A 230,686-nucleotide genomic window follows, 5' to 3' on the forward strand; every position below is an offset into this window, starting at 1 on the left:
CTGCTTGAAGTGCTTTAACTGCATCTTCGAAATTGAATTGATTTGTCATGTGTCATTCCTGTTTTTACTAGTTTACTGAAATGACACAGATTTTTGAACACTACCGTTAACCATTGCCCTATTATCAAAAAAACATGTATCTAATGTATACTATGGACGCCACTGATTTCAATTCTATTACGACCCTTTTCTTTTGCTACATACATAGCTTGGTCTGCATCATAAATTAATTGTTCAAAGCTTTTGTGTTTATCCGTTAGCATAGAAACGCCCATACTCAATGTAACTTTTAATACTTTATTATCTACAATTAAATTATTTTCGCTTAAAGAGTGTTGAATACGTTTTGCTATTTCTATACTGCCTTTTAAATCACAATCAGGCAAAATAATAATGAATTCCTCCCCTCCATAGCGTCCTAAAAAATCAACACTTCGTATCTCTTTAATGCAAACGTTACAAATATGTTTGAGTAATTCGTCACCCACTTGATGACCATACTTATCGTTAACATTTTTAAAATAATCACAGTCTATTAGAATTAAACTCAAATTGTTGTGGTATCTGTTTTCACGAGATAACTCCATATTTCCTCTTTCAAAAAGAGCTCGTCGGTTTGCAACTTTAGTGAGAGGATCCGTATTAGAAAGCTCTTCTAAAACACGAGTTTTATCTTCTATAACCTTCTTCATTACCTCTAAAGATACGGTAGTTTCACTTAATTTTTTGTTCATTCCATTAAAGGCGTTAACGATACTTGCAAATTCATCAGAGTGATTTGAAAGCGTTATTTTTTGAAAACTTCCACTATGATTTTTTTCAAAGGCTGTTTTAATTTCTTTTAACGATGTTCTAAAAACCCTAGTGAGCCTAAAAGAACCATACAATAAAGTGCAAAGGCTAACACCAAGTGCTATTAAAATGAACAATACTTGCCGTTTGATCACATTATAAATATCTTGCTGAACAATGCCTGATAACTGCATAGAGTCTGCACTAATAACTTCTAATTGTGTCATTAGCCTTGATTTTAAAAGTTTCTTTATCGACTCATCAGCATTTTTTAATTTATTTTCAGTAATTTTAGTAAATAGACGTTTAACATTCTTACTTTGGCTAGCAATACTGTTTTGAATAATTTGTTGTTGCGCGGTTAAGCTTGGAGAAGATTGAAGTAAATGTAGTAATTTACTTTGTGACTCTAACCATTCTCCTGCGTCATAATCGTTATCATAGATGTCATCACTAACAATAAGTTGTTTTAAGGTATTAGCGTAGTTCGCAACCTTTTGCGTATAGTGCTCACGACTAAGTTCAAGTTTTACTTTTTCTGATGACCACAATACGCTACCTACAAGAAGAACAAATAAGAAACAACAATAAATGTTAAAAAAATAAATGCTATCCGACAAACATACTTTCATATTATTATCCTCGCTTATAGCGGTATATTCACGGCTTCAGGCTCAACCTGTAACATGGCTCTTTTATCCAGGTAAGCATCTACATTTGGCATAACCTTATATTTGCTCATTTGTGTTTCTATTGCCCATGCAGCTTGAGATTTAATATTTAAGATTAGTGATTGATTCAACCCAAGTTTAAAAATATAGTCAGCCCAAACCCAATCAATAAATGATGGTGTTAAATTAAGTTTTTCTCTTACTATTGTTTTTGACTGTTCCGGATGCAATGCAATATATGCAATTGCAGTGTTTAATCCTTGAATAACACACGCCGCTTTTTTTACCAGTAAGTCATCTGCTTTTTTAGAAATTAAATTAAAGTTTATGGTATTGAAGTTTTTTGTATCATGAACGCTTATTTGATCATTAAACCTCTCTACAACATTAAAAGCAAAAGGTTCCCAAGGAACAATAGCTTCAACTTCATTCATAGCAAAGCCATTAACAAGTTCTTCTGGTTTATAATCGTAAAGTTCAACATCTTCAATAGATAAGCCATCAATAGCAAGTAAAGTACTTAAAAAGTATTCACTGGCGGTTCCTTTAGTTACACCTATGTTTTTTCCTTTAAGAGCTATTACCGTGCTAATTTTATCTGCTTTACGAGTTAAAAGTTTGAGATCATTATCTGATTGCACGAACGTGACATGTGTAACAAATGACTTTTTAGTTAGGCTTTGAAACGCGATAACTGAATCAGAACTAGTGCCAAAATCTACATCGCTACTCATCACCTTATCAAATGCTAGTTGCCCTCCAATAACATCATCGTATTCAACACTTACACAAGTGTTTTCAAACGCATTAATTGCTTTGGCAATATAAAAAGGAGTCGATAAGGGAGATTTAGACACTGCAATTAAAACAGGGTACTTTGGGGGCTGCCATAAATACTGAAAGCTAGGATAAAATATAATTATGCTAACAGTAAGTACGGTGATAAATAATAATAAATATTTTTTTTTACTCAAGGTCTACAACTTAACAATGAATGCTTTTATGAGTATAGACACAATTATACTAATTAAAATAATAGATGAACGATTTAAGGAGAAAAATAGATTTTATCTATAAAAATTTAACCTCTATTAGATATCCTCAAGCCCTATCTAAATGCAAAATCAAACTCGAATTAGAACGTCTTTATCTTCCAAAAAAAACCTAAGTACAGACATCCGTGCAGGAACTTTGTCGAAATAAATTACGCTGCATAAAACCTACATAAACTAGCTCTTTGGGACGAGATAAACACTAAAAACAAAAAAGTCGACTATAAGCCGACTTTTTTAGAATGTTTACGCCTGTAAACTAAAACGGCATTTTCATCCCTGGAGGTAATTGCATCCCACCAGTAAGTGCGCCCATTTTTTCTTTGTTTTGCTCTTCTACACGACGTACTGCGTCGTTAAATGAAGCGGCAATTAAATCTTCAAGCATTTCTTTGTCGTCGTCCATTAAACTGTCATCGATTTCAACACGACGTATGTTGTGGCTACCTGTCATGGTTACTTTGACCATGCCAGCGCCAGACTCACCGGTAACTTCCATTTGAGCTAATTCTTCTTGAGCTTTAGCCATTTTTGCTTGCATTTGTTGGGCTTGCTTCATCAAGTTGCCCATTCCGCCTTTCATCATTTATAGTCTCCAAAAGTATTTGTCGCCAACAATAATTGTTAACCACATAAAATTCAAGTATTACGCTACCTACATTACAATTTTTGTTATAGCGCCTGGATTGTGTTTTCGTCTAATTGTGCTTGAAAATCTTGCTGTAAAGCTTGAATAATTTCATCTTCTTTGAGTAAATTAACCGCGTACTGGTATCGCTTATCGTTAATATCTACTTGTATTTTATATGGGTCAGCTTTAGTTTCTTCAACTACCTTTATCTCAACATTAATTGGTTTTGATAAAAAAGTTGAAATGCTCTGTTGAAGTTGCTGCACTGCCGTGTCTGTTTTTAAATGTTTAGTTGATTGGTCAAGCAATAAAATTAAATGTTCGTCAGTAGATGATTCTGAAATGGTTGCATGAATCGCTATTTGTCGAATACGTGCACTCAACGCCATAGAATCAATCATGTTTGCCCATTTATCAACTTGATTCGCTGACTTAATAATCGCGGGATCAATAAGCTCTTCACGATAAGGTTCATCAATCACCATTTCAATAGGTGCTGGAGCTTCAGGTGTTACGGCATCATTCTTTGTTGTATTTTCGTCAGCGCTTGGTGTTTGACGCCCTGCGACGTCATTCGACTTTTTTGCTTTTTGCTCCATTTCCTTTTTTCGACTACGTAAAATATTTCGTGTTGCTAAGGCTGACTCTATTGGGCTTGAATACGTAACCGTTTCAACAGACTGTTCTGCTATTTGTTCTTGCTGAAAATCTAATGGATTAGCAATAGGCTCAACACTCGGCTCCATAATAGGAGCTTGTTCTACAGGTTGAGGCTCTGTATAAATAGGTGCTTCAGATTGAGCTAAAGGTTGCACTTGTTCTGCAGCAAGTTGTTCAATGCTTTCCATTTCGGCTGACAATTGCGATTGAATATGCTGTTCTTCTGTCGAACTTTCCAAAGCATGAATATTATCTATCGCATTTTGAGCTATTGGCGCTACAACACTTTCTAGCTGATCTTCAACGTGCTGCTCATTTACCTGCAGTGTCTTTGATTGATAATCACTCAATGGAGATTCGTTATGTTTTCGCTCAACAGTAGGTTCTTTTTCCATTGAATCAGCTGGAAGTGTATTTTCAAAATTAACGCTTGTTGATGCTACGTTAGCTGAAGAATTAACAGAAGTTGGAATTTCATTAGCATTCGTTACGGGTTTAAATGCTAATAACCGCAATAACACCATATCGAAAGCAGCTTGTTCATCGGAAGCATAAGGCAAGTCTTTACGACCATTTAATACAATTTGATAATATAATTGTACGTCTTCAGCTGACATAGCTTGAGCAAATTTTTTCAGTAACACTTCATGCTCGGGTGGCAAATCAAAATGACGATCAACAATTTGCACCATAGCTACTTGATGCAAGAGTTGAATTAGCTCAGCAAGCAATCGGCTATAGCTTGGAGAATAACTGGCGATATTTAACGACAGCTCCATCAATTGTTTTGAGTCTTGCTTAATTAAGGCAATAAGTATTTTATATACCCAGTTTTGATCTACGCCCCCCAGCATTTTTTGTACGTTTGAAAGGGTTATTTCGCCAGCACCTTGCGCAATCGATTGATCCGTCAAACTTAATGAATCACGCATACTGCCACGAGCAGCTTTTGCTAATAAGGTTATTGAACCTTTTTCAGCTTGTACATTTTCGGCCTGCAAAATAATATTAAGTTGCTGCTCAATTTGGCTAACGGTTAATGCTTTTAAATGAAACTGTAAGCAGCGTGATAATACCGTTACGGGTAATTTTTGAGGATCTGTTGTAGCAAGAATAAACTTTACGTGTTCAGGAGGTTCTTCAAGGGTTTTAAGTAACGCATTAAAACTACTACGCGATAACATGTGTACTTCATCAATCAAATATACTTTATAACGCCCGCTCGTTGGCGCGTACTGAACGTTATCAAGAATTTCACGCGTGTCATCAACTTTGGTTTTTGATGCTGCATCAATTTCAATAAGATCAACAAATCGACCTAAATCAATATCTAAACAAGTATCACACTTACCACAAGGCTCTGAAGTAATACCCACTTGGCAATTTAGACTTTTAGCAAAGATTCGAGCTATGGTGGTTTTACCGACACCGCGCGTACCTGTAAATAAATAGGCATGATGTAAGCGTTGTTGCTCGAGCGCATTTACAAGAACCGTTACGACATGTTCTTGCCCCATTAGCTCTTTAAAGTTTTTTGGACGCCATTTTCTTGCTAAAACTTGATAACTCATTAAAAGCCTATTTACCTTCGTATTGGATCAATGAATAAACATTGAGGTTTAAACCAGCTAGCTTTTCTTCTCCGCCTAGTTCAGGTAAAGAAATAACAAACCCGGCGTGAGAAGCATCAGCTCCTATTTTTCGAATAAGCTTGGTGGTTGCTTCAATGGTGCCGCCAGTGGCTAATAAATCATCAATAATAAGCACTTTATCTTCTGGCTTAAGTGCATCTTGGTGTATTTCTAGCGTGTCTTGTCCATACTCTAGTTGATAGCTTTGGGCAAAAGTTGCACGTGGTAATTTACCCGGCTTGCGCACGGGTACAAACCCCACACCAAGCGCTAAGGCTAAAGGTGCACCAAATAAAAAACCTCTTGCTTCAGTACCAACAACTTTAGTGAATCCTTGACCTTGATATTTTTCAACTAATAACTCAATAGTTAAAGCAAATGCCTTTGCGTCGTCTAATACGCCTGTGACATCTCTAAATAAAATACCTTCAATTGGGTAGTCAGGAACAGTATGAATAGCTTGCTTAATTGTTTCTATTTGTTGTTGGGTCATCTGATAAAAATAGCTAATAAAATTATCCCTAAAGAATAAATCAATTTGACTTGTTTTTATAGTGATATGAGGGCGGTAATGTGAATAAAAAAGAAAACAGGTAAGTTAAAGAAGAACAATAATTATAAAAGATGAGATATGACTATTTATTAAGCTAATTAAAATCCATAAATCCAGCCGATAAAATTAAGCCTATTAATTAAGTCGATATAATAGGCTTAAAATCATTAAGATAGCATTGCATACCAGCCCATTAACATAGGTAATAATGGCATAGCTAACGCAACAAGTGTTGCTATCAGCAAATGACCAAAATGAGATGATTCTTTAAAATTAGTATCTTCAGACATACTAGCACTCTCTTAAATAAATTAGGGCGCATATGTTAACCTAACTCGTTATTTTAATGTAGTATAAATTGATCTAGATCAATAACTTTTTAATATAAAGATCGCTTATTCAAGCTCACGTTACCAAAAGCGTCAACTGAACAATACTCAAGATAAACAGATAAAGAATAGCTTCTCTTTTCAGTTCATCTTTTAGTTTAACTTACTTTAGGATTTTTAGGATAAAAGCGATCAGGCACGCAATTAATATGTTCAAAAAAACGCGTGTCTTTGTAAGGTAATTTCATAAAACCTGAAATACCTAAACCTGTTATGGTAGGTAATAATTCAATAATGTCTTTGAAACATTGTTCAAATTCTTCTTTTTTCTCGTGATTAAGTAGCATTAAATAACTGTGTATTTTTAAATGTTTAGGTAACACTTCAAAAATAAGACAACCTGTATGATGGATCGAATTAAGACGATTGATCACTGTCATTATTTCATCAGGCAAATAAAGATATTCGTCGGGATCTTTACCGTCTTCAAAATATGAATGCACTTTAGTTGCATCATCTATTTCAGGTATATCGCTCACATCAAAGGGAATAACTTGGTTATTCTGTGCAATAAAAGGTTGTAATTCGTCATCACGTTCTACGTGTATTGTATTTTTAGCGTTAAACAAACAACTTTTAAAAACACCAATTCGAAATATTCCTTGGGCTAAACTCACCATATTATTTACGGCGCTTTCAAAAGAGAATCGTAAGCTTTCATCAAACATAGTTAAATTAGAGTCAATATATACGCCCTTTTTTTCCCAACGAATAGCTAACCCACCGACTACGGGAAAGTTACCTAAACGGCTGACTGCGGCAATAAAGGCTTTTTCGGTATCTCCCATACCCATTAAGTAGTTTTTATAATATTTTTCTAATTGAACGTCATCAATATCATCTAAGCTATCTTTATAGCTCAATTCTCTAAGAAAAGATTTTCTTGAACCGTATACCACCGTATCAATATCGGTATTACCATTTTTTATCCATACGGGGATTTGTGGTTTAGCATGATGAATAGTAGGCGTATTTGATAATACGATACTTTTTAAATACTTAAATTGACTAAATAAATGGTCACCTGCTTTTTGTCTAACTACGGGATCATCACTCAACATGCCTTCAATAATTTTAGCGAGTAAAATAGGTAAACCTAAAGATGTAGGCGTAATAACATGATTACCATAACGACATGATTGGCCTGAAGCTAATGCGTATAAGGTAGCGGCTAAACCTTGCTCATCAAAGCGAGGCGATGATAACCCACCATTTATTTGTTCAGGGCCAATAAAATAAACATCTCCTAGTCTTGCATTAGTTTGCTGAAGATCGCTACTCATTAAATCCATAACATTATTCGACGTGCTATTGCCGTTTTCATCCACTTGAGCGATTACAGAAGACCCCCAATCAATTAAATAGACCTTGTTAGTTTCTTCATCATAAACAATGTTAGAAGGTTTAATATCGCCATGTACATAAGGTTTACCTGTTTTATGCAATGAGCTAGTACGTAAGTGAATCAAAATTTCAGTTAACTGAATTGCTATATTTACAATAAGCTCTGGAGGTAGAGGTCCTCTTTTAAATGATACTTTTTCAAGATCTATACCTGGAGCTCTTTGCATATGCAGAATAGATTGTCGCTTGATTTTATAATATTCGATAACTTGTGGGATTTGTGGGTGTGCTAATTGAGCTTGAATTTCAGATTCTTCTTCTAATCTGTCTTGTACATTTTGAGGGAGGTTTAATCGAGAAAATTTAAAAACAAATTGCTCTTTTTTTTCATTTTCGGCATTGAATACAAAACCGTAAGCGCCCTTACCTAATAAATAAGTATTGGTGTAACCAAGAGAATTTAATTGTTGCTGACAAAGCTTAAACCATTCTTTAAGTTTGGTGGCGTCTTTGTGGCTCATTAAATAAATGGATTGTTCTTCTGCAATATAAAAATGCTGAAGTTTTTTTTCAGACAAGGGTTAACACCTTTATTGAATTTTTGTCATTGACGAACTTTTAACACTATTTTTATCTTATAACAGTTTCTGTCATTAATTTGCAATAAAACCACCTTATTATTGGAACCACTTAATTAAGCGTTGCTCGCTGTATTAGGTACATCCCCCCTATTTAGGACTAGTTTGTTACAAACTATCTAGCCCCACACTGAAGTTTTAGTGTGGGGCATTTTTTTACGCTATTACGCCATATTCATCATCATTAACGCTGGATTTTCTAAATACGATTTCCATAAATTACAGAATCTCGCAATAGTCCCACCATCAATAGTACGATGATCGCCCGACCAACTTACCTGCATAATTGAACGTGCGGTAACATTCCCCATATCATCAAATCGAGGCAGTTTTTGTAACTTACCTAATGCAACAATAGCTGATTCAGGCTTGTTAATAATAGGAGTAGCAATCGTTCCTCCAATTGCACCGATATTAGAGATTGAAATAGTACCGCCTTTTAAATCATTTGCTGCAACACGACCTGAACGTGCGTCGTTTGTTAAGCGTGTAATTTCTTGTGCTAAATCAATAATAGATTGAGTTTGTACTGACTTAACATTAGGTACTAACAAACCTATTTTAGAATCTACTGCCATACCAATATTGTGATCATCAAAATAAGTAATTTCGGTGCAATCTGCATTTACTTGGGTATTAACAATAGGAAATTCAGTTAACGCTAACGACATAGCTTTCATAAAGAAAGGCATTAAGGTTAATTTAATATCTTGCTTAGCATAATGTTCTTTTAACTCACTTCTTATTGCAATTAAATCGGTTAAATCAATTTCATCACAATAAGTAAAGTGAGGAATAGTAGAAACTGAATCCACCATGGCTTTTGCCATTACCGCTTTAATACCTTTGATCGCTTCTGTACGTGTACCACCTGATTTAACAAGCGTTGTAGTGCTCATATCACTTGCTTTAGGTGCTTCAACAAAAGCGTGAATATCTTTTTTATATACTCGGCCTTTTTTACCAGAACCCACAACTTCATTAATGTTTATATTAAGTTCTTTTGCAATTCTACGTACGGCTGGACTTGCTATCGCTTTTTTATTAATAACATTAGTCGCACAAGTTTCAGTCTTAACTGCTATTGGTTTACTTACTGGTTGACTAGCTACCTTCTCTGGCTCTACCGTAGTTGCAGCTGAAACCACTGAATTAGATAAATATTCAACAGCAAATAAAGGTGAATGAACTTTAGCTATATCACCTTTTTGATAATACAATTTAGTCACTTTTCCCTTGTGCATAGCGGGAATTTGAACAAGTGCTTTGTCTGTCATTACATCAGCGATAGGTTGATCTTCTTCGATTAAATCACCTTCTTTTACTAACCATTCAACAAGTTCACATTCGACAATACCTTCACCAATATCAGGCAAAATAAAGTCTTCTATTTTCATTGAATTCGACCTTGTTACTTGCTCAGTAGCTGCATTGGATACCGTACTTTCTTGCTGAGTTGCCACTTCAACAACTTCTTCACTTTCATTATCACCTTCAACCGTCATTGAAAATAACGGCGAATGAACCTTCGCAATTTCACCTTGCTGATAATAGAGTTTTCTAACAACACCATTATGCATAGCCGGAATTTGTACTAATGCTTTATCAGTCATTACATCAGCAATAGGCTGATCTTCTGTTATGTGTTCGCCTTCTGATACAAGCCATTCTACAAGCTCGCATTCAACAATACCTTCACCAATATCTGGTAATATAAAATCGATGGTCATTTCAAATCCCCTAAAAATTAACACTACGTTTGATGGCTTCAAACACCTTAAGGTGATCTGCTACGTATTCTTTTTCTAATGCCAATGGATATGGTGTATCCATGCCACACACACGCTCAATAGGAGATTCTAAATGCAAGAAACACTCGTCTTGTATTGTTGCTGCTATTTCACTGGCAAACCCATTGGTTAAAGGAGCTTCTTGGTTGATCAATAGACGTCCTGTTTTGATTACAGAAGCAGAAACAGTGTCAACATCCCATGGCAAAATAGAGCGTAAATCAATAACTTCACATGAAATTCCAGACTTTTCCGCTAAATCGGCAGCTTTCTCTATAATTTCCATTTGAGCGCCCCATGCAAGTAAAGTAATGTCTTTACCTTCTTTAACAACTTCGGCTTTACCAAGTGGTAATTGGTAATCTTCTTCAGGTACTTCGCCTACTGATGCTCTGTATAAGCGTTTAGGTTCAAAAAATATAACGGGATTTTTATCTCGAATAGCAGCTAACAATAAGCCTTTGGCTTGATAAGGGTTACGTGGTACCACAACTTTTAATCCAGGAGTGTGTGCAAAATACGCTTCTGGTGATTGGCTATGGTATAAGCCCCCAGCAATCCCACCACCGTAAGGGGTACGAATAGTTAAATTACCTACATTAAATTGGTTACCACTACGGTATCGGAACTTTGCTGTTTCATTCACAATTTGATCAAAAGCAGGAAAAATATAATCAGCAAATTGTATTTCAGCAATAGGAACACTGCCTTGTGCAGCTAAACCGTTGGCAAAGCCAATGATACCTTGCTCTACAAGTGGCGTATTAAAACAACGCGCTTTACCGTGTTTTTCCTGCAAGCCACTTGTTGCTCTAAAAACACCACCAAAATGACCAACATCTTCACCAAAGCACAAGGTTCTATCATTTTCAGACATGGCAATATCTAGTGCGTTATTAATCGCTTGTAATAAATTCATTTGTGCCATTATTTAATTCTCCCTGCAGTAAACGGATAAGCGTAAGGGTATTTTTTAATGTGTTCTTTTAATTCATTTAACTGACGTGTTAATTGAGGTGTTGGTATGTCGTATACATCGGTAATAAGATCTTCAACAGGTGGCTTATCGATTTTTTCAGCCACTTTGACTGCCGCTAAAATTTTCTCTTTGTACTGCTCTTTCAACTCATTTTCTTGACTGTCATCCCACCAGTTATTAGCTTCCATCCATTTTTTCATGCGTAAAACAGGATCATTTTTTTGCCATTTATCTTCTTCTTCACGTGTTCTGTAACCCGTTGGATCATCAGAGGTAGAATGTGCGCCTAAACGGTAAGTCATACCTTCAATTAATACTGGTTTGTGTTCTTTAACCGCATAATCACGAGCTACTTGAGTTGCTTTTAAAACAGCTAAAACATCATTACCATCTACACGAATGGTTTTAATCCCGTACCCTACACCACGTGATGCAATACCATTACCTCTAAACTGTTCATCTGATGGAGTAGAAATAGCATAACCATTGTTTCTACAGAAAAAGATCACTGGGGCATTATGTACAGCAGCCATATTTAAACCCGCATGAAAATCACCTTCAGACGCAGCACCTTCACCGAAATAACATAAAGTTACAGCGTCTAAACCTTGTAACTTTTGTCCGTAGGCATAACCTGAAGCTTGAGGAATTTGGGTAGCTAAAGGCGAAGATACCGTCATGTAATTCAAATCATTTGAACCATAATGAATAGGCATTTGTCTGCCTTTTCCTAAATCTTTCTCATTACTGAACATTTGATTCATAAAATTTTCAAGGCTAAAACCTCTAAAAATTAAAGCGCCTTGTTCGCGGTATTGCGCCATGATCATATCTTGTGGCTTAAGGCCCGCAGTACCACCAATAGTAGTGGCTTCTTCACCTAATGCTGTCAAATAAAAACTTAATCGTCCCTGACGCTGTGATGCCACCATACGTTCATCTAATACTCGATGAAAGACGAATGATTGATAAATTTTAACAGCAAGCTCTTGATTAATTTCAGGTAATTCTGCTCCTGGAAACACGGTTCCATCGTGGTTAAGAATTTTAAGAACTGGAATTTCGACTGAATGACCATCAATAAAGACAGGAGTATGTACATCCAATCCTTGTTTATATTCGTCACGGTTCATAGCGATCTCTTTTTAGTACGGTTACAAAAAATACTTATTATTTTTCATGCTTTTGATAAGTATAGATTCAAAAATCAACTTGTTTGTATTGATTTCATATTCACGACTTAAACTTTACGTTCACGTAAACTTAATTACAAAAAAATGCATAATACGACGCCTTTAAAAAACAGATGCTTTTGTATGATATAGTTTACACTAAGCCTTTAAAGCCTTTTAAAGTAAGCTGTGTAAAATAAACGTTACGAGGTAACTAAGACTTTTTTTGCCTAAAACATGAGGAATATAAATCGAAAAAAACAGAAGGGACAGACAATTAATAGTAATTGAATTTGTAAATTCAATTACTATTAATTAACAAAAATTAAGTGAGCCCTCAAAACTTAATTTGAAAGGAACAAATAGGTTATAAAATAATGGTAGGAGTAACCGTTAATAAAGCTCTTTGTCCGATAGCAACATCAGCATTAGGGAAGATAATCGCTTCACCATCTTGTTTTACTTTAACTTCTTTATCACCATCAAAAGCTAAAACATAATTGAGCGGAAAAGAGGTGAAATTATCAACATCGTCGGCAAAGTTTAATCGAAAATTTTCTGCTTCACGGTTTATTGTTTGGTAAATTTCAAACACATCAAAATCATCAGGATTGTAATCTCCTAATTCAATATCAGCACCCGTAATAAGTGCTAAGAGTGTATTGGTCACCTCGGTAAAATTATTCATGTCGTTTTCACCAAAGGGTTTAACTTTACCTAGTTCAACGGTAAAAGCATCGGCACCAAACTCATTGGCTGAAAAGTAACTGAAGGTAGTGGTTGGCGAATGAGAAAGCAACACAGTAGTAATTCCACATTGCTTTAAAAAAAGTAGTTGTTCTTTCTTCCATGGTTTTTCATGCTGAAAAGGATACACGGCAAATTTGTCATTTTTTGACCCTCTTATCGCAGTGTGTAAATCATAATGACAACGACTGCGATTTGAAGCGACTTGATCACCTTGTTGATAAAACCTTCGTATCGTGTTTTCAAGTAATTTAGCTCGTGTTCTCTCTTTATTGATAACTAAAGAACCATCAGCAGCAGGTTTTGAATGAGCGCCTGAAAAAAGACGGTTCATGTTTTCTTCAACAAACCGTTTACCTATATTAATAGATGCGGGGTTACCAAACAAAAACAACACTCTTTGTGTAGCGGCTATTTCACCGAGTATTAATTGTTTAATTAATGTATTACAAATTTCGATAGGTGCGGTTTCATTACCATGAATAGCACTTGATAAAACAATATCTTGAGTCGTATTACAGTCGGGTTCAAAGGATATAATACCTGTATCTAGCACGGTGACTTTTGTAGATATATTGGCTGAAGTATTATTAGAGTTTACAATAAATGAAAAAGGTTCAGCTAAAGACCATTCATTTTCACAACTTAATTTAAGAAAGTCACCGCTGGTTTGTAATTCTTTTTGATGTTCACTTAATGTACTCATAAAACCTCTATTTACATAGCTAAAAGACTATTCTACGTTAAATTTCAGGCAAATAAAAAGGTGCTATAAAGCACCTTTTTTTTAAAGTTTTGTATAATTATTCATTCACTTACTTTCTATTTCCCTGAGCTTTATGAAGAGAGTTACTCATAACAAACCTTTAAGAATAGCTACATTGCTTTAAATAAAAAATATGCGAATATTTATGCGAATAAAACAATTTTATTTATTTAAAAATAATACCAAACGCATTAATGAATTGACCTATTTTATACGAAGAGTAAATGGTCAAATACAAGGCATTTATTTTAATAACTAGTTGCTCTAATTATTAAATAAATAACGATGTAATTGGCCATTTAAGCGAGTATAAATGATCAATTGGTTATTGCGATTGGTATATACCCGTAACCATTCAAGATGCAGGTTTCAGTGGGAACTAAAAACAATTTAGGCGAGGCATTAAGTTTACGTCATGGTTATTCCCTTACTAAAGTTAATAACGCAGCATAAATTGTTTTTAGACCCATCGAAGAAGCACTTGAGCAAAATCACTTCTTCGTTAATGCTTTTTATAAGGGAACGACCATTATTACAAAACATTGCCTTGAATTGATATCGCTCAAGTGCTCTGAAATACGCATCTTGATTGGTAACGGGTATAAATACTTATACTACGCCAGCATCAGTAAATGCAGCGCTAACAATCACTTTAGCTTCAGAGAATATAAGCTGTAAATGTTCATCACTAATAAAACTCTCCGCATAAATTTTATAAACATCTTCAGTTCCTGACGGACGAGCAGCAAACCAGCCATTCTTAGTCGTAACTTTAATACCACCAATCGCAGCATTGTTACCTGAAGCATGAGAAAGTATTTGCGTAATTTCTTCACCAGCTAAAGTGGTTGTTTTAATCGCATCAGCCGTTAACGCTGTTAAAACCGCTTTTTGTTGCAAGCTTGCTACGGCATCTACCCTTCCGTAAAAAGGCTTACCCAATTTAGCTGCAATAGCTTCAAAACGTTGATGGGGATCTTGGCCTGTAACAGCTAACATTTCAGCCGCTAATAAAGCCATGATAAAACCATCTTTATCGGTCGTCCAACATGAACCATCTCTTGCTAAGAATGATGCGCCAGCACTTTCTTCACCACCAAAGGCATAACTGCTGTCGTGTAAACCGTCTACAAACCATTTAAAACCAACAGGCACTTCTGATAAAGGACGTTCAATCATATCAGCAACACGGTCAATTAATGAACTTGACACTAAAGTTTTACCTATTTTACAGCTTGACGGCCAATCACGATGCGTCATTAAATATTCAATAGAAACAGCAAGATAATGATTAGGGTTCATTAAACCGCCAGACTTAGTAACGATACCATGGCGATCAAAATCAGGATCATTACCTACAGCAACATCAAACTTGTCTTTCATGGCAATTAAGCCAGCCATAGCATATGGAGATGAACAATCCATACGGATTTTCCCATCTTTATCTAATGGCATAAATGCAAAGCTAGCGTCTACTACGGGGTTAACTATTTCGATGTTAATACCGTATTTTTCAGCAATAACAGGCCAGTAATGAATACCTGAACCGCCTAAAGGATCAACACCAATAGTAACACCTGATTTAGCAATAGCGTCCATATCGATAACTTGATCAAGCTGGTTAACATAATGCTCAATAAAGTTTTGTTTAGTTAACAAAGGAGAACTTAGTGCCTGAGTGAAAGCTGTTTTCTTAACATCTTTTAACTGGGCTAAAATAATATCGTTAGCACGCTGCTCAATAAGTTTAGTTACTTCACCTTCTGCAGGACCACCATGAGGAGGGTTATATTTAATACCGCCATCTGTTGGTGGATTATGCGATGGTGTAATAATTAATCCATCAGCTTGATCAGAATTAACTTTATTATGGCTTATAATTAAACGGGAAATAACAGGTGTTGGTGTGAAGCCATCATCATGCTGAATAACAACAGGTATATTATTACCAATTAATACTTCTATCGCACTCGCAAATGCTGGCTCCGATAAAGCATGGGTATCTTTACCTAAAAATAACGGCCCTTTATAACCTTGCTCAGTTCTATATTCTGCAACAGCTTGGCAAATGGCAATGATATGACATTCGTTAAAACTTAATAAACTTGCATTTCCACGGTGACCAGACGTACCAAAAGTCACTTTCTGTTCAACAATATTTACGTCGGGTGTTTGTAAAAAATAATCACTCACTAATCGACCAATATTAATACGATCTTCTGGTCGCGCTAGTTTTCCTGCATGAGGGTGAACTGACATGTAATATCCTCTAATGTTTAATTAAATTGTTGAACCATTTATCTATAATAATTCTCGAATATCTTCTGCTTCGCTTTCACTGTAACCCAAAGCTAAAGCGACTTTTGTTAAAATCATTTTTTTACGTGTAGTATTTGAATTTGTAACAACCCAGTAAGGGCTTTCTGGAATTTGGAAAGGTTTGGTACTGCTTCCACTTTCCGTTAATTCATTCAAGTTCGCAGAAAAATACAAACGATCTCTACCTCTAATATCTGAAACAACCGAAAAGTTATTCGCATGAACACGATATAAAGCACCAAGAATTAATAAAAATCGTCCTACTGCACCTCGCTGCATGGCCAACTCTTCTTTGTTTAAATAATTAAAAACAGACTCATTTGTTTCTATTTCTTGGGTTACTGACTGATTATCGACAGTTGTCTGTTCAACAACATTTTCAAATTCTGGCTCTTCTATAATTTTTATAGGCTCAATACTGTCGGCTATTTTATCGGTAGTGATGCTATTGGTATGCTGTTCATTTTCAAACAAAAGTCTACGTAATATAGACGATGCACTTTCGCCAATAAATTGTGTTTGTGATGCGATATATTGATAAAGGTCTTCTTCTATTTCGATATTTTTCATTAATTACCTTGATACCTTGGAGATTAAAATACTACGAACGCATTGTGATTATACTTATCTTCACTATAAGTCTCTACAATCTTTTAAGTTTCAACACGACTTTATAAAAAGGTACCCAAAAATAATTTCATTAAAATTGCAAGACTTAGAAAAAAAAACGACAATAGCACTATTGTATTACATCTAATGAAAAAGCGATTTTAATGCCGTTACTTAATTACACTCAACAAGGCTTCGGCCCACATATTATTCTTATACACGGGTTATTTGGCAGTTTAGAAAACTTAAATATGGTGGCCAAAGGTTTACGTGAAAATTATACCGTTACCAGTATCGATGTAAGGAACCACGGCAGTTCGTTTCATCAAAACTCGATGAGCTACCAAGAGCTAGCTCAAGATGTTGTAGATGTTATGGCACATTTATCGATTGATAAAGCGCACGTTTTAGGCCATTCAATGGGAGGTAAAATAGCCATGCATTGCGCGTTAGCCTTTCCTGAGAAAGTAAATAAGTTGATTATTGCCGATATTGCTCCAGTAGAGTATCCACCACACCATAATCAAATAATAGAAGGTTTAAAGTCGATTGACTTGTCAGTAATAAAAAACAGAAAAGATGCAGATACCCAACTATCACATTATGTTGAAGAGACTAGCGTACGTCAATTTCTCCTCCGCAACCTAACAACAATTGATAACCAGTTAACTTTTAAATGTAATATAAACTTTATCAGCAATTGTTATAAGCAGATCATGGTAGGCTTAGATACATCTCACACTTTTAATGGTGAAACGCTATTTATAAAAGGTGGCCAATCAAACTACATTCTAGCAGAGCATCGCCCCAAAATACTGGCACTTTTCCCTGCAAGTAAAGCTAAAATAATTCAAGATGCCGGACATTGGTTACACGCAGAAAAAACCTCAATATTTAATAAAATTGTCGCCAGTTTTTTAGCATAATTAAAATATACCCGTTATCATTCAAGATGCAGGTTTCAGTGGGAACTAAAAACAATTTAGGCAAGGCATTAAGTTTACGTCATGGTTATTCCCTTACTAAAATTAATAACGCAGCATAAATTGTTTTTAGACCAATCGAAGAAGCGTTTGAGCAAAATCACTTCGTCGTTAATGTTTTTTATAAGGGAACGACCATTATTACAAAGCATTGCCTTGAATTGATATCGCTCAAGCGCTCTGAAATACGCATATTGAGTGGTAACGGGTATAGATCAATTGTTCGTATTTTAAGGCTAAAATATTTGGGCTTAGATGAAGGGCTATGCTACTATACGGCCTGAATTTTTTAGGGTGAATTATGTTAGCAGAGCATTTAGAATTAATTGAAACAATAGCACTTAATCTTGCTTTCTTAGCCATATTTGGTTTTATTGGAATAACGATTCATGATGTTATGAAAAGTAACAATGTTCCCAAAAACGGGCAATACGTTGTTTATTTAGTTTTATTTTTAGGATGTGCAGGTTTTATCGCAAAAGGCGTTATCCAATTTATTTGGGAAAGCCAAGGCGTAGGTTAAAATGAAATAGTATGGCTAAAGAAGTAACAGACTTAACAACAATTGATTTATTTCAAGACGAAAAACGTCCGGGGCGCCCTAAAACGAATCCCCACTCTCGCAGTGTGCAAATAAAGATCAACAAAAGAAACCAAGTTAAACGTGATAAAAATAACGGATTAAAACGTGTTGAATTTAAAATTCACCAGTCGTTATTTCAGCAACTTGAAAAATTGGCAGAAGAAAAAGGTGTTAACCGTAGCCAATTAATTGAATCATTATTGACACAATCGTTAAAAAACATTTAGACATTAATAGTATTAGCCTTTAACAATAGGCTAGATTACAGATAAAAAGGTTATAAGTTCATGGCAATTGTAGGTTTATTTTTCGGAAGTGACACTGGTAATACCGAAGCCGTTAGTAAGATGATCCAAAAAAAATTGGGTAAAAAGCTAATTGAAGTTAAAGATATTGCAAAAAGCACTAAAGAAGAAATAGCAGAGTTTGATTTACTTATTCTTGGTATACCCACTTGGTATTACGGTGAAAATCAGTGTGATTGGGATGACTTTTTACCTGAATTAGAAGAGATTGATTTTACCGATAAACTGGTTGCTATATTCGGCTTAGGTGATCAAGAAGACTACTCTGAATACTTTTGTGATGCTATGGGTCCACTACGTGATATTGTAGAATCTAAAGGCGCTATTTTAGTGGGTCATTGGCCAACTGAAGGTTACGAGTTTGAAGCATCAAAAGGATTAATAGACGATAATACATTCATCGGTTTATGTATTGATGAAGACAGACAAGCAGAGCTAACAGACGAGCGTGTAACTAAATGGGTTAACCAGCTTAATGATGAAATGTGCTTAGCTGAGTTTGCTGAATAAGTCTTTATTATTCACCTATCATTAAAAAAAAGCTTTAATATTTATAATATTAAAGCTTTTTTACTTTATCTTAAATGCTTTTTCTTACGTATATAAAGTGTTTTATTTACCCTAGCAACTAACTCACCTTTCTCATCTTTTATTTCTATTTTAAAGTTCGGTAAATGTTTTTCACCACTTTCTGCGTTAAGCTTAATTTCGTTAATAATGTCGTCTGAAAGTGTAAAATCTGCATAAATTTTTCCTTTACCTGGTTTAATAAAGTCTATATCTGAGTACTTATCCCATACATGATATTCACGCCTTAAAAAATGCATAAGCATTAACATATAAAACGGATCTGTCATTGCAAAAATTGAACCTCCAAAATGAGAACCAACCGCATTACTATTCCAAGCACTTAGCGATAAACGTACGCGTGCTTTTTTAAAATCTGGAGAAATATGCACTAATTTAATTCGAGAAAAAAACAAGGGAGGCCAAATATTTAATAATAATTTCATTACCCATGCTTTTTTAAATATCCATTCCATTACACTTCAACCTACCTAATTCATATCAATAACACCAGAAACACATCGTACCAGTTATTTTATCGCAATATAACATGAATAATACTCAATTAAACAGTTTAACTTTAAACAAAGCCTTTCAACCTGACGAATAAACCCCTATAATTTTGACCTAATTATTAATAAAAAATAATAGAATATTTATGCCTGATCAAAATGAAGAACTAAAACGCGCTGGTTTAAAAATCACCCTTCCAAGAGTAAAAATACTTTCTATCTTGCAGGATCCAGCCAATCAACATATCAGTGCTGAAGATGTATATAAGATCTTATTAGAGCAACATGAAGAAATCGGTTTAGCGACGGTATATCGCGTACTTAACCAATTTGATGATGCTGGCATTGTTTCTCGCCATCACTTTGAAGGTGGAAAATCAGTATTTGAACTTTCTCATAAAAAGCATCACGATCATTTAGTATGTTTAAAATGCGGTAAAGTGGTTGAGTTTGAAGATGATATGATTGAACAAAGACAGCTTGATATCTCAAAAGAGCACAACATAAAACTGACTAACCATAGTTTATATCTTTATGGTGAATGTAATGATGTTGATGAATGTGAAGCTTACCGTAAGAGCAATTATTAAATTTAGTATTATCAATTTAATAATACAAACATAAAAAACCGACTTTCGTCGGTTTTTTTATGTTTGTATATGTCTACCCATTGCTATTCAAGATACGTATTTCAGCACCTTGAAAGCTATAGGCTTAACTAACATGAACTAGTTAGTCACCCATTTTAGCCCAAGTATCTCTTAAGCCAACGGTTCTGTTAAAGACTAACTTATCACCTTTAATTGATTCTTCAGAGTTGTCTAAACAAAAGTAGCCTTGGCGTTCAAATTGAAACGCTTGCTCAGGCTTTGCGTTAACTAAATACGGCTCTACTTTAGCTTTCGTATTAATAATAAGTGAATCAGGGTTAATTACAGAATTAAAATCTTCAGCTGCGCTCGGATTTGCAACCGTAAATAAGCGATCATAAAGTCTAATTTCAGCATCAAGACTTTGTTCTGCAGATACCCAATGAATAACACCTTTAGGTTTAGTACCATCTGTTGGGTTTTTGCCTAATGTTTCAGGATCATATTTACAATAAACCGTTGTAACATTACCTTCTGCATCCTTATCACAACGAACAGCCGTCACCACATAAGCACCACGTAAACGCACTGCTTTATCTAAAACTAAACGCTTGTACTTTTTATTAGCTTCTTCTCTAAAGTCTTCAGCTTCAATGTATAACTCTTTGCTAAAAGGAACAATACGTGTACCTTGTGCGTCATCACTAGGATGATTTTTAACGGTTAGCTCTTCAACTTTGGCATCATCGTAATTTTCAATGACTAATTTAATTGGGTCAAGCACAGCCATAGCGCGTGGAGCATTATCATTTAAATCTTCACGAATACAGGCTTCTAGTACGCCCATTTCAACCGTGTTATCCATTTTGGTAACACCAATACGCTTAGTAAATTCTCTAATAGAAGCAGCGGTATAACCACGACGCCTAAAACCAGCAATAGTTGGCATACGAGGATCATCCCAACCAGTTACAAGACCTTCATCAACTAAAGTATGTAATTTACGCTTACTCATTACCGTATATTCAAGGTTTAAGCGTGAAAATTCGTATTGATGAGGTGTAATATCAATAGATACATTACTCAGTACCCAGTCATATAATCGACGGTTATCTTGAAACTCTAACGTACATAAAGAATGAGTCACACCTTCAATCGCATCCGATAAGCAGTGTGTAAAATCGTACATTGGATAGATACACCACTTATCACCGGTTTGATGATGATCAGCAAACTTAATACGATAAATAATAGGATCACGCAAACACATAAAGCTTGAAGACATGTCTATTTTAGCTCTTAAAGAACACTCCCCCTCTTTAAAGCCGCCTTCTCTCATTTTTTGAAATAAAGCTAAATTTTCTTCTGGTGTGGTATCTCTATACGGACTATTTTTGCCTGGTGCTTTTAGCGTGCCGCGATATTCACGGGTTTCTTCACCATTTAAAAAACACACGTAAGCTAAGCCTTTTTCAATCAACTCTACGGCAAAGTCATGTAAACGGTCGAAGTAATCTGACGAATAACGAATATCACCAGCCCATTCAAAACCTAGCCATTTAACATCGGCTTGAATTGAGTTTACAAAATCAATATCTTCTTTTTCAGGGTTAGTGTCATCAAAGCGTAAATTACATTGCCCTTTATAATCTTGAGCAATACCAAAATTTAAACAAATAGACTTAGCATGACCTATATGTAAATAACCATTAGGCTCAGGAGGAAAACGAGTTTGTACCGAATTATGCTTACCACTTTCTAGGTCTGCATCAATAATTTGGCGAATAAAATTTGTTGGACGGTTTTCAGCTTCCGACATCCAAGGAACCTCTAATAAAGTAGTGATAAAACATTAATTAATTTCATTATATCAACTGTTATAACTATCTAATACTATAAATTTACTTATGTTTATTAAGTAAAGCTTTTACTTTTCATATTTGTTTACGCATCATCATATTTATTCACCAACTTATTCACCTCAAACAAGTCAAACTCAGCAACAAGATAAACTTAAAAAGGAAGTATAAAATGAAAAAAATAACAAAAGGAAAATTAAGGCCGTTTATAAAAGAATACACAGGCTTATTCTCATTTATCATATTAATGGTATTTTTTCGTAAAATAGATTAATAAAACGAGTCATTGGCTTACCGGGTGATAAAGTTTCTATGGCTAACGAAATACTCACCATTAACGGCAATCGACTAAGCTACACATGAAATGTGACAGAAAACCATAAAAAAAACAGACAGTTGAAAACTTACTAGGATTAAAACACATAGTAAAACACGACCCGACTAAAAGCTCCAACGTAGCTTCATTTAACACAGTTACCGTACCAGCAGAGCATTATTTAGTATTAGGTGATAACCGTAGAAATAGTGCAGATTCAAGAGTGTATGGTTTTGTACCAAGAAAGGAACTAAAAGGTAAAGCTAATTATGTAGCCTTTTCATTAAACTACGATAATTATTACCTTCCTAAAACCCACAGATTTTTAAAAAATTTATATGCCTTATGATATATTTAATTCAAATTTAGGTTATTAATCGCTTTTAATTTAAAGGTGATGATTAAGTTTTAGCTACAACGTATTGTTCATCACGTTTAATTACAGCGTAAGCTTGATTATATTTACTGTAGATGCAAATTGGCCTTCTATGTAATGAACAATACACATTACCATCAGGCTTTAATTCATCACGACTAATATCAGCTCCTTGATGTGGGCACGACGCAGAAATAGCTCTTAAATCTTCAAGGCCGTTATCTAAATCTACTTTATAAATCACAATTTTTTGCACTGATTCGCTCAATGGTAAAATAGCCTGCCCTACTAAAACATCATCTCGATTTGTAGACCTAACATCAGAAATACTAATGTCTTCATTCACTACGCCGCCAGCAGGGAAAAACTGCTTAAGATCTTGTTGATTCATACTTTCCTTTAAACTAAAAATAATAACGCTATGTCATATAAAAAAGTATTTTTACACTATTTGATTATTAAGTCATGCTGAAATATATAAAAATAAAAATTGATTAAAGCCTTAAGAAAAAACACTTAAAGCTATTAATCAATTAATAATAAGAAAGAGGGATCTATGAATGATATTCTTATTTTAATCTTGTAGTAAATAACTCAATACAAAAAGATTAGTAATTGTATATCCCATATTCATCAGAGGCTGGAGATTCTTTCTTTAAACGTTGTTGCTGTTTCATCATTTTAGTATCACGACGTTTTCGTTTTTTTTCACTGCTCTTAATTTCAAATTCTGAAAAGTCAGTGAACTCTTCGTCATCGTAATTCACATTATCCCATTGTGTAGTTGCCATAATAAATCCTCATAAAAGTTTATTTAAATTTAATCGGTTAATATGATTTTTTTATGACAAAAAAATGAAACTTATAACGAATTGATAATGTCATTAAAATACACCTATAAAAATAGAATTAGCTGAATATTACGGCTCAAATAAAAGACTAAAAGCATCAAACTAAAATTTAGACAAAAAAAATACGACCGAAGTCGTATTTTTATTTAAAGCTAGCCAATCCTTGCTAATACTTCATCCTGAAGTTTTATTATCCATAGCATCCTAGCAATATCCATATTAATTAAGTCATCCCGACTTATCCTTATACCTTCCTTAGATAAAAGCTCCTGCTCTTTCTTAAATCCTATGTCTTCCTGACAGTGTTAATATTAAAGAATTTATATTTTTTACCTAGATGCTAAAAAACAAATAATAAATATAATTTTATCCTAATATAAAAAATACATTTAATTACAGTAAGTTAAAAAATAAAAAACGATTAACTACGTCATAAAACTATTATTCACTTACGTATTTATGGGTAATGTCTTACAAAGTAATATGCTAATACGCCTATTTTGCCTACTAAATGAGAGAAGGCTTATTTACCAAACTTAACGTACTCTTTTATATATTTAAAAAAATAAAAATACAGTGTCATAATATTGTAATATTAATGTGTTAGCTAAAAAGCAACTCCCTTGCTACTATTATCTAGTATTAAGAAATAGGAGAAAAAAATGTATAAACGTATGTTAACCATGGTTGCTGTTTTAAGTTTTAGCCAAGTTGCTGTAGCAGACAAAGCAGAAATATTTAAATGCATTGACTCTAAATCGCTTACTGTTCAAGAAGAGTGTGTTGCTAATACTTTCGCACAAGATAGTTTTAATGATAATTTTTATTCTCAAATAGCAGAAAAAGCCTACGAGCCAAGTAACGACGCTTTTGCTTCAATCACTTACTATCCAAAACTGAACTTAATTGAAGTTAAGTCTATGGAACCTAAAAGTAAAACAACCTTAATCGCTAGCCGATAATTATTTTTTGGGGAATACGACTAAATCTATTCCCCAAATTAGTTATTTTACTCTCCTCATAAATTGTTATAAATTTATCATATCCCTTTGTAAATAAAGTGCTTTGTACTTTGAATAACAACTCAGAAAATAACAATCATATCAATCAACTTCTGCGTAGCATTAAGTCATGTACCTTATGTGAGAATGATTTACCTCTCAACCCCTTACCTATTTTACAAGCAAGTAGTAACAGTAAAATACTCATCGCTGGCCAAGCCCCAGGAATAGTCACTCACGAAAAAGGTATTCCTTTTAATGACAAAAGCGGTGAAAGATTACGTAAATGGCTAGGAGTCACTGAAGAACAATTTTACAATCCCGAACTATTTGCCATTATTCCTATGGGGTTTTGTTATCCTGGAACAGGGAAATCAGGCGACTTACCTCCATTGCCACTCTGCGCTAAAACATGGCGACCAACGTTAATGGAAAGACTCGAGCATGTTGAACTCACTATCATTCTAGGAAAACACGCAACTAAGTGGCATTTAAACACTAATGTGCCTATCACAGAATTAACATCACAATGGCAAAGCTTACTCAAAGAAAAACAATTAGTGCTGCCTCACCCTAGCCCACGTAATAATATTTGGTTGAAAAGAAATGAATGGTTTGAAACTGATGTGCTCCCAAAGTTGCAATTGATGGTACAAAAAATACTTACTTAATGAAGGTTACTTAATAAAAACTATCTATACGCTTGCAGGAAATTTATAATAGCTAATTATATAAATACACTCTTTAATAATGTTACCAAAAGGCCACGCATGACAACTGAAAACCCATACCACAATAACCCTCTTCACGGCCTAAAACTAGAAACCTTATTAAATGAGATTGTTGACCAATATGGGTTTGACTTACTTGACGCCTACTTAAATATCAACTGTTTTAGAAAAAACCCAAGTATTGCCTCAAGCATTAAGTTTTTGAAGAAAACAGATTGGGCACGTGAAAAAGTAGAAGCTTTTTATTTGTATCAATACAAAGGGCTACCAAAGGCTGACGACGAACAATTTCAACTTCCGCCACGTGCACGCATTGTTCCTGCCGATCAAAAAACCAAAGAACCTGCTGATTTAAGCTTTGAAGACGCCGAACGCTTACGCGCTAAAAAAGCAATCAAAACACGTGAAAGAGCTGCAAGTAAAGGTAACCCTTGGGCGAATGTAAAATAACCTACCCAAACCCCATAACACTAATGCTTTACTAGTAAAGGGTACGTAAACAAACTTAAATGAATAAAGTTTAAAATAAAATGCCCTAAAATAGCGTAAGTTATTTTACCAGTAACGTGATAAATAAAACCATATAGCACACCCGCTAATGTAGCGATTAATACATAAGCTAAACCTCCAGCGAAGTGTGCAACACCAAATAAAAGACTCGCAATAAACAACCCCGCTATAGGGTTAAAAAATATTGCGAGTTTTTGCTGAATATATCCCCTAAAAAACACCTCTTCAATCACACAGGTCAGCAATAAATTATTTAAAGCAAAGAGCCACCACCAGTTAGGTATGTTAGGTTCAAATTGTATCAACGGTATAATGCTAGCTAGCGTGAAAATAACAATAAAGCCTACAGTAACAAGTAAAAACAACTGAAGACTGCCTATCCTTTCGCAATAACGAGGCTTATCATTAGACAGTAAAACAGTAGGCATCATCAACAACAACGCAAATAAAATCAGCGGTTTGTCTAAATTTAAATACAAAGTAAAATCAGAGCTATTAATACTCTTATTCACCTTATCTAACACCAATAAATTATTAAAACCCGGTAATAAATGGGCAGCTAACCCAATACATAATAGAATCACTAGGCTGGTAAGTATTGCTTTAACCCAACGGTGGCTATTTTTATTCGCTATAAACGCCAAGCTAAACAAAACAGCGAGCACACCAATCCCCACTAAACTTATAGAATCTAATATAAAAGCCGATATTAAAGTAATAGCTATACTAAACCATGCCACTTTAGGTTTAATAAAAACACTGACAATACTAATAAATAGTAAAGCCCAAGGTATAACTTGTGGAAAAAATAACGTTGAAAATTGAGACGACACTTCAGAAGATAAAAGTTCCGCGTGTAAAAGATCGGTGTTAAACATAATTACAGATAGCTAATAAACTAAACATATAAATTATCATAACTTAGTAACGAGTAATAAGTGTAAATACCTATTATATTTACTGCTTTTTATAAGCTTAAACAGGAAAATAGAATAATGATTAAACAAATTTTAAACAAATAGTCATTTATTTAAACTTAAATGAGATTTGCCCTAATTAATTTACTTTTATTATGCTTAAATAAAGAATGTGTCGTATTAAATAACAAACAGCAAAATATCTAATGGAGATAATTAATGTCGGATAATAAAAAATACCGTTTAGTAACCCGTAGTGATTTCGATGGATTAGTTTGTGCCATACTACTCAAGCATATTAACTTGGTTGACGATATTCTCTTTGTTCATCCTAAAGATATGCAAGATGGTAAAATTGAAGTTGGAGCAAACGATATTTCAACCAATTTACCTTATGTTGACGGCGTACATATCGCTTTTGATCATCACCACAGTGAAACCATTCGTAACGGTAAAAAAGACAACCATATAATAGATCCAAATGCTCCTTCAGCCGCACGCGTAGTTTACGATTACTACGGCGGATTAGAAGCTTTCCCTGCAAGCTGGAAAGACATGATGGAGGCAGTTGATAAAGGTGACTCTGCACAATTTAACATGGAAGAAGTATTACATGCTAAACGTTGGGAATTACTTAACTTCATCATGGACTCACGCACAGGCTTAGGTCGTTTCAGAGATTTTCGTATTTCAAACTACGAACTTATGATGAACTTAATCGACTATGGTAAAGATCACAACATTGACGAATTACTCGCACTGCCAGATGTTAAAGAACGTACCGACTTATACTTTGAGCACGAAGAGAAATTTAAAGAACAAATTAAGCGTTGTGCCACCGTGCACGGTAACTTAGTTGTTTTAGATTTAAGAGAAGAAGAAGTTATTTATTCAGGTAACCGTTTTGTTATTTACGCCCTATTTCCGCAATGTAATATTTCAATCCATGTTATGTGGGGCCTTAAAAAACAAAATACGGTATTTGCTACCGGTAAATCTATTTTTGATCGTAGTTCAAAAACCAATGTTGGCGAGCTAATGCTTAAATACAATGGTGGTGGGCATAATGCCGCAGGTACTTGTCAGGTTCCACATGCTGAAAACGAAGCATGCCTTGCTGATTTAATTAAAAAAATTAACGCTGATGGCTAATTATTAGCTACATTTCATAGCATTGTACTTTGAATAAAACTAGATAGGTTGAATGTGAACTACAGTGGATCAATGAACTAAGAATACTTGCTTTTGATGCAAGTATTCTTAAACATATAATATGCTATATCAACTACGCTTTTTTACGAAGTCTAGCCAATACTAAAAATGATAAAGCCATAATACCTAGAGTTGCAGGTTCAGACACAGAAGTACTTGTTTCACGTTGCAGTTTATTAATAACAGCAGTTTCAAAATCACCAAAGGTATTTGCAACATTAACAAAAGCACCTGGGCCACCAATTACATTATTAGTATAGTAATTTGATATACTTGAACTACCAATAGCTAAACCATTAATAGTTATACCGTTACTTACCGCATTATCTCTAGCAGCTTGATCTAAAGATGCAAAACTAGTTCCGTCACCTGATACATCAATTAAAGAACGTGTTGCTGTAAATCCGTTATTAATCATTAAGTCTACCGCCCTATTTACACCAGTGTAGATAGAAGTACCGCCACCACCAGGTCTCACAAAAACATCTAGAACATCCGCAAATGCATTAGCGTCAGCTATAGTGTTTAATACTACAAAAGTATCTAAAGATGTACTAAAGAAATTTGAAGAGAAAAACACAGCATTTACTGCAATACCATTTACGCTATTAGCAATATTATTTTGTACTGTCGCATTACGGAATGCAGCTGCGTAACCATCCATTTGTAAATTATATTCTGTAGTATTTACACTACCAGAAACATCAATAGCTAATGATAACTCTACATCAATTATAGTTGCATTAGCATTTGGTAAGACAAATGCTAATGCCATTAAAGAGCTACATATTATTTTTTTTAATTGGGAGCCTATGTTCATAATGAATCCATCCTATTGTACGTGTTGAGTTTTTTAAAGTGTTTGATTTTTTTTCGTTACATTACCGTTAAATAATTGTAACAATAATTTAAAAGCAAAAACCAAACCATAAAAATAACCTTATAAAAATCAATAATTAAAAGAATATACATATAAATCTTTATAATAAGTGTAAAATTATCTGACAATTGCATTGCAGATTATGTATTTATATTTAAGAAATAAAACGTTATATACAGGCAATCAATTTGCTATTTTCCAATAGTAAATATATTTTTGACCACTGTTTAAAAATATAAGTATGTTATGACATAACACAATTAAAAAATCATAAAGGTAAATAAGGTCATTTATGGCAAAATCTCAATGCTCGTCTTGCAATCATATTGTTAAAGCAACAATCCGCCATTGCCCTATGTGTAATGGCAGTATGAAAGCGATTCAAAAGTCGGCACTAAAAACATGCCCTCGCTGTACCACAAAGTTAGATGAATATATTTACCGAGACCACGAGCTCGATAAATGTAATACCTGCGAAGGAATATGGCTACAGCCAGATGAATTCTCAGTACTCACCTCTGAGTTTGATGTTTATAGAGACGACAGCAGTAGTCCTTTATACATGCGGCCCGGTTTACCCGCATCAGAAAACTACCTACCCTGTGCTAACTGTAAAAAAATAATGTCGCGTCGTAACTTTAAATCTATATCTGGTGTGCTGATAGACTCGTGCATTAACTGCGGCATTTGGTTAGATAAAGGGGAGTTAGAATTTATTAGAAGCTTTATCGCCAGTGGGGGGCTAGATAAATCACAAGACAATAAATTAGTGAAACATGAGCTAAAAATAGAAGCACTCGATGATCGTGTTTCAGATGTTGAACTGATGGAAAAAATGCTGAATAAATTCAATTTGAAAAGAATATTGTTTAGAGGGTTTTGATCTCTCATTTAGTCAAAACGTTTCATTACACCTTAGATATTTAGATTTATCTTATAGTTTGAAGTCGCTAGTAGTAACACAGCACTATAATCAATAATAAATCATCAACAAAGCTATCGGTATTTTAATTTTGTTATTTCAAATATCGATAGCTTTATAGAATATAAGTTGTATTAATTACTACGGATTAACGGTAGAAAATAGCTTCAACTTGCTGCTTAAGGTGCAAAGCATTTTTCTTTGAATTAAAGCTGCCACCTAAATCAATAGCTTTTCCTATATCAGTGATCAGCCTTAAACTAAATTTCTCACTAGTTTGCTTACCGTTGGTATGGGTAGTTGACGAGCTAAATGGCTCGATACTCTGTACTTCATTATGAGTTAATATCAGTTGATTGAATGACCAAGAGAAAAAATAAAAATCTAACTGTAAGTTATTAGGACTCACTTTTATTTTACAATTTCGCCCATATCCCCATATACCCAAACCTAAGAAAATACAGCTCATACCAGCAAAAACGACACCAAAAAATGAATCACCAATGGTATAAATTAACGTACCAATAATAAAAAAAAGAGCACCAATACCAGCAATAGGTAAGCTATCTTTAGATTTTGGAGTATGTAGAGCCATTACATCTTGTTCCTTACTAACGTCCATATTTAAACGGTCATTTAACAACCGTTCTTCATGGCGAGTTAGTGGATGTTGCTCTAATTCTTCTACCTCTGTAGTGCTCTGCTCAGTAACAAATACTGGCACTTCATAATTACGGTCAAAGTTTATACCTGATAAATCACCTTTAACTGCTATTTCCCATTTATGATAGCTACTACTAGGCGCACTAGATTCAGGTTTACCTGCCGGTACAGAAAAATCAAAATCAACTTTTCTTCCTGCGGCGCTTGGTCTGGCAAATAGCTTTTGAATATCAGAATAAATAATGCTTTGATGTAATTCTGTTTTATTGCCACTACGTGTGGTCCAATACTTAGTACAGCTTAACGTTGCACTATATTTACCCATTCCCGAATGATTCCCCGGAATAGTTAAACCACCTTTAACTTTACCACCAACCATACCAGGATACAGGCTAAGGGTTAACGGTACTTTATTAAAGTAACGCCACTCTTTCTGTATGCGTTTGGCACGTAATATTAACCATAAAGGTGGAATTAATAATAGTATTGAAAATACCGTTGCTATAGGGTGTTGTCCAAAAATGGCAAGAGCAAACATACCAAAAAACATACTAGCGAGTACGGCAAAATACCAAGCATGCTTTACACTCTTTTGTGCATCTGAATAAATAATGGGTGACGCCCATTGCGTACGTGAAGACCATGGCTTTGTTGGGTCAACATTCTCGAGTATTGCTTCTTTCTCTGGGCGGCTATAACTAATAATCCCCCAACCTACCATCATAAAAACACCACTAAAAAGTGTCATAAGCATAAGAAAACGAAAATCTAAAGAGCGATCATATATAGAGTCTCGATTATCACTTGGATTAACCCAAATAGTAATACCGTTATTTACGTTATTTTCATTATGTATTTTGGTTAGTAAGTCATAAGAATCATCGCTATCACTACTCGCGTTATCATTCATTATTTTAGCGCGCTTACCTGTGTAATTATTACCACCAATACTATATTGATACTGCATAAGCACTTTATACATTGTGGTGTAGCCGCCATCATCATTACGACTTTGGTAGTTATGTACTTTTGCACTAATAAGTTGGCCTTTAGTCGCTTGCCAAAACTGCATTTTAGTAGCATCAATGACAGGTGATAACACCATAAAATAAAAAATAGCTAAACCTGCTAGGAAAAAAACGCCACCGAATAAAAAACCACCTTTTTTCATAAATATCCTTATTTTATATTAACTTGTACACCACTGTTTAGGAAACTTAACAGTTTTACTTTTCTATTCCAATAATTAATTATTATAGAATGATGACACTGTGGATTACTTGGTAAGAAATTGGCAACTACACAAAAGATAAACGCTATCAATATACATAGGTTCTCTAATCTACCCTGAAGAATAGATACATGTTCAATTATTTGATAATTAGAGGAACTTAAAAAATTTCTAAACTCAAGTGTTTGTATTCATTCTTAACCTATTGTCGCGGTGGCGACAGCACCCAAGGGGCGGCGTACCGCCGAGCCTCCCCTTGGAACCCCTCCGACGCCCTGCTCAGTGTAAACATGAATAGCCCTTTTTAGTTTACAGTCAATACCTGCGCCCTTTATTAAGGTAAGTCGTCCATGAAAAGCTGCAGACTTCACCATCGACGTGCATGGATGCACTAATGCCGTTAAGGCATGGATGCCTAGGAACGGCCATGGCTAAGCTTGACTGACACTTTAAAAATTGCAATTCATTCACTGAGACGGGAATTGGTGATCGCTTATGCTCTACGCAATCCCAAACCTAATTTTTAATAACGGTAGTTAAGCGATCACCAAGTCTGCGTTGAAAAATGTCTAAGTGAGAGATAAATATCAGCTATTACTGGTAGGACGCCAGTAAAGTTAAGTGACATTAATTATATTAAGGGATAAACGGTAACGTGCGATGCCATGGCAACCCAAAGGGGCGACGGCGATAGCGTCCCTTTGGGGTCGTCACCACCGCGACAAAATAAAAAGAACACAAAGTATAATAAAGGTTTTAACCTATTAAATATAAAAATCAAAGATTAACAAACTTAATTGATTTCAGTTAATTAATTAGTTAACTTTAAATATAAAGTTTAATATAAAGGAAAATTAATGGAATATCCTTTTTGTGTACTAAAACCTGAAATTATAATAGGGATATCTAGCATATTTATAGCTTCGATGGCTTTAATTGCTACAATATGGCAAGCATCTTCTTCCCATAAACATAATAAGTTATCTGTTCGACCATATATTTGTCAGAACCCACATTTTATTGATCGAGATGTGTGTAAGCTAACAATATCGATAACAAATAAAGGACTAGGGACAGCTGTTATTAAAGGTTTTACAATACACTTTAATGACACTGTCATCACAAATAATAATTTAAGAAATACAATTGGAAAAATCATTACAAAAGATTTTAATGTGATTCAAGGCTCGTTGTCTCAAGAAAACGCTTTATCTAAAGATGAAACATTAATTTTATTAGAAATTGAAAAAGAATCCGCCTCAACAATAGAAAATAGTATTTTTAACGAAATTGTTGAACAATTACGTGGAAAAGTTCATTACTCAATACTATATGAAAGCATTTATGGTGTACAACAATGCATGACTTGTAAATTTGAATAAAAACTAGTATTTTCTCCTAAAAAATACGCTTTATATTAGATAAAACAGTTTGCAATCAAAAGCTGATTACCAATCTGTTTTCTCTTTAAGTGTTTACCTATATCTGCTAAAGAACGAACAGTTTCAAGGCTTCTCTAGATTACTAGCGACATTCATAATTGTCGCTATTTAAATATGATTAGCTCTAAGGCAAAACCTTGCCGCACAACATCCCCCCCTACTCTCATAACCAAACAATTTGTACCTAAATTGCCTCATATCAACCACAAAAACCTCCCCAAACACCTAATTTAAAGGAGTTAGAATAAATACAAATATTGGCACATACTCTGCTAAATAATCATCATGCATGTAAAGGATTAAAAAATTCAAGGATACTCATTATGATGATAACTAATATAGATTATACCAGCATGGTGGAAAAGGCTCGTGCAAGTGGCGCTAGCAAGGTTGATTTCGGTTCAGTTGTACAACCAGTAGAAGCGATAAAAGGTCAGCAAGACACGGTGACTCTATCAAAACAAGCTTTAGCATTAATGAATGGCGATAATACTAATACTGAAGAAGCCGCCCCTACCTATATAAAACCTGAAACAGCACGCTCGCTATTAGCACAAAGTAAAGCTGAGTCAGGAGCTGCTGAAGTACAAGAAAGAAGTACGAACTTTTCTGATGTTATGCAAAAAATATTAGATCAACGTACAGGCGTTGATCGTAAAAAGCTTGATGAAATAAACGCTATGATAGAAGAAATAGCCAATAACGAAGATATGAGCCCTGAAGAAAAAGAAAAGGCGATTGAAATGCTAGAAAAAATGAAAGAAGAAATCATTGAAGAAAGTATTGAGCTACAAAAAGTAGCAAAGCAAACAGATAAACCTGAGGACGAAGTTTAATACCAATCCCAATAATTAATTGATCAGTTCTAGCCTATTTTTTAAAGGTGTATAGCCTGAAGCTTTAACAAAAAACCCGCTTTATCTATTAGATAAAGCGGGTTTTTACATACAGGGTGTATTAATGTCGCTCTAGCAGTAATACCAAAGAACGACAAAATTACACATTAGCAGCCTTAGCTTACCAACCTGTTTTCTCTTTAAGTGCTGAACCGATTTCTGCTAAAGAACGAACAGTTTTAACACCAGCCGCTTCCAATGCTGCAAATTTTTCATCAGCTGTACCTTTACCACCAGCGATAATCGCGCCAGCGTGACCCATACGCTTACCTTCTGGTGCAGTAACACCAGCAATGTAAGATACAACAGGCTTAGTAACGTTAGCTTTGATGTATTCTGCAGCTTCTTCTTCTGCTGTTCCACCAATTTCACCAATCATTACGATTGCTTCAGTTTGAGGATCGTTTTGGAACATTTCTAAAACGTCGATGAAGTTAGTACCTGGAATTGGATCACCACCGATACCTACACAAGTAGATTGGCCGAAACCAGCATCAGTTGTTTGCTTAACTGCTTCATAAGTTAATGTACCTGAACGAGATACAATACCTACTTTACCTGGCTTATGGATATGACCAGGCATGATACCAATTTTAGTTTCGCCTGGAGTGATAACACCTGGACAGTTAGGTCCAATCATACGAACGCCAGACTGATCAAGCTTAGCTTTAACGTCAACCATATCTAAAGTTGGAATACCTTCAGTGATAGTAACGATAAGCTCGATGCCTGCATCAATAGCTTCTAAAATTGCATCTTTACAGAAAGGAGCAGGAACATAGATAACTGTAGCTGTTGCGCCAGTTGCTTCTACTGCATCACGTACTGTGTTAAATACTGGAAGGCCTAAATGCGTTTGACCGCCTTTACCAGGGCTTACACCACCAACCATTTGTGTACCGTACTCAAGTGCTTGTTCTGAGTGGAATGTACCTTGACCACCAGTGAAACCTTGACAGATTACTTTAGTATCTTTGTTAATTAAGACAGACATTATTTGCCCTCCGCAGCTGCTACAACTTTAGTCGCTGCATCAGTTAATGACTCAGCAGCAATGATATCTAAGCCAGAATTTTTAAGAACTTCACGACCTAATTCAGCATTAGTACCTTCTAAACGTACAACTACTGGTACTTTAACGCCTACTTCTTTAACCGCGCCAATAATACCTTCAGCGATCATGTCACAACGAACAATACCACCAAAGATGTTAACTAAAACAGCTTTAACGTTATCGTCAGAAAGGATGATTTTGAATGCTTCAGAAACACGTTCTTTAGTCGCCCCGCCACCAACATCGAGGAAGTTAGCTGGCTTGCCACCGTGTAAATTAACGATATCCATTGTACCCATTGCTAGGCCGGCACCGTTAACCATACAACCTACGTTACCATCTAATGCTACGTAATTTAATTCAAATTTAGCTGCATGTGCTTCACGCTCATCTTCTTGAGATGGATCGTGGAAGTCGCGCATTTTAGGTTGACGGTATAAAGCGTTACCATCAATACCAATTTTACCATCTAAACAGTGAAGGTTACCTTCGTCAGTAATAACTAACGGGTTGATTTCTAATAATGCGAAATCAAAATCTTCAAACATTTTAGCAAGACCTAAGAAGATCTTAACAAATTGCTTCATTTGTGTAGGGTTTAAACCTAATTTAAAACCTAATTCACGTGCTTGGTACGGTTGAGCACCTACAAGTGGATCAATTTCAGCTTGGTGAATTAACTCAGGTGTTTCTTCAGCAATCTTTTCAATGTCAACACCACCTTCGGTAGAAGCCATGAATACAACTTTACGACTTGCACGGTCAACAACAGCACCTAGGTATAATTCGTTAGCAATATCAGTACAGCTTTCTACTAAAATTTTTGCTACCGGTTGGCCTTTCTCATCTGTTTGGTATGTAACTAAGTTTTTACCTAACCAGTTTTGAGCAAAGTCTTTAATTTCTTGCTTGGTTTTAACTAGCTTTACACCGCCAGCTTTACCACGTCCACCAGCGTGAACCTGAGTTTTAACAACCCACATATCGCCGCCAATTTTATCAGCAGCTTCGGCAGCTTCTTGAGCGGTATCGCAAGCGAAACCTTCAGAAACTGGTAAACCATATTCAGCGAACAATTGTTTCGCTTGATACTCATGCAAATTCATGGTGTTTTTTCCATTTATCTGTAAATGATGACAACCGTTCCATATCTTCTCTCATAAAAAACATGCACCGCTGCCAGTGAAAAATCGGTCTGATTATAGTACAAAAGCTCTAAAGACGGTAGTCTAAAGAGCTATTTGTAAGAGTTATAATCGATATAAATACTAGTTATAAATCTTTATTATAAACGTACATTTATATACAAAACTTTGTATTAAACATCTAGAAGAAGTCTAGCTGGATCTTCTAGTAATTCTTTAATTGTTACTAAGAATCCAACGGATTCTTTACCATCAATTAAACGATGATCGTACGATAATGCTAAGTACATCATTGGTAGTATTTCAACTTTACCATCAACAGCCATTGGGCGGTCTTGGATTTTGTGCATTCCTAAAATCGCCGCTTGCGGTAAGTTTAAAATAGGTGTTGAAATAAGTGAACCAAATACGCCACCGTTAGTGATGGTAAAGTTACCACCTTGCATTTCTGCCATGGTTAATTTGCCATCACGACCTTTAATAGCCAAGTCACGAATAGCATTTTCGATACCTGCCATGCTTAATTGATCTGCATCGCGTAATACCGGTGTTACTAAACCACGCGGAGTCGATACAGCAATACTAATATCAAAATAGTTGTGATAAACGATGTCATCGCCGTCAATTGATGCATTAACTGCAGGGTAACGTTTTAATGCTTCATTTACTGCTTTTACGTAGAAAGACATAAAGCCTAAACGCGTGTCATGAGCTTTTTCAAATAAGTCTTTATATTGCTTACGTAAATCCATAATTGGCTTCATGTTAACTTCGTTAAACGTTGTTAACATTGCCGTTGAATTTTTAGCTTCAAGTAAACGAGTTGCAATAGTTTTACGCAGACGTGTCATAGGTACACGTTTTTGAGTACGTTCACCTAAGTCTTGTGCTACCGGAGCTGCGGTTTTAGGGGCTACTGGGGCTGCGGCAGGCTTGTTAGCGGCTGCTTCAACGTCTTCTTTAGAAATACGTCCACCTTTACCAGAACCAACAACGTCTGCTGCTGTAAGACCTTTTTCAGTCATTAAACGACGTACTGATGGGCTAGCTAATTCATCATTACTGATAGCTTCTTCTGATGATGCTGCAGGAGCGGCACTTGCAGAAGCTCCGGCATTTAGTTCACCAATTTTTTGGTTACCTAATACCGTATCACCTTCAGCATGAATAATTTTACCAATTACACCATTGTCTTGTGCTACAACTTCTAATACAACTTTATCAGTTTCGATATCAACTAAGTTTTGGTCAACAGTAACAGCATCGCCTTCGGCTACATGCCAACCAGCTACAGTTGCGTCTGCTACCGACTCAGGTAATACAGGTACGACAATATCAATCACATTTACGGTATCGCCTGTTGAAGCAGAAGATGCAGCTGGTGCACTTTCTGCTGGAGCTGAAGCACTTTCAGATGCTTCACCTTCAGACAAAATACCAATAACTTGTGAGCCTAATACTGTTGAGCCTTCAGCTTCTGATATTGATGTAATTACACCGTCAGATAATGCTTGTACTTCAAGTACAACTTTATCTGTTTCTATATCTACTAATACTTGATCACGTGAAACTTTATCACCTACTTGTACATGCCAAGTAGCTACTGTTGCATCTGCAACTGATTCAGGTAAAACGGGAACCTTAATTTCGGTTGTCATTTATTTTATTCCTTAACAAAAACTAGTCTATTCAACATTTAGCGCGTCATGGACTAGCGCTTGTTGCTCTTTAACATGAACTGACATATAACCTACAGCTGGTGCTGCAGAAGCCTTACGGCCGGCATATATCAAATTAGTACCTTCAGGTATTACCGCTCTAAAGTGATGCTGAGAACAATACCAAGCACCTTGGTTTTGTGGCTCTTCTTGACACCAAACAAAGTCTTTAGCATTTTCATATTTTGCAATTTCAGCTTTAAGGTCTTTCTCAGGGAAAGGATAAAGCTGCTCTACACGCACAATAGCCACATTAGTTTGTTCGTTTTTACGACGTAGCTCTAATAATTCGTAATAAACTTTACCACTACAAAATACGACTCTTTTAACATCTTTCGGTTCTATTTCATCAACTTCACCTATTACGTTATGGAATACACCGGTAGAAAGTTCTTCTAATGAAGAAACAGCTAATGGATGACGTAATAATGATTTGGGTGACATAACAACAAGTGGACGACGCATAGGGCGAACAACTTGACGACGAAGCATGTTAAATACTTGAGCAGGTGTAGATGGTACACAAACTTGCATATTATGATCAGCACACAACTGTAAGAAACGTTCTAAACGTGCTGATGAATGTTCAGGTCCTTGACCTTCATAACCATGAGGTAACAACATTGTTAGACCGCATAAGCGCCCCCACTTTTGTTCACCTGAACTAATAAATTGGTCAAATACTACTTGTGCACAGTTAGCAAAATCACCAAATTGTGCTTCCCAAATAGTTAAACCAGCAGGTTCAGCTGTTGTATAGCCATATTCGAAAGCTAATACTGAAACTTCAGATAATACCGAATCGTGAACATCAAAAGGACCTTGTCCTTCTCTAATGTTCTGTAATGGTAAGTATTGGCTTTGATCTTCTTGATTATGTAATACCGCATGACGATGGAAGAACGTACCACGACCTGAATCTTGTCCTGTCAAACGAACTCGCTGACCAGAATCAACAATAGATGCATAAGCTAAATTTTCAGCCATCCCCCAATCAAGTAATTTTTCACCTGAAGCCATTTTAACGCGGTCATCATATATTTTTTGAACACGACCGTGTACTTTATGCTCAGCTGGGAATGTTGAAATTTTTCCGGCAAGTTCTTTTAACTTATCAATGGATATTTCTTTTTCGTAATCGTCATCCCATTCGTGACCTAAATATGGAGTCCAATCTACAGAATGCTCTGTCATTGGGCGCCATTGTTCTACAGTACACTGACCTTCATCTAATAGTCTACGGTAGTAGGCTGTCATTTCATCAGACTTTGCTTTTGAAACAGTAGCTTCAGCGGCAAGTTTATCTGCATATAATTGACGTGGCGTAGGATGTTTTTTAACTTTTTTGTACATTAACGGTTGAGTTGCACTAGGCTCATCAGCTTCATTGTGCCCATGACGACGGTAACAAACTAAGTCAATCACTACGTCACGTTTAAATTCGTTACGATAATCTAATGCAATTTGTGTTGCTAGGATTACTGCTTCAGGATCGTCACCGTTAACATGAAGAATAGGTGCTGAAACCATTTTAGCTATTTCAGTACAGTATTCACCACTACGTGTATCTTGAGGGTTTGATGTTGTAAAACCTACTTGGTTGTTCACAACAATACGAATAGTACCACCCACTTTAAATGCACGCGCTTGCGACATATTAAAGGTTTCTTGTACAACACCCTGACCAGCAATAGCTGAGTCACCATGAATTGTAATCGGTAAGACTAAATCACCTTGGCTACAGTTACGGCGATCTAAACGTGCACGTACGCTGCCAATAACTACAGGATTTACAATTTCAAGGTGTGAAGGGTTAAATGCTAATGCTAAATGAACATTACCTGAAGGGGTAACAAAGTCAGATGAATAACCTTGGTGATATTTAACGTCACCAGAAGATAAAATTTCATCATGCTTGCCGCCAAACTCATCAAATAATTTAGAGGGGTTTTTACCCATCACATTGACAAGAACGTTTAAGCGCCCTCTGTGTGCCATACCTATAACAACTTCTTTAGCACCTGCAGTACCTGCACGCGTAATAAGTTCTTTAAGCATAGGAACTAAGGAATCGCCACCTTCTAATGAGAAGCGTTTAGCTCCTGGGAATTTAGCACCTAAGTACTTTTCTAGGCCATCTGCTGCAATCAAACCTTTAAGAATTTCTTCTTTTTCGGCAACCGATAATACAGGTTTAGACTGAACCGACTCTAAACGATTTTGTAACCAACGTTTTTCGTCTGTTGACGTGATATGCATATACTCAGCACCAATAGAACCACAATAAGTCGTTTTAAGGGCTTTATATAAATCGCCTAGCTTCATTGAATCTTGACCGATTGCAAATGATCCAACATTGTAATCTTTGTCAAAGTCGTTTTCTGATAGGTCGTGGTGAGATAATTGTAAATCTCGCACTTTATCACGCTGCCATAAACCTAATGGATCGAGGTTTGCATTTTGATGACCACGAAAACGGAACGCATTGATAAGCTGTAAAACTTTAACTTGTTTGGCGTCACCACCACTTGAAACAACGACCGTTTTACTGGGTTGTTTAGCTAAAGCTTTAAACTCATCGCGAATTTCAGAATGTCTGTATTCAACATCTGAACCTTCAACTTTCGGAAGTTGTTGGAAAACTTCTCGCCATTCTGCTGAGACAGACTGAGAGTTATCCAGATAAGATTCGTATAATTCTTCTATATAAGCAGCGTTAGCGCCACTTAAATGGGAAGACTCTATCCAAGCCTTCATTGCACCTTCGGGCATTGCCTGTTCCTTTACTGGGATAAAAGCAATAAAACACATCGTAACTTTTTAACTTTAACTACGCTTATCAACGCGATGGGATAAATAAAATAAGTTAATTTTACTTATCCCTTTGTGCTTTTAAACGAAATAACAAATGTTAAGCCGTTACACCAATCGTAAACTTTTCATTTACAATAGCAGAATATTACAATAATACCCTGCCATTTAGGAAATGAATTAAATTTATAAATAAATTAAATTTATAAATGGATTAAACCGCTCTCGAAAGAAGCATAGATTTGATATGCCCTATCGCTTTAGTTGGGTTTAACCCTTTTGGACATACATCAACACAGTTCATGATCCCATGACAACGGAATACACTGTATGCATCTTGTAAACCATCTAAACGTTCTTCAGTAGCAGTATCACGGCTATCAATTAAAAATCGATAAGCATGCAATAAGCCTGCTGGTCCGATGAACTTATCTGGATTCCACCAAAATGATGGACAAGAAGTTGAACAACACGCACATAAAATACATTCGTATAGCCCATCTAAATGTTCACGTTCTTCAATAGTTTGTAGATGTTCTCTTGATGGAGCATTTTTTCCATCATTAATTAGGTATGGCTTAACTTTTTCATATTGATTATAAAATTGAGTCATATCGATAATTAAATCACGTACTACTGGTAGACCGGGTAATGGTCTTAAAACAATTTTAGCAGCAGGTATATCAGATAAAGGTGTTATACACGCTAAACCATTTTTACCATTCATGTTTAAACCATCACTACCACATACACCTTCACGACATGAACGACGGAAAGATAACGTTGGATCTTTCTCTTTAAGCATAATTAATGCGTCAAGTACCATCATGTCTGAACCGTCAGGGATTTCTAGTTCATAATCCTTCATGTATGGAGCGTTGTCTACATCGGGGTTATAACGGTAAATCGAAAATATTTGTTTCATCAAATTATTCCTTAGTAAACACGAGCTTTAGGTGGGAAAGCTTCGCGGTGAACTGGTTTCATGTTTACATCACGTTTTGACATGTCTTCTGTGTCAGGAGTGTAAATTGAATGGCATAACCAGTTTTCATCATCACGTTCAGTGAAATCTTGACGAGCATGAGCACCACGAGATTCTGTTCTAAAGTTAGCCGCTTTTGCTGTACAGAATGCTGTTTCCATTAAGTTATCTAATTCTAAACATTCAATACGTTGAGTATTAAAGTCAGAAGACTTATCACTTAAATGAGCTGTTTTTAAACGTTCACGAATTTCTGTTAATTCTTTCATACCTTCAGCCATAGCTTCACCTTCACGGAATACCGAGAAGTTAAGTTGCATACATTGCTGTAAGTCTTTACGAATTTGAACAGGATCTTCACCGCTAGTAGATGATTCCCAACGGTTGGTACGTGCTAATGACGCTTCTAAATCAGATTCTGATGCTTCTTTAGCTGATTGTGTACCGTTTAAGTAAGTACCTAAGAAGTTACCTGCAGCACGGCCAAATACAACTAAATCAAGTAATGAATTACCACCTAAGCGGTTAGCTCCATGTACTGATACGTTTGCAATTTCACCTACTGCAAATAAACCTTCAACAATAGTTTCTTTACCTGTAGCAGGATCAAAATGAATAGCTTGCCCATTTAGGTTACATGGAACACCACCCATTTGATAATGACATGTAGGTATTACAGGAATAGGCTCTTCTGCTGGATCAACATGAGCAAATGTCTTAGATAAATCACAAACACCTGGTAAGCGTTTTTCTAACGTTTCGCGACCTAAGTGATCAAGCTTCAACTTAATGTGTAAACCATATGTAGGATGGTCACAACCACGACCTTCACGGATTTCTGTCATCATTGAACGAGCAACAACATCACGACCTGCTAAATCTTTAGCATTTGGTGCATAACGTTCCATGAAGCGTTCACCATCTTTGTTTAGAAGATAACCACCTTCTCCACGACAACCTTCAGTTACCAATGTACCTGCGCCTGCAATACCTGTTGGGTGGAATTGCCACATTTCCATGTCTTGCATTTGAATGCCAGCACGAAGTGACATACCAACACCATCACCCGTATTGATGTGAGCGTTAGTTGTAGAAGCGTATATACGACCTGCACCACCTGTTGCTAAAACAGTAGCACGCGCTTTAAAATAAACAACTTCGCCTGTTTCGATACAAATAGCTGTTGTACCAACAACCGCACCATCAGCATTTTTAACAAGATCTAATGCATACCATTCTGAGTATACGTTAGTTTTGTTTTTAACATTTTGTTGGTATAAACAATGAAGTAACGCGTGACCTGTACGGTCTGCTGCAGCGGCTGTACGAGCTGCTTGTTCACCACCAAAGTTTTTAGATTGACCACCGAAAGGACGTTGATAAATTTTGCCCTCTTCAGTACGAGAAAATGGTAAGCCCATGTTCTCTAATTCAATAATGGATTCTGGTCCTGTTTTACACATATATTCGATAGCGTCTTGGTCACCGATATAATCAGAACCTTTAACCGTATCGTACATATGTTGTTCCCAGTGATCTTCATGCGCATTACCTAACGCAACAGTGATACCACCTTGCGCTGAAACCGTATGAGAACGTGTAGGAAAAACTTTAGAGATTAGAGCACAAGATTTACCCGACTCTGAAATTGCTAATGCAGCGCGCATACCCGCACCGCCTGCGCCAATTACTATGGCGTCAAATTCACGAACTGGAACGCTCATTTATACACCCCATACTATGATGAAACCCGCAGCAAGATAAACAAGCAACGTGATTGAAAAAATAAATTGTAGTGATCCACGAAGAAAAGCGGGTTTAACGTAGTCAGATAATACCTGCCATACGCCAATCCAAGCGTGAACAACTAATGCAAGAATTGCTAATAACGTAAATATTTTCACGCTTATACATGAAAATAAATCATGCCAAACGTTATACGTTACTTCAGGGGTAATAAGAAAGAAACCAGCTAAAAAGAATGTATATAAAGCAAGAACAATTGCGCTCGCTCTTAATAATATAAAATCGTGTACGCCGCTACGGCCTACTGTTGCTGCATTATTTACCATAACCAAACTCCTACTACAACTGTTAATACAAGCCATAAAACCATAATTAATTTAGCAGTCATATTACCTGATGCTAATTCTTCAAAATGGCCTAAGTCCATTAACAAATGACGAATACCACCTAAAAGGTGATAAATCAAAGCAGATAGAATACCTAAAAGAATAAACTTGAAGATAAAACCATCAAGTAGAGCTTGAAGTTGAGAAAAATCTTCCGCAGAAGATAATGATAGAGAAAGTGTCCACAATAATATGCCAATAGCAAAAACCATAATGACACCCGATATACGGTGTAATATAGAAGCATTCGCAGCAGGATGCATTTTAATTGTAGTCAGATCTAGGTTTACAGGACGTTGTTTTTTCACGATTGTTGCCTAAGGAGCTCTTAGAGCTTTCAACTTGTTTTCTTTGCCACGCTAATAATTGTAATAACATGACCCCCCGTCGATCTTAGTCAATGTTTTATAATTTAGCTAAAAAGCCTGTAATTACCGAACACTAATTAAGAGCTGTTTGATTATATAGACGATAATAATTAATTACAATTTTCTTCATTTAGCATTTCCTTGCTATTTTAAAGGCTTGTGACTAAATTTTAAACAGAATGATTGTTTTGAACATTATATGAGCAACTTCAATTTTACCTACTCACAATTGAATTGACTTAGTAGGGGTGTTATGAAGTAGAATACGGTCAGTTTTATATTCACCAAAACTGACTAAATCTTAGTTTTTTCAGATAACGAATTTAATAGGGGATGAACATATGGCTGAATCAAAGGCCTCTCTAAGTATTAACGGCAAAGAAGTTGCTGAATTACCGATTCTTAAAGGTAGTGCAGGAAACGACGTAATAGACATCCGAACTTTGGGCGCTAGTGGTTATTTTACCTACGATCCTGGCTTTTTAGCCACCGCCTCTTGTGAATCATCAATTACTTTTATCGATGGCGGTAAAGGCGTATTACAACACCGCGGTTATCCTATTGCTAATCTTGCTAAAGATGCTGATTACCTTGAAGTTTGTTATATATTGTTAAACGGTGTAGCACCTTCTAAAAGCGAATATGATGATTTCGTCAATGTGATCACTAACCACACATTAGTACACGAAAAATTAGTACAATTCTTCCATGGCTTTTTACCTGATGCTCACCCAATGGCTATGCTTTGTGGAGTTGTAGGCGCCCTTTCATCTTTCTATCATGATGATTTGGATATTACTGATCCTGAACAACGTATGCGTTGTGCACACCGTTTAATTGCTAAAATGCCAACGATTGCGGCAATGGCATATAAATACAATATGGGTCAACCTTTTGTATATCCACGTAACGAATTATCGTATGCAGAAAACTTCTTACACATGATGTTTTCAGTACCTGCGGAAGAATACAATGTTAATCCTGTTGCGGCTAAAGCGATGGATCGTATATTTACACTTCATGCTGACCATGAACAAAATGCTTCTACGTCAACAGTACGTTTAGCAGGCTCTTCAGGCGCTAACCCTTATGCATGTATTGCTGCTGGTGTTGCTTCTTTATGGGGTCCTGCACATGGTGGTGCAAACGAAGCATGTTTAACTATGCTTGAAAAAATCGGCGATGTATCACGCGTAGATGAGTTTGTTGCTAAAGCTAAAGATAAAGCTGATCCATTCCGCTTAATGGGCTTTGGACATCGTGTTTACAAAAACTTTGACCCTCGTGCTACTGTAATGCGTGAAACATGTCATGAAGTATTACAAGAATTAGGTATTCAAGATCCACTTTTAGATGTTGCTATGGCATTAGAAAAAGTGGCTTTAGAAGACCCTTATTTTATTGAGAAAAAACTTTACCCAAATGTTGATTTTTACTCAGGTATTATATTGAAAGCATTAGGAATTCCTTCAAGTATGTTCACTGTAATTTTTGCAATGTCTCGTACTGTTGGTTGGATTGCTCACTGGGAAGAAATGTTATCTCAACCGGGTCAAAAAATAGGTCGTCCTCGTCAATTATACACAGGCGAAATCGATAGAGAATTTGTCCCATTAAAAGGTAAATAATTTTATTTTTTAATTTAAAAGGCAGCATAAGCTGCCTTTTTTATGTCCTAAATTTAAGAATATCTATTCAAATTTATAATTTTGATAAATAAATTTTAGAGTTTTAACTCTTTTTTATATTTATAGGTTTAATGTTTACTATTCACAAAGTAAATACATTTTCTTAAAAAAAATAGCAAAATTACGATTATCTTCCTCTAAATTAAACTGATAAATTTTATTTTTTAAATTAATTTATAAATCGATTAAAAATAAGCACCTTAAGCTACTGTATTCATTAACTCCCTATAGAAAAAACAACTATATCTTTTATTTATATCTTTAACTTTTTATATAATTAAAAAAAATAACAGTTATCATTTAAAATACGTTTTAAAATGCATAATTTTAAAATTATCTGCTTTTTCTTCACATCACTGCTTTTATTATTTGTAGGCTGGTATAATTATTCTCTTTTCATTTTAGTTATCAATGTATGTCTGATTATCAACTTAGATTTGGTGGAATTAACCGCCTATATGGCAAGAACGGCTCTCAAATTATTCAAGGTTCACATTTCTGTGTTATTGGTATTGGTGGAGTAGGATCTTGGGCTGCTGAAGCATTAGCACGTAACGGCGTAGGGGAAATAACACTTATTGATTTAGATGATATTTGTGTAACTAATGTAAACCGCCAAATACATGCTTTAACCCATACTGTTGGTTTAAGTAAAGTAGAAGTAATGAGCGATAGAATTAAAGCAATCAACCCTGATTGCAAAATACATTTAATAGAAGACTTTGTTACACCTGATAATTTATTTGATCTATTACTACCTGCTTTTGATTACGTTATTGATGCAATAGATTCTGTAAACGTTAAAACTAAACTTATAGCTCATTGTAAACGTAATAAGTTACCTATTATTACTATTGGTGGTGCTGGTGGTCAGATAGACCCAACTCAAATACAAATTTGTGATTTAAGCCAAACCTATCAAGACCCTCTATTAGCTAAAGTAAGAAATCAGTTACGCAGAGAGCATAATTTTTCAAGAAATGTGAAACGAAAATTTTCAATAGATGCGGTATTTTCTACCGAACAGCTAGTATACCCAGATAACGAAGGGAACGTCTGTCATCAAAAGCCCGAAGCCAACGGAGCAATGAAATTAGATTGTAGTGGTGGATTTGGTTCCACAACTCACGTTACCGCAACATTTGCATTTTTTGCGGTAAGTAGAGCTATCCAAAAATTAATCCGTAAAAAATCATCTAAAAAGTAAAGCTAACTACTGACAGTACTTTTTATTTTATCAACAATCGCAATAAGTCCATTCGCTCTCGATGGACTTAGATGTTGAATTAACCCTAGTCCATCAAAGTATTTATCAACATCAAATGCCAAAATATTTTCTGCTGTTTGATTATTGTAAGCAGCTAAAATGATAGTTAACAAACCGCGTATGATTTTCGCATCACTATCCGCGTAAAATTGATATACGCCCTGCTCTACGGTATAAGTTAACCAAGCCTTGCTTTCACAGCCTTGAACTAAATGTGCATCGGTTAATTGTTCTTTAGGTAAACGTTGATGTACTTTACCTAGTAACATGATTTCACGATGCCTGCTATCCCACCCTTTTAGCCTTGAAAACTTATTGATAATTGTCTGGCTATCCATAACACTAGTTATGTCATTACCGTAAATGACATAACTATTATCAACGCCTGCTATTTTTTCTTGCTCTGAAGCATTGATCAACTTTTTAAGGGTATTAATAAACTGATCAACCTCCTCAAAAGTATTATACGCAGTAAGAGCTACACGAATACACCCCTCATATTGTAAGTATTCCATCAAAGGCATAGCACAATGATGACCCGATCTAACCGCTATATTATTAGCATCTAAAAAGCTGGCTACATCATGATTATGGTGATTAGCTACCGTAAATGAAAAAAGTGGAATACTTGGGGCCTCATCCGTTATAAATGATACTGAATTGATTGCCTGTAGTTTTCTGTAACAGTAATTGAGTAAACTATTTTCATATTCAATGATAGCCTTCATATCGGTTGTTAATATGAAATTAATCGCTGTTGCAAACGCAACAACCCCGGCGATATTAGGTGTACCCGCTTCAAACTTGAAAGGTAGTATGTTGTAAGTGGTTTTAGAGAAGCTAACGCTTGATATCATTTCTCCGCCACCTTGATATGGAGGCATTTGTTCGAAAAGTGCTCGTTTCCCATACAACACCCCAACGCCTGTTGGTCCGTACATTTTATGGGCTGAAAATACATAAAAGTCACAATCTAAAGCTTGTACATCAACCACCTCGTGAGCAATAGCTTGTGCGCCATCAACAATAGAAATGATGTCATTCTTTTTACAAAGGTCGAGAATGTCGTATATGGGATTTATTTTGCCTATTACATTAGAAATATGAGCAAAACTGACTACTTTGGTTTTAGGTGAAATGAGTGATTTAAGTGCTTTTGTATCAATAACTCCGGTTTTAGTTAAAGGTACAACCTTTATGATAGCTGATTTTTTTTCAGCTATCATTTGCCACGGTACTATATTTGCGTGATGTTCACTTTGAGAAAGAATAATTTCGTCACCGGGATTAATAACTAACTCCCCTAAGCTATTCGCTAATAGGTTAATGCTTTCTGTCGTGCCTTTCGTCCATATGATTTCTTCAAGATAACGAGCATTTATAAATTGCTGAACAGACGCTCTTGCACTTTCAAAAGCAGATGTTGATACAGCACTAAGTTGATGAGATGCACGATGAACATTCGCATTATATTGCCGATAATACTCTTGGTATTTATCAATAACACACTGAGGTTTTTGTGTGGTTGCAGCATTATCAAAGTAAATAAGTTCTGAATGATTTAACTTATTTTTTAATAAAGGAAACTGTGTACGAAATTTTTCAACGTTAAAAGACTGCATTAAATAAAATAACTTATTTACATAATAATATTGAAATAATTATAACTGATAATTGCCTCAGATTTATACTCATTATCATTCAAGATGCAGGTTTCAGCATATTAATTGGTAAAGGGGATATACAGTATATTTAAAACAATCACGACTAATAGGCAATGTTATGAAACTGTATTCTTGGTATGACAAAAGCTCTCAATATTTTCAAGATGATGACGATATTCAATCTCATCCTGAAGCAAAGCAAACAGATAACACTGTAGTTAAAACTCAAGTTACACAAAAAACAAATACACGTCACTCAAAAGCAACTTTTTCAGCATTTCAACAAAGCTATTCTTAACACAACACTTATTCAAAGGAGAGTATTCGTTGAACTAATACTCTCCTAATTTAATTTTATTGTATCGCGTTACTTTATTTTTATTTTCAATACGGTCTGTTGTACTTATTTCTCGCCTTAAAGCTTTATTTAACCACTCTAAACCTAACGCCTCTTTATTCATTTTAAATAATGATTTAGCCACATTATAGTGGTAACTAGGCATTGAGTATTTATCAGCATTGTTATTTAATAAATGTAAGTACAATTCAATAAAAGGCTCTTCATAATAACGTAAACTGTTTTTAATTCGAGTCGGTTTGAACGCTTGTGTACTATTATTTTGGCAAGTTTCAGCTTCAAATAAACCTATTTCTTGCGAATGATTAAATAGATAACTTTTTGGCGTACCAATTTTCCATTTATTGCCGACTCGTTGCATTAATGGGGTTGTTTTATCAATCAAATCAAACCATGGAATTTGCTTTGCTAGTAAGGTTAAAACCTCTTCCCTACTTCCTTCATAATAAGGTTTAAGTATAGAAATATTGTGTGAAAAAATACTTATTTGCGGTTTTTGGCAAATTTTATGATGACTAGACAATGGGTACTCATCAACAAATCCTAATAGATGAGAAAGCTCATGAATAAATACGTTTTCATCGTCAAGTGCATCTAAATACAAAATGCCATTGTTAACATTCGCTCCACCTTTATTGAGCATAAGCCCTAAGTAACGAGTATTCACTTCTGGATGTAATTGGCTCCATGCCGTTTCCCTACATTGAATAGCCTTGTCTGTATCGTAGCTACAATTAAGCTGCTCAATTGATATATAACGAGGACGATTAAAACAAAAGTAACGACTTATAGGATGCTGCTGTACAGTGTTAATAAGCGCATCTAACTTATGTAAGTTAGCTAAGTTAGTGGCAAATAGTTGAATACTATTACGGCATTGATATGTAGTGTCAGCTTGATGATTAATTAAATTTAAACGGTTGCTTTTAGATATTTGATATTGTCGAATATCGTTAATCAATGTGTTTTGCTGTGGTGACTCTATTAGAGGGAGTAGTTCATCTAAAAGTTTTAGATCACCTAAAGTAATAGTTACATCAATCAATTTATCTAAAGCATCACTATTATTCTTCTGTGTTAGTAATAGTGCCTTGGCTTTAAGTAAATCCCCTTCATCTATATAAAGGTCGATCAACTCTACTAACGCTTTTTCATGTTTGAGAAAAATGGCCTGTTCGTACCAATATATTGCTTGGGTTACATCATTTTCAAGATGATAAATAATTGCCAAATCAAGCGCTATATTTTTATCTTCTTGAGCTAAAATTTTAGCTAAATAAAACCATTCATTCGATTGTTCTTCTACCATCAAAAAGCGATATTGAACTGCGTTTCTTATTCCTTTTTTAATACCATAAGACACCTCAGCTTCGCTAATATCGTTTAACGCTATTCTACTTGTTATATATTGAGGCAAAAAAAATGAGCCTGACGGTATACTTACCATCAGGCTCACTATTAATATTTTTAGAGTAATTGAAAAAGATTTCACTTTATTTAAAATTTATTCAGGCTCAGTAGTGGTATCAATCTCTAATTGTTCACTACGCATAAGATCTAATTCTAACTTAGCGTAGCGATGTTCAACAAACTCAAACACGTTAGTGCTTAACGCTAATTTAAAAAAGTTAGAAGCCACATCTTCTTTACCTAACAATTGATTATACTTACCTAGATAAAAATAAGCTTCACAAAGTCTATCACTTAGCTCTTTATTGGTATTTATATTCAGTGTTAAATTTTGAATAAACTCAGATTGTGTTTCTTCGCCTAAATAAAGATTAATAATATTTTTTGCCCAAATGTTATCTGCAACTTGTGTTGAACGTTCAGCAAGATCAGCTTTGGCTTGTGAAGCGTTTATTTGATATTCAGCTAAGTATAACCATAATAAACGATATGGATCATCAGCACGGCCATGATGAAATACTTGAAAATCGCTGCGTGCTAAATTAGGTCTACCACCGTAATAAAGGGCAATCCCTCTATTTAAGTATGCATATTCATGTTCAGGGTTTAAATCTAAGGCAGAATCAAACGCATCATAAGCTTGGTTAAATTCTTGTAGCTGAGTAAATTGAATACCAATAAAGTTATAGGCATCAACTAAATTAGGTTTTAGCTTCAGTGCACGATTAAAGTCTAATCGAGCAAGAGAGCGAAGCCCTACACTATCGTAAATAACACCACGGTCATAAAATAACTGGGCACGCTGTTCATCAGTAATTTCTGCTCTAAGTATAATGTCACTCAAGCGTAAAATTGCAATTTCACTTTTGTAATTAACAGCAACAGGCTCAGCAATCACTAATTGACCTATTCCATTACTTTCACTTTTATTGCTATTGATTGCTGCACAACCTTGCACACACAACACTATACTAATAACTAACAATTTACTTTTTAATAGCACAACATTCTTCCTATAAAACAATTGCTCACAGTATATAAAAAAGGGAGCCAATAGGCTCCCTTTTTTCTTATTTGCTCATTAATTCTTACAAATAATTATTCTGCTTCGGCTGGTGCTTCAGTTGCAGCTGGTTTTTCAGCTGCTTCTTTCATACTTAAACGAACACGGCCTTGACGGTCAACCTCAAGTACTTTAACAGTAACTTCTTGGCCTTCTTTCAATACGTCACTTACCGCATTAACACGTTCTTCAGAAATTTGTGAAATGTGAACTAAACCATCTTTACCTGGTAATACATTTACAAATGCACCGAAATCAACAATACGTACAACCTTACCTTGGTAAATAGTACCTACTTCGATTTCAGCCGTTAATGCTTTAATACGGTTAATTGCATCTTCAGCTTGCTCGCTTGAAGTTGCAGCAATTTTAACTGTACCATCATCTTCAATCTCGATAGTTGTACCCGTTTCTTCAGTAAGTTGACGAATAGTTGCGCCACCTTTACCAATAACATCACGGATTTTATCAGTATTGATTTTTAATTTATGAATACGTGGAGCAAATTGTGAAATTTCTTCACGAGCACCATTAATTGCATCGTCCATTACACTTAAGATATGAATACGTGCGCCCTTCGCTTGATTAAGCGCAGTTTGCATAATATCTTGAGTAATACCTTCAATTTTAATGTCCATTTGAAGCGCTGTGATACCGTTTTTAGTACCCGCTACTTTAAAGTCCATGTCGCCTAAATGATCTTCATCACCTAAGATATCAGAAAGAACAACGTGGCTGTCACCTTCTTTAACTAGACCCATAGCAATACCCGCTACAGAATCTTTAATTGGTACGCCAGCATCCATAAGTGCTAATGAAGTACCACAAACAGAAGCCATTGAAGATGAACCATTCGATTCAGTAATTTCAGAAACAACACGTACTGCATACGGGAATTCTTCCATTGTAGGCATTACAGCTAACATACCGCGCTTAGCTAAACGGCCATGACCAATTTCACGACGCTTTGGAGAACCAACAAAACCCGTTTCACCTACTGAGTAAGGAGGGAAGTTGTAATGCAACATGAAGTTGTCAGTTTTCTCACCTAAAATAGTTTCAACACGTTGTGCGTCACGTGCAGTACCTAAAGTAGCTGTTACTAATGCTTGAGTTTCACCACGTGTAAATACAGCAGAACCATGCGTTCTTGGTAATACACCTGTCATAACATCTAGAGCACGGATCATTTCAGGATCACGACCATCAATACGAGGATGACCTTGAGTGATACGACCACGAACAACTGTTTTTTCTAAGTCGTGGAATAAATCTTTAGCTTCTTGAACGTTAAGCTCTGCATCTTCAGCTTCTAACTGTGCAATTACAGCATTTCTGATTTCAGCAACTTTTTCATAACGCACAGCTTTTTCAGTAATTTGGTAAGCTTCATCAACTTGTGCTGTAGCAAGCTCAGCAATTTTAGCTGTTAATGCTTCGTTTTTAACTGGAGCAACCCAGTTCCAAGAAGGCGTATTTACTTCAGCAGCAAATTCTTTAATAGCATTAATAGCCGTTTGTGATTGCTCATGGCCGTACATTACAGCGCCAAGCATTACATCTTCAGATAAAACGTCAGCTTCTGATTCAACCATAAGTACAGCAGCTTCAGTACCAGCAACAACTAAGTCTAATTGACTTGTTTCTAATTCAGACTGTAATGGGTTAAGAATATATTTACCGTCAGTATAACCAACGCGAGCCGCACCAACTGGACCATTAAAAGGAGTACCTGAAATAGCTAACGCTGCAGAAGTACCTAATAATGAGATAATGTCTGGTGCAATTTCAGGGTTAGCTGAAACAACAGTAATAATAACTTGAACTTCGTTAGTAAACCCTTCTGGGAATAAAGGACGAATTGGACGGTCAATTAGACGACAAATTAATGTTTCTTCTTCTGAAGGACGACCTTCACGTTTGAAGAAACCACCAGGGATTTTACCTGCTGCGTATGTTTTTTCTTGGTAGTTAACTGTTAAAGGGAAAAAATCTTGCCCTTCTTTAGCATCTTTTTTAGCAACAACAGACACTAATACACAAGTATCGTCCATGCTTGCCATTACAGCAGCTGTTGCTTGACGAGCGATTGCGCCCGTTTCTAGAGTTACGGTATGTTGACCGTATTGAAATGTTTTTGTAACAGTATTGAACATATGTTCATTCCTTATTTTTTCGGATTATTTCCAATCTGTACAATTATTTATTCACTTACAAAGAAAGCGAACTTTCTTTTTAAATTAAGTTGAACAAAAAATTATACAGTTTGGATAATATAATAATTTTTCAGGAAAATTTGCTGAACCACAAAAATTCGCACGCACATTATACTAACTAACCACACGATTTCCACAAAGAAAGTGTATTACTTACGGTATATTTTTTTATAGTAATTTTTTTGCATTATTCTTTCTTCACTTCAGTTGATATAATTTAATTCTTTTTCAGTAAAAAGTTTAATTATATGACAACAGCTTCATTAGAAAGAATTACGGTCGAACCTAAAGTTAACGCACAATCTTGTGTTATTTGGTTACATGGTTTAGGCGACTCAGGTGCAGGTTTTGCCCCTATTGTTCCAACGCTAAATTTACCTTCAGATCATACTATTCGTTTTATTTTCCCTCATGCTCCAGATAGAGCTGTGACCATTAACCAAGGCTATGTAATGAAAGCTTGGTATGACATTAAATCAATGGATTTACATAACAGAGCAGATATGGAAGGTGTTTTAGAGTCTGAAGCTTCACTTCATGCGCTTATTGATGAACAAATAAATTCAGGTATTCCATCTGAAAAAATTATACTTGCTGGTTTTAGCCAAGGCGGTGTTGTAAGTTTATTTACTGGTTTGCGCTATCATAAGAAATTAGCCGGAATTATGGCACTTTCGTGCTACTTACCTAATGCCGATAAATTGCCTGACGGTCTTCATGAAGCCAATAGTAAAACGAACATACTGCAAAATCATGGCGAACAAGATGAAGTGGTTTTAATGTCTGCAGGTAAGATGGCGAATAAATTATTACTTGAACAAAACTACAATGTGGAGTGGAAATCGTACAATATGCCCCACAGTGTGTTGCCAGAGCAAATACAAGACATAGCTCAATGGATTAAAAAACAATTAAATTAATACTTAATTTAATTTCTATAACACCAGCCATAAACCGCTGGTGTTACTCAAGTATACTCTTTAACCCCTTACCCTTTAACAACGTCGATATAATAGCCTTCAACACCGTTAACGGTTTCTTTAACTAAGCCGTGAACATCGGTTTCAAAGCCCGGTAATTCACTGTTAAAATCTCGAGCAAATTTTAAGTAGCTAATAATAGTTTTGTTAAAACGTTCGCCTGGCACCATTAAAGGAATTCCCGGAGGATAAGGTGTTACTAACATAGCGGTAATACGACCTTCAATGTCATCAATTGAAATACGTTCTATTTCACGATGTGCCATTTTGGCCCAAGCATCTGCCGGTGTCATGGCCGTTTCAATGTTTGATAAATACATATTATTCGTAATTTTAGCTACGTCGTATTTTTTATACATTGCGTGAATTTTATTACATAAATCTTTTAACCCAATACGTTCGTATCTCGGATGTTTTTTCACAAATTCAGGCAATACTCGCCATAACGGTAAGTTTTGATCGTAATCATCTTTAAATTGTTGTAATTCAGTCACCATAGAGTTCCAGCGACCTTTAGTAATTCCGATCGTAAACATAATAAAGAAAGAGTACAGGCCAGTTTTTTCAATAATAATACCGTGCTCTGATAAGTATTTACTTACAATAGCGGCTGGAATGCCGCACTCATCAAAGTCACCTTTTACGTTTAAGCCGGGAGTGATAATGGTGGCTTTAATCGGATCAAGCATATTAAAGCCGCTTTCTATTTCACCAAAATCATGCCAGCTGTCGCCTTCATGGATCATCCAATCATCTTGTTCGCCAATACCTTCATCAGCAATAGTGTCTGGTCCCCAAACTTTAAACCACCAATCGTCATCACCATAATCTTTATCGACTTTACGCATTGCGCGTCTAAAATCCATGGCTTCAAGTAACGATTCTTCCACTAAAGCATGTCCGCCCGGTGCTTCCATCATGGCCGCTGCAACATCACACGAAGCAATAATGGAGTACTGCGGGCTTGTTGAAGAATGCATTAGGTAAGATTCATTAAATCGATGAGTATCAAGCTTACGGTTATTGGCGTTTTGTACCAAAATTTGTGACGCTTGCGATAATCCCGCTAGCAACTTATGGGTGGATTGTGTAGAAAAAACTAATGTATCCTCTGAACGTGGGCGATCTGTGCCTATGGCATGCATATTCTTATAAAAGTCATGGAATGTCGCGTGTGGTAACCATGCTTCATCAAAGTGTAATGTGTCGATTGTTGAACCTAAAATGTCTTTAATTTGCTCTACGTTATAAACAATACCGTCGTAAGTACTTTGCGTGATCGTTAAAATACGCGGCTTTTTATTTTTTGCATTACGTGCAAAAGGATTAGCAGCAATTTTTTTCTGGATAGACTCAGGGCTAAATTCAGATTTAGGAATAGGTCCAATAATGCCGTAATGATTACGCGTAGGCATTAAAAAGATAGGAATAGCCCCTGTCATAATAATTGAATGTAAAATCGATTTATGGCAGTTACGATCAACCACCACAATATCACCCGGCGCAACGGTTGAATGCCAAACAATTTTATTTGATGTTGATGTGCCATTCGTCACAAAAAACAAATGGTCTGAATTAAAAATGCGTGCAGCGTTTTGCTCACTGGCGGCAACAGGCCCTGTGTGATCTAATAATTGGCCTAATTCATCAACCGAATTACATACATCCGCGCGCAGCATGTTTTCACCAAAAAATTGATGAAACATTTGCCCAACCGGACTTTTTAAGAAAGCTACGCCCCCCGAATGCCCTGGGCAATGCCATGAATAAGAACTGTCGCTCGCATAATCCATTAGCGCGCTAAAAAATGGCGGCGCTAAAGAATCTAAATATTTTTTAGCTTCACGAATAATATGACGCGCCACAAATTCAGGCGTATCTTCAAACATATGTATAAAACCGTGTAATTCACGCAATACATCGTTTGGTATGTGTTGAGATGTTCTCGTTTCACCATACAAGAAAATAGGAATATCAGCATTTCGTTTACGCACCGCAGTTATAAATGCACGAATTGAAGCTATTGCCTCATCTACAGCAGCTTCAGAACCATCACCAAATTCTTCGTCATCAATTGACAAAATAAAACTTGATGCACGACTCGCTTGTTGAGCAAAAGCGGTTAAGTCAACATAACTTGTAAAACCAACAACTTCCATTCCTTCGTTGGTTATTGATTCAGCTAAATCACGAATACTTGAACCTGATATATTTTCAGCTCTGAAGTCTTCATCAATAACAACAATGGGAAAACGAAATTTCATGCATAAATTCCTTAAAATAATATGTAATCTACATTTAAGTTTTGTAGATATAAATTTAGACTACTTTTGTGACAAGTAACTTAGTAATTTTAAGGTTATCCATATCAATAACCTCAAAACGATGTTCAGCATAAATCACATGATCCGTTAATGCTGGCAACCTACGTAATTTATACATAATAAAACCGGCTAAGGTTTCGTAATTTTCAGGTTCAGGAAAACCTTCAATATCAAGTGCTTTAGCAACATCAATAATAGAAGTAGCGCCGTCAATTAACCAAGAGCTACTATCGCGTGAAAGTATCTGCTGCTCATCTTGTGAACCTGAAAAACCATCTACAACCACAGATGTTAATTCTTTTAAGGTAACTATTCCGACGACAAGCGAGTATTCATTTAACACGACTGCAAATGACTCAGCATGATATTTAAAGGCTTCTAATGCTTCTGATAAGCTAAGAGAGTCAGGTAAATACATCACTTTTTTAATGATCATATCTGGTAATATTTCAGCTTCATTTCCCGCTAATACTTGTTTAAGTAAAGCTTTAGATTCAATTAAGCCTACAATAGAATCAAGCCCGTTATCACATACCAAGTAAAAATTATGTGGGTGCTCAACAACTTTTGAACTGAGCGAGGCGGTGGATTCATTAACATCAAAAAACACAATATCGTCTCGTAAAGACATCACAGACATTAAACTTCTGTTTTCAAGTTCAAAAACATTACCGATCATTTGATATTCTTGTGAAGCAATTGAACCACTAGCAGCCCCAGCGTCAACAATAGCAACAATATCTTGTGCTGTTATGTTTTCTACGCGATCGATAGGAATACGACATAAACGCATAATAGAGTCTGAAATTGTGTTGAAAAAAAGTACAAAAGGCTTTAGTAACACCACAAAAAACATCATAGGTTTTACTACGCGCAAAGCCACAGCCTCAGGTAGTGACATACCTATGCGTTTTGGTATTAAGTCAGCAAATAAAATAAATAAACTGGTGACCAATAAAAATGAGCAAGTAAAGCTAATTTGTGGAAGATATTTACCTTGATAAAAGTATGAAATAGACTCTTGAATTAATGGGGTAAAGGCAGCTTCACCAATAATACCGCCTAATATTGCAATAGCATTTAATGCAATTTGAATAACAGCAAAAAAGGCGCCTGATTTGGCTTGTAGTTGAAGGACTAGTTTAGCGTTTTCGTTACCTTCTTCAACCAGTACATTTAGCTTAAGTTGACGAGCTGCTGCTAATGCAATTTCAGCAATAGCAAAAAAAGCACTGGCAACAATAAGAACAAAGATCCAAAAAAAATCATTATTCACTTTATATCTTCCACAAAAAATAAAGAACGATTTAGCTAACACCATAAAACGGTTAGCTAAAAGCAATGTTAAAAATCATTCAAAACTAACGTATAAATAACATGAGCTTTGAAATTTCGCGGATTTAATCACCAATTTTTAATAAACGCAATCTATATTATTTAATATTTGCAACGAGCTTTAATAATTTTAGAAAAGCGTCTACAGACTCCTGCGAGGCTGACTCTTCCATGGTGTGATAACCCGTTGTAGGTATTTGTATTGTTGTACCGTCAACTAAGCCATTAGAGGCCGCAATAATCCGTCCTAGCTCAGTGCTACCTAACGAATGTGGTGTTTCTCCAGCCTTTACTAAAAGCTTATTTTGATTTTCAACATATCTATTTTTATAAGTAAAACTCAAATTATTTTGCACACATAAGTCTTCTATATATTTTGTACTTTCACTATTAAAATTAGCGTTCGCGTCTCTTTCTCTTAATACTAATAGTTGCTGATCAGCTGTCGCAACGGTTGGAAACGGACTAGTATCAACAACAAATAATTTGTTGGTTGAACCTCCAAAGCGCCTGAACCATTCAAGTAGGTAACGCCAACTTTTGCCGGCTTCTTCTTGTGCAGTAAAAAATGCTGTACCTTTAAAGCCATGACTAAATAAATCAACTAAAGCGGCATTGGTAATCACATTATCGAGCTGGCCTGAGTATCTACCGTCTTTAAGAATCAACTTATCTCTAAATGCTATCGGCGTTCCTGCTACAACGCCTTCAAGCCCATCAACTTCAAAAATTAAATTATTACGGTATTCACAAATATACGATTTAGTAATAATACCTTTACCACGATAAACACCTGACCATGGTTCGTATGCATAAACTTCAACGGCATTAAAGCGCTCGGTTATTTTGGTCATTAACTCTTCAGAAACCGAGTTATTTAATAAATCAGTTCTATTACCCGAAACAAATGCTGCATACTGAAATTCATTAGGTCCAGTACAAATAAGGCCATGACGATCACTATGAGCAGAAAACATAGCGCTAAATGGATCACTCCCTTGCGCAACTAATAAACCTTCATACCATGTAACTTTAGCGCCACGCTCTTCAAGTTCACGTTGGAGTATACGAAAAAATGAATGCTCTGCACTCACTACGCTAGGTTTCCTTATTAAGGTTTTTAATAAATCTAGAAAATCATCATCAAACATTTTTATCTACTCAAGTTGTTATAACTGTATCAATATTATTAAAAGACAATCGCTCTTATTCTTGTAAAAACTGTTTATCATTAACAAATTGTAAAGGTAAACAATCGCTGTTTTTATTAATCACTCGCGAGCGATCAACTCTTACACCGCTACCAGAATAAACGCCTGCCACCATAAAAGTTGATACTTGTGTGTAACTACCTTCAACATGAGGTAACGGAAAATATTGCTGATAGATTTTTTCTTGTTCACTAAAGTGCCCGTCTGTTGACTCTACAAACTCTTCATTTTTACTGAATAAAGAAATATTGGCACCACAACGTCCTACAATAGGCTTAGCAACATAGCCCAGCGCTTTTAACTCATCAGATAATTCAAAAGATGAATTAAGTAATAATGGATGATTAGGAAATAAACTCCACAGCACGGGTAAAATAGCTTTATTACTAGGAATAAGTGACCATAAAGGCTCAAATACCATAACATTCTTACGAAATAGTACGTCTGATAACCCTATAGATTTCCCTTTTTGTTGGTCTGGTTCATAAACGTTTTGCTGTTTATCAAGGTTTTCACACTCTTGTCTTATTTGATCTAATGCGGTTTCCCAAGCCCATGTTTTCCATACCCATGAAACTTGCTCGCCATCTTCATCAATAATGTTGTCGTTTTCATCCCATTCGAGACCATTCAAACCAATAATAACTTTACTATTTAAACCCGCAGCACGAATAGCGTCTTGCATAAATAAGGCGTGATATTCTTCTTCAGGGTCGTCATCTCTTAAAATATGAACAACACCTTTAACATGACTTTTTTTCCATGCTTTAACTAAGTCTTTAAATAAGTCTTTTCCGCCATTTTCGTCGTCGTTAAGTTTATGGTGATTAAACCATTTACCTTGCACTTTACCTGTTTCCATATAACAAGAAGCTGAATCACAGTTGTATTCGTATACCTTTAGCCCGTCTTCAGTTAAGGCAAAATCGAAACGACTTGTTATTACTTCATTTAGCCGGTTATCCCAAGACTGACGTATTTTAGGCAAAATCGCATTGGGTAAATTAAACTGGCTTAGCAATTCATCATTCGATAATACATACTCGGTTGCATGCATAAATAAACCATGTAATTCATTACTCGCATTCTCTAAAGCATGCTGCGTAGTTTTAGATAAAATAAGATATCTGTTTTGCTCTTCTACTACATCAGACAGGAAATGCCCCCCCATTGCTTTGACAAACGCCGCCTCATCATTATTAGCAATATTTAGCCAAGATCTTTTTTTAGATTCAGCAATATGAATACGCCTACTTTTTAGTGTGTTTAATTCAACATTTACATCTATTGTTGGTTCAGCAAAGGTTTCATCTTCAGTTTGTATCATCCATCCTAAAATTTCAGCATCGCCATATGAACAGGTTATCCAATATTCACCATCCTCGTTAATAACTGCTTTAAGTTCGCGGGCGTAATTATCTCCCTCAGACCAAAGAGCATGTCCTACATTTTGTTCAGCAATACGAATATATTCAGAAGTAACTTCTGTAACAATAGCGACGTGGCCAGTGTCTTCAAACTCACCACCCTCTTTCCAAATCAATAAACAACCAATACTTGGGTGTCTCTGACTACCGTTAGCAAAAGCATTTAACGGTAATTCAACATTAGCGGTTACGTCGCGAACACTACGTAGTTCAAAAATATCATAAGCCATGGCAACATCATTAAAGATCAAACCTTGATTAATATACATCCAGCGTCGTGCAAACTCGACACATTGCCACTTATACCCCATATAAACACCGTTATAATAACTACGGTAAGCACTGCGCTTGGGGTAATCAATATCTGATGCGGTTTTATAATCAGAAGAATAAACAGGCACATCGCCTAAGGCATGTCCTAATAAAGTACCAAACGCTTCAACCTTTTTATCAAAAAGCTTGTTGGAATATGTCATGAAAAGTAATCACTATGGTGTGTGTAATATAAATTTTTAAGTTGATAAACCTAAAAACAGTATTTCTATACTCATTTTATTAAAAGAATATTAATAAAGACTCTGTTTTATTGAGTATGTAGATTTAATAAGCGTTTTAATGCAGTTTGATAAAAAACACAATATTTATTTACATAAAACTGATAATAATTAAATAAGATATTTTTTGATGATTATTTAAAGAAAAAAACGCCTTTAAGTGAGGTGGCTTAAAGGCGCTTTATTATCTTACGAAAGGGTTAACACTATTGAAAAAGCTAGCCATGACTTGGATTATTTAATTTTCGTCTTTTAGAAACCGCCATAGGTGTAATCGTTTCTTCTAATGTTTTCTCCCATCCTAATAAAAAGTAAACCTCAGCCATTAAAAATAAAGGCGCGATAAGAAACTGACCTAAATCGTCAATAAATGCAGGTTTAGCTTTTTCATAATAATGCCCAACAAACTGAAATACCCAACCAATAAAAAACACCACTAAAGCTATATATAAGGCGTGTTCATGATCAGCCACAAAACTCACTAAATACAAGTTTATTGCACTATAAAACACCATAGCTATGGCCAATTTAACATGCAAAATAAAATAATAGATAAGTGAAACAGCGAAAAAAACATAAGCAGGCGTGTATGTAAAACTGATATCAGCAACGTTTAGCTGATAAACGTTTAAGCTCAACAATAAGGTTACTGCCCATATAATTAAAGGCACACCAATAAAATGGGTTTTAATATTCATTTTATTAAAATGTACGCTTTTGTACTGAGATAATTGCTCTTCAATATTTTTCATATAGTGTTCTTACTTAGCCGTTAATCCATTTTTATCATGGCAATAAATAAAGCTAAAGTAAATAAATCAGGTTCAGAGAAGTCGTTATCTAATAAAAGAGTTTTCTCGTTTAAATTAACTTGGTATAAAATTCAGGTATAAAAAAATGCCAATCAGTTAACCTGATTGGCATTAAATTTTATGTAACGCTTATTTAAATAGTGTTGTTAAACAATATTATAATTTATCAGCGTTATCAGATAAGTATGCAGCAACACCGTCTGGAGAAGCAGTCATACCTTTATCACCTTTGTTCCAACCTGCAGGACAAACTTCACCGTGGTCTTGGTGGAATTGTAATGCATCAACCATACGTAACATTTCGTCTACGTTACGGCCTAATGGTAAATCGTTAACTACTTGATGACGTACGTTACCTTCTTCATCAATTAAGAAAGAACCACGGAAAGCTACGCCTGCATCTGGATGCTCAACATCATATGCTTGACAGATAGTGTGCTTAGTATCAGCAACTAATGTGTATTGTACTGGACCAATACCACCTTCGTTTACTGGCGTGTTTCTCCATGCATTGTGAGAGAATTGTGAATCGATAGAAACACCAATAACTTCAACACCACGGCTTTTGAATTCTTCAATACGGTGATCAAAAGCTAACAATTCTGAAGGACAAACAAATGTGAAATCTAAAGGATAGAAAAATACTACAGCTTTTTTACCTTTAATTGCTTCAGATAAAGTAAAGCTATCTACAATTTCACCAGTACCTAATACTGCTGCTGCTGTAAAATCCGGTGCTGGACGACCAACTAATACACTCATTTTATTCTCCTAATATATAAGTTTAAAAAACCTTAAAGGCTAAATTATTTAATTAACACTAATCATTATTGTGACTAACATTTATATTTCAATACTCTTTGAAAAAGAAATTACGCTTCTTTTTCAGAATTATTTTTTGCTGCTGATGCTTTAACCAAAGTTTGTAATTCACCTTGTTGAAACATTTCAATAATAATGTCACATCCGCCCACAAGCTCACCATCAACCCATAATTGTGGAAATGTAGGCCAGTCAGCATACTTAGGTAATTCAGCTCTAATTTCTGGGTCTTGTAAAATATCTACATAAGCAAATTTTTCTTCACATGAAATAAGTGCTTGAGACGCTTGAGAAGAAAAGCCACAACTAGGAAGCTTAGGTGAACCTTTCATATAAAGTAAGATTGAATTCTCTGAAATTTGCTGTTTAATACGTTCGATCGTATCCATGGTAACCTCTATATTTAATTAACTGCATTATACTATATACCCAAAGCACCTAAGACGTGCTGAATCATGAATATTAAAAGTGACTTGGGTATAACATGGTGACAAAGTACATATATACAATGCCATTCGTTCTTACAAACAAAATAGTTATATATTAAAACTTACTAACCTTGATAAAATCGATGTTAATCCCTATATATTGGGTTAAACTAAGTAAGCTTTGTAAATACCCGAGTAGTTTACTAGGTTTATAATAAAAACAAACTAATTCTTTAATATATTCTATAAGAATATAAATTTTTAATTACTTTTCAGGAGATAAAAATGGCTATTGAATTACCAGCATTACCCTATGCTATGGATGCGTTAGCACCACACATTTCAAAAGAAACTTTAGAGTTTCATTACGGTAAGCATCACAACACTTACGTTGTTAAACTTAACGGTTTAATTGAAGGTACTGACTTTGAAGGCAAATCTCTTGAAGATATTGTTAAAACATCTTCAGCAGGCGTATTTAACAATGCAGCACAAATTTGGAACCACACTTTTTACTGGAACAGCTTAAGCCCTAACGGCGGCGGCGAACCTACTGGTGCTTTAGCTGATGCTATTACAGCTAGCTTTGGTTCTTTTGCTGAATTTAAAGCAAAATTCACAGACAGTGCAATTAACAACTTTGGTTCAAGCTGGACTTGGTTAGTTAAAAACGCTGATGGTTCTTTAGCAATCGTTAATACATCTAACGCTGCTACACCATTAACTGACGAAGGTGTTACACCTATCATCACTGTAGATTTATGGGAACATGCATACTACATTGATTACCGTAACTTACGTCCTAGCTACATGGATGCTTTTTGGGCATTAGCTAACTGGGAATTTGCTTCAGCTAACTTTGCTTAATCTCTAAGTTTCTGAAACAAAAAATAGAAAGGCCTTTGATTTAATCAAAGGCCTTTTTTTTATGGAGTCGCATCAACATTAATGCGTTTGGTATAAAACCTCTCGCAGTTAAGGGAAATAAGCCTTACTTGCTGGCTAATTCTAGTTCTATTTCCTCAATCGTTTTATTCTTAGTTTCAGGGATAACTTTATATGAAAATAGTAAACCAATAACGCAGCATATTAAATATAAACCAAACGTTGAAACAGCTCCCATGTTAGCTAACTGCCACGGGAAAAATAACGGCACAACAATCCCACCAAAAACACTCGCTACAAAGCCACATAATGGAATCGCTACTGCACGTACTTTAGTCGTAAATACTTCTGATAAAAGTATCCAAACAACAGGCCCTAACGAAAAATTATAAGCGCATTGAAAACTAATAATACCAATAAGTACCATCAAACCATTAATAGAAGTAGCCGCAGTCATTATACTACCTTCTAAATTTACAAAACTCTCACGACCAATCACGTTTTCTACAGCCTGCTTAAATTCAAAGTCAGACGCAAATTCAACATTTAATAGTGGCTGTAATAATGACATATCAACAGAATCTTTTAATGCTACAACTGATTCAGCCGTCAGCATATAAGTAGCATTAAAGAAGCCTAAAGTAACAAGACCTAAACTTAAAATAGCCCAAGTTAAACCGCCAAGTAAAATAGGTCTACGTCCTAGTTTGTCAATAAAAACTAAAGCTAGAACAGTAAACAATAAACCTATACCACCTACCATAACGGTTTGGCCAAAAGCTGAACTTTCGCTACCACCCAGTTGCGAGAATATGGTTGGCATATAAGCTAAAACTGCATTCATACCGGTCATAGGTTGAATAATAGTAACAACAATGCCAATGATTAATGCTGTACGCATTGTAGGAGTACAAAGCAACTTAAACTGTTGAACTAAAGACAATGCATGGTGATTGGTGTCATTCAAGCTATGCACAATCTCATGCATTTGTTTATCTAACGCTTCAGGCTCAGTAATTTTAGTTAACGCTTGTTTAGCTTTGTTTTCTTTACCATTTAATGCCAACCAACGAGGGCTTTCAGGTACTATAAATAACGCTAAAAACCATAACAGAGCAGGAACAATTTCAGCACCTAACATCCAGCGCCAAGCATTATCAGCATGTAACCCTATGTTTACGGCCCAATCGGCATTTTGTTCTGTTGCATTTATAATGTAGTAATTAAAAAGTTGCGCAACAAAAATACCAATAACAATATTAAGTTGATTTAAACCAACCAATTTACCACGTGATTTAGGTGGAGCTATTTCACCTATATACATAGAGGCTAAAGATAAAGAAGCAAAAGCTAAACCACCAAGAAATCGCGACCAAAATAAAAACTCAGCACTTGGTGCATAAGCCGAACCTATAGCAGATAAAGTGTAAAGTGCAGCTATTGCTAAAGCGGTATTTTTCCGACCAAATTTATCAGAAAAATAACTTGTGCAAATAAGCCCAACTAAAGCGCCCCAACCAGGACCTGAAACAATATACCCCACCTCTAGCGCACTTAAACCAAATTCTAATGTTATTGCCTTAATCGTTCCTGAAATCAAAATGATATCTAAACCAAAAACAAAACCACCAAAGGCTATGATTAACGAATATAAAAAAGCATTTTTTGTAGGTGTAAGCATGTAAACAACCTATTTTTGAATATTATTAAAATAAACCACCTAAGATTATTAACCTTAGGTGGTTTGCAAATGTTTAGCTGCCTGTGTTTTGGAATGTTCCGGCATCTAATATTTGTTTACGTGTTGTATATTTACAAATAAAGTTCCAGTTCCAACTATTATCGTATTTATGGCAAAGTCCCCAAGCGATACCTGGTTTTTCAAGCTCTTCAGTGCCACTACGATATAAACCAATAGCTTCAGGAGCGCCTTTAATGTGTGCTTTAATTTCAAAGTTAATACCGTCAGGGGCAAACTGCACCGTATTTTTCTCTGGTCCGTCGGTTGTTAATAATGAAGCAATACCTCCAAGGTAGTTCCATACAACAACTTCATGGCCGCTATTTGATATAGGATTATATTCCGACTTAATATATGGCCCTTCAATATTATCTGCGATAGCAACACCGTGCTTAATTTCTCTACCACCGAAGTTCATGCCCTCTCCCATAGTTTCACCTTTGTAATACAGATAAAACTTCTCATTAAAAAACAGTAAACAAGGATCATGCACTTTGTGGCTATCAAAACTGCCTTTAGATTTAACATTAAATCGGCTATCTTCATCACCATCCCATTCACCATCCATAGAGGGACTTAAAATCGGTTGCGTAGACTTTTTCCAAGGACCAAACGGACTATCAGCAATTGCTAATGCAACCTGTTCTATCTGACGATTTACATAAGGAAACTGTACAGTTTGATACACTAAGTAAAACTTATTATCGTGCATTAATACTTCAGGCGTAAAAACAGCTCTATCATCAAAAGAACCAGCTTCGCCACGCTCAATAGCTACTCCTTCCTCTTTCCATGTTTCAGTATCTTTTGATGTTGCATGCCATACTTCAGTTAAATCCCATGGAAAAACTTTATCTTCTTTATTTGAAGAGCCAAAACCAACCGTTTCTCCTTGTCCTTTCGTATACCAACAATGATATAAATCGCCTACTTTAATGACCGAAGTAGGATCACGTCTAATAACGCCTTCTTCAAAAGCAAAATCACCTTTCAACGGTTTTACATCAAATTCAGTCATCCAATCAGAATTTTTCTGATCATAACCACGTTCGATTGCACGCTTACTTGCTAAGCTGAGTTTTTTTTCTTGCATACGATTAAGCCTTCAGTTTATTTTTCTTTGTTTTTTAAATGAATAATATTGTTTTAATTACAAAATTTTTTGTAGATACCTTAAAAAAGCTCATTACTTTTATCGTAACGATAAACATCACCAGCACAATAATTTAATGAAATCATCATAATGCTTAATAAGCACTATAATATTTATTTATAACTTTTATATTCCATTAGCTTTGGGTCTATTGATTATACTACCTCAAAAAACAAATATTGTTAACAATTTTCATTTTACAAATATATAGGTATACTCAGCTTAATGTAAAAAGATGACAATATAAGGCAAAAAAATGAAACGTAATATTCTTTATTCTGTTATTGCTGCGTCTTTGATTTCTGCAGTTGGTTGCCAACAAACAGAAAATCAATCAAACACAGCGGTAAAACAAGCACAAACTCCTCGTTCAGAATTAATGACTTTGCTCAACTTTAATAGCGACATAGACAATAAGTTTATAGAAACCTATAACACGCAAACTCAAGTTGTAGGCGATAATGAGCTTAAAGTTAATTTTGAATCAAAAGAAAACAGCTACGCTTCTGTAAGTTTTACACCATCAACTCCTTGGGATTGGAGTCATTTTAAAGATTTTAATCTTGCATTTGATATAGCCAACCCAGGTGATCATTCTGTACAAGTATACTTAGACATCACGGACATTGATGGCGCTAACTACACAAGAACCGTAAATGTTGCAAGAGGTAAAGCTAACACTTATTACGCAAAAATGGCGGGACATGATTTAGGCACACCAGAAGGTGATGAAGATGTAGAATTAAATTTTAATTCTGGCCTGAGATCAAACCCTGATACATGGGAATCAGACGAGTTTCAATTTGTTTCTATGTGGGGTAAAAAAAATCTTAACCTTTCAGGCATAAAAAAAATAAACTTCAGTGTACAAAGTGCTTTGTACGACAAAGTCATTACGATTAAAAACATTAGATTAAGAAAGAATCCTGAATTTAACGAACAATATTTAACACATATAGTTGATAAGTTTGGCCAAAATGCAAAACAACAATTTCCTTTTAAAATAACATCGGAAGCCGATCTAATTAAAGAAAGAGATACTGAAAGTAAGTTATTAAATGGCAAATTAATGGCTGGCTATTCAAAATTTGGTGGTTGGTTAAATGGCCCTAAATTAAAAGCCACAGGATTTTTTAGAACCGAAAAAGTTAATGGTAAATGGTCGTTAGTAGACCCTGAAGGTTATTTATATTTTGCTACCGGTATAGACATTATTCGTTTATCAAACTCTACAACGATGACAGGCTACGACTTTGATCAAAAGGTATTAGCTAAAAAAGATCCAAACGATGTAACTCCTGAAGATTCTCAAGGCTTAAATAGAGTAAGCGATAATGCAATACCAACAAGATTTGTTGCATCTGAAATAAGAAAAAACTTATTTGAATGGCTACCTAGCTACGATGAGCCTTTAGGCAAACACTACGGCTACAGAAAAAGTGCACACTCGGGCCCACTTAAGCATGGAGAAACTTATAGTTTTTACTCAGCCAATTTAGAGCGTAAATATGGTCAGAACAATGCTAACTATTTAGATAAATGGCAAGAAGTTACGGTTAACAGAATGAAAAGCTGGGGATTTACTTCATTAGGTAATTGGACAGATCCAAGTTACTACGACAATAACCAAGTGCCTTATTTTGCTAATGGTTGGATTATAGGTGATTTTAAAACAGTATCGAGTGGTAATGATTTTTGGGCTCCTTTACCCGATGTTTTCGATCCTGTATTTAAAGAGCGAGCATTAGTTACCGCTAAAACTATATCAGAGCAGATTAAAGCAAATCCTTGGTGCGTAGGTATATTTATTGATAATGAAAAAAGCTTTGGTCGTAGTGAATCTAAAGAATCTTTATACGGCATCGTTATTAACACCCTAACTCGCGATGGAGCAACCGTACCAACTAAAGCTGAATTTACACGACTAATGAAAAATAAGTACAAAAATATTCAGCAATTAAATAGCGCATGGAATAAAAACATCGCGTCTTGGGAGCAATTCAACAAAGGCATAGATTCAACCTTTAAAACAGAAAAACAAGTTGAAGATTACTCTCTACTATTGAGTGCTTATGCCGATAAATACTTTAGTGTAGTTGACTCAGCATTAGATACTTATGTGCCAAATCATATGTACTTAGGTGCTAGATTTCCTGATTGGGGTAAACCAATGGAAGTCGTAAAAGCATCAGCTAAGTACGTAGATGTAGTAAGTTACAACATCTATAAAGAAGGAATTCATCCTAAATCTTGGAAGTTTTTAGAAGAAATAGACATGCCAAGTATTATAGGTGAATTTCATATTGGCGCACGTGATACAGGTTTATATCATCCTGGGTTAATACAAGCTTCAAACCAAGAAGACAGAGCAAAAATGTATAAAGATTACATGAACTCTGTCATTAATAACCCTTACTTTATTGGCGCTCATTGGTTTCAGTACATTGACTCACCGATCACTGGTAGGGCTTATGATGGTGAAAACTATAATGTAGGTTTTATTTCAGTAACTGATTCACCTTATCCGCCTATGATTAAAGCGGCAAAAGAGCTTCATTCACAAATGTACCAACAACGATTTAGTAAATAACCATAACTCGGTTTAAGAGATGTTTAATAAATTGAAATATAACCAAAAATAGTTTCATTGAGCCTCTAGCTTGATAGTTTCTCTCAATTCAAGGCAAATTTCGCGTCAATAGCTGGTCTATTGCAAGTAAATTTAACGCAGAAATTAGGAAAATAACTGCTAGGGGATCATTTGTTAAGCCGAGTTCGGTTAAATAGTCCTCTATTAAATACAGATATTTTGTTAACAAAATATCTGTATTTTTTTAAAAATAAATTAAAATTTTCAACTTATTTCCTTAATCTACTGTTTTAAAAGAAAAACACCTGTTTTTTGTAAACAATAAAACATAAAGCAATTGTAAAAAAAATCATTTTTACATAAGATATCACCTATAAATAATCATTAGGGCAAAGATATGGTTGCGAAAAGACCAACAAAAATTTTATCCGTGAAAGATCAAATTGCAGAGCAGCTTCGCTCAGATATAATTTCAGGAGAACTAGCTCCTAATACTAAATTGAACGAAAAAGAATTAGCTGAACGTTTTGGTTTATCGCGAGGCCCTATTCGTGACGTTATATTGCAGTTAACCAAAGAAGGTTTACTTATATCTAAAAACAACTGCGGCGCTTCTGTTAACAGTTTATTAGATCCTAAATTACAAAAACTCATGATCAGTTTACGACGAAACATTGAGTTATTTGCTATTGACCAACTAAAAGATTCTCTTACCGAAGATGATTTTCAAGATCTTGAAAATATTTTAACTGAGTTACAAGCAGCCTTTGACAATGAAGACTATACCGAAGTAACAAAAGTAGATATTTCTTTTCATAACTACCTTATATACAAAGCAGGTGGCGACGAACTGGTTAATATTTGGTATCCCTATGTTATGAGAATGCGATTAAATTACAAACGTTTAACAACAAGCTCTGCATGTGTTGATGAACATAGACTTATTCTAGATGCATTAAAAAGTGGCGATATTAATAAAGCAGCTAAAGCCGTTAAAGCTAACATCAAATAACCTACCAATTAGACCATACGGTTGACATAAGTGAACCGCTTAACCTATTCAATTAAAAGCGTTTTAGCTACCACACATAAATAAAACGCTTTTAAATTATACTCATTAAAATCTGTTGATCTTTCATATTCAAATTTTATTCGAATTATATGCTTTTTGATCGCAATGTAAGGAGTCTTGCGTCATTATTCTATGTACCCCCTTGCAACAACCAGCAGACATCAACAGCCCTAATATACAACCTCTCTTGTTGCGCTCTGAATATTGTCAACAATTTAAATTAGACAATAACAAGTAACTTGATACAATAATGTCAGCTTCATGATTAAATGGGTAAACACATACTCCTTTTATCATAGATTAATTCAACTGCAAGGCTATATACGTGATAACTCATAATCAATCCGCTACCTTTCCAAAATCTTCGGTTAATCCTCACGGTCGTATTGTTGGACAAGGAGACTTTACTTACCGTGTAAATACACAATGGGCAAAGCTAGATACTTTAAAAAATCCCGTAGAAAATTGTCATGACTTAGCAATAGATTCACAGGGTCGCATTATTTTAGTTACGGACAATACCGCTAACAATTTTATTATATTCAATAAAGACGGTGAATTTATTGACGCATGGGGGACTGAATATCCTGGCGCTCACGCTATAAAAATAGTAAACGAAAACGGTGAAGACTTTATCTATGTTGTTGATAGTGGCTGGATTGTAAATAAGAATTGGGATGGAAAATCTACTGAGGCTTGGGAATCACCTTTTAATAAAGTGATTGCTCAATCAGGTTTTATTTCAAAATTAACGATCGACGGAAAACTTATTTTTACGCTAGGTCATCCACAAACACTTGATGTATACACTCCCGACATGCCCTTTAGACCAACAGATATAGCCATAGCACCTAATGGCGACTTATATGTTACTGACGGCTATGGTTCTGACTTTGTATTGCAATACGACTCTCAAGGGCGATTTATTCGTTGTTGGGGTGGGCATGAAAATAAAAACGACAACCTCAATTTAAAAAATACTCACGGCATTGCGATTGATTTACGTATACCAAACGACCCACACCTTATTATCAGCTCACGCGCAGAGCAATCTCTTAAGTTATTTGAAATGAACGGAGACTATCGTTCAACTATTGATGTAGCAGGCGCTTATATAGGAGGGCCTAAATTTAGCAAAGAGCACTTTTTTGCTCCGGTTTGTTGGTCGCATATAGATAATACTAATGCCCAAGACTCTGGTTTTATTTCCATATTCAATAAAGAAAATAAAGTTATAGCTAACTTAGGCGGCACACAGCCTAAATATATTGATGGTAAGCTGCAACCGATGCAAAGTTCGTGGGATGTATTTCAGCATTGTCATGGTATTTGTATAGACGATGAAGACAATTTATATGTTGGTCAATGGAACTCTCATCACGCCCTTCCCTATAAACTCGAACGTATTTAACTAATAAAAAAGCGTTGAATTATTATGTAAAATTAATTCAACGCTTATCCTATTGTCATCCTTTAAAAACAGAACAACAGCTCAGTTTACCGACCAAACTTTATAAGTTGATTAGAGCTAACTTGTTTTACTTCCTCACTTGTTCCGTCTCGCCAAACCACTTTTATTGAATCTATTAAGCTATCAGTCGCCAACCCAAAATGAGCAATATTCAATAAACTTTGTGAATGAGCTGCACTACCAGAACCAACACGTTTATATTGATTACTTTTAGCTGTTGAAACAAAAATTTCTGCACCTATCGCATCAACACCCGCTTTAGAATAGCCCACTTGCGTAAGTAAATAATGATTATGCTTACCTTGCGCTGTAGTATTTTTGTATAGATGCCATTGGCCGTTATCGTCATCTCCATTAAGTAAATCAATATTACCATCTAGGTTATAATCAAACGCTGCGCCCATGTCGCCATGTGCATCAATATCTAACGTATTTGCACCATGGCTTAATGATGATTCAAACCCTTTCCCTTGCTTATTAATAAATAAAGCATCAGCAACCCTTTGTTTTAATTCACCAAAGCGATAAACAAAAAAGTCGTTATAGGTGTCGTTATTAAAGTCGCCAGAGCTTACCCCCCAGTTATTATCTAAACTTTGCTTAGGTAATAACGCAGAAATATCACTAAACTTACCCCCTTCATTTCGTAATAAGACATCAGGAACACCTAAGTTTTGTGGTGTCCAATCAGGTTGAATACTCTCAACACCAATTACAGAAGCACGCATATCCCAAGCAAGGTTGCTCTTTAATAACCATTCCAGTCTCCAGCGATGGTTACCTTGCTCGTCATCACCTAAATATCCTAAATACCAACCACTTTCGTTAATAACGTCTGGAAAACCTTTCGCCATATCTGGTGTTATTATTGTTGATTTTACCGGAGTATCTAACCGCGTTTTAGCACCACCTAAATACAAAGGTAATACAACTTTTTTAGGTCCTCTGGGGAAATGATAAAACGATAGTAAATTCACTTCTTTTTTAGAAGTAAAGCTAATACCATCATGACTTTTATTACCTTCATCACGTAAATCTAAACGTTTTATCTCTTCATTAAAAGAAATCGCGTTATTAGCAATTTGATACCATAATTTTCCGCGAGAAATATATAAATCTAAATCACCGTCGTTATCAATATCAGCTTCAGCTACCGCAGTAACAAGGCCTAAATCAGTTAAACTTTTAGGTAACATCTTTGTAGTTACATCAGTAAAAGTAAGTTTGTCGTCACCTTGCCATAACGTCAACGGAGTATAAGAAGAAAAAGCGACTAAATCTGGAATTTTATCGTGATTAAAATCAGTCACAAATACTTTTTCAGCATCAATATGTTCAAAGGCTGCACTTGCTTGGTATGCAAATTGCCCTTTACCTATATTTTTAAAAATAATATTTCTTGGGCCTTTTTCACCATTCATTTGTTCAGCATTTACTTGAATTAAATCAAGATCGCCATCATTGTCTAAATCAACCCAACGAGCCGAACGGCCTCGCGCGCCCATATGAGAAATGCCAGCATCTTTTGTTCCATCAACAAAAATACCATTATCATTTCTTAACAGCATAGGTGGCTTAGGGTTAGTACCATTACCTCCCCCCAACGCAACCAATATATCGTTATCGCCATCTTGGTCGAAATCAGCCGTTGCAATACCATGGCTGTCAGCTCTATTAAAAAGATCAGGTTGTTCTGTATAGGTTTTATCTTTATTAGATAAATAAAGTTTTACCGGTGTAGTATCGTGGTTACCTAAAACAAAATCGTAAATACCATCATTATTAATATCAGCAACCGATGGTCCTCCATATTTCCAGGCTGGTTTATCACGTAAACCAACTTCTTTTGAAACATCGGTAAAAGTAATTTTTGAATCAATCAATGGGACTAATTTCTTACTAGGCTCAGTAGTACAACCTACAAGGGTAAATGTCATAGGTAAGCCAATTAACATAAGCTTATTAAGGGTCGTTTTTTTAAACATACAATTTATATTTCCAAGTTAAATTTAAAATAGAGGTTATAAAATTAATTATTTTTATTTTGTGTTAAATACTTACGTTTAAGCGTTATTAATTTTTGTACATGCCCTATTGATGCCATAAGTAAATAACAGGCTTGTAAATAGCCTTTTTGATGTAGATCGGTTAACACTTCCGGTGATGATTTTTTTAGTTTCTCTTCATTTATGGTGTAAATACCATCGAAACGTTTATCTTCATGATTAAAAGAAACGGTAAGTTGTACTGCCTCAATTAAATCGTATTCAGAAAGAGTTTTAATAAAAGCTTCTGTTTGGATCATGCCGTTAACCAAAGTGGCAAGCTGGTTATTGACCTCGTTCATATAAGGTGTTGTATTACCTTTATCATCAAAAATCAGTTCACCTTCTGCTTCCTGAACACGGGCATTATCCATGTTGATAGTAATAACCGTATTTTCTGGTGTAGGCTTAGCACCTGCAGGGCTATTAACTGCAACCATAAAAGGCTGACGACGTATATGAAGAGGAATATAGTTAGCTTCCCATTGGTCTTCGTTCAAAAATAAGTTCTCGCCTACCTCAAATCCCAATAAAGCACTTAAACCAAACTGACCTGTTTCATTGTCTTTAATCAAACACACGGGATATTCAAGCATCAACTTATTCAATTCAGCAGCAATAACGGGAACTAAATGAATATTTTCACCAAATTTAGCCCCTCTGCCTGTCATTACACGTGTATTTTTATGTGTTTTTGTATCTAAAACGGTAAAGTTTGTCATATGTTCATCCTATTTTTATACCCGTTGTAAGCCATATTGGTAAATTTTATTTAGCAATTCACGATTGGTTTTCAATGTACTTGTATGTTCTTTCTTTTGGGTAACTACCTGTTGAAAATGATCCGCTGCAACTTGCTGACTTTGCGCTGAAATACCGAGAGGATTCGGTTCAGTAATAAACCCCATACCGTATAAAATATATTGATAACTTGCTGCAGGGAAAATCTCTAACAACTGCTCAAAATCAGTATCGCTAGGTACTTGATATTGCCATAACAACAGCTGTTCTTTTAAATGATCAGAAATTGTATTTGGGTTCCTATGATCTACCCAAAACTGACTATCCGTTCTTTTGTTTAAACAATAATGCAGTTTTAAAAAATCGATAATACGTTCCCAGCGGTAACTAAAAGTGTTATTAAAACGCTTTGCCGCTATATCCATTGTGGTTCTATTGGTTGGAAATTTATCCGCAATCATTTGCGCTGATATTTCTACTAATAACAAAGCAGACGCTTCAAGCGGCTCTAAAAAACCAGCTGATAAACCAATAGCGACACAGTTTTTTTCCCAAAACTTTTCTCTATGCCCAGGATTAAACGCTATTTTTCTAAAAGATAAATTTTCAGCTTCTACGGAGGAGCGTTTGAGATAATTGAGCAATTCTTGATGTGCTTGATCGTCGCTAATATAACGACTTGAATAAACATGACCAACGCCACGACGAGTAGATAAACCAATATCCCATATCCAACCTGCAGACTGCGCAGTAGAGAGTGTATGTGAAACTATTGGGCTGTTTTCATTTTCATAAGGTACTTGCACAGCAAGAGCCCTATCAGCAAATAAAGTATCGCTACAAGAAACAAAAGGAACGTTAAAGTGTTCACCTAAAAGGAGAGATTTAAACCCCGTACAATCAATAAACAAATCGCCAAGTAACTCTGTATTTAAAGAGGTATTTAATGATGAAATATCACCATTGCTCGCTGAATTAACTTTAACGACATTCGCTGAAACGTAGTTAACACCTAATGTTTTAGTACAATGTTTTTTCAAAAACTCAGAAAAAACACCTGCATCTAAATGATAAGCATAATTAGCAACAGCAGCATATTCAGCCGTTATCATTTGTTTAGGTGCTAGCCCTAACTCACAAATAGCCTCTTGAAAACAAACCGCATTTGAAAATGACTGTCCCCCATTATGATTGACCCAATGCTTAGCTAAGTTTATAGAGTCGTAGCCTTGAGGCAAAACAAGCGGATGATAATAAAAATCATCTTTAGATCCCCTAACCCACTGAGAAAATTTAGCGCCTTGTTTGAATGAAACGTTACATTCTTTAATAAAATCAGTTTCTCGTATTCCCATATTTTTTAGGGTATTACGCATTGTTGGCCAAGTACCTTCACCTACTCCAACAATAGGAATATCAGGTGATTCAATTAAGGTGATAGAAAACCCTGAATCGACTTCTTTTTTAAGAGTTGAAGCTAAAATACCGGCCGTTACCCAACCTGCAGTGCCTCCTCCAACAATCACGATATTTTTTATATGTTTAGTCATATTAAATACCTCTATATTTTAAGGAATATTTGTAATGCAAAAAGGGAACACCAAAATATGGTGTTCCCCTGCTATAAAATATTAATTATTTAAAACTGAGCACGAACACCAATGTTGTAACGCGCGCCGTATTCTTCAAAATCAATGATTTGATTAGAAAAACGGCCATGTCGACGTGTTGATTCATCCGTTACGTTTATACCTTCAGCAAATACTGAAATAGTGTCGTTGATATCGTAGCTAGCTGATATATCGATTTGTGAATAAGCTTCTGTAAATTCAGGATTAGAGCCACTCTTACCAATAAAGTCATCTCTCCAGTTGTAAGCCACACGGAAAGAGAATCCATCTTTTTCAAAGAAGCCAACAAGGTTAGCTGAATCACTTAAACCTGTTAGTACTAACTTATTGTTAAGGTTATGAACATCATATTCACCATCGCTGTTTACAACAGTGTAGTTGGCAATAGCACCAAAACCAGAGTCACCAAACATGTGTTGAACATTAAATTCCCAACCATTAACAGCCACTTCACCTAAGTTAACAGGCATATTAACTTGCCAAATAATGGCAGGATCTCCGGCTTGAGATTGACAAGCAGTATTTCCTGCTGCTGGACAACCAGGTCTAGGGTTAACACTAGGATCTGTAATAGCTAAACCATCAGGGCCTTCTATTGTTCTATCTTCAGTACCACTAGAAATAAAATTATCTACATCTTTTCTAAAGTGCCCTAAAGAAACATAGCTACCTTCGCCGTAATACCATTCAAGCGATAAATCTAAATTTTTAGCTTCATAAGGAAGTAAATTAGGATTACCTTGCCCTGCAGTAAAAGGCCCACCAGCTAAATGAGTACTTAACGTTGTTTGAGGGAACATTGCGTCAATATTGCTACGAGAAATAGTATTACCATAAGAAAAACGCGCAACAAGGTCATCACTGATATCCATCTTAATATTTAAGCTAGGTAAGTAATGGCTATATTTCCCACCTAAAACATCAGACACTTCGTCATCAGCGAAAATTTTAGACATTTCTAAATCAGTGATCCATTTAAGACCAACAACAGGCTTACCTATAGAGTAGGCAGTTACCTCTGTAGTTTCATGTCTTACACCTAAATTAGCGTAAATGGCCATACCATTAAATTCTGATTCAAAATCAAAAGAGACATACAGAGCATCGGTATTTTCTTCTATACCATTTGTGCTTGCGTTAGGTGCAGCATATAAACCTTGCTCTTTTGTTAATTGAATAAATTGATCCGCGCTGTAACGTAAAACAGAATCATAGCCAACACCACCTTCCGTTCGTTCAATATCTAAATTCGTTAAGTCAAGTGAGCTTGTATCCCATACAGCACCAGCAAACCTTGTTGTATCTACTTTATAAACGGTATTGTTATAACCAAAATTAATCGCAACTAAATCACCATCGCCGGTATTTTCCCAACGACCACTTGCTGTAACCTGCTGAATATTATTTTCAATTTCATAACCACGTTCTTGTATTAAATCACCAACAATATTTGATTTATCCCATGCGCCACTGCCTGTATGTGCTATGAGTGCAGAATCATCATAAGAGATAGAAGGCATATCAGTTGAAAAGTCAGCAGCAATATCAACAAGACCAATAGGACGAGTATCTGGGTCAAGATCTGTATCGTAACGAGGGTTTTTTAAGTTAGCTAAACGTTCTGCAGGTAATCCACCAGGATTTGCATGCGAAGTTGAGTCATGAACATCTAACTTAAGGGTTAAAGCGTCGTTTACTTGCCAATCAAGATTTAAACCAAAAGAGTCATTTTCTGTTTTAAATGAATATTCCCAAGCCCAAAAGTTCAGCTCATCAGCTGCTCTCGTAGGATTAATAATCGTTCCATTTACATCGGCAGTGCCTGTATCAACGCCATCAAACCAAAAACTGCTGCGGTTCATTTTACTCTTATCATCTAAGCGAGACATTACATAATCTGCCGTAATAATAAGCTTGTCGTTTGGTGCATATTGAAAAACTAATTGAGCATTTTGACGTTCACGCTCAGTATCCTGTTTATCAAAATCAACAGTAGGCACCGTAAATACATGTTTATCTGCGTTGTTATTTGTATCAATAGCATCGGTATTATAGTTACCGGCGGGTCTTTCTGACCACTGACCAGAGCGACCAATGCGATCTGTGTGGCTATCACGTTCTGCATGAGATAAAGCTAATAACACGCCAAATGAATCATCAAAAAAAGTATTACTTACCATGCCTGATATTTCAGGAGTTACCGAACTTCCTGTATCTACACTGGTATCAACCACTCCTTTAATACTTGCTGCCGCTTTAAAACCATCATAATTAAAAGGTTTAGCTGTTTGGATATCAATTGTTGCGCCAATACCACCTGAATTAATATCTGCACGAGCAGTTTTATGAACGGCAACAGCAGAAACAGTTTCAGCGCCTATTTCTTTAAAGTTAAAGCTACGTGAAATACCTTCAGAATCCAGTGCTGATGAATTTGGCATTTGACGGCCATTTAATGTCACTAAGTTAAAGCTGGGGCCAAAACCACGAACAGTAACTTGATTACCTTCGTTATTTGAACGGTCAATTGAAACACCAGTAATACGCTGTAATGATTCAGCTAAGTTAGTATCAGGAAATTTACCAATATCTTCAGCTGAAATACCATCCACAACACCTGATGCATCACGCTTCATTGCTGTAGATTTACTTAACGAACTAAAAATACCAGTAACTTGAATAACTTCAACGCCACTAGTATCCGCGTTAGCTTCTTCAGCAAAAACTTGACCACTACTAGCAACTAACATTGCTGCAAAGATCGAATTTAATTTAAATTGACTTTGTTTCATTTGACTTCCCCATTGATGTTATTTTTGTTAACAATTAACTTTAATTGTTAACAATCTACCATTGAAGAAATAACGGGTCAACTAGTTAAAAAATATAAGTGCTACAAATAATCTCACAACTGTAAACACACAACACAAAAGAAAAATAACAAATTGAATTAAAAGGAATAAAATACTTATACTCGTTATTTATCAATAACAAAATGCTAGATGATTTAGTTATTAAAAGTAAAAATAATATTAAATTTTAGATAAAAAAAACCCTTAATAAACACTATTAAGGGTTAATTTTCACACAGGGGGGAGTTATGTAAAAATATAAAAATGTAATAACTTAACTATTTTTCTACCATATATACCGTTTTCTTTTCTAGATATTGCTCAAGACCAAACTTACCGTCTTCGCCACCAAAACCACTTTGTTTCCAACCATTGTGGAAACCTTGATGTTGTTCACCCATTCCACGGTTAACGTACACTTCACCCACTTCTAATTCATTAATTGCTTTGTTAATGTCGAAGAAATTTTTCGTATAAATGTAAGCACTTAAACCGTAAATACTGTCGTTACAAAACTCAATTGCTTGATCCATATCTTTTACTTTAATAATAGGTAAAACAGGACCAAAGGTTTCTTCATGAACAGCAATATTATCTTGAGCAACGTCAACTAAAAGCGTCGGTTCATACCAACAACCGCCTTCATAACCAGTAACCGTAGCCGTTTTACCACCCGTAGCGACAGTTGCGCCCTGCTTAATACTTTCTTGTACAATGTGATCAATGTTTTCAATTTCACGTTGGTTACACTTAGGACCCATTTGTGTTTCAGGGTTCATCGGATCACCAACTCTTAACGCTTTAACAGCCGGTAAGAATTTATCCATGAATTTTTCATAAACACTTTCTTGAACATATAAACGTTCAACACAGGTACATACTTGACCACAATTAGCAAAGCGTCCCCAAAGAGCCCCTTCAACCGCTGCGTCTAAATCAGCATCTTCCATTACAACCATAGGCGCTTTACCACCTAGCTCTAACATAACTGGAGTCATGTATTCAGCTGATGTTTTGTAAATTTGCTTACCTGCGGCTGTAGATCCTGTCATGGTGATCATTTTAGTAAGTGGGCTTTCACACAATGCTTGGCCAACAACTGAACCTGAACCATTAATCACGTTAAGTACGCCAGCAGGGATACCCGCTTCGTTAGCAATACGACCTAATTCAGTTGTTGCTAAAGGCGTTTCTTGAGTTGGTTTTAATACAATAGTATTACCTGTTATTAACGCAGGACCAATTTTACGACCAGCCAAGGCTAACGGGAAATTCCACGCAGTAATACCTACTACAACACCACGTGGTACTTTGTGAATGTAAATTTTTTCATCTTCGTTATCTGAAGGAAGAATATCACCTTCAATGGTTAACGCATGATCACAAGCGTAATCAATAAAAGTAGCAGTAACGTCTACTTCCATTTGCGCAACAGATAATAATTTACCTTGTTCAGCCACTAGCATAGGCGCAAGAATGTCTTTGTTTTCACGAATTTTATTCGCAAAGTTACGAAGAATACTTTGACGTGTGCGTGCTGTTAATTTAGCCCATTTTTTTTGAGCGGCATCAGCAACTTCTAGTGCATGTTGTGCATCTTCTGCGCAACCTTTTGGAATAACACCAATAACTTCCCCAGTAGACGGACTTAAAATATCAATTTTTCCATCTACTTTTGATGAAATATATTCACCATTAATAAAGTTTACATTGTTTTGAAATTTAAAATTTTGCGTAGCCATGGAATTATCTCCCCATCCAGCCGCCATCTACCAATAAGATAGCACCGTTAACATAACTAGCAGCTTCAGAAGCTAAAAATACTGCTGGTCCTTTAAAGTCTTCAGGGTTACCCCAACGACCTTGTGGAATACGGCCTAATATAGCCGCATTACGCTCTGCATCAGCACGAAGTGCTTCCGTGTTATCTGTATCGATATAACCCGGAGCAATAGCATTAACGTTTACACCTTTACCAGCCCACTCGTTAGACAAAGCCATAACTAATTGGCCAATTGCACCTTTACTTGCTGCATAACCAGGAACCGTAATACCGCCTTGAAATGTTAATAAAGAAGCCGTAAAGATGATTTTACCTGAGCCTCGATGAACCATTTCTTTACCGATCTCACGGCTAAGAATAAATTGAGAGTTCAAGTTAACGTCGATCACTTTATCCCATAAATCATCACCATGTTCAGCAGCAGGCGCGCGTAAAATAGTACCCGCATTGTTCACTAAAATATCAATTTTAGGAAAGTCAGTTTTTACTTCTTTGATAAAAGCATATAAAGAATCACGGTCAGAAAAGTCACATTGGTAACCTTTAAAGTTTTTACCCAGTGCTTTTACTTCTTTTTCAACGTCAGAACCTTCAAGCTCTAACGATGCTGAAACACCAATAATGTCAGCGCCAGCTTCAGCCAAACCTAATGCGATACCTTTACCAATACCACGTTTACAGCCAGTAACTAAGGCTACTTTGCCTTCTAAACTAAATTTTTCAAACATGTTATTCATTTTTAAAACCTTGTCTCTAATATCAAACTATTCTGCGTTACATTCAACAAGCGCTTTCATGCCTTCAGGATTGCCGTCCATGCTAGCGAATGCAGTACCAATTTCAGCTAACGGGCTTACTGAACTAATAAATGGCTTAAGATCAATTTGACCTGAAGCGATTAATTCAATTGCCCAATCAAAATCTTCTGCTTCGTATACACGAGCACCAAGTAACTCAAGCTCTTTCCAGAAAAATTGGAATAAATCAATTTCAGGTTTAGTGCTATGAATAGCAACCATAACAATACGTCCGCGACGTCCTGCTATTTGAGTCATAGCATCAATTGCGGGTTTAACACCTGATACTTCAAATACTACATCAGCACCTTTAGTTGCAGTCCACTCGTCAACATAAGCGGCTAGGTCTTGCTCGATAGGGTTAACTGATTTAACGCCTAACTCGTCAGCAAATGCACGACGACTTTCATTAGGTTCAGACACTAATACTTCTGCACCAACACTTTTCGCAACCGCAGCAACTAATTGACCAATGGGTCCGCCACCTAATACAACAACTTTTTCGCCAGCAACTAAACGTGAACGACGTACGTCATGACAAGCTACTGATAAAGGCTCAACTAACGCGCCTTGTTTTAGATCAACACCAGCAGGCAACTTATGTAATGTACGCGCTTTAACTGTCCAGCTTGATTGGAAAGCGCCTGGGGTATCTATACCCATAAATTTAAGATTTTGACAAATATGTGTGTGTCCGGCATTACAAGTAGGACAATCTCCACACCAATCAAGTGGACGAACAACAACTTTTTCACCTACGGTAAAACCAGTAACACCTGCACCAATTTCAGCAACAACACCTGAAATTTCGTGACCTATGGTTTGTGGAATAGAAACACGTTGATCCATTACACCGTGATAAATATGCATATCTGTACCACAGATACCTACATAACCTACGTTTAAACGTACTTCACCAGCTTGAGGCGCTTGTTCTTCGCCAGCCACTAAATCAAAACCTTTATTACCTATATAACGAGCAGCAACCATTTTTTTACCCTTAAGAATGTTTAATTAAATATTGACCAAGTAAGGCGTCGTCGAATACAACCCCTGTTCCTGCTACATCAGGAGCAATAGCTCTTCCATTTTCATCTAATTGCAGAGGATGCTTTGTGTATTGATCGATTGGAAATGAATGTACTTCTAAATAACCAGAATGAGCTTGAGAAGCTAACAAAGACACGTGTAATTCATGCATACCATGGCTACAAAGCGGTAAGTTATTTTCCTCAGCCATTTTGGCAACTCTCAAAAATCCGGTAATACCACCAATGTTTGAAGCATCTGGCTGTAAAAAACTCAACTTAGCTTGTGCTATGGCATAACCAAATTCATGGGTTGTGTGTAGGTTTTCACCCATAGCCAGTGGAATATTGATATTGTCTGCAATTTTTGCAAAACCTAAGTAATCGTCAGGTATTGTAGGTTCTTCAAACCAAGATATATCGTATTGTTCAATAGCTTTACCAAAAACAATCGCTTGCTCTACCGTTAACGAATAATTTGCATCCACCATAAATACAACATCAGAACCAATAAGCTCTCTAACAGCTGCAACACGCTCAACATCTTCAAGGTAATTTTCTTTACCTACTTTGATTTTCACGGCTTTGAAACCTTTGTTAAGGTAACCTTGAATGTTACTTAGTAGCTTGTCTTGTGAAAAATTCAAATCAATACCACCCGCATAACAAGCTGCGGTATTATTTGCGCCACCCGCAACTTGCCAAAGCGGTTTATCTAAACGCTTACAGTGCACATCCCATAACGCAATATCGACAGCAGACATAGCAAAACTCACTAAACCGCCACGCCCTACATAATGTAGGTGCCATTCCATTTCATCCCATATTTTTTCAATTTGAGAAGCGTCTTGATCCAACAACAAAGGTTTTAATTCATCCTTTAAAAGAGAATAAATAGCCCGACCACCTTTACCTCCCGTATAGGTGTAGCCAACGCCCTCTAACCCATCTTCACAAATAACTCTTAAAAGGATTAACTCGAAATGCGTATGATCACCATGTTTAGCGTCAGATAAAACTTCCGCTAAAGGTACTTGATAATATTCAACTTTTACGGAACTAATTTTATTCACATTTAAATCCATAGTTCTACCTAACACTACAAAAACAGTTTATTGTTAACAATTTACACCTTGGTAAGGGTTTTGTAAAGAAAATAAATTAAACCCTCTAGCCATGGTAACTTATATATAGAAATGAAACTTTATATATAAACCAACACAACATCAAACAAATATAAAAAATCAAATAAAAACAGTTGGTTAAATTAAACGTATTATGAATATATTGATATGGATAGAAGGGATTTATATAAAAATATAAATTTTATTAAAAACACGAGTTTCTTTTATAATTGTTTTTTTCTTTACACCCGTAACCAATTAAGTACTGACATTCAGTATCTTGATTGGTTACGGGTGTAGACAGATCAACAAAAATTAGAGCTTATTCTTTCCAATTAATAATAGCGTCGTCTTCAACTCTATTAAGGGGATAATAAATAGCTTCGTTTTCTTTAAAAGATTGATTACTTAACGCATTGTAAGCACAAATCATTGACCATCTTGGATCAGACGATTTATTTTGGTTCGACTTATGTAATAGATTTGCATGAAAAAATAATACATCGCCAGGCTCAAGTTCAACATCAATCAACTCATGATGCTTAAGTGCTTCTTCAACAAACTCAAGCTCGGCCCCTTTTTGATCACCCGTTTTAGTATGATTAAGACGGCCAATATGATGCGAGCCTTTTAACACTTGCAAGCAACCGTTCTCAATAGTTGCCTTATTAATGGCTATCATGCAGCTAATTTGTTTAGGGTATAAATAATAGTTATCGTTATGCCAATAACCAAAATCTTGATGCCATTCCCATGCACCGCCAACAAATGGTTCTTTCATCATTATTTTTGTACTGGTGTGATACGCCTCTTCATTCAAAATAGCTTCTACAGAATCAACTAAGCGTTTACCACGTGAAAACATACTATAAAGCCCGTCATCAAGCTCTTGCCAAATACAAACTTTACTTACGGTACCTGAACTATCTTTTTTATCCCATGCTCTTTCATATAAAGAATCGTCATTAAATGCTTTATTTTGAATAAGAGATATTTCGTCATTGCTGTAATAGTTTTTAGCAATGACATAACCATTTTCATGAAATTCGTTTATTTGATCTGTTGTTAATGCAATTGTAGACATAACCGGCCCCTTTATTTATATAAAAATAATAAATTCATATAGGAATAATAATAGCAAAATATAAATTGTCAACAAAATACATTATCAATACTTATATAAAAGCAAATAATTAAAACGATTAAATCATATTAAAATTTATATATTTTCAGTACTTAGTTAATATAAACTCGAGATAACATATATTTTTAGAATAAAAATAGCGTAATCAGAATGGCGTTTTATTGTATTATTTATAAAATTTAACTGTATATTTTATTGTCACTACTATAAGTTTTGCGTAAATAACACCTAAACAACAAAATACATTAAACATTTTAAGTGCAAGCTTATCTTGCAAAACCACCAAAAAACAAAGGTATTACCATGTATAAATTAACGTTTTCGTTAATAATATTAGCGCTCACTTCATGCACCGTTTCAAACACAGCCAACAGTAATAATGCCCATTCAGTACCCCATAAAATTAAACCATCAATTGAAATAATATCGCCAGAAGCTCGTCTTATTTTAGATAACGATGCCGCAATTAAAACCTTATCATCTGACTTTACATGGACTGAAGGCCCGATCTGGTTAGCCAAAGAAGGCTACTTAATTTTTTCAGATATCCCTAATAACAAAATCATGAAATATCACCCTGCCCAAGGTGTTAGTGTTTACTTAGAAAATTCTGGCGCAACAGGACTACACCAAGGTGACTACGTACAAGGTTCAAATGGGTTGTTGCTTGACCAACAAGGTAATTTAATATTATTACAACAAGGTGATAGACGAGTAGCAGTAATGAATACACCTACATCGTCACCTAGTAATAACTTTAAAACACTGGCGGGTTACTTTAATGGCAAACGCCTTAATAGCCCTAATGATGCCGTATTACATTCTGACGGCAGTTTGTTTTTTACCGATCCACCTTATGGCTTAAAAAACAAAATGGACGACAAACGAAAAGAGCTTACCTTTCAAGGGATATATCGTTTAGCACCTGACGGTAACTTGCAACTGCTTGACGACAAAATTAGCCTTCCTAATGGCATAGCTATATCAGTAGATGAAAAAACCTTATACGTAGCCGTTTCTGATGAATCATTTCCCCATTGGTTAGCTTACGACTTATCTTCAGACGGTAAAGTAAGTAACAAACGAGTATGGGTAGATGCGAGTGAATTTATAGGGGTTGCCGGAGAACAAGGAATGCCCGATGGTATGGCCGTTCATTCAAGCGGACTTATTTTTGCTACAGGCCCCGGTGGAGTATGGTTAATTACGCCTAAAGGGAAAATATTAGCCAAAATTAAAACAGGTAAACTTACGGCTAATTGCACCTTGTCTACTGACGAAAAAACACTTTATTTAACGGCTCATAACACCTTAATGAGTGTTGACCTTAAATAACTCTCTTTAAAACTTAACAACAAAAACAATACTAACTACATGGACGTAGCAAGCTTGATGTAATGCAAACGATGTAAAAACAAATATATTTCAACTTGCTACAAGCCATGATTTAATAGGCTTAATCAAGAGCTAACGTTAAGTTTATACCTTATCAAATAATTAATGATCAACCCATAGAGAAAACATGAGCGAAGAAAAAAGTAATAAATATGCCGTACCCGCACTTGATAAAGGTATGGATGTTTTGGAGTTTTTAGCATCAAAAGCGATGCCATTTTCACAAACAGAAATAGCTCACGGCATTAACCGTTCTGCCAATGAAATTTACCGTGTTTTAATTGGTTTAGAAAACCGAGGCTACTTAATTAGAGATGAAATATCAGGTAAATATAGCGTATCGCTAAAGCTATATAGCTTATCAAGAAAAATATCGCCTATTGATCAATTACGTGAAACCGCTATTCCTATTATGGAAGATTTTTCAGCCCATTCAGGCCATGCGGCTCATTTGAGTATTTTGTATCAGAGTAAAGTCATGGTTGTTATTCATTCTCGCAGTCATGCCCCTGTATCGCTTTCTATTGCCGAAGGTACGTTATTTAATACCGTTGATACCACCTCAGGTCGGGTATTATTAGCAAACAGCAATGAAGCCGTAAAAAGTTTAATTTATGAACGTGATAACACCTATCAAAAAATGAGTAGCCTTGAGAAAGAACAGCTTGAGCAAGAACTACAAAACATTTTAGTTAACGGGCATTGTTTCAGAAAAAGTTTACTTACTGACGGCGTAAGTGATTGCGCTGCGATTATTGGTCAGCCAGAAGGCGCAGTAATCGCTGTATTAGCCGTTTCTACCTTTACCTCATCTTTGGGTAACGATGAAAGCATTGAACAATTAATTCAAAACGTTAAAAAAACAGCAAATAAAATAAGCGCTCGCGTAGGATGCTAAATTAACTACGGCTTTTAACACCTATTCGATACTTATAAGGCGTGGTATTAAAGTGTTTTTTAAACTGAGCAATAAAATGAGACGGGCTTGAAAAATCAAGCTCGTAACTGATATCAGTTATCGACCTTTCTGTTTGGCTTAACAATCGAGCCGCACTATATAATTTGTGATTTAAACTGTATTCAGAATAATTACACCTAAATATTCGCTTAAACATACGTGAAAAATGCGAAGGCGATACAAAGCACATTTCAGCCGCTTCAGTTAAAGAAATATCAACATAAGGACTTTGTCTAAATAAGTCGATAACCGGAGACAATTTCTCGTAATTTTGGCTAGATGTTAGCGAAATAGTATTCGGCATTTTTATGGCTTGTGCTTTATCTGAAATCCATAAAATTAACAGCCTTAGTAATAACAAACTTTTACCATCTAGTGGGTTTTCTAAATAACATTGGTGTAACCATTTAACTTGCATTTGAACAATAGCAATATCTTCTTTTTTCAACCTAAGTTGTTGGCCTTGCTGTAATAAAAAACTCACTTTTTGCAGTTCAGGCTGGTTAAGCACTTCAGGAATAAACTGAATAATATACCAAGACTTTGGTCGCTCGCTTAATTCAAAGTTATGAGTTTCTAATGCGGGTGTATAAACAATGTCGTTATCAAGTAGTTTTGACTCACCTTGATTATAGTAATAGTCCCCTTCTATCTGTTCAAAAATAATAAACTCATGCACCTCATGAAAATGCATAAAACATGAATAAGAGTCGTTTTCACCATACTCAACTTTATGAATTTCAAACTGATACCCCTCTTTAATACAAAAAGGTTCGCAATATACTTTATTTTTATCCGGCATAATCAACAACAAATATTCTACACTTACGTAATAAATACCACGATAAAAACAAAATAAAAAGCATAATTATGATATTTATTGAAAGTTAATTAACAGTAATAACCATTAAACAATGGTCAAATTACACTAAGGTAATTATAAAATGTGATATTTAAAAAATGATAAAATCTAAAGCTGTTGTATCAAATGGGCAAGGTAGCTATCAAGTTACCACTGTAGACGTAGACCAACCTAAAGACGACGAAGTATTAGTTAAAATTGCGGCTGCTGGCATTTGTCATACAGATTGGGATTCAATTCAAACGTGGAATAAAAACTTTATTGTAGGCCACGAAGGTGCTGGTATTGTTCAAGCGGTTGGCGACAAAGTAACTAAAGTAAGCATTGGCGATAAAGTCATACTTAACTGGGCGATCCCTTGTGGCGAATGTTTTCAGTGTAACGAAGGTAACTTACATATTTGTGAAAAAAACTCGCCTGTTTGCGGTTGTGGTTTATCGGGCCATGCCCATATTGAAAGCACTACACACGAAAACACACCTATCGAACGCTCTTTTCATTTAGGCGCCATGAGCGAATATGCGGTAGTAAAACAAGCAGCCGTAGTAAAAATTAATCACGACATTTCATTGGCTACTGCATCAATTATTGGCTGTGGTGTTATGACAGGCTGGGGTTCGGTAGTTAATGCCGCTAAAGTAGACGCAGGTTCATCCGTTTGTGTTATTGGTTGTGGTGGTGTTGGCTTAAATGCAATTCAAGGGGCTAAAAATTCAGGTGCAGCTAAAATCATCGCTATAGACATAAGCCAAGAACGCATCGACCAAGCGAAAGAATTTGGAGCTACACACGGCATAATTGCTGAAAAAGATGATACTGATTTTATTAACGTAAAAGAAAAAGTAAAAGCCCTTACCGCAGGACGTGGCGCTGATTACGCTTTTGAATGTACTGCAATTCCCGCTTTAGGCTCTGCTCCTTTAGCCTTAATAAGAAATGCAGGCACCGCTGTACAAGTAAGTGGTATTGAACAACGCATAGATTTTGATTGCGAACTGTTTGAATGGGACAAAATTTACATCAACCCGCTATACGGCATGTGTAACCCAGAACGCGACTTCACTAAGGTGCTCGACCTTTATACAAAAGGTGACTTAAAGTTAGATGAATTAGTGACCAAAACCTATAAATTAGAAGACGTAGCACAAGGCTTTGACGATTTACTTAACGGCCGCATTGCTAAAGGCGTTATTGTTATGGACGATATTTAAAATAATACGATCAAAAACAATACCGTAAAGAACCAAGCCGTAAAAATACAGAGGTGTAAATGACCATTCTTCGATTAGAAGTCTCTAACCCTGATTACTCAAGAGAGAATACACAAACACTTACCGTGTATTCGTCTCACCTAAAACGCCGTGCAGACGTTAGCATTTACAACGCACAAAGCACGGGGGAAAACGTACCTGTAGTGATTTTATTACACGGCGTATATGGCAATAACTGGGTATGGATGGATTTAGGCGGCGTACATAAGGTATATGAACAACTCAGACAAGAAGGCTTATCTGAGTTTGTTTTAGTAATGCCGTCTGACGGTGGATTATGGGATGGCTCGGCATATTTACCTTTAGAAGATCATGGTAACTATGAACAATGGATAGTAGACGACGTAATAACCGCGGTAAAAAAAACGGTAAATGCAGTGTCTGAATCAAGCAATGTTTATATTACTGGCCTTTCAATGGGGGGTTATGGCGCATTAAGATTAGGCGCTAAATACCCAGAATTGTTTAGTGGTATTTCAGCTCACTCTGCCATTACCAAGTTAGATGATTTAAAGCACTTTACCGAAACACCACTTAACCAATATCAATGCAACAACAGCAACGAAAGCGACATTATTTATTGGCTCAACAATAACAAAAACAACTTACCCCCGTTACGCTTAGACTGTGGCGCAGAAGACACCTTATTTGAAAGTAACCTCAACTTTGTTGAACAGCTTAAAAGTAACAATATTGAGCACCACTTCGAATCGTTAAGCGGTTGTCACGAATGGCCTTATTGGCATAAAAACGTAGCAAAAACATTCCACTTTTTTGATTCACTAGAAAACAAAAAGGCATGACTGTACATGCACTTGTAGCCATACAAGCACTCAAAAGCAAAAAAACAGTTGGCTTTTACTCCTTTGTCGCTTATTTTAAAGAATGATTAACTATCATTTGTCTCTTAACGAGGCATTAACACTACTAGGATGTATGATGAAAACTTGGAAACTATTTGGATTATTATGTATAACTTTATCTGGAGCTAGTTTTGCTCAAGACAAGGACGAGATAGCTTTAAATAATTTAGGTAACTGCTTAGCTAAAATATCAACAAATGAATTGAAAAGTAATAAATCTAACCCCGTACTTGCAACAGCTTTATTAACAAGTGTGTATAAAAATATAGGATTTGAAACTGGCACTATTCAAATTGTTGAAGACAAATACATCAAGCTATATAAAAAAGCTAATGATCATTGTTCTAAAGATATAGTTGCATTTAAAAAACTCATTAATGAGAAGAGCTAACAAGCTGAGCTAAAAGCAATTGGCTTTTGTTCATAGCTAACACATTTTAGCCAATAATTTTTACTTCTAACGTAGCGTTATATTCCACTTTTTTGATTCACTAGAAAACAAAAAGTAAAAAGTAAAAAGTAAAAATATTTTGCATACACAAGGGCTGTATATACACAGTTCTTGTGTAACTCCTGTCTTCTCCTCCCCCTATTCCACGCAATAGTCAGTATACGTTAACAAGGTTATATTATTGATATTTCAATTAAAGTAACTTAGTCTAGGTTTTTAAGATTGTTTGTAAATGTTTTGTGAATAAAGGCCGAAGTTTTGCAAACGGATAAGATGTTAGACTTCTAATCAATCTCTTCAGGTTTGAGTGTATGGACAATAAAATTTATCGAAAAATATTTAAGAAAAATTACATATCTGAATATTTTACCTAATTACAGAGCTCGTTCAGTTTGTTTTTTCTCAAAAAGGGAAGAAGAAATAGATACTGTACAATTCCTCCTCACTGTAGTATCAGCCATTGAATGTTGCTTGAATGATCACGTCATCGAATTTTATAACGGTCAATTTGATTAAATTGAGAAATGGATTAGTACACAATAAAAGTGATTATGAACTACATGAAACTCAGATTATCGATGATAATGATGGTAAACGACATCTTGTGCCTTATGATAGTAAAAGACCTAATGAATAACTCAAAAGCTGATGATTCATTAAGGATTAATAGAGATATCGAAGAATACCATGATGCACTAGAAGAGCTTAATGAACCATTCTTAGACTCCTATAAAAACAATGATTTTATAGGTAACCAGTTGATCATTAAGTTGAACAAAAGCAAAGTTGATACCATTAGTGTCACAAACAAAGCCTAAAAATATAATCAACAAGGATGCGTAACAGTTGCTACGTTTCGCTACACAATTTAACCAACCATTACTTAGCCCGTTAACTGGGTCTATGTGCTAGGAGCCCATTTGAAAAAGTTACTTTATCTATTTGCCTATTTTTCCCTGGTTGTAGGCTGTGCTAAATCGCCAGAATCAAGTTTTGTTTACTATCAAAGCTTAGTCCCTACATCATGCAACTTAGTCATTGGTTTGTCGCAAGAAGACAGTCAAATCAAATACAAAATTACAACAAATACTCGTACTGCTACGGGTAATTTTGTAAAAAGTGGTCAACAAATTATATTTTCAGAGCTATACGCTTCAAAATCAGTCGGAAATTCAAAAATAGAAGTGAGTGCTTTAATACAAGGAGATACTTTAGTCATCCAAAACTTTGGTAATCGTATGAATCCATTTACACTCTTTTCAGAATGCGATGCTAAATATTTATCACTGGTTAAAGTGCGTACATAACAAATCAACGAGACTTTTACTGCTGGCTATACTCGTCACTCGCAAGGTTTAAATTATTACTTAACGAACTTACCAACATAATTAAAAAAGACGAGGTAGCATAATGCAAATACAAGACGATTGGTTAGCAACCATCTTATGCGCACTAAATGATTCAATAAAATACAATGATACCTTGAGAAATAGCGAAACAGTTTCAGACGTAGAAGATATTGAAGAATGGTTAATGCAAATTTTTGAGTGCAAAGAATATTTACAGGAAGAAATTGTAAAAAATCCAGAACTACTCAGTAAATTGGAAAAGCATTTTAAAATTTAATGCTAACAAGGACAAAATCAGTATTTTTTTGTCCTTGTTTAATAATATCGATAGGAATAAGTACTGCATGGAGAGCCAAGTAGCCAGAACAAAACGCTGCGATAGATGTAAATTATATTCTTGTAAGGATTTTTGATTGACTTTAATTGCTGTATCTCAAGACATTCCATTAGCCCATTATAATTTATTGCTCTATTTTGCTTCTGCATTTTCAATTATTGCGTTTGTCGCTTTTATTTTTCATACAAAATATACACTTAAAAAAAGTGTGGTATATACGGCAATATTCTTTAGCTTTTTTTATTATTTAGCTTATTCAAAGGCTAACAAGTTTTATGCGTTAGAAAAAGATGGTGATTATTTAGCGCTAAGTTATGTGAAGCCAGCTAATAACAAACAAGTTCTCGTTAGTGATATACAGTCTGTTTTATTTGGTTCAGCTAACCGAGGTGGTAATAGTTGTTTTATTTCGCTCAAAACTTTTCAAGGGAAAGTGTATAAAAGTACCGCCATATCTCAAAAGATAGAGTACTGTAAAAATAAAAGAAAAGAGTTGTTAACTATTATCAATACAAAAAGCTAAGGGGTATCAAGAAATATTAGCTGTGTTTTAGTTTCACATAGCTTTAAATTTCTAACTTTTACTTACGTTAATTACTCCTCTATTTATCTAATAAAGCTATTATATATTGATATAACACATTTATGTTTTAGCTACTTATCTGTTAATCATATTTATCAAACAAAAAACGGACTGCTTTTCAACAGTCCGTTTTTATCATTTTAGGGGCATTTAATTGAGTACTTAGTTAAATTCCTATATGTAAAACGCCGTCAATATCTTTAATTGGAAAAGTCGCTACGGGTGTTGTTGCTGGGCGGTTTATAGCTTTACCTGTTTTAATACAAAACTTAGAGTTATGTTTAGGGCAAAGTACTTTACCGTCTTCCACTAAGCCGTCGGCTAGATAGGCATGTTCATGGCTACAAATACCGTCAGTTGCGTAATACTCGCCGGCTTTCAATTGATAAACAGCGTAATGGCTACCTTCAATACAAACGCTTACCGCATCGTTTTCGCCTAGCTCTTTTGCTTCAACCGCTTTGTGCCATGCCACATCAGGTTTGTCTGTAACAATAACGTCTGAATCGTTTGTGTTGTATTTTTTAGGTGAAGCCGCTTGTGGGATCATGGCTTCTTCAGGATCTAAGGCTTTAATACGTTTTACTTTTCTTACTTCTGGTTTTGTAGGTACTTTACGGTCTACAAAGTAAGTTGGATCGTCTACTTGTTTAATTAACGCAGGTATCATTTCTTTATACACTTCAATCATGCCTTTGTAAGGTACTGGCATTTGATCCGCTACTCTGCGTGAAAATTTAGGCAGCTGATGAAACGGCATAAGTGGATTCATATGATGCTCAATGTGGTATTGCATGTTCATATATAAGAAACCTAAAAATGGATTTACTTGTATGGTTCTAGAGTTTTTACGGTGATCCCATGTGTCGTCGTCTAAGCCTGCATGTTGTGCTAATACAAATGCTCTTTGTATTAAGTTACCGTATAACTTAGGTAAACCAAAATACAGTACAGGTAACCACGTTTGAAAATATACCGCTAAGGCAATCGGTAATAAGTTAACAAGTAAGCTGGCACGAGCCCACCAAAACATTTTGGTGTATTCTTCTTCAGGTACAAATTTTTTCGCATCTTTGGATACAATACCAAAAGCATGTTGAAACAAAATAGGTACGTAATATTTGGTTTCGCCTAAGCTCCAAAAATTTAAGAAATGCTCCCAAAATGTAGGAGGTCGCGTTACGGTAATTTCTGGATCGATATCGTTAATTACCGTGTATGAATGATGACGTACATGCGACCAGTTAGTAAAAATAATATCGCGTTGTTGCATTGCTGTAGCAATAAAACACAGGGCGGTGTTTAGCCAAGGTGTTTTAAATACCGTACCGTGCGAGCTTTCATGCCAGCGAGCATCGGCAGCACAATAAAATACCCCATACAGAAAAAAGGCAGGAATAGCCCAAGCCGTACCTAAACTTAAAAAAGCTAAATAACCGGTTAGCCCTAAACAGGTAAACCATATAAGCGTATCAATAATGCCTCTATAGTTGTTTTTTTGCATAAAGGATCTAAATTCTTGCCTTGGTAGTTCAGCTTTAAACCACTCTTCTTCAACAATATAATTTTTTGGTTCTATCATGTGTGTACTCAATATAATTCTAAATTTACAGGAACTTTTTATTTATTTAATACTTTGTATTAATTCATATTTATAACTAATTTTTTACTTTTGGGATAAGCTACACAAGGTAAAAAGCCCCCTTCTGCTAGCTCTTCATCTGTTAATGCTTCATCTGTTAACATACCTACTTCTCCTGATGAACATTTGCCATAACAAGAAGTACACGTACCTTCTCGACATGAAAACGGAATATCAATATTGGCTTCTACTGCAGCTTGTAAAACACTTTTACCTGCAGGAATTTCAAACTCATGCGTGGTATTGTTAATGTCTATAACGGCAGTACAAGGTGTTGGCGTAAAGTTAGGTTCAGGCCTAACTTCTACAGAAGGAACAAAGTTTTCTTTTTTAACCTGTGCTTTAGGTAAACCTAGCGAATATAAAGCGTCTTCCGCTATGTTCATAAACCCGGCTGGCCCACAAATATAAGCATTAACGTTGGCATTTATTTGTAAGGTATTAAAAATATCGTTAATTTTATCAGCGGTTATAAAACCAGGGATTTCTATCGATTCTTTACCACCAAATAAGCCAGATAAACCTTTCTTTTTCACTTGTTTGGTGCTTTTATTTTCTTCGTCTAAATAATGAATTAAGGTAAAACGATCAGCAAAATCGGCTTCAAGTTGTTTTAACTCGTTGGCAAACATAATGTCGGTTTTGGTTTTATTAACAAACAACATAGAAATTTTAGTATCGCTACATTGCGCTAATGCCGTTTTTAAAATCGACATCATAGGCGTAACACCACTACCGCCAGCAATAAGTAAAATATGAGAGGGATTCTCAACACTCGGATCAAACGAAAACTTACCTGCTGGCCCTTGCACTTCAATTTTACTGCCTGCCTTTATATAGGTATTTAAGTAATTTGAAACAATACCACCGGGTACTCTTTTAACACCTACAGCAAGCCCGCCACCTGCTGGGGTAAATATAGAATACGAACGTCTATACTCTTTGTCATTTTGCTGAGTGATTAAAGTTAAAAACTGCCCAGCTAGTGCAGGATCAATTGTTGAGTCGTCTTCAAAGTAGAAAGCTTTACTGTCTTTTGTGAGCTCTTCAACTTTAGAAACCGTTAAAATTTTATTCGCCATAACAACACTCATACATCGTCTATTAATACATAAGTTAATTTATATCAAAAAATGTATAAAAAAAGTGTCAAGGCCCTGCTTAAAATATCATTAATATGTTCATATAGCATAATACGTGAAAAATAAGCGCCAAATGTATCGTAATTTTGTTATTTTTATAAAATTCTGTATCAAAAAAGAAATTAATTGAGGGAGAAAGTTTTGTTGCCCCTAAATACAAATGATATAAGGGCAACTATCACTGATTTTATGAAAGCCAATACATTATTAGTTTTCGTATCTTTGCTGATACATGCTTGAAGTAACTTCTTTTACTGCTTTGATCATTTCTGGGTATGGAATATCGGTTACTGTTACAAAACCTATATTAGCGTTTTCACCATCAAATGCTCTACCTGATATTGGTTCATCAATATATTGGAACCAATGCGCACCTACCATATACGGTTTATTTAACACGCTTTCCATATAGTTTTTGTACATTTGAGCTCTGTTTTCTTGGTTAGCTGCGTGTACAATACCGGGGTTATACATGCCAGAATCAGTTGCCGTTCCTATATGAAATTCGCCCACAACTACGGGTAAATCAACCTCTTCAAGAAACTTCCAGAAATGGTCTTGCATACCTTCTTCATAAATATTAAAACTAAGTACGTCTGAGTACTTTAAAGATGCTTTAATAATTTCGTCAGGCATTCCCCAGTTAGCCATACGTGCGCCCATGTATAAATGGTTAGGTAATGCTTTTTCAAGCGTGTTGTGTACAACAATAAAGTATTGTTCGCCTAACATTTCTAGCATTTTTGATAGGTCGCTAACATGCTGCTTTGAATAAGAAACGCGTTCAAAAAAGTCTGCGCCTTTATCGAAGCTATTCCAGTTAGCGATTTCTGTATTCCATGCACTATTTAATGTATCAATATTTTTATATTTTTCTTTTAAGTGAGCTGAATAAGCTTTTTTAGCTGGGCTTTCTTCAACACTTTTAGATAAAGCATCTAAAATAACACCGTAACGCGCATGTACTGAACCTTCACGCTCGCCCCAGCTTTTTTCATTATCAATAAATATACCTGCACACCATGGTGAGCTTTGTATATTTTTGGCAATGGCATCTATGGTAATTTTAGCGCGCTCAGCAAAAACAGGATCGTATGGGTCAGGCATTAAACCCCAATGGTTTTTCTTGCCCGATAAGGTTTTAAAGTCACCAATAATCCAACCATTTGCAAAATAAGGTACTTGCTCTGATTGATAAAAAGCAGGATCTACCCAATTACCAAAAGAGGTAAAGCCCCAATCGTGCATACGATCAGCGGTGACTTGATGCCATTTTTTAACATAAGATTCTGGCGTTGTTTCGCCGTATCGGCGTTCTAAATTGGCGCGGTAAAAACTAAACGTTTCACCATAAGGCACAGGCCCTTTATGAGTTGAACGACGATAACTATAATGCTCGGCTAAAGGGTCGTCGTAACTAGGTAACCACTCGAACATGTTGTTGCGTAGCTCAGATATTACATAATTATCTTTGCGTATGCTGTTAGGTATTTTGATAATCCCCATTGAATCTTCAGGTGTTATTTCATCACTTGATTTTTCTCGGATAGAACTGTCGTTATAGTCGATACCTGTGATAGTGGTCATGTTCGCCATGCGCACGTTAGCAGGCCCATGAGAGAAGAAGATATTACCCTCTGGGTCTACCATCCACCATTTACCATTGACTTTTTCAGTTCTAAAGAATCCAGTAGCTTCAAGTTTAGGGCCTTTGGTATAACCACCAAATTTAGAGCGGTCAGGCATGCCTTTTGATTTGGCCAGCTCAGCGAGCTCTTCGTCTGCAATGGCTTTTAATTGTTCATCAGATTTAATATCTAAAGCTGTACTACGTTTGGCATTTTGGCCATATTTATCTATAACGCCCACCATCCAATTAGGATCGCTTTTAGGATTTTCGCGTATTCTTATATCGTCTATAACTACCGATTTATTTTTAAGTATTCCAATGGTAAAAAAGGTGAGCGATTTAATAACACTGAAGTCGTCTGAAGCACTTTTCCATGAACGCCATACCATTAAACTATTGTTAGTTTGCCATGGTCTTGCGTCTCCCCACATTCCGGTATCTGTTTGACCTTCTTTACCTTCAAGTGGAAAATATACGGTACCGCTATATTGAGTTGGTAAACTGATTGAACGGGTTTGATACTGCCCTTGTGGCGTTTGAATTTTTAAATAAAGATGTAATGATTCGTCACCTGTATTTTTAACATCGAAGGCTAAATTATAGTTTTTTACCCCTGATAAATCCCATGGGGCTTTAGGTTCTATAACCAGCTCTGAAATGTTTTCTGTATTTAAAAACTCTATTGCTAATTTATTATCAGTATTGTTTGAAATATAAGTAAATTGTGTTTTATTGCTGTTTACCCAAGATCTTTTATCTTCACTATTAAAGTTAATTAAAGAGGTGAGCACTTTTTCATTGGCAAACACATCAACAGCTGAAGCTGTTTGGCTAGCGTCAGAACTTGAAACTGATTCAGCATTTTGAGCAGAATCAGTACTGCATCCAATAATACTTGTACTTAAGACTACACTGATCAATGTTGCTAAACAGTTATATTTAATTTTTTGGGGTTCAATAACACTTAACGCTTTATTGATTGTCATAAAGGCTCCTTTAATTATATTTATTTAATAAATTGGCTAAAAATAAGTAATGCATACAACAAGTAATATTTTGTTTTACCAAACATAAAGCTTGCTGTTCATTAATCATTAATTTGTATGATGTTTATTTGGTTTTTAAATCATGGAAACGCCTAGAATAAATATGACTATTTACTTCTTTAGCTGCATCAACCAAGGGCTGATAAGGAATGTCGGCTACGCTAACAAAACCTACGTTGTAGTTTTCTCCATCGTATGCGCGCCCTGTTAATGGTGAGTCGATGTACTGAAACCAATGAGCGCCCACTAAATATGGATTGTCGATAACACCGTACATATATTCTTGATATTTTTTACCGCGGTCAGCTTGTGAAGATGCATGAATTAACCCAGGGTTTAATAACCCAGAATCAACAGCGCCATTATGAAACTCGCCAATAATACTAGGCTTGTCTATTTCAGCTAAAAAGCTCCAATGATTATTGCTGATACCTTCTTTATAATAGTTATAACTCACTACATCGGCATATTTGGCAGCAGCGGCTCTAACTTCGCTGGTCATTCCCCAATCGGCAAAACGTGCGCCCATATATAAATGATTAGGTAAATACTGCTTAACCGCACCTTTAACCACTTTAAAGTATTGCTCAGAGTAAACCGATAATAATGTAGATAAATCAACTATTAATGCCTCATTAAATTCAGTTACCTCAATACCTTTAGCAAATTCATCCCACGAATTTACAGCAACGTTCCAGTTTGAATTAAGTTTTTCAATGGTTTGATACTTATTACGTAATACCTTTACAAACTCAGATTTAGTTGGGCTATTAGTAGCATTTAGGGATAAAGTATTAATGGGAATACCATAAGTACTTTCTGTTGAACCTTCATTGCCCCAGCTTTTTTCATTATCAATAAATACACCAACACACCAAGGGTTGTTTTGTACTTCTATGCCTATTTGCTTTGCTGTAGCTAATGCTCTTTCTTTAAAAACAGGATCGAATACATCAGGTAAGGCGCTCCATAAGTCGTTGCCGCTGCTCAGTGTTTTAAAGTCACCAATAATCCAGCCATTAGCAAAATATGGAATACGGTTTAATTGATAAAATGATGGGTCAACCCAGTTACCAAATGAGGTAAATCCCCAACTTAGCATTCTGTCTACCGTGGTATCACGCCACTTATCCATAAATACATTGGTATCGTTACTACCGTACTTACGGGCTAAGTTTGCTTGATAAAAACTATACGTTTCACCCTTTTCTATAGCCCCCATAAATACTTCACGTCGGTAACCAAAATGCACACCTAGCTCGTCTTCATAATTAGGTAGCCAAGAAAACATGTTCGCTCTAAGTTCTGAGCTAATGGCTCTGGATGGCCATGCTGCTTTAGGTGCTTGATTTAATCCTAAAGAATCTTCAGGTGTTTTATCATTAGGATCACGTTGTACAATATGTTTTTTATCAAAGTCATATCCGGTAATGGTTGAGGTGTTTGCCATGCGTACATTGGCAATACCATTGGAAAAGAATAAATAGCCTTCAGGGTCAACTAAAGACCACTTTCCTTTTACTTTTTCGGTTCTAAAATATCCTGTACCTTTAAGCTTAGGACCATCAGCCCAGCCATTAAACTTTGATCTACCTACAGGTGGTTTAGTACTAAGCTGGCTTTGCTCTTTAGCTGAAGCTTGCCTAAGTTCTTCTACGCTATTTACTTTACCGACAAAATCCACCTTGGCATTTTGTCCAAATTCATCAACTAAACCGACAAGGTAGTTTTCATCTATTTTTTCAGGTTTAATTAAACGTACATTGTCTATAACCACTTGTTTATCTTCTAAAACACCGAGTATTTTAAATTCAATACTTTTAATGTTTTTAAGATTGATTTTTTTTACCCCCCAACGCCAAATAATAGGTGTGTAATCAGAGATCCAACTTTTAGGGTTAGAGCGTATACCCGTTTCAATGTCTAAATAGGGGCCGGCTAATTCAAGGTAATAAGTATCACGACTGTTTTCGGGGATAGAAAGACTACGGTTATGGGTTTTGCCACTTACATCTGTTGCGGTTACATAAAAGTGTATAGATGAATTAAGGGGATTTTCAATATCTAGTGCGAAAGCAAATTGGCCTTTTTGACTCCAATCCCAAGGGGTTTCAGGCTGAAATACAAAGCTTGATTTATAGTTGTTGGTAGAATTAAGTTTAACTGATAATTTTTTATTATTGCCTTCTGTTATAATTGATGCATCAGCGCCATACAGCTGTATTTCACGACTTAGTTTACCGCTTTCAAAGTCCCATAAGGTACTTTCTTCGCTTAGTTTTATATTATTTGTCGTGTTATTACACCCCATTAACACAGCAAGACTAAGTCCACTCACTATAAAGCCTATGTTTTTAAAGCTATATTTCATTCTTTTACCCTATTCGATTTACATTTAAATACATGCGCGAACCAAAAATGAGCGCATGCCTAAAGTATTTTCTCTGGTGGCTACTTCATTGTAATTACAATAAAAACAGAAAAACCAACGACCAATAAACCATCAACTTAGTTAATTTCATTGATATACAATCTCCCAATACTGGCGCATTGTCAACAATAAACAATTAATATTTAAGTATAAGATTATCTATATAAGTTTTAAACATTAGCTCTATGTTAGTTTTTTAAAGCGCTATGCAAGAAAGGAAAGAGAACAGTTATCAAAATAAAAAATCAGACTTTTAATTTATCAAAATTTTTTAGGCCTAAATTTTAGCTATTTTAATAGTTGCCATATTTTCGCCCTATTTCAGCGCTATATTGCCTTTTTGTTGTCGGATAAACGCCTAAGTTGCTTGTTTTAATACACTTACATTCCATATATTTAGAAGACAACAACATGTTTAAACAAACCTTACTGTCAAAAGCACGTAGAAACAGAGTATTAATTGATTACGCACCAGACTACGATAGAAGATACCGCAGACGAAAATCTTCAACTTTTTTATCTGTTATTAAATGGGTATCGATTTTGGGTTTACTCGCTGTGTCGGCTTTTTATGCACTGCCCTTATATGCGACAACTCATAACAACTATTCAACTTTAGATGAAGTCGGTAGCGGACAGTTATTATTTGAATCGTCTGAAACAGTAAAAACTAACCACAAAGAAAAGCGTCTGTACCAATCAGCCATATTACTTAACTCTGCTGCCTCATTTGATATTAATGGCATACTCGCTACAGTTACCGTTACACAGTCATTTCTCAATGCAGGAGACAACATAGCTAATGGTTTATATACCTTTCCTTTACCTGAAAATTCAGCGGTAAATTATTTAAAGATCCAAATAGGTAACAGAGAAATAGAAGGGAAGATTTTAGAAAAAAATAAAGCAAAAAAAATTTTTAATCACGCCAAAGCGACAGGACGAAAAGCGAGTTTAATTGAACAGCATCGCCCTAACCTATTTACCAATAAAATAGCGAATATAGCACCTAACGAGCAAATAACCGTTACCTTAAAATATGTGCAACATGTTGACTACAACAATGGAGAATTTAGCTTACGGTTTCCAATGAGTATTACACCTAGATATACACCTACAAACCCAGAATATAATGCCAATATAGATGAAAATAGAGTGACATCAGCACTCTCCCAATTTGAAAGCTTAAATAAAAACAACATTAATTTACGTGTAAATTTAAACGCTGGCGTTACGTTAAATGAAATAACAAGCCCTTCTCATTCGCTAAAATTAAGCAATAATCATTTAAATGGTGAACCTGTAAAAATTAATGTGGGTAATGTACAAGTACCTATGGATAAAGACTTTATACTGCAATGGCGTCCTACTCCTTCTAGCACTCCACAATTAAGTTTATTTAATCAAACCCTTGATGGTGAAGAATACACGCTAGCTATGTTGCTTCCTCCTTCAATTAACGCTATTACCAATGAAGTATCTAACACGACAGTCAGCCCTAAAACGCTCTCTTCATTTGCTCGCGACATCACTTTTATTATTGATACTTCAGGCTCTATGCAAGGTGAGTCAATTAAACAAGCTAAACAAAGTTTACGCTTTGCTATTAACACGTTAAGTCCTCAAGACAGTTTTAACATTATTGCTTTTGAATCAAACTCACATAACCTATTTAATCAAACTCAAATGGCAACACCTGAAAACATAGTAAAAGCACTTAAATTTATTGCACAGCTTGATGCTAACGGGGGAACAGAGATGTACAAACCCTTAGCCAGTGCCTTAACTATGCCGCAAACTGAGTTGCAACACTCAGAAGCCATTAAACAAATATTGTTTATTACTGATGGTGCAGTAAGTAACGAATTGTCACTTATTAAGTTAATTAAAAATACACATAACTTACCTAGGCTTTTTACCGTAGGGATAGGCAGCGCACCTAATGGATTTTTTATGCGCAAAGCTGCACAGTTTGGCCAAGGCAGTTATACCTTTATTGGTAATGTGAACGACGTAGAAAAAAACATGTCGGTTTTACTCGATAAAATTAGCCGCCCTGCCTTAACAAATATTAACGTGCAATTTCATCCGCTACACGTAGGTAACATAGAGCAATATCCAAAAAACATTCCTGACTTATACCATAACGAGCCTTTGATTATTGCTTTTAAAACCGCTCAAAAACCTACCAGCATTCAATTATTTGGCGATTTAGTTAATGATGAATGGCAACAAGAAATCGATTTTTCTAACGCAAATATTAAAAATAAAAACAGCGGTATTAGTTCGGTCTGGGCTAGATCAAAAATAGAAGATTTGTTAGATGGATTAGTGATAGGAAAACAACCAGAGATAGTAAAAAAAGAAGTGATTAAAACATCACTAAAACACCAAATTATGTCGCCTTACACAAGTTTTATCGCGGTAGAAAAAGAAGTGTTAAGTGCTCACGAACTCGAAGAGCGTAAACAGGCGGCGTTAAAAGCATTAAAGCGATCAGATAAAAAAGCGTCTCAACATAAAATGGCGAACAAGCAACTCGCACAAAGCAGTACCTTGCATGCTTCGGTATTTCCTAAAACCGCTGTAGGTTGGCAAGCACAACTGTTATTAGGTTTGTTATTACTGATTTTATCTCTTATTTGGCTTGTTATCTCTAATAAAAAAACGACTCATGTTTCAGTTTAATAAATATTCATCAATACAAAAAGGCTCGCTAGTGCTTGGTGTAATCGCTATTTTGGTTATCGCACATAGCATGTACCTTCCCGCTAAAGCATGGTTGTCGCAACAGTTAATAGCGAATAGCTGGGAAGCGAGCCAAATAACTAAAAAGCCATCGCCTCCTTGGCCTTGGGCCGACACAACCGCTATTGCAAAAATGAGTATACCTAGATTAAACAAGTCGTTGGTTTTACTACAAGGAACAGACCCTACAACACTCGCTTTTTCTGCTGGGGTAATGCACCAATATTCACGCTTAAAAAGTAACAATCCATTTGTTGTTGCTGGCCATAGAGATACGCATTTTAGCTTTTTACAGGACATAAAAATGAAAGACGTTATCGCCATTAATGATATTCATGGAAATACACAATTATACGAAGTAGAAAATATTAATATTATAGATAGTGATGAAACCCCTTTATTGTTAGATGTTGAGGATCCTAATTTACTGTTAATTACCTGTTACCCTTTTAACGCACTTCGTGCAGGAGGAAGCCTTCGATATGTAGTACGAGCTAAAAGACTTAGCGATGAAGTAATACCAAGTCCATTAAGTTTGTTATAAGTTAGATACCCCAAATTCGAGTAATAAGATCAAAAAAGGCAAAATGCGAAAAACACACTTTGCCTTTACTTATACCCCTTTTTATATCGCGGGGGAACTGCAAACATCATTAAAATAAATTAAGTGATATTTAATTTTCTATCTAACGAGAATCGTTGAGCACCCATTAATATTAACATGACGATTAAACTGCCCCATAACACATGCTCATTAAATGCTGCAGGTGCAATTTCAACAAGGCTAATAACAGCAACGGCGTTTACAATAAATAAACCGACCGCTGAAAGTCGTGTAAATAAGCCTAATACCAGTAAAACAGGCAGTATTAATTCACCAGCTGTTGCAAGCCAAGCTGCAACCTCAAACGACAATACAGGCACTTCGTATTCATATTCAAATAACATTAATGTTGATTCCCAATCACGCAACTTAGTTAAGCCTGATTTAAAGAAAACATTCGCAATATAAAGTCGTGTAAATAAAAATGCAGGTGCAACTAATATCTGCGTAAAATCTAAAATTTGATTGTGAAAATCCCTAACTTTTTGAAAAGTCATATTAAGGTTCCTTGTGTTTGAATAAATATGGGTGTTGTTATAATTATTAACTTGTTAATGAATTTATATAAATACCATTAATAAGTTGTTCTTTTATCGCTTTAGGTAACCATTCAATTAATGAAAATTCTGTATCTTGCATTTCATCAAGTGCTTGTCCTATAGAAGCTTTTTGTTTTCTACTTTTATCCAACAGAATATGAATCCATTGGTATTCTTCCGTCGTAATACGGGTATATTGCGCTTGAAAATCGGGTCGCCAAATAACAAAACAGTAGGGTGTGCTATTTTGAGTACTGCCGTTTTTATACCTTGTTGAAAACTCAGTAAGTTGCTGAGTAACATCATCAAGTCCATTAATTTTTTGCTCTTGCGTTAGTTGAGTAATGGTATTATTAACTTCGTCCAACGGTATGGATGACTGCATCAACGTTATACCGGCACAAAAGGTTATATACAATTCGTACGCATCACGTTCGCTAAGCAGATTAAGCGTACTTAAATCAACTTCAACATTTTGACTTCGCTCTGATTGATGACAAGTAAAATCAAGCTTAGCAATTTGAGAAAGTAAATAGCTATTATTCACGCTCTGCGTTTGAATAAATTGAGGAAATGTATAACCAAACTCGCCCCAATCGTACTCTTGTTTTAACTCTGTTTTTAAATACGCTTCAACTATTGCATCAAATGTTTTTTTACCCAGGTATGAATGAACCGTTGCAAAGGTTATTGATAAAGCGCGTGCGGCATTAGCAATTAAACTGCGTTGATATATTTCAAGACCTTTGTTTTCACTAGGCATATTAGGGAGATTTTCACCCGAAAATATGGCCTTTAATAATACTGATTGCTGTTGACTAAGCATGTTGAAAACTCTCACATTCAATATCATTTTCTTGATTAACTATATTGTCAAAATCAAGTGTTTCATCATCACCAAAAACAAGCTTAGCGATATCTTTGGCTTTGTTCGCTTCCGCTATTAATATTTCCCATGACGGAAGGTTTTCATCCCATTCAACTAATGTAGGTATAGCGCCAAATCGTGTAAGAGCAAAGTGATAAATTGACCATGTGTCAATAGATACCGGTTTACTGTGATCATCTATCATCAAGTTATTATCCGATACAGGCGTGCAACCCGCCAAATGAAATTCTCCCACAATATGCGTTGGAATATCAGCTAGCCACTGTTTAGCATATTCAACAACGTTAATTTTTTCGTGAGACTCATTTAACAAAGTATAATTTGTTGCGTTAACTACTAAGTTGTTTAAATCTATAAGTAATTTACACTCTGTAAGCTCGCACAGTTTAGTTAAAAATTCACTTTCAGTATAAGTAGAACCCGGTAATTCCATATAAGCTGATAAATTTTCCACCAGTATGGTTCGACCTAAAATACGTTGTACACGTAAAACATTGGCCGCCATCACATTGAGGCTTTCATCATTAAAGGGTACAGGTAATAAATCGCCACCATGTACATTATGATTATTAATATCAGCCCAACTAAAACACGCATGATCTGATACTAAAATAGGCTTACAACGTTTTATTAAGGTATTTAGCTGCTCTATTTGCTTAAGTGGACTTTGCACTGTTGAACCAAGACCTAACGAAGTTGCATGCAAACTTATTGCATAGTGTTGCTTAATATCGTTTAGTAGTTGATAACTGGCACCACCTTTTGCAAAAAAGTTTTCCGCATGGATCTCAATAAAGTCGATGTTTGCTGGAGCGTTTAAGGCATCATCGTAATGCTCATACCTTAAACCAACACCAATTAAAGGGAGTTTATTTAATGTTGTTAGATTCTCAGAAATCATAAATTTTACTCCAGAAACATCGAAAAAAGTTAAGACTGTTGCTTGATTTTTGCACGAGCTTCTTTACTCGTTAAGCCGCCTTTAATTTTACATTGACCTTTAGTTACCAAACGCCACTCCCCTGGGTCGTTGTCTACTGTTGATTGACCAGCACAAGAATGTGTACCTGCAATATTGCTACAATCATTTTGTCCGGCTAACGATACTCCGTAACATTTTTCTTTTTTAACTCTTTCTTCGCCAGCTACTGTATCTGTAACAACACCTAAAGTAAGAGCTGCTGCTAATGCGCTTGATAATGCTAATTTATGACTCATAGTTATTTCCTTTTTAAAATTAAACTTACTGTTTAGAATCTATAAGAACGAACAAATAGATTCTAAATTTCATTTAATTGGTAATTAATTAAAGTTTTTTTGCTTCAACACTTTTAATTTCAGGCCAGTTTTCGTTTGCTGTATTTAAATATCCTGATACATCTGTTAACCATTTCTTTTGAACACTCTTGTTCAAGTTAAGGTATAGCTTGTTATCAACTATTTTCCAAGCTAATGGGTCTGTATCAAATTTTTTCTCCATTGATACACCAAATGCACAATACCCACCGTACTGAGGTGCATACTTGTCTGGACTGCTTTTAAACGTGTCACGATTTTCTTCTGAACTAAAACGGTATATACCACCTTTGTATGTTGCAGTATAGTTTGCGTTACCAATTGTAGGTTGAGAATTAGTAAAATAACTTACTGGATCGTAACCTTGAATTGCTAAGTCATTAGCATCAGCATTCATGTCTACGTCGGCAGCAAAAGTTAAGCTGCTTACCGCTAAAATAGAACCAGCTAAAAGTGTTTTTAAAGTCGTTTTATACATAATGATTTCCTCATTCGTTAATAATAAATAATTAGTGTTTAGTACGAATGAAATAATAGTTTTTATCGGAACTGCTGTGGGATACAATCGTCCACACTTTGAATCATATCGTCCAATACTGCTATGGATCACCTTTCTCAGATAATAGATCGCTTTACATTACAAGCTGGAGTGTTTTACACAGGTAAGCTTTGTGGCTTATCAAACTTTAACGATAATGATGCGTTAGAGGGACATATACATTTACTACGTAGCGGAACTTTATCAATAGTAGGCTTAAACAAACAAAAAATAGTGCTAGATAGACCTTCACTCATTTTTCTTCCTAGACCGCTTAAGCACGGCCTGCAAGCAAGAGAAGTAGATAATGCTGAGCTTATTTGTGCAACTTTAAGTTATGGTAGTAGCACTTCTAGTTTATTGGCTGACACATTACCTGACTTATTAATTCTTCCTTTAGAGCAATCCCCTTTTTTACAAACAAATATTGATTGGATTATTCAAGAAGCGGGAGAAGAAGAGCAACAAGGTAGACAAGCCGTGATGAATCGCCTTATGGAAATATTTATTATTAACATGATCCGTTCTTTATTAAACAAAGGCGAACTAGCACAAGGTATGTTGTCTGGACTGATGCATCCGCAATTAAAAAAGGTATTACAGAAGTTACATAATGCCCCTGAAAAAAGTTGGACTCTAGAAATAATGGCTGAGAATGCTGCGATGTCTCGTTCTAAATTTGCAGAAGAATTTAAGAAAGTGATTGGGCAAACACCCAATGAGTATTTAGTCAACTGGCGAGTGGGGGTTGCACAAACCTTATTAAAACAAGGAAAAAGTGTCAGTATTGTTGCCAACAGCGTAGGCTACGAAACAGCTTCAGCCCTTGCTAGAGTATTTAGAAAAACCTGTGGTTTATCACCAAAAGAATGGTTAGATAGTTTACAACCCCCTGCTTAAATCTTACTTCTTATATTTTTGTCCAGCTAAATTCCATTTGTTTAGCTGTAGCTACTGCGTGTTCTTCTGAAGCTAACTTACTTACAAGGTATAAGCTCATATCCATACCCGCTGAAATGCCACCAGATGTGATGATATTTCCTTGTTCGACCCAACGCACATTGCGCTTAACGTTTAGCTTTGGGTATTGCGTTTGGAGATCGTCAATATCTTCCCAATGAGTGGTTACTTCATGATTATGAATAACCCCTGCTTTAGCTAATAAGAATGCTCCTGTGCACACTGAAGCAACTAACTTAGCTTTTTCACTCTGCGCTTTAATCCAGTTGATTACCTGTTTTTTGTTCACTTCGTTTGTATGATCGCCACCAACGACTATTAATAAATCAATTTCTGGATGATTATTAATTTGATAATCGGGTACAAGTTTATAATTTGCTCTAGCATTAACGATTGGATTAGCCTGATTAATTAAAAATGTATTAAATAATGGTTGTTGAGAAATTCTTTCTGCCGTTGTAAACACTTCAAACGGTCCTGAAAAATCTAAAACTTCAGCATTGTCGTAAATGTAAATTCCAATATTTGTCATTAACTTTCCTTATTAATATTAGTTCTGTTGATCTATCATGTTTAATAGGCGAATAAGCTACTGTAAAAAATAAGAAAAGTTTAACAGCCCCTAATTCAGTTAAGCGTATTCATATACAAAGTAAAAGCGATAAACCACATAATACACCCTACTGCAAAATCAATACCTCTTAACACGCTAGGTTTTGATAAAAGAGGTCCCATTTTAGCTGCACCAGTGGCTAAACCATAAAACCACATGATTGATGCCATAATAGTCCCCAATGCAAACGCGAGTTGGGCATCACCCTCAAACTGACCACCAACACTACCTAAAATCATAACAGTATCTAAATAAACATGAGGGTTTAGCAGAGTTACAGCGAGAGTTGTAGCAATAACAACTTTTTTACTTTTGAAGCTAGCTTTATTATGAGATTGTTCATAAGTATTTTTGAAAAAAGCTTTAAAAGATATAAGCCCATAAAAAGATAAAAACAAAACTCCACCCCATGTAATTATTTGCATCAGTAATTCGCTACTACTAATTAATACACTAGCACCAAATATCCCTGCCAGAATTAATGTAATGTCACAAATAAGGCATAAGGTTGCAGCCAATAAGTGATGATTACGATTAATACCTTGCCCTATAATATAGGCATTTTGGGCACCTATTGGAATGATCATTCCCGCACCAAGAATTAGTCCCTGTAACAATGCTGACAATATCATGGGTATTTAACCTCTCTATTTATTAAATAAACGTTGTGTGTATAGAATTAAAAGAAGATTACCCTTTAACTAACCATAAATATAATTAATACTATTTATAAGCCATTAATTTTATTAATACACTCTTTATGAAAAATATTGACTATAAACTATTACATGCTTTTAGTGCGGTAATTAAATTACAAAGTTTTGAGAAAGCCGCAGAGTTTTTATTTTTGACTCAACCAGCGGTATCACTACGCATAAAGCAGTTAGAGCAATTAATTTCTCAACCTATTCTTATTCGTTCAACTCCTATAGTAGCAACAGAGGTAGGTAAGAAATTACTAAATCATTACTACCAAGTTCAACAATTAGAAGCTGATTTATTACCTCAAATATTTCCTGAAGATCCTATATCGCCTATTAGAATTTCCTTAGCGACAAATGCCGATAGCTTAGCTACGTGGTTAGTGCCTGTATTAACACCTTTAATTAACAAGCACCCTATCGAGCTAAATTTGGAGGTTGCGAATGAAACTAATACTATTTACAAGTTAAAAGACGGTGAGGTTTTTGGTGCTATTAGTACACAAGAAACGCCATTATCCGGCTGTGTTGTGGATAAATTAGGAGTTATGAATTATACCCTTGTTGCCTCACCGAGTTTTAAAAACAAGTTTTTCAAGCAAGGAATTAATAAAAATACTTTAATAAAAGCGCCAGGATTGTTATTTGATCATAAAGATAAAATGCATGCTGAATTTATTGAGTCTGAATTTGGTCTATCCTTTGGAAGTTACCCTTACCATATTGTTCACTCCTCCGAAGCCTTTGTCACTTTTGCAAAACAAGGCTTAGCTTATTGTTTAATTGCTGAGTTACAAATAGAAAATGAATTAAAATCTGGCGAGTTAGTTAACCTATTGCCTAATAAACAACTCATCAGAACACTTTATTGGCATAGATGGTCGCTAGTAAAAGGGGTATTTAAAAAGGTGTCTGATACAATAATAAAAGAAGGTAATAAAGTTTTAAGGTAAGTTACCTTTTTAATTAATTCAGCAGCCAATAGCTTAAAAAGTCGTAAAAAATGAATAAAATTAGCGATAATTTATCAATGGATTTATTTGAAGGATCAGATCAATCATTAAAAAACTGGCTACATCGAGATGGCACAGTTAACTATTATGGTGTGGTATTTTCTCCTCGAACTGCAAATGCTTGTTATCAGCAACTTTTAAATAATACCCTATGGCGCAATGACGAATCTGCTATGTATGGAAAGCACATCATTACCAAACGAAAAGTCGCTTGGTATGGTTCTCAACCGTTTCGTTATACTTATTCAAATGCCAGTAAAATAGCTCTGCCTTGGACACCCTTACTATGTAAATTAAAAGAAAAAGTTGAGTTGGTTACAGGCGAAAGCTATAACTCGTGTTTACTAAATTTATATCATGATGGTACCGAAGGCGTTGGCTGGCATAGCGACAATGAAAAAGACTTAAAACCTCATGGCGCTATTGCTTCTTTAACCTTTGGTGCTGAACGTAAATTTTCTTTTAAACATAAAGAGTCACAAGAAACGATCAACTTACTGTTACAGCATGGAAGTATTTTAGTGATGAAAGATGAAATACAGCATTATTGGTTACATAAACTACCAGCAACAACTCAAATTCATTCACCTAGAATAAATTTAACTTTTAGAACAATTATACAAACGAAATAATTTGGCAGGTTAATTAAAGTCTAAGTATTTCCCTCCCCTAGATATTAAAAAAGGAAACACTGAGGTTTCCTTTTTTAATATAGTGTTAACCTGTTAATTCACACTTATCTCATCAATACAGTTAAAAGTTATAAAAGCCCCCCGAAATAATTGAAAGAAAATTCCTATTTAAAGAGGCACTAGGTATAATCGCGTCAAAGTTTGCCCAAGTTTAACTAAGAGTTGCAACGTGAAGTCTACCGACAGAGTTACCCAAACGAGTAAGTTATTATTCGATTACCCTAAATACTGGGCTGAATGCTACGGCACAGCACCATTTTTACCTATGTCTCGTGCAGAAATGGACGTTTTAGGATGGGATAGTTGCGACATTATTATTGTTACCGGCGATGCTTATGTAGATCACCCTAGCTTTGGTATGGCCATTATTGGTCGTATGTTAGAAGCCCAAGGTTTTCGTGTTGGCATTATTGCTCAACCAGATTGGAGCTCGAAAGACGCTTTCATGCAGTTAGGTCAACCCAATTTATTTTTTGGTGTAACTTCTGGCAACATGGATTCAATGATCAACCGCTATACCGCTGAACGTAGAATACGCCATGATGATGCTTACACACCGAATGATGAAGGCGGAAAACGTCCAGATCGCGCAGTCAATGTTTATACTCAACGCTGTAAAGAAGCTTATAAAGGCGTACCAGTAATTATTGGCGGTATTGAAGCAAGTTTACGTCGCGTAGCTCATTACGACTATTGGTCAGACAAAGTTCGTCGCTCTGTATTATTTGACTCTAAAGCCGACTTATTAATATATGGCAACGCTGAACGCCCTCTTATCGAAATTGCTCATAGAATAGCAAATGGCGAAGAAGCCAAAAGTATCACTGATGTTAGAGGTAGTGCATTTTTAGCTAAGCACGCTCTACCCGGCTGGAAAGGCATAGACTCTAGAAACATAGACAAGCCAGGTAAAATCGATCCTATCTATAGCCCTTATCAAGACATGACTGAAAGCAGCTGTGAAACTAACAGTGCTGAAGCAGCTGAAAATGATAAAAACTCGGCGTTAGCAACAGACGTCACTAAATCACCACAAGTGATTGAGATAAAAGATTATCAAAACAAAAGTTGGAAAGATAAATTAAAGCCTTGGGAAACCACTTATATTAATTTACCCACATACGAACAAGTACGCGATAACAAAATGTTATACGCCCATGCTTCTCGTATTTTCCATCAAGAAGTTAACCCAACATCAGCTAAGCCATTAGTGCAAAGTCATGGCGATAGAATTATTTGGTTAAACCCACCAGCTCAGCCGTTATCTGAAGCTGAAATGGACAGTGTTTTTGATTTAAATTATCAACGCGTGCCACACCCAAGTTACGGTAAAGCAAAAATCCCCGCTTACGACATGATCAAAACATCAATCAACATTATGCGTGGTTGTTTTGGTGGTTGTACATTCTGTTCCATTACAGAGCATGAAGGTCGTATTATTCAAAGTCGTTCAGAAGAATCTATTTTGAATGAAATTGAAGATATCAAACTTAAAGTTCCTGGTTTTACTGGCGTAATATCCGATTTGGGTGGCCCAACAGCCAACATGTATAAACTACGTTGTAAAAGTGAAAAAGCAGAAGCTACCTGTCGTAAACCCTCTTGTGTATGGCCAACCATTTGTGGTCATTTAGATACCGACCAAACACCTACCGTAGAGCTATACCGTAAAGCTCGTAAAATACCAGGCATTAAAAAAGTATTAATTGCCTCAGGTGTTCGTTACGACTTAGCGATTGAGTCGCCAGAATACGTAAAAGAACTGGCTACACATCATGTTGGCGGTTACTTAAAAATAGCACCAGAACATACTGAAGAAGGCCCATTAAATAAAATGATGAAGCCAGGTATGGGCAGCTACGACAAGTTTAAAGAAATGTTTGATCATTACTCAAAACTTGCCGGTAAAAAACAATACTTGATCCCTTACTTCATTTCGGCGCATCCCGGTACAACCAATAAAGACATGGTGAACCTTGCGCTATGGTTAAAAGAAAATGACTTTAAGTTAGACCAAGTACAAAATTTTTATCCGTCTCCATTAGCGAATGCGACGACTTTATACCATACAGAAATTGACTCACTGAAAAATGTAAGAAAAAACAGTGAGAAAGTGAACGTCCCTAAAGGCACCATTCAACGTCGTTTGCATAAAGCGATATTGCGTTATCATGATCCAGCTAACTGGCCGATGATCAGAGAAGAACTAACAAAAATGGGGCTAAGAAAGCTTATTGGTTCTGGTCCTTCGTGCTTAGTACCTGCAGAAACCCGTGGTGAATTAAATAAACAACACTACAAGAATAATGGTAAAGGCAAGAATAACTCAACGGGTAAGAAAACCTCTCCAGGGCAAACTAGAGCTTACGGTAAAAAGCCAAAACCAGCAAGTAAAGGTAAACAAGGGTTAACGCGCTTTAGTGAAAATCAGTTTAACGACCGTAAACCTAAAAATAAAAAACCTTAGAAACTATTAACAAATAAATCACCCATTTAGTAACCATACGTTTTATTTAATTATAAATAATGAGATAAAACGTATGTAAAATTTTTAATTGAAGGAAGAATAAAACGTGTTAGCTGCAAATAATATTACTCAACAGTTTGGTGCAAAACCTCTTTTCGAAAACATCTCACAAAAATTCGGTGGTGGTAATCGCTACGGTTTAATTGGTGCCAATGGTTGTGGTAAATCTACCTTTATGAAAATACTGGGTGGTGATTTAGAGCAAACATCAGGAAATGTGAGTTTAGATCCCAATGAACGCATTGGTAAATTACGCCAAGACCAGTTTGGCTTTGAAGAATATTCTGTAGTTGATACCGTTATTATGGGCCATACCGAGTTATGGGCTGTTAAAGAAGAACGTGACCGTATTTATGCTTTACCAGAAATGAGTGAAGAAGAAGGTATGCGTGTTGGCGACTTAGAGTCTGAATATGCTGAGATGGACGGTTACAGCGCAGAAAGTCGTGCCGGTGAGCTATTAATGGGGGTTGGTATTCCAGTAGATCAACATTACGGCTTAATGAGTGAAGTAGCTCCCGGATGGAAACTTCGTGTTCTATTGGCTCAAGCATTATTCTCTGATCCAGATATTTTATTACTCGACGAACCAACCAACAACTTGGATATTCACACCATTCAATGGTTAGAAGAAACCTTAAACGAACGTGATTCAACCATGATCATCATTTCGCATGATAGACATTTCTTAAACTCTGTATGTACTCACATGGCTGATTTAGATTACGGTGAATTAAACGTATTCCCTGGTAACTACGATGAATATATGTTGGCTTCTACACAAGCAAGAGCACAATTAATTGCCGATAACGCCAAGAAAAAAGCGCAAATTGGTGAGCTTCAAGCTTTCGTTGCTCGTTTCTCGGCAAACGCTTCAAAAGCTAAACAAGCGACTTCTCGTGCTAAACAAATCGATAAAATTCAATTGGCTGACGTTAAAGCCTCAAGCCGTGTAAATCCATTTATTCGTTTTGAGCAAGAAAAGAAATTATTCAGAAACGCTTTGGTACTTGAAAACGTATCAAAAAGTTTTGACGACAACCACGTACTAAAAGACTTATCTATGATGATAGAAGTTGGTGAACGTGTTGCTGTTATTGGTGAAAACGGCGTGGGTAAAACAACCTTTTTACGTATGCTAATGAATGATGCTGGCTATGCAAATGACACAGGTGAGTTAACTTGGTCAGAAAACGTGAACATTGGTTACTACGCACAAGACCATGCTCACGAATTTGAAACTGACATGACATTATTCGAATGGATGAGCCAATGGCGTCAACCAACAGATGATGAGCAAGCAGTACGTGGTTATTTAGGTCGTTTATTGTTTTCTGCTGACGATATTAAAAAGTCAGTTAAAGTGTTATCAGGTGGTGAACAAGGCCGTATGTTATTTGGTAAAATAATGATGCAAAAACCTAATATTCTTGTGATGGATGAACCAACTAACCACATGGATATGGAATCGATTGAATCATTAAACATGGCGATGGAGCAATTTGAAGGGACTATTATTTTTGTGAGTCATGACCGTGAGTTCGTTTCAAGTATCGCGACACGTGTTATTGAACTTAAAGAAAATAGCTACAGCGACTTTGCTGGTACTTACAATGAGTATTTAGCTTCTCAAGTTTAACCTATTTGCCTTAAGTAAGTTATCCATTTAAAAAAGCCTTTAACTCGTAAGAATTAAAGGCTTTTTAGTATTCTAAATTTATACTTTCAATCTAGGTTTAGTCTTTCTTAAACAAATGTACATCTTGTTGTGGGAACGGAATAGAACAACCAGCAGCTTCTAAAGCAAGTTTACCTTGTTCATGAATATCAAAATAATATCCCCAGTAATCATCTGTTTTAACAAATGCGCGGTAAAGAATATCAACCGAACTATCGTTTAAGTTAGTAACAGCAACAACATTACCTTCTTCTTTTAAAATTCTTTCATCACTATTCATTAAATTGGTTAATGCATCACGAGCAACTTTCATATCATCGGTATAACTAATACAAAAAGTAACTTCTACTGCACGAACAGGGCTTTTTGTGAAGTTAGTTAAGTTACCATTAGATAAAGGACCATTAGGAATAACAATAATACGCTTATCAAATGTTTCTAATAAAGTAACGAAAATACCCATTTCGATCACAACACCAGACTCACCTTGCGCTTCAATATAATCGCCGACACGAATTGGACGGAATATAAGTAGCATTACGCCACCAGCAAAGTTAGATAAACTACCTTGTAAAGCAATACCAATTGCTAAACCTGCAGCACCAAGTACAGCAATAAACGACGTAGTTTCAATACCAACCATTGAGGCAACACTGATAATTAATAACACTTTTAATAGGATATTAACGCCACCAGTTAAAAACGAGATTAAGGTTTCGTCTTTTAAGCTTTTAGAAAAACCAACGTTTACTGCTTTGCTAATACGCTTAATTATCCATAAACCAATAATTAATACCGCTAACGCCATTAATGCTTGTCCGCCGTACTCAACTGCGTAACCAAATATTTGATCTGAGTACTGTTCAATTGTTTCCATAATCATTCCTAATTAAATTTATATTAAAATTCTGCCTATAAGGTTAGCGCATAATTAAACAAAGTCCACTAATATTTACATTTTATTAACATATGTAAAAATTTATTTTACTCAGAAACATTTTTTTTCCGTATAATAGCGCCCTTAAAATTATCTCACTATAAAGAAGGTTTTCACCTTGTTAAGTTACCGTCACGCCTTCCACGCCGGAAATTTTGCAGATGTGTTAAAACATGCTGTTTTAACAAATGTACTTGAATATATGACAAGAAAAGATAAAGGTTACACTTATATCGACAGTCACTCAGGTGCTGGTATGTATCAACTCACCGAAGAGTACGCACAAAAAACGGGTGAATATAAACAAGGTATTGCGAAACTCATTAATAATGATGATATTCCTGAAGCGTTAGAAGAATATATCGCTCTTATTCAATCTTTTAACCAAGCTGAAGAACTTAAGCTTTATCCTGGCTCGCCTGCAGTAGCGAAAGAATTTTCTCGAAGACAAGACAGCGCTCATTTATTTGAACTTCATTCAACCGACATTAACCACTTAACCGAGTTTTGTGAACGTTGGAGTAAATCTCACGTTAAACAATCTGATGGTTATCAAGGTATTTTATCTTTATTACCACCACCAAGCCGTCGTGGCGTAGTATTAATTGATCCACCATACGAGCTAAAAGAAGATTACACTAAAGCCGTTAAAACCATAATTAGTGCATATAAGAAATTTGCTACAGGTACTTATATATTATGGTATCCCGTGGTTACACGAGAACTTATTGATAAGATGAGAGAGCAATTTATCGCAAGTGATGTGAAAAATGTATTACAGGTAGAGTTTTGCATGCAAAAAGATACAGACGCATACGGGATGACAGGAACAGGTTTATTTGTGGTTAATCCACCTTGGCAATTGGCTCAACAACTAGAAATTATTTTACCGTATTTGAAAAATAAGCTGGGGAGTAGCGAAAGTAGTTTTAGTTTAGAGCAGATTATTGAAGAGTAATTAGTTTTATTTCGCTGTTATTTATTCAGACCGATAGGTTTTGTGTTTAGCTAAATCATCGTTTATCTCAACCCAGCTTGCTTTTGATTCAGTAAATATATGTGCATCAGGCTTTATGCCTTCAATATTATCTACATGATCAAAAGCAGCTAACGATACCTCAATCGTTTTATCGTTTCGATTATATTCAGATTCAAAAAATAAACTAGCACCACAAACGTTACAGAAGCTTCGTACAGTTTTGTTCTCAGATGTATAAGAAGAAAGGAGTTCTTTGCCTGATAGCCAATGAAATTGATGGAGTTTAACTTCAACGAACGTTGAAAATGCGGCACCATGAAACTTTTGACACATGGTGCAGTGGCAATGCCCTACAAGTGGTTCAAACTTATTAACCTTAAATCTGATCCCTTTACATAAACAACTGCCTGTATTCATACTACTTTTATTCCTAATTTAACTAATCTTGCTCATTTTCATCTCGTTCTTGCAAAGCGCTTTGCTTACGCATAATAGGTCTATGCCCTGCTTCTTCACTAACAAATTGCTTTTTAACCATTTTACGTGCTTTGGGTTTGTTTTCTGTTCGCGCTTTATCTTGTGTTTTCGCTTTAACAACCGCTTTAGGCTTCTTAGGTTTTATACCTTTAAACTTACCTTTTAACCCTTCTACTGAATCAAAAGTCACTTTTTGTTGTAGAAAGCCTTCCACGTTTTTCAAACTTACCCAATCTTTAGGGCCAACTAAAGAAATAGAATCACCTGTACTACCAGCTCTACCTGTACGACCTATACGGTGTACAAATTCTTCAGTATGTTTAGGCATATCAAAGTTAATAACGTGAGATACATTAACAAGATCTAAACCACGCGAAGCCAGATCTGTTGTTACCAGCACTTTATGTTGGCCTTTACTAAAGCTTTCCATAATTTGGTTACGTTGGCCTTGGTTTAGCTCTCCACTCAATGCAATAGAATCGTGGCCTTGTTCATTTAGCACTTGTGATAGTCGTTCGGTATCACTTCTTGTTGCGGTAAAAATAATAAGCTGTTGAATAGTTTCAGTGTTTAGAAAATGCTCTAGTAAGGCTTGTTTATGATCTAAGTTGTCACATAAATAAAAGCGTTTCGTAATGTCTTCATGCTCTGTATGACCTGCATTAATCGCAATACGCTTTGGTTTTTTTAATAACGCAGATGCAAAGTCGTTCACTTGTGCATGATCTAAGGTTGCTGAAAACATAAGAGTTTGGCGTTTACGGTGATCTGCAGCTTCATTAATTAAGGTCAGTTCTTTAGAAAAACCCAGATCTAACATACGATCTGCTTCATCTAAAATTAGTAACTCTAAACCATTTAGGTAGAAGTGACCTTGTTTTAAGTGATCGGCTAAACGCCCAGGTGTTGCAACAATAAAATGAGGGTCTTTTTCTATGGTTTTAACTTGGTCGTTAAAGTTTTCGCCACCTAAAATTAATACAGCTTTAAATTGCGAAGATGAAGTAAACATTCGTAATTGACTAAACACTTGTTTAGCTAATTCTCGTGTTGGCGTTAAAATAAGTACACGTGGGTCTCTTTTACTCAACGCCCGGTTTCTAGTTAATCGCTGCATGGCAGGAATAATAAAGGCTAACGTTTTGCCCGAACCTGTTTTAGATGAGGCAATTAAGTCATGACCTTTCATTGCAGCTGGTATTGCTTGCTGCTGTATTTCTGTTGGTGCAGTAAAACCTAAATGTTCAACTGTCGACATTAAACCGCTATCTAATCCAAAATCACTAAACTGCAAACGAAACTCCAAGGTAAAAATAATAAAAACAACTCATCTATTATAACCTTTATATTGATAAGTAATGACAAGTATTTATGTTTGTAGCGCAAAAAATACGAGAGAACCAAAATATTGAATAGTTAATTTTTGATCCTTATTGTAAATTTAATCGTAAGGACACTATTATAGCCCTCTCTCCACTTACAATGACTTCAACTAAAGAGATTTTATGTTTTTAAAAAGTAATCACGCTATCGTTATAGGATGTTTATTGATTTGCGCCACTAACGTTAATGCTGAAGAGCAAAATAAAATTAAAAATATATCTGTTGAGCGGAACTTAAACGGATTTGAAAACCTTAATGAAACACTTTCTCTTTGGGAAGTTGGTGTAGGTGGTGGAGCAATTGAAGTTCCTAATTACCCAGCATCATCACAAAGAAACACAATAACAGCTGCAGCCCCCTATGTTGTTTATCGAGGAGATATATTCAGAGTCGGTGATGGAAATGGTGTTAGAGCCGTTGTGGTTGATAAAAATAATTTAGAAGCCGGCTTATCTTTTGGTGGTGCTTTTTCTGCTGACAGTGAAAACGGTACGGTTAGAGAAGGTATGCCGGAGCTTGATTTTTTATTAGAAATAGGCCCGCAAGCTATTTATAAACTTAAAGATTATAAATTTGAAAATGGTGGTAATGCCCGTTTAAACGCGAGGTTACAAGTGAGAGCAGCATTTTCAACTGACTTTTCAACCATCGACGACCGAGGATTTGTACTTAATCCGGTTATAACTTACCAACAACGAGGTCGATTATTTGAAGGGACTGCTCTAAGTACTTCTATTGGTATGGTATTCGCGACTGAACGCTTTCAAGATTACTTTTATGAGGTGTCTGATGAATTTGCTACTGACACTCGCCCAGCTTATAACGCAAAAAGCGGTTACTTAGGTACAAGACTAAGACTTAGTGTATCGTTTCCAATAAGCGATAGTATTCGAGGTTTTGCAGGTATAGGCGCACAAATACACTCAGGCGCAGCCAATGAAAATAGTCCTTTATATGAAAAAGATATTACCTACAGTGCTTCTTTAGGTTTTGTTTGGCGATTATACAAAAGCGATAGTAAAGCCCATTGGTAAAATATTAAGCAATAAAAAAGGCTAGCTTAAACGCTAGCCTTTAAAAAAGTTAAAAAGTTATTAACCAGCGCTATTCGCGATTCTTTCTTCTACAACTTGTAATGCAAAATCAATACGTGAAAGTACTTTGTTTTTATCTAATAAAGCTAAAGTTATATCTAAAGAAGGTGAATTTCCACCACCTGTAGCAGCAACGCGTAAAGGCATTCCCACTTTCCCCATACCTACTTCTAATTCTGTTGCTGTGTCGTTAATAGCAGCGTGTATTAGCTCAGGAGTCCATTCAGCCAATGCAGCTAGTTTAGCTTTAACTAAAATTAGCGGCTCTTTAACCACTGGGCGTAAATGCTTTTTAACTGAAGTAGCATCTAATTCAGAAAAGTCTTCATAAAAGTAACGGCTGATTTGTGCCATTTCTTTTAATGTTTTAACACGGTCTGCTTGAATTTTTACGATTTCAGCAAGTGCTGGACCGTTTTCAGTGCTTATACCCTGTTCGTCCATATGCCATTTTAAATGAGTAGCTACGTACTCAGGATCCATTGTTTTCATGTAATGTTGGTTAACCCAGATAAGTTTGTCTGTGTTAAAACCTGACGGTGCACGATTACAATCTTTTAGATCAAATAATTCAATCATTTCTTCACGAGAGAAAATTTCTTTATCACCATGCGACCAACCTAAACGAACTAAATAGTTCAATAGCGCTTCAGGTAAATAACCATCATCGCGATATTGCATAACACCAACAGCACCATGACGTTTAGATAAACGTTTACCGTCATCACCTAAAATCATTGGAATATGAGCATATTCAGGTAATGTAGCGCCTAATGCTTTAAGAATATTAATTTGCTTAGGCGTATTACTAATATGATCATCACCACGAACAACATGCGTTACTTTCATATCCCAGTCATCTACAACAACCGTTAAGTTATATGTGGGTGTACCGTCTGAACGAGCAATAATTAAATCGTCAAGCTGGTCGTTACTAATGGTTATATCACCTTTAACCATATCTTTAATAACAACATCACCGCCAATGGGGTTTTTAAAGCGAATAACAAAAGGTTTGTCTTCTGGGTAATCAGTACGTTCGCGCCATAAACCATTGTACTTTTCAATTTCTCCTTTCGCTTTTGCTTCTTCACGCATTGCTTCAACTTCTTCAGCAGTAGAATAACAACGGTAAGCGTTTCCTGAAGCAAGTAGCTGTTCAATCACTTCTTTATAACGATCAAAACGTTTAGTTTGAAAATAAGGGCCGTGTGTCCACTCAAGATTCAACCAATTCATACCATCCATAATAGCGTCAACAGATTCTTGAGTTGAGCGTTCTATATCAGTATCTTCAATACGAAGAATAAAATCTCCGCCATTTTTTTGAGCGTATAACCAGCTATATAAAGCTGTGCGAGCACCACCTACGTGTAAATAACCTGTAGGGCTTGGAGCGAAACGTGTTGTTAAAGTCATATGAGTCTCACGAAAGAAGCTAACGTAATTGATAATTTCAATGGATTAGCAGAAGTTGTTCAAAAATAATTGGCAATATTTTAACAGGCTAACGAAACTAATACACCTTTTGTATAGCCTTGTGCCCAATTGTTTTCCAACAAAAGAATACAAATTAATCAGGATGTTGAAAATACGAGCACTTAATCAATAATATTAAAAAAAGTTAAAAAAAAGGCTTTGTTTTTGTTGACAGCTTTTTGGATCTCCCTATAATACGCCCCCACAGAGACGGACGATTAGCTCAGTTGGGAGAGCACCGCCCTTACAAGGCGGGGGTCACTGGTTCAAGCCCAGTATCGTCCACCATTCTGCTTTTATGATGGACACTCTGTATTTTAAATGATTGGACGATTAGCTCAGTTGGGAGAGCACCGCCCTTACAAGGCGGGGGTCACTGGTTCAAGCCCAGTATCGTCCACCAATCATTTAACCCTACATTCATATCATACCTAGTATATATGGACGATTAGCTCAGTTGGGAGAGCACCGCCCTTACAAGGCGGGGGTCACTGGTTCAAGCCCAGTATCGTCCACCATTATTTAAAACCTCATGTCTAATTAAAATTTTTATAAATATAATTAAATAGTTACTATTCTATTTGCGATGCTAGCACCTTCTACTCTTTACAACCCACGCCAGTCAATGGTTCAAGCCCAGTATCGTCCACCATTATTTAAAACCTCATATCTAATTAAAATTTTTATAAATATAATTAAATAGTTACTATTCTATTTGCGATGCTAGCACCTTCTACTCTTTACAACCCGCACCAGTCACTGGTTCAAGCCCAGTATCGTCCACCAATATTTTAAATTATCCAAAACAACATACAAAACACTATAAAGTTAAAACACCTTCTACTCTTTACAACCCGCACCAGTCAATGGTTCAAGCCCAGTATCGTCCAACATTATTTTAAATTATCCAAAACAACATACAAAACACTATAAAGTTAAAACACCTTCTACTCTTTACAACTCGCGCTACTCACTAAATGGATTTGAAGCCTGTACTTAGATTTTTTCGTGGTCACGAATACTTGTATATTGAATATTAGACAATAAAAAACCCACATGAATGTGGGTTTTTAGATACAAAAATTATCAATCTATTTTGAACGACGTGCTGTTACTGCATCGTTAAGTTGCGCTAGCATGGTTTCAGTATCATCCCAACCAATACAGGCATCAGTAATACTTTGCCCGTAGGTTACAGCTTTACCATCAACTAAGTCTTGACGACCTTCAACAAGGTGACTTTCAACCATAACACCAAAAATGTTTTGATTGCCGTCTGCAATTTGTTGGCTAACATCTGTAGACACTAGCATTTGATTTTCAAATTTCTTACTACTATTGGCATGGCTAAAGTCAATCATGATACGAGTATTCAACTTAGATTTTTCTAATAGTTGAGTAACTTCGCTTACGCTATCGCGATCGAAGTTTGTGGTTTTACCGCCACGTAAAATAATGTGGCAATCTTTGTTACCCGTTGTTTCTACAATGGCTGAATGACCAAATTTAGTTACTGACAAAAAGTGATGTGATGCAGCAGCTGAGCCAATAGCATCTACAGCTACTTTGATGGTTCCATCTGTGCCGTTTTTAAAACCTACAGGACATGATAAACCAGATGCTAATTCGCGATGTACTTGGCTTTCTGTAGTACGTGCTCCAATAGCACCCCAACACATAAAATCAGCCATGTACTGAGGTGTGATCATATCTAAAAATTCGCCCGCAGTAGGTAAACCCATTTCATTTAAATCAAGTAATAGTTTACGACCAATACGTAAACCATCATTTAATTTAAAGCTCTCGTCCATATAAGGGTCGTTGATTAGTCCTTTCCAACCAACTGTTGTACGTGGCTTTTCAAAATACACACGCATTACAACTTCTAAGTTGCTTTTGTATTTTTCGCGTAATTTAACTAAGCGTTGACCATATTCTATTGCAGCTTCAGGATCATGAATTGAACAAGGACCGATCACAACTAATAAGCGATCGTCTTTCCCTTCCAGAATATTGTGAATCGCATCTCTACCTGCAATAACCGATTTTGATGCATTATCAGACGATGGAAATCGTTCAAGTAATGCTACAGGTGGTAATAAATCTTTAATATTATTGATACGTACATCATCGGTTTGGTTAAACATAATAAGTTCTCTTCACTGCAAATTTCATAAAATTTAGTAACGTTTAATTATCTGCCTATTTCATATCGGACATATAGATAACTAGCGAAAAATTAGCCGGACAATGTACCAATCTTCTACAAATATTACTAGGGATAACGCTATAATAAATGAATTAAACCGTTACAAAATGGGTTAAACTTAATAATTATAATCTAAGAACTAAAGGAGACTCTATTTAAATGATAAATCCAAACCTACCTCTTATCGATTTACACCGCCACTTAGACGGAAATATAAGAGCACAAACCATCTGGGAATTAGCTCAACAAAATAATATTGCTTTACCTGTTAAGCACTTCGAAGACTTTATACCGCATGTTCAAATTATAGAAAGCGAACCTGATTTACTTGCTTTTCTCAAAAAACTTGATTGGGGCGTTAATGTATTAGCGAGTTTAGATGATTGCAAACGTATAGCTTTTGAAAATGTTGAAGATGTATTTAACGCAGGAATTCATTACGCTGAATTAAGGTTTTCTCCTTATTACATGTCTATGGCTTATAATCTGCCTATTGAAGATGTGGTTGCTGCAGTCATTGATGGTGTTAATGAAGGCATGAAAAAATATCCGGTTAAAATTAAGTTAATTGGTATTTTAAGTCGTACTTTTGGCGTAGAACAATGCCAAAAGGAGTTAAGCGCATTATTAGCACATAAAGATAAATTAATTGCTATCGACTTAGCTGGCGACGAATATAACTATCCTGGAGAGTTATTTACTAATCACTTTAAACAAGTAGCTAATGCTGATTTACACGTAACGATTCACGCGGGTGAAGCGGCAGGTCCTGCAAGTGTATGGCAAGCCATTAACGATTTAAAAGCAGAGCGTATTGGTCATGGGGTTAAAAGTTACCAAGACGAAAGTCTACTTGAGTATATGCAACAACATAACATTGCTATTGAGTCATGTTTAACCTCTAACTTTCAAACAGGTACAGTAACCGACTTAAGCAAACATCCTATTAAAACATTTTTAAAATACGGTATTCCTGTTTGTTTAAATACAGATGATCCAGCTGTTGAAGGTATTGAATTAAAAGGTGAATTTAAACTAGCGCAAACAGTATTAGGTTTTACTGATACTGAAATAAGCCAACTACAACAAAACGCTGTTGCCGTTGCTTTTATGTCTGATAGTGAACGAAAAGCACTTATTGAAGCGGTAGCAAAAAAATAACAAGTTATACAAATGATATTACTTAGCATGAAGCTGGATTTACCCAGTAAGTTACAGTAAAATTTAATCGATTAAAAAATTAAACACCCATCAGTAAAAAATCCTTGATAGCAGATTTTTCTATAAACTGGCTAGAAACTTACTGAGATTTTAACAACTAAAAAGGTTATTTCTCATGGCAACACCTCATATAGAAGCAGCTCCAAATGATTTCGCTAAAACAGTACTTATGCCTGGCGACCCATTGCGAGCAAAGTTTATCGCAGAAAACTTTCTAGACGATGCTAAATGCGTAACACGTGTACGTAACATATTAGGTTACACTGGCACTTACAAAGGCCAACCTATTTCAGTAATGGGTTCAGGCATGGGCATTCCGTCAATATCTATCTACGCAACCGAATTATATAAAGATTACGGCGTTGAAAACATTATACGCATAGGTTCTTGTGGCGCTGTTCGCGACGAAATTAATGTAGGTGACGTAATTGTTGGTATGGCAGCAAGTACTGATTCTAACGTAAACAGAATGCGTTTGAATCAATGTGACTTTGCAGCAACAGCAGACTTTGGCTTATTACAAAAAGTTGCTAATACCGCAGCAAAAATCAATAAAAAAATAAATGTAGGTAATGTTTTTACCGCTGATTTGTTTTACACACCTCAACCAGAAATGTTTGCATTAATGGAAAAATATGGAATTTTAGCGGTAGAAATGGAAGCCGCTGGATTATATGGTGTTGCTGCTGAATACGGTAAAAAAGCATTAGCGGTATTTACCGTAAGCGATCACATTAAAACCGGTGAAAGCATGTCTGCTGATGAGCGTGAAACATCGTTTAAAGACATGATGGAATTAACATTAGAAAGTATTTTATAGATAAAAACACTTCTCAATAACAATCAAAAAAGGCTAGCGATGCTAGCCTTTTTTTTACTCATTTTATTAATAGTTATTAATAAAAGTTCGCTTTAAACTCTACGCCAAAGAACCGAGGTTCATTAACAAAACCTGTTAAATTGTTAAAGTCGATAGCACCTGTTAACTTTTCTTCATCAGTGATATTACGTCCGAATAAAGCTACTTCGTATTCACTATCATCGCCACTCCACTCATATCCTACACGGAAGCCGCCTTCTAATAATGCATCGCCTGTAAATTCAGTTGATTCATATAAAAAGAAATTAACTTCACTGCGGTAAGACCAATCGGTATAAACGTAGATTTCACCATCACCTAACTCTTGAGACCAACGAGCAGAAAGGTTACTGATCCACTCTGGCGATTGTGGTAAAGAATTACCATCGATCAACGCAAAACCTCTAGAATCAATCGTGTCTGTTACTGTACAACCACCACCACACGGTTGAACTCCAAGCCCACGTTCTTGTATTTCAGTATTGTTGTAGCTTACACTTCCTGCTACAACTAAATCAGCTGTAATAAAGTATTCACCGTCTAATTCAAAACCGTAACCAACCGCTTTATCTGCATTTATCAAACTCGTTAAATTACCGCTACCACCTACAGCTGTTAACTGCTGATCGTTAACTTGATAATAAAAAACAGAACCGTCTAATCGGCCCATATTATCAGCAGTAGTAGATTTAAAGCCCATCTCTATTGAATTCACTGTTTCAGAATCAGCTGTTGATGAAGGCACTCCAAATAATGTATTACGTCCTTGAACACTTGGCGCTCTATAACCTCTAGCTAAACGAGCATACAAATTGGTTTGTTCAGTCCACTTATAATTAACACTCAAGTCACCACTAACTTGAGAATCATCAACATTAGATTCATCACTAAATGTAGATCCTATTAATTCCCCACGCCATTTACGTTCGTCATCAGAGTAACGTAAACCACCATTAATACTTACACTGTCAGAAATGTCATAATCTAATGAAGCAAATACAGCCCAAGCTGTTGTTTCCATTTCTTGTATCGCAACACCGTTTGGAACTCCATTTGCTAAAGTATCAAAACTCAGGTTATTAATCGTTAAATCTTCATCAAAATAGAAGAACCCCACCTGGTAATCAAACTTCCCTAGTTCATTACTAGAAAGTCGGATTTCTTGCGTTAATTGTTTATGATCAGGCATTTTAGCGCCAGATTCTGATGGAAATGGAATAAACCCAGGCCCCATATCACTTGGATCACATCCAGGAATTTGGGTTATACCACAACCGTAACCTCCATCAATATCCCCTACAGAAAACATTTCAGCCGACTCGTAACCTGAGATAGACGTTAAGGTATAATCGCCTAAATTGTATTCAAGTTTTAAACTTGTTCCTTGCATATCTATCGTTTGATTATTTCGAACAGCTGCATCATGGTAAATGGTTTCACGATCAAAGTTATCAACTAAATCATTTGTACCCGGTTTAATAATGTTTGCACGAAATATACGAGCATCAGCTTCTGCGTCTCTAAAGTGGTAATTAAATAATGCTGAAAAATCATCATTTGGTTCCCACAACAATTGCACTCTACCAGCTGTTTCGCTATAACCACCCAGTTGATCTTTTTGTTCGAAACCCGGTGCTTCGTTATCAATCCAATCTTCACGGTCTTGTTGTAATAAAGAAACACGTGCTGATAAAGTATCCGTTAAACCACCACCAACAGCTACACGAAAGTCGGTAGAATTAAACGAACCATAAGAGCCTGACACGGTTGCATCAAAGTCTTGAGTTGGCTTTTTAGATTGAACTTTTACAATACCTGCAGGTGTATTACGACCAAATAAAGTACCTTGAGGACCACGAAGTACTTCAACACGCTCAATATCAAACATTGGCATGCCTTTCGTTAATGCATTTTCAAGTACCACATCATCGTAAATAAGTGATACGGGTTGAGAAGCTAGTAAATCAAAATCTGTATTACCCAAACCACGAATATAAAAACGAGGGAAAGTACGACCAAATGAAGACTCAATTAATAAACTAGGTACTTTAGCTGATAATGCTCTAACATCCATTCCTGAAGAACCCAATACTTCAAGTTTTTTAGGCGTTAATGCCGAAACTGAAATAGGTACATCTTTAATGTTTTCTACCCTTTTACGAGCTGTTACTTCAATCACCTCAATACCTACAACTTCTTGTTCTGAGGTTTCTTCAGCGTAAACTGATTGTGCTGCAAAAAAACTACCTGCAGCAAATACAGTTTGAATACAAAGAGCTAAAGGACTTGGTTTAAATTTACGCATTAACTTATCTCCACTTTATATGATGGTATTTCATGTATTTAAATTTAATTATTTTTAATATTTGTTTTTAATTTGAGTTGCTTATAAAAACTTGTGCCATACTCCATCGCTTCTAAATTAAAAAGCTCTGCTATCGTTTGCCCTAAATCAGCGAACGAAGACCTTTCTCCAAGGTCTATTGATTCAATATTATTGTGGTAGGCAAGTATAGGTACGTATTCACGTGTATGATCATTACCTGGCCATGTAGGATCACAACCATGATCTGCAATAAAAAACACAATATCATCGTCATTTAATTGATTAAAAATATCAGGTAATCTTTTATCTAAGTACTCTAACGCTTCTGCATAACCTACGGGATCGCGTCGATGACCAAAGTCTTGGTCAAAATTAACAAGGTTGGTAAAAATAATACTGTTGTCGCTCACCGTATTAATATGTTCAATAGTTGAATCAATTAGTGCTGGAATACCCGTGGCTTTTGTATTTGATGTAATCCCTTGATGTGCAAAAATATCGGCAATTTTTCCTATACTAAACACTTCACCGCCGTTATCACTATGTTTGTCTAGTACCGTTTTTGAAGGGGGTAAAACTGAATAATCTCTGCGATTTCCTGTTCGTGTAAAACTAGCAGAATCTTCACCAATAAATGGTCGAGCAATAACACGCCCAATATTATGGTCATCTAAAATAGTTCTAACCTTTTCGCAATAAGCATATAAATTATCAAGTCCAAAATGCTCTTCATGAGCGGCCACCTGAAATACACTATCGGCCGAGGTATAACAAATAGGTAAATGAGTTTTTATATGTTCTTCACCTAAAGCCGCAATTATAGTAGTACCTGATGCATGACAATTCCCCAGCATACCAGCATAACCCGTTTCTGTATTAATGGTATCAATTAACGATTGAGGGAAACTATTCTCGCGTTCTGAAAAATAAGTCCAATCAAATAACACAGGTACTCCCATCATTTCCCAATGACCACTAGGTGTATCTTTACCCGTACTTATTTCTGCAGCATGAGCAAAAGCACCTTTAATGGGAGTTCCGCCTATATAAGGAAAGCTTCTACCTGATGCTTCTTCACACGCTTTAACTAGACCTAATGACGATAGGTTAGGAATATTAATTTTTTTATTGGTTTTATCAAAATATGCTTGAGATAAATTAGCAAAAGTATTTGCATTTACATCACCAAACTTTTCAGCATCTGGCGCATAGCCAATACCAAAACTATCAATTACAAATATTATTGCTCTTGCCATTTTATTTCTCAGTAACTCTCATGTTTTTTCATTATAGACGTTTTTAACGCTTAACTTATTAACCGCAAGCAATAACTATAGGCGATAAAATAAATTAATGATGTATCAATACCTGTAACCATGTTGCTTAGTAACGATAACGTCTATTAATTAAAATTGTCTTTTTTCTAAGCACCTTAATTTACAGAAAAAATATATAACTCTCAATCAAAAGCTGACACTAATGTCAAATAAATTTATATTGGTAAATAATCTAAGTGTTTTTAATGGCAATTAATAGCAAAATTTAAGTTTTCTATAGATAAATAGATTGATCGACAAGTTTAAACATGACCAACCGGTCAAGATGTGATAATTTAGTTAAAATAAGTAACGATTAATAACACGACATGGTAAATTTACGTATATATTAAATGTAAATTAGCATTCATTTTTTCAAACGAGTATTACACTTTATAAGTAAAATTCGTCATGTTATTAGTAACATAAAAAATCACAATGAATACGTAAACTTAAAGGCACCGTTTTGATACAAAACAAACCTACAATTATCGCTATCGCTGGAGCTTCAGCTTCAGGAAAAACATTATTTGCACAAACGATTTATGATGAATTATTACCTGAACTAGGTCGTAAAGGTATTTCAATTATTAAAGAAGATTCTTATTACAAAGATCAAACACACCTTAAAATTGAAGAAAGAGAATTAACTAATTACGATCACCCCAATGCATTTGAACATTCATTAATGAGTGAGCATCTTCATCAGTTAGTGCAAAACAATAGTATCGAATGTCCTATTTATTGTTATAAAACACATACAAGAACAGCAGAAACTGTCACGATGACTCCAACACCTATTATTCTTGTTGAAGGGATCTTACTATTATCAAACCCTGAATTACGTGAAAGATTTAATATTAAAGTGTATATGGATACCCCACTAGATATATGTTTAATAAGAAGAATAAAAAGAGACACCGTTGAGCGAGAACGTAGTATTGAATCAATCACTAACCAATATTTAGACACAGTTCGCCCGATGTATTATCAGTTTATTGAGCCTTCAAAGCTTTGGGCTGATATTGTTATTACTCGTGGCGGTAAAAATAGAATGGCAATTGAAGTACTTAAAGCAAAAATACGTCAATTAATAAGCCATAAATAAAAACAATAAAAAGTAGAGGATTTTTATGGAACTTGGTGCATTTAAAGGTGTTTTTGGGGTCATATTCCTCTTAGCCGTTGCGGTATTTTTATCTCATAACAGATCAAAAATTAATTGGAGAACAGTAGGTTTTGCTTTTGGTTTACAAATCGTTTTAGGTGCATTTGTACTCTACATTCCTTTTGGTAAAGAAGCCTTAATATCCATTACTAATGGCGTTCAACAAGTTATAGATAGTGCCAAAGCAGGTATCAATTTTCTATTTGGCGGCTTAGGCACCGACGCTATGTTTTCTAATGGTGTGGGGTTTGTTTTTGCTATACGCGTATTACCCGTTATTATTTTCTTCTCTTCGTTAATTGCTGTTTTATATCATTTAGGTGTTATGCAGTGGGTTATTCGAATTATTGGCGGTGGCTTACAAAAGCTATTAAAAACATCTAAACCTGAATCTCTTTCTGCTACGGCTAATATATTTGTTGGCCAAACTGAAGCCCCTTTAATAGTCCGCCCTTATATCGCTAAAATGAGTCAATCTGAGTTATTCGCTATTATGGTGGGGGGGTTAGCCTCTGTCGCAGGTAGTATAATGGCTGGTTATGCAGGTTTAGGTATCGATCTTAAATACCTAATTGCGGCTTCGTTTATGGCTGCTCCTGGCGGCTTATTAATGGCAAAAATCATTATTCCTGAAACAGAAAAAATGAACATTAATCAAGATGAAGTTGAAGAAGTAGAAGAAGACGAAAAACCGGTAAACGTAATAGATGCAGCCGCAACAGGCGCAACCTCAGGATTAAAATTAGCTGTAAACGTTGGTGCTATGCTACTTGCCTTTATTGCCCTAATCGCTTTATTAAACATGATAATTGGTGGCATTGGTTCTTTATTTGGTTACGACCATATTACAATTGAATGGATGCTCGGCTACATATTTGCACCTATTGCTTACGTTATTGGCGTTCCTGCAAGCGAGATGCTACAAGCCGGTAGTTTTATCGGTCAAAAAATTGTAGTTAATGAATTTTTTGCCTATGTTAATTTTGTAGAAATTAAAGACTCGTTAAGTGTTGGCACACAAGCAATAGTTACCTTTGCATTATGTGGTTTTGCTAACTTATCGTCTATTGCAATTTTGTTAGGCGGTATTGGTTCAATGGCACCAAGTCGCAGACCAGACATAGCTCGCCTAGGCTTAAAAGCCATGATTGCAGCAACACTTGCCAACTTAATGAGTGCCGCTATTGCGGGTATTTTCATTACATTGTAATGACACTATGTAACCATAGTTAACATGAATAAATTTATTATTAAGAAGCTTTAACATGACAAATAAACAAGACATCGCCGCCCTATCGTTATCGTTAATCGACCTAACCACTTTAACGAATACTGAAACAGATAACGACATTATTACATTATGCCAACAGGCGAAGTCGTCTGTTGGTGAAACAGCAGCTATTTGTATTTATCCTAAATATATCCCTGTAGCTAAAGCTCAATTAGCCAAACAAAATACACCAAATATCAAAATAGCCACAGTTACTAACTTCCCTCACGGCAATGATGATGTTGATTTAGCTGTAAGCGAAACTCTTGAAGCAGTTAAACTAGGTGCTGACGAAGTGGATGTAGTATTCCCTTACAAAGCACTAATTGCCGGTAATACAGATATTGGTTTTGAGCTTGTTAAAGCGTGTAAAGCCGCGTGTGGTGCACATGTTTTACTTAAAGTAATTATTGAATCTGGCGAGCTTGCAACACCAGAGCTCATTAAACAAGCGAGTGAAATATCGATTAACGCTGGAGCTGATTTTATTAAAACCTCTACAGGTAAAGTGGCTATTAATGCTACACCTGAAGCAGCTAAAATCATGTTAAATGTAATAAACGACTTGAATCCTAATGTAGGCTTTAAAGCCGCAGGTGGCGTTAAAAATGTCGAAGATGCAGAGGTTTACTTAAACTTAGTGTTTGATATTTTAGGCGCATCTTGGCTTAACAAAACACATTTCCGATTTGGTGCAAGTAGCCTACTAGGTAACCTTTTAATTACCTTAAACCAAAATGTCGATAAACCGAGTGCTTCAGCATATTAATTTTGAAATGACCTTAGGTACATAAGTCTCATGGCTCAGCTTTATTTTTATTATTCAACAATGAATGCAGGTAAATCGACTCACCTGCTTCAATCTGCTTACAATTACTCTGAACGTAACCTAAGATCATTACTATATACTGCAAAACTAGACGACCGATTCGAGCAAGGAAAAATAGCCTCTCGAATTGGGTTGCATGCAGACGCATCCTTGTTCGACGCAAATACCCAGTTATTTGATGAAATAAAACGTGAAAACAACACAAATAAAATAGATTGTGTACTGATAGACGAAGCACAGTTTTTATCAAAAGCTCAAGTGAAACAACTTACAGATATTGTTGACGGTTTAGATATTCCTGTACTTGCCTACGGCATTAGAACCGACTTTTTAGGCGAAACCTTTTCAGGTAGTGCCGCGTTGCTTGCATGGGCTGATAAATTAGTGGAACTTAAAACTATATGTCACTGTGGTCGTAAAGCTAACTTTGTTATACGACGTGATGAAAACGGCAACCCTGTTAAAAACGGTGAACAAGTCGAAGTTGGCGGTAATGAACGATACGAACCTTTATGCCGAGCCCACTTTAAAACGTTGGTTTGGACCTAACCTTAATTTATCAAGGATAAAAGATACTTATGGCTATTTTCGAAAGCAAACATCCGCTTGTAAAACATAAAATCAGTTTACTCAGAAAAGATGCTATTTCAGTCAAGTCTTTTCGCGAGCTAACCAGAGAATTAGCCACCATGCTGACCATGGAAGCGACCACTGAACTTGCACTAGCTAATCAAAATATTGCTTGTTGGTCTGGCGATATTTCTACCCCCCTGTTAGCCGATAAACAACCGACATTAATTCCTATATTAAGAGCAGGATTAGGTATGTTAGATGGCGCCCTTACCATACTCCCTTGTGCAAAAATTAGTGTAGTAGGCTTACAAAGAAATGAACTAACGCTGCAACCAGAAAGCTATTATGAAAATGTAGTTGCTGATGTCAATGTGCGTACAGCCATTATTATTGACCCTATGTTAGCCACAGGCGGAACCGCCTTAGCAACTATAGAGCTATTAAAAAAATCAGGCTGTAAAAACATTAAAGCTATATTTTTAGTTGCCGCGCCTGAAGGTATTGAGCTACTTCAACAAAACCATGCTGATGTTGATTTATTTATTGGTGCTATAGACGACAAACTTAATGAAAATGGTTATATATTACCGGGGTTAGGTGATGCTGGTGATAAAATTTTTGGTACGTTGTAAGTCGAATTAACAGCAATAAAAACTAAATAACCGCTCTTGAGTTGAAGCTTGGTCAAGAGCGGTTTCATCATAAAAATTTAGTTATCTATGCGTTCAATATTCGCCTTACATTTAAATACTTTTAAAGCATTATTTAGGTAAATCAAACGTTCTTATATTTGCATTGGTTTCAGTAGGAAAATCAGTTGGAACAGGTGTTGTCACTTTTCCTGTAGCCACCCACTCAGCTCCTCGTAAAAAAGTCGTAATAAATCCAACACCTTCAAACGCTCTTTGATCATGTCCTAACGTGGTATGAAAGATACGTCCTTTATGATAATTAAGCGTCATTAACACCGGTTCGTTACGTGCATCCTCTTTTTTACGATAATGCGGATAAGCCGTAGCAAGAATAGTCATGTTTTGTGCAGGGCCGCGTAAGTGTTCATACATTTCATCGGGAGCATGTAACCAGCGTTCAGGTAAACCTTGTGTAATGGGATGAGAAGAATCTCGAATATCGATATGAAATTTTTGTACTTTTCCATGACGACCGGCGCCTCCAGCTTGAAAATCGCGCGTTAACTTACCTGCGTCGTTATAATAAACATAAGGCCCATGTTGCTTGTTCCGGTTTCCCCATCCGCCTAAGCCAATCATTTCATTGTAGGCTTTCCATTCAGGAAAAGCGTTATCAGCAGCATGCACTACAACAAGGCCGCCTCCACGCCTCATATATTTTTCAAAAGCATTTTTAGTTTCAACTGGCCAAGGTGCTGTTTTCCAACCCAAGTTTGAAACAACCACATCATAAGCTTCAAAATTAGGGCTAAAATCAACATCAGCTTTAGGTTCTTTATATTCTTGATAGTTTTTTCCGTCGTTTAACGGATATTGCTCAATAATATTATTATACCCAGTTGAGCGCCATAGGTTTGAAGTACGATAAATATCAACATTAAACAAGCCCGATTGCTCTAAGTATTGTTTCATCATTAATGTAGATTTTGGCCAAACAGCGTGATTATTTTGACCATCAAGAATAACAACATTTAGCTTTTTAGCTGCTGTATCTTCATTTTTTATAACACTACAACCAGTAAAACTAAGGGAAACAAAAATCCCTAGCAGAAATATTTTTTTGATCATTGATTTTCCCCGTATTAGTTTATAACTCCATACCACCTCAATAGATGGCATGAATATTTTTTTTACTAGTAAATTTTAATTTTTACTGAATAAAAACAATTGTAAACAAATAAAATCTAAATACAACGTCTTAAACTTGAAAGGAGTCGATAAGCATTATAGAAAAGAAAAAGAACAGAGTTGTCACACATTAATTAATAATATTAACGTGTAACAACTTAAAGACGATAAAGCTTTAAGAAACTAATCTATGATTTTATAAATAACAGGGAGTTCTTCAGCTTTAGTTTCGCTAATAGATAAAGCCGTTAAATATTCTTGGCTAGCTTTCGTTGCCTGCTCTTCATTTGCAGCATGAATTCGAGCAACGGCATCCCCTTTATTAACAACAGTACCTACAGGTAAAATTCTATCAAAGCCAACACTGTGATCAATCAACTGACCATTAGCTGTTCTTCCACCTTTCATACCTACAATAGACAAACCTATATCGCGTGTTTGCATACCTGAGATATAACCTGAACGAGTAGCAATCACGTCTTTAATTACGTTTGCTTTAGTCATTGATTCCCACGGCGCTTCTAAAAGATTATTAGGTCCACCTAGAGCTGCAATCATTTTAGAAAATACTTCAGCCGCTTCACCATTAGCTAGTACAGCATTAATTTTAGTTTTAGCTTCCGCTTCTGTATTTGCAATTTTTGAACTGATTAGCATAGACGTTGCTAAAGCAACAACTACTGCGTGTAGTCTAGGTTCACGTTGCTTACCTGTTAAATATTTAACGGTTTCATACATTTCAACCGCATTACCTGCCGATGTACCTAATACCTGATTCATATCAGTAATAATGGCTTGAGTTGGCACACCTGCACCATTAGCAACACTTACAATGCTTTGTGCAAGTTGAATCGCTTGAGTCATATCTGACATCATGGCGCCATTACCCATTTTCACATCCATTACCAGTGTATCTAATCCTGCTGATAATTTTTTAGATAAAATGGAAGCCGTTATTAAAGGGATAGACTCAACAGTCCCCGTAACATCTCTAATACTATAAAGACGCTTATCTGCGGGGGCTAAGTTGTCTGTTTGAGAAATAATAGCAACGCCAATATCTTTAACGATACGTTTAAATTCAGAAATAGTGGGTTGAACATTAAAGCCAGCAATGCTTTCTAACTTATCAGACGTTCCACCCGTATGACCCAAACCACGGCCTGAAATCATAGGTACATAAGCACCACAAGCCGCAACAATTGCAGCAAGCATAAAGCTAACCTTGTCACCTACTCCACCTGTTGAATGCTTATCAACTACAGGTCCATCAAGTTCAGGCCACGACAATACATCGCCCGAGTTCATCATAGCTTTGGTAAAAGCAACAATTTCTTCAATTTCCATTCCTTGCTGAAATATTGCCATTGCCATTGAGCCCACTTGTGCATCATTAAAGCTTCCATTGACTAATCCATCAACAAAACCTTGAATTTTATCAGCAGACAAAATTAATCCATCACGTTTTGTTCTAATAATTTCTTGTGGTAACAACATAGGTGTTCCTTAAATTTCTTATAATTATTGAATTAAATGTCTAATAAACTTTTTGGTGTAAAAGCATCTGGTAACAACTCAGATACCGTCCAAATTTTTGTATCTCCTAAATGGTTAGCAGAAATCACCTTTGCATCTTCGGCTAAAAACTCTGCTATCACCTGCCTACATGCGCCGCAAGGAGGTGTAAGTTTGTCTTGTTCTGTGTATACAACAATTGACTGAATACGCGTTTCGCCATTTATAACCGCTTGTGCAATACAGTTACGCTCAGCACATACCGTTAAACCATAAGAAGCATTTTCAACATTACAACCGCTAACAATATGACCTAACTCAGTTAACGCTGCCGCACCCACTCTAAAGTTGCTATACGGTGCATAAGCTTTTAAGTAAGCTTCTTTCGCTTTGGTAATTTGATCTTGATAGTTTGATTGAGTATTCATTGATATCTCCCACAATAAAAACTGACCATATAGTCAAGTAAGTTAAATATTAATCTAGCTTGATTGATATTACTAGTACTAAAGTTAATTTTAGGGCGATTAGTTTTTAAAAAAAAACCGCACATAAAGTGCGGCTTTGATTAGATATCAAACATTAAAATTAGAAAGTGTATTTAACACCAATTTTAACATTCCATGTAGATGCTCTATCCTCAAAAACAGTAGGTGCATCATCTGCTTCTGCGTTTTTAGAACTGTATACATATTGTCCTTGGTCATTAATATCATAACCAAACAAATCTGACGTACTGTTGCCAAATTCATTTCTATAAACACGAGCCGAGTCTTTATCAATAATTGCCCAAGCATTATCAATATCTATATACAACAAGCCTTTATGCCCATCAAAAATACCAGGAAGCTCTTGTTCAATTCTTAAATCAAGACTTGAAACCCAAGGAGCACGCTGATTATTTTTAGCTAAAGCTCCGCCTTCAGTAGATAATCCAAGAACTTCAAGTTGTGAAACAATTTCTGAATAACTCAGACCATTTGCAAAATCAACGGCTGCATCATCAGATCCTGTTGGAATGTAAGGTAAATATGCCGGATGAAGATCTAAATCACCATCTAAACCAGTTTCATTAAAGTTTTTACCTAAGACCCAGCTGTATGGGCGACCAGATTTACGTTCAAAAAATGCATGGAATGTTGTTGCATAACCGCCGATGAACTCAGTGCTGTAACGTAAATTTAATGTAATTCTGTGCTTAGTTTCATAAGATGAGGTGCCTAGAGCAACATTTTGTGGATCGTATACCGGATGGAACTCATATGACGTATTAGATGAAGTTCCTGATGCTGCAAAGCGATCTTCCACATCAGTATTAGTATACGAGAAATTCATATTCAAACCACTTTCAAAGGTTTTACTTAAACTAAACGTTTTAATTAATGTTTCACCACCACTAATATTTGTCATTAAAATATCACGACGACCTCGTCCTTGATCACCTGCTTGATAAGCTTCACTATCTGTATTAAATGCAAAACCATAGATTGGGCGACCATCTACAGTATAGCCGTTAAGACCACGAGAAGTGTCAACTTGACGACTCAAATCTTCCCAAATAACTCCATCTTTAACTTTCTTGTATAAAACTTCACCGCTGATGTTCCAGTTTTCGCCTAACCCTATAGCACTAAAGTCAGCAACATAATCTGCTGCAACACTATATTGCCATGTGCTTGGAATTTCGAAATCAGGGTCAATAGCATCAATATTAGAATTAGCACCGTCTAGCGATGAACCAGAGATTGTATCTAAAGCTCGTTGTGGAATACTGCTAGGATCTGGGTTGTTTAGGTATGCATCAACCAAAGATTGGTCAGCATCACTTTCATTTCGGCTACTATAGGCAGCAATACGACTACCATCGTTAGTAAATGAATTTGATACCCATACGTTAGGACTACCACCACTAAATAAACCAAAACCACCACGAAGCGTTAAGCCTTCAATTTCTTCATCTAGATCCCATTTGAAGCCTACGCGAGGTAAAAGGATATCTGCGCCATCTAAATTTTCATTATTTTTAAAACCATTACGTTTTTCAAATAATGCGTTTTCTGTAGGCTTGTCACTGTTAGAAATACGTTCATAACGTAAACCATAAGTTAAATTGAAAGTATCATTAACATCCCAGCTATCTTCAACATAAAAAGCATGGTTACTTAAACTAAAGCTTGCAGCAGCATCATCTCTATTTAAACTTGGGTTATTTTGATATTCAAACCAATCAGCGTTCCCTGATTCAAAGTCTTCAATAGAATCAAAATACCATGATCCTAAATAATGTTGCATAAAGATGTTAAATACATCAACTTTTTCATATTCCCAACCAAATGAAATTGCATGATCATCAAGTAAATATTCACCACTGAATCGTAATTGCAATGTTTCATTACTCAATTGATTAGCATGGCGGCTATCATCAGAACCTAAATTAATTTTCCCACCACCATGGTCAATCTTAACTTCACCAAATTCCAAACCACCAACAGAAGCTTGGCTGTTTGTACTTTCTTTGTATGATGCTTTCATTTCAGTTGAAAAGTTTTCTGTCCAATACGAGAATAACTGACCAACATACGTCTCATACTCATTTGTTCTATTGTACCAATGCGAAGATAAATACAATTCGTTTGAACGGCCAGTTGTATTACCAGCACTATTACTAAAGCCATAACCATAAGTTAATGAGGCGCGATGATCGTCGTTAATATTCCAGTCTAGTTTTAAAGAATATTTTTCATCTTCTAAAGGAATTGATGCATCCCAAGAACCCGCATCATAACCATACTTAGATTGTGCTGTACTCACTACACGTTCAAGATCATTTAATGAGACATTACTGATTTCATTTGCTACACCAGAACCAGCGGGGCCTGTATTAACAGTACTAGGTGCTTCAAATGTTTCATATGAAGCAAAGAAGAAAAGCTTATCTTTAATAATTGGACCACCTAAAGTAGCTCCATAACTTTCTTCTTTAAATTTTAATTTAATGTCTTCGCCTGTTTCAGGATGCTCTGGATCGCCAGCCCAAGAATCTTGTGCTTTTTCAAAAAATACACTTCCGTGAAAATCATTCGTACCTGATTTTGTAACAACACTAAGTTGTCCACCAGAAAAACCACCTTCTTTTGCGGAGAAAGGTGCAATTGCTACACTTAATTGCTCAATAGAATCAAAAGCAATAGGCGAGCGCTCAGTTGGGTAACCGTTACCAGCTAAACCAAAATCATCATTCAGTTTTACACCATCAACTTTCAAACTATTATAACGAGGGTTACTCCCTGCTAAATATAATGAAGAACCATCATTACCTACAACAGCCATAGGGTTTTGACGAGCAATATCTTTAATATCTCGGTTAAAAGAAGCCGCTTTACTGATTTGATCACCGTAAAAAGTACTTTCAGAACCACTTATTTGCTCATATAAACTAGACGTTCCAGTTACTTCAATGCGCTCTACATTTAAATCTTCTAGAGATTCAGAAACACGAAACACTTCACTTAATGAAATATAAACATTTGATAATTTTTTATCTTGAAATTTATCAGAGTCAATTTCTATTGTGTAAGGTCCACCAACACGTAACCCTTGAGCGAAAAAAGCTCCTGAGTCATTAGTTGTTAATGTTTTACGTGTGCCTGAAGGCTCATGCGTAACAATAATAGTGGTGTTAGCAGCTGCATTACCTGCAGGTCCAACAATAGTACCCCTAATACCTGAAGAGGTATCAGCAGCCATGGCTGATGTTGACAAACCAAGTGCTAAAACAACAGCACCAGTAAGTTTTGAGAGTCGATGAGTTTTCATCATATATTCCTTAGTATAAGTTTAAAAATTGTGTTCTTATGTTTAAGTAAAATGTTGTGCAATTAGTTAGTATTTATTTTTTATATTTATTATAGTTAATTCTGATTAAAGCAAAGTTTCTTTACATTTTCATTACATGATTTCATCTCACGTTAAAAAGCAAATTAAAACAACTTATCTCACAATATTAAAAAACAAACAAAAATAAAGATTTAACATTATTTTACAATAACTTAATAAAAATTATATTTAATAAGAATTATTTCATAAATTCTTTTAGATATTAAAAATGTTATTTTTAAAACAAAATATTATACTTACAAAAAACAATTAAATTTTACAAACCAAACGGTCAACTTATATTTAAGCCCAAGCACACACCTATAAAATCAAAAGGCTAAGAAAAATATAAAACAAACCTAATAAACAACAAAAAATTTAAAAATGATATTAACCAGCTAATAACCTACAATAACTTCTGTTTTTTACTCGCTTTATACTTTTCAAGCTATAAAGAAGCTAAATTAACGAGATATACATATAAAATAATTTAATATTTCTGTCATTAAATTGTTTTAAAATGACAGAAATGATAAAAATAAATTTCAGTAGTTAAACCATATAGTCAGCTATATAGTTTAATTATTAACTTCGTATAAGCTCAGTATATGAATACAAGCTGCGTTTTTTGATTACAGGAGTGTTCAATTATATGAAAGAAAATAATAAACTAACTAAACAAAGTAACATTCAACAAAAAGAGCAGACTATCAAAACAACAAAACAAGGCAGTATTAGAGAAAAAAGCCAAGATAAAATATTAGCTGCCGCTCAAGAAGAATTTATCTTACAGGGTTATAAAGGTGCTACGGTACAAGCAATTGCTGACCGAGCAGAGTTACCTAAAGCTAATGTACTTTATTACTTTAAAAATAAAGAGAACATATACCATGCTGTTTTAGAGCGTACATTAGCTATGTGGGATGATGCTATTGGTGATATAGATCCTGACCACGGACCTATAGTAGCTATTGAAAAATTTATCGCGTCTAAAGTTCAGTTATCATTTAAAGAACCTGCGGCCTCTAAAATTTACGCTATGGAAATTATTCAAGGTGCGCAACACCTAAAAGATTTTACGCGTACCTATTTACGCAAGTGGGTAAGAGAAAAGGCGCTTTTATTTCAGCAATGGATAGACAATGGTGAAATGGTTAATGTTGATCCTGTACATTTAATTTTTCTTATTTGGTCTTCAACCCAACATTATGCTGACTTTGATAATCAAATATTAACGGTAATGAATCAGGCAGATTTTGAAGATGAAGATTGCGAAAAAGTTACGGCATTTTTAACCGACTTTATTCTGCGTGGTTGTGGTTTAAAGAAAGATTAATCTCCTATTGCTAAATAAGGAACAACATTGAAAAAAATTATCTTACTGCTAGCGATTTTACCTTTACTCATTACAGGCTTAAGTATGGCTAATGAAACTAAAACACCTCAAAAACTTCGTATAGCAACATTCAATGTAAGTATGGAAGCTTTGAATTATCTTCCTTATGTTAAAGGCCAAGTTCCATCAGTAAAAGGTAATGAGCTCAGCACGCAATTAAAAAACAATCATCAACAAATAAGAAATATTGCTGAAATTATTCAGCGTGTTAACCCTGATATTATTTTATTAAATGAATTTGATCGTGAAGATGACTCTCATCAAGCCATTAAACGCTTTTTATCTAAGTACTTAAATAAAAGCCAACAGGGCCAAACAGCCATTAATTTTCCTTACTTTTACCAAGGCCCTGTAAATACAGGTGTACCTACGCCGTTTGATTTAAATAACGATAAAGTTAAAGGTGATTCACCTAACGATAATTACGGCTTTGGTTACTTCCCCGGCCATTTTGGTATGGTGTTATTATCAAAATACCCTATTAATGAAAAAGACATTAGAACTTTCCAACACTTTAAATGGAAAGATATGCCAAATGCTTTAAAGCCAATAGATCCAAAAACGAATAAACCTTGGTACAACGACGAAGCATGGAATAATTTTAGATTATCGTCTAAATCCCATTGGGACATCCCTGTCACTATTGGCAATAAAACACTTCACGTATTAGCCAGCCACCCTACTCCGCCTGTTTTTGATGGTCCTGAAGATAGAAACGGCAAGCGTAATCACGACGAAATACGATTATGGAATGATTATATAACACCGAATAAAAACGATTATTTATACGACGACAACGGTATAAAAGGCGGCATAGCCCCAAATAGCGCTTTTGTTATTATGGGAGACCAAAATGCTTCAAGTGTTGACGGCGATGCCATTAAAGAAGGTATAACCGATTTACTTGCTCACCCTAATATTCAAGACAGTAAACCCGGCAGTAAAGGCGGAAAAGCTCACAACCCAAATAACCCATACAGTAAAAACCATACTGCACATTGGGGTATGCGAGCTGATTATGTTTTACCTTCCAAAAACCTTATTACCATTATAAATTCTGGTGTGTTTTGGCCATTACCAACAGATGATGAATTTAGGCTTGTTAAAGACAGAGCTGCTTCTTCAGATCACCGTTTAGTTTGGGTTGATATCAGCCTATAACCTTTAAAAAATCTATAGGACATCCTATTATGAATAAAATACTTGCAGCATTAACCATTGCTGGTTTGACTATGTCGTGCGGTAACGAATCAAAAACAACAGTTACCCCAGCAGAGTCAGCGCCAGTTATTTCAGCACCTAAAAATATTATTATGGTTGTAGGTGACGGTATGGGCCCCACTTATACAACAGCCTATCGCTACTTTAAAGATGATCCAACAACACCTAAAGTAGAAAATACCGTTTTCGACAGACATTTAGTTGGTATGAGCAGTACCTACCCCGACACTCATCATTCATATGTAACTGATTCAGCAGCTAGTGCTACTGCGCTTTCAACAGCAAATAAAACCTATAATGGCGCTATTGGTGTTGATATGGATAAGAATCCACTTGAAACTGTACTAGAGCGAGCTAAATCACTCGGTAAAAAAACAGGTATAGTGGTGACTTCACAAATCAATCACGCGACACCTGCCTCTTATTTAGCTCACAATGAAAGCAGACAAAACTACAACGAAATTGCTGATAGCTACATAGATGATGGTATAAAAGCCGACGTATACCTTGGCGGAGGTTGGAAATACTTTATTAGAGACGACCGTAATCTCGTTAACGAATTTAAAGATAATGGGTTTACCTACGTAGATAGTTATCAGGCACTAGAAACAACGACAACCGATAAACCTTTATTCGGTTTATTTGATAAAAAAGGTTTACCTTGGGCATTAGACGATACCAACATGCATCGTCTTTCAAGCATGGCCAAAGCAGCAACAAAACATTTAGAAAACCAAAAAGGTTATTTTCTATTAATTGAAGCCAGTCAAATTGATTGGGGCGGACACGCAAACGATATAGCAGCAGCTATGGGCGAAATGGACGATTTAGCAAAAACACTTGAATACTTAGAAACTTACGTTAAATCACACCCTGATACCTTAGTAGTTGTAACAGCCGATCACAGCACAGGTGGTGTTACTTTAGGCGCACACGGCGTTTACGAATGGAAACCTGAAGTTTTAAGAACCATGCTTCAATCTCCTGCATCTATAGCTAAAGCACTTGAAACTAATGATATAACTAAAACTAAAACTAACGAACTATTTAACTTTGAATTAACTGAAGATGAATTATCAACACTTATTACTGTCAAAAGTGATACGTTAAAAAACATTCAAATTACAGCGATTACAGATGAGGCTAAGTCTAAAAAAATTAGTCTTGAAAAAGCACTATACACTGCAGTTAAAAAGGTAATAGATGGTCGTACAAATACAGGTTGGACATCTTCAGGCCACACAGCTGCCGATGTTCCTGTTTTTGCTTTAGGTAGCAATAAAGACATGTTTAATGGGTATCAAGACAATACAGATATTGCTAAAAAGATATTTACCTTATTAGATAAATAATTTGTTCTTAATATATTTAATCTATGACCCGTCCTAGTATGGGTTGAAAGTAATTTAATTAAAACGCCTGATATACTTCATCGGGCGTTTTGTATTTTAAGGCCGTATGCGGCCTTCTTTGATTATAGAGCATGACTGCTTCTGCAACCATTCTCTTAGCTTCACATAACTATCTAGGTTTTACCAACAAGTATTCATTTTTGAGTATACCGTTTATACGCTCCGCCAAAGCATTTTGATACAATCATAGCCATCTGTCATTGAACATTTTACATCATATTTTCTGTGAAGATGTTGATATTCATTTGAGCAATATTGCCCCCCTCTTTCCACTTGCTTTACAACACCTTATTTAAAAGCGATTGAATAATCTTTTTGGGTACGTTTAGTTGTTGATTCCATAACACTCTCCATTTTATTGTCGAAAAAGTGTCAACCTTATTTAGGACGGGTCACTAAAAACTAAAAAGCTGAATATTTATTCAGCTTTTTTATTTTAACAACTTTAAAAACGTCTACGTCGTCTACGCTTTCTTTTTAAATCACTGTCTTCAAACGATTCATCACCAACGTCTGAATCAATATAAACTAACTCTTCTTCTGGTTCTTTTTCTAGCTGTTTTAGTTGTTCAGATAACTTCATTGCGGGTTCTTCAACTTTAGGTTTAAAAACAGATTTAAACTTATTTTTAACACCGCTAAAGGCTTTATTTTCTCCAGCTGTTTTTTCTACTGATGATTCTTGCGCTGAAGATTTTATTGATGGTTCTTTCTCGGCCGTTGTATTTTCTTTTAAGGGAACAACTTTTTCAGATTCCGACTTTTCAATAGCAACGCTTTTGTTAACGGTTTTATTTTCTTCTGTTTTTACCGCTTCAGGGGGATTAACTTTTACAGAAGGCTTCTGTACTCTCACTTGATCAACGTTATCTTCAGCTTTTAGCTCTGGTAATTCTTTAAGTGCTAATAACGCTTCTGTATTTTCATTCGACTTGCTTAAAACTAAATCGCCAAACTCTTGTACAACATCTATGATTTCATGTTTAGCTATTTCTGAAGCTTTAGCTAATTCTCTTAGTTGTTTAGTCACGAACTGATGTTTTTTTTCTAAAGGTAAAATATTATCTTTTACATCTGAAGACAAACTTTCAGTTAATTGTTTATATTTATTTATCTCTTTTTCAAAAGTTTCAATATGTACTTGAGTCTTTTTAATACTTTCATCAATCAAAGTGACTTTTTTATTTAAATCACGCTTTTTAGTAACAAATTTATCTATTAGCTCTTTCGATACCTGAACCGTAGGTTTGCTTTCAGAAATAAATTCACTTAATTCTGAAATATGTGTAACCGGTAACCATTGGCTTAAAGAAGAATTCCACCCATACAGTTCATTATTTTTAGCAAGTAATGCACTTGCATCATTTAGACTATATGGCCCTGTAACTTTGCCATCATCTGAAAAATACCATTTTTTCATAATTATTATCTTATTGTTTTTATAAACTAGATGTTAAAACCCATATTGAAAACTTGCCTATAATTAAAAAACAAGCTCATCCTTTTTAAACTCATCAATACTTTTTTGCAGAGCTGCATACTGTTTACGTACATTGTTAAGTGTTATCTCAACTTCAGTATTTAGCTTTTCTGTAAAGTTTTTATAAGTATCAATATCATTATCAAGTTCAGACAATGCTGCTCGAGTATTCCCGAGTGTATTGTCTATTCGAGTTAATGTTTTAAATAATCCTTGCTCTTGGTTTTTATATTCCTCTATGAGCTCTTTTGGTAAAGCTACAGGTGGAACAGGGATCGATATCTCAACATCAAAGTCATCAATACTACTAAGTGGCATCCAATGTGTAAAAGATGGATGCCAAACATATAAATCTAAATTTGAGTTTTCTGAGATATATTCTTGCGCTTCGGCAAAAGTGAAGGGATTGGTGATCTCACCATTATTTGAAAAAAGCCATTTCTTCATTTTAATTTCTTCTTTGTTTTATTTTTAACAGAAATTACATACAAACGAGGTATGTGTCCTTAATTTTCAATTCAAACTTATCAAGTTATAGTGAATTGTGCACCTATTATTTATTATTATTAATGATTTTTAAAGGTGCCCATACTTTGATAATTAAATATCAAAGTATGGGAGAAAAAATTATTTAGCTATTTTTACTAAAGTGCCTTTTAATGCAACACCTGCCATAACGGCACCTGAGCCACATTCAAATTCAGTAGGAGATGAAAAAGGTTGGTTTTTATAATTAGATGTTATGTTAATTACGTCTGTCATACCTTCTCTTACAGCACGTTCTTGTAACGCTTTTAATGCTGACAACATTGCCCATTCACATGCTTCCTGATCACTTTTCATAAAGGCATTGGTTTTTTTATTAGTTGATACTTCGCCATATTTAGATTCAAATTTTGTAGGGCTATTTTCAGCAAAATGCAATGGAACATCTAATAATGCCTTTTTAGCTTTTTCGCTTTCCAATAAAGATTGAATGTCATATCTATTACGATCATCACGAGCTTGTGCAGAAGATGTTAAAATAAGAGCCGCTACAGAAGCTATTACTAATTTACTTATATTCATTTTTATTCCCTTTAGTTATCTAAAAATATATATGAAACAGCAATCCCAGCTAATAAGTTATGATTTTTTTTAACAAGAGGACTGTGTTCAAACGCTGTGTTACCAATATTACTATATCGAGTAAAAATACCTATCCAGTAATTATTTTTACGCCAAGTGCCACCAATTGCAAGTCTAAAACCAGCATACCCTGAACTGGCTCTATATTGCTGTCTTTCAGTAGTTTCATACTCAGTAAGTACATTGTAGTAATAACCTGAATATTGTGATGCATTATACAATGCAGAAACCGATGAGTCGATAACCACATCACCGCCCTTTATTTTTTGTTGTACTACATATTTTTGAGTCAAACTGAGTTGTGAAACCCAGCCAATATTATCGATATGTTTAAAGTCTGTTGCTATCGCTTTTCTGACAGACCAATCAATATATAACTTATTTTTGCTTTGGGCATCACCTTGAATGTAATACTCAATAGAAGGCCCTATTTCTCCCACCCAATCTAAATCAGGCATTCCAGCTCTGACTTTATTATCGTCGCTATTAACAGGTAAATTACCTGCAGCATCAAATGCTAAATGCCATTTTTTGTTGGTAAATATATTTCCTTCAAAAACATTCCTATCAATCTTTAAGTGTTCATTTTTAAAATAAACAAAAGGGAATGGAAACACGTAAGCACTAGACTCATCAGAACCAATATAATCATTTAAATAAGTAATACCGCCTCCCATTCCAAATGAATATTCGGCATTTTCTAAAAAGTCAGGCGCTTTTGCATACACGCTATTTATAAATAACAAAATGAAAGCAGATACAAACAGTTTTAAACAAGCACCTGTTTTATAAATAGATTGCATGGCTTTATGATATTCCGCCGTTTACAGAGATTACTTGACGTGTAACGTAACCAGCATCATCCGAAATAAGAAAGCCTACAGCACTGGCAACTTCTTCAGGTTTCCCCATTCTTCTTAATGGGATCATGTTTTTAATATCACCAATTGGTAAGTCATCTGTCATTTCAGTTTCAATTAAACCAGGAGCTACACAATTAACGGTAATTTTACGTTTAGCTAATTCAAGCGCTAAGGCTTTTGTTGCGCCGATAACACCTGCCTTTGATGCACTGTAATTCACTTGCCCACGGTTACCAATTTCTCCAGATAGTGAGGAAATAGTAATAATTCGACCACCTTTGCGTGCACTTACCATTGGCATAACAAGTGGGTGTAATACATTATAAAAACCATCTAAATTCGTATGAATAACACTGTCCCACTCTTGTTCTGTCATTGCTGGAAATGCCGTGTCAGCTGAAATACCAGCGTTACATACAACGCCATAAAAGCTTCCAAACTCTTCAATTTGAGCTTCAAGCACTTGCTTTGCTAACGGTCTATCAGAAACATCAAACTGAACAATATTTGCTTTTACACCTTTTTCTTCAACTAATGTAGCAACCGCTTTAGCGCTGTTTATATCTGAACGACAATGTAAACAAATATCGAATCCCATATCAGCAAGCTTCAATGCTATAGCTTTACCAATCCCTTTACCTGATCCTGTAACTAAAACTCTACGATTCATTATTTATTTGCTCCACGCTAATAGTTTTTCTCGTAAAAGAGTTTCATGCTCAGCACACACTCTTAAACTTGCAGATACTTCTTCTAATGTAATATTTTTACGTTTTTTACAAAACAGTACGGCTTTCATCGCAAACTCTCGCCATAAGTCACCTACTTCAGTGGTAAATTGAGATATTTCATGCAACTTATCGTCTTTCAGTAATTGTGAAGCTTCATCTAAAAAGCTTGCATACATAAACCTGAAGCCTGCACCGCCGGTGCCTATTTCTTCTTGCATTCTAACGATATTACTTAAAAACATCCCCACTTCTTGTTCTGGCGCGTTTTTAAGTTTATCTATTTTTTTAGCTAAGTGATAAATACCTTTGATACCAAAAAAAGGTAGTATAAGACCATTCATCATTTTGGCTGTTTTTTTGATGCTTTTTCTAATTTGTATAGCTAAATCACTTGTTACATCAGGTTTATCCATAACATACATTAATCCTTTTGCTGCCAGCATACCTTTAGCAAAACGCGCTTGTTTTAAGCTTTCTGCAGGACAAGTAACAACGTCTTCAAACACGGGATCACTGATCAGATAATCACCTGCTTCATTTTTTCCATATACCATTAAGTTATGTGCGTTAAATTGGAACCTCATATCTTCAGGAAAATAGGGTAACCAATAAACTGAAGTTTGTAGGCCCACTAACTTTCCATTAGCTAAAGCTTCATCTAATGCTTTCATTCCTTCGTCTTCATTTGAAAATTTTTGCGAGGTTAACTTCACATTCAGCTTTTTACATACTGAAGAAATAATTGATTTAGGTGGCATACGATAAGCAATAAGCGGTAATCCGCCGACTTTAACCATAGGTAAATACACAAACATTAATGCTGACGCTAAACCAAATACCATAGGTTCTGATAACTCATACCCTTGACTATTGAGCATGTTAGCCACTACGCCTGATTCACAATGAGAAGATTGACGATGAACAATATGATTTAAAGGCGCATTCATGATTTTATTACCGGTTTTTTAAGTTCTTCTAATGAAATATTAAACACAGCACAGTATTTCATTAATTTTTTGTCTGATAATTTATTGAATACTTTTACTGTGATATGACGCTTAATTTGCCATTGAAAAAAGCCAGTAGCATGAGCTAAAGACATTAAGTCGAAACGAAATAGTGGAATGTAATAACCTAAAGGTGATACTTTTCCTTGTTGGTAATCGATTGTTGCTTGGGCTAATTGTTCATCTAAAGCTTTTACGGCCATTTCGGTTGCAAAGCCTTCTACTTCCCAGCCAGAAGATTTTACGCCTTCGTAATGACCTTCGTCACCTACTGCATATATCAGCTTTTTATGGCCACTGTATGATTTACATGAGTCTTGAGGAACTTCTTCTTTTTTCATATTACACCACGGTTAATTGCATAAAAGCGCTTGAAAATCGCCCACTTTCAGGAATATAACACAATATTTTTTGTCCTGGTTTAAGCGCTTTCGTTTTAAATAGTTCTTCTAACATAATAAAAATAGAGGCTGAGCCTGTATTCCCCTTTTCAGTCAGGTTGGTAAACCATTTTTCGTACGGTATAGAAAAATCAATATTCACTAAACCTTCAAACAATCTTTCTCTGAAGTAATGGGAAGAATAATGAGGAAGGAAGTAATCGTAATCTTGCGCGACTATGCCTCTTTTACTGATAATTTGAGACAAAGCTTTTTCAACGGTCGTTCTTACAATATTTTCGTTTAATAATTTTACGTCTTGCTTCACCGACATTATTGAGAGTTGTTCTCGTTCTTTAGCGTTGTAGTTCATCCAACCAACGAGTTGTCCATCTTTTTTGTCAGCCCCTGAATACATGCAAGCTTCCATTTCGTTAGCAAAGGAAGTCACATCAATCCAATCAATTTCTAACGAGATTCCTTTGGCGTTAGGTTCATTTGACACTAAAACAGAACCAGCACCGTCACTTAGCATCCAACGTAAAAAGTCTTTTTCAAAGGCAATTTCAGGGCTTGCATTAAGCTGTGAAAGTTTATGCTCACACTCAGCTTCAAAATTTTCAGATTTCATAATGCCTGACGCAAGTTCACTTGCCACCACAACACTTTTATTGCTTTCGCCTGCCTTAATATTTAAAAAGGCGTATTTCAATGCGGTTATACCGCATAAGCAAATACCTGACGTTGAAACAGCTTCACAAGGAGGATTTTTTAATTCGCCATGCACCATAACTGCATGATTTGGCATAACTTGATCTGCCATAGAAGTACTAGCAATTAAGCTATCAATAGCATTTAGTTCAGCTTCAGAATTAAAAAGTTTACGTACGGCAGCAGCGGCTAAAGACGCATTAGTATAATTAAAGTCACCTGTTTGAGGATCAATACCATAGTAGCGAGATTTAATGCCGTTACTTCTTAAAATTACAGGTTTAGCTCGAGATTTTTTACCTGCTATTTTACCAATAACGGCTTCCATATCTGAGTTTGAAACTTTCTCATTAGGCAGTACTGCAGAAATGTTATTAATAAATACACGTTTTACCATAGCTCGTTACTCTCCTGAAGGTTGAGCATAATACTGTTTTTGTTTAGATATTTTTTCTTTAAAAATTGAAGAAAGTAATTTAATAATTAATGCGGTAATAGGTACAACAGTAATAATTAAAGCCAATAAGAAAGTGGTATAAAAACATAATCCTAATTTTCGACGTATCGTATTTTGAGGACCTAAAAGCATTAATAACTTACCCCAAACTTTGAAACTGCGATGCCCTATTTTTTCACTAAAAATAAATTTTTCATTTACTTTTACTGCTTGTAATCCTTTCATTATCGGTTCAGACAAGTCTTTTTTATTTAGTTCTACATCTTCAAACCGTTTAATCATCGCATCACCAAAACGTTTTGCATCAGTGATATCTTCATCTGAAACTCCCGCTTTTGGCACCCAAGACCAAGGCTTTTTCTTACCGGTAAACATCCATAAAGGCGTAGCTAAAAAACTAAACCCTGCACCACATTCATCAGCAAGAACAATATTGTCAATTAACTTTGCGTCTAAATTATTCAATAAACCTTTCATTTTCTCTTGTGCTGTTAGCCACATACCTCGACAACCAAGAACGGTAATAGTTGGCGTATTTTTAAAAAGTATTTTGGCGTCTTCTGTTTGTAAAAAGCTTGATATAGGTAAAGAAGGCGATAAAAACCACACTTGATAAGACACAATAATTAAATCGTATTTTTTTTGAATAGGTGCACGTGATGATAATTCGATCGGCTTCATATAAACCGATTCAGGCATTATTTGAAAAAAATCGAAAAAAGACCAGGGGAAAGAGTATGCTGTTTTAGGAACCACTTGATGGTAATCAATATTGATATTTTCAGCCGTTTTTAAAGGCCCCATAATAGCGTCTGTTATTTGGGTTAATTGCCCTGTTTGCGAATAACCAATAACTAATACATTTCGCACTAAATAGTCCTTTCATTGCCCGATAAAATTAAGTGGCGTATCATAGCAAAACCTTTTGTAAATAAAAATGATCTACTCGTGAACTTCAACCCTCTCATACACTTATTTATATTTACATGCTGTTTTTTTTGTTTTATTTCACCCACTACAGCACAAGATAAAACATTTAAGTTAGTCATTGCCATCAAGAAATTAAAAACATTTGATGCACCAATAACATTTGAATTATTTAAAATCGCTGATGAAAAATCAGCACATTGGGCCTTACTCACACCACTAAAAAGAAAAACTATTACCTTAAATAGCAATGAGCTTATCGTTTATTTTGAAGGATTAAATCAGGGGGAGTATGCAGTAAGAGCATTTCAAGATATAAACAAAAATAATATATTAGATACGTCTATATCGTCTATCCCAAAAGAACCGGTAGCTTTTTCACAAAACCCGAGTTTATTTGGTGGTGAGCCTACAATTGAAGATACAAGGTTTTTAGTTACGTCTGATACGTCAATATCCCTTAATTTCAAACATCCTAAAAAGAAGAAAAAAAGAAAACACAAGTGATATAAGTCACACTAAAGCTCTCATAAAATCGACAATTAAACGAAAGCGTTAGTTTTACAAAATAAGACTAAAATTAGGCTTTATATTTTTGAATAATAGCGTTGAAGTCTACTGTGCCTTTAACATACGAGTTTTCAACTTTGGGTAAGTCGTTATAGGCGTCTCTAGCATAACTTCTTATTTTAGATGCATTTGATTTTTCTGATACCATTTCCATTACTTGAGTATAACGCCCATTATTAAGTTGGCCTAATGCACGACAAATCCATGCTAACGTATCAATTTGATATTCAGTTGCATTTAAATATTCATTTAAAATAAATTCACTTAAAGCATCTGCAATTTGACCATCCGTTTCACCTTTATCAACAACACCTTGTGCTATATATTTAATTGACCTTAAATCACCTTTTGCAATAACAAATAACATACGCTCTGTTTTACTCAGAGAAGCCTTAGGAAGAATAGGTTTTGCTTTTGAGAGTCGCGTACTTTCTTTAGCTTGTAAATCTGATAGTTCAATACTACCTCTTTTATATTCATCTTGGCTTTTAGGCAGTTTTTTAAAAGAACTTTTAGCGTATTTTCTTAATTTCTTATGAGTTTTACTATTCGCTATATTTATGAGTAAATTTCTATAACGCCCGTCATTTGTCGCGGCCAACGCTTTACATGCCCAAGATAAAGTATCTACTTCAATAGATAGCGCATTTTCATATTTAGATAATAATATTTCAGCTAATATATCAGCATTTTCTTTAGTGTTTTCTCTACCTGCAGCCATCGTTTGAGAAGCTAGCTTTATTTGCGATAAATGGCCTGAAGTTAATTGTTGATATACATTAGCTTTAACAAAAAAACTAAACGGAAGAATAAATAATACTAAAATTGATGTTAATAACTGTTTCACTGGTAGTCCTTTAAAATATAATATAAAAGCATAAAAATAAGCTTAAAAATTTATTTTACTTCTTTTCTTCAATTAAATCTAAATCAACACTTTCAATTTTTTCAAAACGATTTGATATTTTATCTGCTGACGTGTGAATTTGTTTCACATCACTCGCCGCTTGATCAATATGTTTAGCTAAGTTATTAAATCGACTTCTAAATCGACCAAAATCATCCGACAAACCCGATAAATGAGCTTGTATTACATGAATTTGTTTACGCGTTTCTTCGTCTTTCAGTACAGATCTAGAGGTCGTTAATATCGCCATTAACGTTGTTGGCGACGCTAACCAAACGCGTTTTTTATTAGCGTAATCAACCAAGTCACTTTGGTGGGCATGTATCTCAGCAAAAATAGCTTCTGCTGGAATAAACATAATAGCGCCGTCTGAGGTTTCTTTATCTATTAAATATTTGTCGCTAATATCATTTATGTGTTTTTTAATATCCACTTTAAATTGGCGTTCTGCAGTTTTCCGGTCGTAATCACCTAATTGATTATCTGCCATTTTTTTATAACTTTCTAAAGGAAACTTTGAATCGATAACTACATTACCCGTAGGTTTTGGAAGTATTAATAAACAGTCTGCTATTTTCCCATTTGATAAGGTATGCTGTAGCGAGAAATGCTGTTCTGGTAATACATTTCTAATTAATGCTGTTAACTGTACTTCACCAAAAGCCCCTCTTGAGCGCTTATCAGCTAGTACCTCCTGCAAGCTAACTACGTTAGTTGAAAGCTCAGTTATTTTCTTTTGAGCATCATCAATCAGCGCTAATCTTTGTAAAATATCGTTAAAGGTTTTAGTTGTTTTTTCAAATCCTTCCGCCAGGCGTTTTTCAACCTGATTGTTAATTTCTTTTAATCGATTGTCGGTTGATACTGTTAACTCATCGATACGCTTTGCCATATTATCGCTAGATAATTGCATTGATTTTGTTAGTTCATCTCGATTGCTTTGTGCCGTTTTATTTAGGTGTTCGGTTAACTGATCAATCGATTTTAATTGATTTTTATTAAATATATTTTGGTGTTCATGCAAAATAGTACTCAGTTGATGGCGACTTTCAAACAAAGTTTGAGATTGCTTTTCGCCTTGCTCTGAATGCTGACGTAGCAATTTTAATTTAAAGTCTGAAATTTGCTGTTCAAAATACGTTTTTAATTCTGATTGTTGAGACGCAGCTTGCTGATGGTTAGAACTAATATATTGTATTAATTGTTGATGATTTTTATCTGTTGTATGGCTTAATAGCCGGAGTTGTTCTTCAAATTCGGAGCTACTTTGCTTTTTAAATAGAATAATAAGCAATAATACTAAGACGATAAATACGCCAGCTAATATTAAATGAGAATATAAATCTGTAGGGAAACCTTGAAGAAACGCAGCCATAAAACACCAACACTGTAAAAATGAACAGTTATTAAATCATAATTATCAATTAACGGCTAGAAATACTCTTATTTTTTATAGCAAAGAGTACAGATAAACATATTAAATTCTGTAGGTTACGTTTGTCCTATAAAAATTATAGGCCTTTATAAAAACAAAAAACGCCATAACTTTTACCTTATGACGTTTTATTAAAGCGAGATAAACTAATTAAAGATATTAGCCTTTAGCTTTCTTGTCTGCTTCTTCAATGTTTAATTTCCAAATTTGAGGACCAGTAACGTGCGCAGATTCACCAGTAGAGTCAACAGCTACCGTTACAGGCATATCTTCAACTTCAAATTCGTAAATAGCTTCCATTCCCATATCTTCAAAGGCAACCACTTTTGCTTTCTTGATTGCTTTAGAAACTAGGTAAGCAGCACCACCAACAGCCATTAAGTAAACCGACTTATGATTTTTAATACTTTCGCACGTTGCTGCACCACGTTCTGCTTTACCAATTGTGCCTAATAAACCAGTTTCAGCTAGCATCATCTCAGTAAATTTATCCATACGCGTTGCTGTTGTAGGGCCTGCTGGACCAACAGCTTCGTCACCAATAGCATCTACTGGACCAACGTAATATATAAACTTGTCTGTGAAGTCTACTGGCAATTTCTCGCCTGCAGCTAACATTTCTTGAATACGTTTATGAGCAGCATCACGACCAGTTAAAATAGTGCCTGACAATAATACTGTTTCACCTGTTTTCCATTCACTAATATCAGCTTTCTTAAGTTCATCCACATTAACACGGCGTACGTTTTCACCTACTTCCCATGTAATTTCAGGCCAATCTTCTAATTTAGGTGGTTGAAGATCCGCTGGGCCTGAACCGTCTAAATGAAAATGTACATGGCGAGTAGCCGCACAGTTAGGGATCATAACTACAGGTTTAGATGCAGCATGAGTTGGCACTGAGTTAATTTTAATATCAACAACCGTTGTTAAACCACCAAGACCTTGTGCACCAATACCTAATTTATTTACACGCTCAAAAATCTCTAAACGTAGTTCTTCTTCTGCATTCTGAGGGCCACGATCAATAAGTTCTTGAATGTTTACAGGGTCCATTAAGCTTTCTTTAGCTAATACACCTGCTTTTTCAGCCGTACCACCAATACCTATACCTAACATTCCTGGAGGACACCAGCCTGCGCCCATAGTTGGTAACGTTTTAACAACCCAATCAGCAATTGAATCGCTTGGGTTTAACATCACCATTTTAGATTTGTTTTCTGATCCGCCGCCTTTCGCTGCGATCATAATTTCAATACCGCCGCCAGCGACCATATCAATATGAACAACCGCTGGTGTATTATCTTTCGTATTAATACGTTTACCCGCGGGGTCTGCAACAATAGAAGCACGTAAAGGATTATCAGGATTCATATAAGCACGACGTGTCCCCTCATCAACCATTTGCTGAACGGTTAAATCAGTTTTATCCCACTGAACATCCATACCTACTTTCACAAAACAGGTAACAATACCGGTATCTTGACAGATAGGACGTTTACCATGCGCAGACATACGAGAATTAATAAGAATTTGTGCAATCGCATCTTTAGCTGCCTGGCTTTTTTCTTTGTTATATGCTTTTTCTAATGCTTGAATAAAATCAAGTGGATGATAATAAGAAATATACTGAAGTGCATCTTCAATGCTGTCGATGAGGTCTTGCTGTTTGATAATAGCCATAATTTACCTTTGTCACATTTACCTTGAATTTAGATAAACCCTATGAATAAAGAATTCATGAGAGGAATTAGTTGAAACTTATAATTTTGCCGATATGATACCTTGCTTGCTAAGGTGCTGCTACTAACTTATAGAAGTATCTTAATTCAGTTTAGTAATATTAATTATTCACCTTATAATTAAACATTCATCTTATAGAAAGTATGCAGCCTTTGTTAAAACAACACACTCATTCATCTAATCCTGTAAATTCAGCCATTGAATTAACTTCTCACGTCATTAATTTTAATGACAAAGTGCTTGCTGTTGACATTTTTTCCTATTTATCTCATTTGCCTTGGGCAATTTGGTTAGACTCTTGTGATAATAGTCATGTTGATAGTCAGTTTGATATTTTAGTGTGGGATCCAGCAGTTACTTTATCAACCAAAAACAAAATAACTAAAATAGAGAACGTGGCTAATAACTCAATAATGACAAGTGCTAAAGATCCACTTTCCTTGGTTAACCAAGCTATTGAAGAAACCTTTTCAAATATTAACGTTTCAGCATCAATAAAATTTCCATTTAAAGGAGGCGCTGTCGGTTATTTTGCTTACGATTTAGGAAGAGAGTTTGAAATATTACCTGAGTTATGTGAACAAGATATTCACATCCCTGAAATGTCGGTAGGTATATATAACAAAGCGATAATTTTTGACAATAAAACACAAAATTTTCATTTACTTTGTTTAGAAAATGAAAGATCAGATATTGAAACAACTCTTTTTTCTCTGTTTAAAACAGCCAATCAAAACAAAAAATTAGAATTTACATTAGATTCTGATTGGTTATCAAATATGACCCAAACAGAGTACGCGCAAAAGTTTACTCAGGTACATGAATACTTATTAGCGGGGGATTGTTACCAAATAAATTTAGCACAACGTTTTTCAGCCAATTATTCTGGCGACGAATTTCAAGCATATAAAACACTGCGTGAAGAAAACAACGCTCCTTTTTCAGCTTTCATAAGACTTGAAGATGCGGCTATTTTAAGTATATCTCCTGAACGATTTTTACAACTTAACGACCAACAAGTTCAAAGTAAGCCAATAAAAGGTACACGACCAAGACATCACTTAGCTGAGCTTGATCAACAAGCCGCAGAAGAACTAAAAACTTCAGCAAAAGACAAAGCTGAAAACTTAATGATTGTTGACCTACTCCGTAACGATATCAGTAAAGTATGCGAAGCAGGATCCGTTGTTGTACCTAAGTTATTTGATATAGAAAGCTTTCCCGCTGTACACCATTTAGTTAGCACAGTTGAAGGAAAACTCTCTGCGCAATTTAACGCAACCGATTTATTACGAGGGGCTTTTCCTGGAGGATCAATTACTGGAGCACCGAAAATTAGAGCAATGGAAATTATTGAAGAATTAGAACCCCATAGACGAAGCATATATTGCGGTTCTATCGGTTATATTTCGGCATGCGGCAATATGGATACCAGCATAACGATTAGAACCTTAATCTGTGAAAGCAACAAAATACATTGCTGGGCAGGTGGCGGGTTAGTTGCAGATTCGGTTCTCGCTGATGAATACCAAGAAACCTTCGATAAAGTAAATAAAATCATACCTGTACTTAAAGGTAAATTTTTACATTCAAAGACTTAATAATTAACATACTACTTTTGAATTAGATTGTTATCCAAACTTAAGTTAAGCTAAAAGTATTTATAAATAACACCTTTTTAATTGAGCCTTTAATGACAAAAGACGAATTTTTACTGAAATATTCATTAAATAAACGCTCTGATTCTTTACATAAATACCAGCATCATAAGCCGCTGAAAGAAGCTGCTGTACTTATTCCTCTTGTTGACGATGGTGATCAGTTAAACGTCGTGCTAACTAAACGCTCACTAAATTTAAGGCATCATGCAGGTCAAATTAGCTTTCCCGGTGGCAAAGTTGAAAAAACAGATACTAACTTAATAGATACCGCGTCACGAGAAACCTTCGAAGAAATAGGCGTTCCTCCTGAGTTCATTAATATTGTAGGAAGCTTACATTCTTATCAGGTAATTTCAGGTTTTATTGTAACGCCATATATTGCTTTTATTCCTAACGGTTATGAATTCATTAAAGATACCAATGAGGTCAGTGAGATATTTCAAGTACCGCTAAAGTATTTTTTAGATACATCAAACCATATAGCCATTAATGTGCAGCGTAAAGGCTTTTCACATCATGTACATTTTATGCCTTACAAACAGCACAACATATGGGGGGCAACCGCTTCAATGCTAAAAGATTTAGCGATTCATCTTAGTTAATCCCTTCATTTACTACCTTTATTCAACTCCTTTCTAAAGTTAAAAACATCTATTCATATAAAATTTACAAATGATCATATTTTTGTTGTTATAAATAATCGTTTTCATATACCATTACAAAATAATATTTCACCAAAACAAAAACAAACAAACTTAAATTCGGTATTTTATCATGATTAGTGTATTTGATATGTTTTCGATCGGCATTGGCCCTTCTAGCTCTCATACTGTTGGACCTATGAAAGCGGCCCATTTATTTGTTCAGCATTTAAATAAAAATGAACAAATTAATAAAGTAAGCCGAGTAAAATGTGAGCTATTCGGCTCATTAGGACAAACAGGCATAGGTCATGGAACAGGTAAAGCCGTTATTTTAGGTTTATGTGGCGAACAGCCTGATACTATTCCTGTTGACTCTATAGAAGAGATCCTTCATAGCGTTGTTGAAACTCAAACGCTTTTGTTAAATAAAACACATACGGTTTCTTTCCCTAAAGATAATGCAATTATCTATCACCGTAGAAAAACCTTAAGTGCTCATTCAAACGGGATGACTTTATTTGCATACGATGAAAATAATACCCTGATATTAGAAGAAACCTATTTTTCTATTGGTGGTGGTTTCATTGTGCAAGACTGCGATTTTGAAAAGGAAAAAGATAAGGCACTTTCATTACATAGTAATATTAAGCGCCCTCATTTATTTTCTAACGCGACTGAATTATTCAAAGAAGCAGCGGATAAACATCTAAACATAAGCACCATTATGATGAATAACGAAAAATGCTTAAATGATGAAAAAATTGTAAGAAGTAAATTATTAGAAATATGGCAAGCAATGCAAGATTGTGTTGCTAGAGGCATAAAAACAGAAGGCATATTACCCGGTGGCTTAAAAGTTACTCGAAGAGCTCCTGCTTTGTATAGAACACTCTCAGTAGAAAAAAATAATGATCCGTTAGTTACTATGGATTGGGTGAATTTATTTGCCTTAGCTGTAAATGAAGAAAATGCTGCAGGTAGTCGCGTTGTAACAGCACCAACCAATGGCGCAGCAGGAATTATTCCTGCCGTTTTATGTTACTACAATAAATTTGTAAATCCTGTAAGCGACGATGACTGCATAAAATATTTACTAACTGCAGCAGCTATCGGTATTTTATATAAAACCAACGCTTCAATCTCGGGGGCTGAGGTAGGTTGCCAAGGTGAAGTCGGTGTGGCTTGCTCCATGGCTGCAGGTGCTTTAACTGAAATTATGGGAGGAACACCGAGCCAAGTCGAAAATGCTGCAGAAATAGGCATGGAGCATAACCTAGGACTCACCTGCGATCCTGTAGGCGGCTTAGTTCAAGTACCTTGTATTGAACGCAATGCAATGGGTGCAATAAAAGCCATTAATGCATCTAGATTAGCATTACGAGGTTCAGGTACTCAAAAAGTTACTTTAGACAAGGTAATAAAAACCATGTGGGAAACAGGTAACGACATGAAAACCAAATACAAAGAAACCTCTCGTGGTGGTTTAGCTGTTAATATTACTGAATGTTAGAAAACAAAAAGGAAGATAGTGCTTCCTTTTCAATATACTAAAGAACAGTTAACCGTACTAACGCGTAGGTAATTCAATATTAGAAAACAACTCATCTATATCATTATTATTTTTTAATAATACTGCACGAGTGACTAAGTCACGATTTAAGTGAGGGGCAAAACGTTCAATAAAATCAAACATATAACCTCTTAAAAAGGTTCCTCTTCTAAAACCTATTTTAGTTGTACTGGCTTTAAATAAGTGGCTTGCATCAATTGCCACTAGATCACCATCGACTTTAGGATCTAAAGCCATAGAAGCAATAACACCGATACCAACCCCCATGCGTACATAAGTTTTAATGACGTCTGCATCAGTCGCAGTAAAGGCTATTTTAGGTTCACACCCTGCATTTGAAAAAGCCTTATCGAGCTCTGAACGCCCAGTAAAACCGAAAACATAAGTAACCAAAGAGTATTTAGCAATATCTTGAATAGTGATATCACGTTTTTTAGCTAATGGGTGATCAGCTTTAACAATAATACTTCGATTCCAGTGGTAACAAGGCAGCATAATTAAATCGTTATATAAATGTAACGACTCGGTCGCAATAGCAAAATCAGTATCCCCTTTTGAAGCCGACTCACTAATTTGTGCAGGAGTTCCTTGATACATATGTAATGAGACTTTATCGTAACGCTTCATAAAGCCTTTAATGACTTCAGGTAATGCATAACGCGCTTGTGTATGTGTTGTTGCTATGCGTAACTTACCTTCGTCTGGTTGAGTATGCTCACGAGCAACCGCTTTAATAGCTTCAACTTTAGATAATATTTCTGTCGCAATATTGATTACTTCATTACCTGCAGGAGTTACATGCGTTAAATGTTTGCCACTACGACCAAAAATTTGAATGCCTAATTCATCTTCAAGCATTCTAACTTGTTTACTAATACCTGGTTGAGAGGTGAACAAACTTTCCGCCGTAGCAGAAACATTAAGATTATTGTTGAGTACTTCAACGATGTAGCGGAGTTGTTGTAATTTCATAAAAAGCAGCTATATATTTTTCTTATTCCAAAAATATATACTTAATTTAAGATTTATTCCATATTAAATTTTAAATTAGCCATTTTTTATTCAAAAAGTACATAATTTATACCAAATATTAAAAAGTAAACGTAAGTTATGACTTAATTGTTAATTTTGTTAATTTAATTTGCATACTCATTAACGTACTCACAACAAAAAAAACACCTTTAAACACGCTTAAAATAAGTTAAAAAAATTTAACACTATGAAGAGCTACACATTTTTTGTAGACTCATTAAGAATCTTTTCAAATAACCTCTAATCAAATAACATTGAGTAAAAAATATGATTATTATTATCATCGGATTGATAGTTTTATTGGTGATTGGCGTAGTTGTCGTAAATGCTATGCAGCAACATAAGGCAAAACAAGAACAAGAAAGACGTGCGCAATCAGCTAAATATAAAGCTATTATTGATGAGTCAGAAGAACTTATTGTTAATTTAAATAACTTACCACCGAGCCCAGTACTGATTGAAATTCTGAACCGAAGAAGTTTAAACGCTGCAAAAGCCATGCGACAACTTACTCCTGCTTCAAAACATGTAAAACAAAAAGTACAAGAATTAGAAGCCGCTTTAGAATCTTCAAAAAATGCATCATCAAATCAATCAGCTGATGAAACATTTATTTTGCCCGATAATGAACAACAACTCGTGAGTATATTACAAACCATTAAAAAATTGAGAGCTATGCTCAAATCTGAACAATCTAAAGGCGCATTAGATGCTCAATCATATGGTCAACAAGATCTACGTCTTGATGCTATGCAACTAAAAATTGGTGTTGAAAGTATCATAAGTAGAGGACAAAAAGCTTACTCAAAAGAAATGTTAGGTTCTGCTCGCCAGTATTTTGAAAAGGCGTTACAAACGTTAATGAGCCATCCTCATCAGTCTGAATATACTAGAGTAAAACGTAGTGAAATTGAATCGCAACTTGAAGATATTACAGACGCACTTAAAACAACCAATGCTAAAGATGCAGCGAAAAAAGCAAAAGATGAAGAAAACGATTTAGACATGCTATTTCAACCTAAGAAGAAATGGTAATCTATTGATCAATAATCAATAAAAGCCAGCACTACGCTGGCTTTTTTCATCAAAATATACAGATAATTTACTGTGCCAAAACAATTTAAAATAACCCTATCTTCCTTTTTAAGAAGAGTAATCAAAGCCTATGCTTTAAAAGCTGAAATGAGAGCTATAGGCTGTACTTTACAACGTAAAGGTAGATCTAGACATTGGATATTATCAGCAACCTTTGAACAGCTAGAACAAGTTGTTAACTATATACGTACTACCGAAGAGCCGAGCTGGCAATGGGTAGCCAAACATATAACTGAGCAGAAAAACAACTTAACTCACCAAGAACTATTAAACATAGCAAGAAAGCAACCTGGTATTTCAATAAACCAGTTAATGGCAAAAACAGACTGTACAATTGCCGAAGCCCGTACTGTAATTGATGAATTAGAAGAGTTTTAGTTAAAGCTTGGCTTAAACAGATAAAACTATACGCCTAAAGCATTAGCCCTATACATGAATACTATTTATGTTAAATTATAGTCTCTATTCTACCTTAGGCTAAACAATGGCACTTAAAATCCCCCCTCTTCATTTACTCACTATTTTTGAAGCTGCGGCTCGTTTAGAGAGCTTTAAATTAGCCAGTGAAGAGTTATTTATTACCCCATCAGCTGTTAGCCATCAAATTAAGTCGCTTGAAGAACATTTCGGTTTTGAACTATTTCAACGAAAAAGTCGTGGAGTTACAGTAAATAGCGCCGGAAAAATGTATTTACATTATATTCAACAAGGTTTGACAGCATTTGAACAAGGCACAAAAAAAGTCAAGCATCGTTACTCTTCACCAAGTTTGAAAATATCTTGTTTTAGTACTTTAGCAAGTAATATTATTATTCCACAGATGGGAGCTTTCCAAGAAGCACACCCTGACATTGATATTCGTATTGAAACAGGTAATCACGTAGCTGATTTAAGGTACGATGATATTGATTTGGCGATTAGAATAGGTGCTGGCAAATGGCCTAATGTTATATCCACTAAAATAACGGATATTGAAATTGCTGCCGTTGCATCTAAAACCTTTGTTAAAAAATACAAGTTAAGCCAATTAGAAGATGTCAGCAACGCACCGTTAATAGATATAACCATGATGGAAGATATATGGAAAGCTTGGTCAAATACAGTCCAACTGCACGACATCCCCCTTAAACGCTCTATTACTTTCAGTGATTACGACTCGTCTATTAGCGCCGCAATACAAGGCTTAGGTTTAGCGCTTGCTATGTTTCCTATGGAGAAAATAAACGAAGATAATGGTTTGCTCGTACGTCCTTTTAACGAAAACATTACCTATCCAGAATCGGTTTATGCCGTTTATCGAGACGAAGATGAAAACCGCCATGATATTCAATGCTTCTTAAACTGGCTAAGAAAATCCCCTACTCTCAATAACAGACCATTTAGATGAATGACATTCATCTAAATGGTGAATATTATCCTTTTGTTTTAACTGGCCAGCCTCTTTACACTCAACAACATAGAAACTTAACAATCTTTCAAAACTTTAAAATATTACCCGTGATTATTTTAATCTCAATCTTAGGTTTTGGATAAACTATGGAGTTACCATGCTAAAAATTATTTTCATCATTTTATATCGTATCTTAGTGTGTTTGGTTATTGCCTTACCTATTATTATTAATTATTTAGTTGATGACAGTATTGTTACGTCGTTTATTTATATTCCACTGTTGTGCTTATTTTTAGCCTTTATTGCCATTTATCTCGATGAAAAAATACTTAACGCTTTAAATGCTATCAAGTTAACGTCTGCTACCAACAAAAAGAATACGGATTTAAACAATAAAACAGAGGAAGATACTCGATCTGTGTCTCCTTTGTACTAGGGACTTTTGTTTGATTTAAAAATAAAAAAACACTGTTATTACCTAAAAAATCAATACATAAAACGCAATTATTAGCGAATTTAAAAACATAAAAAAACCGTATTTTTACAGCATAAAAATACGGTTTTCCATTTTATTTATAATATACATTATTACTGAAATTTAGCGCGGTATACATCCTCTAATTCATCGTAATAAGAACCTTTCGGCTTAGGTAAATAACTTGGCCATTCAAGTGGCGGATATATTTTATCGCCTGGTTTATTATAGGTTCGAGGATGTTTTTTACGGTAGTTGTTGCATGCTTGGCTAACGCAAGACTTACCCCATAAATCTAAAGTTTCTTTAATGGCTGTTTCACTTTCAGGATATTGACCTTTATCATCTGTTTGTTTGATCCAATTCATTAAAATTTCACGATGCTTAATTAGCTCTTTGCTATAAGCTTTATTAGACGCTAAGTTATTTATTTGATGTGGATCTTTTTTCAGGTCGTAAAGCTCTTCAGCGGGTTTTGTAGGAGCATAATAACGTCTTTGTACTTCGTTAAGTTTACCTTGTTCAAACAGTGCTCTACCTTCAATACTAAAGTCTATTTTATCTCTGTACTGAGGTTGAGAACGTGGTATTTCAGGGTGAAAGTTTTTAATGTAGCGATAGTTTTCAGTACGTACAGTTCGGCCACGGTCAAAGGTAAAATCCATTCTATCTTTTGCTGAAATAACGAAATCCCTTCCTTTAAAACTATCAGCAAAAAGGTTTTTCCCATCGTAATAATCAGGTATTTCTATTCCAGCCAACGCCAAACTTGTTGCTGGAATATCTAAACCACTGATCAACTCGTTACGAACAGCACCTTTTTGGCGAAGTAACTTATTACCTGCAGGCCAATTTACAATAAAAGGAACTTTTACGCTGTCTTCATAAAGCGCTTGCTTATGTCGTAATAGCTCCATACCGTGATCTGAAAACCAAAAGATAATGGTATTGTCTAAAATACCGTTGGCTTCTAAATTAACAAGAATATCTTTTAGTTCGATATCCGACATTACTTGAGTTTGATAATGCTTCGCCCATGATTTTCTGTAACCTGGAGTATCAGGATAGTAAGGCGGTAAAGTTATATCGATTGATTTTACTGGAGGGATATCAGCATTAAACTTATGGTGCTTTCCCCCTTTCAACTGAATTTGTCCGAAAAACGGTTGGTTGCTTAAATCATGTGCCCAGTTAAATTTTTCACCATCATGAGCGCCTTGAAACCCTACTTTACCTTTATGAGCGTTGTAAATTTTGCTTCTATCGTACTTAAAGTTATAGTCATCTTTGCCGATATTAAAGGTCTTGTACCCCGCATCAATAAATAGCTCAGGAACAGTTTTATATCCTTTAGGTAGGAAAATACCGTTATACGAACTACGGTTTGAGCGATGCTCGTGTACACCTAAGGTGGTTTGATATTTACCGGTAACAAGTGCAGAACGTGTTGCCGAACAAACGGGAGCAGGTTGCATTGTATTATTAAAACGAACACCTGTATCGGCAAAGTTTTTAATTGTAGGCGTATCTACAGTAAAATCACCATAGGCATTGTTCCAATTATTTTGATCTTCAATGTAAATCCATAAAATATTAGGGCGCTTCTTTAATTGTGTATTTTCTTTATCACTTTGTTCAATAGCTCCCGCAGTTAAAACACTTAAAGACATAATCAATGTGGTAATAACATTGAATACTTTTAACCTTTTACACATAAATACTCCATCAATGCGCCTATATTATAAATAAAATCATAGGCACATGGTTTATCGTTAAATTTTAAAGCTGAAACTATTTCGCTATTACTGAAATAGGTGCAGAAGCTAAATTAGCAGATTTAGCCGATATTTTTATGTTACCCGCCTGGCCTTTTTTACTTTTTACAATAAGCATAGCTTTGCCATAAAATGCGTGGCGTTTATTGCCAATAAAAGACTCTACTGTTGCTGAATCACCGTTACCTACAGCAACAATTTCACCAGCACCTTCTACAGTAAACTCAATTAAGTTATTAGCGTTAGGTACTAAGTTACCCTTTTTATCTTTAATAAGTGCACTTACGTAAACTAAGTCTGTACCGTCAGCATTTATTTCAACTCGGTCTGGTGTTAGTTCAACATTTGTAGCTTTTCCTGCGGTAAAGATTTGTTTTTCAGCAACAACTTTACCTTGATTATAAGCCACCACTTTAATGTCGCCTGGGGTATATTTAACATCCCAACTTAAGCGGTAAGGAGTTTCAAAAGTAGTTAAGCTTTTGTCTAGCTTAAGTTTAACGGGTAAAGATACTTTGTCTTTACCTTTTACTTTTTTACCATATGATTTACCGTTTACAAAAAGCTCTGCTTCTTCTGCATTGGTATAAACAAATACAGGTAACGTTTCACCTAACTTATTATCCCAATTCCAATGAGGTAACACATGCACCATAGGTTTTTTAGTCCATTGGCTTTGGTATAAATAAAATCTGTCTTTAGGGAAACCCACTAAATCAACCGCACCAAAAGATGAACTACGTGCCGGCCAGTCTTGATTCCAATAGGCTTTGTTACTATGGTCGCGACCTCCATAAGGAGTTGGTTCACCAAGGTAATCGAATCCCGTCCAAATATACTCGCCCATAACACGCGGGTTATCTTTTAAATGTGCAAATTCAATATCAGGAATATACGCCCAAGGAGGGGTAATAATGTCGTAGCTGGTTACATACTTTGACGGGTGCTTGCGATATTTTTCTAATGGAAAATGATAAACACCTCGTGTACTTACAACTGAAGAGGTTTCAGTACCAAGCAATAACCAATCAGGATGAGCACCTAAAATTTCTTTATATTTTGGTGCTTTATAATTTAAACCTACAATATCAATCTCGTCAGCAAGCTTATTATCTAAAAAGTCAGGATACATACTCAATCCATTAGTGACTAAGCGAGATGGATCTTCATCATGAGCTATTTCAGTTAGTTTTCGTGTTAACTTCCAACCGTCTTTTTCTTTTTGTTCGTGAACTTCGTTTCCCGTACTCCACATGATCACAGACGGATTGTTTCTATTTTGTTTGATCATGTCGCGTAAATCACGCTCATGCCATTCATCAAAGTTAAGGTGGTATCCATTATCAATGGTAGGTTTTTGTATTTGCCACATATCAAATGACTCAATTTGTAGCAATATCCCCATTTTATCCGCTAGTTCGACTAACTCTGGCGATGGAGGGTTATGCGTAGTTCTTACTGAATTAGCCCCCATTTGCTGCATAATCTCAAACTTACGCTCAATAGCACGAGTGTAAACGGCTGCACCTAATGGGCCATTATCATGATGCAGTGAAACACCTTGTATTTGTACTCGTCTACCATTTAACCAAAAACCATCTTCCGGTTTAAACTCAATGGTTCTAACACCTAATGGAGTTTTATATGTATCAACAACTCGACTATTTTGTATAACAATTGTTTCTATTTCGTAGCGATAAGGGTTATCTATATCCCATAAAATAGGGTTTGAAAGTGTAATTTCTTGTTTAACTTTTTCTACAGACTCTGCTGCTACATTAACTTTACTAACAGATGATGAAACCACTTTACCTTCGGCATTTTTAATTTTTGTATTAACCGTAATATTTGCAGCTTTAGCATGATTTTTTATATCGGTTTCAAGTAATACCGTTGCTTTTTTCTTGGTTATTTTAGGGGTTGTTACATAAGTCCCCCACTTTTCAACATGCACAGGGTTATTAATTTCTAACCACGTATTTCGATAAATACCAGCACCAGCATACCAACGTGCAGAGTAATTTTTAGGAGCTAACTTAACCGAAATAACATTCTCGCTACCTGCTTTGTTCAAAAAAGGCGTTATATCTAATTCAAAAGCAATGTAACCAAAAGGTCTGCCCCCAGCATATTTTCCGTTAACATAAACTTCTGAGTTATCCATAGCACCATCAAAAGTTACCGAAACAATTTTACCTTTACTCGACGGAGGTAGCGTAAAATGCTTACGATACCAAGCAGTACCAAAAACAGGCAAACCGCCGTTTCTTGCATTATATTTTTTATCAAAAGGCCCTTCAATAGACCAATCGTGGGGTAATTTAAGCTTTCGCCATGCCGTATCATTAAAGGTAATTGATTGTGCATTTTTTAAATCACCTTTACTGAATAGCCAACCTTCATTAAAGCTCGTTTTTGTACCTACATCGTTACTTTGTGTTGCATTTACTTGATGTGTAAACCCAAACAAAAATAAGTATGCAGAGAAAAGTGTTACTAAATTAATTTTTTTCAATTGCCCAATCTCTAAACGTGTAATGTTAATAAGTTATTTATGATACCACCCAAATAGGGATAACGTTATCCCTATTTGGGTGTAAAATACAAACCTATAGGCAAAGTGTCAAGTTAGATTACGATAATTATGAAGGAATAAAGGAATTGCTATTATTGATTAATGACTCATTTAGAATCGAAAAATTAAGCAATTAATCAACAGGAGTAATAGCTATATTGAATTCAGGTTACCGAGATATTTTTAATACTGAATCACGTTTTACTAAAGTAGGCATAAACAAATGAGTATCTTTAATTTCAGTAGGGTTACGCGCGGTATGCTGTAAAGAAAGTTTAGTCGCGTACTCTGCCATTTCTACTATGGGATATCTAATAGTCGTTAACTGAGGTCTACAATTTTCAGCTACATTTAAATCATCAAAGCCCATAACTGAAATATCTTCCGGCACTCTTTTACCACAATCTAATAAGGCATTAATAAGTCCTAATGCTATTTCATCATTATAAGCAATAATAGCCGTAACTTTTTCGCCATTATTTAATAAATGATGAATAGCATCTTTACAAAAAAGCGCTTGCCCTTTTCCGGGAGTTTTCTCAGTTGAAAAAATAATATTGGCTGGAGCAATAGAAACACCTTTTTCTTTAAAAAACTGCTTAGCCCCCTCTATTCTATCGGCTTGGTCTTTATTGCCTGTGTCAAAACTTACTACCGCAATATCTCGATGTCCTTGTTCGTACAAATACTCAGCCGAAATTCTACTTCCTGCTATGTTATCTAACCACACACATCGATTAGCTAACGCTTTAATATAACGATTAATAAATATTAAACCGGGAATTTCTTTTGCTAATTGAATAAAGGTTTCCTCATCACCAAACTTACTGCTAACAATAATATTTTCGCAGCCATGCTCTCTAAACGAATTAATAGCATCAAGTTCTATCAGCGCATCGTTTTGAGAGTTTCTCATCATTACTTGAAATTTATAAGTACGCGCAGCCTTCTCGGCGCCATGAGCAATACTACCAAAAAACGGTCGGTATAAATCGGGCGTTACAATTCCCACTAATTCAGACTTTCTACTCACTAACGCCCTAGCATTTGAATTAGGACGATAGCCCATTTCATCAAGTATTTTCTGAACTTCAGCACGACATTTTTTTCCTACTTTACCATCGCCTCGCACAACACGAGAAACAGTAGAAGGAGAGACGCCAGCAACTCGAGCAACGTCTTTAATAGTAATCATGGTTTTCCTTATTATTTGCTACTACAACTAAATATTATTAATGATATATTTATGTTTTTTATATCATTAATAATATGAATTCTATCTATTTTAATCGTTAATTCTATTAAAGGCTTGTTATTTTTTTAAGGTGATTTTTCTAAAATTTGTACTTGCCCCTATTCAAGGCGTTTAAAAAATCCATAAAGGAACTGCCCCCCACATCTTTAATGCTTACGGGGATAGCTATTAATTATTCTGCGAGACGAGTGACTACAGCCACTTTACTGTGCAGTGTTTTATGCACTGGACATTTATCAGCAATCTCTAAAAATCGTGCAGTTTCTTGCTCATTTAAGCTTCCAACAAAACTAATATTACGCACAATAGCTTCTATTCCACTTTGTTGTTCGCAATTTTCACAGTCTTCCTGATAATTACGGGTATGTGTTAACTCAACTTTAATATGATCTACGGGGAGATTTTTACGCTGAGCATACATTCTTAATGTCATTGATGTACACGCACCTAAACCAGCGAGTAAATGATCGTAAGGATCTGGGCCTGAATTTTTACCTCCAACTTTAACGGGCTCATCTGCCAACCAATAATGGCTTGCGGTACTCACATGTTGAGCAAACTTGTGATCTTTTTCTTCAACTAACACATGCCCTTGAGCAACAGTGCTTTGATACGTTTTAGTATCGCTTGGTACATATCTACTTGCCCAAGCGGCAATAACTTCTGCGGCGTATTCAGAATCCTTCTTATTACTTAGTAGATGATCGGCATTATCTAAACTAACAAAGCTTTTAGGATGAAGTGCCGCTTGGTAAATTTTTTCAGCTTCTGAAATATTAACCGTGCTATCAACAGGTGAATGCATAACGAGTAGTGCTTTTTTTAGCTTACTAATATGGCTATTTCCGTAACTGTTAATATCGTCTAAAAACTGTTTTTGTATTTTAAAATTACGACCTGCAAGGCTAACTTCAGCTTCTCCATTTGCTTCAATATCATCAATATGAGCAGCAAAATTATGTGCGACATGCGCCGCATCTGACGGAGAACCAATAGTGACTACAGCAACAGACTCTTTCACTTTTTCAGCGACACCTAATACTGCAGCACCACCTAAACTATGACCAATAAGTAATTTTGGTGCGCTATATTCCTTTCGTAAAAAATCAGCAGCAGCCACTAAATCTTGAATATTTGAAGAAAAATTAGTGTTGGCGAAGTCGCCGTCACTATTACCTAAGCCAGTAAAGTCAAAACGTAACACGGCAATGCCTTTAGCGGTTAATGCTCTACTGATACGAGATGCAGCGGCAACGTCTTTACCGCATGTAAAACAATGAGCAAACAATGCATAAAATTTAATATTCGTTTCAGGTGTTTCTAGTAGCCCACTAAGCTTGTGATCTCCACTGGTAAACTCTACTTTTTGGCGCATTAGTTATTCCTATTATTGGTAGTTTTTATTATCTAATCTGAACTCGATTTCGATATTTTTAACTTATGATCTAAGTTAATAGCTTTTCTTATTTCAATGAAAATTTCGGGTCAATAGCTAAAGAAACATTTATTAAACCGAGAGCTGGTTATCTAAACAGGTAAATAAAGCAAAATCTAGTTTTTACAGTATTAACATCAATAGAAGAGAGGTTATAGATAAAAAACATTTCATTATTCTTTATGAGAAACCTTTAACCATTAGGTATAAATTCTGTTAGCTAATAAAAAACATAAATAAAAATGAAAGGCGTGATTATTTAAGAAAGTGTAGAGGTTTATTTAAACTCCACAAAAAGATTAGCGGTTAATCTGCCTGTTGCAGGATCGCCATTAATATCAGTAACCGTATTCACTAAGGTTGAATGCAGTAATTGCCCCGGAAAAATAATTAAGCGATTTGGTTTGTAGGCTATTTTTTTATAACAAGTAAATTCACTGTGCTGTTCACCGCAGTAGTGAAAAGTATTTGTATTTAATGAATTAAAATAGTCGTCGGCACATCGATAAAAGTAATCTTTCGTACTGGCATCTATACGTTCTAAGCCACTTTTATTATTTTTGAAAAATCCAGTTCCACCGTGGTCGCCTTTGTTTAAATAATGAATAACAGCAATAAGGTTAGGATTAGGTGTATCAAAATGCGGCCACGATTGCATGGCCGAAATTTCATGAGGTTGCTTTGTTATAAGTGAAAAGTAATTGTCTTTGGGGGTGGGCTGTAAATGATTTGAAAGTTTATATACACGATATAATACTTCCATTAATGGCTTTAAATAGCCCACTACAAGCGCTTTGGGAATTACCGAACGAATGCCTGGATAATTGGTTATTTCATCAGGTTTAAATTGCCCGTTTCCAACAACACTGTCTGCTAATTCATCAAGGTTTTCCGCATAATTATCAATAATGATAACAGGCGTTTTATCTTGTCCTATGTATTCAACATTAAGCGTTGCATGGCGATTGATCTTAATCACAATAATTACATGACACTTGATTGGCAGTAGTTTTTAATAAATTCGTTATGATCCGGAAAACTGTTTACACGACGTTCAATTGTCATTTTTATATTGTCTAAAAAACCTTTTAATTCAGCATCTGACATCATGTCGACGATTTGATGATAATACTTAGGCATTAGGCCTTGCCCTATCATCACTTGGATCCAAGAAGTTTCACCAAACAATTCACGTTCTGTTCTATAAGCATTACCGTTTTCTATAAAAAAGTTAATACGCTGCTGTAAGCTTTCAGGTATTTCCATATTTTTGCAGTAACGCCAAAATGCACTATCCGTACGTTGTGTTACATGATAATGCAACACAATAAAATCTCTAATGTTATCTATTTCAAAACGCATTTTGTTATTAAAATCGTCAATATTTGCTTGCTCCATATTTTTTGAAGGCAAGTTTTGCATTAAGCGAATAATACTCTGTTGAATTAAGTGAATACTGGTTGATTCTAGTGGCTCAATAAACCCACTGGAAAGCCCTACAGCAACACAGTTTTTATTCCAATGTTTACGACGGGTTCCTGTTTTAAATTTGATAACACGCGGTTCATTAAGTAACTCGCCTTCTATATTATTAAGCAATAATTCTTTAGCGTCTTCGTCTGATAAATGCTTACTACAAAACACAACACCATTACCCATTCTATTTTGTAGCGGTATTTGCCATTGCCAACCTGCTTTATGAGCAATAGAACGAGTGTATGGTACAGTTTTATTATGTATTTTTGTTTGTACTGCAATAGCACTATCGCACGGTAACCAATGGCTCCAATCTTCGTAACCGGTATGTAAGGCTTGTTCAATCAACAATCCTTTAAAGCCAGTACAATCGATAAATAAATCGCCTTCAATTACCTTACTGTTATCTAATGCTATTGATTGAATAAAGCCGTTTGCTTCATTAACGTTAACTTGATTAATTTTACCTTCAACACGTTTAACGCCATACTCTTCAGCCATACCTCTTAAAAACTTAGCGTATAAGCCTGCATCAAGATGATAAGCATAATTACGATCTTGGTTAGGTATAACAGCAAATTTACCGCGTCTGCTTGCTACATGCTCAGGGCAATAATCACCAATTTCGCTAACGATGCCTTGCTGCTTTCCTTTAACCCAAAAATGTTGAAAACCTGCAGCCCAACAGCCCTGACCTAAATACCCAAAGGAATGAATGTAGTCTTGATTTACATCGCGCCAATTTTCAAAAGAAATACCTAATTTAAAAGTAGCGTTAGTCGCTTTCATTACATCGGATTCTTTGATTTTTAAGAGATCATGAAAAATATGCAATGACGGAATAGTCGCTTCACCTACACCAACCGTAGGAATAAGATCTGACTCAACTAAAGTAATGTTTAAATTTTTGCCTAGTAACTTTCCTAATGCTGCAGCTGCCATCCAACCTGCCGTACCACCGCCGGCAATAACCACATTTTTAATTGCTGATGAATTCATGATGTAATTCCTACTATGTTAATAGTGCTAAAAGTAAGAGCCTCTAAAAAGTGGCACTAACGTCTTAATTTGTTTTGTAAATTTGCCCTTAAGGCTCTAGCTTGTAATTCGTCTAACGGGCTATTAAGAATGCTCTTTGCACTGTTTGTAATATGATTAAAATTGTCTTTTTCATACTCAAAAACATAATGATCAAATAAATGTTTCCATGCATTACGCTGTGCTGTAGGCAAATCTCTAATACTTAATATTGCGTGATGAAGTGCATCGGTAGGGTTTCCCATATAATTGGGGCTTGTTCTCCACCAGTGGTTAAGTAATACGTTAAGATCGCCCAAACCTTCTACATAATGAAACCACATACTCGGTAGTACAATAGCATCGCCGGCTTCAAGCTCTGCAACCATAGCGTTATCGATAGCGTCTTTAAACTTAGGAAATTGCTCAAAGTCTGGTTGCTCAAAATCAACCAAACTAATAGGTTGACCACCCGGTGCTTTATCTAATGGCCCACAATAAAGATTTTTAATTTGCTCAGGAGGAAATAAGGTAAAACGCCTTTTACCCACCACACAACAAGCTAAGTTTTGTAAAAAGTCGAAATGTGCTGCAACCTTACTTTTATTACCTAACCATATGTTATAAATGGCGTTAGACAACAATGGCGATGCTAATGTTTCTTCAACAAGACTTGGTAATATTTGTTTAATACTGGTTGAACCAATATAAATCGTTTTAGGTTGTCTACTGGCAGCTTGTTCGAGTATTTCTGTTAATACGTCACTTAATATTTGCGGTTTAGTTTTAAAATTAAAGCCGCTCATATCATCATTATAAAAAATACGCCCTTGTTCTTTAGGTGCTAAATAGCAGGTATTTACAGCAACACCTCTTTCCATTTTTTTTAGGTATTCAACTGCTTGCTCGTTAGACTGCTGTGCTGCTTTAACAATAGGCCAACTACTCCCAAAACCTTTAAGAATTAAAGGTTCATCAGACGTTAATATCGCTTCGCTAATATTATTAGGGGTTACGTCAAAAAGCGTTTTTACTGTATTTTTTATAAATAACATAAGTCATTACTTAGATGTTATTTGGGCATTTTTTCGCGCGACTAAGTCATGAATATGCACTTGTGATGCTATCACCATATATATTGCTTGAAGAAATCCTGCATTGTGTAATCTTATTAACTTGTCTTGTGGGAGATTATTTAAATTATCTTCATTAATGGTATAAAAGCCCATTAACTGGTTTTTACTACCGTCATTTAATTCAATATCTAAAGTCACTGATTCCAATAACTCACAGGTAACCATCGCTTCGATGAAGTCATTATTTTCTTGTAAACCAAGGTGTAATGTTTCTAAAACATTCGCTATATGTTCTAAATAATCGCTGTTACCGCCATACTCCAAAAATAAATCGATACCTTGTTCTGTATTTACTTTAGGGGAATCTAAATCAATGGTAATAACTCGTTCTTCCTCAGTTACACCGTCTTTTACTACGTTTTGTTGCCCTATATAAAAAGGTAACCTTTGCATGGATAACGGTATATAGGTTGCATCCCACTTGCCTTCTTTCAAAAATAAGTTATCGTCATTTTGAAAACCAAACAAGGTTACTGGCATAAACTGCCCAGTGTTACTGTCTTTTTGAAACAAGATAGGATAATGGGCTTGAGCACTTCTAAACTCCATAGGGAACGTTTGTGCATACCACACGTTGTCGCCCATAACTGCTGAACGTTCAGCATTAATTTTTAAATTTTTATGTTCAATGTTATTTAGTAGTACATGGTTTGCCATGAGATTCCCCGTTATCGTGTTGTAATGCTTATTTTTAAGTTATTTATTATTTACGTATAAAACACCAAGTTAAATGCTTGTTAAACCATACTGTTTTATTTTATTAATAAGGTCTCTGTTAGACCCCATTGCTTTAACTAATTGCTGTCGTTTATTTTGTACATCAGCTAACAGTTGATGCATTAGTTGTGTGTTTTGATTATTTGGCCTTAATTGTTCTGTAGTAAAATTCATACCATACAAAATATACTGATAACTTGCCGCAGGAAACAAGGGGTTATTATGTGGAATATCGTATGAAGATGGTGGTTGAAACTTCCATAATTCCAACATGTCTTGTAAAGATTGAGGGATCGTTAACGGATCTTTATTATCAAGCCAATAACTAGAATCCGTTCGTTTAGATAACACATAATGCAACTTTAAAAACTCAATAATTTGCTGCCAATGCTGAGTAAATTTTTCATTAAAGCGTTTAGCTATTATTTCCATGGTGAGTTTAGTTGTTGGTAACTGTTCGCTGATCATTTGTGCCGCTTGTTCAACCATAGCTAACGCCGAAGCTTCTAATGGCTCAATAAAACCAGCCGACATACCTACTGCAACACAATTACGATGCCAAAACTTTTTATAATACCCCGGTTCAAAAGAGAGTTTTCTTATAGAAAGATCATCAAGATTTACACTGGTACCTGACTGTTTTATATAGTTCAGTAATTCTTGCTCAGCACTTTCATCGCTAATATGACGACTAGAAAACACATGTCCTACACCACGACGAGATTGTAAACCTATGTCCCAAATCCAACCGGCTGTTTGTGCGGTTGAAAGTGTACTTGAAGCAATTGTTGCTTCTGGAGTTTCATAGGGTATTTGAACCGCAAGCGCAGAGTCATTAAACAATACCGATTTTTTTGAACAAAACTCAATATTATAATGTTTACCTAACAAGAGTGATTGCGCCCCTGAACAATCAACAAATAAGTCCCCTTCAATAGCGCCTGCGGTGTCGGTACTTAAAGAAGAAATATCATCACATAGATCATTATTTATTTGGGTAATATGTGCTGAAATATACTGAACACCGAGTTTATTTAAACAGTGTTTTTTTAGTAGTTCAGCGAACTTACAGGCATTTAAATGATAACCATAATTAGCCACATAATCGTAAGCTTTATGAGTAATTTGTTTTGGCGCTAAATTTTGTTCACATAATATAGACTGAAAACAGACTTGCTGTGCAAAAGTTTGAGACGATGAAATTAACGAAGACTGTTCACCAATATAAGTACCTAAATTTAATTTATTGATACCACTAGGAAGAGAAAAAGGGTGAAAATATGATTGCTTACTAAGGTCTGTATCTGCTTTAGCACACGGGGCATTTTTCCAGTGGATAAACTTAGAGGCTTGCTTAAAACTCGCATCACAACAAGTAAATAAATCAGCTTCATTAATACCTATTGTTTTTAACGTTTCTCGCATTGAAGGCCAAGTACCTTCGCCTACCCCAATAGTAGGAACATTCGGAGACTCAATAACAGTAACCGATATAGAATTGTCTGATGAAGTAGAATTTGCCGATAAATGTTTAGCTGCGATCAGCCCAGCAGTAATCCACCCTGCCGTACCGCCACCAACAATAACTATTTTTTTTATTTCTGACTGCATATCTACCACTTAAACGATTCAAAAATGTAAAAACAAATTCTATGTATTATTACCTGAGTTACTTTTTACTTCTTTTAACTTTTCTGAAATCAGCGAATAAATAGGCTTAATATGAATTTAAAAGAAACAAAACACCTTAATGTTCATTTGACTATAACAAGTTAATTTTCCAATTACTAGTAACATTATGGAATACTTTTACTAATTTAACCGAAAAAAAAGCCACTATAAAAGTGGCTTTTGATTATGTTCAGCTTCAGTTAGAAGCTTAACTTACGAGCTTAGATTACATACTTCATTTACATATTGTAAATATTAGAAGTTATATCTAGCACCTAACGCGTAACGCGCACCCGTTTGTGTTAATTGATAAGTCAATTGACTTACACGGCCTACATTTTTAGTGTATTCGTCAGTAATGTTAATACCTTCAAAAAATACAGTTAACCCTTCAACAGATGGGATCTCGTAACTAATGTTGAAATCAAGTTGAGAATAAGCCTCTGTATAAATTGGAGCTGTTAAATCAGCATTTATACGACGCTCTGTTAAGTAGTTATCTCGCCAGTTATAAGCAATACGTGCTTGTAAGCCGTCACGGTCATAAAATGCAACAACGTTAGCAGTATCACTTAAACCAACTAAAGCTTCAGTATCGCTTAGAGAGTTATTATCGTAGGCAAGGTCTGTATCAACCATAGTGTAATTCAATATACCACCAAAACCTGACTCACCAAATAAGTGTTGAACATTAAACTCTAGACCGTCAATTGTGTATTCGTTATCACCATTAACAGGCACATTAAGCCCAAATGTTACCGTGTTATCGGTAAGAGGATCACCAACAATAGTACCACCATCTAACTCACCAAACTCATCAAATTTAGGCTGTACGTTTGGATCATCTGCATAGTTTTCGAATATATAAGTACGAATTTGTTGATTCGTTGATCCAGCGGGTAATGCTGCAACAGCAGCGTAAAATTTCTCACCATCTAAAGGATTAGGTAAGTTGTAAATTTGTGAATCTACGTTTGTAGTTGTTATCCAGTTAGTTACATCTTTTCTGAAGTAACCTAATGATACATAACTACCTTCTTCGTAATACCATTCAGCTGAAATATCAAAGTTAACTGACTCTAACGGTTTGAGTTCAGGGTTACCTGTACTTCCTGAATAACCACTTAAACTACCGCCCGTGTTAACTGATGTTCCACCTTGTAAGCTATTATAGCTTGCGCGAGAAATTGTTTTACTTAATGCTGTTCTTAGCGTGATATCGTCTGTTAAGTCTAAATTAATATTTAAAGTAGGTAAGACATAACTGTAATCAGCACTTTTAACTTGCGTTTCTATGCCTGTTACACCAGTAACGGCTGTTGAAGTTGCTTCACTCCAAATAACACTACTATAACCAGGGGCTGTTGCTCTAGAGTCTACTTTAGTTTTTTCATGACGAAGACCTAAGTAAGCACTAAATGGCATGTCGCCTAGTTCGCTTTCGTAATTAACTTGGAAGAAGAATGATGTTGTTTTTTCTTCAGTAAAGCGGTTGGTATCTGCATCAAAGTTAGATGATGGACAGAAATGACCTTCACCATTTGGTCCTGCTGAAGCACCTGCTGGAGCTAAACAATCGCCCCATAATGTATCAACGTTAGCTATCGGATCTGCAAATTCAGCAGCACGAACGATTTCATCAAAATCAGCAAAGAAAATACGATCGAATAAGTCATATTCTGACTGTGTCGCTGTACCATCAAAGTTGCCTGGTTTTTCTTGAAACTTATCTAAGATAGTATCTTCGCGCCAATCAATATCAGCGAAATCACCTTCAACACCTACCCCGCCCCAATCAGCACGTTGTACTTGGGTATGACGGTAGTGGTTATTTACGGTATTGACACCAGCACCAAAATCGATACTTAAATTGTCGTTAATAAAGTATTCACCGCTTAATTGTGTTTGGTTAACTTCAGAAGAATATTTATCGTTTGCAAACCAACTACCTGATAAACGCATAGTTTCAGGATTAAATGACTCAATATCACCTGTTGCTATACCGGGTAAACCGCCGGTTAAATCAACACCGGTACGAGTACGAGTGTATGAAGGTAATTGAATGTTGTTACCAGTACCGTGGCGTGGATCCGTAGCTCCCATTGAAGCTTCAGAGTCGTGATGATCTAATTCAAGTGTCAGCGCATCATTAACTTGCCACTCAATATTTAAACCAATTGAATCAGTTTTTTGCTCATTACCCCAAGAACCAACAGTTAATGAAGTATCTTTAAGATCAGCATCACTGTTAATAGTATAAATTTCAGAGTAAACAAGTGGATATGCATTAGGTTCACCAGCCCAAATTGATTCACTTCTATCACCAGCGTAGTTAAACCATACAGAAGCATCTGTATGCTGTGTTTCAACCGTGTTACGAATTAAAGTATAATCTAAAGTAGCCGTAACATTTTCTACAGGTCTGTATTGTAAAACTAATTGACCGTTAACACGTTCGCGTTGACGTTCTTCAAAAACATAACGAGGTTGTTGTGGGTTTGAATAAATACCACTTGTTGGTCTATTTTTACCACCAGCTTCACCAGCAGGTACACCGCCCCAACCTGTGTTTGTGTACTCGCTTCCTCTATAACCTTGAGAATCGGTAAATTGTTGCATACCGCTTTCACGTTCTTGATAGCTACCAGAAATAGAAACACCAAATGTATCATCAGCAAACGTAGTAGAGTAAATACCGCTTAACTCGGGTGTAGTACTACCTTCATCTGTTGATGAATCATTAACTAATTTAACGCCAATTGATGCTTTTGTTTCTTTATAATTTAGAGGTTTATGCGTTTGTAGATCAATTGTTGCACCTATACCACCAGAGGTAACCGCAGCATTTGAGGTCTTATAAACCGTTACTGCTGAAACACTTTCAGATGCTATATTAGCAAAATCAAATGTTCTGTTACCGGTCGTTGTTGGTAACTGACGACCGTTTAACGTAATTAAATTGTTTGCCGCGCCAAAACCACGCACAGTAACTTGGCTACCTTCACCGTTGTCACGGCTGATAGAAACCCCCGTAATACGCTGTAAAGATTCAGCTAAGTTAGTATCTGGAAATTTCCCCATATCTTCAGCAGAAATAGCATCAACAATACCTTCAGAACCACGTTTCAAATCCATAGCTCTGATTAAACCGCCACGTATACCTGAAACCGTAATAACTTCTACTTCTTTCGCTTCGCCTTCTTCTGCATAACCCATAGTTGGTAAGGTCATTGAGCCTAGCGCAGCTAAGATTGAGGTAGTTAATATCTTTTTATTAAACATTTGAGTCCCCTGATTTTTATATTTATTTTATTATTGTCAAAATGACAATTACATTTTTAACACATTATATTCAATATGACAATAAGCTATTTTAACGAAAAATTATTTTTATACTTATGTTGTAAATTTGTAAAAACTAAAACCTAAAATTTCTTTAACAATAAAACTACCGAACTAAAAACATTAAATTCAATACGTTATAAATAAAGTGTTACTTGGCTTTATTTAGTTTAGTACACATTTAATAATGTCAAATTGACCATATCTTAATTCGGTAAAATTTTTAATCTTGCTCGTAAGCATCAACCGTCTCAATCTTTCCATTTTCATCATGGATTAATTCAGTCATTTTTACGCAACGCAAATGAGTTTGACCGCCAGACAAGCTACTATCGTGATAAAATAAATACCATTTCCCTTCATAGCAAGTAATAGAATGATGGTTAGTCCAACCTAATACAGGGTTTAAAATAACTCCTTGATAAGTAAACGGACCATAAGGTGAAGAGCTAGTTGCATAAGCTATTTTATGGGTATCACCTGTAGAGTAAGAAAAATAATATACGCCATTATATTTATGCACCCAAGGGCCTTCAAAAAAGCGTCGGTTATTATCACCTACCGTTATTGAATCACCATTTTCATCGATAATAACAATATCTTTAGGCTCTTCTGCTAATTCAAGCATGTTCGCAGAAAGCTTTGCCATTTTAGCAGGTATAGCGGCTTCATTATCTGCAGGGTATTTATCTTCTTCATTAAACTTACCATCATACCAATTTTGTAATTGCCCACCCCATAAACCACCAAAGTAAAGGTAATAACTACCGTCATCATCTTCATACACAGCAGGATCTATACTAAAAGTTCCTTGAATGTAGTCAGGTTCAGCTTTAAAAGGCCCTGTCGGAGATGAACTACTAGCTACACCAATACGAAAAATTCCGTCTTTATCTCGTGCAGGAAAATAAAAGTAATAAGTCCCCTCTTTATGTGCCGCATCAGGAGCCCACATTTGCTTACTTGCCCATGGAACATCGTCTACATGAAGTGCTACGCCATGGTCTGTCGCGCTAAAGTCATCTTTATCAAGCGACAAAACATGGTAGTCATTCATTGCAAAATGGTCACCGTCGTCATTAATGCTATTTTCTGATTCAACATCATGAGATGGGTAAACATAAATTTTACCATCAAACACATGTGCTGAAGGATCCGCTGTGTATATATGCTTAACAAGTGGATCACTTTTATTTTTTAATAAATTAGCGCGCTCTAAGTCTTTTTGTTGAATTTGCTCAGCATGACTCAACGCTTCTGATGTCTGTTGTTTTTCTTGTGCAAGACTTGTCATGAAATCTCCTATATACGATTTAACTTTTATAATAATAACCAAATAATTTAGCGCACCTATGCAACAAAGCTTGAGCGCTAAATATAAGGATTAAGGTGTGTTCAAAATATTTGTTTAAAGATACGGTATACCCCGTATTATTTTGTAATTGACGCTTGAATACTTTCAACTTCAAGCTCTGTTAGTTTGTATTTTTTAATCAGTACTAAACTTATCACCATACAAATAACGGGTATGCCTGCAAATGCCAGTAAAATACCACTAAGCGTATCCGCCGACTGAACTTGATTAGGTACGTAGTTGTAACTAGCCAGTATCCAACCAGCTAAAGCCCCGCCAATGGCAAAACCAAATTTAATTGCAAGTAAATGTCCTGAAAAGGTAATAGCGGTAAGACGTTTTCCTATTTTAAGCACACCGTAATCAACCGTGTCTGCCACCATAGAAAACATAATGGGAGTCAGCATCATATGAGCAAAGTTAGCAATAAAATAAAGAATAAAAATAGCGGCTATTTGGCTTGAATCAACAACATAAAAAAGACTATGTGAGATAATCACAACTACAATAGCTACTTGAAATAACACTTTTTTCTCAAAGTATTTAGTTAAAAAGTTAGTGGATACTGCACCTAAAACTGAACCTATTGCAGCAACAGTTAAAAATGTAGAAATTAACGACTCTTCGCCCACATAGTATTTAATATAATGTGGGGCAACAGCAGCACGAATACCAATAAGTGTTAATGTAGCTAAGCTAATAGCCGCAATAATAACCCACTGGTCATTTTTGAATAACGAGAAGAATTCGGTAAAAACATTTTTACGACTTCCTTCAACAGGCGGCAGCTTAGCTTCTTTAGTCATTTTGAAACAAAAAACAAAACAAATAGCAGCTAAAGTTCCCATAAAGGCCATGGCTAATGGATAACCTACTCGATCATTTCCTTCACCAAAAAACTCAACAAGTTTTGGCAGCGCCCACACAATAATAACTAATGCAGCCATTGCCATAGCAAATCGGTATGACTGTAATGAAGCACGTTCTTTAGGTGAGTCAACCATTACACCACCCAAAGCACCATAAGGAATATTAATAGCGGTATAACAGGTCATTAATAATCCGTAGGTAATGTAGGCATATACCAATTTACCCGTTGCATCAAAATCAGGAGTAATAAAAGCTAAACAAGCAAACACGCCGTAAGGTACCGCTAAAAATAATAAATAAGGACGATAAGCTCCCCACTTGGTACGGGTTCTGTCAGCAATACTCCCCATAATAGGATCAGTAAATCCGTCAAATAATCTTACAGTAAGCAGTAATGTTCCTGCCGCCGCTGCAGATAAGCCATAAACGTCGGTGTAAAATATCAGCATGAAATTGGCAACCATCTGGAAAACAATATTGCTTGCCGTGTCACCTAACCCATACCCAAATTTTTCTTTAACAGTTAACTTGTTTTTTTCGTTTTGCATGGATACCCCAGATACAATTTTATAATGGTTTAACTATCGATATAGTCCAAAATACTATATCTAAATTATTCGGATGTAAACAGGTATATGGTTAAGAGAGAAATTAAAACAAAAAAAGACAACGAATGTTGTCTTTTCAGGGGAAGTAATACATGAACTAAAACTCGAATGTAAATCCAAATTCTTTTAGTTTTTCATATACATTAACGTCAAATCGATACAAAGTTGCTGCTCGATGAGCCACTTTTTTCTGTTTTTCTTCACAGTTAATCAATAAATTCATTTTTTGAATTTTACGGCGAAAATTAGGTTTATCTAACGTTTTATTTAAAATAGCTTCGTAAATTTCTTGTAACTCAAGCAAGGTAAATTTTTCAGGTAATAAATTAAAACCGATAGGTTCATGACGTACTTTATATTTTAAATAATTCAAACCCGCTGCTAATATATCAGCGTGATCAAACATTAAAGGAGGTAAATCGTAAACATCAAACCATTCACATTCAAACGCGTTTTCTCCGCTAATTAAATTGGTTTCTTCATGCCTTACTAACGAATAAAAAACAATAGTTATAATGCGGCTTGTTGGATATCTATCTACCGCACCAAATGCACCTAATTGATCAAGATAAAGATTATCTACATTCGTTGTTTTCTTAACTACACGTAAAGCTGCATCTTCTAAATTTTCATTTGTTCTAACCCAATGCCCTATTAGCCCCCACTTATTAGCCGCTAATCCACGGTTGTACTTTACTAAAAGTACTTTTAACTTACTTTCATGCAGAGTAAAAATAAGGTTATCTACAGTAAGACTACGAATACAGTCTTCAGGAATAGCTTCTTCAGCGAGCGAAACGCTTGATAGGTTAGATGAATTGTGATGCATATTGTTGCTCTTGATTATTATTACAATAAATTAAATATTATATAATGATAACGGGTATAGTAATTAAGACTATTAGAATGCCTCGTAGAATACATTTTACCTCACCATAAAGCAATATTTCGTTAAAGCGGCTTGTTAAAAAACAGTCCTCATTACCACCTTACTTTGTTAACAATCACTTAAATAGATTGTGTGCACTACTTTACCATTTTAACTTAATTACCCACTTTAAAAATACGATCTAAATAAAATAACAAACTTAAAAAAAGCATTTAATCAATTGTTGTATATAGATTAATAAATCTAATACAAAAAAAATAATAATATTTATTGAATAATGTAAGCTTTACGGATTATAGTAATAGTCATAAATACAATTAGATTAAAATATTATGAAACATAACTCGTTAAAAACACTATTAACTTTTATTCCAGCGATAACACTTACGCTATCAGCTTGCGGTAATATACAAGAAACGCCAACAGAGCAAAGTAAAAGTACTGCATCCACTGTTGTGCAAAAAAATGAAGATACTCCATCACTAAAAGAGCTATTCGCCAACAAATATAAAATAGGTACTGCATTAAGTAGAGAACAAATAATTGGTAACTCAACCAATGTATTACCTTTTGTTAATCAACAATTTAATGCAATTACGCCTGAAAACTCAATGAAATGGGAACGCATTCATCCTGAAGACGGCGTATACGATTTTGAAGCAGCTGATGCGCTGGTTGAATTCTCTAACAAAAATAACCACTTTTTCACAGGTCATACACTCGTATGGCATTCACAAGTACCTGATTGGGTATTCGAGCATAAAGACGGCACACCATTAAATAGAGCTGAATTACTTAAACGTATGGAAGATCATATTAATGCAGTTGCCGGTCGTTATGCAGGAAAAATAGATGCATGGGACGTGGTTAATGAAGCATTAAATGAAGATGGTACCTTACGTGAGTCTAAGTGGTTAAACATTATTGGCGACGACTTTATCGAACAAGCGTTTATTATGGCAGCGAAAGCAGCTCCAAAAGCTAAGCTTTATTACAACGACTATAACTTATACAAACCAGAAAAACGTAATGGTGTATTAAATTTAGTTAAACGTCTACAAAGTAAAGGCATACGTATAGATGGTGTTGGTATGCAAGCTCACTACTCGTTAACATCGCCAAGCTTAACAGAAGTTGAAGATTCAATTAAAGCTTACAGCGCTTTAAATATAGACGTATTAATTACTGAATTAGATGTGTCTGTAATACCGTTTCCTGATGAGAAAAACATGGGTGCTGATGTTTCTCTAAACATGGAATTACAAGATGAGTTTAACCCGTATCCAAACGGCTTACCTACTGAAGTAGAAAACCAATTAGGTGATCGTTACAGAGCTTTATTCAACATATTTAACAGGCATCAAAATGTAATTAAACGCGTTACTTTTTGGGGCGTAAGCGACGCTAATACATGGAGAAATGATTGGCCTATGCCAGGTCGTACCGATTACCCATTAGTGTTCGATCGCCAATTAAAAGCAAAACCTTTTGTTACTAGCCTTAGCAAGCAATAACCAAAATGAGCCAGCTTTAATAAATCAGAATAACAATAATTTAAAAGCACAACCTCTTCCCCCAGTAACCATAGGCTTTTACAGTTATGGTTACTTTTTTTTAGGGCTAGAACTGCCAACCTACATTAACGATAGAGTAAATAATGAAAACAATAACAAACCCCATCTTAAAAGGTTTTAACCCCGACCCTAGCATTATAAGAGTGGGCGACGATTATTACATTGCTACTTCAACATTTGAGTGGTTTCCAGGTGTACAAATTCATCATTCAAAAGACTTAGTTAACTGGAAATTAATTACACGCCCCCTCAACAGAACCTCGCAACTTGATATGAAAGGCGTGCCCGACTCTTGCGGTGTATGGGCGCCCTGTTTAAGTTATGTTGATGGTGTTTTTTATTTGGTATACACCAATGTAAAAAACTTTAATGGCGATTGGAAAGACACACCTAACTATGTTGTTACCGCAACAGATATTAAAGGGCCTTGGTCAAAGCCTGACTTTATTAACTCGAGTGGCTTTGATCCGTCTTTATTTCACGATGATGACGGTAAATCTTATTGCTTAAACATGATTGTAGACCACAGAAACAGTAAGTTTTTTGGTGGTATTATCATTCAAGAATTTGATCGTAATTTAAAAAAGACCATAGGTAAAATTCATCATATATTTACCGGTAGCGAACACGGTTTAACGGAAGGCCCCCATATTTACAAAAAAAATGGCTATTACTATTTACTTACCGCAGAAGGAGGTACAAGTTATAACCATTGTGTATCGTTAGCACGATCAACGTCTATTTTAGGGCCCTACGAAATACATCCCAATAACCCTGTTATTACAGCTAAAAATGCACCGAGTAATTACCTACAAAAAACAGGACATGCCGATTTAGTAGAAACACAAAATGGCGAATGGTACATGGTGTTTCTTACAGGTCGTCCGTTAACCGAACAAGGACGATGCATTACAGGTAGAGAAACCGCAATAGAAAAGGTTGTGTGGAAAGAAGACAACTGGCTTTATTTAGACCACGACTCACAAGAGGCACGCCAACATGTTCCTGCGCCAAATTTACCTGAGCATACATTTCCCCCCGAAACACAGCGTATTACCTTTGACTCACCCACTTTAGATATTAACTTTCAAAGTTTACGTGTGCCCATGACCAATGCATGGATAAGCCAAACAGATAAACAAAAGCACCTACGCTTATATGGACGAGAGTCTCTTAGTTCTTGTTTTGAGCAAAGCTTACTCGCCAGAAGAGTACAAGCTCACCATACTATAGCCTCTACCTGTATTGAGTTTTCACCTGAAAACTTTCAACAAATGGCAGGTTTAGTTTGTTACTACAATACAACGCATTATCATTATGTATATATTTCAGGTGACGATATAGACGCTTATTCTGGGAAAAAATTTATTAACGTTTTAACTTGCGACGACAATAAAACATCACACCCTATCAGCCAACCTATCGAAGTATCACAGGTTAAAAAAGTCTATCTTAAAGCTGAATTTAATGGAGCTGTTATACAGTTTTTCTTTGCGACAGAAATTGAAGGTATCCAGCCTAAATGGCAAACAATAGGACCAGAATTAGACGGTAGTATTTTATCTGACGATTATGTAGTGCATACCGAAAAAGGTTATTCCCCTTGTTTTACGGGTGCATTTTATGGGCTAGCTTGCCAAGATCTTTCAGGACAGAAAATTCACGCCGACTTTGAGTATTTTGAATACCAAGAAAAATAATTTCAAAAACTCACCACTTATAGGCTTACATTATTTAATCTCAACTTAATGTAAGCCTAATTTTAAAAGTGTATAAAAATTAAATGCTTTCACCATCGTTTAAAGTAAAACCTAAATCAATATACGTTTCTATGTTTTGCAAACCATTAATTCGAGCAAGTAATTGTTCAGCGGCTACTTGGCCAATACGAAACCTTGGAGTGATAACACTAGCCAAAGCAGGAGAATAAAGCTGCCCCATATCGTGTCCATGCATCCCCGTAATCCCTAATTCATCAGGTACTTTTATGCCCTTTCTTTTACAACTTAATAGCATGCCCATAGCAACATCGTCGTTCGTACAAATTACACCATCGACTTTAGGTTCAATAGACAAAATATCATCTAAAATTTCTGAACCTAAACGGATAGAAGAAAACTCAGGAGAGCGAAAAATTAAAGGCGTTAGCTGATAAGACAAAACAGCCTCTTCGTAACCTTGCTGTCGTAATAAATCACGTATATCACCTTTAGCCCCAATATAAGCAATATTTTTATATCCTTTTTCTAGCATGTTTAATGTCATCTGCTTAGCTGCATCAAGGTTATCAAAACCCACAGCTTGTTGAATTGGCTTAGTACAGGTATCCATAATCTCTGTAACAGGAACCCCAGAAGAATCAATCATACGTAAAGTATTACCCGTATGAACACTTTCAGACAGTATAAGTCCATCAACATGATACCCCAGCAACGAGCTAATTCTTTTTTCCTCAAGCTCAGGAGAATACGCATAATGAGCAATCATAATTTGATAGCCAGCAGGTTCAGTAATCGACTCTATACCACGTAATACTTCATCAAAAACATGATTGGATATTGAGGGAAATAACACACCAATAGCATGACTACGGCCTTTTGAAAGAATATTAGGCGCTTTATTCGGTATGTATCCCAACTTATCAATGGCCGTTTGAATATCTTTACGAGAAGACTCCGCCACCAAATTTGGATCTTTTAAAAAACGGCTAACCGTCATTTTAGTCATACCCACAACGTCAGCAATGTCTTGTAAAGTTGTTCTTCTCGATTTACTCATAATTCATTGTGTTAACAACACATCCCCTAAAAAATTGGCTTAACTATTATATAAATAAAGACACTTAAAGTCTCTGTAACAATAAAAAGATTGCTCTATAAAAATGTTACTGGTAACGTACTACACTCAAAACATTATAGTCAAAAAGACTAGAATAAATTTAAATAATCTAATAAAGAGACTTAACATGACTAAACAACTATTAACGTTAACCTTACTCATTACCACGTTATTTTCTTGGAACAGCTACAGCGCTGAAGCAAAATTTAATAAAGAGAATGACTTACTATTATTAAATTTTGATCTTAAAACAGACGTTGACGATGCACACACTATCGCAGCGTTAGACTTAATACTGCAATCAAACGAATTTAAAAACATTAACTATTACGCCATTAGCGGCACATACGGAATACAAGCCGGCTTATACGTACCTGCCGATGAATTATTCAATATAGTTTTCAAACAAAAATGGACTGACGCACATCAATACAGACAAACGTCTATAAACAAAACCGTTAAAAAAATTAATCAAACCTTAACGGCAGGCGGAAGAATTTGGATTGCAGAAGCGGGCCAAAGCGACTTCACACAAGAACTCATTGAAGCCCTTACAGAGTATGGAATTAAATACACTAAAGACCAAATTCTTGTTGTACAACACGCTACATGGAACGAAAAAGAAACCAGTGTTGACGGCTTAGCTTTTGTTAAAGCACACACAACTTACATAAAAATTGAAGACGGAAATAAAGAAAACAACGGCACACCGGGTTTTAACAACAAAGATTACTCAGTAAAAGATCTTGAAAACAAAAACCTTATTTCATCTCAAGCCTGGACTGAAGCCAACAGAGTTAGTACAAAATACAACGGTGTAAATGGTCGATACAACAACCAAGCGATTGCAGATGGCGGCGCTGATTTTTCAGATCTTGTTGAAATAACGTATATTTTAGGTATAACAGATGTAGAAACCGTTGCGAAATTCTTTACTAAATTTAATAAAACTCGCTCAACTAACTAAGAGATAAGTATGAAAAAAACCATCATATTAAAAGCCCTTGTAGCCTTAACCGCTGCCACTTTACTTATATGTAATGTAGCCAAAGCTGAAACTTGGGAAACAATAGAAACCTCTAACGCCTTTTCTGCGCGTCACGAAGCAGGCTTTATTAAATTTGAAAACAAAGGATATTTGATTGGTGGTAGAGGGATCAAAAACGTTGATGAATTTAACCCTGATAGCCTAAGTTGGCAGCCTTTACAAAAGTCTCCCCTTGAATTGCATCACTTTCAGCCCGCTGTTTGGCAAAATAGCATAGTTGTAGCTGGAGCCATGACAGGTCGCTACCCTGCTGAAAAACCAGTAAAAAATATTTATTTCTTTTACCCAAAAGAAAATAAATGGCAACAAGGTCCTGCTATACCAAAAGATCGTTTAAGAGGTGGTGCCGTTACAGTCGTTAAAAATAATGCACTCTATCTTATTGGTGGCATAACCAACGGACACCTTGATGGCAACGTTAACTGGGTTGACCGCTACGACTTCATCACTAAAACATGGACCGTATTACCCGATGCACCACATGCACGCGACCATGCGCAAGGTACACTTATCAACAATAGCATTTACGTTGCAGGCGGACGCCGTACTTTAGGACAAAATAAACAAGTATTTGAATTGGTTGAACCTAAAGTCGATGTTTACAATATTGAAACAAACACATGGCAAGTAATGGAAGCTGATTTACCAACACCACGAGCAGGTAATTCGGTATTTTCTTATAACAATAATTTAATCGTAGTGGGTGGAGAAAGTGCAGACCCAACTAAAGCCCATGAAGAAGTACATTTATTTAATACCACTACCAAAAAATGGCAAACAAAACCCTCTTTAAAACGAGGCAGACACGGCAGTGGCGTTATCGAAATGAATGGCTACTTATGGATAGCTTCAGGTTCTGGTATGCAAGGCGGTTCGCCAGAATTGAAGTCAGTTGAACGTATAAAAGTAGAAAAGGTTTTTGACTAAGTACTTGAGACGTTAAAAAGCAAGGGCTCGCCCTTGCTTAAATATGCGTTAGGAAATAAAAAATACGGTTTAAGGCTTGTGATCCAAGAGAGTATTGTTAAGTTTGTTCCGGCAGTTCTTCATAGTTAGGAACATTATCTAAATTCTTAGTCCAATTTGCACAACTACTAACAAAGATTTTAGCTGTTGGTGAAATAGGAACAGGGCTATCTAAACTACCTGCAGGAACTATTATACTATTATCAGTCTTAGTAGCTGTAGGAAGTGTTGAACCACATTTTTGACAAAAGCTTTTTGTATGCAATGAATTTTGATGCTGATAAGTTGTAACCTCTGCCTCACCTTTCAACCAAGTTAATATGCTTGCTTTAGCAAATAGATTAGCAGCATGTGCAGAACCTGTGTCTTTTTGGCAGCGACTACAGTGGCACAAAAAGAAAGACTGAAAATCACCTGAAAGCTCATACTTCACACTACCACATAGACATGAACCTTGATGTTTATTTGGCATAATATTTCCTATTTTTATTAGACACACAACTCAGTAAGTTACTATAAAATATTGCTCAAAATAAGAAAACGTGAAGCTCCTCCCTCCTCTATGTGATGTAAGGTATCTACTAACACAAGAGAAACTTCAGTCCACCTCAGAGTCTCCATTCGTGGGTTAATTTAAAAAATCAGAGCCATAGTTATCTTTTTAATGAACTAAAGCTGAGGCTAGTATGAATAACAATAACATAATTTTTATCGGATTAATTCTCATAAAACATTTACACAACTCGCTGTTTTAAAAGACGAACGTGGCGCTAAACCCGACTCGTTAGGTAAAATAAACCCAACAAAGCAGCCTTTATTAAATTGGCAAGACAGGCAGTATGAAAACCTAAAAAGTGACGATAACAACCTGTATTAGAAAGGTGATTATGATATTCAATTCGATGCGTAGATGAGGTGTAATGTGGGAAGCGCCGATGGTTAAATATTAACTATTGACGCCATAGTCTCTTGTTAGCATGCTAAGCTATATTGTTAACTAGTTTAGAAAACTTGTTGTTTTTCAACTGCCATCTTGCCATTTCTCCAAGTTTCCCTGGACTTTCTAGAAACAAGTGTGCACTTCGAGAGCTAATTACGGGATTTAATTCAGATATTGGTTTGTTAAATTTGATAATCTCTGAACGAAAATTAAATCCCCAATTAGAAATTGCTGATAACCATAATCCTATGTTTGTTTCTTTAACTTTGTTGAAAATTAATTTTTGCTTATCTATCGATGTTCGTTCACCAAATGTAACCGACTTAATACATTCAAGCGGAATATCCATAACATAGATAGGATATTTAAGTTTAGGTTTAGGTTTAGGTTTAGCATGACAATTGTTTAACCCACGTACAATTCGAACTTCTTGCTCATATTCCCAATCCTTAGATTTAATACATAATTCAGATATTCGAACAGCCTCCTCTGACTGAACATAAAAAGAAAAATCCTTTATAGGTCGATGATCCCTATAATCAATTTCAATTTCACCTTCGAAAAAATCATGTTTCGAATCAAATTCAATCATTGCCCCTGAGTATTCTTCTGCATAATGAGACCACATAAGAACAGATTTAGGATTTTGAGTTAAGCATAAAATACCTATTGATTCGTCTAAATCCTTACGTATATTTCGAGCTGTTTCATCATTGCAAGTTGCAGATTCAAAATCGTGAGGCAATTCATATGGCATAGGTATTCTTGCGGGAGCCATTACATCAAATTTAATATTGAGTTTCTGATTAGGCATCCCATCAGGTAAATTTATTTCTGGTAGTAACTCAAATGGATCATTAAACGCACTAGGTTGAGTAAATCGTATCTCGCCATCAAGAATCCTAACTAAATTATCGATAGATACATATTTATATAAACTCATAAATTCGCCTATTTGAATATACACCTCATCCTTTAGTTAGATTTTGGTGTCCGTTTTAACGGGGGAAGATCAAAGTCCTTTGCAATGACTTGTTAGGTTAATTGATAGTTAAACTTTCCAGACGGCATTTGGTTTTATAAGTTGAAGTACACTGTAATGTATTACCGCCATCTACAAAAAACGGACGAACAATTAGTTTATTACTTTTGGCTGAGATTACGGCTGAAACTAATTGAGTATTATTAGCTGGTATTGCTATCCAACCACCTAGACAAGACTCACTTCCTTTCCCTTGAAATTTTACACAAGAAGTATAATTTGTTGAGCCATATGTAGAATCTTTCCCTGCATTAATAACGACTTTTTCAACTAACGCAGACTCTATTACATACTCATCAGAAAAGACCGAAGTTGCAAAAAAACATGTCAACATAATTACAATAAAAGTTTTCATATATACCCTTTGTTATTGTGATATTAACCTAGACACAATGATTCCTCACTAGACTCCATATTGCAGGTTAATTTAAAAAGTCAAAGCTATAATTAGTTTCTAAAAAAACTAAAGCAGTGGCTATTAAGAATAACAATAGCATAATTTTTATACGAGTAACTATGGTGATAATAAGAGCATTAGTATTTAAATGGGAAAAATATTATTTCGGTGTTGGAAAACAAGAACAACATACGATGAAACAACTTATCTTTAGGCGTTAAAAAGCAAGGGATGCCCTTGCTTAAATATGCGTTAGAAATACGGTTTAAGGCTTGTTGTTCGCATTAAGGAATGTTGTTAGCACTCAACTACCTAATTGCTTTAAGTTATATGTTTTATCATCACCTGAACCATCCGAATACTTTTCTGAAATACTTAAACTCTGCTTATTTACTGAAAAAGTAATTTTCGAATCATATTGCCCTGTGCGCCAACGACCAGTGTCAGTAGCCCAAATAACGGTAGAACCTTCCAACTTACATCGTAATGCCCAACTCGTTCCATCATTTGGACGAATATACGATAAGTGTGTAACGTTCCCTGATACTTTATCAACTTTAATAATTGAAGGTTTTTTCCCATTTACCATAGCGACTACAGCTTTACATATTTGCTGATCTGAAAACTCTCCTTTTCCAGAGCCATCACAATGGGCTTTCATTGCTAGCTTAAAATGTTGAGGAACTAAACAGCTAACTGTAAAAGTGATCTTCCCTCGTAAAATTGCTTGTTAGCCGAATATTTTTTGCCTGATTAAACGGTTCGTTTTGCAAGAATCATAGTATGCGGCTAGTTGATAAGACTTATCTGTAGGTGCAGGTGCAAAGAAACTGATCGGTTCTTTAATAGATATAATGAAACACAAGAACTCTACTGCACCAACAGTTTTGTAAAAGTTCATTGGTACACCATAATCAGCGTCCTTGAATGAGCCATGCAATATCCCATGCCTATTAGTTTTATCGTCAAAAGTGTACTTGGTTGAGTTAATGTAAAAATTGTTCTTTAAGTAATGCTCAAATGCTTCTAAGGCAGGAACTATTTCACTTACCATCCCAAGATCATTATCTATGACATACTTTCTGCATTTTTCAGCTAAATCGGAAAACAAAGTCATTGTACCTTTGTTGTTGCCATTGCTAAATTTCCGATCTACTCCCCATTCGTCGACTAACTTATTACCAACACCCTCAACCACTGGCATTAAGGTTGTCACTGCTGCGTAATTCAAACCCAAAAAATGTGCTTCAATAGATTCAAAAATAATATCCTTATACTCGCAGATATAAGGTACCACGGGGTAGCGTTCAGTAACCATAGCGGCTTGATTGAGACTGGAGTATAGCTCTTTAAGAAATGGTTCAATATTTGGATCTTCAGAGTCTTTAATTTCGTTTGCGATAGTGTTGATATAGCCCATTGTAGAATGGGAGGGTATAAACCACCCAACACTTGTAAACAAATCTCTATAAAATTCCACTGAACTCTCCATATTCGGCTACAAGCTTAATATAAGGATATAACCCGCCTTTCTACTAAGACGATCAATCCCTTTAATTTATAATTAATATCGACATTACGTGATTGTTATCTGTAGATCAATAACTTAAAAATCTTCCTATAACTGGTTGATGAGTGAAAGAAGGAATTATTTCTGCATTTTTGTAGAAAGAAGGATTTTACCGTTCTTGTATATAACAACGTATAAATTTAGTTTTTATACCTTTAAAACTTCTAAGCTTACGCTTGAATACTTGTGATTAAATCATTTCTCTGAATATTAACGTGTCACTTGACTTTATAAATTGGTTTGATGTATTTTATAAAAATTGGTAATACAAAAACAAATTAAATTATTACCAATACTTTCTATAAAACCAAATTGTGTATTATAAAAAAGTAAACTTAACAAAAAAGTTAAAGTAAATCATATACATTTAAAAACAATTATAACTCGCATATAAACCATCGATTAACTAAAGAGAGAATGATGAGATTCAACAAAATAAAACAGGTGTTCAGTCATTTAATTGTATTACCAATTTCAATATCATTAATTACTGCTTGTGCTCAATCTGACGTTACTGCACCTGATGTTCCTCAGTCTAAAACGCAATTAGTGCCTGCTGATCAGTTTGATTTATCTCATTGGAAAATGAACGTACCGGTTGATTTAAATAACGATAAGAAAATTGACGAGATCAGCGTTGAAGAAATGCAAACGTATTTTCACCCTGATTTTTTCTATCTTGATGCTAACGGCAACATGGTGTTTGCCGCGCCTAATAAAGCGATAACAACAGCTAATTCAACCAATACACGTAGTGAGTTACGTCAAATGTTACGTGGGTCAAATAGCAAAATTAAAACTAAAGCGCCTGCTAACAATTTTGTTATAGCGGCTCACCCTCTTTCAGAAAAGTTTGCTGCTATTGGCGGTAAAATGGAAGCAACCTTAAAAGTTGATCATGTAGCTTTAAGAGCAAAAAATCCCTTAACACCCGCAGCATTTTCAGTTGTTGTAGGCCAAATACATGCAGGTAAAGACAAAGAGTTAATGAAGCAAAATTCTGGTTTTGGTTGGGGTAACGAACCGATCAAAATCTATTATAAAAAATGGCCCGGACACGAAAAAGGTTCAGTATTTTGGAACTACGAACGTAACCTCCCAAAAACTGATAAAAACAGAACTGACATTTCTTACCCTATTTGGGGGAATTTATGGACAAACACTGAAGATCCTAAAGACACCGGCATAGCACTGGGGGAAGCGTTTAGTTATACCATTAATGTATTCGAAAACACGATGCACTTAACCTTTACAGCTGAAAACAAACCTACGGTTAATTTCACCATAAATTTAGCTAATAACCTTGATGCTGTTGGCAAGGTGGATAGTAAAGATCACCCATTAGGCTACACCGAAGATTGGCTTTACTTTAAAGCAGGAGCATACAACCAATGTAGCACTAAAGATGCACCAGGCATGTGGTATGCAGGTTGTTTAGGAACGGGTGATTGGAAAACCGATAAAAACAACGGTGATTACACGCAAGTAACCTTTAGTAAATTAGTATTGAGTGAAGCCGATAAGCTTTAACACGCTATAAATTAATTTTCTCTCATTGTGCTTTCACATAGCGCTCTAAAAACACAACCGATAATTACTCGATATATTTATTAAGTGATTATCGGTTTTTAGTTTTTAAATCATAATACGCAATCACCTAAACTCAGTATATTTAAAATATCGATGTTACTAAGTAACATTGCTTATCATGCTTAAAATCATTAAAACCACTCTCTAATATAAATATTTATTGTCTTTTTAACCATAAGGAAAGATATATAAAAATTCCTTTATTTACAATGAATAAAGTTAGAAAACACCTTGTTAAAATATCTTAAAAACCTTTAAAAAACGTATTTTCGTACTTGGTGTCGCTTGCAATGTTACCGGGAACATTTTAAGATAAAAACTCAAAAACAAGCTAAAAATAATTAGCCGCAAAAGTTTGTCGCCTATGCTTTATTTTAATTGTTAGCTTTTACCAACCTGAGACGTAATGATGGAAATGATCAACAATCCAATTTTAAAAGGCTTTAATCCAGATCCTGTTATCTGTAATAAAGGCGAAGATTATTATATCGCTACCTCTACATTTGAGTGGTTTCCAGGTGTTCGTATTTATCATAGCCAAGACTTTATCAACTGGGATTTAGTAGCCACACCATTAGATCGTGTTAGCCAATTAGACATGAACGGCATACCTGACTCTGGCGGTGTTTGGGCGCCCTGCTTAACTTATAGCGATGGTTTGTTTTGGTTGGTGTACTCAAATGTAAAAAGCGTTGATAGTCCTTGGAAATCTGGCGACAACTTTCTCGTTACCGCAGAAAATATTGAAGGCCCATGGAGCGAACCTATCAAATTAAAATTTGGCGGTTTTGATCCTTCCCTTTTTCATGATGATTCAAGCCGTAAGTTCATAACCTATCGTCAATGGGGTGCTAGGCATCACAGTAATCCACATAACAATATAATTGTTCAAGAATATTTTCATGACGAGCAACGCTTATCAACCGACCGAAAAATAATTTTTGGTGGTACGCACAGAAAGCTCACCGAAGCGCCACATATATATAAAGTTGATGACTTCTACTATTTACTCGTTGCTGAAGGCGGCACAGTTTACGACCATGCTGTTACGGTATTACGCAGCAAAAGTGTTTTTGGGCCATTTGAATTACACCCTGATGAAACTATTTTGACCACCAACGATAAACCTGAAGCTGCTTTACAAAAAGCAGGTCATGGTTCAATGATTAAAACCCATTCAAACGAATGGTACATGGTGTTTCTGGTGGGTCGCCCTTTACCCGACACCATAAAAATTACCGACAACAAAATTTCAGGTTACTGCCCTTTAGGCAGAGAAACGGCTATCGACAAAATAGAATGGCGCAATGGTTGGCCTTATGTGGTTGACGGAGCACACACTAAGCTACAAGTTGAAGCACCAACTTTTGCTGCACTTTCTTCTACAAGTACAACAGCAACATCTCATGTCTCGTCAGACGATTTTATCGATAATTTTGATAGCAATACGCTACATCCACAATGGCAAACGTTACGTGTTCCTTTTTGTGAAAAAATGGGAACGTTAACAGAAAATAAATCAGGGTTAAGGTTGTACGGACAAGAGCCGCTTATTTCTCAATTCCCTCAATCAACCCTTGGGTATAGATGGCAGCATTTTGACTTTGACGCAACAACCTCGCTGTCTTTCACCCCAACTAACGAACAACAAAACGCCGGTATTGCATGTTATTACAATACTAAAAACTGGGTTTACTGTTTTGTTGATTTTGATGAAAGTCTTGGCATACGTGCGCTTAAAGTCATTCAAGTGGATCGAGGCGAAGCTTCTTATTATCTCTATGAACACCCCATACATATACCTGATTCTGTCACTAACATATCACTGAAAGTTTGTGTACGCGGTACACGTTTAACATTTGAATACTCATTCGATGACTCAACGTGGCAGCCATTAAATATGGTTTTCGATGCTTGGAAACTCTCAGACGATTACGTAAAAGGTAAAGGCTTTTTTACCGGTGCTTTTATCTGTTTACATTGTTCAGACTTAAGTGGTGAAGGCGCTTTTTCAGATTTTCATCAATTTAAATATATCCCTAATCTTTAAACATTAGCTAATAAAGACAAACAAATGAAATTAAATAAACAACATCGTTTTCGTTCACAAGATTGGTTTGATAATAAAGAGCATATTGATTTAGCGGCTTTATATTTAGAGCGTTTTATGAATTACGGCATTACACCTGAAGAGCTACGTTCGGGTAAACCTATTATTGGTATTGCGCAATCAGGCAGCGACTTAGCGCCATGTAATCGCATTCATCTTGAACTAACTAAACGCGTTAAAGATGGCGTAAGAGCAGCAGGCGGTATACCGATTGAATTTCCAGCGCATCCTATTTTTGAAAATTGTAGACGCCCTACTGCTGCACTTGACCGTAACTTAGCTTACCTAGGTTTAGTAGAAATTTTATTTGGCTACCCAATTGATGCCGTTGTATTAACCACAGGTTGCGACAAAACGACACCGTCAAGCTTAATGGCGGCTTCTACTGTTGATATTCCAGCTATTGTTTTATCAGGTGGTCCAATGCTTGATGGCTGGCACGATGGTGAATTAGTAGGTTCTGGTACCGTTATTTGGCGCTCAAGAAAGCGTTTAGCAGCCGGAGAAATTGATGAAACTGAATTTCTTAATTTAGCCATGGACTCTGCCCCTTCTGCCGGACACTGCAATACGATGGGCACCGCATTAACCATGAACTCAGTTGCTGAAGCTTTAGGTATGTCGTTAACGGGTTGTGGCGCCATACCTGCTCCGTACAAAGAACGTGGTCAAATGGCTTATCGAACTGGTGTTCGTATTGTAGAAATGGCTTATGAAGATTTAACGCCGTCAAAAATACTAACACGCGACGCTTTTGTTAATGCCATGAAAGTTATTTCAGCCTTAGGTGGATCAACCAATGCACAACCGCATCTTATGGCAATGGCTCGACACGCAGGTGTTGAAATAACCGCTGAAGATTGGAATGAACTTGCACGACCTATTCCGTTACTGGCCAATGTTCAACCCGCAGGTAAATACCTAGGCGAACGTTTTCATAGAGCTGGTGGTGTACCTGCCATTATGTGGGAATTATTAAACGCCAATAAACTTAATGGCGATGTATTAACCGTTACGGGCAAGCCATTAGCAGAAAACTTACAAAACCTACCTAAAATCGACAGAGAAGTGATTAAGTCGTTTGATGAACCTATGTTGAAAGATGCCGGCTTTGCTGTGTTTTCTGGTAACTTTTTTGATTTCGCCATTATGAAAACCAGTGTTATTTCGCCTGAGTTTACGCAACGTTTTCTTTCTGAAAAAGGTAACGAAGGCGTGTTTGATGCGCGTGCAATAATTTTTGAAGACTCAGAAGATTATCATCAACGCATTAACGATCCGGCATTGAACATTGATGCTCACTGTATTTTAGTTATTCGTGGCGCAGGCCCAATTGGCTGGCCGGGTTCGGCTGAAGTTGTAAACATGCAGCCACCTGATTACTTAATTAAACAAGGCATCACCAGCTTACCTACGTTGGGAGATGGTCGCCAATCGGGCACGTCAGACAGCCCTTCTATCTTACATGTTTCTCCTGAGAGTTCTGTTGGTGGCGGCTTAGCCTACCTACAAACAGGCGATATGTTACGTATCAACATGAACAAAGGCACCTGCGACGTATTACTGCCAGAAGGTGAATTTGAAAGCCGTAAATCAGTAACACAGGTTACACCACCAAAATCACAAACACCGTGGCAAGAAATTTACCGCGATACGGTTGGCGATTTATCACAAGGTGCGGTTATCGAGCTTGCCACTAAGTATCAAGGTATTTCTAAAAAATTACCTAGGCACAATCATTAGTTGTTACTCACAAAAAAGCGTTTACATCATTTAACTTAGAACAAACAGAAGATAATTATTATGCAATTAGAGCAACATTTACCATCAGATCAATACGCTGGCACCTTAATTGGTAGAGCTTGGATACCGGCTAATTTAACAAAAAGCACAGCCAATTGTGGTGGCCCGTCGCCAATCTGGTTGAACGATTCAAACGTTTACGACTTATCTTCATTAGCGCCAACTTGTTCTGAAATTCTGAATAAAGGTATTACCAAGCAAGCATTATTAGCCGGTAACTTTCCTGTTATTGGTAGTGTTGAAACCCTTATAGCTAACTCCATTAATTATCCATGTAATACCGACTATTTACACCTTTTAGCGCCTTTTGATTTACAAGCAATAAAAGCGTGTGGCGTAACCTTTGTTTGTTCGATGATCGAAAGAGTTATAGAAGAAAAAGCTAACGGCAACCCAGAAATTGCCAAAGGTATATGTTCTAAAATTGATGAAACCATAGGATCAAGTATTGAAAATTTAGTGCCCGGTTCTCCTGAAGCATTAGAGCTAAAAGAAGTATTGATCAAAGAAAACATGTGGTCGCAATACTTAGAAGTAGGCATTGGCCCTTATGCTGAGGTGTTTACTAAATCGCAATCTATGTCGTCTGTTGGTTTGGGTGCACAAGTCGGTATTCACCCTATATCAAGCTGGAACAACCCTGAACCTGAAGTGGTACTTGCCGTTAACAACCAAGGAACCATTGTTGGGGCAACGTTAGGAAACGACGTTAACTTACGTGATGTTGAAGGCCGAAGCGCTCTACTTTTAGGTAAAGCAAAAGACAACAATGCGTCATGCTCTATTGGGCCATTCATTCGTTTATTTGATGAAACCTTTACCCTTAACGATGTTAAATCAACTCAAGTAACATTGAAGGTAAAAGGCGACGATGGTTACGAGCTTGAAGCCACCAATGATATGACGCAAATCAGCCGAGATATTGAAGATCTTGTCGCACAAACGATTTCAACATCGCATCAATACCCTGATGGTTTTGCACTATTTACCGGAACTTTATTTACACCAACACAAGATAGAGACGAAGCGGGTAAAGGCTTTACACATAAACCTGACGATCTTGTTGTTATATCCGCAAGCAAGCTTGGCGCTTTACAAAACAAAGTGCACTTTTCAGACCAAATTCCACCTTGGGAGTTTGGTATTAGCGCACTAATCAAGAACCTAGCACAACGTAACTTACTTTAATCGGGTTTATTTGAATATAAATTCACTCTGTTTACTGAACCAAATTTAGGAATATTCAACTTATGTACAAGCTAACACAACAATCATATATCGCCGGATCATGGGTTACTCCACAAGGTGAAGCGTTTAATGCTCAAAACCCAGCTACTCAAGAATTATTAGCTGATCACAATAATTGCCTTGAAGTTGACGTAAATAACGCTATGCAAGCCGCGCAAGATGCGTATCCGGTTTTTAGCCAGCTCTCGCCAGAAAAACATGCTGAATTTTTAATAACTATCGCTGAAGAAATTGAAGCATTAGGCGATCAATTACTTACCGTATGCGACAAAGAATCTGGATTAGGTTTACCAAGATTAACTGGTGAACGTGGTCGCACAACAGGCCAAATTAAAGCCTTTGCTGAAATAGTTAAAAACGCGAGTTGGACACAAGCCAGTATTGATACCGCGATACCTGATCGAGCTCCTTTACCTAAGCCAGATCTACGTAAAATGTTAAAGCCTATTGGGCCTGTTGCCGTATTTGGCGCGTCTAACTTTCCGTTTGCTTTTGGCACGTTAGGTGGAGATACCATTTCAGCACTTGCGGCGGGTAATCCAGTTGTTGTTAAAGGTCATCCTTCTCATCCTGCGACTAACGAACTCATGGCTTATGCGATTAGTAACGCTATTGCCCGTTGTGAACTTCCAAAAGGTGTTTTCTCATTACTGCAAGGCAACGCTATTCCATTATCCGTACAACTGGTTTGTCATCCATTCACTGAAGCGGTTGGTTTTACAGGTTCTTTAGGCGGCGGTAGAGCAATAATGGACGCCGCAGCTAAAAGAGCTAAACCTATTCCTGTGTATGCAGAAATGGGCAGTGTTAACCCAATGTTTTTCACTAAAAACACACTAGATAAATCGGGCGAAGCCCTTGCTCAAGCGCTTGCTGGTTCTGTATGTATGGGAACAGGCCAATTTTGTACATCGCCAGGCGTTATTGTTATTCAAAAGAACGACGCTTTTGTTAGTACCTTAGCTGAAACAATGAATGCTAATGCGAAAGGGTTAATGCTAAATGCAGGTATCGGACAAGCGTTTTTAAAAGGTGTTGGACAGTTTATTACAAGTGGTGACGTTGAATGGGTTAATAAAAATGAAACCAGCTTAGCCTCGTCAATCGACAATGCTTTACTACCACCAAACGTTGTATTAAAAACAGCGGCAAGTGCTTTCTTACAAAATCCACAATTACAAAATGAAGTATTTGGTCCTGCAACTTTAGTGGTTGAATGTGACGATGAAATTGAATTTTTAGCAATAGCTAAAGTATTAGAAGGTAACTTAACTGCCAGCATACACGCCGTTGATGAAGACAACGCTTTAGTTAAAGAACTACTTGTTTTACTGGAACAAAAAACTGGACGTATTATCTTTAATGGTTTCCCTACTGGTGTTGAAGTTTGTGGTTCGCAGCATCATGGTGGCCCTTACCCTGCTTCGTCAAATGGTGCTACAACCAGTGTAGGTATTGACGCAATTCATAGATTCACCCGTTTTGTTGCTTACCAAAATACACCCCAACAACTATTACCAACAGAGCTACAAGATACAAATCCTTATAACATTGTTCGTCGCGTAAATGGCGAATTTACTGCAAAAGCTATTTAAGCTGCCCTGCAATACTTTATTGTAAAACGTTTAAAACCTTCTCTAAAAAGAAGGTTTTAAAAAATCAAAGTTAAGGATGTATATGTCACAGCCAATCACTAACGAGAACGCCAAATTAGTACACAAAAGCCATTGTCGAATAGGCGAAGGTGTTATTTGGTCAGTTGCCGAACAAGCCCTTTATTGGACCGATATTTTAGGCAATATCGTTTATCGCAATAAAAATAACGTGACTGAATCTTGGCCACTACAACAAAGTTTAACCAGTATAGGTTTTACCACTGACAACACCTTAGTCGGAACATTTTACGATGGTTTTTACGCTTTAGATCTGGTCAACGGTGTACACAAAAAAATAGCGGCGCCTGACTTAGATTATTCAACCATTCGCTTTAATGATGGCGCTGTTGATACTCATGGGCAATTTTGGGCTGGCACTATGCACACTGACGACCCAATGAACAATGCCCTAGGTTCGCTATACCGCTTTGATGAAACCGGACAACCAAGCCTGCAAGACGATAACTACTATTGCACGAATGGCCCATGCTTTACCGCTGACGGAAGCGTTATGTATCACACCGACACCTTAGTTAATCAAAAAATATATCGTTGCGAGCTTGATGCAAAAGGCAATTTTGTTAGTCGTTCAACTTTCTTACATTTTGATAAAGAAGGCACCTATCCCGACGGCATGTGCTTAGACAAAAACGGTAATTTATGGGTTGCACTTTGGGGTGGTTGGGGTGTTAACCAATACTCACCTGACGGCACTTTACTGCAACATATTGAGTTACCAGTTGCACAAGTAACTAAGTGTATTTTTGGTGGTGAAAATTTAGATACTTTATTTATAACAACAGCGTCTGAATATTTGTCTGATGAAGATAAAGCTAAACAACCTTTGGCTGGTTGTTTGTTTTCAGTGAAAACCAATACGCAAGGCAGAGCAGAAAATTTATACCAACACACATTATCACAAGAAAAAGGCACTGAATCATGAACAATAAAACATATTTAAAAGCTATTGGCTTAACACTTTCATTTACATTAGCGAGTGCGTGTTCTTCTATCGCTACCAATAAAACAAACAATACAGAAAAAGCTACAGAACAAAAAGCAACAATTCAATCAAGCATTGTAAGTTTTGAAAACGCTCATAAAACTCCATACGACCACAGTGTGTTCCATACCTATTTTATGGGCGATACCACAACAACAAAAGAAGCCATTGTTGGAATAGCCATAATTGAACCAGGCCATGAAATTCATCCCGCTCATAAACACGAAGACGAAGAATATTTATTAATTATAGAAGGCTCGGGTGTTTGGACATTAAACGGGGTTGAAACACCAGCTAAAGCTGGCGATGTACTGTTCGCATCACCTTGGGACATGCACGGTATATTCAATACAGGCGATGTTCCAATGAAATTTTTTGTTACCAGAGCAAAAGGTAAAAACGTGACCATTAAACAATAAAAACACGTACTCATAAAATAACAATAATAATCAAAAGCTAGGAACAACCAACATGGCAACTACACCCCCTTTAACAACAAAGTTAACAACCAAAGAAAAACTCGCCTATGGTTTAGGTGACACGGGCAGCAACATAGTTTTCCAAGTTGTTATCGCCTTTATGATGTTTTATTACACTGACGTATTCGGAATTACCGCAGCAGAAGCCGGTACGTTAATGTTAGTTGTACGTGCGTTTGACGCAATAACAGATCCGTTAATGGGTGCATTAGCTGATAGAACAAAGTCTCGTTGGGGCCGTTATCGTCCATATTTATTATGGATGGCGATACCTTTTTCATTACTCACCATTATTGCTTTTATAACGCCTGATACCTCTCATGCAAATAAACTTATATACGCTTACATTACCTATTCTTTAATGATGCTAGCGTACACGGCCATTAATATTCCTTACTCCGCATTAGGTGGAATACTCACAACAGACATACAAGAAAGAGCCTCAGTGCAAGCTTGGCGTTTCGCTATGGCTAAAGCGGGCGGACTTATTGTTGCCCTACTGACTCTGCCCCTTGTTGCTTATTTTGGCCAAGGCGATGAACAACTTGGTTTTAGTTTAGCGATGACAGTGTTGTCGTTAGTTGCTATGGCTTGTTTTATCGCATGTTTTCTTTTTACGAAAGAACGTGCGCAAGAAGTTACCGAAAATGCTCCAATTAAAACGGATATATTTGCTGTATTAAAAAATGATCAATGGCGCGTATTAGCCGCAGTCACTTTTGTTGTATTGATCACCGTAGCTATGCGTGGCGGTGTTATGGCGTATTACGTGACTTACTACCTAAAACATGAGGAACTTGTAAGCTTGTTTATTACCGCCAGCATGTTTGGTGGCATATTAGGTGCTTTGATGTCGAATTGGGCAATAAAGTTTATATGTAAAGTTAAGTTAATGAAAATTGCTTGTTTAGGTATAACAACAACAAGCGCCATACTTTATTTTGTACCTGCAGACAAAGTATACCTAGCTCTTTCTGTTACGCTAATAACACAGTTTTTTCATATGATATTTATTCCTTTATTGTTCTCTGCAGTACCTGACACTGTAGATTATAGTTTGAAGAAGTCTGGCAATGGACCAATGGCAATGAGTGTTTCAGGACACTTACTTAGCTTAAAATTTGGTATTGCTATTGGTGGAGCACTAACTGGTTGGATGCTTGCAGGATATGGTTATCAAGCCAATGTAGAACAAACTCAGTCTTCACTTGATGGCATTATTATTATCTTTGCTGCTAGCCCAGCTATTGGTGCTTTAATTGCGTACGTATTATTGAATTTTTATAAACTTGACTACACATGGTCAAAAACAATGAACACAACCACCGAATAAGGCAGTACAACAATGAAACTTTTAATGTGGATAGACGCTAAGTTTATGGACACGGCTGCCAACATAAAACTACATGAATATGCCGGAAACAGAGACGTTCTAATAACTACAGATATTAACCTTGTTTTAGAAAACGCTTCTGACATCGACATAGTTTTAGGCGATTTTCCAAGAGAGCATTTAGCTTTACTCCCAAAGCTAATTTGGTTCCAACAATTTGGAACAGGAGTTGAGTGGCTAATTAGTCACCCTTATTTAATTAAGGCTCCCTTTTTATTAACTAACTGCTCGGACGATCATCACGATGTTGTTGCTGATCACCTGATGGCATTAGTACTTAGTATTACCCGCGGTATTCCACAATTTGTTAATAGTCAAAGTAAAAAACAGTGGCAGCAAACCAGCCTGACCAACTGCGACAACTTGTTTCAACTTCGTGGTAAAACCGTTTTAGTGGTTGGGCTTGGTTCTGTAGGTTTAGCGATTATTAATCGTTTACTTCCTTTTGGTGTAAACATTATTGGTGTTCGTAAAAATATCAACAAAAGCGTTAAAAACGTAAGTAAACTTTATAGTATTGATGAGCTAGGCATTGCAGCTCAGCAAGCTAATATCGTTATTACCTGCTTACCGCGCACCGACGAAACAACGCATTTATTTAATGATGCGTTTTTTGAAGCCATGCCAAAGCCAGGCTTTTTCTTTAATATTGGTCGTGGAAATGCAGTTAACGAAACGGCCTTGGTTAATGCTTTAGCAACAGGAAAACTGAATGGTGCAGCAATCGATGTAACCATAGAAGAGCCATTAAATAAAGAATCACCTCTATGGACAGCGCCTAATTTACTCATTACGCCACATGTTGGCGGCACCTATAACGATGTAATGAAAACATGGCGAGATGTAGCGTTAGACAACTTAGCCCTGTATCAACAAGGTAATGAACTTAGAAATGTAGTTGATAAAGCTTCAGGGTATTAACTTTAAACTTTGTATACATAGCGGCTCTAAAGTTAAAGCTATTCAATAGTAAGTGATTGAGTGTAAGTAATAAATTAGCTATATTGCTTCCTAGCTAATGAAGGTGTTACAGCGGAAGTCATCACAAACGAACCTTCCCTTGATATTTCTATCAACAATAAATAGCTAATACTAGAGCCCAATATAACGAACTAAATCAGTTCTTATTAACGGCTCTCATTAAATTAAAAACCATCATAAAATAAAAGGAAAATATTTATGAACACTAAATTACTCTCATCTATCGCCTTAGTCGCTGTATTCTTAACTGGCTGTAAAACCGTATCTTCATCTTCGGCTCCCTACGTAGAAACTAATATGCGCGTTACAGGGCCTATCTATATGACCACAGCTACAATTCCTGAAAGTGTCGGTTATACGGTTATCGGCAACGTTAAAGCCAATGCCCGCCAAGGCTATGATAAAGTTGAAACCTTATATCCTTTAATTGCAGATGAAGCGAAAAAAGTAGGCGCTAATGCCGTTATTAATGTTAAAGGTGGGAGAACTGTTTCTGCATTTTCTTGGGCTGCTCCATTCGTAAGTGGTACAGCAATTAAAATTGATGATGTAAGTAAGCTAGAAAGCTTTAAAGGTAAAGTTAACTAATCACAGCACAAAGTCATTCCAAAAGGAGTAAGCATGAGTGAAGAAATACTAGAAAATGAACCGTCAAGTAAAAATACCGCTAAAATCATTTACATACTTTATTTGATTGGGCTTTTCTTTGGCATCACCGGAGTAATTGGTGTAGTTATGGCTTATGTGAATAAAGATGACGCTTCACAATGGTTAAAAACACATTACCAATTTCAGATCCGAACCTTTTGGATTGGCGCTCTTTATATGTTTTTAGGCTCATTACTTTCGTTAGTATTAATTGGTTGGTTTATTCTTTTATTTTGGGTTGTATGGTTAATTATACGTTCAGTAAAAGGACTTAAAGCACTTGACTCTAACAGAGCCATTGAAAACCCAACAAGCTGGTTTTTTTAATATGATAGCTGGCCAACATTTATAAATAACTGCAATGGCCAGCTTTAACAAGCCTTTTCAATAATGATAATTGAAACTTTTAAGCCTATTAATTAGCGTTTGATAAAAGAGTTACAGCTCTCCAACGGCCTCTTGCCCAAGCATAACCTCCGTCTTCTGGTATTTCTCCGTTAGAGGCAGCTATCGCTTCTACGGTGAGTTCGTCGCCTGCTGTTAATGTTACTGTTTGGCCCGTTCTAAAATACACTTCATGGAAGTCTAGCTCTGTTCGTGGATTGGTAAAGTCGCCAACTAATTCGCCATTTAACATGAGCTTGTAGTTGCTTTCGCCGTCGAATTCAGACAATGCAACAAAACCTAACTCAAAGCTGCCTGCTTCGGCTTCAGTTATTGTGTAGCTAGCTTTTGCGTATTTAGTACGAAAAGCTAAATTAGCGGCATCTATACTTAGCGAGTCAGTTTTTGGATCATCGTAAAAAGTCGCATGCTCTGCACTTTCTTCATGTAATGTAAAATCGGCATTAGCAATAATAGCTCTTTCAACATTAGGTAAATTGATGATGTCGCTTTTATCGGTTAAGGCTTTATCATTCATTGTAAAAAGCTTGGATTGCGTTTGATTTGCTAAGCTATTTACCGAAGTATTATTCACTGAGCTTGTAGCAACGTTTTCAGCTGCAGTATTGTCTTGTGAACAACCAAAGCTAGTTACTGCAATTGATGTGATTAAAAGTAAGTTTTTCATAATTTGTCCTAGTTTTCTCGTGAGTAACTTGCGTTAGGTTATTTATCTAACTCACCCAAATAAGCATCAACCGTTTCAATTGTGCCGTCTTCGTTATGTATTAACTCTACCATTTTTATGCTGCGTAAATGGGTTTTTCCGCCACTTAACGAACTGTCGTGGAAAAACAAATACCACTTACCATTAAACTCTGCAATTGAGTGATGGTTTGTCCAACCTAAAACCGGTTCTAGTACTTTGCCTTTCCAAATAAACGGTCCGTACGGGCTTTTTGATGTGCCATATTGAATAAAACGAGAATGGCCTGTTGAATAGCTAAAGTAGTAGGTGTCTTTAATTTTGTGTACCCAAGCGGCTTCAAAAAACTTGCGGTCGAAGTCGCCTTGTAGAATAGGTTTTCCGTTTTCGTCTTGTAATATTACGTCTTGTAATGGTTGCGCTAAGCTTTTCATATCAGCATTGAGTTTAGCTATTTTGGGCATGTAAACGGGTTCGTTATCAGCCGGATATTTATCTTCTTCTATGTAGCTTCCGGTTTGCCATCTTTGTAATTGTCCACCCATTATACCGCCAACATACAGATAATATGATCCGTCGTCGTCTTGAAATACTGATGGGTCAATACTGTAAGTCCCTTTAATAGGTTCAGCTTCAGGTACAAATGGTCCTGTTGGTGTGTTTGCACTGGCAACACCTATTCTGAAAATATCGTCTTTGTCTTTTGCAGGAAAATATAAGTAATACTTACCGTCTTTTTCTGCTACATCCGGTGCCCACATTTGTTTAGTTGCCCATGGTACTTGGCTAACATGTAAAGCTTGGCCATGGTCAACAACTTTTGTATTTTCAGTAACTTCGTCTATTGAAAACACGTGATAATCGCGCATATCAAAATGCCCGCCTGACGAGTTTCTCACTACGCCACTTTCTATATCATGAGACGGATAAATATATAACTTGCCATTAAATACATGGGCAGATGGATCAGCCGTATACATATGGGTAATTAATGGGTTTTGTGGGAAACGTTCAGGGTTTTCAACTTGAGAGTTAACCTCAGTTTTAACTTGTGGCTGTTCTGGTTCAGCTTCAGGTTTGCCGCTTGCTGCATTAACATTCATGCTCATAGCAAGGGTTAAGCTGGTGAGTAATACACTTTTAGATATCGCTTGTTTATAAGAATTTTGTTTTGATTGTTTCATAAGATTATCCGTTGGGTATTCAGGTAGAGTTAACGCGATATAAAATGATTTATTTTATATCGCGTTAACTGGATTAATGACCTGATGTAAATGTTTATTTTATTAAGGTGTAATCTTCGGGTTTAAAATAAGTATTACAGACCGTCCATCTGCTCTAACTCTTTACCTTTAGTTTCGCTTACAAATTTAAGAACAAATATGATTGAAAGCCCTGCACATAAGGCATAAAAGCTATACGTTGCAGCTAAGCCAATGGAAGCCAGCATAATAGGAAACATCATGGTGATAGCGAAGTTTGCTGTCCATTGTGTAAAACCACTTACCGCCAAACCTAAACCACGAACTTGGTTAGGGAACATTTCACCTAATAACACCCACATTACAGGGCCCCAAGACAAATTAAAGAAGAATACGTAAGCATTAGCTGAAATTAACGCAACAACACCCATTGAACCTAAAATTAAATCGCCAGACTCATCAATATCCGCCGACATAAATGAAATAACGAGAATTGATAAGGTGATGGTCATTCCGATTGAACCCAGCATTAATAAAGGTTTTCTGCCTACTTTATCAATATAATACATAACCAATAAACAGGCAGCTATACTTACACCACCACTTAAAATATTAATTAATAACGCGTCTGACTCTGAAAAACCAACCGCTTGCCAAAGCACCGCTCCGTAATAAAAAACAATATTAATACCCACTAATTGCTGCAATGTAGCTAAACCTAGCCCCACCCACACAACTTTACGCACTCCACCGGTTTTTTTATTTAATAAGTCGGTAAATTTAGGTTCGTGTTTGTCTTGCGCAAAAGAGTTTTCAATTTCAGTTAATTTACCTTGTGCGTAATCGTCGCCGTATAAACGCTTTAACACGTTTAAGGCTGACTCATTACGTTGTTTTAATACTAAAAACCGAGGGCTTTCTGGTATAAAAAATAAGGCTAATAAAAAAACGAAGGCTGGAATTAATTCAATCCAAAACATCCAGCGCCATGCTTCAAAATCCATCCACAAAATAGCGGTTGAAACACCGGCAATATCAGCTAAATAATAGTTACTTACAAAGGCTGAAAACAAGCCTGAAATAATAGCCACTTGTTGAATAGATGAAAGCGTACCACGATATTTAGCAGGTGCTATTTCACTGATATAAGCCGGAGCTAAAACGGAAGCTGCACCTACCGCGAAACCACCAATAATACGGTAAATAACAAATTCGAATGAGGTAACAGAAATACCTGAACCGTAGGCACTTACAATAAATAATACCGCAGTAATAATAAGGATAGTTTTACGACCTAATTTATCAGCTAAGCTACCCGCCATAAAGGCACCAATTGCACAACCTAACAACATACTTGCTACGTTAAAACCAGTCGCAACGCTGTCTGAATTAAACGCGGCTTTTAATCCGTCAACGGTGCCATTGATAACACCACTGTCGAAACCGAATAAGAAACCTCCTATGGTAGCCACAACACATATTAAAAATATAAAACCTTTGTTCTCTTTCATTGATGGCTCTAGTTGAGCAGCTCCATCAACTGGGACGGTATTATCATTATTATTTTTCATCTAAATTCCCCGATCTTTTATTGATATTTTGCTTATATAGCCAGTTTTTTGTATTTGCTTTTAACTCGCGCTAATTGCTCTTGTAGTTCTTGGCTTACCGCATGTGGCATTTGTTCGTGTTCTAGCTTTTTAGCTAACACAGCTTCGCCAGCAGCTTGGGCTTCGTAGTTCAAACCTTGGCTTGTACGATTGTCTTGAAAGCTATCTACTAAATTGTCTGAATGATAAAGCTCACAACTGCTAGCCCTCCAAAAATCTGGAATAACAATGGAGCCTTGTTCACCAATAATGACTGCCCAGTTATGAAGTTTGCATTGAAATGAGGTGCCTAGTGTTAAATGAACATCACCAGATTCAGCTAAAATGATCAGATCGTCTTCAACACCATTTGGAGCAAATTGAGGTTTTACATAAACGTTTTCAATGGTTTTTTCGGTAAAGAATGTTGAAATAGCTAGCGGGTAAATACCCATGTCTAACAAACAACCACCGGCTAGATCTTCACGGTATACGCGCGACTCTAGTTGATAAGGCATTGGGTAACCGAAATCAGCTTTTATCTGTTTAATTTTACCAATACGCCCTTCTTCTACCCATTGCTTAGCTTGTATTATCGCCGGTAAAAAGAAAGTCCACATGGCTTCCATTAAAAACAGCTTTTTCTCTTTAGCTAGTTCAAATAATTGCTTACTTTCTTCAGGGCTGACTGTAATAGGCTTTTCACACACTACATGTTTTCCAGCCATTAACGCATCGCGAACATTCTCAAAATGAAAATTATGAGGCGTTGCTACGTAAACAATATCAACATTAGGATCATCATAAACTGACTGATAACCTTCATAAGCATTAGTGATATTGTATTTATCAGCAAAACTACGTGCGTTTTCTATATTTCTTGCGCCTACAGCAACTAACTCACCGTTATTAACAAACGACATATCTGCACAAAACTGCCCAGCAATTGTCCCTGTGCTAATAATTCCCCAACGTATTTTATTGTTTTGCATTACTTTAATTCCTCTAAACCTAATACGAAAAAAGCCAATAACTCATCATTTATAAGCAATTGCCTTAAAAATCTTTTATTGTTTTCAGTATGACTTATCGACATTGTCATGCTATCTTTATGTTATTGTCAAATTAACTATAACATTTATTGCGAAATAAAAAAGACATGGAGATAAAAACAATGCCATCGAATTTTGTAAAAACTCAATTTAAAACAATACTGTTTATCTGCTTTAGCTTTTGCTCGTGCATAACATTTGCTAAACAATTTAACGTGCTGTTATTTACTAAAACAGCAGGTTGGCACCATAAATCGATACCTGCAGGTGTGGCTAACATTAAGGCGTTAGCCGAGGAACATGATTTTAATATGGTATGGCATGAAGACGCCTCGCACTTTAACGATAAGTTTTTAGCCGATATTGATGTTGTTATTTTTATGATGACAACCGGAGATATTATGAACGAAGAACAACAAGCCGCGTTTAAGCGTTACATACAAGCTGGTAAAGGTTTTGTTGGTATTCATAGCGCGTCAGACACTGAAGCTGATTGGCCGTGGTTTCAAAAATTGGTAGGCAGAAGTTTTGTCATTCATCCTGTTGTTCAAACAGCGAGAATGCAAGTGGTAAACACTTCGTTTCCTGGTATGAACCGTATCCCTAACAACATTTTATGGACCGACGAATGGTATGACTTTGGCCCTGAAAAAAGTAAAAATCTAAACTACTTATTAAAGGTTGACGAAAGCACCTACGACACACATTCAGACTGGGGCAATAACCAAACAGGCGATGGTATGGGAGCATTTCATCCTATTGCTTGGTATCAAAACTTTGATGGTGGCCGCTCGTTTTATACGTCGTTAGGACATTTAGACGCTGTACACAGTAACCGCGATTTTAAGCACCATGTATACGGCGGAATATATTGGGCAGCAACAGGGAAAGGGATTTTGAAGTAAGCTAAGTAAATAAGGGCAAGTAAATACAAACTTGCCCTTACCTACACCTCAATAAAAGATAAGCAATTGCTAGCTAAAATTAACGACGAACAATGTCCCTGCTTATTATTTATAACACTCTTTTTGATATAACATTAACCGTTCATTCTAGTAATCCACTACCAAACATAAGTAACGCGCCAACAAATATCAATAACTGATTTAGAATAAATAATCTTTGTATTTTTTGGGGGATTTTATTCCTTATTTCGAATCTATTACAACGTTTAGCTTGCCAATCAAATAGGAATATAAGCGAGTAACGTGTGATACCTAAAGCAGCAGAAAATAAATTTGAAGAAAAGGAATAAGCGTTGTCATCAATTATATCTTCAACAAAAGAGAGACACTTAGCTTTAATATAAAAAACAAAAAAGATGCTAAGAAACGCAAAACTCAGGCCTGTCATAAAAAGAAGCATAGAAATTTGTTGCATCAAATTTAATTCCGTCATACCGATTACTTAACTCCATTAAGCTTATATATTTCGGTGCCTCATGTTCACGTTTATCACCAACAACTATTATGTACAAAAATAGTGATGTACGTACAACTATCAGCTGTTTAAGTCCTTATAATGACTTAAATTTCAATTACGCCATAAAAATAGCTACGTACCATCCACTCAAAATGAACTATTTGTAATATTTTACACAAACCAGGAGTTCCATGCCTCCAATAAATAGTAAAATCCCCCAAATTAACACCAGAATATGGAACTTCAATTATACCTTTTGGATTTTCAGGGTAATAAAAAGATATAGAAGGTTCTTCTTTAAGCTATCTTGAATTAGGCTAATATAACTTAAATGTCCGGTCGCATGGTCAGGAATCAAGCCGCTACAACTTTGTGTAAATAGTTTTTCAATCAACTCCAAGATCTCTGAACTATCAAGTTTTTCGCCATTAGTGAGTACAGACTCTAAAATCTCGGAAGCAAAACATACTAAACCATAATCTCCCTCAAGCATAAAAACCGACTATATAAACGCCACAATAACAACGTCCACTTCCATAGTAACCAACTAACCCGAAAGCACAGTAAATTCAATCTGTTAAATAAGCTAATGGCTAGAAAACTATAAATATTGCCGAAAACAGGTAATTATCACTAAACGGTTAGATGTAGATCAAAAATATAATGAGTTTTTTGAGTTTTACCTTTCTAAAGTTTTGACTATATGAAATATTAAGGTAATTGTGTTTTGTTATTAAAATGAACCATTAATAAACTATTTAAGGATGTATCTATGTATAAAACAATTATTTGCGCCATTGAAGCAAGTAAAGAAGGTGAAGCGGTACTTGCTAAAGCTCAAGAATTTGCACTTTTATGTAATGCTAAGTTATTTGTAACTCATGTAATTCCATACGCTTTACTACCTAAAGATTACCAAAAACAATTAAAAGAAGAAACGTTACCTAAAATGGAATCTATTACTGGCGCCTTAGGTATAGCTAAAAAAAATGTATCAGTTAAGTTTGGTAAACCTTATGAGCAAATTTGTGAATTAGCAGAAAAAAAAGAAGCCGATTTAATTATATTAGGGACTCATTCAAAAAAAGGTATTCAAGCTTTAATTGGCTCTACAGCAAACGGTGTCGCTAACTATGCTAAGTGTGATGTTTCGCTTGTGAAAATTTAGTAAATTCATGTAATTGGTTACATTTTTATTTTCGCTGTAAGTAATAAGGAACTATTGTGAGATAGTTCCTTATCATTTTAACCTCCCTACAGCCACCTCCTTACATTAGCTGTATATATTTTATATTCGTTTACAAAGAGTTTAGTTAAGTGTTTTTCTTCCGACAAAATTTGTCGATATAACATTAACAAGCCAATGGTCAAACAGACTAAAGTAAATAAGGAAGGTAAAGCTAAAAAGAATCCTATTTGAGAAATAGCGACACATAAAAATATAGGATTACGAGAATACTTAAAAAATCCGTTGGTAATAAGCTGTTTAGGCCCTTCAGAATCAATACCTGAACGCCATTTATCTCCCATACTTAGGTGTACAATAATGGTCATCATAAACCCAAAGATCATTAAGCTAATACCGGTAAAAATAATGGGTAATGTTTGTAAAGAGGTAAACATAATTAGGTAATTATCTATCTCTTCAAAAAACACTCTAAACAAACACACCATCCAAATACTTAGCCTAAAGAAACGAAATGTCATGTGATTCCACCACGTTGAGCAAAAACGCTCTCCAGGCAAAACCAAATCGACAGGCTGTTTTATCTGCGCGACAATAATTTTTACAGTATAAAAAGCGGCTACACAAGTGTAAAAAACAGCTAAAAATATACGCGTAAATTCAATTATTCCAGAAGAAGCATTAATGGTGCTCATGGTTTATCCTTAACATTAATTTGAAATACAGTGCTAACGTAGCATTGCGTCTAGTTGGTCAACTATTTCAGCCCAATCTGCGTCATCATCTTTAGATTGTTGTAAAAACGAGGCTTGTGATGCAGTCCAAATATTGGCTTGGTGTAATACTACATCACTTTCTATTGGCTTATGTTGTTTAACAAAGGTTTCAATGTCTTTATCGGTACTTGCTAAACCTAATTGCGCAAATAAATTATTTAAAGAATGATTATGTTTTTCCATGATAACGGTCCTTATTATTAAGTGAGTTACACTTTATTTGATAAAAAAGATGACTAGCAAAAACTGTTTACTTATTTTAACAACTAATAGGATAACTTGTGTTTTCTATAAGTTGCCTACCAATATTTCACACCTACATTAATATTTAAAGTTTAAATTCCTTTTTTGAGTTAACTCTACCTTAACTGATCAATGCCCTTTTTTATTTGAAATTATTTATATTGTTAATTCATATCAAATAGTCTGTTTTATCATAAGATTATAGTTAAATTGACTTATTTGAGTATTACTCCCCCCTTTTTGATTAATCATAAACCTAGTTTGCCCTATTAAATTACACACTATTTAATGGCTTATTCGTTAACAGCCCACGAACATTTGTTAGTAGACAACAAAAAACAAGTTAAAGCTTCATTATTTAAAACGCCACTTCCTTAAATTAGAACTTATAAGCTGAATATGAAAAGCACTTAGAAGTGATAAACCCATAAAATGTTAACGCTAACAAATAAAATAATATAAATAACATTTCCTTTATCGGGGTTGTAATAAAATAAAGAAAAAAAATAATAAAATATCTAACTTTTATTGTAAATTATCCCACCAAAATAATTCACAACAAAACAGCAACTTAAACAGTTAAAATAGAAAACCAATCAATATCGATTATAAATAGCACAATTAATTACTAATAAAACCGTTGCCAAATGATTTTCTCGATGATAATGTTAGCGCTAACAAATAAGCAAACGAATTTATTAGAGAGTATTTATGTACTTGGGAATTGATTTAGGCACATCAGGTGTGAAAGTTATCCTACTTGATGATAACGATAAAATTATTGAACAAGCGTCAGCTTCGTTAACGGTTAGCCGCCCAGCTCCGTTGTGGTCTGAACAAGATCCTAGTGATTGGTGGCAAGCAACTAACGACGCAATTGCAACGTTAAAAGTTAAAAACAGCGAAGCATTATCTTCTGTTGTTGCTGTGGGTTTATCTGGCCAAATGCACGGTGCTACTTTACTTGATAATAACAACAACATTATCCGCCCTGCTATTTTATGGAATGACGGACGATGCGAACAACAATGCAAAACCATTGAAGCGCGTGAACCCAATACACGTGCTATTACTGGCAATATTGCTATGCCAGGATTTACAGCGCCTAAATTGGTTTGGTTAAAAGAAAACGAACCTGAAAACTTCAACAAAGTGGCTAAAGTTTTATTACCTAAAGACTACTTACGCTTTTTAATGACGGGCGATTTTGCTTCAGACATGTCTGACAGTGCAGGTACGTTATGGCTTGATGTTGAAAAAAGACAATGGTCTGAAAAAATGCTAACAGCAACCGATTTAACAATTGAGCAAATGCCAGCCTTGTTTGAAGGTACTGAAATTACCGGTTACCTCACTAAAGATATTGCTGAGCAATGGGGTGTTAACCAAGTTCCTGTAATTGCTGGTGGTGGCGACAATGCTGCGGGTGCCGCAGGTATTGGCGTTATTAATCCGAATGAAGCCTTTTTATCTTTAGGTACTTCGGGCGTATATTTTGTAGCAAACGAAACTTACAACCCAAATCCAGACAGTGCTGTTCATACTTTCTGTCATTGTATTCCAAATACTTGGCATCAAATGTCAGTCATTTTAAGTGCTGCAAGTTGTTTAACTTGGGTGACTCAATTAACGGGCTTTAAAGACGAAAAAAGCTTATTAGACGAAGTAGAAAAACTTGATTTTTCAGTGCCCTCTTCAGTGATATTTTTGCCTTATTTATCTGGCGAACGTACACCACACAACAACCCTAATGCCCAAGGTGTTTTCTTTGGTTTAGGCCATAACACTGATGCAGCTGAGTTAGGCCGTGCCGTTTTAGAAGGCATAGCTTTCGCCTTTAACGATGGTCAAGAAGCGTTAATGGCAGCAGGCACACAAATCGATACTGTTTCAGTTATCGGTGGCGGCTCTCGCAGCAAATTATGGGGAAAAATTTTAGCTAGCGTATTAAACAAACCGTTAACTTACCGCAACGGTGGCGAAGTAGGCCCAGCACATGGTGCTGCACGTTTAGCTAAAGTTGGCGCAAATAAAGTAGATGCAAGCACTGTTTGTGTAGCGGGAGATATTGTACATGTTATTGAACCCGACCAAACAATGGCTAATTACTACGAAACACAAAAACGTAAGTATCAAAAACTATACCTTAGTTTAAAAGAACACTTTTAAGCTGACTTAAATATTTTTTAAACCAAATAAATTTCGACATAAAAAATTTAATTAGGAGAAAACCATGAGTGAACAATTTTTTAACAACGTAAAAAAAATTCAATTTGAAGGTGCTAACAGCACTAACCCACTAGCTTTCCGTCACTACGATGAAAACAAAATCGTACTTGGCAAAACAATGAAAGAGCATTTACGTTTTGCTGCTTGTTACTGGCACAACTTTTGTTCAACAGGTTTTGATATTTTTGGTGAAGGTACATTTGATCGTCCTTGGATCCAACCTACAGGCAACCAATTACAACTTGCTGAACAAAAAGCTAAAGTTGCTTTCGAATTTTTCGAAAAACTAGGTGCTCCTTACTTTTGTTTCCATGATGCTGATATTGCACCTGAAGGAAATTCATTAAAAGAATTCCACTCAAACGTTAACCACATTGCTGACATTTTTGAAAAAGAAATGGAACGTACTGGCGTTAAGCTACTTTGGGGAACAGCTAACTTATTCTCAAATGCACGTTTTTGTGCAGGTGGTTCAACTAACCCTAATCCAGATCTTTACGCCTATGCTGCTGCTCAAGTTAAGCATGCTATGGATGTTACGCATCGTTTAGGTGGTGAAAACTACGTACTTTGGGGTGGTCGTGAAGGTTACGATACTTTATTAAACACTAACCTTAAGCAAGAAGGCGAGCAATACGCACGTTTCCTTAAAATGGTTATTGAACATAAAAACAAAATTGGCTTTAAAGGTAAGTTATTAATTGAGCCTAAGCCTCAAGAACCTACTAAGCATCAATACGATTACGATACGGCGACTGTTGCTGGCTTCTTACACAAGCACGGTATTGCGGGTGAAGTTCACGTAAACATTGAAGCTAACCATGCAACACTTGCTGGTCATAGTTTCCATCACGAAATTGCAGTTGCTTGTGCTGAAGGCATTATGGGTAGTGTTGATGCTAACCGTGGCGACATGCAAAACGGTTGGGATACAGACCAATTCCCTAACGATGTAGCTGAATGTACATTAGTAATGTACGAAATCCTTAAAGCGGGTGGTTTAGACACGGGTGGATTCAACTTCGATACTAAACTTCGTCGTCAATCATGTGAACGTGATGATTTATTTATTGGTCACATCGGTGGTATGGATACTATGGCTCAAGCTTTAGTTAATGCGGCTAAATTAATTGAAGATGCACCATTAACTCAATTTGTTGACGAGCGTTACGCAGGTTGGAAAGGTAAGTTAGGTCAAAGCATCATGTCTGGTGAGCAAAGCCTTGAAAGTTTATCTAAGTTAGTACTTGAAGAAAACATTAACCCTAAACCAGTTTCTGGTCGTCAAGAACTACTTGAAAACATTGTTAATCGTTACGTTTAAATCTTATTCAAAAATATAAGTAACCATAACAATTTACCAACCGATTGCTTATCAGTCGGTTGGTAACAATTGATCAGCAAACATACATTAAATATAAGGTTGTCAGTAACTTTAATGTTTTCTGACAAAAAATAAAAATGAACTTACTTGAACAACTAAAACAAGTCACAAAAGTGGTAGCTGATAGCGGCGATGTTGACTCTATCAAAGCATTAAACCCAGTAGATGCCACCACTAACCCATCGCTTATTTTACAAGCGGCAAAACTTCCACAATACAAACACTTAATTGATGATGCTATTTCAAAATCTACCGTCAACGGCAAAGCCGATATTGACGATGTTTGTGATCAATTAATTGTGAATTTTGGTTGTGAAATTTTAAAACATGTACCAGGTCGTATTTCTTCAGAAGTTGATGCTAAGTTATCGTTTGATACTCAAGCGAGTATTGAAAAAGGCCGTAAGTTAATTGCTCTTTATGAAAAAGCCGGCATTAATAAAGAAAGAGTTTTAATTAAATTAGCTTCAACATGGCAAGGTATTAAAGCCGCAGAACAGCTAGAAAAAGAAGGTATCGCTTGTAACCTAACGTTATTGTTTAGTATGGCTCAAGCTGTTGCCTGTGCTGAAGCAAACGTAACGCTTATTTCCCCTTTTGTTGGTCGTATTTTAGATTGGTACAAAGCTAAAGATTCTCAAGATACCGACTTTAGTGGTGCAAACGATCCGGGTGTTCAATCAGTCACTAAAATCTATCAATACTACAAAACCTATGATTACAGCACAGTTGTAATGGGCGCAAGTTTCAGAAATACGTCTGAAATTATTGAATTAGCAGGTTGTGATTTACTGACTATTTCACCTACGTTATTAACTGATCTACAAAATAGTGAAGGCACACTCGAAACAAAATTAGATGCAACAAAAGTTCAAGTAAAATCGCGTGATGAAATAACACCTTTAACAGAATCTAGCTTCGCATGGCAACACAATGAAGATGCTATGGCGACTGAAAAACTTTCTGAAGGTATTCGTAACTTTGCTAAAGATCAAAATACATTAGAACAAATGGTTTCAGCACTTTTATAAATACTATACCCGTAACCATTCAAAGAATATAACCCAATGACTTATACCTTGGGTTATTTCACTATTAAAAAACTATTTTAAGGAATTCATCATGACGTCTTCAAGACAGCATTTAGCAAATGCTATCCGCGCTTTATCAATGGATGCAGTACAACAAGCAAAATCAGGTCACCCTGGCGCACCTATGGGCATGGCAGACATTGCTGAAGTATTGTGGAATGATCATCTAAAACATAATCCCACCAATCCTAATTGGGCGGATCGTGATCGCTTTATCCTAAGTAATGGTCATGGCTCAATGTTAATTTATTCGCTACTGCATTTAAGTGGTTATGACTTACCGATTGATGAATTAAAACAGTTTAGACAGTTACATTCAAAAACGCCGGGGCACCCTGAATATGGTTACACGGTAGGTGTTGAAACAACAACGGGCCCATTAGGTGCTGGTATATCTAATGCTGTAGGGATGGCTATAGCTGAAAAAACCTTAGCGGCACATTTCAATCGTCCTAACTTTGATATTGTAGATCATTACACTTACTGCTTTTTAGGTGACGGCTGTTTAATGGAAGGTATTTCTCATGAAGTATGTTCTTTAGCTGGCACATTAGGTTTAGGTAAGTTAATTGCCTTTTGGGATGACAACGGTATTTCAATTGATGGACATGTTGAAGGCTGGTTTACTGACAACACCCCTGCCCGTTTCGAAGCTTACAATTGGCATGTGATCAGTGATGTAGACGGTCACAATCCTGTAGCCATTAACAAAGCGATTGAAGAAGCTAAAAGCGTTACCGACAAACCAACAATGATCTGTTGTAAAACAACAATTGGTTTTGGTTCTCCTAATAAATCAGGCTCGCACGACTGTCACGGTGCGCCATTAGGTGATGAAGAAATTGCAGCAACACGCAAGTTTCTAAATTGGCCACACGCTCCTTTTGAAATCCCTACTGATGTTTATTCAGCTTGGGATGCTAAAACAAAAGGCACTGAAAAAGAAACACAATGGAACGAACGACTTAACGCATACAAAGCTGAGCATCCAGCACTAGCCGCTGAATTTACTCGTCGTCTCCTTGATAAAGCCTTACCTGAAAACTTTGTTAAAGCCGCTGACGCCTTTATTGCACAAACGCAAGCAGAAGGTCAAAACATAGCCAGCCGTAAAGCCTCACAAAATACCATTGAAGCCTTTGGTAAATTATTACCTGAATTATTAGGTGGTTCTGCCGATTTAGCGGGTTCTAACTTAACATTATGGTCTGGTTCTAAAGGCATATCAGCAGACGATGCTGATGGTAATTACTTATTTTACGGGGTACGTGAATTTGGTATGAGCGGTATTATGAATGGTATTTCATTACATGACGGTTTCATTAATTACGGCGCAACGTTCCTTATGTTTATGGAATATGCACGTAACGCTGTACGTATGTCGTCGTTAATGGGCATTCAAAATATTTTTGTTTATACCCATGACTCTATTGGTCAAGGTGAAGATGGCCCAACTCATCAACCTATCGAACAAATAGCTAATTTACGCATGACACCAAATCTTCAAACATGGCGCCCTTGTGACGCGGTAGAGTCTGCTGTTGCATGGAAATCAGCCGTAGTAAGACAAGATGGTCCGTCAGCTTTAATCTTTAGCCGTCAAGGTTTACCACATCAAGCACGTGATACAGCACAAATCGCTTCAATTGAAAAAGGCGGTTATGTATTAAAAGCTTGTGCTGGCACACCTGATCTTATTTTAATTGCAACAGGCTCTGAAGTGGGTATTGCAATGCAAGCGGCTGAAGAACTAGCAGCCAAAGGCGTTGCTGTTCAAGTGGTTTCAATGCCATGTACAAATTTATTTGATGCTCAAGACGATGCATATAAAGCGTCTGTATTACCTGATGCAGTTCAATCGATCATAGCAATAGAAACGGCACACGTGGACTACTGGCACAAATATGTTGGTAAAAACGGAAAAATTATTGGCATGAGTTCATTTGGTGAATCTGCACCCGGTAATGTATTACTCGAACACTTTGGTTTTACTGTTGAAAATATCATTAAAACAGCCCTTACGTTTGATAACGTAAACGTATAGGTGGAGAAATAAAATGACATCAAGAACCTCACTGCCAAGTTGGCAAAAACTAACTGCTCACGCTGAGGAAATGAAGCAACAGCATATGGTTGATTTATTTGCTAAGGATAGTGAACGTTTTTCTAAATATTCGATTGATACCTCACAGTTTTTATTCGATTATTCCAAAAACGTAATGTCTGACGAGACTCATGCTTTATTGCTAAATTTGGCAAAAGAATGTGACGTTGAAGCATGGCGTGAAAAGATGTTTACGGGTGAACGTATCAATAAAACAGAAAATCGTTCTGTATTGCATACGGCTCTTCGTAATCATTCAAGCACACCAACCATAGTTGACGGAAAAAACATTAGCGAAGGTGTCCAAAAAGCACTTAATCACGTTAAAGCTTTTAGCGATAAAGTACGCAATGGTGAATGGTTAGGTTACTCAGGCAAAAGAATAACTGACGTAGTGAGTATTGGTGTAGGCGGCTCGAACCTTGGGCCACAAATGGTAACAGAAGCCTTAAACGAATATGCTAACGATGAAATTCAAGTACATTACGTATCAAACGTTGACGGCACACAAGTAGCAAATGTTTTACGTGAATTAACACCTGAAACAACGTTATTTATTGTATCGAGTAAAACATTCACAACCTCTGAAACGATGACAAATGCCACAACAGCCATGCAATGGTTAGTGGCATCTTCATTTAACAAAAGTGCGATTGCTAAACATTTTGTAGCGGTATCTTCGAACAAAGAAAAAGCCACCGCATTTGGTATTGAAGAAGAAAACATATTTGATATGTGGGATTGGGTTGGCGGGCGTTTTTCTCTATGGTCAACCATAGGTCTACCTATTGCGATTTATTTAGGATTTGACTATTTTGTTGAGCTTTTAGAAGGCGCTAGCGAGATGGATTATCACTTTTGTAATACGCCTTTAGAGAGTAATGCCCCTGTAATTATGGCCTTATTAAGTGTATGGAACACTACCTTTTTAGGCTCTCAATCACAGGTTATTTTACCGTACGATCAATCTTTACATATGTTACCGGCTTATTTACAACAAGCTGAAATGGAAAGTAACGGTAAATCTACCTCTTGGGATGGCAAGCAAATTAGCTATACCACAGTACCTGCATTATGGGGTGAAATAGGTATTAACGGACAACACGCTTTTTATCAATATCTTCATCAAGGCAATACCATAGTACCTGCCGACTTTATTGGTTCAGTTGAAAGTTTAATTCCTGTAGATAATCACCACGACATTTTAATGTCTAACTTTTTTGCTCAAACACAAGCGCTCATGCAAGGTGTTACTGAAGCACAAGTACGTGAAGAACTTACCGCTAAAGGTATGCCAACTGAAGAGATAGACAAAGTGGCGCCGCACAAAGTACATAAAGGTAACCGCCCTTCTAATACAATTCTTATGCAAAAACTAACACCAAAAGCACTAGGTAGTTTAGTTGCCTTATACGAGCATAAAATATTTGTTCAAGGTATTTTGTTGCAAATATGCTCGTTTGACCAATGGGGAGTAGAGCTGGGTAAAGGCTTAGCGAATAATATTCACGCTGAACTTACCGATAATAAAATTAGCGAGCATCACGACAGCTCAACTAAAGGCTTAATGACCTTCTATAAAAAGAATCAAATAAGCTAACTAATCATCGTGATACATTATTAGAGAAATATAAAATAACGAATAAAAGGACTTATTCGTTGTTCAGCTAGCCAATCATTAGTCTGTAACTAAATTCTTTAACCACACTTTTTGTCTCATTCTTATTGTAAACATAACCGCTTTACACACTTCTTCAGAATAAGCCGTAACAACCACCCAGAACAAAGGTAAATTAAAATAAAAAGCCGCTAAAAAAGTTAAAGGCAAACTGATGATCCACATACCGGTAAAATCTATCAGCAAGCAAAAAGTATTGTCGCCTCCTGCTCTTAAAATACCTACCGATATTGTCATGTTATAAACTTTGATACAGGTAGCAAAAATCATTAACAAGAAAATTTCAGACGCTAAATCTAACGTTGTTACAGCCATAGATTGAAACGACAAAAACACAACATCTTCAAATATATAAAGCAGAAAAGCTAAAACAAAAGTCACTATCGGCCCAAAAGTTGAAAAAACCAAGCTTATTTTCCAAGCTTCAGCAAAGTTACTTCTTCCTAAATTTTGGCCAATAAGTATCGAGCAAGCTGAAGAAAACCCTAAAAAGAATGAAATTAATACGCCTTCAACAGGCGTTAACATGCTCATTACTGCCAGTTCTTGTGTACCTATTTGTCCGTAAATTAATTGATAAACAAAGGTACCTAACGACCAAACACCAAAGCTCAACATCATAGGCAGAATTAAACGAATAAACTTATTCCACATTATCCTATTACGGATCTCAGTGAAGCTGTTTCTTGTGGGAAATACAGGGTGTTTAATTTTATATAAGCAATAAACAATCATGCACAAATGAAATAAGCGAGAAATTGTTGTCGCCCAAGCTGCGCCCGTAACACCCATAGCGTCTAGGCCTAAGCCACCATTTATTAACCAGTAATTTAATACAACATTAAGGCCTATTGCTAATGTACTAAAAACCATAGGTAATTTTACTTGCCCCGTTGCTCTTAAAGCATGTTCAAGAATAAAAATAACCGCAAGAAAAAACAGGCTAGGAAAGGTGATCCATAAATAAGTTTCGCCAGTGGCAATTAATGCTTCATTATCGCTAGCAAGGTGTAATAGATCAGCCGCGTAAAAAAAGTTTAGGGTAACAACAGGTAATAAAAAAAGTGCTGAAAATAAAATAGCCATAACGACAGCATTTTTAATTTTATGGACTTGCGCTGCGCCAAAATACTGAGCAGATAAAACACTAACACCCGAAGCAACACCAATAAGTATAACTAACACCACAAAAGTAATACGGTTACTTATACCCACAGCCGCTACTGCACTGTCACCTAAGTGAGAAACCATCGCAATATCTATCATACCCAAAACGGTCACTAAAATGTTCTGTAGCGATATAGGCCAAGCTAGCTTGAAGGTTTTTTTAAAAAAATCTAAGTTCAATTCAAATACCTAATAATGTATGAAACATGAAAATACGCGATCAAACCTCATTATAATGAGAACTAGAAATAAGATGTTAATTCTAGTTCACTTTCAAAATTTACTTCTCTAGAGGAATAGCGTTAAAACTCTGGGAGTTTAACCAAATAGGGTCGTTTATTTCTTTGATATAGGCTTCACGGACAACGCTATTTTTCTCTAATCTAGCGTCTTTCCAATTATGCCATGAAAAGCCCAACTTATTAGACCAAAAATACCAATCCCAGTTAATATAACTAATCGCTTTTATTTGAGGATATTTTTTAACCATTTCAAAAAAGGGTTGATACCAAGCACGCCAGCTTTCAATACCATCTTCAACACCAACGTAACGAGGTGTTGTTTCACCAATCATTACAGGTTTTCCATGAGCTTGTGCACTTTTATAAAAATCATCAAGCCACGGGTTTGTTATTTCTTGAGGTGAAAAAATATCCACTCCCCACCAATCAACAACGTCATCACCTGGGTAAAACGCCATTAAGTCTTTTTTAGAGATAAAACCTGCAGACCCACCAGCGCTACACCAAACCGTGGCTATATTTTTTATTCCACTTAACTTGATTTTTTCACTGATCAATCGAAAAGCTGATACATAACCTTCTGGCGTATAGTTATTCCATTTACCTTCAAATTCATAACCAATTCGTAAGTATGTTGGTGTTTTAACGTCTTTTAGTGCATTAATAAAAAGACTTAACTGTTCGTTATATTTACCTTGAGACAAACTTAGCGCTTCGCCCGAACCATCATCTTTACCTGTAGTAAGGTTTAATCCTATTTGTAAAACAACATTTTTGTTGCCCATAGAAGCGAGCTCAGTTTTAATTTTTTTATGCCATGCTATAACTTCATCAGTTGACTGAGTGATTGAAATATAAGTCATATACATTAAAGGCTTACTACCTTCAGGCATTAGATTTTTATACTTTATATAACTGTCTATGTCTTGTCCTGCACCGTGAATAATGCCAGTTTTAGGCTCCATTTTCGCATCAAAATTTAAACGCGGTTTATAAACACCTTGAGAAATTGCAACATCCGAATCATTAGCGCTTAACGTACTAACAGATATATTTTCAGATTTTAAAGCACTAGAACAACCCACAGTTACTGCTAATAATAGAATGAAATACCAGTTTTTCATTTACTTACCCTTTTAGTAATACAGTTTATTATTGTCACATAGACTATAACAATATTATATAAATAAAAGTCTTCTTTAGCATTATATTTATTGGATGAAAAAGTGACTGCTTAGGTCATTGTTTTTGCTGATTAACACTTTATGAATATTAATCAGTAACGTATGAAGTGTTATGGGGTGATAGAAAATGGAACCGGTGTAATACCAAAACAACTATAAAACAGGGATACCTAATAAACAGTCAATAAAGTAACCCCAACCACTATTGTATACCCGTAGCCAATCAAGAGGCTATTTCAGAGCACTTGAATGGTTACGGGTATAAATATCTTAGGCTCTATGACTCTTTCAAATGATAAACAGAGTTTCTTTCAATAAGCTCTGGCATAAATAAATGCGTTTTATTCTCTACATTTTCTTTATCTTTTGTTAAATCAATAGATAGCTGAGCTGCATATTTTGCCATTTGTACTACAGGGTAATTAATTGTAGTTAATTGAGGACGAACGATCATTGAAACATAAACGTTATCAAAACCAATAATAGATACATCTTCTGGTACTCTTATACCGTTATCAAGTAATAGGTTCATTGCACCAACTGCCATATGATCGTTATAAGCAATAATCGCAGTAAATTTCTGACCACTTTCGAGTAAACGTTTAGCCGTAGATTCACCTTCAAGGTTACCTCCATTTTGCCCCTGTTTAATTACTTGTTTAAGGTCAGAAACAAAAATAAGCTCATCTTTAACGGTATGTCCGGCCATCTCCATTGCCATTTTAAACCCTCGAATACGATCATGAGGATCTTGGTTGTTATAATAACTGGTTAACACGGCAATATCTTTATGATTATTATTCAGCAGATATTCGGTTGAAATTCGTCCACCAACAGTATTATCTAACCATACACAACGTCCGGCTATGCTTGGAATAAAACGGTTAATGAGTACTAACCCAGGTAATTCCTCACATAATTTGATTAAGGTTTCGTTACTAGAGTATTTGCTATGAATAATGATGTTTTCACAGCCATTTTCTCTAAGAGAAGCTATTGCTTCAATTTCACCTTCTTCATCATGTAGTGAATTCCCCATCATAACTTTGTACTGCATTTGACGAGCAACTTCTTCTATACCTTGCGCAATACCACCAAAAAAAGGGTCTGACAAATTTGGAGTTACAATACCCATAGTATCTGAACGCTTACTCACTAACGCTCGAGCATTAGTATTAGGCCGATAACCAAGTTGCTTAATTATCTTTTGTACTTTAGCTCGACACTTATCACCTACTTGCCCTTTATCTCGAACAACACGTGATACCGTTGCAGTTGATACGTTTGCAGCACGTGCAACATCTTTTATAGTAACCACTTATTTAACACCTTTATATATTGTACTTTAAATAAACCAAGCAACTTATCTTATGACTTTAATATTTATACTAATATTATA

The 230,686-nt window shown here is 35.8% G+C and carries 195 protein-coding genes, 3 tRNA genes and 1 pseudogene; 83 read left to right on the forward strand and 116 right to left on the reverse strand.

Annotation, left to right across the window (positions count from 1 at the left end; translation table 11 throughout):
• Positions 1-140 precede the first annotated feature (140 nt).
• The 13 genes from B0X80_RS03110 to seqA form a co-directional block, all read right to left on the reverse strand.
• Positions 141-1,343 carry a GGDEF domain-containing protein gene (locus B0X80_RS03110; protein ID WP_245825378.1) on the reverse strand — a complete coding sequence of 401 codons (1,203 nt, stop codon included), beginning with the start codon at positions 1,341-1,343 and terminating at the stop codon, positions 141-143.
• A gap of 95 nt (positions 1,344-1,438) precedes the next feature.
• A complete protein-coding gene (locus tag B0X80_RS03115; RefSeq protein WP_077338374.1) occupies positions 1,439-2,437 on the reverse strand; it encodes an ABC transporter substrate-binding protein in 999 nt (332 codons plus the stop codon).
• Between the two features lie 337 nt (positions 2,438-2,774).
• Positions 2,775-3,101, reverse strand: coding sequence for a YbaB/EbfC family nucleoid-associated protein (locus B0X80_RS03120; protein ID WP_076419128.1), 327 nt, complete (start codon positions 3,099-3,101; stop codon positions 2,775-2,777).
• 86 nt (positions 3,102-3,187) lie between these two features.
• Positions 3,188-5,377: a DNA polymerase III subunit gamma/tau gene (gene dnaX / locus B0X80_RS03125; RefSeq protein ID WP_077338375.1), complete on the reverse strand. Its 2,190-nt coding sequence runs from the start codon at positions 5,375-5,377 to the stop codon at positions 3,188-3,190.
• A gap of 7 nt (positions 5,378-5,384) precedes the next feature.
• A complete protein-coding gene (gene apt, locus B0X80_RS03130) occupies positions 5,385-5,930 on the reverse strand; it encodes an adenine phosphoribosyltransferase (RefSeq protein ID WP_076419130.1) in 546 nt (181 codons plus the stop codon).
• A gap of 227 nt (positions 5,931-6,157) precedes the next feature.
• The gene (locus tag B0X80_RS20630; protein ID WP_281252986.1) at positions 6,158-6,280 is read right to left on the reverse strand and encodes a hypothetical protein; all 123 of its coding nucleotides are present in this window, start codon (positions 6,278-6,280) and stop codon (positions 6,158-6,160) included.
• Between the two features lie 197 nt (positions 6,281-6,477).
• Entirely contained in the window at positions 6,478-8,301 is a 1,824-nt protein-coding gene (locus B0X80_RS03135) for a protein kinase domain-containing protein (protein ID WP_245825379.1), read from the reverse strand.
• 224 nt (positions 8,302-8,525) lie between these two features.
• A complete protein-coding gene (locus tag B0X80_RS03140) occupies positions 8,526-10,091 on the reverse strand; it encodes a dihydrolipoyllysine-residue acetyltransferase (RefSeq protein ID WP_077338376.1) in 1,566 nt (521 codons plus the stop codon).
• Between the two features lie 10 nt (positions 10,092-10,101).
• The gene (locus tag B0X80_RS03145; RefSeq protein ID WP_077338377.1) at positions 10,102-11,079 is read right to left on the reverse strand and encodes an alpha-ketoacid dehydrogenase subunit beta; all 978 of its coding nucleotides are present in this window, start codon (positions 11,077-11,079) and stop codon (positions 10,102-10,104) included.
• A complete protein-coding gene (locus B0X80_RS03150) occupies positions 11,079-12,263 on the reverse strand; it encodes a thiamine pyrophosphate-dependent dehydrogenase E1 component subunit alpha (RefSeq protein WP_077338378.1) in 1,185 nt (394 codons plus the stop codon). Before B0X80_RS03150 ends, B0X80_RS03145 begins: the two co-directional genes overlap by 1 nt.
• Positions 12,264-12,669: 406 nt before the next feature.
• On the reverse strand, positions 12,670-13,755 hold the full coding sequence (gene astE / locus B0X80_RS03155; RefSeq protein WP_077338379.1) for a succinylglutamate desuccinylase: 1,086 nt from the start codon (positions 13,753-13,755) through the stop codon (positions 12,670-12,672).
• Positions 13,756-14,424: 669 nt separating this feature from the next.
• On the reverse strand, positions 14,425-16,074 hold the full coding sequence (pgm, locus tag B0X80_RS03160; protein WP_077338380.1) for a phosphoglucomutase (alpha-D-glucose-1,6-bisphosphate-dependent): 1,650 nt from the start codon (positions 16,072-16,074) through the stop codon (positions 14,425-14,427).
• Between the two features lie 42 nt (positions 16,075-16,116).
• Positions 16,117-16,704, reverse strand: coding sequence for a replication initiation negative regulator SeqA (gene seqA, locus B0X80_RS03165; protein ID WP_077338381.1), 588 nt, complete (start codon positions 16,702-16,704; stop codon positions 16,117-16,119).
• 203 nt (positions 16,705-16,907) lie between these two features.
• On the opposite strand from seqA, the gene B0X80_RS03170 reads away from it, so the two are divergent.
• The 4 genes from B0X80_RS03170 to fldA all read left to right on the forward strand — a co-directional run bounded on the left by B0X80_RS03170 (position 16,908) and on the right by fldA (position 19,124).
• Complete coding sequence (locus B0X80_RS03170) at positions 16,908-17,669, forward strand: alpha/beta fold hydrolase (protein ID WP_077338382.1); 762 nt, start codon at positions 16,908-16,910, stop codon at positions 17,667-17,669.
• A gap of 358 nt (positions 17,670-18,027) precedes the next feature.
• Positions 18,028-18,249: a DUF2788 domain-containing protein gene (locus B0X80_RS03175; protein ID WP_076419138.1), complete on the forward strand. Its 222-nt coding sequence runs from the start codon at positions 18,028-18,030 to the stop codon at positions 18,247-18,249.
• Positions 18,250-18,260: 11 nt separating this feature from the next.
• The gene (ybfE, locus tag B0X80_RS03180; RefSeq protein WP_076419139.1) at positions 18,261-18,536 is read left to right on the forward strand and encodes a LexA regulated protein; all 276 of its coding nucleotides are present in this window, start codon (positions 18,261-18,263) and stop codon (positions 18,534-18,536) included.
• Between the two features lie 60 nt (positions 18,537-18,596).
• Positions 18,597-19,124, forward strand: a complete 528-nt coding sequence (fldA, locus tag B0X80_RS03185; RefSeq protein ID WP_076419140.1) for a flavodoxin FldA — start codon at positions 18,597-18,599, stop codon at positions 19,122-19,124.
• Between the two features lie 65 nt (positions 19,125-19,189).
• Here fldA and B0X80_RS03190 read toward each other — a convergent pair whose 3' ends face one another.
• Entirely contained in the window at positions 19,190-19,657 is a 468-nt protein-coding gene (locus B0X80_RS03190) for a DUF4442 domain-containing protein (protein ID WP_077338383.1), read from the reverse strand.
• 182 nt (positions 19,658-19,839) lie between these two features.
• Between B0X80_RS03190 and fur the strand changes: the two genes are divergently transcribed.
• The gene (gene fur / locus B0X80_RS03195) at positions 19,840-20,283 is read left to right on the forward strand and encodes a ferric iron uptake transcriptional regulator (protein ID WP_077338384.1); all 444 of its coding nucleotides are present in this window, start codon (positions 19,840-19,842) and stop codon (positions 20,281-20,283) included.
• Between the two features lie 142 nt (positions 20,284-20,425).
• Here fur and glnS read toward each other — a convergent pair whose 3' ends face one another.
• Complete coding sequence (gene glnS, locus B0X80_RS03200; protein ID WP_077338385.1) at positions 20,426-22,102, reverse strand: glutamine--tRNA ligase; 1,677 nt, start codon at positions 22,100-22,102, stop codon at positions 20,426-20,428.
• Between the two features lie 325 nt (positions 22,103-22,427).
• Here glnS and B0X80_RS20635 point away from each other — a divergent pair, with 325 nt between their 5' ends.
• The gene (locus B0X80_RS20635) at positions 22,428-22,505 is read left to right on the forward strand and encodes a hypothetical protein (protein WP_281252995.1); all 78 of its coding nucleotides are present in this window, start codon (positions 22,428-22,430) and stop codon (positions 22,503-22,505) included.
• 59 nt (positions 22,506-22,564) lie between these two features.
• Positions 22,565-22,807 carry a signal peptidase I gene (gene lepB, locus B0X80_RS03205; protein WP_077338386.1) on the forward strand — a complete coding sequence of 81 codons (243 nt, stop codon included), beginning with the start codon at positions 22,565-22,567 and terminating at the stop codon, positions 22,805-22,807.
• Positions 22,808-22,859: 52 nt separating this feature from the next.
• Here the strand turns inward: lepB and B0X80_RS03210 are convergent, their stop codons facing one another.
• Complete coding sequence (locus B0X80_RS03210) at positions 22,860-23,225, reverse strand: Rieske (2Fe-2S) protein (protein ID WP_077338387.1); 366 nt, start codon at positions 23,223-23,225, stop codon at positions 22,860-22,862.
• Positions 23,226-23,442: 217 nt separating this feature from the next.
• The gene (locus B0X80_RS03215; RefSeq protein WP_077338388.1) at positions 23,443-23,625 is read right to left on the reverse strand and encodes a hypothetical protein; all 183 of its coding nucleotides are present in this window, start codon (positions 23,623-23,625) and stop codon (positions 23,443-23,445) included.
• Between the two features lie 722 nt (positions 23,626-24,347).
• On the opposite strand from B0X80_RS03215, the gene B0X80_RS03220 reads away from it, so the two are divergent.
• The 3 genes from B0X80_RS03220 to B0X80_RS03230 all read left to right on the forward strand — a co-directional run bounded on the left by B0X80_RS03220 (position 24,348) and on the right by B0X80_RS03230 (position 25,867).
• A complete protein-coding gene (locus B0X80_RS03220) occupies positions 24,348-24,647 on the forward strand; it encodes a hypothetical protein (RefSeq protein WP_077338389.1) in 300 nt (99 codons plus the stop codon).
• 110 nt (positions 24,648-24,757) lie between these two features.
• Positions 24,758-25,357, forward strand: a complete 600-nt coding sequence (locus B0X80_RS03225; protein ID WP_077338390.1) for a uracil-DNA glycosylase family protein — start codon at positions 24,758-24,760, stop codon at positions 25,355-25,357.
• A 99-nt stretch (positions 25,358-25,456) separates the two neighbouring features.
• Positions 25,457-25,867 carry a VF530 family protein gene (locus B0X80_RS03230; protein ID WP_076419147.1) on the forward strand — a complete coding sequence of 137 codons (411 nt, stop codon included), beginning with the start codon at positions 25,457-25,459 and terminating at the stop codon, positions 25,865-25,867.
• Positions 25,868-25,887: 20 nt separating this feature from the next.
• Here B0X80_RS03230 and B0X80_RS03235 read toward each other — a convergent pair whose 3' ends face one another.
• Positions 25,888-26,805 (reverse strand): CPBP family intramembrane glutamic endopeptidase, encoded by a 918-nt coding sequence (locus B0X80_RS03235; protein ID WP_077338391.1) that lies wholly within the window; start codon positions 26,803-26,805, stop codon positions 25,888-25,890.
• Positions 26,806-27,063: 258 nt separating this feature from the next.
• Between B0X80_RS03235 and B0X80_RS03240 the strand changes: the two genes are divergently transcribed.
• Entirely contained in the window at positions 27,064-27,996 is a 933-nt protein-coding gene (locus B0X80_RS03240; RefSeq protein WP_077338392.1) for a DHH family phosphoesterase, read from the forward strand.
• A gap of 133 nt (positions 27,997-28,129) precedes the next feature.
• Here B0X80_RS03240 and B0X80_RS03245 read toward each other — a convergent pair whose 3' ends face one another.
• Entirely contained in the window at positions 28,130-28,876 is a 747-nt protein-coding gene (locus tag B0X80_RS03245; protein WP_077338393.1) for a DUF1194 domain-containing protein, read from the reverse strand.
• Positions 28,877-29,228: 352 nt separating this feature from the next.
• On the opposite strand from B0X80_RS03245, the gene B0X80_RS03250 reads away from it, so the two are divergent.
• Complete coding sequence (locus B0X80_RS03250) at positions 29,229-29,819, forward strand: zf-TFIIB domain-containing protein (RefSeq protein ID WP_077338394.1); 591 nt, start codon at positions 29,229-29,231, stop codon at positions 29,817-29,819.
• Between the two features lie 187 nt (positions 29,820-30,006).
• Here B0X80_RS03250 and B0X80_RS03255 read toward each other — a convergent pair whose 3' ends face one another.
• On the reverse strand, positions 30,007-31,692 hold the full coding sequence (locus B0X80_RS03255) for a DUF3592 domain-containing protein (RefSeq protein ID WP_077338395.1): 1,686 nt from the start codon (positions 31,690-31,692) through the stop codon (positions 30,007-30,009).
• A 917-nt stretch (positions 31,693-32,609) separates the two neighbouring features.
• Here B0X80_RS03255 and B0X80_RS03260 point away from each other — a divergent pair.
• Complete coding sequence (locus tag B0X80_RS03260; RefSeq protein WP_077338396.1) at positions 32,610-33,134, forward strand: hypothetical protein; 525 nt, start codon at positions 32,610-32,612, stop codon at positions 33,132-33,134.
• 383 nt (positions 33,135-33,517) lie between these two features.
• Entirely contained in the window at positions 33,518-34,030 is a 513-nt protein-coding gene (locus B0X80_RS03265; protein WP_077338397.1) for a hypothetical protein, read from the forward strand.
• Positions 34,031-34,211: 181 nt separating this feature from the next.
• On the opposite strand, the gene sucD is transcribed toward B0X80_RS03265, so the two are convergent.
• From sucD to sdhC, 8 genes are all read right to left on the reverse strand, one after another.
• The gene (sucD, locus tag B0X80_RS03270) at positions 34,212-35,084 is read right to left on the reverse strand and encodes a succinate--CoA ligase subunit alpha (protein ID WP_077338398.1); all 873 of its coding nucleotides are present in this window, start codon (positions 35,082-35,084) and stop codon (positions 34,212-34,214) included.
• A complete protein-coding gene (sucC, locus tag B0X80_RS03275) occupies positions 35,084-36,250 on the reverse strand; it encodes an ADP-forming succinate--CoA ligase subunit beta (protein WP_076419154.1) in 1,167 nt (388 codons plus the stop codon). The genes sucD and sucC overlap by 1 nt, the downstream gene beginning before the upstream one ends.
• Before the next feature lie 212 nt (positions 36,251-36,462).
• Positions 36,463-37,947, reverse strand: coding sequence for a 2-oxoglutarate dehydrogenase complex dihydrolipoyllysine-residue succinyltransferase (gene odhB, locus B0X80_RS03280; RefSeq protein ID WP_077338399.1), 1,485 nt, complete (start codon positions 37,945-37,947; stop codon positions 36,463-36,465).
• Positions 37,948-37,974: 27 nt separating this feature from the next.
• Complete coding sequence (locus B0X80_RS03285) at positions 37,975-40,779, reverse strand: 2-oxoglutarate dehydrogenase E1 component (protein ID WP_077338400.1); 2,805 nt, start codon at positions 40,777-40,779, stop codon at positions 37,975-37,977.
• Between the two features lie 253 nt (positions 40,780-41,032).
• Positions 41,033-41,743, reverse strand: coding sequence for a succinate dehydrogenase iron-sulfur subunit (locus tag B0X80_RS03290; RefSeq protein WP_077338401.1), 711 nt, complete (start codon positions 41,741-41,743; stop codon positions 41,033-41,035).
• 11 nt (positions 41,744-41,754) lie between these two features.
• The gene (sdhA, locus tag B0X80_RS03295) at positions 41,755-43,527 is read right to left on the reverse strand and encodes a succinate dehydrogenase flavoprotein subunit (protein WP_077338402.1); all 1,773 of its coding nucleotides are present in this window, start codon (positions 43,525-43,527) and stop codon (positions 41,755-41,757) included.
• Positions 43,528-43,875 carry a succinate dehydrogenase, hydrophobic membrane anchor protein gene (gene sdhD, locus B0X80_RS03300; RefSeq protein WP_077338403.1) on the reverse strand — a complete coding sequence of 116 codons (348 nt, stop codon included), beginning with the start codon at positions 43,873-43,875 and terminating at the stop codon, positions 43,528-43,530.
• On the reverse strand, positions 43,869-44,243 hold the full coding sequence (gene sdhC, locus B0X80_RS03305) for a succinate dehydrogenase, cytochrome b556 subunit (RefSeq protein ID WP_076419160.1): 375 nt from the start codon (positions 44,241-44,243) through the stop codon (positions 43,869-43,871). Before sdhC ends, sdhD begins: the two co-directional genes overlap by 7 nt.
• A gap of 401 nt (positions 44,244-44,644) precedes the next feature.
• Here sdhC and B0X80_RS03310 point away from each other — a divergent pair, with 401 nt between their 5' ends.
• The gene (locus B0X80_RS03310; protein WP_077338404.1) at positions 44,645-45,931 is read left to right on the forward strand and encodes a citrate synthase; all 1,287 of its coding nucleotides are present in this window, start codon (positions 44,645-44,647) and stop codon (positions 45,929-45,931) included.
• 475 nt (positions 45,932-46,406) lie between these two features.
• The gene (tcdA, locus tag B0X80_RS03315; RefSeq protein ID WP_077338405.1) at positions 46,407-47,198 is read left to right on the forward strand and encodes a tRNA cyclic N6-threonylcarbamoyladenosine(37) synthase TcdA; all 792 of its coding nucleotides are present in this window, start codon (positions 46,407-46,409) and stop codon (positions 47,196-47,198) included.
• Positions 47,199-47,200: 2 nt separating this feature from the next.
• On the opposite strand, the gene B0X80_RS03320 is transcribed toward tcdA, so the two are convergent.
• Entirely contained in the window at positions 47,201-48,880 is a 1,680-nt protein-coding gene (locus B0X80_RS03320; protein ID WP_077338406.1) for a SufS family cysteine desulfurase, read from the reverse strand.
• 160 nt (positions 48,881-49,040) lie between these two features.
• Between B0X80_RS03320 and B0X80_RS03325 the strand changes: the two genes are divergently transcribed.
• Positions 49,041-49,220 carry a hypothetical protein gene (locus tag B0X80_RS03325; protein WP_077338407.1) on the forward strand — a complete coding sequence of 60 codons (180 nt, stop codon included), beginning with the start codon at positions 49,041-49,043 and terminating at the stop codon, positions 49,218-49,220.
• Positions 49,221-49,254: 34 nt separating this feature from the next.
• Here B0X80_RS03325 and B0X80_RS03330 read toward each other — a convergent pair whose 3' ends face one another.
• The 3 genes from B0X80_RS03330 to pnp form a co-directional block, all read right to left on the reverse strand.
• Positions 49,255-50,697, reverse strand: a complete 1,443-nt coding sequence (locus B0X80_RS03330) for a hypothetical protein (RefSeq protein ID WP_139345286.1) — start codon at positions 50,695-50,697, stop codon at positions 49,255-49,257.
• An 87-nt stretch (positions 50,698-50,784) separates the two neighbouring features.
• Entirely contained in the window at positions 50,785-51,693 is a 909-nt protein-coding gene (nlpI, locus tag B0X80_RS03335; RefSeq protein ID WP_245825380.1) for a lipoprotein NlpI, read from the reverse strand.
• Between the two features lie 95 nt (positions 51,694-51,788).
• Complete coding sequence (gene pnp / locus B0X80_RS03340) at positions 51,789-53,909, reverse strand: polyribonucleotide nucleotidyltransferase (RefSeq protein ID WP_077338409.1); 2,121 nt, start codon at positions 53,907-53,909, stop codon at positions 51,789-51,791.
• 308 nt (positions 53,910-54,217) lie between these two features.
• Between pnp and B0X80_RS03345 the strand changes: the two genes are divergently transcribed.
• Positions 54,218-54,889 carry an alpha/beta hydrolase gene (locus tag B0X80_RS03345; protein ID WP_077338410.1) on the forward strand — a complete coding sequence of 224 codons (672 nt, stop codon included), beginning with the start codon at positions 54,218-54,220 and terminating at the stop codon, positions 54,887-54,889.
• Positions 54,890-54,957: 68 nt separating this feature from the next.
• Here B0X80_RS03345 and B0X80_RS03350 read toward each other — a convergent pair whose 3' ends face one another.
• From B0X80_RS03350 to B0X80_RS03380, 7 genes are all read right to left on the reverse strand, one after another.
• The gene (locus tag B0X80_RS03350; RefSeq protein WP_077338411.1) at positions 54,958-57,213 is read right to left on the reverse strand and encodes an arginine/lysine/ornithine decarboxylase; all 2,256 of its coding nucleotides are present in this window, start codon (positions 57,211-57,213) and stop codon (positions 54,958-54,960) included.
• A 55-nt stretch (positions 57,214-57,268) separates the two neighbouring features.
• Positions 57,269-58,549: a polyamine export protein PaeA gene (paeA, locus tag B0X80_RS03355; protein ID WP_245825381.1), complete on the reverse strand. Its 1,281-nt coding sequence runs from the start codon at positions 58,547-58,549 to the stop codon at positions 57,269-57,271.
• Between the two features lie 157 nt (positions 58,550-58,706).
• Positions 58,707-59,759 (reverse strand): peptidase M42, encoded by a 1,053-nt coding sequence (locus tag B0X80_RS03360; RefSeq protein WP_077338413.1) that lies wholly within the window; start codon positions 59,757-59,759, stop codon positions 58,707-58,709.
• 55 nt (positions 59,760-59,814) lie between these two features.
• A complete protein-coding gene (gss, locus tag B0X80_RS03365; protein ID WP_077338414.1) occupies positions 59,815-61,722 on the reverse strand; it encodes a bifunctional glutathionylspermidine amidase/synthase in 1,908 nt (635 codons plus the stop codon).
• 296 nt (positions 61,723-62,018) lie between these two features.
• A complete protein-coding gene (locus B0X80_RS03370) occupies positions 62,019-62,552 on the reverse strand; it encodes an Mpo1 family 2-hydroxy fatty acid dioxygenase (RefSeq protein ID WP_077338415.1) in 534 nt (177 codons plus the stop codon).
• 216 nt (positions 62,553-62,768) lie between these two features.
• A complete protein-coding gene (locus tag B0X80_RS03375; protein WP_076419170.1) occupies positions 62,769-63,374 on the reverse strand; it encodes a peroxiredoxin in 606 nt (201 codons plus the stop codon).
• Positions 63,375-63,484: 110 nt separating this feature from the next.
• A complete protein-coding gene (locus tag B0X80_RS03380) occupies positions 63,485-63,823 on the reverse strand; it encodes a Grx4 family monothiol glutaredoxin (RefSeq protein ID WP_076419171.1) in 339 nt (112 codons plus the stop codon).
• A gap of 324 nt (positions 63,824-64,147) precedes the next feature.
• Here B0X80_RS03380 and sodB point away from each other — a divergent pair, with 324 nt between their 5' ends.
• On the forward strand, positions 64,148-64,729 hold the full coding sequence (sodB, locus tag B0X80_RS03385) for a superoxide dismutase [Fe] (protein WP_077338416.1): 582 nt from the start codon (positions 64,148-64,150) through the stop codon (positions 64,727-64,729).
• A gap of 124 nt (positions 64,730-64,853) precedes the next feature.
• Here sodB and B0X80_RS03390 read toward each other — a convergent pair whose 3' ends face one another.
• The gene (locus B0X80_RS03390; RefSeq protein ID WP_077338417.1) at positions 64,854-66,428 is read right to left on the reverse strand and encodes an MFS transporter; all 1,575 of its coding nucleotides are present in this window, start codon (positions 66,426-66,428) and stop codon (positions 64,854-64,856) included.
• Positions 66,429-66,501: 73 nt separating this feature from the next.
• Positions 66,502-67,581 (reverse strand): glycoside hydrolase family 117 protein, encoded by a 1,080-nt coding sequence (locus B0X80_RS03395; protein WP_076419174.1) that lies wholly within the window; start codon positions 67,579-67,581, stop codon positions 66,502-66,504.
• A gap of 316 nt (positions 67,582-67,897) precedes the next feature.
• Here B0X80_RS03395 and B0X80_RS03400 point away from each other — a divergent pair, with 316 nt between their 5' ends.
• The 3 genes from B0X80_RS03400 to B0X80_RS03410 all read left to right on the forward strand — a co-directional run bounded on the left by B0X80_RS03400 (position 67,898) and on the right by B0X80_RS03410 (position 72,714).
• Positions 67,898-70,231 carry a beta-galactosidase gene (locus B0X80_RS03400; RefSeq protein ID WP_077338418.1) on the forward strand — a complete coding sequence of 778 codons (2,334 nt, stop codon included), beginning with the start codon at positions 67,898-67,900 and terminating at the stop codon, positions 70,229-70,231.
• Positions 70,232-70,628: 397 nt separating this feature from the next.
• On the forward strand, positions 70,629-71,243 hold the full coding sequence (locus B0X80_RS03405) for a GntR family transcriptional regulator (protein WP_077338419.1): 615 nt from the start codon (positions 70,629-70,631) through the stop codon (positions 71,241-71,243).
• Positions 71,244-71,628: 385 nt separating this feature from the next.
• Entirely contained in the window at positions 71,629-72,714 is a 1,086-nt protein-coding gene (locus B0X80_RS03410) for an NHL repeat-containing protein (protein ID WP_245825382.1), read from the forward strand.
• 86 nt (positions 72,715-72,800) lie between these two features.
• On the opposite strand, the gene B0X80_RS03415 is transcribed toward B0X80_RS03410, so the two are convergent.
• From B0X80_RS03415 to B0X80_RS03455, 9 genes are all read right to left on the reverse strand, one after another.
• Positions 72,801-74,759 carry a CRTAC1 family protein gene (locus tag B0X80_RS03415; RefSeq protein ID WP_077338421.1) on the reverse strand — a complete coding sequence of 653 codons (1,959 nt, stop codon included), beginning with the start codon at positions 74,757-74,759 and terminating at the stop codon, positions 72,801-72,803.
• A 44-nt stretch (positions 74,760-74,803) separates the two neighbouring features.
• Positions 74,804-75,541, reverse strand: a complete 738-nt coding sequence (locus B0X80_RS03420) for a SapC family protein (protein ID WP_077338422.1) — start codon at positions 75,539-75,541, stop codon at positions 74,804-74,806.
• A gap of 15 nt (positions 75,542-75,556) precedes the next feature.
• Positions 75,557-77,110: a tryptophan halogenase family protein gene (locus B0X80_RS03425; RefSeq protein ID WP_077338423.1), complete on the reverse strand. Its 1,554-nt coding sequence runs from the start codon at positions 77,108-77,110 to the stop codon at positions 75,557-75,559.
• A gap of 89 nt (positions 77,111-77,199) precedes the next feature.
• A complete protein-coding gene (locus B0X80_RS03430) occupies positions 77,200-79,983 on the reverse strand; it encodes a TonB-dependent receptor (RefSeq protein ID WP_077338424.1) in 2,784 nt (927 codons plus the stop codon).
• Between the two features lie 338 nt (positions 79,984-80,321).
• Entirely contained in the window at positions 80,322-81,785 is a 1,464-nt protein-coding gene (aldA, locus tag B0X80_RS03435; protein ID WP_077338425.1) for an aldehyde dehydrogenase, read from the reverse strand.
• A 4-nt stretch (positions 81,786-81,789) separates the two neighbouring features.
• Complete coding sequence (locus tag B0X80_RS03440) at positions 81,790-82,554, reverse strand: 2,5-didehydro-3-deoxy-L-galactonate 5-reductase (protein ID WP_077338830.1); 765 nt, start codon at positions 82,552-82,554, stop codon at positions 81,790-81,792.
• A gap of 36 nt (positions 82,555-82,590) precedes the next feature.
• Positions 82,591-83,613 (reverse strand): zinc-dependent alcohol dehydrogenase, encoded by a 1,023-nt coding sequence (locus B0X80_RS03445; protein ID WP_077338426.1) that lies wholly within the window; start codon positions 83,611-83,613, stop codon positions 82,591-82,593.
• 10 nt (positions 83,614-83,623) lie between these two features.
• Positions 83,624-84,736: a mandelate racemase/muconate lactonizing enzyme family protein gene (locus tag B0X80_RS03450; protein ID WP_077338427.1), complete on the reverse strand. Its 1,113-nt coding sequence runs from the start codon at positions 84,734-84,736 to the stop codon at positions 83,624-83,626.
• Between the two features lie 361 nt (positions 84,737-85,097).
• Positions 85,098-85,859 (reverse strand): phytanoyl-CoA dioxygenase family protein, encoded by a 762-nt coding sequence (locus B0X80_RS03455; RefSeq protein ID WP_077338428.1) that lies wholly within the window; start codon positions 85,857-85,859, stop codon positions 85,098-85,100.
• A gap of 363 nt (positions 85,860-86,222) precedes the next feature.
• Here B0X80_RS03455 and B0X80_RS03460 point away from each other — a divergent pair, with 363 nt between their 5' ends.
• On the forward strand, positions 86,223-87,254 hold the full coding sequence (locus B0X80_RS03460) for an SMP-30/gluconolactonase/LRE family protein (protein WP_077338429.1): 1,032 nt from the start codon (positions 86,223-86,225) through the stop codon (positions 87,252-87,254).
• 187 nt (positions 87,255-87,441) lie between these two features.
• Positions 87,442-88,212, forward strand: coding sequence for an IclR family transcriptional regulator (locus B0X80_RS03465; protein WP_077338430.1), 771 nt, complete (start codon positions 87,442-87,444; stop codon positions 88,210-88,212).
• A gap of 1 nt (position 88,213) precedes the next feature.
• On the opposite strand, the gene B0X80_RS03470 is transcribed toward B0X80_RS03465, so the two are convergent.
• Positions 88,214-89,074 (reverse strand): helix-turn-helix domain-containing protein, encoded by an 861-nt coding sequence (locus B0X80_RS03470; protein WP_077338431.1) that lies wholly within the window; start codon positions 89,072-89,074, stop codon positions 88,214-88,216.
• Between the two features lie 158 nt (positions 89,075-89,232).
• Here B0X80_RS03470 and B0X80_RS03475 point away from each other — a divergent pair, with 158 nt between their 5' ends.
• From B0X80_RS03475 to B0X80_RS03505, 7 genes are all read left to right on the forward strand, one after another.
• Positions 89,233-90,345, forward strand: a complete 1,113-nt coding sequence (locus B0X80_RS03475; protein ID WP_077338432.1) for a Zn-dependent alcohol dehydrogenase — start codon at positions 89,233-89,235, stop codon at positions 90,343-90,345.
• 59 nt (positions 90,346-90,404) lie between these two features.
• Entirely contained in the window at positions 90,405-91,208 is an 804-nt protein-coding gene (locus tag B0X80_RS03480) for an alpha/beta hydrolase (RefSeq protein ID WP_077338433.1), read from the forward strand.
• Between the two features lie 133 nt (positions 91,209-91,341).
• Positions 91,342-91,659 carry a hypothetical protein gene (locus B0X80_RS03485; protein ID WP_139345287.1) on the forward strand — a complete coding sequence of 106 codons (318 nt, stop codon included), beginning with the start codon at positions 91,342-91,344 and terminating at the stop codon, positions 91,657-91,659.
• 620 nt (positions 91,660-92,279) lie between these two features.
• Entirely contained in the window at positions 92,280-92,537 is a 258-nt protein-coding gene (locus B0X80_RS03490) for a hypothetical protein (protein ID WP_077338435.1), read from the forward strand.
• A 102-nt stretch (positions 92,538-92,639) separates the two neighbouring features.
• Entirely contained in the window at positions 92,640-93,026 is a 387-nt protein-coding gene (locus B0X80_RS03495; RefSeq protein ID WP_077338436.1) for a hypothetical protein, read from the forward strand.
• Between the two features lie 103 nt (positions 93,027-93,129).
• Positions 93,130-93,345 (forward strand): hypothetical protein, encoded by a 216-nt coding sequence (locus B0X80_RS03500; RefSeq protein WP_077338437.1) that lies wholly within the window; start codon positions 93,130-93,132, stop codon positions 93,343-93,345.
• Positions 93,346-93,481: 136 nt separating this feature from the next.
• The gene (locus B0X80_RS03505; RefSeq protein ID WP_077338438.1) at positions 93,482-93,928 is read left to right on the forward strand and encodes a hypothetical protein; all 447 of its coding nucleotides are present in this window, start codon (positions 93,482-93,484) and stop codon (positions 93,926-93,928) included.
• Between the two features lie 226 nt (positions 93,929-94,154).
• On the opposite strand, the gene B0X80_RS03510 is transcribed toward B0X80_RS03505, so the two are convergent.
• The 4 genes from B0X80_RS03510 to B0X80_RS03525 form a co-directional block, all read right to left on the reverse strand.
• Positions 94,155-95,570: a fatty acid desaturase gene (locus B0X80_RS03510; protein WP_077338439.1), complete on the reverse strand. Its 1,416-nt coding sequence runs from the start codon at positions 95,568-95,570 to the stop codon at positions 94,155-94,157.
• A 59-nt stretch (positions 95,571-95,629) separates the two neighbouring features.
• Positions 95,630-96,712 (reverse strand): ferredoxin--NADP reductase, encoded by a 1,083-nt coding sequence (locus tag B0X80_RS03515; protein ID WP_175623864.1) that lies wholly within the window; start codon positions 96,710-96,712, stop codon positions 95,630-95,632.
• A gap of 267 nt (positions 96,713-96,979) precedes the next feature.
• Entirely contained in the window at positions 96,980-99,388 is a 2,409-nt protein-coding gene (locus B0X80_RS03520; RefSeq protein WP_175623865.1) for an agarase, read from the reverse strand.
• Positions 99,389-99,512: 124 nt separating this feature from the next.
• Positions 99,513-101,819, reverse strand: a complete 2,307-nt coding sequence (locus tag B0X80_RS03525) for a beta-galactosidase (protein ID WP_077338441.1) — start codon at positions 101,817-101,819, stop codon at positions 99,513-99,515.
• 471 nt (positions 101,820-102,290) lie between these two features.
• On the opposite strand from B0X80_RS03525, the gene B0X80_RS03530 reads away from it, so the two are divergent.
• A complete protein-coding gene (locus tag B0X80_RS03530) occupies positions 102,291-104,567 on the forward strand; it encodes a marine proteobacterial sortase target protein (RefSeq protein ID WP_077338442.1) in 2,277 nt (758 codons plus the stop codon).
• The gene (locus B0X80_RS03535) at positions 104,554-105,171 is read left to right on the forward strand and encodes a class GN sortase (RefSeq protein WP_077338443.1); all 618 of its coding nucleotides are present in this window, start codon (positions 104,554-104,556) and stop codon (positions 105,169-105,171) included. The genes B0X80_RS03530 and B0X80_RS03535 overlap by 14 nt, the downstream gene beginning before the upstream one ends.
• A 119-nt stretch (positions 105,172-105,290) precedes the next feature.
• Here B0X80_RS03535 and B0X80_RS03540 read toward each other — a convergent pair whose 3' ends face one another.
• The 5 genes from B0X80_RS03540 to B0X80_RS03560 all read right to left on the reverse strand — a co-directional run bounded on the left by B0X80_RS03540 (position 105,291) and on the right by B0X80_RS03560 (position 108,433).
• A complete protein-coding gene (locus B0X80_RS03540) occupies positions 105,291-105,728 on the reverse strand; it encodes a DoxX family protein (RefSeq protein WP_077338444.1) in 438 nt (145 codons plus the stop codon).
• Between the two features lie 46 nt (positions 105,729-105,774).
• Positions 105,775-106,596 (reverse strand): HvfC/BufC N-terminal domain-containing protein, encoded by an 822-nt coding sequence (locus tag B0X80_RS03545; protein ID WP_175623866.1) that lies wholly within the window; start codon positions 106,594-106,596, stop codon positions 105,775-105,777.
• On the reverse strand, positions 106,589-107,560 hold the full coding sequence (locus B0X80_RS03550; RefSeq protein WP_077338446.1) for an MbnB/TglH/ChrH family RiPP precursor modification enzyme: 972 nt from the start codon (positions 107,558-107,560) through the stop codon (positions 106,589-106,591). Before B0X80_RS03550 ends, B0X80_RS03545 begins: the two co-directional genes overlap by 8 nt.
• Before the next feature lie 29 nt (positions 107,561-107,589).
• Entirely contained in the window at positions 107,590-107,877 is a 288-nt protein-coding gene (locus tag B0X80_RS03555) for a BufA1 family periplasmic bufferin-type metallophore (RefSeq protein WP_077338447.1), read from the reverse strand.
• Between the two features lie 88 nt (positions 107,878-107,965).
• Positions 107,966-108,433 (reverse strand): YHS domain-containing (seleno)protein, encoded by a 468-nt coding sequence (locus B0X80_RS03560; protein WP_076419203.1) that lies wholly within the window; start codon positions 108,431-108,433, stop codon positions 107,966-107,968.
• Between the two features lie 123 nt (positions 108,434-108,556).
• Between B0X80_RS03560 and B0X80_RS03565 the strand changes: the two genes are divergently transcribed.
• Entirely contained in the window at positions 108,557-109,393 is an 837-nt protein-coding gene (locus tag B0X80_RS03565) for an AraC family transcriptional regulator (RefSeq protein ID WP_077338448.1), read from the forward strand.
• A gap of 10 nt (positions 109,394-109,403) precedes the next feature.
• Here the strand turns inward: B0X80_RS03565 and B0X80_RS03570 are convergent, their stop codons facing one another.
• Together B0X80_RS03570 and B0X80_RS03575 are read right to left on the reverse strand one after the other, a co-directional pair.
• Positions 109,404-109,985 carry a DJ-1/PfpI family protein gene (locus B0X80_RS03570; RefSeq protein WP_077338449.1) on the reverse strand — a complete coding sequence of 194 codons (582 nt, stop codon included), beginning with the start codon at positions 109,983-109,985 and terminating at the stop codon, positions 109,404-109,406.
• 95 nt (positions 109,986-110,080) lie between these two features.
• Positions 110,081-110,653 carry a LysE/ArgO family amino acid transporter gene (locus B0X80_RS03575; RefSeq protein ID WP_245825383.1) on the reverse strand — a complete coding sequence of 191 codons (573 nt, stop codon included), beginning with the start codon at positions 110,651-110,653 and terminating at the stop codon, positions 110,081-110,083.
• 173 nt (positions 110,654-110,826) lie between these two features.
• Here B0X80_RS03575 and B0X80_RS03580 point away from each other — a divergent pair, with 173 nt between their 5' ends.
• From B0X80_RS03580 to B0X80_RS03595, 4 genes are all read left to right on the forward strand, one after another.
• On the forward strand, positions 110,827-111,720 hold the full coding sequence (locus tag B0X80_RS03580) for a LysR family transcriptional regulator ArgP (protein WP_089024830.1): 894 nt from the start codon (positions 110,827-110,829) through the stop codon (positions 111,718-111,720).
• 50 nt (positions 111,721-111,770) lie between these two features.
• Entirely contained in the window at positions 111,771-112,412 is a 642-nt protein-coding gene (locus B0X80_RS03585) for an alpha-ketoglutarate-dependent dioxygenase AlkB family protein (RefSeq protein ID WP_245825384.1), read from the forward strand.
• A 325-nt stretch (positions 112,413-112,737) separates the two neighbouring features.
• Positions 112,738-114,939, forward strand: coding sequence for a YgiQ family radical SAM protein (locus tag B0X80_RS03590; RefSeq protein ID WP_217697132.1), 2,202 nt, complete (start codon positions 112,738-112,740; stop codon positions 114,937-114,939).
• Positions 114,940-115,045: 106 nt separating this feature from the next.
• Positions 115,046-116,638: an ABC-F family ATPase gene (locus B0X80_RS03595; protein ID WP_077338452.1), complete on the forward strand. Its 1,593-nt coding sequence runs from the start codon at positions 115,046-115,048 to the stop codon at positions 116,636-116,638.
• A 97-nt stretch (positions 116,639-116,735) separates the two neighbouring features.
• Here B0X80_RS03595 and B0X80_RS03600 read toward each other — a convergent pair whose 3' ends face one another.
• Positions 116,736-117,554: a mechanosensitive ion channel family protein gene (locus B0X80_RS03600; RefSeq protein WP_077338453.1), complete on the reverse strand. Its 819-nt coding sequence runs from the start codon at positions 117,552-117,554 to the stop codon at positions 116,736-116,738.
• A 178-nt stretch (positions 117,555-117,732) separates the two neighbouring features.
• On the opposite strand from B0X80_RS03600, the gene B0X80_RS03605 reads away from it, so the two are divergent.
• The gene (locus B0X80_RS03605) at positions 117,733-118,572 is read left to right on the forward strand and encodes a 23S rRNA (adenine(2030)-N(6))-methyltransferase RlmJ (protein WP_077338454.1); all 840 of its coding nucleotides are present in this window, start codon (positions 117,733-117,735) and stop codon (positions 118,570-118,572) included.
• 21 nt (positions 118,573-118,593) lie between these two features.
• Here the strand turns inward: B0X80_RS03605 and B0X80_RS03610 are convergent, their stop codons facing one another.
• Together B0X80_RS03610 and B0X80_RS03615 are read right to left on the reverse strand one after the other, a co-directional pair.
• The gene (locus B0X80_RS03610; protein ID WP_077338455.1) at positions 118,594-119,010 is read right to left on the reverse strand and encodes a GFA family protein; all 417 of its coding nucleotides are present in this window, start codon (positions 119,008-119,010) and stop codon (positions 118,594-118,596) included.
• Positions 119,011-119,032: 22 nt separating this feature from the next.
• The gene (locus B0X80_RS03615; RefSeq protein ID WP_077338456.1) at positions 119,033-120,364 is read right to left on the reverse strand and encodes a DEAD/DEAH box helicase; all 1,332 of its coding nucleotides are present in this window, start codon (positions 120,362-120,364) and stop codon (positions 119,033-119,035) included.
• Positions 120,365-120,575: 211 nt separating this feature from the next.
• Between B0X80_RS03615 and B0X80_RS03620 the strand changes: the two genes are divergently transcribed.
• A complete protein-coding gene (locus B0X80_RS03620) occupies positions 120,576-121,487 on the forward strand; it encodes a MipA/OmpV family protein (RefSeq protein WP_077338457.1) in 912 nt (303 codons plus the stop codon).
• Positions 121,488-121,547: 60 nt separating this feature from the next.
• On the opposite strand, the gene gltX is transcribed toward B0X80_RS03620, so the two are convergent.
• Positions 121,548-122,966 (reverse strand): glutamate--tRNA ligase, encoded by a 1,419-nt coding sequence (gene gltX / locus B0X80_RS03625; protein WP_077338458.1) that lies wholly within the window; start codon positions 122,964-122,966, stop codon positions 121,548-121,550.
• Positions 122,967-123,238: 272 nt separating this feature from the next.
• On the opposite strand from gltX, the gene B0X80_RS03630 reads away from it, so the two are divergent.
• The 3 genes from B0X80_RS03630 to B0X80_RS03640 all read left to right on the forward strand — a co-directional run bounded on the left by B0X80_RS03630 (position 123,239) and on the right by B0X80_RS03640 (position 123,544).
• A tRNA-Val gene (locus B0X80_RS03630) sits at positions 123,239-123,314 on the forward strand.
• 39 nt (positions 123,315-123,353) lie between these two features.
• Positions 123,354-123,429: transfer RNA gene (locus B0X80_RS03635), tRNA-Val, on the forward strand.
• A 39-nt stretch (positions 123,430-123,468) separates the two neighbouring features.
• Positions 123,469-123,544: transfer RNA gene (locus B0X80_RS03640), tRNA-Val, on the forward strand.
• 573 nt (positions 123,545-124,117) lie between these two features.
• Here the strand turns inward: B0X80_RS03640 and aroG are convergent.
• Positions 124,118-125,173: a 3-deoxy-7-phosphoheptulonate synthase AroG gene (gene aroG, locus B0X80_RS03645; protein ID WP_076417906.1), complete on the reverse strand. Its 1,056-nt coding sequence runs from the start codon at positions 125,171-125,173 to the stop codon at positions 124,118-124,120.
• A gap of 221 nt (positions 125,174-125,394) precedes the next feature.
• On the opposite strand from aroG, the gene add reads away from it, so the two are divergent.
• Positions 125,395-126,396: an adenosine deaminase gene (add, locus tag B0X80_RS03650; protein ID WP_077338459.1), complete on the forward strand. Its 1,002-nt coding sequence runs from the start codon at positions 125,395-125,397 to the stop codon at positions 126,394-126,396.
• A gap of 175 nt (positions 126,397-126,571) precedes the next feature.
• Positions 126,572-127,276 carry a purine-nucleoside phosphorylase gene (gene deoD / locus B0X80_RS03655; RefSeq protein WP_077338460.1) on the forward strand — a complete coding sequence of 235 codons (705 nt, stop codon included), beginning with the start codon at positions 126,572-126,574 and terminating at the stop codon, positions 127,274-127,276.
• 76 nt (positions 127,277-127,352) lie between these two features.
• On the opposite strand, the gene B0X80_RS03660 is transcribed toward deoD, so the two are convergent.
• The gene (locus B0X80_RS03660; protein WP_077338461.1) at positions 127,353-129,620 is read right to left on the reverse strand and encodes a TonB-dependent receptor; all 2,268 of its coding nucleotides are present in this window, start codon (positions 129,618-129,620) and stop codon (positions 127,353-127,355) included.
• A gap of 44 nt (positions 129,621-129,664) precedes the next feature.
• Complete coding sequence (locus B0X80_RS03665) at positions 129,665-130,897, reverse strand: phosphopentomutase (protein WP_077338462.1); 1,233 nt, start codon at positions 130,895-130,897, stop codon at positions 129,665-129,667.
• A 526-nt stretch (positions 130,898-131,423) separates the two neighbouring features.
• On the opposite strand from B0X80_RS03665, the gene udk reads away from it, so the two are divergent.
• The 5 genes from udk to upp are packed head-to-tail and all read left to right on the forward strand — an operon-like array spanning position 131,424 to position 135,429.
• Positions 131,424-132,065 (forward strand): uridine kinase, encoded by a 642-nt coding sequence (udk, locus tag B0X80_RS03670; RefSeq protein ID WP_089024831.1) that lies wholly within the window; start codon positions 131,424-131,426, stop codon positions 132,063-132,065.
• 25 nt (positions 132,066-132,090) lie between these two features.
• Positions 132,091-133,335 (forward strand): NupC/NupG family nucleoside CNT transporter, encoded by a 1,245-nt coding sequence (locus B0X80_RS03675; RefSeq protein ID WP_077338463.1) that lies wholly within the window; start codon positions 132,091-132,093, stop codon positions 133,333-133,335.
• Between the two features lie 55 nt (positions 133,336-133,390).
• A complete protein-coding gene (gene deoC / locus B0X80_RS03680) occupies positions 133,391-134,164 on the forward strand; it encodes a deoxyribose-phosphate aldolase (protein WP_077338464.1) in 774 nt (257 codons plus the stop codon).
• Positions 134,165-134,194: 30 nt separating this feature from the next.
• Complete coding sequence (locus tag B0X80_RS03685; protein WP_077338465.1) at positions 134,195-134,773, forward strand: thymidine kinase; 579 nt, start codon at positions 134,195-134,197, stop codon at positions 134,771-134,773.
• A 29-nt stretch (positions 134,774-134,802) separates the two neighbouring features.
• Positions 134,803-135,429, forward strand: coding sequence for a uracil phosphoribosyltransferase (gene upp, locus B0X80_RS03690; protein ID WP_077338466.1), 627 nt, complete (start codon positions 134,803-134,805; stop codon positions 135,427-135,429).
• Between the two features lie 129 nt (positions 135,430-135,558).
• Here the strand turns inward: upp and B0X80_RS03695 are convergent, their stop codons facing one another.
• The 4 genes from B0X80_RS03695 to B0X80_RS03710 all read right to left on the reverse strand — a co-directional run bounded on the left by B0X80_RS03695 (position 135,559) and on the right by B0X80_RS03710 (position 141,951).
• Entirely contained in the window at positions 135,559-136,557 is a 999-nt protein-coding gene (locus B0X80_RS03695) for a ThuA domain-containing protein (RefSeq protein WP_077338467.1), read from the reverse strand.
• 243 nt (positions 136,558-136,800) lie between these two features.
• Positions 136,801-138,114 carry a thymidine phosphorylase gene (gene deoA / locus B0X80_RS03700; RefSeq protein WP_077338468.1) on the reverse strand — a complete coding sequence of 438 codons (1,314 nt, stop codon included), beginning with the start codon at positions 138,112-138,114 and terminating at the stop codon, positions 136,801-136,803.
• Positions 138,115-138,146: 32 nt separating this feature from the next.
• On the reverse strand, positions 138,147-138,560 hold the full coding sequence (locus tag B0X80_RS03705; protein ID WP_076417895.1) for a cytidine deaminase: 414 nt from the start codon (positions 138,558-138,560) through the stop codon (positions 138,147-138,149).
• A 160-nt stretch (positions 138,561-138,720) separates the two neighbouring features.
• Positions 138,721-141,951: a TonB-dependent receptor gene (locus B0X80_RS03710; protein WP_077338469.1), complete on the reverse strand. Its 3,231-nt coding sequence runs from the start codon at positions 141,949-141,951 to the stop codon at positions 138,721-138,723.
• A 709-nt stretch (positions 141,952-142,660) separates the two neighbouring features.
• Between B0X80_RS03710 and B0X80_RS03715 the strand changes: the two genes are divergently transcribed.
• The 3 genes from B0X80_RS03715 (at position 142,661) to B0X80_RS03725 (ending at position 145,977) form a co-directional block, all read left to right on the forward strand.
• Complete coding sequence (locus B0X80_RS03715) at positions 142,661-143,344, forward strand: TetR/AcrR family transcriptional regulator (RefSeq protein ID WP_077338470.1); 684 nt, start codon at positions 142,661-142,663, stop codon at positions 143,342-143,344.
• A gap of 39 nt (positions 143,345-143,383) precedes the next feature.
• On the forward strand, positions 143,384-144,565 hold the full coding sequence (locus B0X80_RS03720; protein WP_425439689.1) for an endonuclease/exonuclease/phosphatase family protein: 1,182 nt from the start codon (positions 143,384-143,386) through the stop codon (positions 144,563-144,565).
• Positions 144,566-144,636: 71 nt separating this feature from the next.
• On the forward strand, positions 144,637-145,977 hold the full coding sequence (locus B0X80_RS03725) for an alkaline phosphatase (RefSeq protein WP_425439690.1): 1,341 nt from the start codon (positions 144,637-144,639) through the stop codon (positions 145,975-145,977).
• A 58-nt stretch (positions 145,978-146,035) separates the two neighbouring features.
• Here B0X80_RS03725 and B0X80_RS03730 read toward each other — a convergent pair.
• From B0X80_RS03730 to B0X80_RS03775, 10 genes and pseudogenes are all read right to left on the reverse strand, one after another.
• A pseudogene (locus B0X80_RS03730) lies at positions 146,036-146,304 on the reverse strand (transposase); the annotation flags it as partial.
• A 178-nt stretch (positions 146,305-146,482) separates the two neighbouring features.
• Positions 146,483-147,457 carry a DUF4339 domain-containing protein gene (locus tag B0X80_RS03735; RefSeq protein WP_077338473.1) on the reverse strand — a complete coding sequence of 325 codons (975 nt, stop codon included), beginning with the start codon at positions 147,455-147,457 and terminating at the stop codon, positions 146,483-146,485.
• A gap of 63 nt (positions 147,458-147,520) precedes the next feature.
• A complete protein-coding gene (locus tag B0X80_RS03740; protein ID WP_077338474.1) occupies positions 147,521-147,964 on the reverse strand; it encodes a DUF4339 domain-containing protein in 444 nt (147 codons plus the stop codon).
• A 180-nt stretch (positions 147,965-148,144) separates the two neighbouring features.
• A complete protein-coding gene (locus B0X80_RS03745; RefSeq protein ID WP_175623867.1) occupies positions 148,145-148,585 on the reverse strand; it encodes an excinuclease ABC subunit A in 441 nt (146 codons plus the stop codon).
• Between the two features lie 11 nt (positions 148,586-148,596).
• Entirely contained in the window at positions 148,597-149,448 is an 852-nt protein-coding gene (locus B0X80_RS03750) for a MipA/OmpV family protein (RefSeq protein ID WP_077338475.1), read from the reverse strand.
• Between the two features lie 4 nt (positions 149,449-149,452).
• Positions 149,453-150,178 (reverse strand): 3-oxoacyl-ACP reductase FabG, encoded by a 726-nt coding sequence (gene fabG / locus B0X80_RS03755; RefSeq protein ID WP_077338476.1) that lies wholly within the window; start codon positions 150,176-150,178, stop codon positions 149,453-149,455.
• A 3-nt stretch (positions 150,179-150,181) separates the two neighbouring features.
• Entirely contained in the window at positions 150,182-151,186 is a 1,005-nt protein-coding gene (gene darH, locus B0X80_RS03760) for a BtrH-related acyltransferase DarH (protein WP_077338477.1), read from the reverse strand.
• A complete protein-coding gene (locus B0X80_RS03765) occupies positions 151,183-151,587 on the reverse strand; it encodes a DarG family dialkylresorcinol biosynthesis protein (protein WP_077338478.1) in 405 nt (134 codons plus the stop codon). The genes darH and B0X80_RS03765 overlap by 4 nt, the downstream gene beginning before the upstream one ends.
• A 1-nt stretch (position 151,588) precedes the next feature.
• Positions 151,589-152,734 carry a beta-ketoacyl-ACP synthase III gene (locus B0X80_RS03770; protein WP_077338479.1) on the reverse strand — a complete coding sequence of 382 codons (1,146 nt, stop codon included), beginning with the start codon at positions 152,732-152,734 and terminating at the stop codon, positions 151,589-151,591.
• Positions 152,735-152,740: 6 nt separating this feature from the next.
• Entirely contained in the window at positions 152,741-153,664 is a 924-nt protein-coding gene (locus tag B0X80_RS03775; RefSeq protein ID WP_076419215.1) for a hypothetical protein, read from the reverse strand.
• A 15-nt stretch (positions 153,665-153,679) separates the two neighbouring features.
• Here B0X80_RS03775 and B0X80_RS03780 point away from each other — a divergent pair, with 15 nt between their 5' ends.
• The gene (locus tag B0X80_RS03780) at positions 153,680-154,228 is read left to right on the forward strand and encodes a DUF2141 domain-containing protein (RefSeq protein ID WP_175623868.1); all 549 of its coding nucleotides are present in this window, start codon (positions 153,680-153,682) and stop codon (positions 154,226-154,228) included.
• A gap of 73 nt (positions 154,229-154,301) precedes the next feature.
• Here the strand turns inward: B0X80_RS03780 and B0X80_RS03785 are convergent, their stop codons facing one another.
• The 3 genes from B0X80_RS03785 to B0X80_RS03795 all read right to left on the reverse strand — a co-directional run bounded on the left by B0X80_RS03785 (position 154,302) and on the right by B0X80_RS03795 (position 158,316).
• A complete protein-coding gene (locus B0X80_RS03785; protein ID WP_077338481.1) occupies positions 154,302-155,138 on the reverse strand; it encodes a hypothetical protein in 837 nt (278 codons plus the stop codon).
• A 55-nt stretch (positions 155,139-155,193) separates the two neighbouring features.
• Positions 155,194-156,573, reverse strand: coding sequence for a DNA recombination protein RmuC (locus tag B0X80_RS03790; RefSeq protein WP_077338482.1), 1,380 nt, complete (start codon positions 156,571-156,573; stop codon positions 155,194-155,196).
• Between the two features lie 219 nt (positions 156,574-156,792).
• Positions 156,793-158,316, reverse strand: a complete 1,524-nt coding sequence (locus B0X80_RS03795; protein WP_077338483.1) for a fumarate hydratase — start codon at positions 158,314-158,316, stop codon at positions 156,793-156,795.
• A 203-nt stretch (positions 158,317-158,519) separates the two neighbouring features.
• Between B0X80_RS03795 and pabB the strand changes: the two genes are divergently transcribed.
• From pabB to B0X80_RS03810, 3 genes are all read left to right on the forward strand, one after another.
• The gene (pabB, locus tag B0X80_RS03800; protein WP_077338484.1) at positions 158,520-159,977 is read left to right on the forward strand and encodes an aminodeoxychorismate synthase component I; all 1,458 of its coding nucleotides are present in this window, start codon (positions 158,520-158,522) and stop codon (positions 159,975-159,977) included.
• Between the two features lie 92 nt (positions 159,978-160,069).
• Entirely contained in the window at positions 160,070-160,639 is a 570-nt protein-coding gene (locus tag B0X80_RS03805) for a CoA pyrophosphatase (RefSeq protein WP_077338485.1), read from the forward strand.
• A 172-nt stretch (positions 160,640-160,811) separates the two neighbouring features.
• Positions 160,812-162,191, forward strand: a complete 1,380-nt coding sequence (locus B0X80_RS03810) for an L-serine ammonia-lyase (protein WP_077338486.1) — start codon at positions 160,812-160,814, stop codon at positions 162,189-162,191.
• A gap of 57 nt (positions 162,192-162,248) precedes the next feature.
• Here the strand turns inward: B0X80_RS03810 and cysB are convergent, their stop codons facing one another.
• A complete protein-coding gene (cysB, locus tag B0X80_RS03815; protein ID WP_077338487.1) occupies positions 162,249-163,223 on the reverse strand; it encodes an HTH-type transcriptional regulator CysB in 975 nt (324 codons plus the stop codon).
• Between the two features lie 327 nt (positions 163,224-163,550).
• Here cysB and B0X80_RS03820 point away from each other — a divergent pair, with 327 nt between their 5' ends.
• The 4 genes from B0X80_RS03820 to B0X80_RS03835 all read left to right on the forward strand — a co-directional run bounded on the left by B0X80_RS03820 (position 163,551) and on the right by B0X80_RS03835 (position 166,204).
• Positions 163,551-164,318: a hypothetical protein gene (locus B0X80_RS03820; protein ID WP_077338488.1), complete on the forward strand. Its 768-nt coding sequence runs from the start codon at positions 163,551-163,553 to the stop codon at positions 164,316-164,318.
• Between the two features lie 72 nt (positions 164,319-164,390).
• Positions 164,391-164,756, forward strand: coding sequence for a ribosome recycling factor family protein (locus tag B0X80_RS03825; RefSeq protein ID WP_077338489.1), 366 nt, complete (start codon positions 164,391-164,393; stop codon positions 164,754-164,756).
• 106 nt (positions 164,757-164,862) lie between these two features.
• A complete protein-coding gene (locus B0X80_RS03830) occupies positions 164,863-165,765 on the forward strand; it encodes a LysR substrate-binding domain-containing protein (protein ID WP_077338490.1) in 903 nt (300 codons plus the stop codon).
• A gap of 160 nt (positions 165,766-165,925) precedes the next feature.
• Positions 165,926-166,204 carry a hypothetical protein gene (locus tag B0X80_RS03835; protein ID WP_077338491.1) on the forward strand — a complete coding sequence of 93 codons (279 nt, stop codon included), beginning with the start codon at positions 165,926-165,928 and terminating at the stop codon, positions 166,202-166,204.
• A 152-nt stretch (positions 166,205-166,356) separates the two neighbouring features.
• Here B0X80_RS03835 and B0X80_RS03840 read toward each other — a convergent pair whose 3' ends face one another.
• The 13 genes from B0X80_RS03840 to B0X80_RS03900 all read right to left on the reverse strand — a co-directional run bounded on the left by B0X80_RS03840 (position 166,357) and on the right by B0X80_RS03900 (position 186,303).
• Positions 166,357-167,958, reverse strand: coding sequence for a sulfatase family protein (locus B0X80_RS03840; RefSeq protein WP_077338492.1), 1,602 nt, complete (start codon positions 167,956-167,958; stop codon positions 166,357-166,359).
• A 76-nt stretch (positions 167,959-168,034) separates the two neighbouring features.
• Entirely contained in the window at positions 168,035-170,533 is a 2,499-nt protein-coding gene (locus B0X80_RS03845; RefSeq protein ID WP_245825385.1) for a glycoside hydrolase family 2 TIM barrel-domain containing protein, read from the reverse strand.
• Between the two features lie 229 nt (positions 170,534-170,762).
• The gene (locus tag B0X80_RS03850) at positions 170,763-171,788 is read right to left on the reverse strand and encodes a LacI family DNA-binding transcriptional regulator (RefSeq protein ID WP_077338493.1); all 1,026 of its coding nucleotides are present in this window, start codon (positions 171,786-171,788) and stop codon (positions 170,763-170,765) included.
• Positions 171,789-172,020: 232 nt separating this feature from the next.
• Positions 172,021-173,223 carry a bifunctional alpha/beta hydrolase/OsmC family protein gene (locus B0X80_RS03855; RefSeq protein ID WP_077338494.1) on the reverse strand — a complete coding sequence of 401 codons (1,203 nt, stop codon included), beginning with the start codon at positions 173,221-173,223 and terminating at the stop codon, positions 172,021-172,023.
• A gap of 337 nt (positions 173,224-173,560) precedes the next feature.
• On the reverse strand, positions 173,561-174,262 hold the full coding sequence (locus B0X80_RS03860; protein WP_077338495.1) for a DUF6445 family protein: 702 nt from the start codon (positions 174,260-174,262) through the stop codon (positions 173,561-173,563).
• Positions 174,263-174,267: 5 nt separating this feature from the next.
• Positions 174,268-175,758, reverse strand: a complete 1,491-nt coding sequence (locus B0X80_RS03865) for a tryptophan halogenase family protein (RefSeq protein ID WP_077338496.1) — start codon at positions 175,756-175,758, stop codon at positions 174,268-174,270.
• A 56-nt stretch (positions 175,759-175,814) separates the two neighbouring features.
• A complete protein-coding gene (locus B0X80_RS03870) occupies positions 175,815-176,831 on the reverse strand; it encodes a cupin-like domain-containing protein (RefSeq protein WP_077338497.1) in 1,017 nt (338 codons plus the stop codon).
• Positions 176,832-176,837: 6 nt separating this feature from the next.
• Positions 176,838-177,569, reverse strand: a complete 732-nt coding sequence (locus B0X80_RS03875; RefSeq protein ID WP_077338498.1) for a SapC family protein — start codon at positions 177,567-177,569, stop codon at positions 176,838-176,840.
• 69 nt (positions 177,570-177,638) lie between these two features.
• A complete protein-coding gene (locus B0X80_RS03880) occupies positions 177,639-179,240 on the reverse strand; it encodes a tryptophan halogenase family protein (protein ID WP_077338499.1) in 1,602 nt (533 codons plus the stop codon).
• 315 nt (positions 179,241-179,555) lie between these two features.
• Positions 179,556-182,582 carry a TonB-dependent receptor gene (locus tag B0X80_RS03885; protein WP_077338500.1) on the reverse strand — a complete coding sequence of 1,009 codons (3,027 nt, stop codon included), beginning with the start codon at positions 182,580-182,582 and terminating at the stop codon, positions 179,556-179,558.
• A gap of 283 nt (positions 182,583-182,865) precedes the next feature.
• Entirely contained in the window at positions 182,866-183,936 is a 1,071-nt protein-coding gene (locus B0X80_RS03890) for a glycoside hydrolase family 43 protein (RefSeq protein ID WP_077338501.1), read from the reverse strand.
• A 137-nt stretch (positions 183,937-184,073) separates the two neighbouring features.
• A complete protein-coding gene (locus B0X80_RS03895; RefSeq protein ID WP_077338502.1) occupies positions 184,074-185,414 on the reverse strand; it encodes a glycoside-pentoside-hexuronide (GPH):cation symporter in 1,341 nt (446 codons plus the stop codon).
• 157 nt (positions 185,415-185,571) lie between these two features.
• On the reverse strand, positions 185,572-186,303 hold the full coding sequence (locus tag B0X80_RS03900) for an NUDIX hydrolase (protein ID WP_077338503.1): 732 nt from the start codon (positions 186,301-186,303) through the stop codon (positions 185,572-185,574).
• Between the two features lie 392 nt (positions 186,304-186,695).
• Here B0X80_RS03900 and B0X80_RS03905 point away from each other — a divergent pair, with 392 nt between their 5' ends.
• Positions 186,696-187,877 carry an endo-1,4-beta-xylanase gene (locus B0X80_RS03905; protein WP_077338504.1) on the forward strand — a complete coding sequence of 394 codons (1,182 nt, stop codon included), beginning with the start codon at positions 186,696-186,698 and terminating at the stop codon, positions 187,875-187,877.
• Between the two features lie 143 nt (positions 187,878-188,020).
• Positions 188,021-189,637 carry a glycoside hydrolase family 43 protein gene (locus B0X80_RS03915; RefSeq protein ID WP_077338506.1) on the forward strand — a complete coding sequence of 539 codons (1,617 nt, stop codon included), beginning with the start codon at positions 188,021-188,023 and terminating at the stop codon, positions 189,635-189,637.
• A 79-nt stretch (positions 189,638-189,716) separates the two neighbouring features.
• On the opposite strand, the gene B0X80_RS03920 is transcribed toward B0X80_RS03915, so the two are convergent.
• Positions 189,717-190,715 carry a substrate-binding domain-containing protein gene (locus tag B0X80_RS03920; protein WP_077338507.1) on the reverse strand — a complete coding sequence of 333 codons (999 nt, stop codon included), beginning with the start codon at positions 190,713-190,715 and terminating at the stop codon, positions 189,717-189,719.
• 187 nt (positions 190,716-190,902) lie between these two features.
• Between B0X80_RS03920 and B0X80_RS03925 the strand changes: the two genes are divergently transcribed.
• The gene (locus B0X80_RS03925) at positions 190,903-191,742 is read left to right on the forward strand and encodes a hypothetical protein (RefSeq protein WP_077338508.1); all 840 of its coding nucleotides are present in this window, start codon (positions 190,903-190,905) and stop codon (positions 191,740-191,742) included.
• Positions 191,743-191,751: 9 nt separating this feature from the next.
• Positions 191,752-192,750, forward strand: a complete 999-nt coding sequence (locus B0X80_RS03930) for a Kelch repeat-containing protein (RefSeq protein ID WP_077338509.1) — start codon at positions 191,752-191,754, stop codon at positions 192,748-192,750.
• A 97-nt stretch (positions 192,751-192,847) separates the two neighbouring features.
• On the opposite strand, the gene B0X80_RS03935 is transcribed toward B0X80_RS03930, so the two are convergent.
• The 5 genes from B0X80_RS03935 to B0X80_RS03955 all read right to left on the reverse strand — a co-directional run bounded on the left by B0X80_RS03935 (position 192,848) and on the right by B0X80_RS03955 (position 196,648).
• Entirely contained in the window at positions 192,848-193,261 is a 414-nt protein-coding gene (locus B0X80_RS03935; RefSeq protein ID WP_077338510.1) for a GFA family protein, read from the reverse strand.
• A 508-nt stretch (positions 193,262-193,769) separates the two neighbouring features.
• Entirely contained in the window at positions 193,770-194,672 is a 903-nt protein-coding gene (locus B0X80_RS03940) for a DUF2971 domain-containing protein (RefSeq protein ID WP_077338511.1), read from the reverse strand.
• 97 nt (positions 194,673-194,769) lie between these two features.
• Complete coding sequence (locus tag B0X80_RS03945; protein WP_077338512.1) at positions 194,770-195,126, reverse strand: hypothetical protein; 357 nt, start codon at positions 195,124-195,126, stop codon at positions 194,770-194,772.
• Positions 195,127-195,472: 346 nt separating this feature from the next.
• Positions 195,473-195,829 carry a hypothetical protein gene (locus B0X80_RS03950; RefSeq protein WP_077338513.1) on the reverse strand — a complete coding sequence of 119 codons (357 nt, stop codon included), beginning with the start codon at positions 195,827-195,829 and terminating at the stop codon, positions 195,473-195,475.
• 69 nt (positions 195,830-195,898) lie between these two features.
• Entirely contained in the window at positions 195,899-196,648 is a 750-nt protein-coding gene (locus tag B0X80_RS03955; protein ID WP_077338841.1) for a hypothetical protein, read from the reverse strand.
• Between the two features lie 510 nt (positions 196,649-197,158).
• Between B0X80_RS03955 and B0X80_RS03960 the strand changes: the two genes are divergently transcribed.
• From B0X80_RS03960 to B0X80_RS04010, 11 genes are all read left to right on the forward strand, one after another.
• Positions 197,159-198,268 (forward strand): polysaccharide lyase family 7 protein, encoded by a 1,110-nt coding sequence (locus B0X80_RS03960; protein ID WP_089024832.1) that lies wholly within the window; start codon positions 197,159-197,161, stop codon positions 198,266-198,268.
• Positions 198,269-198,743: 475 nt separating this feature from the next.
• The gene (locus B0X80_RS03965; protein ID WP_217697127.1) at positions 198,744-200,378 is read left to right on the forward strand and encodes a glycoside hydrolase family 43 protein; all 1,635 of its coding nucleotides are present in this window, start codon (positions 198,744-198,746) and stop codon (positions 200,376-200,378) included.
• A 24-nt stretch (positions 200,379-200,402) separates the two neighbouring features.
• A complete protein-coding gene (locus B0X80_RS03970) occupies positions 200,403-202,181 on the forward strand; it encodes an IlvD/Edd family dehydratase (protein WP_077338516.1) in 1,779 nt (592 codons plus the stop codon).
• A 60-nt stretch (positions 202,182-202,241) separates the two neighbouring features.
• Positions 202,242-203,429 (forward strand): fumarylacetoacetate hydrolase family protein, encoded by a 1,188-nt coding sequence (locus B0X80_RS03975; protein ID WP_077338517.1) that lies wholly within the window; start codon positions 202,242-202,244, stop codon positions 203,427-203,429.
• A 62-nt stretch (positions 203,430-203,491) separates the two neighbouring features.
• A complete protein-coding gene (locus B0X80_RS03980) occupies positions 203,492-205,084 on the forward strand; it encodes an aldehyde dehydrogenase (NADP(+)) (RefSeq protein ID WP_077338518.1) in 1,593 nt (530 codons plus the stop codon).
• An 82-nt stretch (positions 205,085-205,166) separates the two neighbouring features.
• Entirely contained in the window at positions 205,167-206,087 is a 921-nt protein-coding gene (locus B0X80_RS03985) for an SMP-30/gluconolactonase/LRE family protein (RefSeq protein ID WP_175623869.1), read from the forward strand.
• Entirely contained in the window at positions 206,084-206,566 is a 483-nt protein-coding gene (locus B0X80_RS03990) for a cupin domain-containing protein (RefSeq protein ID WP_077338520.1), read from the forward strand. Before B0X80_RS03985 ends, B0X80_RS03990 begins: the two co-directional genes overlap by 4 nt.
• 52 nt (positions 206,567-206,618) lie before the next feature.
• Positions 206,619-207,959, forward strand: coding sequence for a glycoside-pentoside-hexuronide (GPH):cation symporter (locus B0X80_RS03995; RefSeq protein WP_077338521.1), 1,341 nt, complete (start codon positions 206,619-206,621; stop codon positions 207,957-207,959).
• Between the two features lie 12 nt (positions 207,960-207,971).
• Positions 207,972-208,940 (forward strand): D-2-hydroxyacid dehydrogenase, encoded by a 969-nt coding sequence (locus B0X80_RS04000; RefSeq protein WP_077338522.1) that lies wholly within the window; start codon positions 207,972-207,974, stop codon positions 208,938-208,940.
• Positions 208,941-209,198: 258 nt separating this feature from the next.
• Positions 209,199-209,588 carry a hypothetical protein gene (locus B0X80_RS04005; RefSeq protein ID WP_077338523.1) on the forward strand — a complete coding sequence of 130 codons (390 nt, stop codon included), beginning with the start codon at positions 209,199-209,201 and terminating at the stop codon, positions 209,586-209,588.
• Between the two features lie 33 nt (positions 209,589-209,621).
• Complete coding sequence (locus tag B0X80_RS04010; protein WP_077338524.1) at positions 209,622-209,975, forward strand: DUF4870 family protein; 354 nt, start codon at positions 209,622-209,624, stop codon at positions 209,973-209,975.
• Positions 209,976-210,063: 88 nt separating this feature from the next.
• Here the strand turns inward: B0X80_RS04010 and B0X80_RS04015 are convergent, their stop codons facing one another.
• From B0X80_RS04015 to B0X80_RS04030, 4 genes are all read right to left on the reverse strand, one after another.
• Complete coding sequence (locus B0X80_RS04015) at positions 210,064-210,720, reverse strand: hypothetical protein (protein WP_077338525.1); 657 nt, start codon at positions 210,718-210,720, stop codon at positions 210,064-210,066.
• Positions 210,721-210,758: 38 nt separating this feature from the next.
• On the reverse strand, positions 210,759-211,922 hold the full coding sequence (locus B0X80_RS04020) for a glycoside hydrolase family 43 protein (RefSeq protein WP_077338526.1): 1,164 nt from the start codon (positions 211,920-211,922) through the stop codon (positions 210,759-210,761).
• Between the two features lie 134 nt (positions 211,923-212,056).
• The gene (locus B0X80_RS04025; RefSeq protein WP_089024839.1) at positions 212,057-213,451 is read right to left on the reverse strand and encodes a sugar porter family MFS transporter; all 1,395 of its coding nucleotides are present in this window, start codon (positions 213,449-213,451) and stop codon (positions 212,057-212,059) included.
• A gap of 92 nt (positions 213,452-213,543) precedes the next feature.
• Positions 213,544-214,521, reverse strand: coding sequence for a Gfo/Idh/MocA family protein (locus B0X80_RS04030; protein WP_077338528.1), 978 nt, complete (start codon positions 214,519-214,521; stop codon positions 213,544-213,546).
• A 182-nt stretch (positions 214,522-214,703) separates the two neighbouring features.
• Here B0X80_RS04030 and B0X80_RS04035 point away from each other — a divergent pair, with 182 nt between their 5' ends.
• Entirely contained in the window at positions 214,704-215,486 is a 783-nt protein-coding gene (locus tag B0X80_RS04035) for a ThuA domain-containing protein (protein ID WP_245825386.1), read from the forward strand.
• A 142-nt stretch (positions 215,487-215,628) separates the two neighbouring features.
• Here the strand turns inward: B0X80_RS04035 and B0X80_RS04040 are convergent, their stop codons facing one another.
• Positions 215,629-215,979 carry a hypothetical protein gene (locus B0X80_RS04040; protein WP_077338530.1) on the reverse strand — a complete coding sequence of 117 codons (351 nt, stop codon included), beginning with the start codon at positions 215,977-215,979 and terminating at the stop codon, positions 215,629-215,631.
• A 796-nt stretch (positions 215,980-216,775) separates the two neighbouring features.
• Between B0X80_RS04040 and B0X80_RS04050 the strand changes: the two genes are divergently transcribed.
• On the forward strand, positions 216,776-217,171 hold the full coding sequence (locus B0X80_RS04050) for a universal stress protein (RefSeq protein ID WP_076419668.1): 396 nt from the start codon (positions 216,776-216,778) through the stop codon (positions 217,169-217,171).
• Positions 217,172-217,257: 86 nt separating this feature from the next.
• Here the strand turns inward: B0X80_RS04050 and B0X80_RS04055 are convergent, their stop codons facing one another.
• Together B0X80_RS04055 and B0X80_RS04060 are read right to left on the reverse strand one after the other, a co-directional pair.
• Complete coding sequence (locus B0X80_RS04055) at positions 217,258-217,884, reverse strand: methyltransferase family protein (RefSeq protein ID WP_077338532.1); 627 nt, start codon at positions 217,882-217,884, stop codon at positions 217,258-217,260.
• A gap of 33 nt (positions 217,885-217,917) precedes the next feature.
• Positions 217,918-218,148: a DUF2789 domain-containing protein gene (locus B0X80_RS04060; RefSeq protein ID WP_077338533.1), complete on the reverse strand. Its 231-nt coding sequence runs from the start codon at positions 218,146-218,148 to the stop codon at positions 217,918-217,920.
• Positions 218,149-218,919: 771 nt separating this feature from the next.
• On the opposite strand from B0X80_RS04060, the gene xylB reads away from it, so the two are divergent.
• The 5 genes from xylB (at position 218,920) to pgi (ending at position 226,616) form a co-directional block, all read left to right on the forward strand.
• Positions 218,920-220,377 (forward strand): xylulokinase, encoded by a 1,458-nt coding sequence (xylB, locus tag B0X80_RS04065; protein WP_077338534.1) that lies wholly within the window; start codon positions 218,920-218,922, stop codon positions 220,375-220,377.
• A 64-nt stretch (positions 220,378-220,441) separates the two neighbouring features.
• Positions 220,442-221,761, forward strand: coding sequence for a xylose isomerase (gene xylA / locus B0X80_RS04070; protein ID WP_077338535.1), 1,320 nt, complete (start codon positions 220,442-220,444; stop codon positions 221,759-221,761).
• 137 nt (positions 221,762-221,898) lie between these two features.
• Positions 221,899-222,852, forward strand: coding sequence for a transaldolase (gene tal / locus B0X80_RS04075; RefSeq protein WP_077338536.1), 954 nt, complete (start codon positions 221,899-221,901; stop codon positions 222,850-222,852).
• A 91-nt stretch (positions 222,853-222,943) separates the two neighbouring features.
• Positions 222,944-224,956 carry a transketolase gene (gene tkt, locus B0X80_RS04080; RefSeq protein ID WP_077338537.1) on the forward strand — a complete coding sequence of 671 codons (2,013 nt, stop codon included), beginning with the start codon at positions 222,944-222,946 and terminating at the stop codon, positions 224,954-224,956.
• Positions 224,957-224,969: 13 nt separating this feature from the next.
• Positions 224,970-226,616 (forward strand): glucose-6-phosphate isomerase, encoded by a 1,647-nt coding sequence (gene pgi / locus B0X80_RS04085; RefSeq protein WP_077338538.1) that lies wholly within the window; start codon positions 224,970-224,972, stop codon positions 226,614-226,616.
• 78 nt (positions 226,617-226,694) lie between these two features.
• Here pgi and B0X80_RS04090 read toward each other — a convergent pair whose 3' ends face one another.
• The 3 genes from B0X80_RS04090 to B0X80_RS04100 all read right to left on the reverse strand — a co-directional run bounded on the left by B0X80_RS04090 (position 226,695) and on the right by B0X80_RS04100 (position 230,605).
• Complete coding sequence (locus tag B0X80_RS04090) at positions 226,695-228,041, reverse strand: MATE family efflux transporter (RefSeq protein ID WP_245825387.1); 1,347 nt, start codon at positions 228,039-228,041, stop codon at positions 226,695-226,697.
• Positions 228,042-228,141: 100 nt separating this feature from the next.
• Entirely contained in the window at positions 228,142-229,227 is a 1,086-nt protein-coding gene (locus B0X80_RS04095; protein WP_077338539.1) for a glycoside hydrolase family 26 protein, read from the reverse strand.
• 337 nt (positions 229,228-229,564) lie between these two features.
• Complete coding sequence (locus B0X80_RS04100; protein WP_077338540.1) at positions 229,565-230,605, reverse strand: LacI family DNA-binding transcriptional regulator; 1,041 nt, start codon at positions 230,603-230,605, stop codon at positions 229,565-229,567.
• Positions 230,606-230,686: the final 81 nt, after the last annotated feature.

Source organism: Pseudocolwellia agarivorans (genome assembly GCF_002000085.1).
Lineage (GTDB): Bacteria > Pseudomonadota > Gammaproteobacteria > Enterobacterales > Alteromonadaceae > Pseudocolwellia > Pseudocolwellia agarivorans.

Coding starts and splice junctions, on each gene's coding strand:
- B0X80_RS03120 (WP_076419128.1), bottom strand. CDS start 3,101: ATGATGAAAGGCGGAATGGGCAACTTGATGAAGCAAGCCCAACAAATG.
- dnaX (WP_077338375.1), bottom strand. CDS start 5,377: ATGAGTTATCAAGTTTTAGCAAGAAAATGGCGTCCAAAAAACTTTAAA.
- apt (WP_076419130.1), bottom strand. CDS start 5,930: ATGACCCAACAACAAATAGAAACAATTAAGCAAGCTATTCATACTGTT.
- B0X80_RS20630 (WP_281252986.1), bottom strand. CDS start 6,280: ATGTCTGAAGATACTAATTTTAAAGAATCATCTCATTTTGGTCATTTG.
- B0X80_RS03140 (WP_077338376.1), bottom strand. CDS start 10,091: ATGACCATCGATTTTATATTACCAGATATTGGTGAAGGTATTGTTGAA.
- B0X80_RS03145 (WP_077338377.1), bottom strand. CDS start 11,079: ATGGCACAAATGAATTTATTACAAGCGATTAATAACGCACTAGATATT.
- B0X80_RS03150 (WP_077338378.1), bottom strand. CDS start 12,263: ATGAACCGTGACGAATATAAACAAGGATTGGATGTACATACTCCTGTC.
- astE (WP_077338379.1), bottom strand. CDS start 13,755: ATGAGTACATTAAGTGAACATCAAAAAGAATTACAAACCAGCGGTGAC.
- pgm (WP_077338380.1), bottom strand. CDS start 16,074: ATGTCAGTTCACCCTCATGCAGGAAAACTAGCGCGACCAGAAGATCGT.
- seqA (WP_077338381.1), bottom strand. CDS start 16,704: ATGAAAAATATCGAAATAGAAGAAGACCTTTATCAATATATCGCATCA.
- B0X80_RS03170 (WP_077338382.1), top strand. CDS start 16,908: ATGCCGTTACTTAATTACACTCAACAAGGCTTCGGCCCACATATTATT.
- B0X80_RS03175 (WP_076419138.1), top strand. CDS start 18,028: ATGTTAGCAGAGCATTTAGAATTAATTGAAACAATAGCACTTAATCTT.
- ybfE (WP_076419139.1), top strand. CDS start 18,261: ATGGCTAAAGAAGTAACAGACTTAACAACAATTGATTTATTTCAAGAC.
- fldA (WP_076419140.1), top strand. CDS start 18,597: ATGGCAATTGTAGGTTTATTTTTCGGAAGTGACACTGGTAATACCGAA.
- B0X80_RS03190 (WP_077338383.1), bottom strand. CDS start 19,657: ATGGAATGGATATTTAAAAAAGCATGGGTAATGAAATTATTATTAAAT.
- fur (WP_077338384.1), top strand. CDS start 19,840: ATGCCTGATCAAAATGAAGAACTAAAACGCGCTGGTTTAAAAATCACC.
- glnS (WP_077338385.1), bottom strand. CDS start 22,102: ATGTCGGAAGCTGAAAACCGTCCAACAAATTTTATTCGCCAAATTATT.
- B0X80_RS03210 (WP_077338387.1), bottom strand. CDS start 23,225: ATGAATCAACAAGATCTTAAGCAGTTTTTCCCTGCTGGCGGCGTAGTG.
- B0X80_RS03215 (WP_077338388.1), bottom strand. CDS start 23,625: ATGGCAACTACACAATGGGATAATGTGAATTACGATGACGAAGAGTTC.
- B0X80_RS03220 (WP_077338389.1), top strand. CDS start 24,348: ATGTATAAACGTATGTTAACCATGGTTGCTGTTTTAAGTTTTAGCCAA.
- B0X80_RS03230 (WP_076419147.1), top strand. CDS start 25,457: ATGACAACTGAAAACCCATACCACAATAACCCTCTTCACGGCCTAAAA.
- B0X80_RS03235 (WP_077338391.1), bottom strand. CDS start 26,805: ATGTTTAACACCGATCTTTTACACGCGGAACTTTTATCTTCTGAAGTG.
- B0X80_RS03240 (WP_077338392.1), top strand. CDS start 27,064: ATGTCGGATAATAAAAAATACCGTTTAGTAACCCGTAGTGATTTCGAT.
- B0X80_RS03245 (WP_077338393.1), bottom strand. CDS start 28,876: ATGAACATAGGCTCCCAATTAAAAAAAATAATATGTAGCTCTTTAATG.
- B0X80_RS03250 (WP_077338394.1), top strand. CDS start 29,229: ATGGCAAAATCTCAATGCTCGTCTTGCAATCATATTGTTAAAGCAACA.
- B0X80_RS03255 (WP_077338395.1), bottom strand. CDS start 31,692: ATGAAAAAAGGTGGTTTTTTATTCGGTGGCGTTTTTTTCCTAGCAGGT.
- B0X80_RS03260 (WP_077338396.1), top strand. CDS start 32,610: ATGGAATATCCTTTTTGTGTACTAAAACCTGAAATTATAATAGGGATA.
- B0X80_RS03265 (WP_077338397.1), top strand. CDS start 33,518: ATGATGATAACTAATATAGATTATACCAGCATGGTGGAAAAGGCTCGT.
- sucD (WP_077338398.1), bottom strand. CDS start 35,084: ATGTCTGTCTTAATTAACAAAGATACTAAAGTAATCTGTCAAGGTTTC.
- sucC (WP_076419154.1), bottom strand. CDS start 36,250: ATGAATTTGCATGAGTATCAAGCGAAACAATTGTTCGCTGAATATGGT.
- odhB (WP_077338399.1), bottom strand. CDS start 37,947: ATGACAACCGAAATTAAGGTTCCCGTTTTACCTGAATCAGTTGCAGAT.
- B0X80_RS03285 (WP_077338400.1), bottom strand. CDS start 40,779: ATGCCCGAAGGTGCAATGAAGGCTTGGATAGAGTCTTCCCATTTAAGT.
- B0X80_RS03290 (WP_077338401.1), bottom strand. CDS start 41,743: ATGAAACAAATATTTTCGATTTACCGTTATAACCCCGATGTAGACAAC.
- sdhA (WP_077338402.1), bottom strand. CDS start 43,527: ATGAGCGTTCCAGTTCGTGAATTTGACGCCATAGTAATTGGCGCAGGC.
- sdhD (WP_077338403.1), bottom strand. CDS start 43,875: ATGGTAAATAATGCAGCAACAGTAGGCCGTAGCGGCGTACACGATTTT.
- B0X80_RS03310 (WP_077338404.1), top strand. CDS start 44,645: ATGGCTGAATCAAAGGCCTCTCTAAGTATTAACGGCAAAGAAGTTGCT.
- tcdA (WP_077338405.1), top strand. CDS start 46,407: ATGTCTGATTATCAACTTAGATTTGGTGGAATTAACCGCCTATATGGC.
- B0X80_RS03320 (WP_077338406.1), bottom strand. CDS start 48,880: ATGCAGTCTTTTAACGTTGAAAAATTTCGTACACAGTTTCCTTTATTA.
- B0X80_RS03325 (WP_077338407.1), top strand. CDS start 49,041: ATGAAACTGTATTCTTGGTATGACAAAAGCTCTCAATATTTTCAAGAT.
- pnp (WP_077338409.1), bottom strand. CDS start 53,909: ATGTTCAATACTGTTACAAAAACATTTCAATACGGTCAACATACCGTA.
- B0X80_RS03345 (WP_077338410.1), top strand. CDS start 54,218: ATGACAACAGCTTCATTAGAAAGAATTACGGTCGAACCTAAAGTTAAC.
- B0X80_RS03350 (WP_077338411.1), bottom strand. CDS start 57,213: ATGAAATTTCGTTTTCCCATTGTTGTTATTGATGAAGACTTCAGAGCT.
- B0X80_RS03360 (WP_077338413.1), bottom strand. CDS start 59,759: ATGTTTGATGATGATTTTCTAGATTTATTAAAAACCTTAATAAGGAAA.
- gss (WP_077338414.1), bottom strand. CDS start 61,722: ATGACATATTCCAACAAGCTTTTTGATAAAAAGGTTGAAGCGTTTGGT.
- B0X80_RS03370 (WP_077338415.1), bottom strand. CDS start 62,552: ATGAAAAATATTGAAGAGCAATTATCTCAGTACAAAAGCGTACATTTT.
- B0X80_RS03375 (WP_076419170.1), bottom strand. CDS start 63,374: ATGAGTGTATTAGTTGGTCGTCCAGCACCGGATTTTACAGCAGCAGCA.
- B0X80_RS03380 (WP_076419171.1), bottom strand. CDS start 63,823: ATGGATACGATCGAACGTATTAAACAGCAAATTTCAGAGAATTCAATC.
- sodB (WP_077338416.1), top strand. CDS start 64,148: ATGGCTATTGAATTACCAGCATTACCCTATGCTATGGATGCGTTAGCA.
- B0X80_RS03390 (WP_077338417.1), bottom strand. CDS start 66,428: ATGCTTACACCTACAAAAAATGCTTTTTTATATTCGTTAATCATAGCC.
- B0X80_RS03395 (WP_076419174.1), bottom strand. CDS start 67,581: ATGCAAGAAAAAAAACTCAGCTTAGCAAGTAAGCGTGCAATCGAACGT.
- B0X80_RS03400 (WP_077338418.1), top strand. CDS start 67,898: ATGAAACGTAATATTCTTTATTCTGTTATTGCTGCGTCTTTGATTTCT.
- B0X80_RS03405 (WP_077338419.1), top strand. CDS start 70,629: ATGGTTGCGAAAAGACCAACAAAAATTTTATCCGTGAAAGATCAAATT.
- B0X80_RS03415 (WP_077338421.1), bottom strand. CDS start 74,759: ATGTTTAAAAAAACGACCCTTAATAAGCTTATGTTAATTGGCTTACCT.
- B0X80_RS03420 (WP_077338422.1), bottom strand. CDS start 75,541: ATGACAAACTTTACCGTTTTAGATACAAAAACACATAAAAATACACGT.
- B0X80_RS03425 (WP_077338423.1), bottom strand. CDS start 77,110: ATGACTAAACATATAAAAAATATCGTGATTGTTGGAGGAGGCACTGCA.
- B0X80_RS03430 (WP_077338424.1), bottom strand. CDS start 79,983: ATGAAACAAAGTCAATTTAAATTAAATTCGATCTTTGCAGCAATGTTA.
- aldA (WP_077338425.1), bottom strand. CDS start 81,785: ATGGCTACGCAAAATTTTAAATTTCAAAACAATGTAAACTTTATTAAT.
- B0X80_RS03440 (WP_077338830.1), bottom strand. CDS start 82,554: ATGTTTGAAAAATTTAGTTTAGAAGGCAAAGTAGCCTTAGTTACTGGC.
- B0X80_RS03445 (WP_077338426.1), bottom strand. CDS start 83,613: ATGGTTGCTGCTCGTTATATAGGTAATAAAGGTTTTGATTTAGTGGCT.
- B0X80_RS03450 (WP_077338427.1), bottom strand. CDS start 84,736: ATGGATTTAAATGTGAATAAAATTAGTTCCGTAAAAGTTGAATATTAT.
- B0X80_RS03455 (WP_077338428.1), bottom strand. CDS start 85,859: ATGTCTACAATTGCATTAACAACAGATCAAATAAACGAATTTCATGAA.
- B0X80_RS03460 (WP_077338429.1), top strand. CDS start 86,223: ATGTATAAATTAACGTTTTCGTTAATAATATTAGCGCTCACTTCATGC.
- B0X80_RS03465 (WP_077338430.1), top strand. CDS start 87,442: ATGAGCGAAGAAAAAAGTAATAAATATGCCGTACCCGCACTTGATAAA.
- B0X80_RS03470 (WP_077338431.1), bottom strand. CDS start 89,074: ATGCCGGATAAAAATAAAGTATATTGCGAACCTTTTTGTATTAAAGAG.
- B0X80_RS03475 (WP_077338432.1), top strand. CDS start 89,233: ATGATAAAATCTAAAGCTGTTGTATCAAATGGGCAAGGTAGCTATCAA.
- B0X80_RS03480 (WP_077338433.1), top strand. CDS start 90,405: ATGACCATTCTTCGATTAGAAGTCTCTAACCCTGATTACTCAAGAGAG.
- B0X80_RS03485 (WP_139345287.1), top strand. CDS start 91,342: ATGATGAAAACTTGGAAACTATTTGGATTATTATGTATAACTTTATCT.
- B0X80_RS03490 (WP_077338435.1), top strand. CDS start 92,280: ATGAAACTCAGATTATCGATGATAATGATGGTAAACGACATCTTGTGC.
- B0X80_RS03500 (WP_077338437.1), top strand. CDS start 93,130: ATGCAAATACAAGACGATTGGTTAGCAACCATCTTATGCGCACTAAAT.
- B0X80_RS03510 (WP_077338439.1), bottom strand. CDS start 95,570: ATGATAGAACCAAAAAATTATATTGTTGAAGAAGAGTGGTTTAAAGCT.
- B0X80_RS03515 (WP_175623864.1), bottom strand. CDS start 96,712: ATGGCGAATAAAATTTTAACGGTTTCTAAAGTTGAAGAGCTCACAAAA.
- B0X80_RS03520 (WP_175623865.1), bottom strand. CDS start 99,388: ATGACAATCAATAAAGCGTTAAGTGTTATTGAACCCCAAAAAATTAAA.
- B0X80_RS03525 (WP_077338441.1), bottom strand. CDS start 101,819: ATGAAATATAGCTTTAAAAACATAGGCTTTATAGTGAGTGGACTTAGT.
- B0X80_RS03530 (WP_077338442.1), top strand. CDS start 102,291: ATGTTTAAACAAACCTTACTGTCAAAAGCACGTAGAAACAGAGTATTA.
- B0X80_RS03535 (WP_077338443.1), top strand. CDS start 104,554: ATGTTTCAGTTTAATAAATATTCATCAATACAAAAAGGCTCGCTAGTG.
- B0X80_RS03540 (WP_077338444.1), bottom strand. CDS start 105,728: ATGACTTTTCAAAAAGTTAGGGATTTTCACAATCAAATTTTAGATTTT.
- B0X80_RS03545 (WP_175623866.1), bottom strand. CDS start 106,596: ATGCTTAGTCAACAGCAATCAGTATTATTAAAGGCCATATTTTCGGGT.
- B0X80_RS03550 (WP_077338446.1), bottom strand. CDS start 107,560: ATGATTTCTGAGAATCTAACAACATTAAATAAACTCCCTTTAATTGGT.
- B0X80_RS03555 (WP_077338447.1), bottom strand. CDS start 107,877: ATGAGTCATAAATTAGCATTATCAAGCGCATTAGCAGCAGCTCTTACT.
- B0X80_RS03560 (WP_076419203.1), bottom strand. CDS start 108,433: ATGTATAAAACGACTTTAAAAACACTTTTAGCTGGTTCTATTTTAGCG.
- B0X80_RS03565 (WP_077338448.1), top strand. CDS start 108,557: ATGGATCACCTTTCTCAGATAATAGATCGCTTTACATTACAAGCTGGA.
- B0X80_RS03570 (WP_077338449.1), bottom strand. CDS start 109,985: ATGACAAATATTGGAATTTACATTTACGACAATGCTGAAGTTTTAGAT.
- B0X80_RS03575 (WP_245825383.1), bottom strand. CDS start 110,653: ATGATCATTCCAATAGGTGCCCAAAATGCCTATATTATAGGGCAAGGT.
- B0X80_RS03580 (WP_089024830.1), top strand. CDS start 110,827: ATGAAAAATATTGACTATAAACTATTACATGCTTTTAGTGCGGTAATT.
- B0X80_RS03585 (WP_245825384.1), top strand. CDS start 111,771: ATGAATAAAATTAGCGATAATTTATCAATGGATTTATTTGAAGGATCA.
- B0X80_RS03590 (WP_217697132.1), top strand. CDS start 112,738: ATGTCTCGTGCAGAAATGGACGTTTTAGGATGGGATAGTTGCGACATT.
- B0X80_RS03600 (WP_077338453.1), bottom strand. CDS start 117,554: ATGGAAACAATTGAACAGTACTCAGATCAAATATTTGGTTACGCAGTT.
- B0X80_RS03610 (WP_077338455.1), bottom strand. CDS start 119,010: ATGAATACAGGCAGTTGTTTATGTAAAGGGATCAGATTTAAGGTTAAT.
- B0X80_RS03620 (WP_077338457.1), top strand. CDS start 120,576: ATGTTTTTAAAAAGTAATCACGCTATCGTTATAGGATGTTTATTGATT.
- gltX (WP_077338458.1), bottom strand. CDS start 122,966: ATGACTTTAACAACACGTTTCGCTCCAAGCCCTACAGGTTATTTACAC.
- aroG (WP_076417906.1), bottom strand. CDS start 125,173: ATGTTTAACCAAACCGATGATGTACGTATCAATAATATTAAAGATTTA.
- add (WP_077338459.1), top strand. CDS start 125,395: ATGATAAATCCAAACCTACCTCTTATCGATTTACACCGCCACTTAGAC.
- deoD (WP_077338460.1), top strand. CDS start 126,572: ATGGCAACACCTCATATAGAAGCAGCTCCAAATGATTTCGCTAAAACA.
- B0X80_RS03660 (WP_077338461.1), bottom strand. CDS start 129,620: ATGCGTAAATTTAAACCAAGTCCTTTAGCTCTTTGTATTCAAACTGTA.
- B0X80_RS03665 (WP_077338462.1), bottom strand. CDS start 130,897: ATGGCAAGAGCAATAATATTTGTAATTGATAGTTTTGGTATTGGCTAT.
- B0X80_RS03675 (WP_077338463.1), top strand. CDS start 132,091: ATGGAACTTGGTGCATTTAAAGGTGTTTTTGGGGTCATATTCCTCTTA.
- deoC (WP_077338464.1), top strand. CDS start 133,391: ATGACAAATAAACAAGACATCGCCGCCCTATCGTTATCGTTAATCGAC.
- B0X80_RS03685 (WP_077338465.1), top strand. CDS start 134,195: ATGGCTCAGCTTTATTTTTATTATTCAACAATGAATGCAGGTAAATCG.
- upp (WP_077338466.1), top strand. CDS start 134,803: ATGGCTATTTTCGAAAGCAAACATCCGCTTGTAAAACATAAAATCAGT.
- B0X80_RS03695 (WP_077338467.1), bottom strand. CDS start 136,557: ATGATCAAAAAAATATTTCTGCTAGGGATTTTTGTTTCCCTTAGTTTT.
- deoA (WP_077338468.1), bottom strand. CDS start 138,114: ATGTTGTTACCACAAGAAATTATTAGAACAAAACGTGATGGATTAATT.
- B0X80_RS03705 (WP_076417895.1), bottom strand. CDS start 138,560: ATGAATACTCAATCAAACTATCAAGATCAAATTACCAAAGCGAAAGAA.
- B0X80_RS03710 (WP_077338469.1), bottom strand. CDS start 141,951: ATGATGAAAACTCATCGACTCTCAAAACTTACTGGTGCTGTTGTTTTA.
- B0X80_RS03715 (WP_077338470.1), top strand. CDS start 142,661: ATGAAAGAAAATAATAAACTAACTAAACAAAGTAACATTCAACAAAAA.
- B0X80_RS03725 (WP_425439690.1), top strand. CDS start 144,637: ATGTCGTGCGGTAACGAATCAAAAACAACAGTTACCCCAGCAGAGTCA.
- B0X80_RS03735 (WP_077338473.1), bottom strand. CDS start 147,457: ATGAAAAAATGGTATTTTTCAGATGATGGCAAAGTTACAGGGCCATAT.
- B0X80_RS03740 (WP_077338474.1), bottom strand. CDS start 147,964: ATGAAGAAATGGCTTTTTTCAAATAATGGTGAGATCACCAATCCCTTC.
- B0X80_RS03745 (WP_175623867.1), bottom strand. CDS start 148,585: ATGAATATAAGTAAATTAGTAATAGCTTCTGTAGCGGCTCTTATTTTA.
- B0X80_RS03750 (WP_077338475.1), bottom strand. CDS start 149,448: ATGCAATCTATTTATAAAACAGGTGCTTGTTTAAAACTGTTTGTATCT.
- fabG (WP_077338476.1), bottom strand. CDS start 150,178: ATGAATCGTAGAGTTTTAGTTACAGGATCAGGTAAAGGGATTGGTAAA.
- darH (WP_077338477.1), bottom strand. CDS start 151,186: ATGAATGCGCCTTTAAATCATATTGTTCATCGTCAATCTTCTCATTGT.
- B0X80_RS03765 (WP_077338478.1), bottom strand. CDS start 151,587: ATGAAAAAAGAAGAAGTTCCTCAAGACTCATGTAAATCATACAGTGGC.
- B0X80_RS03770 (WP_077338479.1), bottom strand. CDS start 152,734: ATGGTAAAACGTGTATTTATTAATAACATTTCTGCAGTACTGCCTAAT.
- B0X80_RS03790 (WP_077338482.1), bottom strand. CDS start 156,573: ATGGCTGCGTTTCTTCAAGGTTTCCCTACAGATTTATATTCTCATTTA.
- B0X80_RS03795 (WP_077338483.1), bottom strand. CDS start 158,316: ATGGCTATTATCAAACAGCAAGACCTCATCGACAGCATTGAAGATGCA.
- pabB (WP_077338484.1), top strand. CDS start 158,520: ATGCAGCCTTTGTTAAAACAACACACTCATTCATCTAATCCTGTAAAT.
- B0X80_RS03805 (WP_077338485.1), top strand. CDS start 160,070: ATGACAAAAGACGAATTTTTACTGAAATATTCATTAAATAAACGCTCT.
- B0X80_RS03810 (WP_077338486.1), top strand. CDS start 160,812: ATGATTAGTGTATTTGATATGTTTTCGATCGGCATTGGCCCTTCTAGC.
- cysB (WP_077338487.1), bottom strand. CDS start 163,223: ATGAAATTACAACAACTCCGCTACATCGTTGAAGTACTCAACAATAAT.
- B0X80_RS03820 (WP_077338488.1), top strand. CDS start 163,551: ATGATTATTATTATCATCGGATTGATAGTTTTATTGGTGATTGGCGTA.
- B0X80_RS03830 (WP_077338490.1), top strand. CDS start 164,863: ATGGCACTTAAAATCCCCCCTCTTCATTTACTCACTATTTTTGAAGCT.
- B0X80_RS03835 (WP_077338491.1), top strand. CDS start 165,926: ATGCTAAAAATTATTTTCATCATTTTATATCGTATCTTAGTGTGTTTG.
- B0X80_RS03840 (WP_077338492.1), bottom strand. CDS start 167,958: ATGTGTAAAAGGTTAAAAGTATTCAATGTTATTACCACATTGATTATG.
- B0X80_RS03850 (WP_077338493.1), bottom strand. CDS start 171,788: ATGATTACTATTAAAGACGTTGCTCGAGTTGCTGGCGTCTCTCCTTCT.
- B0X80_RS03855 (WP_077338494.1), bottom strand. CDS start 173,223: ATGCGCCAAAAAGTAGAGTTTACCAGTGGAGATCACAAGCTTAGTGGG.
- B0X80_RS03865 (WP_077338496.1), bottom strand. CDS start 175,758: ATGAATTCATCAGCAATTAAAAATGTGGTTATTGCCGGCGGTGGTACG.
- B0X80_RS03870 (WP_077338497.1), bottom strand. CDS start 176,831: ATGTTATTTATAAAAAATACAGTAAAAACGCTTTTTGACGTAACCCCT.
- B0X80_RS03875 (WP_077338498.1), bottom strand. CDS start 177,569: ATGGCAAACCATGTACTACTAAATAACATTGAACATAAAAATTTAAAA.
- B0X80_RS03880 (WP_077338499.1), bottom strand. CDS start 179,240: ATGCAGTCAGAAATAAAAAAAATAGTTATTGTTGGTGGCGGTACGGCA.
- B0X80_RS03885 (WP_077338500.1), bottom strand. CDS start 182,582: ATGTTTAATAAAAAGATATTAACTACCTCAATCTTAGCTGCGCTAGGC.
- B0X80_RS03890 (WP_077338501.1), bottom strand. CDS start 183,936: ATGACAAGTCTTGCACAAGAAAAACAACAGACATCAGAAGCGTTGAGT.
- B0X80_RS03895 (WP_077338502.1), bottom strand. CDS start 185,414: ATGCAAAACGAAAAAAACAAGTTAACTGTTAAAGAAAAATTTGGGTAT.
- B0X80_RS03900 (WP_077338503.1), bottom strand. CDS start 186,303: ATGCATCACAATTCATCTAACCTATCAAGCGTTTCGCTCGCTGAAGAA.
- B0X80_RS03905 (WP_077338504.1), top strand. CDS start 186,696: ATGAAACATAACTCGTTAAAAACACTATTAACTTTTATTCCAGCGATA.
- B0X80_RS03915 (WP_077338506.1), top strand. CDS start 188,021: ATGAAAACAATAACAAACCCCATCTTAAAAGGTTTTAACCCCGACCCT.
- B0X80_RS03920 (WP_077338507.1), bottom strand. CDS start 190,715: ATGAGTAAATCGAGAAGAACAACTTTACAAGACATTGCTGACGTTGTG.
- B0X80_RS03925 (WP_077338508.1), top strand. CDS start 190,903: ATGACTAAACAACTATTAACGTTAACCTTACTCATTACCACGTTATTT.
- B0X80_RS03930 (WP_077338509.1), top strand. CDS start 191,752: ATGAAAAAAACCATCATATTAAAAGCCCTTGTAGCCTTAACCGCTGCC.
- B0X80_RS03935 (WP_077338510.1), bottom strand. CDS start 193,261: ATGCCAAATAAACATCAAGGTTCATGTCTATGTGGTAGTGTGAAGTAT.
- B0X80_RS03940 (WP_077338511.1), bottom strand. CDS start 194,672: ATGAGTTTATATAAATATGTATCTATCGATAATTTAGTTAGGATTCTT.
- B0X80_RS03945 (WP_077338512.1), bottom strand. CDS start 195,126: ATGAAAACTTTTATTGTAATTATGTTGACATGTTTTTTTGCAACTTCG.
- B0X80_RS03950 (WP_077338513.1), bottom strand. CDS start 195,829: ATGAAAGCCCATTGTGATGGCTCTGGAAAAGGAGAGTTTTCAGATCAG.
- B0X80_RS03960 (WP_089024832.1), top strand. CDS start 197,159: ATGAGATTCAACAAAATAAAACAGGTGTTCAGTCATTTAATTGTATTA.
- B0X80_RS03965 (WP_217697127.1), top strand. CDS start 198,744: ATGATCAACAATCCAATTTTAAAAGGCTTTAATCCAGATCCTGTTATC.
- B0X80_RS03970 (WP_077338516.1), top strand. CDS start 200,403: ATGAAATTAAATAAACAACATCGTTTTCGTTCACAAGATTGGTTTGAT.
- B0X80_RS03975 (WP_077338517.1), top strand. CDS start 202,242: ATGCAATTAGAGCAACATTTACCATCAGATCAATACGCTGGCACCTTA.
- B0X80_RS03980 (WP_077338518.1), top strand. CDS start 203,492: ATGTACAAGCTAACACAACAATCATATATCGCCGGATCATGGGTTACT.
- B0X80_RS03985 (WP_175623869.1), top strand. CDS start 205,167: ATGTCACAGCCAATCACTAACGAGAACGCCAAATTAGTACACAAAAGC.
- B0X80_RS03990 (WP_077338520.1), top strand. CDS start 206,084: ATGAACAATAAAACATATTTAAAAGCTATTGGCTTAACACTTTCATTT.
- B0X80_RS03995 (WP_077338521.1), top strand. CDS start 206,619: ATGGCAACTACACCCCCTTTAACAACAAAGTTAACAACCAAAGAAAAA.
- B0X80_RS04000 (WP_077338522.1), top strand. CDS start 207,972: ATGAAACTTTTAATGTGGATAGACGCTAAGTTTATGGACACGGCTGCC.
- B0X80_RS04005 (WP_077338523.1), top strand. CDS start 209,199: ATGAACACTAAATTACTCTCATCTATCGCCTTAGTCGCTGTATTCTTA.
- B0X80_RS04010 (WP_077338524.1), top strand. CDS start 209,622: ATGAGTGAAGAAATACTAGAAAATGAACCGTCAAGTAAAAATACCGCT.
- B0X80_RS04015 (WP_077338525.1), bottom strand. CDS start 210,720: ATGAAAAACTTACTTTTAATCACATCAATTGCAGTAACTAGCTTTGGT.
- B0X80_RS04020 (WP_077338526.1), bottom strand. CDS start 211,922: ATGAAACAATCAAAACAAAATTCTTATAAACAAGCGATATCTAAAAGT.
- B0X80_RS04025 (WP_089024839.1), bottom strand. CDS start 213,451: ATGAAAGAGAACAAAGGTTTTATATTTTTAATATGTGTTGTGGCTACC.
- B0X80_RS04030 (WP_077338528.1), bottom strand. CDS start 214,521: ATGCAAAACAATAAAATACGTTGGGGAATTATTAGCACAGGGACAATT.
- B0X80_RS04035 (WP_245825386.1), top strand. CDS start 214,704: ATGCCATCGAATTTTGTAAAAACTCAATTTAAAACAATACTGTTTATC.
- B0X80_RS04040 (WP_077338530.1), bottom strand. CDS start 215,979: ATGACGGAATTAAATTTGATGCAACAAATTTCTATGCTTCTTTTTATG.
- B0X80_RS04050 (WP_076419668.1), top strand. CDS start 216,776: ATGTATAAAACAATTATTTGCGCCATTGAAGCAAGTAAAGAAGGTGAA.
- B0X80_RS04055 (WP_077338532.1), bottom strand. CDS start 217,884: ATGAGCACCATTAATGCTTCTTCTGGAATAATTGAATTTACGCGTATA.
- B0X80_RS04060 (WP_077338533.1), bottom strand. CDS start 218,148: ATGGAAAAACATAATCATTCTTTAAATAATTTATTTGCGCAATTAGGT.
- xylB (WP_077338534.1), top strand. CDS start 218,920: ATGTACTTGGGAATTGATTTAGGCACATCAGGTGTGAAAGTTATCCTA.
- xylA (WP_077338535.1), top strand. CDS start 220,442: ATGAGTGAACAATTTTTTAACAACGTAAAAAAAATTCAATTTGAAGGT.
- tal (WP_077338536.1), top strand. CDS start 221,899: ATGAACTTACTTGAACAACTAAAACAAGTCACAAAAGTGGTAGCTGAT.
- tkt (WP_077338537.1), top strand. CDS start 222,944: ATGACGTCTTCAAGACAGCATTTAGCAAATGCTATCCGCGCTTTATCA.
- pgi (WP_077338538.1), top strand. CDS start 224,970: ATGACATCAAGAACCTCACTGCCAAGTTGGCAAAAACTAACTGCTCAC.
- B0X80_RS04095 (WP_077338539.1), bottom strand. CDS start 229,227: ATGAAAAACTGGTATTTCATTCTATTATTAGCAGTAACTGTGGGTTGT.